We start from the raw sequence: 195512 nt of genomic DNA, 5'->3' as shown, positions 1-195512 counted from the left end.
CCTGCTTCACGCCGATCGAGACCGCGACTACCTCGGAGGCGACACCCGCCTCCTTCAGCCGGATCGCCTCCTCGACCGCGATCTCGTCGAACGGGTTCATCGACATCTTCACGTTCGCCAGGTCGACCCCCGTGCCGTCCGACTTCACCCGAACCTTCACGTTGTAGTCGATCACCCGCTTCACGGGGACTAGGATCTTCATCATCTGCTCCTGTCTCAGAAGAACGCCTGCAGGCCGGTCTGGGCGCGGCCCAGGATCAGCGCATGAACGTCATGCGTGCCCTCATAGGTGTTCACGGTTTCCAGGTTGATCATGTGGCGCATCACCGGGAACTCGTCGGAGATGCCGTTGCCGCCATGCATGTCGCGGGCATGGCGCGCGATCTCGAGCGCCTTGCCGCAATTGTTGCGCTTCATCAGGCTGACCAGCTCGGGCGAGGCGCGGCCCTCGTCCATCAACCGGCCCAGACGCAGGGAGCCCTGCAGGCCGAGCGCGATCTCGGTCTGCATGTCGGCGAGCTTCTTCTGGAACAGCTGGGTCTGCGCCAGCGGCTTGTTGAACTGCTTGCGATCGAGGCCGTATTGCCGCGCGGCGTGCCAGCAGGCCTCGGCCGCACCCATCGCGCCCCAGCTGATGCCGTAACGCGCGCGGTTGAGACAGCCGAACGGACCCTTGAGGCCCTGCACGTTTGGCAGCAGCGCATCCTCGCCGACCTCGACGCCGTCCATGACGATCTCGCCAGTGGTCGAGGCACGCAAGCTCAGCTTGCCACCGATCTTGGGCGCCGAGAGGCCGGTCATGCCCTTCTCGAGGATGAAACCACGGATCTTGCCGTCATGCGCCTCGGACTTGGCCCAGACCACAAAGACATCCGCGAACGGCGCGTTCGAGATCCACATCTTGGAGCCCGAAAGCCGGTAGCCGGTGTCGGTCTTCTTGGCGACGGTCTTCATGCCGGCGGGGTCGGAGCCCGCATCAGGCTCGGTCAGACCGAAGCAGCCGATCAGCTCGCCCGAGCACAGGCCGGGGAGGTATTTCTTCTTCTGCTCATCGGAGCCGTAGGCGTGGATCGGGTAGATCACGAGGCTCGACTGCACCGACATCATCGAGCGGTAGCCACTGTCCACGCGCTCCACCTCGCGGGCGATCAGGCCATAGGTGACATAGGACGCGCCGAGACCGCCGAACTCCTCCTCGACGGTCACACCGAGCAGCCCGGCCTCGCCCATCTCGCGGAAGATCGACGGATCGGCCGTCTCTTCGCGGTAGGCTTCGGTCACGCGCGGGGCGAGCTTGTCCTGTGCGAAGGCCTGCGCCGCGTCGCGCAGCATCCGCTCGTCCTCGTCGAGCTGGGCCTCCAGCAGGAACGGGTCGCTCCAGTCGAATTGAGCGAGTTCGGGGCCGTGGCCGTGTGTGTCCTTGGGCATGTCAGTTCTCCTCCGCGTCGAGTTCGGCCAGGCGATCCGCGAAGGTGCCCAGCAGCTTGTGTTTCAGGATCTTGCCGGTCGCCGCGGCGGGCAACCGGTCCACGATCAGGATCTTCGATGGCCGCTTGTAGCTCGAAAGACGCTCCGAGACATGGGCTTTCAGCGTCGCGGGCTCCGGCACCGGATCGGTGCACTGCACGAAGGCCAGCACCTCCTCGTTGCCGCCCCGGCTGCGGCCGATGACGGCGGCCTGCACCACGCAGGGGTGGTCGTTCAGCGCCGCCTCGACCTCGGGCGGGTAGACGTTGAAGCCGGAGCGGATGATCAGCTCCTTGCAACGGCCCACCACGTGCAGGCGGCCCTCGGCGTCGATCCGGCCCAGATCGCCGGTTTTGAGCCAGCCTTCGGCGTCGATCACCTGCGCCGTGGCCTCGGGGTTGCGGTAGTAGCCCTTCATCACATGGGGTCCCCGCGTGTGGATCTCGCCCACGCCCTCGGCATCGCTCGCTGCCGGGTCGATGCGGATCTCGATGCCGGGCAGCGCCGGGCCGACCGAGACGTCGGGCGTGCCGATCGGGTTGCGGGTGCCGCAGACGCCCGCCGTGCTCTCGGTCATGCCGTAGCCGTTCTGAAGCGGTAGACCGTAGAAGGCCTCGGCCTTGCGCTTCCATGCCGGGTCGAGCGGCGCGGCGCCGGAGGAGACGTAGCGCAGCTTCGCGCCCTCCAGCCGGTCGAGCCCGAGCGAGGCCGTGTGCTTCATCAGCAGAGCGTGCATCTGCGGCACAGCCGGCAGCACCGTCGCGCCATCCTTCAGGGCGGCCAGCAGCCGGTCGGGGGCGAAGCGGGTCTCCAACTGGACGCAGGCGCCGCAGGAGGCGCCGGCCATCAGCATCGAGGCGAGGCCGAATACATGGGTCAGCGGCAGGGCCCCGTAGATCCGGTCCCCGAGCACCATCGCGCGCATCGCGGCGCTCGAGGCGCCGGCGAAGAGCAGGTTGGCATGGGTCAGCATCACGCCCTTGGGATCGCCCGTGGTGCCGGTGGTGTAGAGGATCACGGCGACCCGTTCGGGGCCCTCGGGCCCCGGCTCCGGGGCTCCGGCGGGGCCCGTGGCGATGCCGAGGCTGCCGGTCGTGGTGGTGACCTCCGCCGCACCCGCCGCCTGCGCATGAGCGCGCGCCTCGGGCGAGACATGCGAGGTGTAGAGGATCGTGCGCGGCGCGGCATGAGCGGTGATGCGCTCCAACTCGGGGCCGGTCATGCGGGCGTTGACCGGCACCGCGATGGCGTCGAGACGCGAGGTCGCGAAGATCGCCAACGCCGCGGCGGCGCAGTTCTCGGCGACGATCAACACCCGGTCGCCCGGCCCCACGGCGCGGTCGCGCAGCAGCACGGCCATCTCCTCGATGGCGGCGTGGTATTCGGCATGGCTCAGCACGCGGCCATCGCTGTCGATCAGCCCCGGCGCGTCGCCGCGTTCGGCCGCCTGCCGGGCGATCAGCTCGTGCACCCGGCGCGTCCTCGTCCCGGCCTCGGGGCTCTGGGCCATCTCGGCACTCGTCATGCGATCATCCCCTCCTGCATCCTGTCGCGCGAAGGCGCCGGGCGCAGCCGCGCCAGCGCCGCCAACGCCTCCTCCTCGAGCCCGCCGACGATCTCCGCCAGCGGCGCGATCTCCCCGGTGAGCCCCAGCGACTGACCGGCCGAGAGCATGCCGCGCGACACGTCGCCGGTCTCGTAGGCCTGCCGCCCGATCCGCCCCGCGACATGCGGCAGCAGCGCCTCGATCCCGATCTCCGGGTTCTCGGCCTCGAGGCGCGCTACCGTCTCCGATGTCTCGTTCCTGAGCGTGCGGATCGTGTTGCGCACGCTCGACATGGTGAGCATCGTGTCGGTCTCCTTCGCCCCCGACAGCGCCCGCTTGTAATCGGGATGCGCGCTGATCTCCTCGGCGACGAGAAAGCGCGTGCCGACCACGACGCCCGAGGCGCCGCCCGCCAGCGCCGCGACGATCTGCCCGCCATGGCCGACGCCGCCGCCGATCAGGAACGGGATCTTCAGCCGCCGCTCGGCCAGCGCGAGGTTGACGAAGGAACCGACGAGGTCGAGGCCGGGATGGCCGCCGCATTCGGCGCCGACGATCGACACCATGTCGACGCCCACCGCCTGTGCCTTCTCGGCGAAGCGCACCGAGGGCACCTTGTGCAGCACGGTAATCCCGGCATCCTTCAGTATCGGCAGCCATGGCTCGGGGTTGCGCCCCGAGGTCTCGACGAAGCTCACGCCCTCCTCGGCGATCAGCGCGAAGATCTCTTCCGTGCGCTCGCCCGGCACCAGCTTTGGCAGCATCGAAACGTTGACCCCGAAGGTGCCGCCCTGCGACATCTCGCGCGTGCGCCGGATCTCGGCGCGCAGCGCCTCGGGCTCGGGAAAGCTCGCCGCCGTCAGGAACCCGATGATGCCCGCGCGCGCGCAGGCCGAGACATAGGACGCGTCCGACAGCCACATCAGCCCGCCCGCCACGATCGGCAGCCGCGTGCCATAGGCACGGGTCACTGCGGTGTCGAAGACCGGATCGATCATGTCCTCTCCCTCAGCTTCGCGAAATCCGGGCTGCGTTTTTCGAGGAAGGCGCCGATGCCCTCAGCGGCCTCGGCCGTCCCCTGGGCGCGGGCCATGGCGTCGCGCTCGGCATCGAGCTGGGTAAAGAAATCGCCCGTCGCGGCGCCGTTCATCAGCGCCTTGATCTCGCCTTGCGTCACTGTCGGTCCCTGCGCCAGCCGGTCGGCCAGCGCCATGGCGCGCTCGAACACCTCGCCTTCGGGCGCCAGTTCGGAGAGCGCGCCGAGCCCGTGCAGCCGCTCGGCCGCGATCGGCTCGCCCAATAGCACCATACGCCGGGCGAGCGCGCGCGGCAGCAGGGCGGTAAGGAAATGCGTGAGCCCGGCATCGGGCACCAGCCCCGCCTTTACATAGGCGGCGGTGAAGCGGGCACTCTCGGCGGCGATGGTGAAATCGCAGGCGAGCGCCAGCGACAGCCCGGCCCCGGCGGCGCCCCCCTCGACGGCGGCGATCACCGGCTTGGGGCAACCGATCACGGCGCGGATCAGGTCGTGCAGCCGGTCAATATTGCCGCGCCGCTCGGCCTCGGTCTGGGTCGCGCGGGTGGCCAACACGCCCAGATCGCCGCCGGCGCAGAAGAAGCCGCCCTCGGAGGCGAGGATCACGCAGGCGATGCGCGGCGTGTAGGCCGCCGTCATGATCGCCTCCTGCAGCGCCGCGTAGTAATCCGGCGTCAGCGCGCCGCGCCGAGCAGCGTTGAGGTTCCACACCACCAGCCGGTCGCCGAGATCCTCGATCCGCGCCATGCTCATGCCGCGCCCTCCTTCGCAGGTTGCGACACCGGCTTGAACACGCCAGTCGCGGTGGCGACGAGACGGCCATCCTCGGCCCGCAGCTCGCCCTCGATGAACAACAGCTTGCGGCCACCGCCGGTGATCCGGCCCACCGCCACCAGCGCCTCGCCCTCGCAGGCGGGGGCGAGGTACTGGGTGTTGAGCGAGATCGTCAGGAAGGGGTGCCGCCCTTCGGGGTCGCGGGTCAGGCTGCCGGTGGCGCCCATCGCGTTGTCGAGGATCGTCGCGACGATGCCGCCATGCAGCATGCCGTGCCGGTTGGTGTGCTCCGGCCCCACCCGCAGGTGGCAGCGCGCGCGCCCGTCACCCTGACCCACGTCGAGCGTGTAGCCCAGCAGCCGCTGCGCCCCGGTCTCGCCCCTGATGATCCCCTCCCCGGTCATCTCAGGCGGCCCGAAGCCGGACGAAGCGTCCGAGATGGAAGGTCGCGTCGCCGAAGCGCTGATCGAGCATCGACAGGCGGCGCGCGAAACGGCCGAGATCGTATTCCTCGGTCATGCCGATGCCGCCATGCATCTGGATCGCCTCCTCGGCCACCAGCCGGGCAACCTTGCCGACGAGGTGCTTGGTCGCGGAGACATGGATCTCGCGGGTGTCGCGGTCGGCCTCGAGATGGCCGCACAGATTGATCACCGCCGAGCGCGCCTGCTCGATCTCGATCAGCATGTCGGCGGCGCGGTGCTGCAGCGCCTGGAACTTGCCGATCGGCTGGCCGAACTGCTTGCGGGTCTTGAGATAGTCGCCGGTCAGCGCGCGCGCCGTCTCCATCGCGCCAAGCGCATCGGCGCAGATCGCGGCGGTGGCGCGGGCCTGCGCCGTCTCGATCGCTTCGAAGGCCTGGCCCTCGGCGCCGAGCAGCGCGCCCGCAGGCAGCGTCACGCCGTCGAGCACGATCTCGGCCGCATGGCCGCCCTGGCTCAGCGGGTAGTCGCGGATTTCGATGCCCGCCGTGCCCTTGGGCAGCAGGAACAGGCTGATCCCGTCGCGGTCGGCGACGTCGCCCGAGGTCCGGGCGGAGACGACGATGTGATCGGCCTGCGCCCCGTTGACGACGACGGATTTGCGCCCCGTGAGGGTCCAGCCATCGCCGCTCCGCTCGGCGCGGGTCTCGACCCGCTCCAGATCGAAGCGGCTGGCCGGTTCGCCATGCGCGAAGGCCAGCTGCACCGCACCTTCGACCGCCTGCGCGACGATCTCCTGCTGCGTCTCGTCGCCGAGCTCGGCGACCAGCCGCCCGGCGAGCAGCAATTCGAGCATCGGCTCGACCGCGCCCGCGCGGCCCAGTTCCTCGAACACCACCATCAGGTCGAAACCGGCCCCGCCGAAGCCGCCCTGATCTTCGGTGAACAGCGCACCGGCGACGCCCATCTCGGACAGGCCGGCCCAGATATCGGGCGACATGCCGGTGGTCTGCGCGGCTTCGAGGGCCTGCGGCGTCACGGCTTCGCCCAGATAGCGGCGCAGCCCGTCCTGCAGCATCTGCCGCTCTTCGGTCAGTTGGAAGTTCATGTCCCGCCCCTCAGAGTTCCAGGATCGCCTTGGCGATGATCGTCTTCTGCACCTCGTTCGATCCGCCATAGATCGAGAGCTTGCGGTTGTTCAGGTAATGCGGCGTCGCAGACATCGCGTAGGACGGGCCGACCGGCCCCTCGTTCGATCCCGCTTCCAGCGCCTCGGAAACGAAGGGCATCGCCCAGGGACCGACCGCCTGCTTGGTCAGCGCGTTGATCTCCTGCCGGATCACCGTGCCCTTGACCTTGAGCATCGAGCTTTCCGCGCCCGGCGCCTGACCGGCGGCAGCGGCCGAAACCACCCGCAGGTTGGTCGTGGCCATCGCCATCAGGGAGATTTCGACCTCGGCGATCTTCGCCGCGAAGAGCGGATCCTCGATCAGCGGGCGGCCGCCCGACTGTTCGAGCCGCGCGATCCGCTTAAGGTTCGCGAGACCGGCATTGGCGAAGCCCACCCCGGCGATGTTGGTGCGCTCATGCGTCAGCAGGTACTTGGCGTAGGTCCAGCCCTTGTTCTCCTCGCCGACGAGGTTCTCCACCGGCACGCGGACGTTGTCGAAGAAGACCTCGTTCACCTCCGGCTCGCCGTCGAGCAGCACGATCGGGCGCACGGTGACGCCGGGGTCGTTCATGTCGACCAGCAGGAAGGAGATCCCCTCCTGCGGCTTGCCCTCCTTGGAGGTGCGCACGAGGCAGAAGATCATGTTCGCGTACTGGCCCAGCGTGGTCCAGGTCTTCTGCCCGTTCACCACGTAATGGTCGCCGTCGCGTTCGGCGGTGGTCTTGACCGAAGCGAGGTCCGATCCCGCGCCCGGCTCGGAATAGCCCTGGCACCACCAGTCGTCACCGTTGAGAATGCGCGGCAGCCAGTAGTCCTGCTGCTCCTTGGAGCCGAACTTCTGCAGCACCGGGCCGAGCATCGCGAGACCGAACGGCACGATGCGCGGCGCATGCGCGGCGGTGGTCTCTTCCTCGAAGATGTGCCGCTCGACCGCGTTCCAGCCGGCGCCGCCATGCTCTTTCGGCCAGTTGCCCGCGAGCCAGCCCTTCTCGTTGAGGATGGCGTGCCATTCCTCGTAATCCTGCTTGGTCAGCCGCTGGCCGAGACGGCCCTTGTCCGAAAGGCGCTTGGGCAGTTTCTCATCCAGAAAGCGGCGCACCTCGGCGCGGAAGGCCTTCTGCTCTTCGGTGAAGCTCAGGTCCATTGCGGCCCCCTTCTCAGTAGATCTCGAACAGGCCGGCAGCACCCTGCCCGCCGCCGATGCACATGGTCACGACGCCGAGCTTGGCGCCGCGACGGCGGCCCTCGATCATCAGGTGGCCGGTCATCCGCGCGCCGGTCATGCCGAAGGGGTGGCCGATCGAGATCGAGCCGCCCGAGACGTTGAGCTTGTCGTTATCGATGCCCAGCGTGTCGCGGCAGTAGAGGGCCTGGGAGGCGAAGGCCTCGTTCAGCTCCCACAAGTCGATGTCGTCGACGGTGAGGCCCTGACGCTCTAAGAGACGCGGCACGGCGAAGACCGGGCCGATGCCCATCTCGTCGGGCTCGCAGCCCGCCACGGCAAAGCCGCGGAACGCGCCGAGGATATCGAGACCGAGGCGCTCGGCCTCCTTGCGGTCCATCATCACCAGCGCCGCGGCGCCGTCCGAGAGCTGGCTGGCGTTGCCGGCGGTGATGAAGTTGCCTTCGCCGCGCACCGGCTGGAGTTTCTGCAGGCCCTCGAGGTTGGTCGAGGGGCGGTTGCACTCGTCCATCGAGATGGTCTCGGTAACGTGGGAAACCTCGCCGGTCTCCTTGTCCTTGACGGCCTTGGTCACTTCCATCGGCGCGATTTCGGCGTCATAGCGCCCGGCCTTCTGGGCTTCGGCAGTACGCATCTGGCTCTGCAGCGACAGTTCGTCCTGCGCCTCGCGCGAGATGCCGTAGCGCTTGGCCACGGTGTCGGCGGTCTCGATCATCGCTTGGTAGAGTTCGGGCTTGTGCTCCTCGATCCAGGCGTTGCGCGAGTGGCGGACGGGGGGCTGCACCATCGAGATGCTCTCGACGCCGCCGACGAGGACCGCCTTCGCGCCCTCCTGGCTGATCATGTGGCCGCCCATGGCGATCGCCTGCAGCCCGGAGGCGCAGAAGCGGTTCACCGTGGTCGCTGCGATCGAAACCGGCATTCCGGCACGGATCACCGCCTGGCGGGCGATGTTGCCGCCGGTGACGTATTCAGGGTAGCCACAGCCGAAGATCGCGTCTTCGATCAGCGCCGGATCGATGCCGGCGCGCTCGACCGCGTGACGGGCGGCGTGGCCGGCCATGTCGGCGCCATGGGTAATGTTGAATGCGCCCCGGGCGGCCTTGCCGATCGGTGTGCGGGCGGTGGATACGATGACGGCGTCGGTCATGTCGTCTCTCCCTCTCAGCCGTTCAGGCTGGCGAATGTGGAATTCTCGTTGGCGAGGCGGTCGAGCAGCGGCGCGACCTGCCAGAAGTGGTCGTCGGCGGCGGCGTATTGCCTGATCCGGTCGCGGATCGTGGCGAGGCCTTCCGTGTCGGCATAGTGCATCGGGCCGCCGCGATGGCGCGGAAAGCCGTAGCCGTAGAGCAGCGTCACATCGACATCGAGCGGGCGCTGCGCAATGCCCTCCTCGACCACGCGGGCGCTCTCGTTGACCATGGCGGCCATATAGCGCTCGACGATCTCTTCGTCGGCGAACTCGCGTGGGCTGACGCCCTGCTTCTCGCGCTCGGCCGCGATGATCTCCTCGACCTCCGGATCGGGGCGGCCGCGCGGGCTTTCCTCGTCGTAGATATAGTAGCCGCGGCCGGTCTTCTGGCCCAGCCGCCCCTTCTCGTAGAGCGTGTCGGCCCAGCCGGGATAGCGGTCGCGCTCATGGCGCTGATCGGCCTTCCGCTGCCGCGTCATGTAGCCGATGTCGAGCCCGGCGAGGTCTCCCACCTGATAAGGGCCCATCGGGAAGCCGAAATCGCGCAGCGCCTTGTCGATCTGGTAGGGGCTGGCGCCGTCGAGGATCATGTGGTCGGCAGCGGTCCGGTAATGCGACAGGATGCGGTTGCCGATGAAGCCGTCGCAGACACCGGCGCGAACCGAGACCTTGCCGAGCTTCTTGCCGAGCGCGAAAGCGGTGGCGGTGACCTCGGGGGCGGTCTTGTTGGCGACCACGACCTCCAGAAGCTTCATCACATGGGCGGGCGAAAAGAAGTGCAGCCCGATTACGTCCTCGGGACGCTTGGTCGCCTGCGCGATCTCGTTGATGTCGAGATAGGAGGTGTTGGTGGCCAGCACCGCGCCGGGCTTCGCGACCCGGTCGAGCTCGGTGAAGACCGCCTTCTTGACGTCCATGCTCTCGAACACGGCCTCGATGATCACGTCGGCCTGTCCCAGCGCGTCGTAGCCGGTGACGCAGGAGAGCGCGCCCGAGAGGATCGCGTCGCGCTTGTCTTCCTTTAGCTTGCCGCGCTTCACCGCCGCGGCGAGGTTCTTCTCGATGGTGGCGCGGGCGCGGGATGCTGCCTCGTCGTCGCGCTCGACCAGCGTCACGGTCAGGCCGCGCAGCAACGCCGCGGTGGCGATGCCCGCCCCCATGGTGCCGCCGCCGATCACGCCGATGGCCGAGACGTCGCGCGGGGCGATGCCCTCGATCTCGGGCAGTTTGGCGACCTTGCGCTCGATGAAGAAGGCGTGGATCAGGCCGGCGCGCTGCGGCGTCTCCATCATCTTCATGAACTGGCGCCGCTCCTCGGCGAGGCCCTCATCGAAGCCCAACTTGGTCGAGGCCTCGATCGCATCGAGCGCGGCCAGCGGGGCCACCTCGCCGCGCAGCTTCTTTTGCAGCGCGGCGCGGCGGGCCTCGAACATCGCGGCGTCATGCGCGGGCGCAGCCATGTCGCGCACCGGGCGCGGGGCCGCGCCTTGCGCCAGCAGCTCCTCGGCATAGGCCAGACCGGCCTCGAGCGCCTCGCCTTCGCCGAGACGGTCCACCAGCCCCAGCTCGACGGCCTTCTGGGCCGAAACCGGGGTACCGGTGGTGGCCATCTCGATCGCGGCCTCTGCCCCGATCAGGCGCGGCGCGCGCTGGGTGCCTCCGGCGCCGGGGATCACGCCGAGCTTCGTTTCCGGCAGCCCCAGCTGCGCGCCCGGGACGGCGACGCGGTAATGCGCGCCGAGCGCGATCTCCAGACCGCCACCCAAGGCCGCCCCGTGGATCGCGGCGACGACCGGCTTGGTGCAGGCCTCGATCCGGTTCACCACGTCAGGCAGCGACGGCTCCATCGGCGGCTTGCCGAATTCGGAGATGTCGGCGCCGCCGATGAAGAGCCGTCCGGCCCCGTGGATCACCGCAATCTCGGCGGCGTCCGCCTCGAACCGCTCGATCGCCTGCACCAGCCCGGCCCGCACGTCGCGGCCCAGAGCGTTCACCGGCGCATGATCCACCGTGATGACCGCGATCCGGCCCCGGCTTTCGTAATGCACTGTACCTGCCATCTGGTCCTCCCTCTCCGGCCTCAACCTAACGATCGCGCCGATTTATTTCAACATGCAAATCTTAATTCCGCATTGCGGAACTAGTGCGGCATTCAGATCTCGTGCCGCGTGAGGAATGGCCCCTGCCCCATGATCCGCTCCAGCTCGCGCACCCCGGCCTGCAGCCTCGGCCCGACCTCGTCGCGCATCCGCTCCATGCTCAGATCCTTGGGCATGGCGCCGCAGGTGAAGACCACCGGCTCGCTCAGGTCGCGCGACTGGAACGGCACCGAAACGGCGTGGATGTTGGAGGCGAAGTAGACCGCCGGGTTCGCGATCACGAAGCCCTCGGTGACGAGCTGCGTATAGGCCTCGCGCCTTGCCTCGCGCGCCGTCTCCTCGTCGAGCCCGCGATGCCCCTCGGCATCGGCGACGGCCTCGACGAAGCCTTCCTCCGACAGGGCGGCCAGCATCGCGTGGCCCGAGCTCGATCCCTTGAAGGGCAGCCGGTGCCCCACCTCGAGCCAGATCGACGAGACGTTCTGCGGCCGCCAGGTCTTGGTGATCAGCACCCGGCCCCGATCCCGCACCGACAAGAGCGCCAGCGTGCCTGTCTCGTCGGCCACGCGCTGCATGATCGGCCCGGACAGCTCGACGAAGGAAATGGACGCGCTCGCCACGTTGCCCAAGGCCAGCAGCGCCGGTCCGGGGCGGTAGCGGTCGTGGCGCCGCGCATGGGTGAGATAGCCTAGCGACTGCAGCGTGAAGGTCAGCCGCGAGACGGTCGATTTCGGCAGGCCGGTCCGCTCGGAGATCTCGGCATTGCCCAACCCATCATCCGAGGGACGGAAGGCGCGCAGCACCGACAGGCCCCGCGCCAGCGTGGTGGCGAAACGGCGGTCCTGGCTTTCGTCGGTGATCTTCATGGGCACCTCACATCGAATAGGGGATGACCAGCGACAGCGCCGGCACCGCCATGATCAAGATCAGCACCAGAACGTCCACCGACAAAAACCGCGCGATGCCGGCGAAGATGCGGTCGATCGGGACGTCGCGCCCCACCACGCCGGCGATGACGAAGACGTTGAGGCCCACGGGCGGCGTGATCAGGCCGATCTCCAGGAGCTTGATGACGACGACGCCGAACCAGATCAGGTCGAAGCCATAGGTCTCGATCAGCGGGATCATCAGCGGCAGCGTCAGCACCATGATGCCGATCGGGTCGAGGAACATGCCCAGCGCGAGGTAGATCAGCGCGATCGCGGCCATCAGCAACACCGGCGACAGTTCGGCCGCGGTGACAGCCTCGACGATGTCGGGCGCGACGCCGGTGAGCGCGATGAAGGCCACGAAGATCTTGGCCCCCGCCGCGATCAGGAAGATCGAGGTGGTCTGGATGCAGGTCTCGCGCAAGCTCTCCCAGATCGCGCGCAGCGTCAGCTTGCGCTGCACCAGCCCGATCAGCACCGCGGCCGAGACGCAGACCGCCGCCGCTTCGGTGGCAGTGAAGATGCCGCCATATATGCCGCCGACGATGATCACGAACAGCAGCACGGCGGGCCAGCTCTCGAGCGCGGCACGGCCCCGGTCGGCCATGGTGATGGTGCCGGTATAGGCCGGCGCGGCGTCGGGGTCGCGTTTTACCCAAATGAAGATGACGAGCAGGAAGCCCAGCAGCGACACGATCCCCGGCAGGATACCGGCGAGGAACAGCTGGCTGATCGAGGTCTCGGTGAAGATGCCGTAGATGATGAACAGCACGGATGGCGGAATGAGCGAGCCCAGCGTGCCGCCGGCGGCGACGCTCGCCGTGGCGAGGCGCTTGTCATAGCCCACCGAGAGCATCTCGGGGGTGCAGATGCGGCCCATGGTCGAGGCACAGGCGATCGAGGATCCGGTGATCGCCGAGAAGCCGCCGCAGCCCACGACCGAGGCCATCGCCACGCCGCCGGGCACCTTGGCGAGCCAGACGCGGGCGGCATGGTAGATCTTGGTGGTGATGTCGGCGCGGTAGGCGATATGCCCCAGCGCCACGAAGAGCGGGATCATCGACAGGTCGTAGCTGTGGATGAGATCGAAGCTGTTGGAAAAGACCAGCGAGGTGGTCGGCCGGATCGCCCGCTCCGGCGCGAAGGCGCCGGTGCGGAAGGCGAAGATCACGAAGGTGCCGATGGTGGCGATCGCCGCGAGCGCGAAGGCGATCGGCACGCGCAGCGCCAAGAGGAACAGGACCGCGCCGAAGGCCACGAGACCGATGAGAGTGCCGTCCATGGTCTCAGACCTCTTCGTGGGGAGAGTGCTTGGAAGGATCGACGAGGACCCGGCCGCCCGAGCGGATGGTGCGGATGTCGCCCACCATCTGGATCGCGAGGCGCAGCCAGCAGAACGAGACGCCGAACAGGAAGATCACGCGGCCCGGCCATTTCGGCAAAGACAGCTGGCCGAAGAAGTAGCTTCCCGATTGCAGCGTGTGCACCGCCTCGTTCCAGCCGGCCCAGATCAGCGGCGCCAGCGCCAAAAGGCCGATCAGGGAGCCCAGCACCACCAGCCAATCCTGCGTGCGCGGCGGCAGCCGCTCGGACAGCACCTCGACCACGATGTTGCCGCGCGCCGCCGCCGTGGCCGCGAGCGGCAGCACGATGGCGGCGACCATCAGTTCGCGCACCATGTTGATCGTGTCGGGGATGCCCGAGTTCAGCGTCGCGCGCAGCACCACGCTGGTGGTGATCAGCAGCCCAAGCCCGATCACCGCCGCGGCGGCGAGGTTGAGCAGGAAGCTTTCGATACGGCTCAGCATGCGCACTCCCTTGGCGCCGGGGCCGGGCCCCGGCGGTCATCAGCGGATATCGTCAGGTGAAAGACGGGCGACGCGGGTGAGGCGCGCCGCCCTTAGCTCCCATGGGGCGTGGTTCAGCCACGCTCCCAGGGGTAACCCTTCTCTTCGACCTCGGCCTGGTACTTGGCGATCAGGCTGCGGTACTCCTCGAGCAGGGCTGCGCCGTCGAGACCTGCGGCATCGGCCTGGGCCGCCCACTCCTCGAGATAGGTGTTGCCCTTCTCGACCAGCTTGGCGCGCTCCTCGGCGGGCAGCTCGATGATCTCGACACCGGCTTCCTTCATCTTCTCGATGGCGGCGTCGTTGTCGGCGTTCACGAGACGGCCGAACTCGTCCGAGAGGCCCTTGCCCGCTTCCATCAGCGCCTGCTGCTGGTCTTCGGGCAGCGCGTCGAAGGCGTCCTTGTTCATGAAGATGCCGAGTGCGCCGACCTGGCCCCAGTTGAGCATGGTGTAGCTGTCCATGACCTCCTGCTGGTTCAGCGCGCCGACCGCGTAGGAATAGCCCTGGGAGCAATCGAGCAGGCCCGAATCGAGGCCCTGATAAGCGTCGTAGATCGACATGTTGACGAGGTTCGCGCCGAAATCGGCGAAGGTCTTGCCATAGGCGCCGACGCCGCGGACCTTGAGCCCGTCGATGTCCTCGACCGTGCGGATCGCAGCGCCCTTGCAGCCGATATGCACCGCCGAGGTGGTGTAGGTGCCAAGATAGACGAGGTTCTGATCGGCGAGGTTCGCCTGGATCGCCTCGGAGCCGCGCATCAGCTCGTCGGTGGCCTTCATGCCGACCCAAGGGTCGGGGTTCTGCACCGGCAGGTCGGCGATGCCATAGGCCAGCATCTCCTGCGGGAAGTAGACACCAATGATGGTGCCAGCATCGGCCACGCCATCGGCCACGGCCTGGGCTGCGGCATCGGCCTTAAACAGGGCGCCGCCCCACTGCACGTCGAAGTTCAGCTCGCCATCGGTGCGGGTCTTCACGTCCTCCACGAACCAGTTCAGCGCCTCGGCGCGGGCGCCGCGGTTGGGACCGGCCTCGCCGAAGAACAGCGTGGTTTCGGCATGGGCGACGGAGCCGAGCGTGGCACCGGCGAGAATCGTCGAGGCGAGGGCCGCCTTCAGAAATCGCGTCATTTCAGTCTCCTCCCTGAATTTCGCATAGTAGAATTGTATTCTGCTAAACGAAACCTACGAGAGCGGTGTCGTTCTGGCAACCCGTTGCATACGCCGCAGCGCGGCAACGCGCCTCAATCGAGGAGGGGCACCAGATCGGCCATGGGTCCATCCGACCCTGGCCTCAGAATGGCCATCGTGATCGGCAGCTTGAACCGCCGCGGTCCGGCGGCGCCGGGGTTGAGATAGAGCACGCCGCCCCGTCTCTCGATCAGCGGCTTGTGCGAATGTCCGCTGATCACCACGTCGAAGCCCCGCGCGGCGGGATCGAAATCGAGCGTCTTGCGGTCATGCCGCATGTGGAGCCGCAACCCGCCCAGTTCGAGATCGCGCGTTTCGGGAAATCGCCGGCACCACGGCGCGGTATCGACATTGCCCCGGATCGCCGTGACCGGCGCGATCTTCTCCAGTGCCGTCACGATATCCTCGCGGCCGATATCCCCGCCATGCAGGATGCGGTCCACCCCGGCCAGCGCGACGAGCGCCTCGGGCCGCAAGAGCCCGTGCGTGTCCGAGATGACGCCGATCCGCATCAGGCCGTGGCGCGGCGCAGTTCGGGCGCGACGCGGGTGCCGAAAAGCTCGATCGCCTTCATCAGATGCGCGTGGTCATAGACCCCGATCGCCATCTGGATCAGCAGCCTGTCGAAGCCGAAGATCTCGTGCGTGGCGAGGATCTTGTCGACCATCTCGGCGGGACTGCCGACGAACTGCGCGCCGCCCGGCCCGCGCGCCGCGTCGAACTGGGCGCGGTTCGTGGGGCCCCAGCCCCGCTCGCGGCCGATCCGGTTCATCACCTCGGCCTGCGCCGGATAGATGATGTCGGCGGCCTGCTGGCTGGTTTCGGCTACGAAGCCATGCACGTTGAGGGAGGTCTTCAGCGCGCTGGCCTCCTGCCCCGCCTGCGCGGCGCTCTTGCGGTAGAGGTCGAACAGGGGCGCGAAACGCGCTGGCTCGCCACCGATGATCGCGAGCGCCATCGGCAGGCCCAGCGCACCGGCACGGGCCACCGATTGCGGCGAGCCGCCCACGGCGCGCCAGATCGGCAGCCGTTCCTGCACGGGCCGTGGATAGACGCCGCGCCCGGGAATCGCATGGGTATGGGTGCTGCCGGGCCAGCGGATCACCTCGCCCTCGTTCAACGCCATCAAAAGCTGCAGCTTTTCCTCGAACAGGTCCTCGTAGTCCTCGAGGTCGTGGCCGAAGAGCGGAAAGCTCTCGATGAAGGAGCCGCGTCCGGCAATGATCTCGGCCCGGCCATTCGTCAGGTTGTCGAGCGTCGCGAATTGCTGAAACACCCGGATCGGATCGTCCGAGGACAGCACGGTGACGGCGCTGCTGAGCCTGATCCGCCGCGTGCGCCCGGCCGCCGCCGCCAGCACCACCGCCGGCGCCGACACCGCGTAGTCCGGGCGGTGATGCTCGCCCAGTCCGAACACGTCGAGCCCAACCTCGTCGGCGAGCGCGATCTCCTCGACGAGCTGCGACAGCCTGAGCGCCGGGTCGACCCGGGCCCCGGTGACCGGGTCCGTGCCGACATCGCCGAAGGTGTAGAGGCCAAGCTCCATGGTATTCTCCCGATCCTGACGAGACTGAGCTAGTGGCCCGGCCCGCCCGGTCCAACTGTCACTTTCGCGCATGATCTGTGCATCGATGTCCGGCGGCGCGGAACCCCGTTGCGCAAGGGCGGCGTTTCCCCCACATCTTGATGGAGCATAAGGATTCCGGGCGCTTGTTCACCTACGACACGTTCCTCTTCACATTGCTCGGGATCGGCTTCGCGCTGCTCGCCACGGTGATGCTGCTGCAGCAGCGGCGCACCCCGCAATCGGCCGCGGCTTGGATACTCGCGATCATCCTGCTGCCTTGGGCCGCGATCCCGCTGTTCTTCGCTCTGGGGTTCCGCAAGACCCGGACCCGCCACCCCTTCATCCGGTTCTCCTCCTCCGCCGGCCGCGACCGGCCAGACCCTGCCGGCGGCCCCTCGGAGGCGTTTCGCGCCTATGGCGTGCCGCCCGCCAGCGCCGGCAACAAGATCGAGCTGCATCGTGACGCGGCCCATGCGCGCGAGGCGATGCGGGACCTCGTGGCGAGCGCCCGACACGAGCTCGACATCACCTTCTACCTGATCCACGACGACGAGATCGGCCGCGATTTCGTCGACCGGCTCACCGCCAAGGTCGAGGATGGCGTGCAGGTGCGGCTGATCATTGACCGGCTGGGCGGCTTCTGGTGCCCGCGCGCGGCGCTGGCGCGCTTCGAGGCGGCGGGGGGCGAACTGCGCTGGCACCAGCCCTTCCTGAACTGGCCGTTGAAGGGCCACATGAACCTGCGCAACCACCGCAAGATGATCATCGCCGACCGCGCCCGCGCCTGGACCGGCGGTCGCAATGTCGGCTGCGAATACATGGGGACACCGCTGCAGACCGGTCGCGGACCGCGCGACCCCGAGCTGTGGCGCGACCTGTCCTTCACGCTTCAGGGTCCCTCGGTCGAGGTGCTGTGGGACCTGTTTCGCGCCGATTGGGGTGTTGTCGAAGATAACCCCGACGCGCTGCCGGAGCTGCATGTCGAAGAGCGTCCCGGCGATGCGGTGGTGCAGGTCGTCCCCTCGGGACCCGATACCCATCTCGATCCGCTGCACGATGTTCTGGTGCAGATGATCCACGCCGCTACCCGCCGGATCTGGATCGCTACGCCCTACTACCTGCCGACCGAGCCGCTCAACGCGGCGCTGTGCACCGCGGCGCGGCGTGGTGTCGACGTGCGCGTCATGGTCCCTGCCCGCTCGAACCAGCGGATCGCCGATTTCGCGCGCGGCGCCTATCTGCGCAGTCTCGACGAGGCCGGCGGTCGGGTGCTCCAGCTGCCAAGGCAGATGACCCATGCCAAGGCGGGCGTGATCGACGACGCGGCCTGGGCCGGTTCGGCCAATTTCGATGTGCGCTCGATGTTGCTCAATTTCGAAGTGGCGGTCTTCGTCTATGATGCGGGATCGGTCGCGCTCTTGGCCGACTGGTTCGCGGCCGAGACGGCGCTGTGCCGCGAGGGCGTGCGCCGCCCCGGCCTCGGGCGCAGGCTGGCCGAGGGGGTGTTCCGCCTCGGTGCGCCGATGCTGTGAGGATGCCATGACCCAGCCCCATCTCCGTCCCGGCCGCCTCAGACTGGTGAGCTACAACATCCGCAAGGCGCTGGGCACTGATCGGCGCCGCAACCCGGCCCGGATCTGCAACGTCATCGCGGCGATGGAGGCCGATATCGTGGTGCTGCAGGAGGCCGATCTGCGGCTCGGGGCACGGCCCACCGCGATCCCCCTGACCGAGCTTTCGCAGCTCGGCGGCCTGCATGTCGTGGATTTCGGACAATCGGCCAAGAGCCTCGGATGGCACGGCAACGCGATGCTGGTGCGCGAGGGCATCGCGGTGCGAGACCTGCACCGGATGGTGCTCCCGGGCTTCGAGCCGCGCGGCGCGATCGCCGCCGATCTCGACACGCCGGCGGGACCTCTGCGGGTGGGCGGGCTGCATCTGGGGCTGCTGCGCGGCTCGCGCCGGCTGCAGCTCACCCATATCATGGACGAGCTGAACCGGATGCCCGAACGCCCGACGGTGCTGGCAGGCGACATGAACGAGTGGTCGGAACGCGTCGGGCTGGGCCGGCTGGCGCGGAAATTCGAGATCCACGCACCGGGGCGCAGCTTTCACGCCCGCCGTCCCGTGGCCGCGCTCGACCGGATCGCCACCGGCCCGGGGCTGGTGATCGCCGAAAGCGGCGTCTGGCACGAGCAGCCCGCTCCCGCGGCCTCGGATCATCTGCCGATCTGGGCCGATCTGCACCACGTCTGAGCGATCAGACGATCAGCTCCTCCAAGGGCCGCCGCGCACGCTGATCGGGATGCGCCCCGGGCGGGCCGAAACGGATAACCTGCATCAGCCGCCGCTCCGGATCGATCCCGACATGCCGCGCCACCTCCTCGCGCGCGTCGTGGCGCGAGGTCAGCACCCCCATCGGCCAGCCCGCGAGGCCCAGCTTCGAGGCTTCGAGCAGCAACCGCAGATAGGCGCGGCCCGCGGTCACCGGGCTGTCGACGACGGGCCGGTGGAACAGCGCGATCACCGCGCTGCTGCGGATCTGCATGGTCTCGCCCACCAGCCTGTCGGTCAGTCCCAGCATATCCACCGGGCGCCACAACGGGCCCAGCACCAGCCGTGCCTCGGCCGCGGCGCGCGGGCTCAGTCGCAGCGTCGCCCGGTCGAGCCCGTCATGGCGCTTGCGCGGGTGGCGCGGGCTCAGCCGCAGCCATGACAGCAACTCACGCCGCGCCGCGCGGTTGCGCAGATGCGCCATCGCCGCCCGGTCATGCAGATCGGCCAGCCAGTCGCGACGGCCCGCGTCGGTGACCAGGATCGCATCGCGGCGGGTCCAGCCATAGAGATCCACCGGGCCCGGCTCGTAGGGGCCCCGATCGCTGAAGCGCAGCGGCAACTGCCTCCCCAGCGGGTCGGGGTCGGTCTGCGCCTCGAGCGTGATCCGCGCCGCCAGCCGCAGCCCCGGCATCGTCTCCCGGTCGTCCTGACCCCAGAGGTCTGTAAAGCCCGCCCCCATGCGCCGCGTCGAGAGCGCGAGGATCGTGGCCTCTGCCGCCGCGCCGCAGGCGAGGCCGGCGGCAATGCCATGCGGGTCGGAGACGGGCAGCGTCGCGGCGGGGTCGCAACCGATCAGGATCGTGTCGCCCTTGCGGCGCCAGCGCGCGGGCTGCGTGTTGAGAGCGGAAGGGGCGCTGCGGGCTTCCTCCACGATCTCTCGAAACTGTTCGGTCTGCATCTGTCGCTCCCTCGGGCGACACGCCCGGCTGGGCCAGACCCTAGCGGCCGCTGCCGTGACGGCAAGCCGTTCGGGAGCGAGCGTGGCGCAAACCACGCAGCGTGCGCGAGGTCCGATATGCAGAGGTCTGTTTCAATTGCAGAAACGAAAATCCGACCGCCCCTTGAGGGACGGCCGGAGCATTGCCGCATTCCGCTCGGCTTCAGGCGGCGTCGCGCTTGGGGTTCTTGCCCATGATGATCATCGACAGGATATCGTCCTCGGTCACGTCCTCGACCCGCTCGGTGCCCACAAGCTGGCCGTTCTTCATCACCGAGACCCGGTCGCATAATTCCATCATCTCGCGTGTGTCGTGGCTGATGAGGAAGATGCCCAACCCTTGCGCCTTCAGCTCCTTGATCAGATCCGCGACCATCGCCGTCTCGTGCACGCCGAGCGCGGCGGTGGGCTCGTCCATGATCAGGATCCTGGCGTTGAAATACACAGCGCGAGCGATCGCCACCGACTGCCGCTGACCGCCCGACAGCGCCGAAACCGGCTCCGAGAGCTTGCGGAAATTAGGGTTGAGCCTCGCCATGATCTTGCGCGTCTCCGCCTCCTGCCTGGCATCGTCGACAAAGCCCATCCTGGTGACGATCTCGCGCCCCAGGAACAAGTTCGAGGCCGCGTCGAGATTGTCGGCCAGCGCCAGCGTCTGGTAGATCGTCTCGATGTTGTAGCGCCGTGCGTCGCGGGGACTGTGGATCGAGGCCTTCTCGCCGTTGATCCAGATCTCGCCCGAATCCGCCTTGTAGGCGCCCGAGAGGATCTTGATCAGCGTCGACTTGCCGGCGCCGTTATGGCCCAGAAGCCCCACCACCTCGCCCGGGTAGAGGTCGAGCGAAACCCCGTCGACCGCCTGCACGCCGCCAAAGGCGATGCGGATGTCCTTCAGTTCGACGAGGGGGCTCGCGCCAGAGGCGCGCGGATCGGGTGCCCCATTGGCGTGCGGATCGGATTGCTTGTCCATGTCACTTCCCTCCGACGCGGCGGCGATAGATGATGTCGATCAGCACGGCGGCGACCAGCACGGTGCCGACGACCATGTTCTGCAATGGCGCGTCGACGCCGACCATGGCCATGCCCGATTGCAGCGACTGCATGATCAGCGCGCCGAGAATGGCGCCGTAGATCGTGCCGATACCACCCGACAGCGCCGTGCCGCCGATCACCGCCGCGGCGATGACGCGCAGCTCGTCGAGCGTGCCGATGTCGTTGGAGTGGTTGGTCAGGCGCGCCGAGGCGACCACGGCCGATATGGCGACGAGCGTGCCCATGATCGCGAAGACCTTGACCGTGAGCAGCCGCGTGTTGATGCCCGACAGCTCCGCCGCGTCCGGATTGCCGCCGGTGGCGAAGATATAGCGGCCGAGCCGCGTCTTGCGGGCGATCACCGTCATCACCACCGCCACCGCGATCAGCAGCAGCACCGAATAAGGGATGCCGTAGGAGGCGGTGAAGCCCTCGGGCATCTCCGCGCCGCGCGCGGCGAAGTCGCGGGCCAGCACCCGGCTCGGGATCTCGTAGGCGTTGAGGATCGCCACGAAGCCGAGGATCGCGCCGACGATGATGGCCATGACCACCGCCTCGGCCCAGACCGGCTTGACCCGAAAGCCGTGACCGATCTTGTTGCGCCGCGCCGACCACAGCGCCAGCACCGCGACGACGGCGGCGAGAAGGCCGGCGATCCAGCTCCACTGGGCGCCCAGCGTGCCGTTGATGCCGCCGAAGGCCTGGAACGTCTCGTCGAGCGGGCCGATGGTCTGGCCGGAGGTGATGTACCAGCCGACATTGCGCCAGATCAGCAACCCGCCCAGCGTCACGATGAAGGCGGGAATGGTAAGATAGCCCACGAGCCAGCCTTGGAACGCGCCGATCACCGCGCCGGTGATCAGCCCCGCGAGGATCGACAGCCACGGCAGCGCCGCGTGGCCCAGCGGCAGGCCCATCATGTCGGGCAACCAGCGGGTCTGCATCATCGCCATGACGGCGGAAGCGGTAGCCAGCAGCGCGCCGACCGAGAGGTCGATGTGGCGGGTGACGATGATGAACACCATGCCGGTCGCCATGATCGCAACCGAGACGGTCTGGATCGACAGGTTGAAGATGTTGCGCGGGGTCAGGAAGCGGCCGTCGGTCAGCACGTTGAACACGACGCAGACGATGATGAAGGCCCCGACCATGCCCAGAAGGCGCAGGTCGAGTTCCAGCTGGTTCAGGAAGGAGCGCGCGGGCGCCTTGTCCGCGGGCCGCTGCCCCGAGGGGGCGGCGTTGGGGACGGTATCGGTATCGGACATGTGGGGGCTCCTGGACGGAGAGGCGCGGCGCGGGGGAGCGCGCGCGGTCAGGGGGGCGTCACGCCCCGGCCCGGATCACCGGGTCGGGGCGGCGCGTATCACTCGGCGCAGGCGGGAACGTCGCCGGTCACGCCTTGGCACAGGGTTTCCTGGTCGATCCAGCCGGCATCGACCACGACGTCGAGGTTCTCGATGGTCACCGGGACCGGGTCGAGGAACTTGGCCCAGAGCGTGGTGCCCGCGGGCGAGGTCCACTCCTCGGCACCCTCGATCGCGCTCATCTCGGCGCCGCCGGCCAGCTCGATCGCGATCTCGCCGGCCTCGCGGCCCAGTTCGCGGCTGTCCTTCCAGACCGAGACGGTCTGCGTGCCCTGCGCGACGCGGTTGAGCGCGGCGTGGTCGGCGTCCTGACCCGAGACCGGGATGCCGTCCATGCCCTGCGCGGTGAGCGCGGCCACGGCGCCGCCGGCGGTGCCGTCATTCGAGGCGACTACGGCGTCAACTTGGTTGTCCTGCGCGGTCAGGATCTGCTCCATGTTGCGCTGCGCGTTGGCGGGCAGCCAGCCATCGGTATAGGCCTCGCCGACGATGGTGATGGCGCCGCTGTCGATCGCCTCCTGCAGCACCTCCTGCTGGCCACCGCGCAGGAAGTCGGCATTGGGATCGGTGGGCGAGCCCTTGATCATCACGTAGTTGCCCTCGGGCGCGGCCTCGAGCACGGCCCGGGCCTGCATCCGGCCAACCTCGACGTTGTCGAAGGTCAGGTAGAAGGCGCGGTCGTCCTCGATCAGCCGGTCATAGGCGATGACCGGGATGCCCTCGTTGAAGGCGGCGTCCACGGCCGGGCCGATCGCCTGGGTGTCCTGCGCGAGGATGATCAGCGCGTCGACGCCCTGCGCGATCAGGCTCTCGACGTCGGAGAGCTGCTTCGAGGAGGAGGACTGCGCGTCGGCCGAGACGTATTCGGCGCCGGCGGCTTCGAGCGCGGCCTTGATCGCGGCCTCGTCGGTCTTCCAGCGCTCTTCCTGAAAGTTGGACCAGCTGACGCCCACGGTCATGCCGTGCTGTTCGGCGATCGCGGTCGTGCTGAAGCCGGCCGTCAGGGCGACGGCGGCCAGAATTGCGTTGCGCATGGGTATCCTCCCTAAAACATGTCTCCCGTCCCACCGGGATGCCGATCCCCTCCCAGGGACCGGTTGGCCGACACAGTCGCATATTTAGTTCGCTTGTCAAAATATATTTTGCCAAGGACCGCCCCGAGACGGTAACAATCGATGGCAGGCGCGCCGCATTCCGAGCAATTCGCGAATATCGGCCGGAGGAGGCCTGCAGATAATTCGGGGATCGAACTATGATCGACGCACAACCGGCGGAGGCGGACGATACCGTGGCCGAACCGCAACAGGGCGTCGGACCGCTGCTGCCCGGCGCGCAGCGCGAGGCACGACCGCTGCGGCAGCAGATCCTCGAGCATGTCCGCGCCCATGGCCGCACCGCTCGCGCCGATATCAGCCGCGCCCTCGGCGTCAGCGCCGGGTCGGTCACCACCCTGACCTCGGAGCTGATCGGCCTCGGCCTGCTGCGCGAGGTCGAGAGCGCCGGCGCGGCCCCGACGACACGGGGCCGGCCCCCGGTGGCGCTCGAGCTGGTCTCGGAGGGTCGGCTCGTCATCGGCATCAAGATCTCCGACGAGCGCAACACCGCCGTGCTGGTCGATTTCTCCGGCGCCATCCTCGCCGATGCCGCGCGGCCGGTCCCGCCCACCCGCCGCACGCTCGACCAGACCTGCCACGAGATCGATGCGCTGATCGAGGCAGTGCTGGCGCAGGCCGGGCGGCCCCGAGACGAATTGCTCGCAGTGGGCGTCGGCCTCTCGGGCATGGTCGACCACGAAAGCGGCACCGTGCTCTGGTCGCCGCATCTGGGCCCGGACATGCCGCTTGGTCCCGAGGCCAGCCGCCGCTTCGGACTGCCGGTGCTGATCGACAACGACGCCAACATGCTCACCCTCGCCGAGCTGTGGTTCGGCGTCGGGCGGCAGCGCTCGGACTTCGCCGTGGTCACCATTGAGCACGGCGTCGGCATGGGGCTCGTGATCGACAACCGCCTCTATCGCGGCGAACGCGGCATGGGGCTCGAGATGGGCCACACCAAGGTGCAGCTCGACGGCGCGCTGTGCCGCTGCGGCAAGCGTGGCTGCCTCGAGGCCTATATCGCCGATTACGCTCTGGCCCGCGAAGCGGCCACGGCGCTGGGCCGGTCGCCGCAGAGCCCGCAGGTGATGCTCGATGCGCTCTATGCCGAGGCCAAGAGCGGCAACCGGGCCGCTAGGTCGATCTTCAACCGCGCCGGACGCTACCTTGCGCTCGGTCTGTCCAACGTCATCCAGCTGTTCGACCCGGAGCTGGTGATCCTCTCGGGGGAACGGATGCGCTACGACTATCTCTACGCCGACGAGGTGCTGTCGGAGATGCGCGAGCTAACACTCGTCGAGGGGCGCGTCCCGGCCCGGATCGAGATCCACGCCTGGGGCGACCTTGTCTGGGCCCGCGGCGCGAGCGCGCTGGCGCTGGCCGACGTCACCGGAACGGTGCTCGCCGAGGCGCGCTCGGCATGAAGCGGCGGGATCGGCGGACCGGGACCGAGATCGGTCGTGCGGGGATCGCGGCGCTCGGGCTGACCGCCCTGCTCGCGACAGGTCCTGTCATGGCCGGACCGCGCTTCGAGGACCGCTCGGCGGCGCTTCCAGACCATGTCTATACGGGCGGCTGGGAGCATTTCGTGGGGGGCGGCGTCGCGGTGTTCGACTGCGACGGCGACGCGCGGCCCGACATCTTCGCCACTGGTGGCGAGACCCCGGCACGGCTCATGCGCAACCGCGGCGATTTCGTCTTCGATCCTGTGCCCCTGCCCGATCTTCGCGGCACCACCGGGGCCTATCCGCTCGACGCCGACGCCGATGGCCGCCCCGATCTCTTCGTGATGCGCGCCGGCCCGAACCGGCTGCTGCGGGGCCTGGGCGATTGCCGGTTCGAAGATGCGACCGAGGCCATGGGGCTGTCCTCGGGCGATAGCTGGACCACCGCCTTCACCGCATGGTGGGAGGCGCATGAGCGCCCGGTGATGGCGATCGGCAATTACGTGGATCGCGAGGATCCGGAGGGCCCCTTCGAGGCCTGCGACGAGAACGCGATCCTGCGGCCCGGGGAGGATGGCTGGCGCGCCGAGGAACTCGGCCCCGGCTTCTGCGCGCTGTCGATGCTCGCGGCGCGCGACGCACGGGGCCGGCGCGCCCTCAGGATCTCCAACGACCGGCACTATTACGTGCGCGGCGGCTTCGAGCAGATGTGGGACATCGAGGCGCGCCGGTTTCTGGGCGAGGCCGATGGCTGGCCCACCGTTTCGCTCTGGGGCATGGGCATCGCCTCGCGCGACCTGACGGGCGACGGGCGCGACGAGGTGATGCTCACTTCCATGGGCGACCAGCTTCTGCAGCTCGCGCAACCCGATGGCAGCTATGCCGCCGCGCCCTTTTCGATCGGCTCCTATGCGCAGCGTCCGCATATCGGCGATGACGGTCGCCCCTCGACCGGCTGGCACGCCGAGTTCGGCGATATCGACAATGACGGGCGCGCCGACCTGTTCATCGCCAAGGGCAATGTCGACCAGATGCCCTCCAACGCCATGCGCGACCCCAACAACCTGCTGATGCAGCAACCCGACGGAGCCTTCGCCGAGGCTTCGGTCGAGGCCGGGATCGCCACCACCGAGCGGTCGCGTGGCGCCGCGCTTGCGGATTTCGACGGCGACGGGCGGCTTGATCTCGTGGTTCTCAACCGCCGCGCGCCGATGGAGCTCTGGCGCAATGTGAGCGAGGGCACCGGCCACTGGCTCGGCCTCGATCTGCGCCAACCGGGCGGCAACCGGTTCGCGATCGGCGCGGTGGTGACGGTCGAAACAGAAGCGGGCCGGCAGGCGCTGCAAAGGACCATCGGCGGCGGCCATGCGGGCGGGCAGCTCGGGCCGCTCCATGTCGGGCTGGGTGCCGCCAAGCGCGCGCGGGTCACCGTCGAATGGCCCGACGGCGCGATCACTGGCCCGCACGAGGTGGAGGTGGACCGCCTCGTCACACTGGACCGCGCCGCCCTGCCCGGCTGAGCTTGCCACCGCTGCGCCCGACGTTAGGCTCGCGGCCATGAGCACACGCAGCTACGCCATCGGCGATATCCACGGCCACCCGGAGAAACTCCGCGCGGCGCATGACCTCATCGCGGCCGACCGGGACCGGACCGGCGACGGAGAAAGCCCGGTGATCCATCTGGGCGATCTCACCGATCGCGGCCCCGACAGCCGGGGCGTGATCGAGATGCTGATCGAGGGCATCGCGGCCGGCGCGCCTTGGATCGTCCTCTTAGGCAATCACGACCGGATGTTCCATCGCTTCCTCGACGATCCGGACTGGCACGATCCCGGGCTGCGCGAGGATCTCGGCTGGCTCGACCCGAGGCTAGGTGGGGACACCACGCTCGAAAGCTACGGCGTGGCACCGGTGGCGGGACGTGATCTTTACGAGGTGCACCGCGAGGCCGTGGCGAAAGTGCCCCGCGCGCATCGCGACTTTGTCGCCGCGCTGCCGCTCACCCATTCACGCGGCGAGGTGCTCTTCGTCCATGCGGGCATCCGCCCCGGCGTTGCCCTGGCCGACCAGACCGAGGACGACCTTGTCTGGATCCGCAAGGGCTGGCTCGAGGATGGCCGCGATCACGGCCCGCTGGTGGTGCATGGCCACACCGCGCTCGAACGTCCGCGCCATTTCGGCAACCGGGTCGATCTCGATGGCGGCGCGGCCTATGGGCGGCCGCTGGCGGCGGCGGTGATCGAAGGGCGCGAGGTGTCGCTGCTGACGCCCGATGGCCGGACGCCGCTGCGCCCCGAACCCGAGGCCTAGCGCGGGATCGCCGCCGTCGCCTCGATCTCGACCAGTGCCTCGTCCTCGACGAGGCCCGCGACGATCACCATGGTCATCGCCGGGAAATGCCGCCCCAGCACCCGGCGATAGGCCTGCCCCACCTCCTTTTGCCGCGCGAGATATTCGCTCTTGTCGGTGACGAACCATGTCAGCCGGGTGATGTGCTCGGCCTTGCCGCCCGCCGCCTCGACCACCGCGAGGATGTTGCGCAGCGCCTGTTCCATCTGGCCGATGAAGTCGTGCGTCTCGAACACCTGGTTCGCGGTCCAGCCGATCTGGCCGCCGACAAAGAGATGGCCCTCGGGCGTCATCACGCCGTTCGCATAGCCCTTGGCGGGCGCCCAGCCTTCGGGGTGGATGATCTCATGTCCCATGCGGGGCCTCTCCTTCGGTCTGTCCTGTCGCGCCCGTCCGGGCGATATCGTCCTCGATCGGCCCGCGCAGCGCGTCGGGCCAGCTCGCCGGCCGCCCCGTCGCCTGCGCGACATGGACCAGCGTGAAATCGGCATGCAGCCGCGCCTCGCCATTGCTGGAGATGTCGATCTCCAGATCGAGACTGGAACGGCCGACCCGCAGCGGCCTGAGCCGCAGCTCCAGCGGGTCGCCAATCCGGCTCGGTGCGGTAAAGCGCACCTCGCAGCGCGCGGTCGGCACGGCAAAGCCGCCATCGACGTGGATCGCCCCGAAGCTGCGGCCGAGACGCTCCTCGAACCAGTCCTCGATGCAGGCGTTCAGCATCTCGAAATAGCGCGGGTAGAAGACGATCCCCGCGGGGTCGCAATGCTCGAACCGCACCTTGCGCGTGGTGGTAAAGACCATTGCCTCACACCCCCAAATACTGCTGCGCGAGATCGCCCGAGAGCGCGGCGGGCGAACCGTGCCAGACATCTCGGCCGCGCTCGAGCACCACGCAGTCATCGGCCACCGTCGCGAGTTCACGCAGAGACTTGTCGACCACGAGGATCGACTGGCCCTGCGCCTTCAGCTCGCGGATCGCGGCCCAGATTTCGGCCCGCACCACCGGGGCCAGCCCTTCGGTCGCCTCATCGAGGATCAGAAGCTTCGGGTTGGTCATCAGCGCCCGGCCGATCACCAGCATCTGCTGCTCGCCCCCCGACAGCGTCTCGGCGCGCTGCCCGGCCCGTTCGGCAAGGCGCGGGAACAGCGCGCAGACCCGCGCCATCGTCCATTCACCGCGCCGCGCGGCGGCCATCAGGTTTTCCCGCACCGTGAGCCCGGCGAAGGCGCGACGGCCTTCGGGCACGAGGCCCAGGCCGAGCCGCGCCGCGCGGTGCGAGGGCAGCCGCGACAGGTCCTGCCCGGCGAAGGAGATGCGACCTGAATTCGCCGCCATCATCCGTGTGATGCAGGCGATGGTGGTGGTCTTGCCCATGCCGTTGCGGCCCATCAGCGCCAGCGCGCAGCCCTCCTTCAGCGTGAAGGAGACGCCGAACAGCGCCTGGCTCGCACCGTAGGAGGCGCAGAGATCCTCGACTTCCAGAAGCGCGCTCATGCCTCCTCCCCCAGATAGACCCGCTGCACTTCCGGGTCGGCGCGGATCTCGTCCGGCGTGCCGGTGGCGACGACGCGGCCATAGACCAGCACCGAAACCCGGTCCGAGAGCCGGAACACCGCATCCATGTCATGCTCGACCAGAAGGATCGGCGCGCGGTGGCGCAACCCGTCGAGCAGGTCGCCCAGGGCTCGCGCGCCCTCGGTGCCCATCCCGGCCATCGGCTCGTCGAGCAAAAACAGCCGCGGCCGGAGCGCCAGCGCCATCGCGATCTCGAGCTTGCGCCGCTCTCCATGCGCCAACTCAGCCGCGGGCACGTTCTCGCGCCCCGTGAGCCCCGCCTGCGCGATGCAGTCGCGCGCGGGATCGAGGAGCGCGGAGTCGCGCATCACCGGGCGGAAGAAGCGGAACGTCGCCCCCGATGCGCCCTGCGCCGCAAGGACCACGTTCTGCAGCACCGTGAACTCGGCGGCGACCGAGGACACCTGGAAGCTGCGCGCCATGCCCAGCCGCGCCCGCCCGGCCGCGTCGACGCCCGACAGGCTGCGCCCATCGAGCCGGATCTCGCCCGCATCCGGCGCGATCTCGCCCGAGATCTGCTTGATCAGAGTCGACTTGCCCGCCCCGTTCGGCCCGATCAGCGCATGGATCTCGCCTGGGCGCAGGTCGAGCGACACGTCGTCGGTGGCCTTCAGCGCGCCGAAGCTCTTCGACAGGCCGCGGATGTCGAGGATCGGATCAGCCATGTTTCCTGCCCCCCGCGAGGAAGCCGATGACGCCGCCGCGCGCGAACAGCACGACGCCCAAAAGCAGCAGCCCGAAGAAGAACTGCCAGTGATCGCTGACCCCGCCCAGCAGGTGTTCGAGCGCGATGTAGAGCCCGGCGCCCGCCAGCGGCGCGAAGAGCCGTCCCGTGCCGCCGAGGATCAGGAACACCAGCAGCTCGCCCGACAGGTGCCATGACAGCATCGAGGGGCTGACGAAGCGGTTCAGGTCGGCATAGAGCGCTCCCGCCAGTGCCGTGATCGCGCCCGAGATGACGAAGGCCACAAGCAGCACCCCGCCAGGACGGATGCCCACCGCCATCAGCCGCTGCCGGTTCTGCCGTGCGGCCTGAAGAGCGAGGCCGAAGCGCGAGCGCGCCAGCATGGCGATCAGGCCCAGCACCGCCAGCAGCAACGCGACGACGAGACCGAAGAACTGGATCGGATCGAGCGTGTTCAGCCCCGGAAAGCCGTTGCGCACGTAGATCGGCAGCCCGTCCTCGCCGCCATAGGCGGGCCAGGAAATGGCGAAGTAGAAGATCATCTGCCCGAAAGCGAGCGTGATCATGATGAAGTAGACGCCGGTGGTCCGCAGGGACAGCGCGCCGATCACCGCCGCCGCCAGCGCGCCCACCGCCATGGCCACAAGCCAGATCACCGGCATCGAGGTAGTGCCCTCAAACAGCACCGGCCATTCGAACATCGGCGTGTAGTTCAGCGCGTGATGCGCGAGGATGCCTGCGGTGTAGCCGCCCAAGCCGAAATAGGCGGCGTGGCCGAAGGAGACGAGCCCGCCAAAGCCCAGCACGAGGTTCAGCCCGGCGCCAGCGATGGCGAGGATCGCCACCTTAGTCGCCAGCGTCACGAGGAAGGTCTCGCCCATCGCCCAGGCGCCAACGCCGAAACCGATCAGCCCGAGCGCCAGCGCGGCGTTGACGATCTGCGCGCGTGCCATGCGCCCTCCCCGCCCCGTGGGCGCCGCCGTGATCTCCGCCGCGCTCATGCCCGCGCTCCGAACAACCCGCCGGGCTTCACGATCAGCACCAGCGCCATGAGGATGTAGATCGCCATCGAGGCCAGCGCCGCGCCGACGCTCGTCGCCGCCGAGGTCTCCATGAAGAGATCGAAGATCGATGGCAGCAGCACCCGGCCCATCGTGTCGGTGAGCCCGACCAGCAGCGCGCCGACCAGCGCGCCCTTGATCGAGCCGATGCCGCCGATGACGATCACCACGAAGGCGAGGATCAGCACCGGCTCGCCCATGCCGACCTGCACCGACTGGATCGTGCCCACCAGCGCGCCCGCCATGCCCGCCAGCGCCGCGCCGAGCGCGAAGACCAACGTGTAGAGGCGGCCGATATCGACGCCCAGCGCCGCGATCATCTCGCGGTCGGCCTCACCGGCGCGGACCTGCACGCCGATCCGGGTCTTGCCGATCAGCAGGAACAGCCCCACCGCGACCGCGAGCCCCGCGCCGATGATGGCGAGGCGGAACAGCGAATACTGGATGCCGCCCGGCAGGGTCACGCTGCCTGACAAGCTGGGCGGCACGTTGAGATAGAGCGGGAACGAGCCATAGAGCCAGCGCGTGCCTTCGGAGAAGATCAGGATCAGCGCGAAGGTCGCGAGCACCTGGTCGAGATGGTCGCGCGCATAGAGCCTGCGGATCACCGCCACCTCGACGATCGCGCCCGCTGCCGCCGCCGCCGCGATCGAGGCGGCGAGGCCGAGCCAGAACGATCCGGTCGCGGCGGCCACGCCCGCGCAGGCAAAGGCGCCGACCATGTAGAGCGAGCCATGCGCGAGGTTGATCAGCCCCATCACGCCGAAGACCAGCGTGAGACCGGCGGCCATCAGGAACAGCATCAACCCGGACTGAAGCCCGTTCAGCAGCTGCTCGATCAGCAATAACATCGACATCGGTTCGCTTTCGTCAGGGATGCGGCGGGCCGAGACGGCCCGCCGCGCGGAGTCTTACATGCTGCACTCTTCGGCGTAGGCGTCGCCGCGATCCTCCATCGCCGTGGCGACGATCTTGTTGGTCAGCGTGCCGTCCTCGGAGATCACCTCGCGCACGTAGATGTCCTGCACCGGGTGCTGGTTCGGGCCGAAGGCGAAATCGCCGCGCACGCTATCGAAATCGGCGGCCCGCAGCGCCTCGCGGAAGGCGTCGGCATCCGCGATATCGGCCGTCTCCATCGCCGAGAGCAGCAGCCGCGCCGTGTCGTAGCCCTGCGCCGCGTAGAGCGACGGCAGACGGTCGTACTTCGCCTCGAAGGCCTCGACGAAATGCGCGTTGGCCTCGTTGTCGATGTCCTTTGACCACTGGGCGGTGTTCTTCACCCCGATCGCCGCGTCGCCGATGGCGGGCAGGATATCCTGGCTGAAGGAGAAGGCCGGCCCCACGACCGGCATGTCGATGCCCGCCTCGGCCCATTGCTTCATGAAGGAGATCCCCATGCCGCCCGGCAGGAAGAAGAACAGCCCGTCGGCGCCGCTGTCGCGGATCTGCGCGATCTCGGCGGCATAGTCGGTCTGGCCGAGCTGGGTGTAGACCTCGCTCGCAACCTCGCCCTCGTAGAAACGCTTGAAGCCCGAGAGGCTGTCCTGACCGGCGGGATAGTTCGGCGCCATGATGAACATGGTCCCGAAGCCTTCGTTGGTGGCGTAGGCGCCGGCCGCTTCGTGCAGGTTGTCGTTCTGGTAGCTCACCGAGAAGTAATTCTCGTGGCAGCCCTTGCCGGCGAGCTGCGACGGCGCGGCGTTGGTCGACAGGTAGAACTTACCCTGCCGCGTGGCGCCGGGCACCACCGCCATGGCGAGGTTCGACCAGACGATGCCGGTCAGCACGTCGACATCCTCGGACTGGATCATCTTGTCGGACAGCTGCACCGCGATCTCGGGCTTTTGCTGGTCGTCCTCGATGACGACCTCCAGCTCCGGGTTGCCCGCCTCCTCGACCGCGAGCATGAAGCCGTCGCGGGTGTCGATGCCGAGGCTGGCGCCACCGCCCGAGAGCGTGGTGATCATGCCGACCTTGACCGGTTCGGCCATCGCCGCACCGCCGATCATCGACAGCGCCAAGGCGGTCGTCGTCAGGTATCTGGTCATTCTCGTCTCCCTGTGAATGCCGGTCTTGCTGCCGGTCATAGATTGGTACGCAAGTGCCAAAGCTCTGGAAAGAGTTCGATTTCGAGCATCCGCTTGAGGTAGCTGACGCCCCCCGTGCCCCCTGTCCCGCGCTTGAAGCCGATGACGCGCTCCACCGTGGTGACGTGGTTGAAGCGCCAGCGGCGGAAGTAGTCCTCGAAATCGACGAGTTTCTCGGCCAGCTCGTAGAGCGGCCAATGCGTCTCGGGATCGCGGTAGACCTCCGTCCAGGCGGCCATGATGCGGTCGTCGGGATGCGCGGCCTGTTCCGGCACGTCGAAGCCGGCGCGGGCCAGGCAGCCGATGGCGGTGTCGTAGAGGCTCGGCCGTGCCAACTCGGCGCGCAGCCGCTCCACGATGTCGGGACGATGCTGATGCGGGCCGATCATCGCCTCGTTGCGGTTGCCCACCGTGAACTCGATCAGCCGGTACTGCCAGGACTGGAAGCCCGAGGACTGCCCCAGTGCGTCGCGGTAGCGGGTGTATTCGCTCGGCGTCATGGTCCTGAGCACGTCCCATGCGGCGTTCATCTGCTCGAAGATCCGCGCCACGCGGGTCAGCATCTTGAAGGCCGGGCGCAGCCGATCCTCCGCGATGGCGGTACGTGCCGCGTCCAGCTCGTGCAACGCCAGCCGCATCCACAGCTCGGTCACCTGATGCTGCACGATGAACAGCATCTCGTCATGCTCTTGGGTGCGCGGATGCTGCGCGGTCAGCACCGCGTCGAGGCCCAGATAGTCCGTGTAGGACATCTTGCCTTCGAACCGCATGACGGGATCGTCGGTCACTTCGATCCCTCGCGCAGCCGGAACCTCTGGATCTTGCCGCTCTCCGTCTTGGGCAGTGCGCCCCGGAAGACGATGGAGCGCGGATACTTGTAGGGCGCGATCTGCGTCTTCACGTGATCCTGCAGCAGCTTGACCATCGCCTCGCAGGGCTCCTGCCCCTCGGCCAGCACGACATGCGCCTGCACCACCTGCCCGCGCTCCGGATCGGGATGAGCCACCACCGCGCATTCGACGACCGCGTCATGCGACAGCAGCGCCGCCTCGACCTCGGGCGCCGCGATGTTGTAACCCGCCGAGAGGATGATGTCGTCCGAACGCGCGGCGAAGTGGAAACGCCCGTCCTCGTCCTGCACGAAGGCGTCTCCGGTAAGGTTCCAGCCGTCACGGACATAGTCGCGCTGCCGCTCGTCGGCGAGGTAGCGGCAACCCGTGGGCCCCTTGACCGCGAGCTGCCCGACCGTGCCGCTTGGCACCTCGTTCATCTGGTCATCCACCACCTTCGCGACATAGCCGGTGACCGGCCGCCCAGTGCAGCCGGGATGGCTGTCGTCGAGCCGGTTGGTGATGAAGATGTGCAGAAGCTCGGTCGCGCCGATGCCGTCGAGCATCGGCTTGCCGGTCTTCTCCATCCACTCGTGATAGACCGGCGCGGGCAGCGTCTCGCCCGCCGAGACGGCGCAGCGCAGCGATGAAAGGTCGGCCCCCTCCTCCATCGCGCGCAGCATGGCGCGGTAGGCGGTGGGGGCGGTGAAGCAGACGGTGGCGCGGTACTTCTCGATGATCTCGATCATGTTGGGCGGCGACGCCGTCTCCAGAAGCGTCGCCGCCGCCCCGAAGCGTAGCGGGAACACCGCGAGCCCGCCCAGGCCGAAGGTGAAGGCCAAGGGTGGCGAGCCGACGAAGACGTCGTCCGGCGTCACGCCGAGAACCTCCCTGGCATAGCCGTCCGCGATGATCAGGATGTCGCGGTGAAAATGCATCGTCGCCTTCGGCACGCCGGTCGAGCCGGAGGTGAAACCCAATAGTGCCACGTCGTCGCGCCCTGTCTGCACCGCCTCGAAGGTCACCGGCTTGTCGAGCGCGGCGCGGTCGAGTTCGGCGTCGTGGTTGGCGGTGCCATCAAAACCCACGACCTTGGCCAGATGCGGGCTCTGCTTGGCGCAGGCCACCATCTCGTCCATCAGCCGCGTGTCGCACAGCGCGAGGCTGACCTCGGCCTTGTCGACGATCTTGCACAGCTCGCCCGCACGCAGCATCGGCATAGTGTTGACCACCACCGCCCCCGCCTTGGTCGCGGCCAGCCAGCAGGCGACCATCGCCGGGTTATTGGCCGAGCGGATCAGCACCCGGTTGCCGGGCTTCACGTGGTAATCCTCGACCAGCACCCGCGCGATGCGGTTGGTCCAGTCCATCAGCTCCTTGTAGCTGCGGCGGCGGCCATTGCCGATCAGCGCGGTATGATCCCCGAAGCCCTTTTCGACCAGCCGGTCGCACAGCTCGACCCCGGCGTTGAGCCGCTCGGGGTAGTCGAAGCCGTCGAGCAGAAGCTCCGGCCACTGATCCATCGGCGGCAGGTTGTCGCGCGAGAAGCTGTCCTCATGCGCGGTCGGTCCCAGCATCTGTCTTTCCTCCCCTGATCCGCAACGCCGGGGCTCTCCCCTTCCCCGGCGGCGCGGTCCCTGCCCTAGCCTGCGTGCGCGGCCATCGCGGCGCGGGCAATGATGATCTTCTGCACGTCGCTCGCGCCCTCGTAGATCCTGAGCGCGCGGATCTCGCGGTAGAGTGTCTCGGGCACCGAGCCCGACCGCACCCCGTCGCCGCCGTGGATCTGCACCGCCGCGTCGATGATCTTCTGCGCCTGATCGGTCGAGAACAGCTTGGCCATCGCCGCCTCGCGGCTGACGCGCGGCGCGCCGCTATCCTTGGTCCAGGCGGCGCGGTAGGTCAGCAGTGCCGCCGCGTCGATGTCGAGCGCCATCTCGGCGATATGCCCCTGCACCATCTGCATCTCGAACAGCGGCGCGCCGAACAGCTCGCGCGATGCAGCACGGTCGAGGCTGGCATCCATTGCGCGGCGCGCGAAGCCCAGCGCCGCCGCCGCGACCGTGGAGCGGAACACGTCGAGGACCGACATCGCGATGCGAAAGCCCTGCCCCGGCTCGCCGATGATCGCGCTCTGGGGCAACCTCACGCCTTCGAAGGCCAGCCGTGCAAGCGGGTGCGGCGCGATGGTCTCCAGACGCTCGGCCACGCGCAGTCCCGGCGTGTCGGCGGGCACGATGAAGGCCGACAGCCCCTTGGCGCCCGGTCCCTCCCCGGTGCGCGCGAAGACCACGTAGAGATCGGCGATCCCGCCATTCGAGATCCAGGTCTTCTCGCCGTCGAGCACCCAGCCGTCGGCGTCGCGCCGTGCCGTCATGGCGAGGTTGGCCACGTCCGAGCCGGATTGCGGCTCGGTCAGCGCGAAGGCCGAGATCGCCGCGCCTGACCGCACCTTGGGCAGCCATTCGGCCTTCTGCGCCTCCGAGCCGAACAACGAGATCGCGCCCGAGCCCAGCCCCTGCATCGCGAAGGCGAAATCTGCGAGCCCGTCATGCCGCGCCAGCGTCTCGCGGATCAGGCACAGGCTGCGCACGTCGAGCTTGCCGTCCTCGGAGGCCGCGTGCTCCAGCCAGCCGCCCTGCCCGAGCTTCGCCACCAGATCGCGGCAGGCTGCATCGGTGTCGGCGTGGTCGATGCCCGAGAGCCGTCGTCCGGCCCAGTGTTCCAGCGCCTCGGACAGCTCGCGGTGCCGCTCCTCGAAGAAGGGCCAGTCGAGGAAGCTCTTGTCGGCCATGTCAGTCCCCCTCGAAGACGGGTTTTTCGCGTGCCATGAAGGCGCGGTAGGCGCGGCGGAAATCCTCGGTCTGCATGCAGATCGCCTGCGCCTGCGCCTCGGCCTCGATCGCGCGTTCGAGCCCCATGTCCCATTCCTGCAGGAGCATGGTCTTAGTCATCATATTGGCGAAGCGCGGGCCTGCTGCGATCCGCTGCGCCAGCTTCAGCGCCTCGGCCTCCAACTCGTGCCCGCCGACGAGACGGTTGTAGAAGCCCCAAGCGGCGCCCTCATCGGCGCTCATCACCCGCCCCGTATAGAGCAGCTCCGCCGCCCGCCCCTGACCGATGATCCGGGGCAGCATCGCGCAGGCCCCCATGTCGCAGCCCGCGAGGCCGACACGATTGAACAGGAAGGCGGTCTTGGCCTCTGGCGTGGCGAGCCGGATGTCCGAGGCCATGGCAAGAATCGCGCCCGCGCCGACCGCGACGCCATCCACCGCGGCAATCACCGGCTTGCCGCAGGTGAGCATCGCCTTGACCAGATCGCCGGTCATCCGGGTGAAGCCCAGAAGCCCCTTCATGTCGAGTTCTGTGAGCGGCCCGATGATATCCTCGACATCGCCGCCGGAGCTGAAATTGCCGCCATTGGGGGCAATGACGACGGCGTGGATCTCCTCTTCCTCGACCAGATCCCTGAACCAGTCGCGCAGCGCGGCGTAGCTCTGGAAGGTGAAGGGGTTCTTGCGTTCGGGCCGGTCGAGCCGGACCACGGCGACCGCGCCCTCGCGCTCCAGCTTGAAATGGGCGCTCATCGTTTCTCCTCCAGATCGCGAGCCACGCTGTCGAGATCCTCCATGATCCGCGCCGCCTCTGCTTCGGTGATCGCGCCCATCAATTCGTTGACCCAGGCCTCGTGCGCGGTCGCAAGCGTGTCGAAATGCGCGCGTCCCTTGCCGGTCAGTCGCACCTCCATGGCGCGGCGGTCGCCCGCCACCGCGTGGCGTTCGGCATGGCCCTCGACCTCAAGCCGGTCGACGATGCCGGTGACGTTGCCGTTCGACACGCGCAGCCGACGCGACAACTCGGACATCTTCAGCCCCTCGGGGCTGCGCGCCAGCGCCGCCATTACGTCGAAGCGCGGCAGCGTCGTGCCGAACTCGGTGCGCAGCCGGTCTCGCAGCGCCGTCTCGACCGCGTTCGAAGTCTTCAGGAGCTTCAGCCACAGCCTGAGCCGCGTCTTGCCCGCCTTGGCCTGCACTTCCACGCTCATACCTCGCCCCCCGAGACGGAAATCGCCTGCCCGGTCACCGCGCTCGCTCCGTCGCCCGAGAGCCACAGCACCGCGTCGGCCACCTCCTCTGGCTGCACGAAGCGGCCCTGCGGGTTGCCGGAGGCCAGCGCCTTTGCCGCCTCTTCGCGGCTCCGGCCGGTCTTGGCCATGATGTTCTCGATGCTCTCCTCGAGCATCGGCGTCTCGGCGAATCCGGGGCAGATCGCATTCACGGTGATCGGCGTCCGCGCCAGCTCCAGCGCCAACGACCGGGTGAGGCCGACCACTGCGTGCTTGGCCGCGACATAGCCGGAAACGTAGCCATAACCCTTCAGCCCCGCGGTCGAGGCGATGGCGATGAGCCGTCCCCGGCCCGCCTCGCGCATCCCCGGCAGCACCGCCTGCCACAGGTTGAACACACCGTGCAGATTGACCGAAAGCATCGCGTCGAGGTCCTGCGCCGTGGTCTTAGCAAACGGCTTGCTCTCGGCCGCGCCGGCGTTGGCGATGGCGATGGTCACGGGGCCGCGCTCTCGCGTCGCTTGCTCCACAACGCGCACCACCTCCCCGGCGCGCGTCACGTCCCCCGAGATCCATCCCATCTCCGCCTGCCCCCCGGCGGTCTCCGCAAGCGGCGCCTCGCGCCGCCCGGTGATCGTGACGCGCGCCCCTTCGGCGGCCAGCGCGAGCGCGATGGCGCGCCCTACCCCGGTGCCGCCGCCGGTGACCAACGCGTGGTGTCCCGCAAGCCGCATCAGACCTTCTCCACCATCTGCTCGGCCCTGTCGGCGAGCCGCCAGGCCTGGTCGCGGCCCGGTAAATAAGGATCGGGCCACGTCTCGTGCCGATCGCCGATCGCAGTCGCAGTGTGTAGCGTCCAGTAGGGATCGGCGAGATGCGGCCGGGCGATGGCAACCAGATCGGCGCGCCCCGCCATCAGGATCGAGTTGACGTGATCGGCCTCGTAGATGTTGCCCACCGCCATGGTCGCGATGCCAGCCTCGTTGCGGATGCGGTCCGAGAACGGCGTCTGGAACATCCGGCCATAGACCGGCCGTGCCTCGATGCTGGTCTGCCCGGCCGAGACGTCGATCAGGTCGGCGCCGGCATCGTGGAAGGCGCGAGCGATCTCGACCGCCTCGTCGGGCGTCACGCCGTGATCGCCGACCCAGTCGTTGGCCGAGATGCGCACCGACATCGGCTTGTCGGCGGGCCATGCCGCGCGCATCGCGCGGAACACTTCCAAGGGCCAGCGCAGCCGGTTTTCCAGCGACCCACCATATTCGTCGCTCCGCCGGTTCGACATCGGTGAGATGAAGGAGGAGATGAGGTAGCCATGCGCGGCGTGCAGTTCGATCATGTCGAAACCCGAGCGCGCGGCCATCTCGGTCGAGGCCACGAACTGCGCCGTCACCTCGTCCATGTCGTCGCGTGTCATTTCGCGCGGCGCCGGGTTGTTGTCCGACCACGGGATCGGGCTCGCCGAGATGGTCTCCCAGTTGCCCTCCTTCAGCGGCGCATCCATCTCCTCCCAGCCAAGCTGGGTCGAGCCCTTGCGCCCCGAATGGCCGATCTGGCAGCAGAACTTCGCATCCGTCTCGGCATGCATGAAATCGACGATCCGCGACCACGCCGCCTCGTGCTCCGGGGCGTAGAGGCCGGGGCAGCCGGGCGTGATCCGGCCTTGCGCCGACACGCAGGTCATCTCGGTATAGACCAGCCCCGCCCCGCCCTTGGCGCGCTCGCCCAGATGCACGAGATGCCAGTCGGTCGGACAGCCATTAACCGCCTTGTACTGCGCCATGGGCGAGACGACGATGCGGTTCTTCAGCTCCATGCCACGCAGCCTGTAGGGCGCGAACATCGGCGCGCGCACGGGCGCGTCCTCAGGCAACCCGGCGCGGCTCTGGAACCAGCGCTCGGCGCCCTTCAGCCATTCGGGGTCGCGCAGGCGCAGGTTCTCGTGGCTGATCCGTTGGCTGCGGGTCAGCAGCGAGTAGTTGAACTGCACCGGATCGAGATCGAGATAACGGCCGACCTCCTCGAACCACTCCATCGAGTTGCGCGCCGCCGATTGCAGCCGCAGCACCTCGATGCGGCGCGCCTCCTCATAGCTTTCGAAGGCGGTGGCGAGGTCAGGCGCGGCGGCAATCTCGTCCGCGAGCGCGATCGCGGATTCGAGCGCCAGCTTGGTCCCGGAGCCGATCGAGAAATGCGCGGTAGCAGCGGCATCGCCCAGAAGCACGATGTTGTCAGTGTACCAGCGTTCGCACAACACGCGGGGGAAGTTGATCCAGGCCGAGCCGCGGATGTGGCGCGCATTTGACATCAGGGGATGGCCACCCAGGTGATCGCGGAAGATCTTCTCGCAGACGGCGATCGACTCTTCCTGGCTCATCTTGTCGAAGCCCCAGGCGCGGAAGGTCTCTGGCGCGCATTCTACGATGAATGTCGCGGTACCCGGCTCGAACTGGTAGGCATGCGCCCAGACCCAGCCATGCTCGGTCTTCTCGAAGATGAAGGTAAAGGCGTCAGCGAAGGTCTGGGTCGTGCCGAGCCATGTGAAATGGCAGCGGCGACGGTCGATCTCGGGGCGAAAGACCTCTTCGAATTCGTTGCGGGTCTTGGAGTTGAGCCCGTCGGCCGCGACGACGAGATCGTAATCGGCGGCGTAGTCGGAGGCGGACCCCACCTCGGTCTCGAAACGCAGCTCGACGCCCAGCTCGCGCGCCCGGTCCTGCAACAGCAGCAACAGCCGCTTGCGGCCGATGCCGCAAAAGCCGTGCCCGGTGGAGACGATGCGCTCGCCGCCCTTCACCACCGCCACATCGTCCCAATAGGCGAAATGCGCACGGATCGCCTCGGCCGAAACCGCATCATTGGCGGCGAGGTTGTCGAGCGTCTCGTCCGACAGCACCACGCCCCAGCCAAAAGTGTCGTCGGGGCGGTTGCGCTCGATCACCACCACTTCGTGCGACGCGTCGCGCAGCTTGGCCGATATGGCAAAGTAGAGCCCCGCCGGTCCTCCCCCGATGCACGCGATCCTCATGGCCCCTCCCCGAGCTGTTGCGGAGAGGCTAGGATGCGTCCCGATTCATTTCAAGCTTAAAATATCTTTGCTTGAAGCATGCATCCGGGTGGCTCAGCCGGTCATCTCGTCGATCTCCACCTCGTAGCCCCAGAGCTCGCGCAGGCAGGCGAGCGTCGCCTCGCGCTCGCGCGGATCGAGCGGCACCTCGTTGCGCAGCACGTGGCGCAGCCGCAGCACCCGGTCGCCGGCGAGGTCGGCGTCGATCACCTCGATATCGGGCGAGCGGTTCGACAGGTCGTAGCCGCGCGCCAGCGTGTCGCGCAGCGCCCGGTAGCCCGCCTCGTCATGGATCGCCGTGACCTTCAGCGTATCCTCGGCCTCGGCGTCGCGCAGCGCGAAGAGCCGCAGGTCGCGCATCACCTTCGGGCTCAGGAACTGCTGGATGAAGCTCTCGTCCCGGAAATTGGCCCAGGCTTCCTTGAGCACGCCGCGCCAGTCGCCGCAGCCGGCGATCGAGGGAAACCACTCGCGATCTTCGGGCTCGGGGGCCTCGCAGATCCGCTGAACGTCGCGCATCATCGCGAAGCCCAGCGCGTAGGGGTTGATGCCGCCATAGCCCGGATGGTCGTAACCGGGCTGGAACAGCACGCTGGAATGGCTGTGCAGGATCTCGAGCATCGCGCCGTCGCCGATCCGGCCCTGCTCGTGCAGCTTGTTGAGGATGTGGAAATGCACGAAGCAGGCGCAGCCCTCGTTCATCACCTGTGTCTGGCGCTGCGGGTAGAAGTACTGCGCGAGGTTGCGCACGATCCGCAGCACCTGCCGCTGCCAGGGTTCGAGCACCGGGCTGTGCCGTTCGAGAAAGTAGATCAGGTTCTCTTCCGGCAGGCCCAGCATGCGGCGCCGTTCGGCCGCGGCGTTCTCGTGATCATGCGGCCGCCGCTCCCGTTCGAGCCGACTCCACAGGTAATGCGCTGCGCGTTCATCCTCCTCGATGCGCCGCTCGGCACGCTCGGCCTCGGCCCTGAGCGAGGGCTGTGCCGGGCGGCGATGGCGGAACACCGAGGCGCTCATCAGCGCATGCGCGGCGTCGAGCGTTCGCTCCACCCGGCCCGGCCCGTGCCGCTCCTCGCACCGGCCGAGGAAATTGCGGGCGTAATCGAGATAGTCGAGGATCCCGCGCGGATCGGTCCATTGCCGGAACAGATGGTTCGACTTGAAGAAGTGGTTGTGACCGAAAGCGGCGTGGGCGATCACCAGCGCCTGCATCGGCATGGTGTTTTCTTCGAGGCAGTAGCAGATGCAGGGATCCGAGTTGATGACGATCTCGTAGGCCAGCCCCTGCACGCCCTTGGAGTAGAGCCGTTCGTGGTGAATGAACTGCTTGCCGAAGGACCAGTGGCGATACATCAGCGGCATGCCCGTGGCGGAATAAGCGTCGAGCATCTGCTCGGTCGAAATGATCTCGATCTGGTTGGGATAGACGTCGAGACCGAGATCCTCGCGCGCGATCTGCTCGATCGCCTCAGTGGTGCGCCTGAGCGTGTCGAAATTCCAGTCCGGCCCGTCGAACAGAAGATCAGCCATGGGCGGCCTCCGTGCGGCGGGCAAAGAGATCGCGGAACACGGGATAAATGTCGGCCGGACCGGCGACCCGGCGCATCGCGAAGTTGGGCCAGCGCTCGGCCACCTCGCGATAGGCCATCCACAGCTCGGTGCCGCGCGCGGCGTCGCGCAGGATCCTCGCCTCGGCCTCGCCGATGATCTCGACATAGGCGAAGTGCTGGCAGATCTTCAAAAGCTCGCTTTCGAGCCAGATCTGGCAGTCGCGGCTGTCGCCCTGGTAATTGTCGCCATCCGAGGCCTGCGCCGCGTAGATGTTCCATTCCGAGGCCGGGTAGCGCTCGGACTGCACCCGGTTCATTTCAGCCAGCGCGGTCGAGACCATGGTGCCGCCGCTCTCGCGCGAATAGAAGAAGGTCTGCTCATCGACCTCCGAGGCGAGATGGGTGTGCCGGATGAAGACCAGATCCACCGTCTCGTAGCGCCGCGTGAGAAACAGGTGCAGCAGCACGAAGAACCGCTTGGCGAGATCCTTTTCGCGCGCGCCCATGGAAGCCGAGACGTCCATCAGGCAGAACATCACCGCCTGCGCGCGCGGCTCCGGCTGCGGCTCGAAGTGGCTGTAGCGCAGGTCGAGCGGATCGAGATAGGGCACCCGCTTGCGATGCGCGGTCAGGGCCTCGATCTCGGACTGAAGGCGCATGATCTCGGCGCGCTGCGCCGCGTCAGGCTCGAACACCGCCTCGAGCGCGAAAAGCCGCTCTCGCAACTCCTCGAGCTTCGCGTCGGAGGGGCGGCGCAGGGCGATGCGGCGCCCCATGGCGCGGCGCATGGTGCGCCCGACATTGAGATTGGCCGGCGCGCCGGTGACCGAGAGCCCGGCCCGGCGCGGCCGGGCCACCGAACTGCCGGCAAGGCTGCGCTTGATCATGTCGGGGAGTTCGAGGTCCTCGAAGAAGATGTCGAGAAACTCGTCGCGCGACAGGGCGAAGACGAAATCATCCTCGCCCTCGCCATCCGGCGCCCCCTTGCGCCCCGCCCCGCCGCCGCCCTGCTGCGGGCGTGGGATCTCGTCACCGGCCTGAAACTCCCGGTTGCCCGGCAGCACGCCCTCGCGCGTGCCGCCCTTCGAGGCATGGCGAAAGCTCGGCTCGCTCAAGCTGTCACGCGGCACCGCGACGTCGGTGCCGGCTTCCATGTCGGTGATGCCGCGCTTGCGCACGCTGGCATCGACCGCCTCGCGCACATGCGCCTTGATGCGGCCGATGAAGCGACGGCGGTTGGGAGTGCTGCGGCCCTTGGGGTTGAGACGGCGGTCGATGAAATGCGTCATGCCCGCCCCTTTCTCATCCGGCCTTGTTCACCCGCATGTACCATTCGACGAGCCTCCTGACCTGGCGCGGCGTGTAGCCCCGCTCGCCCATCCGCTCCACGAACTCGGCATGTTTCGCATCCGTGTCCTTGTCGCGCTTGGCGCCGAAGCTGACCACCGGCAGCAGGTCCTCGACCCTTGAGAACATCCGCTTCTCAATCACCCGGCGCAGCTTCTCGTAGCCGCGCCAATCGGGATTGCGGCCCTCGTTTTCGGCCCGTGCGCGCAGCACGAACTTGACCACCTCGTTGCGGAAATCCTTGGGGTTGGACACGCCCGCGGGCTTCTCGATCTTGGCCAATTCGGCCTCGAGCACGTCGCGGTCGAACATCTGCCCGGTGTCGGGATCCTTGTAGTCCTGATCCTCGATCCAAGCATCCGCATAGGCGATGTAGCGGTCGAACAGGTTCTGGCCGTAATCGGAATAGCTTTCGAGATAGGCCTTCTGGATCTCCTCGCCGATGAACTCCGCATAGCGCGGTGCCAGCTCGGATTTCAGGAAGTCGAGATAGCGCGCCTCGGTCTCCTCCGTGAACTGCTCGCGCCGCACCGCCTGTTCGAGCACGTACATCAGGTGCACCGGGTCGGCGCCGACCTCGTCCACGTCGTGGTTGATCGTCTCGGCCAGCACCTTGAAGGCGAAGCGGGTCGAGACGCCGGTCATGCCTTCGTCGGCACCCGCGGCGTCGCGGTATTCCTGAAGACTCCGCGCCTTGGGATCGGTGTGCTTGAGCGTCTCCCCGTCATAGGTCCGCAGCTTGGAATAGATCGTCGAGTTCTCGTGCTCCTGCAGCCGGGTGAGCACCGAGAACCGCGCCAGGATCGGCAGCGTCTCGGGGGCGCAGGGCGCCTCGGCGAGCGAGCTTTCGCGCAGAAGCTTCTCGTAGATCCGCGCCTCTTCGGTGGCGCGCAGGCAATAGGGGATCTTCACCACCGAGATCCGGTCGAGGAAGGCCTCGTTGTTGCGGTTGTTCTTGAACTGGCGCCACTCGGCCTCGTTCGAATGGGCGATGATCAGGCCCTGATAGGGCATGGCGCCGATGTTCTCGGTGCCGGTATAGCTGCCCTCCTGAGTCGCGGTGAGCAGCGGGTGCAGCACCTTGATCGGCGCCTTGAACATCTCGACGAATTCGAGAAGGCCCTGCGTGGTGCGGTTGAGACCACCCGAATAGCTGTAGGCGTCGGGGTCGTCCTGGCCCATATGCTCGAGCTTGCGGATGTCGAGCTTGCCGACCAGCGCCGAGACGTCCTGGTTGTTCTCGTCGCCCGGCTCGGTCTTGGTGACGCCGATCTGCCGAAGCCGCGACGGCTGCATCCGCACCACCGAAAAGCGCGAGATGTCGCCGCCGAACTCCTCGAGCCGCTTCACCGCCCAAGGGCTGATCAGCCCGGTCAGAAGCCTGCGCGGAATGTCGTACTTGTCCTCCAGAAGATCGCCGAAACGCTCACGGTCGAACAGACCCAGCGGGCTTTCGAAGACCGGGCTGATCTGGTCGCCGGCCTTGAGGACGTAGATCGGCTCCTTTTCCATCAACGCCTTGAGGATCTCGGCGATGGTGGACTTGCCGCCGCCCACCGGGCCCAGCAGGTACAGGATCTGCTTGCGCTCCTCGAGGCCTTGGCTCGCATGGCGGAAGAAACCGACGATCCGTTCGACCACCTCCTCGTTGCCATAGAGGCTTTCGAAGGCGCGGTAGATCTTGACGGTGCGGTTGAGGAAGATCCGTCCGAGCCGCTGGTCATGGCTCGTATCTACGAGTTCGGGCTCGCCTATGGCGCGCATCATCCGCTCCGCAGCGGTGGCACGCACCGATGGATCCTCCCGGCATCGCAGGAGGTATTCCTGCAGTGTCAGCTCCTCGGTTCGGGAGTTCGCATAGCTTTCGGCGTAGCGGGTAAATACATCCATCGGCCCATTCTCTCGTCCGTTGGCGCGTCTCGGTCGCGCGGTCCCGTCCCCCACAGGCGAATCTTTTTCTTTCATCATATTATGTGGTGACGGCGATCTGGCAAATCACGGAGATTTACGGTGCGTCACGCATCATGTTTCAGGGAGTTGTGCGTGAATGGCACACAACGCGCCCCCGATGCCCGGCTCCGGGCGTTCCGTGTTCGGTCACGCGACTGGCAGGGGAGTCCCCCGCACGCTTTGGCTGAATAACGTCTCCACGGGGTCGGACCGTGGGCGGAGCCTTTGTGACACGGCTGAAGCCACTGCAAAGAGAGCACACTTCCCCGTCCGGGTAGCTTCGTGATGAAGGTGGCGCGTCACGAATTGAGCGCTTGATCGGCCCGGCTGCCGCATTGGCGTGCGGTGTCAGGGTTTCCAGACGCGCGGCACACGATGGCCACACGATGGCGCATGCGGCTCGACAGGCTTTAGTGCGAAACCTTACTGGAAAAATGCGCGTGACCGGTACCCGAAGGGTCGATCCGAGCGGGCCTAATTGCCGCCCACCCCACCGCGGCCATAACCGAACCGGTCGTAATCCATCGCGTATCGCATCTCGATCCGCGCCCGGTCTCCGGCCTGCAGCGGCACCTCCAGCCCGCCGGTCGCCTTCTCCCGCGGCAGATCTTGTGGCGAGTTTATGCCGGTCACTTCCGACAGCCGGGCGAAGACCGGCTCCATCCCATCCTCGAAGCGGAAGATCTCAAGCCCCGGCAGAGCGGTGAACTCGACCTGCGGGCGAAGGTGATTGCTCAGGTGATAGGGGTTCTGCTCGACCGCCCGCAGGTTCTGACGCAGCCAGCGCGAAAAGTCGCGACCGCGTGTCTCGGGCGATACCTCGGCGACGGCCGAACGGCGCAACCCGCCCCATTGGCGCAGCTTTCGCCCGCCGGACCTGCGCCAGACATACTCGCTGATCATCCGCGCCTCCGGGTGGCGGGTGATCGCGAAGGCATAGTCGAACCACCCTGATCCGGGAAACAACGCACCCAGCAGTTCGGCGTGGAAGTGCTGCGGCGGACATGGCAGGGCGGTGCGCGTCGGAATTCGGAACGCCTCGGCGCCCGCATCCCCGAGCCAGCGCGAGACCGAGGAGCCGCCGGTTTTCGGGATATGCACGAACAGGATTCGAAGTCCCTTGACCTGAAAGATCGGCACGCGTCGCTCCCTTGGGTGGCCTCAAAGCTACTGGGCCGCGCGAGCAGGTGAGGTCAAGCATCGAGAGGCCATTCACGGCCGCGGATCGCGCGCCGGTCGCGGGCTCGATCCATTCCGGGATCGGCGCCGCGCGCCTCACTTCGAAAACAGCACCGGGCGCTTGGCGCGCTGCATCAGGTCGCGCGTCACCGTGCCCAGCACGAAATCATAGGCCTTGGAATGTCCGAAGGCGCCCGTGGCGATGAAGCTGGCGCCGGTCTCGAAGGCCTCGCGCTCGATCACCTCTGCGATCCGGCTCTCGCCCGGAGATCTGTGGGTGACGGTCGCCTTCATGCCGTGACGGCTGAACATCGCCGCCATCTCGTTGGCAGGATAGTCCTGTTCGCCGGGGTCCGGCGCCTTCTCGACGCTGAGCAGCACCACCTCGGCACCCTCATCAAGTAGCAGGCGCGCGTCATGCGCGGCGCGCGTCGCCTCCCGTGTGGCGCTCCAGCCGATCACGGCCGAGGCTCCGAGCGCACCGGGCTGATAGCCCGGCGGGATCATCAGCACCGGACGCCCCGCATTGCGGATCAACTCCTCCTGCGGGCGGCCCGCCGCGTCCCTCTCGGGCCGCATGACGAGGACCAGATCGGCCGCGCGGGCGCTTTCGCACAGGCGTTCGCCGATCGTGGCGAGGCGCGCCTCAAGACAGCGCCATTCGGGCGTCACGCCTTCGGCCTCCGCCGCCGCCTTGAAGGCGGTTTCGATCTCGAGGGCCGTGTCGCGTTGCCCGGCGCGGATCTGTGTCAGGATCTCGCCGGTGACATACATCGAGACCGAGGCATGGACGACGGGATCGGGCAGCACATGAAGCCCGAGAAGATGCGCGCCATGCTGCCGCGCGAGCGCGGCGCCGGTCCGGGCCAGGGTCTGGGCGCTCGCGCCATCCGTAAAGCACAGGGCGATGGTACGGCAGGTCATGGGTCGACTCCTTTCGAGGGTCAGACGGGGATCGAGGGCGGCACGGCGAGGATGTCGCAGGGCGGGTCCGCCATGAGGCCGCGCGCCACGCTGCCCAGCAGCGCCTCGGACAGCCGCGAGCGGGTATGCGTCCCGAGCACCAGCAGATCGGTCGGCGCGGAGCGGATCTCGTCGCGGATCGCCGAAACTGTCTCGCCTTCGATCAGCTCGCGGTCGGAGGGGCCGACGATATCCTCGATCCCACCGAGAAAGGTCTCCATGGCGGTTTCGGCCCGAGCCCGCGCGCGCAGCCGTTCACCCGACATCACGGTGCCACGCGCCGTGCCGCGCAGCACCCCGCCGAACGGCACGGTATAGCAATGCAGCAGGCGGATGCGGGCTATGGGTGCCAGCCTGCGCGCGACCACGAGCGCCTCGCGCGCGGCGCCTGAGAAATCCGTGGCAAGCAGGACCGAACGATAGGGCCGATTGCTGTCGTCACGCGCGACCAGCAGCGGCACGCCGCAGGCCTTTGCCACCCGTTCGACCGTGGTACCGCGAAACAGGTCGATCAGGCCGGGATGCCGGTGCGCGCCGAGGATCAGCAGATCGGCGCCCTCCTCCCCGACCCGGTCGAGGATCACCATCCAGTCGGTGCCGACGCCGATGCGCGCCACCACATCGAGGCCGAAGCGGTCGCGCAGGCCGATGGCCTGCCCTTCCAGTCGCGCCATGAGCGCCCTCTCGAAGGTCGCGTGCAGATCGTCCGGCAGGCCGTCCTGCATGACATGCAGGAGCACGAGCTGCGCACCGCATTCCCGTGCCAGCGTTGCGCCACGCCGCAGCGCGATATCGCCCTGCTCGGCCAAGTCGGTGGCAATCAATATCCGTTGCATCAGCGAAGCCTCCGTTCGGACGTGGGAGCCGCCCTCCTGTCAGGATCGATCCTAGCCCTGCCGGTCCGAGGGCGCGTTGATCCAGGTCAAGCCGCTCGGCGCGGAATGCCGGCGCATGGCAGCGGTCATTCGGCGACGCATTCGAATGAGCCGGCCCGGGGCGCGGTCACCGCGCCTGCGGCGAACGGCCCGGATGCACCAGAAGGTCGCAGGGCAGATGGGCCAGCAATTCCGACGCGACGCGGCCCATGGTCATCGGCACGTGCCCCTCGGCGCCATGTCGGCCGATGGCCAGCAGGTCGATCTCCTCGCTCTCCACCGCACCGAGCACGGCCTGCGTCGCACGCCCCTCGATCAGGCCGATATCGACCGTGACGCCATCCTGCGACAGGCGCTCCTGCATCTGCCGGAGCTGGATCAGCATCGGCTCCTCGATCTCGTCGCGGTCGTGCTTGGTAATGTCGCCGGTCTCGTCCATGCGGTAGCCAAGTCCACCGAAGGGCACGCGGTAGGCATGCACGAGCCGCATCGTCGCCCCCTTTGCCAGCCGCGCGGCGAGACGCGCCGCTTCAGCATCGCGCGCCGCGAAGCTGGTGGCGGTCATCAGCCGGGCATAGGGGCGGACCGGCCGATCCGACACCACAAGCACGGGGGCTTGCGACATCTGCACGCAGCGGTGCAGGACGCTGCCCCGAAACAGGTCGAGAATGCCGCGGTCGCGATGCGCGCCCATCACCACCAGATCGAAGCGCCGCTGCGCGATATGGTCGACGACCACGCGCCAGGGATGGCCGAAACGCAGGTTCACCCGTGCCGTACCAGCGGCATCGCGCGACAGCATCTCGTACGCGGACTGCCCTGCTTCCTCGGCGATGCGGCTTGGCAGGCTGTCATCGACCACGTGAAGAATTTCGAGTTCGGCCCCGAGCGTCGCCGCGAGTTGCAGCGCCCTTTCGAGGGCATGGCCGCTCCGGGCCGAGAGATCGCTCGCCATCAGCATGCCGGGCATGGGGTTTCCTCCCTTGAAATGGGCGATCAGTGACGCGGCCTTCTCTGGCCGGTGCCGCGGGTCGTCGGATCGGTGACTGCCGTCACCGCAAGGTCGATCAGCGCGCCGATCAGCGTCGCTTCGGCGATCAGCCACCAGGCCCCCGGCCCCGGCTGCGGCAGCCATTCGGAGCGCGCCCAGACGACGCCCAAAGGCTCCTGCGCCACGAGCAGCAACACCACGCCCATCCAGAGCCCGATCCAGCTACCGCGAAAGCCGGCCGGCAGGTGGATGTCGAACACTGGCACGCGGTCAAATTGTCCCGCCAAGCCGACCAGTGCGCCGAGGATCACCGACCAGAGCACAATGCCCCAGACCAGCATGGTTTCCGCAGCCGAAACCGGCGTCAGCAGCAGCGGTGCTGCAAGCCCGAACACGAGACCCAGCGACTTGGCCAGCGCCACGCGTTTCATCAGCGGTGTGAGCGTCATGTCGATGTCCTCCTGTCTTCAGTATCGACGGAGCTCGGCCGCGCGCCTTGATCTGGATCATCCCTCCTGCAGTGTTTCGAGATATTCGGAGAGTGCCACCAGCGGCTGGGGCGTCGGCGTGAGGATCCCGTCGCCCGTATCGACATGCAGGGTCGGGCCGGTGAAGACCTGCGAGTATTCGGGCATCACTGGCGCCGGGTCGTCCTGCCGGAAATAGCCGTCGATATAGGACATGACATGGACCATCGGGAACGGCTCGCCCTCTGCGCGCAGCCGTGTCAGGTCGGCCGGGGGCCGCGGTAGCCCCTCGGCCAGCGGGCCGTTGCCCCGCCCGCCCGCGCCATGGCACGCGGCGCAGTTCTCTATGAAGAGCGCGCGCCCCGTGGGCAATTCCGGCTCCGGCACGGCGCAGGCGCCCAGCAGCGCCGCCCCCGTCAGCGCGACCGCGGTGATGATCGGTTTCATGTCCTGCTCCATCGATGCCTCCGGGCCCGTACCGGCCCCTGCCCTGAGCACTCGCCGCTCCGTCGCGGCGGCGCATTGATCTGGATCAAGCGCCGCCGCCCGTCGGCTTGATCGGGATCAAGGCGTGACGTCATGCAAGACGGCAGCCTTGGCGCATCGCATTCACAGGAGAGACACATGCCCCGAGGAACCGTCGCCGTCCTGGCCACCGACGCCGCGCTGGATCGCGGCGCCATCGCTACAGCGCTCGCGCTCACCGAAACTGACGAGGCGCATCTCGACATCCATTGCCTCGGGATCGAGAGCACGCCGCCGGACGCCTATCTGGCGGGACCGGCGCTCATGCTGACCATGCCCGACCCGGAGACCGCGCGCGAACGCGCCCGCGAGTTGGAGGCCGAGATCCGGCCGCTGATCCCGGCGCATCGCGGCAATGTGCAACTGCATCGCCACCACATCCGCGAAGGGCTCATCGGTCACGAGGTTGGCCGCATCGCCCGGCTTGCCGATCGGATCGTCGCCGCCGCACCCTATGGTCCCGAAGCGCGCCCGCTGCAGGTCGCGACGCTGGAGGCGGCGCTATTTACAGGTGGGCTGCCGGTAATCGTCGTTCCCGATGGCGGCGCCGAGATCGCGCCCAGCCCCTCTCGGCTGATGGTGGCTTGGGACGACAGCCGCGAAGCGATGGTCGCGGTGCGCGCCGCTCTGCCGATGCTGCGCCGCGCGGGCTGCGTCGACGTGGTGATCGTCGATCCCGACGTGCAGGTCGGAGACCGTTCCGACCCGGGCGGCGATCTCGCGCTGTTTCTGGCGCGCAACGGGGTCAAGGTCGAGGTTTCGGTTCTGGCGCGCAGCCGGTTCCGTGTCTCCGAAGTGCTGCGTCGCCATGCCTTCGACACCGGCGCCGAGGCGGTGGTGATGGGGGCCTATGGCCATTCGCGGCTGCGCGAGCAGCTTTTCGGCGGCACCACCCGCGAGATGCTGACCGCGGCGCGCATGCCGCTCATTCTCGCGCGCTGAGGCATTCGGCGACCGCAATGCGCCGCAGCTGCTCACGGCCGGACCAAGACACTCCGACCACACGGCAGGCGCCGTATTGGCGGTACTGCGCATCGGCGACAGGTCGTTTCAGGCGCTGCTCCGCATTTGATTGCGGAGCAGCGCCTTCTCGCGAATGGGAGTTAGACCGGGTCCGGAGACAGCCCGCCGGCGGCGTGTTCAGAAGCCTCCGAATGTCTTTCGAGATCCGCCGAGGCCCGGTGCGGCAGGGAAAGTGCGACGGCCACGGCGCCCGCACGGTTACGAACGCTCAGGGCGCGATAGATCGCACTGACATGCACCTTTACCGTGGCCTCTGCCAGATCGAGGTGCCTGGCAATGGCCTTGTTGGTCATGCCTTCGGACAGGAGGGCCAAGACGACCGCTTGGCGAGGCGAGAGGCCCAATTCTTCTTGATAGCGCCGTTCTGTCGTTGCGAAGTGATCGCGTCCACCATTGCTACGGGACGATGCCACGACCTCGATCTGCGGGCGTTCGGTTGCAAGATCGGGAAGATAGATGCCACCGTTCAGCACGATATCGATTGCTTGCCGGATCTGGGATGGCGACTGGAACCGCCCGATGAACCCGTGAACGCCAAGCGAAAGCGCGCTCAGGACGCTGGAACGGGAATACCGCCCTCCGATACAGACGATGCTGGCCTTGGGGTAGCGACGTTGCAGCATCATGACGGTAGAGCTGCCCTTTCGCGCCAATGTACCGGAGTCGATCATCACCAGGCGCATGCCATAGGAATGCACGCGCCCCGGAAGCCCGGCTAATCCCTCCTCGGGCGAGGCAATGCAAATTCGGTCGCTAGTGCTCTGCTCATTATATTCATGCAGGGCATTGACTACTTCGTTGTCTTCACTCGTATCTGGAATAAGCGCTAAAATAGACACTGACATGACCTTAAACCCACCAACAAGTCAAACTGAATAAAAATGCACACCGTAGTCCCGTATTGTGGTTCGCACCCCCATACTTTCCTCGGCCCTCAAAGATAGTACCTTGGAATTAATTATCCGTCAATATACTAAAGATCGAAAGAATTACTATTAACAAATATAATACCCAGCCGGCGCATAAAATGAGGCAAAGGTATTAATCGACCTTATTTACTGCCTGTAACTTCGGACCGCGGCGGCCTGACCGAGGTACAATTCCGGCTACACGGCGGACCCGAGCGACAGCTCCGCATACCACCCCACGCCCTACTGGCAGGGCCTCTCTCGTCTGGCCCGCCAAAACGAAGCATAGAAGCCTGAACTCGAGGCAAGCATAAACCAAGGTTTATGCCACGGCATCCGTCCTGCTTTCTGACCCGATAAACCTACGGATGATAGCCAGCGGGAGCGAATCCCGCTCTCCTCATGGGGCGCAGCCGTCCGCCAAACCGGCCAATGACACCCTGATCACCTGCCGGGATCGAAAAGGATATTCCGATGAAACGAATTCTGTTGACTAGCACATTCCTGGTCGCATCCGCCTCCGCGCTTGCAGCCTCACCCGCCGGCGAAGCCCTTTTGGAAAAATATAGAGAGGCCGGATACAGCCGCGTTCAGGTAAAGGAAGGCCCGAGTCAGATCAAAGTGGAGGCCACTTCGGGAAATCAGAAAGTCGAAGTCATATACGACTCGGCCACAATGAAGATCATCAAGCAGGAAACCGAGATGGCCGGCGAAGATGACCGGCGCGGCGGGTTCGAACTGAGTCAAGAAAGCCGTGATTTCGTCGAGGTCCGGCGGAGCGGCGCAGGGAGCCCTGTCGTCAGAGACAACAGCAGTACCGGCGGCGGAGGAGTCCCGACTTCCGGAGAGGCACTTCTGCAAAAATACAAGGAGGCTGGATACAGCCGTGTAGAGGTCAAGGAGGGCCCGAACCAGATCAAGGTCGAAGCCACCTCGGGAGATCGGACGACCGAGATCATCTATGATGCGGCAACGATGAGGATTCTCAAGCAGGAAACTGAAACGGCCGACGACGACGACCGGCGCAGCGGCTTTGAATTGCGGCAGGAGGACCGTGACTTCCTCGATGTGCGGCGACGGGACGACGATGGTCGCATCGACGACGATGACGACGACGACGACGACGACGATGATCGCGACGACGATGACGACGATGACGATGACGATGACGATGATCGCGACGACGATGATCGCGACGACGATGACGACGACGATGATCGCGACGACGATGATGATGACGACGATGACGACGACGATGATCGCGACGACGACGATGACGATGACGATGACGATGACGATGACGATGACGATGACGACGATGACGACGATCGCTGAATGGGCCAGGAGAACGGCCTACGGCTCTCGCGTTGTCGGGTGTCTGGACGATCTGGAAACTGACTGAAAAAAGGGCTGCCGGACTTGATCCGGCAGCCCTCCGCATCCCAGGATGAGAGGCGCATGGGTATACTTGCCAATGGGTGGAACGCAGTTCGGATGATGGCTGCGGCCGCGCTGGTGTCCAGCCTGCCACAGCTGGTGTCGGCGCAGACGATCCAGGATTCCATCGTTCAGCAGTTGATCGCTCAGGGTTTCACGCGGATCGAGATTTCCCAGACGCTTCTCGGTCGGACCCGCGTACTGGCTTGGCGGCATGACCTGCAGCGCGAACTGGTCTTCAACGGTGCCACCGGCGAGATATTGCGCGACTACTGGGTGCGGGAACAAAGCCGTGGAGATGCCCGCACGGCGCCGCGTCTGGTCGAACCGGGCAATGGCGCCGCGGGCTCTTCCGGCTCCCGACCGGTGACAAGCGGAGTTCGTTCGCCATCGAACGCTTCGGATGGGGACAGCGGAAGAGAAACCGACGACGATGACCGCATTGACGATGATCGCGATGACGATGATCGCGATGACGACGATCGTGATATCGACGCCGGCGACGATCATGATGACGACGACGATGATCGTGATGACGACGATCGTGATGACGACGATCATGATGATGACGACGACGACGACGATGACGACGACGATGACGATGACGATGACGATGACGACGATGATCGCAGCGGCCGCCGAGGGGGAGATCGGTGATATATGAAGACTTGATCGCGCCCTGTCGCCGGCATCGCTCGTGACTCAGGGCTGGCCTCTAACGGCGGTTCTGGCCGTGCAGGCCGTCTGCGGCCTCTTCTTTCTGGGCAATATCGTAATCTCGGTGCTCGGGCTCACCACGATCAGCTGGTTTGCGCATGAACTCATCGAGATTGGCGCCGCGATCGGGCTGATCCTCGGCAGCGTTCTCGGTGCCGTGGCGCTGTCCAAGGCCCGACGAAGGACCGCCTATGTCGAAGCCCAGCTTCAGGCGGCTTCGGGCGCCTTTTCCCAGATCCTGGAACAGCGTTTTGTCGACTGGGGACTGACGCCGGCGGAGCGAGACGTCGCCCTGCTTTCGATCAAAGGAATGTCGATCAGTGAAATCGCCGATCTGCGCAACAGTCGCCCCGGCACGGTGAAGGCTCAGACCAGCGCGGTCTACCGCAAGGCAGGAGTCTCCGGGCGTCCGCAGCTGTTGAGCCAGTTCATCGACGAGCTGATGTCGGATTCCATGCTGGAGCGCGACCTGAACCCGCCTGCCACCTTGCCGAACTCCAATGGCCATGATTGCGACCCTGCCGCTCCGTCGTCCCCTGAAACCGAACCCCTTGCCCCGGCCAGTAACCGCATCGCCGATAGCTAGAGCGGGCGGTCCTCCGGCCCAAGCCTGCGAATGCGCAGTTCCGCGGCTTGACCAGCCGCCCTGTCCAGTGCCTGCAGCCGCAGCGCTTTTTCCCGGAGTGCATCCGGGGCGATATCGGGATTGATCCCGCCGGTCCGGGCCACCTGGGTCACCAGCGGATAGAGTTCGGCCCGAGTTGCGGCATCGTATCCTAGTCGCGCAAGCGTCTGCCGCTCGCTCGCGTAGCGCGTGCCGGGTGGCAAGGACGTTTGCATGGCCTCGCGCCGACGATAGAGCTCTGCGCCGTCGATCGGCAGCAGGGCCAAGACCTCCGGCGGCGCCAGGTATAGATCGACCAGCCCGTCGATATCGTTCAACCGCACCTCCCATTCGACACCTCGATAAGCCAAGGTGACAGGACTGCCATCGCGCGGCGGCAGACCGTCGGCGCGTGCCTCCGCCGCGCTCAGACGGGCGCGCAGCAATTCCCGGATGGAGGCTGTATCCAGCGCGGTGACATGGCGGCGTTCGAGCGCGGCCAGCACTTTCGCATTGGACGCGCCCCTGAGCTGCAGTCCCACCGCGCTTGCGGCGACCAGCATGACGCCCAACAGCGTTGCCAGGAGCACAACCCCTCGGTTAGGCTGGCGGATAGCATCTGGATGAATCCTCATGACCGTCCCTGCTTTGCTTGCCGTACCTGCCCTCGCATTTGCCTATGCAGCCGGTTTCCTGATCATCTCGGCCAGCGCTTCGGCGGGACTTGAGGCGCTTCTCGCCGCGGGCCTCTCGCTCCCCCTGATCTGGTTGAGTCTGACCGATCTACGCCGGTTCGAGATTCCCGACGGAGCCGTCCTCATCATCGCCGTTGGTGGCGTTGCATTCCAGTATTTCGTTCATCCGCATCGCTGGTTTGTCGAGCTCGGCGCAGCCGTGGCGCTCATGGCCCTGCTCTGGACTGTGGGTTACTGTCTTTACCAGCGTGGCGGCCGCGAAGCCTTGGGCATCGGGGATGCGAAATTGATTGGTGCCGGCGCATTGTGGACCGGTTTCGCGGATATTTGGCTGGCGCTGTTCCTTGCATGCATCGGCGGGATCATTGCGGCGCTGGCAAGCAAACCCTTCGGGGTATCCGGGGCGCCGCGAGAAATACCCTTCGGGCCCTTTTTGGCCTACGCGATCTATCTTGTGTTCCTTTTACAGATTTCGAGTGTGTCATGGTATTAATCGACAAGAGAAAACCCCGTAATGCGCAAACCGGGCTGACGCTTCTGGAAGTCATGGTAGTCCTGGCGATCATCGCGCTCGTGGTCGGGCTGAGCGCGCCGCGGCTCATGAGCAGTTTCGGAAGGGCCAAGGCTCAGGCCGCCAGCGTCCAAATGGCCAATCTTAAGGGCGCCTTGCAACTCTATTACATTGATCTGGGCCGCTACCCGACCGAAACGGAAGGGCTAAAAGCGCTGATTTCCCCGCCGATCGGGGCTGCAAACTGGCTGGGCCCCTATGTCGACTCGGAGGAGGCGCTCACCGATCCCTGGGGCCGCCCGTTCCTGTATCAATATCCGAGCGCGGAGGGCGATTTCGCCCTGATCACGCTCGGTCGGGACGGTCAGCCCGGCGGCAGCCGGGAGGATAGCGACATCACTTCCTGAGAGAGGCTTCGCGCCGGTCGAACGACCAGGGGCGGCAGGGTCGTACCCGCGGCGTCGTATTCGATCCGCACCAATTCCGGCAGTGGTGCCGTCATGGGCCACACCTCGTGCCACGCCGGGCGCATACCCGGCACTGGCGAACCCCAGTATCGAACCTGCAGGCCCTCCGAATGCTCGACCAACGAGAAATCGGTCCGAGGTCCTTCCGCGGAATCCACGCCGGGCGCGACGGCGCTCACGACGACCGGACGGATACCTCCCGAGGCGGTGGCGCGCTCCAAGGTCACATGCACCAGATCGCCGGGCCAGAAGGGCGGCTCTTCGATCGAAGTTTCGAACTCAATACGACCGTCCGTGCCCCATAGTCGCCCTTGGGGCGGTATGTCTTCGATCAGGCGGCGCAGCCGGTCTCGATGCAGCAGCAGCCCGGTGCCGATCTCCGAACCGGCGAAGCGTACCCCTGCCCGGCTCGTCAGGCCCAGCGCGGCGGACATGATAAGGGCGATCGCGCTCATCATGGCAAGCGCCAGCAACAGTTCGAGCATGCTCGTCCCCCGTCGGGGGTGGCGCGGCCTGCCGATCTTCACAACTCGACCTCATCCAAAGCAAGGTTGCGAAACTCGACTTTGCGCTCTTGATCGCCGACCGGCCAAGCCGTGACCGTGATCTCGACCAAGCCCGGCCCGGACGTGCCCCTCGCCTCCGAAACGGCCCATTGCCAGTCGCCGATCCGCCCCTCGCCCCGGGCCGGCAATACGCCGCGGGTGGCCAAGTGTTCCTCACTGATCGAGCGGGCCAACTCCACCAGCCAGGCGCGCTCCATGCGTTCGAAGGACTGGCGCATCAGGAGACGCGTGAACTCCAGCGTACCACCGACCACGACGGCCAAGACCGCGAGCGCGATCAAGGTCTCGATCAAGGTGAAGCCCGACCGGGGCCGACGATGTTCAGAAGGCAAGTTCATTGATCGACATCACCGCATCCATGATGGTGTAGACAAGCCCGCCTATGGCACCGCCGACCAGCAGCGTCAGCGCCGGGGTCAGCGCCTGCAGCAGTCCTTGCACGCGTCGTTCGAGTTGCGTGGCCAATACGGAGCATAGCGTCTCCAGAACCTCCTCCAGCCGGTTGGTTTCCTCCCCGATACGGAAAAGCTCGACGAACAGCGACGGCAAGCCGGTCTCGCGTTCGGCGAAAGCGCCATGCGCCCGCCCGCCACGCCTCAGTGCGGCGGCGGCGTCCCGCACCGGCCGAGCGAGGATATCGCTTTCCTTGGCAACGGCTTCGAGTGCTTCGGGCAGCGTGAGCCCGGCCCTCAACAACAGGCGCAGCCCCCGCGTCAGTCGCAAGAGTGCTGCGTCGCGCAGCACCGGGGCGATCAAGGGCAAACGCAGAGCGAGCCGTCCGGCAGTCGGCCGCACAGCCATTGCCAGCAGGGCAACGCATCCTGCCCCGCCCGCGAACAGGAGCGCCGGCCACCACTGGATCAGGAACTCTCGCAGGCCCAGAAGCAGGGACAGGCTGGCGGGCATGGGGCGCGCCTCGCCGTCGAAAAGCGGTGCGAGAGCCGGCGCAAGCGACATCGTCACGAGCAGCAGCAACGCCAGCCCGCTTACCAGCAGCAGGATCGGATAGAGCAGCGCCGATGTGATATGAGCGCGCAGCTTCTGCTGACGCCGCAACAGCTCAGCAAGATCGCGCAGCAGTTCCGGCATGGCATTGGAGGCCTCACCCAGACCCAGCAGCTCCCGAAAGACCGGCGAGACGGGCGGACCGACCTGTTGGAATGCCTGCGCGAAGGGCAGGCCCTCCGATACGAGCCAGATGACCCGTTGCAATCGCGTTCTCGTGGAATGCCGCATCGAGCCATGTCCGAGGACGCGCAACAGGCTCGGGATGGGCAGGCGCACGCTGAACAGAAGCGCGAGCTGCTCGGCCAAAAGCGCCTGCTCTCCCAATGGCAGAGGCCTACGTGGCAGAACGATCTCGCGGCGCAGCCAAGAGGTGCGCGACGGGCTGCCCGCGTCACGCAGTTCGACGACGGAAAGGCCCATGGCGAGCAGGGTTTCATAGGCTCCGCCCTCTGAGGCGCTGTCGATCTCGCCGGCTTCGCGCTGGCCACTGGTCGAATAGGCGACATAGGAGAACATCGGCATCGGCATGGCCCCTCTCGGCCGGCGCGACCATCGCTATGCGCGGGTCCCGACGGCGGGTGACAACCTTCACTCCAGCATCTTCACGGTCCTTTCCGAGGCCTCCGCCTCGGTGCGCATCACGATGCTACGCTGGGTGATGGCGGTGATCGTCCAGCCCGCAACGGAGTCGCCCTCGCCTACCCAGAGTGGCTCGGACCTTCCGCGTGCCACGACCAAGGCCCGCGACCCTGACGGGTGCAGGATCGATGCGAGCAAGCGCAGTTCGGTCGAAGGATCCGCAACGGACCTGGTGGGGGCAACATCGGGTATGGCGGCAGGCTCCACCGGTGCGGCATCTGCCGCGTCCTCGGCGCGATCGATTGAAAACAGCGGCCGATCGGCGAGATCGGCGAGCAGAGCCGCGTAATCCCGCGCCTCTGGTGTGTCCAACGTGGGCCCTGCTTCTACCGTCGCATCGGCGCCTGCATCGATCTGTTCCAATAGAAAGATCCGCTCAGGCGCCCGATGATGCAGCACCGCCATCGCGCCAAACCCGGCAATGACCGTGAGATGCGCGGTGGGGGGCCAGGCGCCAAACAGGGTCATGCCTCCTCCTCCTGCACCCAGAAGCCCCAAACCACGAGCTGGAACAGGACCGGTGCCTCGACAGGCCCGTTTGCCCGCAGGTCCCGCTCGCGCGAGGCCTCGTGCAGCGACAGATGCGAAACCGCCAGACGCGGCGTGACGGCTTCGAGACCGGCGAGAAGCCGAGCAAAGGCGGTGAAATCGCTCCTGCCCTCGATCTCGACCGCGACGGCGGGACGGGTCAGTTCGGCGGGGGGCCTGGCCTCCGCAAAGGCGGAAAGCTCCAACGCGGACTGTCGGCCCAGCTCCACGAGGGTCTTTTGCAACGTCAGTACGGCGTCGCTCTGATCGGCGGCGGTTTGAACCACCTGCGACGGCAGTTCCGCACCCTCCCCCGCTTTCTCCCAAACGGTGATCCGCCGCTGCAGCCCATCCCGCTCACCGCTCAGCCGCTGCAGATCGGCCTCCAATGCGGTCCGTCGCAATTCGCCCGGGTAAATCACGGCGGCGAAGAGAGCGGCGCCCAGCCCCGCCAACAGGAAGGGGGCGATCATGCCGAGAAATCCCCCCTTCATGTTCCGCCCTCCCCCTGCTCGAGCACGACCAGCAGTTCGAACAGGCTTTGGCCCGTCACCGGATCGACCGAGACCGGGCCGTCGATCTGGGCATGTCGCGCCCATGGCGCGTCACCCAATGCCTCGACCACCGAGGCCACATCGATAGCCGACTGGCCCGCCAACCAAAGCTCGTCCCGATCGATCTGCAGCGCGTCCAGACGGACGTTTTCGCCCAATCGCTCCGTCAGGTCCGCGAGGATCGGGAACCGCCGATACTCAAGATTGAAGATCCCGAGTTCCGAAGCGATCTCCGCAACAGACTGGTCACGCGTCGTCGCCTCCGCGCGTGCTGCGACCGCCTGCTCCCGAAGCTGGGCCGTTTCCAACTCGAGCGCAGCCACCTGAGCCGCGAGCGTGGACAGCTCCCGCCACTGGCCGAAGCCTCCCCAGGCCAGCGTTCCGACAAGCACGCAGGCGGCGATCAGTGTCCAGAGCCGCTGCGGCCGGTCGGTCTCGTGGCGCAGGTCCACGAAAGGTGTCACCTCCGCCGCACCGGCCGCGATGACCCGCCGCGGCATGAATCCCATGCGCCGCACTTCGTCGATCAGGTCCGACATTTCCGCCCGCTTGACGATGAGTGCCCTGTAGACGATCGAGTCTCCCTCATGTCCGTCGGGGACCACTGCCCAGAGCAGCCCGGCCCCTCCGGCGGGCATCTGTTGGCGAAGCCGCACCGAGATCGCTGCCTCGGCGTCTCGACGGATCGCGCGCGGCAGGCTGATCCGTTTCTCCAGCATGATTTCGGGCGCCAATACGAGGTCGACGGGATGGCGCCCTCGGCCATGGGCACGCAGCTGGCTTTTCTCCTCGTCGCCGATCGGGGTGTTGCGGATCACGATGCTGCGGGCCGTGCGGGGCGGCAGGCCGGCAAAGAACAGCCAGTCGGGAAACAGCAGATGCCGCAAAGCGCGAAGCCGCTGCCCGGCCTTGCCCCATATGACTGATACCGTCCGCATGATTGACACAGCAGTCTGCACCGTCATCCCCTTAGCTGAGGCATTCTAAACCACGGGCCGGGACGGTGGATATTGGAAGAAAGGCTTATGCAACGGACTGGGACGCGCGCTTGGCCGCGGCCATCGCGGTCGCTGGTCTGCTGGAGCCGGAGGCGTTGAAGGCGGCACGCGAGATGGCCGCACAGCGCCAGATTCCCCTCCACAGGGTGCTGATCGACCACGGCCAGATCGACGAGGAACTGCTCCTGCCGCTGGTTTGCGCAGAGCTCGATATCAGCTTCGAAGATGGTCGCGCCGGCGCCGGGACGCGGCCGGACGTCGCCACCATTGCCCGGCTCTCGGCCAAGTATCTGACCGACCGGGCGGCGGTCCCGCTCGAGCTGGACGGCGCGGAGAAGCAGGTCGTGCTGTTGTCCGATCCCGCCGATGCCGAGCTTCGGCAGGAGATCGCTTTTCACTTGGGGCGACAGGTGGAGATCCGTGGCGCGACGCGGCGCACGATCCGCCAGCTTCTCTCGCAGGTCCGCGAGGAGGACACCGCCGCCGGGCGGCGCATTCAACGGCTCGACACGGCGGATGAACCACCCGAGGCCGAGGGGCCGGTCATCCGTTTCGTCAATGACAAGCTCGCGGATGCGATCGCGCTTGGCGCGTCGGACCTCCACTTCGAGGCCGCAGGCAATGCGCTCACGGTCAGGCTCCGCATCAACGGCGTCCTCGTGAAACAGGATGTCCAGTCCGAGCTCAGTCCCGCCGCGGTACTGGCACGTCTCAAGGTCATGGCCTCGGCCAATGTCTCCGAGCGTCGCCTGCCGCAAGATGCCCGTCTTACGTTGCCAATGGCCGGAAGGGTCATCGATTTCCGCTTCTCCTCCCTGCCGACGCAGAGTGGCGAAAGCATCGTGCTACGCGTGCTCGATCCCTATGCGCTGAAGATCGGCTGGGACGCGCTGGGGTTCGAGGAAGACATCGCCCGGGGCATCCGTCGCGCGATCGAAAGACCGAACGGGCTCTTCCTCGTCACCGGCCCGACCGGCTCGGGCAAGACCACCACGCTCTATACGGCCGTCGCGCATCTGAACACGCCGAAGACCAAGATCGTCACCGTCGAGGATCCTGTCGAATACAATCTCGAAGGAATCCAGCAGGTACAGGTACAGGAGGCGATCGGGCTGAGCTTCGCCCGTGTGCTCAGGGCCGTGCTTCGGCAGGATCCGAACGTGATCCTGATCGGCGAGATCCGCGACCCGGAGACCGCCGAGATCGCCTGCCGGGCGGCGCAGGTCGGCCGGATGGTGCTGTCGACGCTGCACACCAACAGCGCGGAAGGGGCGGCACTGCGGCTCGAGGATCTCGGCGTGCCACGATACATGGTCTCCGACGTCCTGCGCGGGGTGCTGTCGCAGCGCCTGGTCGCGCAGCCATGCCCGGCCTGCGCTGGGGGCGGCTGCGCGTCGTGCAATTTTACCGGTGCCGCGGGGCGTCGGCTGGAAACGCAGCTTCTGGAGTTCGGAGTTTCACCCCGGCCGTGAATACCCGGTAAATCGTCAAGCCCCGTTAACACTTGTATTGGGGCATAAGCCCCTAATTCTGTTTAAGACGTTCAGTCGATAGACAGTTTCCGCTCATTAACCAATCATAGGGAGAGGCAATATTCGCACGGCGCTTCGCAATTTGCGGAGCGCCCACGGGAGGGATTTATGTATCTCAAGCCTCACGCATCGCGCCGCCGCAAAAAGGAAGCGCAAAACGCTCGCAACAATCGCGCCGAAATCGTCAAGGCGCTTTCGCAGGGCCAGGTAAGCCGACGCGAGCTGTTCAAATGGGGCATCTTCACCGGCCTCGGCACCTTGGCGAACGTCAACGGCCTCAGCCCCTTCGCGACGAGTGCCTACGCCGCCGTGCCGACCGGCGTGCCGCGCAGCCCGACCTTCGGCGCCCTGCCCTTCACGCAGCCGATGCCGCGGCTGCGGCTGGAGGAGCCGCACGACCTCGTGCCGCGGGCCAATGGCGGCGAGACCGAGCTCGCCTTTCCGTCCTATCTGGAGGAACCGGCGGCGCGGCGACTGTCCTACCATACCGATTTTACCGAGTCGGACGGCCGCGATTGCCGCAATCCGAAATTCTCGGGTGGCCCGATGGAAGGCCGGCCACCGGGCGATTATTTCGCGCATCAGAGATGGCTGGAATACCTGCCGAAGAAGGGCTTCATCATGACGCTCGGCCGGCTGGACGACGGGTTCTCGTTCCATCCGAATTTCCCCGAGCAGGACCGCGACAGCATCTGGACCTTCAATTCCGGTCGCAATGAGGATGCCGTGCTGCCGCCGCCGCTGATGAAAATGCGCTATGGCGAGCCGGTGATCTTCCGCCACTACAACCAGGTGCCGGAGGACCCGAAAAAGAACAACGGTTTCGGCTCGGCCAGCCAGGCCACGCACAACCACAACGCGCACAACGCTTCGGCCAGCGATGGCGCCTCCAACGCCCATTTCTTCCACGGCCAGTTCTACGACTACCACTGGTCGACGACGCTGGCGCGGGCCGACATGATCAACACCAACGCCACCGACCGGCGCGCCTCGGGACCTGACGGCTATGGTGGGCTGAACCTTGTGAAGGGCGATTTCCGCGAGTTGCAGAGCTCGCTGTGGTTCCACGACCACCGGTTCTTCTTCACCGCCGAGAACGTCTACAAGGGCCATCTGGGCGCGTTGAATTACTACAGCGGCCCCGATCGCGGCAATGAGTACCTCGATGATGGCGTCAACCTGCGGCTGCCGAGCGGCACCGAGCTCGACTGGGGCAACATCGACTTCGACGTCAACCTGATGATCTCGGACGCGGCGCTGGACGAGGAGGGGCAGTATTTCTTCGACATCTTCGAGACCAACGGCTTCCTCGGCGACCTCATGCTCGTCAACTTCGCCTACAAGCCGTATTTCGAGGTGCTGCCGCGCAAATACCGCTTCCGGTTGCTCAACGCCTGCATGTCCCGCTTCATCCGGCCGGGGCTGATCAACCAGAGAAACCGCTGGGTGCCGATGACGGTGATCGCCACCGACGGCAACCTCATGGTCAACCCGGTCACGGTGAACCAGCTCGATCCCATGGGTACGGCCGAGCGCTTCGACGTGGTGGTCGATTTCAGCCAGTTCCCGATCGGCAGCAAGATCCGGATGCTCAACGTCGCCGAGCATGAAAGCGGCGAGAGACCGAAGGAGTACCTGTCGCGGAAGGACGCGATCGATCAGGACAGCGACGACCCGGCGGTGGGCACCTTCCTCGAATTCCGCGTCGTCGACCGCGTCAAGTCGGTCGACAACCCGGGCAAGACGCACTACGCCAACGACCGCGATTACAGCCGAGTGCCCCCGCAGCTGACCGAGCAGATTCCGATCATCGATCCGGTCCGCGTGCGCCATATCGAATGGAAGGGCACCGATACGCCCAGCGAGCTCTTGAGGGACGAGTGCTTCCCAGATTGCGACGAACGCAACCGGGAAGGCTTTGGCTGGACCGTCAGGATCAACGGCGAATCGAACCATTTCCTGAACGCCAACCGGGTCAGCATGCTGGTCCCACGGCCCGGCGAGACCGAGCACTGGATTCTCGAGAACGGCAGCGGCGGCTGGGATCACCCGATCCACCTGCATTTCGAGGAAGGGATCACCATCGATCGCGGCCGCAAGAAGCTGTCGCCGCTCGAGCGCGGTGTCCGCAAGGATGTCTGGCGCACCGGTCGCGGGGGTCAGGTGAAGATCCAGGTCACCTTCGGGGAATATGGCGGCGCCTATGTCACCCATTGCCACAACACCGTGCACGAGGACTGGGCGATGCTGGCGCGCTACGATTTGCTGACCGACCCCACTGATCCGAAGCAGTCCCAGCATCATGTCACCATGGTTCCGACGCCGAACCCGACGAAATACGGCGTCACCTATGTCGACCCCGAGATCCTGCCCGAGGGCAATCCCTTCGACCGCAAGTTCGAAGGGGGAGTCGGCAATGACGGTGAGGAAAAGATGGCGGCATCGATGAACAGCGTCGCCGCCAGCGACCCGCCAACCCCGCGCAAGACACGCAAGTCGCGCAAAACGACCAAGAGCGCGCGGCGCAAGGCGAGGAGACGGAAGTGATACGGGGGTTCATGCTGCGCGGGCTCGCGGTCGCCGCCATCCTGGCGACCGCACCTGCCGCCCAGGCCAGGTGGGAGCTCGACTATTTTCCGAACACGCCGCTCCTGACCCAGAAGGGCGAGAAGGTCCGCTTCGTGGACGACGTGCTGGACGGGCGGATCGCCGTCGTCAACTTCATCTATCTCGACTGCCCGGACATCTGCGGCCTCGCCACGGCGCGGCTTGCAAAGGTCTATGAATGGCTTGGCGAGCGCATGGGCGAGGAGATCGTGTTCGTCTCGATCTCCCTCACGCCGGAACGAGACACGCCCGAAGAACTCGCGGCCTATGCGGCGGCCTTCGGCGCGGGGCCCGGCTGGTATTTCCTGACCGGCGATCCGGAGGAAGTGGCGCTGCTGCGCTACAAGCTCGGCGAGCGCAGCAAGCAGCTGAGCGATCATCGCAGCGACATGCTGATCGGCAACCCGCTGACGGGCGAATGGCGGCGTTCCTCGCTGATGGGCAACCTCGTGACGGCGACCGCCGAGATACTGGCGCTCGATCCCGACTGGGTACCGCCACAGGCCGAAGTCAAGGTGATCGAGGGAGAGACGCTCGAGCGCTTTGCCGCGCGCAACCGTGAAGGAGAAGGCCTTTTCATAAAAGGTTGTGCCGCGTGTCACTCGATCGGTGACGGGGTCCGCGTCGGGCCGGACCTCGAAGGCGTGACGCTGCGCCGGGATCGCGACTGGCTGATGCGCTACATCATGTCGCCGGACCGGATGCTGGCCGAGGGGGACCCGATCGCGGTCACGCTCGACGCCGCCTATCCGGCGGTCCGCATGCCAGCTTTTGGCTTGGGCGAGAACGACGCGGCTGATCTTGTCCAGTATCTGCACAGTGAGACCCTACGCCTCGAGGGCGTGGCGGAACCCGCCGCCGCCGCGCATGACGGTCACACCGCTCACGATCTGGACGACCCGAGCGACCACCAGCACTGAACAACGACGCCAACCAGGCTTGGAAGCTCCTTGGCTTGCAGGGCATCGACCCGCGAGATCTCCAAAAGGTCTCGCGGGTCTTTTCTCGCGCAGGCTTTCTGACAGAAGAACCTCGATCCGGCGCCGGTGGAGCGAGTGCGGCGACGCAATGACCCTACATCGAAAGGGTTGCCCTCATGCTTTCGAATCAGCCGCTGGGGTTGCAGGCTAATGATCTCTTGCCAGCACTGACTGAAATCCGTCCGCGCGCGAAAAACCGATTACGAAGCGCGACCCTGCGATTCGCTTGAATTCGCCCCCGAACACACTCGACGTTTCAAACGGACTGCGGACCCGCCGCGAATGTCTATTTTGCGTACTCAGTACAGCCCCTCGATTTCGAGCGGGAGATGGCGCACTGGCTTTCGATTCAGAATGGTGCGGGGCACCGGCCGTACATCGGCGGCCTGCAGCCGGTCATAACGTTGCTCGGCGGCCTGTCGGATGTCGGATTGCTCCCGCAGGATGGTGGGGCGCATGAACACGAAGAGTGTCCGGGTGGTGGACTGTCCGTTCCGCGACCGAAACAGGTTTCCGATCACCGGCACGTCGCCGAACCCGGGGACCTTGCCCTCCTGGCTCGTCCGATCGTCGGTGATCAGCCCGCCCAGCACCACGGTCCCTCGGTTGTCGGCCAGAACCGTCGTGTTGATGGCCCGGCGATTGGTGACAAGATCCGCGGCCCCTTCGACGGTGGTCCCCACTAGGCTCGAGACTTCCTGGTTGATCGAAAGCTGGACGACGTCGCTGGCGGTGATCCGTGGCACGACGTCCATCGTGATGCCGACATCGCGACGCTCGATCGTCGTGAAGGGTGTGACCGAATTTCCATCGGTCACGAAGCTGCCTGTGCGGAACGGCACGTTCTGACCGACGACGATGGTCGCGGGCTCGTTGTCCAGAGTTGTCACGCTGGGCGTCGACAGCAGCCGCGCGCGGCTCGACTGAGACAGCGCCTGGACCAGAAGGCCGAAGTCGTTGCCGCTTGCCGACATGGTTAGACCGGTGGAAAGCGCGACCGAATTCGGCGCCCCCAGCGCCGTCAGCACGTCGGACAGCGAAATCCCTCCATTGCCGAAGGAGGTCGCGGCCAATTGCCCGGGCGGGGTGGCATCGCCAAAGCCCAGCTGCACTCCGAGACGTTCCGCCACCTCGCCGGAGACCTCGACGATCGCCGCCTCGATCATCACCTGCGGGCGGCGGACATCGAGCGCATGGACCAGCTGGCCGATTTCCGAGATCTGTGCGGCGGTGCCCCGAACCAGGATCGAATTCGTATCGACGGAGGCCTGGATCGCGACCGCTTCCGGGGTCGCGGTCACGACCTCCAAAGGTACGAAGCCCTGCTCGCCCTCGACGGCGGTCCCGTCGGCGGCAGCGATGACTGTCGACCCCGCGACTGGTCCTATCGCATCGCCCACCGTGCCGCGGATGATTTCCGCGACCACAGCAGCGTCACCGTATTTCAACCGGAACACCCGGGTGGACACGGCGGCCTGCGGGCTGCTGCGCTGGGCCACATCCATCGAACGTGCCAGTTCCCGGATCTCGCTGATCTCTTCCGGCGTGCCCCGGACCACAAGCTGGTTGCTGGACGGGTTCACCGAGAACCGCGCGCCTGTCGCGTCGTCACCGAGCACCTCGGCCAGTGCCCGGCCGACCGAAACGGCATCGGCATTGGCAAAGCGGATCACCTCGGAGCGGGCCTCGTCGGCTCCGTCGAACGCGCGCGCGATGGATGTGATCCGGTCCACATTCGCCCGCGTGTCGGTCACCAGTATCGCGTTGGGATCGGAAATGCCCTCGATATAGCCGGATTCGGCGACCAGCGGACTAAGCACCCTGACCGCTTCGGCTGCAGGCAGACGATCGAGGCGCACCATCGTCGTGACGAAGTCCTGCGCACCCGTCTCGGATCCCGGCTGCGCACCGCTGATCGTCCGCGCCCGGTCCGCCGGCACCACCTGCCATGTATTGCCTGCACGCACGGCGAGGAAACCCCGAACCTGCAAGATCGACTGGAACAGCGCCCAGACCCCCTCCTCGTCGAGCCGCTCGCTCGAAACGACGCTGACGCTGCCCTGCAGTTGCGGATCGAGAACCAAGGTACGCCCGGTGATCTTGGAAACCTCTTCCGCCAGAACGGAAATATCCGCTTCGCGGAGATTGATCACGAACTCGCCCGTTCCGGGCTCGGCGGTCTGGGCGACAACCGGCGCGGCCATGGCGAGACATGCCCCAATCGCCATGGAGCGAGCGAGGCCGAGCCGCCATGCGCGCATGGCACCACGGCAACCCGCGCGTGGCAGCGGAATGCGGCTGGTATTTGATTGCCTGAACCATCCCTTCAGGCCTGCGACCAGGTAATCCACCATCAGCCTTGTTGTTTGTGCTGCTCTTGCTCTTCCATCGGAGGCTAGCGCGAACCCCGGTTCAATTCACTTTGATGCCACTTTCCGAGCCAACGCAATGCCGGCTGGTGCAGTCACGCCACAGTGCGCCCCCTGGGCTTCGGCCTCCCCCATCGAACGGATTCCCGGGCCCTCGACTTGCCACGAAGTGCTCCCTAGGCTCGCGAACGGAGGTGCCTCGAAAGCGCTCCGAACCCACGCGCAGCATGAGGTCCCCATATGTCATCGCGATCCACCTCGCCGAAGACACCGTTCGGCGGCCAAGCCACCGAGCCTCGGCTTACCCGGCGCCGGCTGCTCGGCGGACTGGCGACCATGCCGGCATTGTTCGGACTTTCCGCATGCAATCCCAGTGGGGAGCCGGAGCTTCCCCCTCTTGGCACGACCGGACGCGCAGCCTTGTTGCTCCCATTGTCGGGGCAGCATACCAAGCTCGGGCAAGTCATGGCCGAAGCGGCCCGCCTTGGTGGAGCGGTGGATGGTCCCGGGGCCGAAATTGCCCTGCACGACGCGGGCGCCGATGAGACGAGCGCGGTGGCAGCAGCCAATCGAGCCGTGGAAGCGGGCGCGAACATGATCCTGGGGCCGCTTTTCTCGAACCAGAGCCAAGCGGTCGCCGCAGCGGTCGGCGCGCGCGTGCCCGTCATATCCTTTTCGAACAATGACGCGATCGCGGGCCGGAACCTGTATGTTTTCGGGATCACCCCATTGCAGTCGGCAAAGGCCGTTCTGCGTTTCGCTTCCGCGCGCGGAATGCGGAGGATCGCCGTCGCGGTCCCGCCCGGGGCATATGGAGAGCAGGCGGTGGCAGCGGCGCGCAAGGTGGCGCCCGAATTCGGTATCACCCTTTCGGATCCGCTCCAGGCGAGCGACCCGGGTGGCCTCGTCTCCCGCCTGGCTGCAGCATCGGGCGGGCGCCTTCCGGATGCGGTATATCTTCCTGCGGCCTCCGCAGGCTTGGCGCCGATGGTTGACGCGGTGAAAGAGGCCGGTCTGCAGGTCCTGGGTTCGGAGCAATGGGCCACGATCCCGCCGCACCAGTTGGGCGCCCTGAATCAGGCGTGGTTCGCGGGGCCGGATCCGATCAGCTTCGAGGCCTTTGCCCTTGGCCTCGAAGAACGGATCGAAGGAGAAGCCGGTGTCACCGCAGGGCTTGCCTTCGACGCGGCGAACATGGCCCGTCTTCTCGGCCGCCTCGGTCAGCAAGACCCGAAGGGGCTGCATCGCTTCGCCGGTTTCAACGGGGTGCTCGGCCCGTTTCGTTTCATGGAAACCGGTCTCGTGGACCGACAGTTGTCGATCCTCGAGGTCAGGGAGGGAACGACGATACTCGTCGCGTAGCGGAAGCTGCGCGAAGTTGGGACCTCCCACCGTATCCTGCCGGCTTTCACCGGCGGCGCTGCAGAACGCGGGCTTGCGCCGCAATTGCTCCACTGCCCAGTAGCGTTATCCCATGCGCACAGCCTCGGTAGCGCCGGGGACTGAGACGCGATTTACGGTGGCGATACGGAAAAGGACTTCGGGCTCGTGGGGGCCGGGATCTCTTGCAGCGATGCGCTCCCCGCAAAGCCGTGCAGCTTTCCACCAACTAAACTCGCGACGGCCACTAGGCCGGATTTTTCATGGCCGATCGGCGCTGTCCTACGCGAGCCGAATGGTGCGATTTGCTCGGACGCACCATCTTCGCGGGGATCGATATCCACGCCACCGCCTATCCGCTCCCATCGGCGAATGACGCGCTCTAGGATTTGAGTTCCAAGTGTTGGCAGGAGGCAGAGCTACTTGTGCCTCGCGCGAGCCCTACCTTGGACGGATTCGGCGCGAATCCGGATCGCCTTGCAGGCGTGCCGGAGCACGCCAGCGGCGGCGCAGCATCTTCTCAGCCTCCAGCACGAGCAGCAGTGCAACCCCCATCCCAAGCACCACGGCCCCGTCGGCCGGCGCCACGGGCCGGCTATCGAACACCGCCTGCAATGGCGGAGCGTAGGTGAAGAGGAGTTGCGATGCGACCGCCAATGCCACGCCGAACCAGACGGCGCGGGTGCCCAGCAGCCCGGTCAAGGTGATCGAGGTCATGTGCAGGTAGCGCACGGAAAAAAGGTAGAAGATCTCCATCACCACCAGTAGGTCGACCGAGAGCGTCCGGGCATAGGCAAGGGTCTCGCCCCGCGCCGTGACCCAAGCCGAGAGGCCGAACACCGCCAGCCCGAACAGCACCGAGACCAGCGCCACGCGCCAGATCATCTCGGCGTCGAGCAGCGCCGCGCCGGGGCGGCGTGGCGGGCGCGCCATCACGCCGGGCTCGGGCGGCTCGAAGGCCAGCGTCAGCCCCAACGCCACGGCGGTGACCATGTTGATCCAGAGGATCTGGATCGGCGTGATCGGCAGCGGCAACCCGATCAGGATCGCGAGGATGATCACCAGCGCCTCGCCGCCATTGGTCGGCAGGTTCCAGGCGATCACCTTGCGGATGTTGTCGTGGATGGTGCGGCCCTCGCGCACGGCGGCGACGATCGAGGCGAAGTTGTCGTCGGTGAGCACGACGCGCGCGGCCTCCTTGGCGGCCTCGGTGCCCTTGATGCCCATGGCGATCCCGGCATCGGCACGCTTCAGCGCCGGCGCGTCGTTCACCCCGTCGCCAGTCATCGCCACGACGTGCCCCTCGGCCTGCAAAGCCTCGACCAGCCGCAGCTTGTGCTCGGGCGCGGCGCGCGCGAAGACGTTGGCCTCGCGCGCCATGCGGCGCAGATCGGCATCCTTCGCCGCTTCGATCTCTCTGCCAGTAAGCGCGCCGCCCCTCGTGTCGAGACCGAGCTCGGCCGCCACCGCCAGCGCGGTCAGAGCATGGTCCCCGGTGATCATCTTCACAGCGATGCCGGCGCGCCGGCAATCCGCTGCCGCCGCGACCGCCTCGGGGCGGGCCGGGTCGATGAACCCGGCAAGTCCGAGCAGCCTCAGCCCGCCGATGTCGGCATGACCGATCTCGCCCGACGCCGCGACGGGCTTCACGGCGAAAGCGAGTACACGGTGGCCGCTGGCGGCGAGCGCCTCGATCCGTGCCGCCCAGGCCTCGCGATCGATGGGCACCGCTCCGTCGGGACCGGGCTGGAAAGCGCAATACGGCAGCAACCGGTCCGGCGCGCCTTTCACGTGAAGCATCGCGCCGCCGGTGCCGTCGGTCAGCACGGCCATGTAACTCCATGCAGCATCGAAGGGGATCTCGTGCAGGCGGGGATGCGCGGCGCGCTCGGTCGCGGCATCGAGGCCGATCTTGCCTGCGAGCGCCAGCAGCGCCCCTTCCATCGGGTCGCCCTCGACCCGCCAACCCGACTTGTCCTGACGCAGATGCGCGTCGTTGCACAGCAGGCCGGTCCGGGCCAGCGCAGCCACGGCCGCTTGGTTACCTTCGACCTCGCCGTTGGGCGCATAACCCTCGCCGCCGATCTCGACAGCGGGGGCGTTCGGGTCGGTCACGACCCGTCGCACGACCATTTCGTTCAGCGTCAGCGTGCCGGTCTTGTCGGTGCAGATCACCGTCACGGCGCCCAGCGTCTCCACCGCCGGCAGCCGCCGCACGATGGCCCGCCGCGCCGCCATGCGCTGCACACCCAGCGCCAGCGCGATGGTGATCACCGCCGGCAGCCCCTCGGGTATCGCGGCCACGGCCATGCCGACCATGGCGAAGAACGCGTCTTCCCGGGAGTATCCGCCGAAGCCGACCGCGTAGCCGAAGACAAGCAGGCAGACGCCGAGAATGACCGTCGTCAGTCGCCGCGCGAAGCGGTCGATCTGGCGCAGCAGCGGCGTCGCCGTCGGCTCGACCCCACCGAGGAGCGCGCCGATCCGGCCGATCTCGCTGCGCGGCCCGGTGGCGACGACCACCCCGGTTCCGCGCCCGGAAGCGACCAGCGTGCCCGAGAATGCCATGGACCGGCGATCACCGAGCGGGGCGTCCTCCGGAACGGGGTCGGCATCCTTGTCGACGGCGGCCGACTCGCCCGTCAGCGCGGCCTCCTGCGCCCGCATCCCGCGCGCCTCGATCAGCCGCAAGTCGGCCGGCACCCGATCGCCCGGTTCGAGCAGCACGATATCGCCCGGCACCAGTTCGGTGGCCGGTATACTCTCGCGCCGGCCTGCGCGGCGCACGGAGGCGGTGTCCGACAGCAGCCGGCGCACCCCGGCTAGGGCGCTTTCGGCACGGCCCTCTTGCCACAGGCCGATCGCCGCGTTCAGCACCACCACCGCGAGGATCACGCCCGAATCCATCCAGTGGCCGAGCAGCGCAGTGACGGCGCCCGCCGCGATCAGCACCAGGATGAGAAGGTTCTCGAACTGGCCCCGCAGCCGGGCAAGCAGGCCGCGCCCCGGCGGCTCGGGCAGACAGTTGGGTCCGTGGCGTGACAGCCGGGTGGCAATCTCGAGTGCGGAGAGTCCCTCCGGCCCGCTTCCGAGGTTTGCCAGGACCTCCTCGGTGTCGGACGCATGCCAGAGGAGCGTGCCGTTCGCCTGGGCCTGCTGGGGCATGGAGGTCATTGCGGCTGGCTTCCTGACACGGCGCCGGAACGGGCGGCGGCATGGGCAGGATAGGCGAGCGCGATGCTCCTGTCGCTTGCGCGAGATCAAGGTGGGCCCCGGAAGCGGATGCTTTCGTTTCCGCGTACTGGGGATCTAGGCGCACAATCGGCAGAGTGAGCAGGATAGCCGGGAAACGGAAAGTCGAAGCTGGCTAGGCCCGGTGCGCAGGCCCTCGAACCGGGTGCGATGGAAAAGAACCAGTCCTCGGATCGTATGTTTCGACATAGATTACCGAGACAGAGCGGGATGAGGCGGCTCGGCACCGTGCATGAATGTGAAGCGCATTTCGGACGGATACAGGCCCGGATCTGGCCGCAAGGCCGGTGAAACAAGCGCCGGTTGGCGATAGACTGTGCGCGGTCTCTACTCCCGCCTGAGCCCCTTTGCGAAAGGAGCCTCAACGATGAGCCGCCGATGCGCCAGATCCTGACCCTGACCCTGAACCCCGCGCTCGATCTCGCGACGGAAACCGAAGCGCTCGTGCCGAACAAGAAACTGCGCTGCGCGGCGCCGCGGCTCGATCCGGGCGGGGGTGGTATCAATGTTTCACGCGCGATCGCCCGGCTTGGTGGCGTCTCGACCGCCATGGTCGCGCTGGGCGGCGCGACCGGCGAGACGATCGCGGCGCTGCTCGCCGATGAGGGCGTCGAGATCGTGACCATCTCTTTGCCCGGGCTGACCCGACAGTCCTTCGCGGTCACGCTGCGCGACAGCGGGGCGCAATATCGCTTCGTCCTGCCAGGGCCGGACTGGCCGCCTGAAGCCACCGCCATGATCTTCGATGAACTCGCGCGGCGGATCGGGCCGGAACAGTTGCTCGTGGTGTCCGGCAGCATGCCGCCGGGCCTCTCCGGGGCGGCTTTGGTCCGCTTGGCGGAACGGTGCCAGGCAAGCGGGGCGGAGATGCTGCTCGACACATCCGGCGCGGCTCTGGTGGAGGCGATTTCAAGCATAGAAGAGGTGCCGTTCGGCCTGTTGCGGATGGACGGGGCCGAAGCCGATGAATTGGCCGGTCGAGGCCTGTCGAATGCCCGCGAGCTCGCGGCGTTCGGGAAAGATCTTGTCTGGACCGGCAAGGCGCGGCGCGTGGTCCTATCCCTCGGCGCCAGCGGCACGCTCGGCGTATCCGCGACGGAGAGCTTCTTTTGCGATGCCCCGCCGGTCGAGCTCGTCAGTGCGGTGGGGGCAGGAGACAGTTTGCTCGGGGCGACCGCGCTCGCCCTGGCGCAGGGCCAAAGCTTTCGCGAGGCATTGCGCGCCGGCACCGCGGCCGCGGCGGCGGCCGTGACCACGCCGGCCACCCAGCTTTGCGACGGGGCCTTGGCCCACAGACTCGTAGCCGAGGTGAAGGTAAGGGACCTAGAGTGACCCCGGCCCTCGAAGGTGCTCTGCCAGAAAAACAAGGGGCCGAGGCTGGCGATCGCTTCGCACCACCCTTTCGGGCCGATGCGGCGTTGACAGAAGCCGGGTCATGCGTCCTGATCATGAACAGAGTTTCCTTGTTCCAAGGGAGGCGAAAATGAACCCTGATGCCATGGCCGCACGTCGCGCCCTGATCCGGGCCTACCGGGCCTATCTTCAGGCCGAAGACGATCTGGAGCACGCTCTGGAACACGCGGCAGCCGTCATGCCCGAACTGCGACAGCACGGTTTACGCCCGATCGGATCACCGGGGTCGCGCATCCGCCGCTTGACGGATGTGCGCAGCCATTCGGTCGAGGTGCTCGATGTCATGCGCGACAAACACCGGCGGGCCGTCATGCGTGTCTCCTCCAGCAGCCACATGACGACGCAGGCGCCCGAGCCACCCAAGGCGCTGCGATAGCGAGCGCCGCCGAGGCACGGTGCTCAACCGGTCCGCTGGCATCGTTCGGGCAACCTCCTCGGTCGCGTATCTGCTCGAGCGGGCGCGGAAGGCAGGGCTGGTGGAGTAAGAAAGTGCTGGTCTTGCCCCTTTTCACCAGACGCTCAAGCGATTGCGTTTGAATCGCCCCGGGAAAAGGGGCACCTCGGCGGCGTTGTCGGAGAACTCCTTGGATGACGGTTCACGTAGCGAAGCAACCGCTTAAGTGGGCGGCATGACGAAGCCCATGCCTGCCCGCCACCGCACGACGAACTGGTCCGCTTACAACGCCGCACTGCGGAAGCGTGGCTCGCTGTTGATCTGGCTGGACCGGGAGATGGCGTGGCTCGCACCGCATGAGGGACGGCCGGGACGTCCCCCGGTCTTTTCCGAGGGTGCGATACAGTTCTGCTTGTCGATCAAAGTGCTGTTCAAGCTGCCGCCGAGGCAGACGGCGGGGATGGTGGCCAGCTTGCTGCGGATGGCACGGCTGGACTAGCCGGTGCCGGACTACTCGACGCTGTGCCGCAGGCAGAAGAGCTTGGCCGTCCAGATCCCGTATCGGCGAGCCAGTGGCCCGCTCAACCTGCTCGTCGACAGCACCGGGATCAAATTCCTGGGCGATGGCGAATGGCAGGCCCGCAAGCATGGGCCGCAGGGCCGTCGCCAGTGGCGCAAGATCCATCTGGCCATGGATACGGCCACTTCTGACATCCGCGCCGTGGAGTTCACCCCCAGCCGCGACGGCGACAGCCCGGTCCTGCCGGACCTGCTCGAGCAGATCCCCCGACGACGAGCCGATCGGCACCGTGACCGCCGATGGCGCCTATGACACGCGTTGCTGCCATGCCGCGATCATCGAGCGCCAGGCCACGGCGATCATTCCGATCCGCAAGAACAGGCGCCCATGGAAAGAAGACGGCCCGGCCGCCGTGGTCCTGAACGACATCCTCCGAGCCACACGGCACTACGGACGCGCCTTCTGGAGGCGGTAGACCGGTTACCAACTGCGACGCCGCGCTGAGGCAAAGATGTGCTGCCTGAAGGCCTTCGGAGAGCGCATCTCTCCAAGAGACCCCGACCGCCAGGCCGCCGAAGTCCACATCCGCATCGCCCTCATGAGCCGCTTCTCAGCCCTCGGCACCGCCGAGATCGTTCGCGTGGGATGACGCTACTGAGGAAGGCGCTACTGGAGAAAGGGGCAACTGCGCTTCAGGCCTGAGTTCTGCAACAACGCCGGAAGAGGTCTTCCCGAGGAGAATGACGACACACCTATGAGCAGGGCTTGTGCGTTTTGCAGGTACGCCAAGCACGTTGCCTTTCCGTTCAAGTGCTTGACGGGGGCGAGGGGCGGTTACAGCCTTGAGTTGACCCGCCCAGGTGGCCCTGACAGTTAGCTATCGAGACAAAACAGAGCTTGGAAAATCGACGTGCGCATCATCTTTCACATCGGCCTCCCCAAATGCGCCTCAAGCACGATTCAAGGTCACTTTGCAGAGAATGACGCATATTATCGTCAGTTGGGGGTACTTTATCCGCTGAAACACCGGCTGCCGAAAGGCTACCAGAATCATAATTCCTTGGCTGAGCCCGACTTGACGCCAGAAACGGCCGTTACAGATTTGCTTTGGGAGGCCGAACAAGCTCACTGCGACCGCATCCTCATTTCGACGGAAAGATTTAGTACCGACCGGAACCATCGGCTGGGTGCTCTGGCCACGGAATTTTGCCAACAACTCGGCGAAGGTTCGGTATCCTATTTGGCCTTCGTTCGCGAGCCGGTAGCTATGCTGCGCTCCAGCTACCACCAATTCATTCGCGCTGGGCTATGGGGCATCATGCGGGAGCGTTTCTATCAGAAGACGGATTGCTCAATCGAGGCCTACATAGAAGCGTTTCGCCAAGCCCGTGGCTGCAACTGGTATGAATACGAGCGCCTGATTTCGCGGGCCTTGGAGGGTACACCGGCGGGAAGACTGTACGTCGCCCGTAGCGATACGTCCCCCGGCCCGGTGCAATCCGTATGCGACCTATTGGAAGTGGCTGCAGGACCTGCAACGCCCAACCGAAACGAACGCCTGTCGCCAGCGAAAATAAAGCTGTTGCGAGAGTTCCAGCGGCACTTCGGGCAAGCTCTCTACGAGAAGAACAAGCGGCCATTGCTCAATCGCATTGATTTGTCCGACGCATCCTATTCCGACGGGGAAGCCCTGAAGGACGGTATCGACATGTCAGAGGCGCTTCTCAGGCAAGCTTTTCCAGATATGGAAGAACACTTTCAGTTGGCATTGAAGATGCAGCGAACCAACTGACGAGATTCAGTTATGCGAACTCTTCGGCATAATAGGCTAACAGATGGCTTTGTCCGGCACAGGGGAGGCATGGCCGTGAAGGACAACGACAACCCCATGAGCAGGGCCCTTGCGTCGTCCAGATGCACAGCCACGTCGAAACGAACGGGTGTCAGGTGCAAAGGCCCAGCCGTCCGAAGCTGGCGCGTCTGTCGCTTCCATGGCGCTGGTGGAGGGCACTCTGCTGGCGAGGGGCATCCATCCTACCAGCATGGCCAGTGGTCTCGGGAATGGACTGACGCCCGACGTAACATCAACGTTCTAACGAGGCGTCCTATGTCCTCCATGGGCGGCTGATTCTCGCCAACGGCGCCCCCTGAAAAGAGCACAGGTCAGCTGTGGCAAGACTCGTGCCTCTCCTCCTCATGCATTGAGCATTAACGATGAGACCGGGTGAGGTGTGTTCGAAAGTTTGCCCCCTGCCCTCTCAGGGACCGATATGACCTGCCAAATGCTCGTTTCCCCAATTTGAAAAATGACCCGACGGCACTTCATGCAAAAATCGAAGGGGGCCGAAATGGGGTACGACAGCGCGCGCCGCCACCGCAAACTCATGGAATGTATGAATTCTTGTAAAACATGGCGGAGCGAGAGGGATTCGAACCCTCGAGACGGTTTCCCGCCTACACACTTTCCAGGCGTGCGCCTTCGACCACTCGGCCACCGCTCCGTTGCGGGCTCAGTAGCCAAGGCTCGGCGCCAATGCAAGGGCCTGACCCCGGCAAATTCCGCCTTTGATTGCCCCCGCCGCAAGGCTCCCGCATAGTGGATGCCGCACAGACCGGACGAGACAGCGCCTTGATGACCGAACCACCCCGACCGCCACTGCAATCCCAGCCGAGCCGGATGCGTATACCGCGTGATCCGCACCGCGTGCAGGACGTGGCCCTGATCATCATCGCTTTCGCAGTGGTGCTGTTCCTCCTGGTGCAGGCGCGGTTCCTGCTGATCTCGCTGGTGACCGCGATCGTCATCTTCTCGCTGATGAGCGACGCGATCAACTTCATCGCACGGGCCCGGATCGGGCCGCTGGCGATCCCGAACTGGCTCGCCTCCGTCGCCGCCGTCGTCGCCATCGCGGCGACGCTGCTGACGCTGACCTCGATCGTGCTGGCGCAGATCAACACGGTGCTGCTCACCACGCTTAGCTATGCCGACCGGGCGCCGGAGGCGATCGCGGCGCTGTTCTCCTGGCTGGGCCAGAACACTGAGGCCGCGGTGCTCAACTCGCTGCAGACGGTCGAGCTCGGCGGTTACATCCGGGCGCTGGCGAGCCAGGCGGGCAACCTGATGCAGGGCACGGTGCTGGTGATCCTCTTCGTCGGCTTTCTCTTCGCCGAGCGGGTCTGGTTCTCGACCAAGCTGGTCAATTTCGTGGGCGACCCGGTGCGGGCCGACCGGGTGGGACGGATCATCGGCTCGATCATCCGCCGGGTGAACCGCTACCTCGCGGTCAAGACGCTGGTGTCGCTGATGACCGGGGTCATGGTCTGGGCGCTGGCGGGGCTGTTCGGCCTCGACCTCGCGGTGGCGCTTGGGATCCTGACCTTCATCCTGAACTACATCCCCAATATCGGCTCGATCGTGGCCACGGCGCTGGTGGCGCTGGTGGCCTATGTCCAGCTCGGCGATCCGGCGACCACGGGCGCGATCTTCGCGATCACCGGGGTGATCCAGTTCATCAATGGCAACGTGCTCGACCCGATGATGATGGGTCGGGCGCTGAGGCTGTCCTCGTTCGGGATCATCATTAGCCTCGCCTTCTGGGGCGCAGTCTGGGGCATTCCGGGGATGTTCCTGTCGGTGCCGATCACCGTGGCTGCGATGATCGTCTGCTCGGAGATCCCGGCGCTCAGGCCGATCGCGATCCTGCTGTCGCGCGAGGGGCTGCCGGAGCCCGAGACCGAACCGCGCGAGACCTCTTCGCGGCACGAGGCGGCCGAGTGATCCGGGCGCGGCGGCGGGGCCTCAGCCCGCGCCGCCCTCCTCGGCCGTGCTTTCAGTCGCGCGCAACGTCTCGGGGTTCCTGAGCCACAGATCCTGCTGCGGGAAGGGGATGGTGATCCCCGCCGTCTTGAAGCGCCGCGCGATCTCGTGATTCATCTCCGACTGCACCGCGATGATGAAGTTGATATCGCGCAGGAAGGCCCGGATCTCGAAGTTCAGGCTCGAGGGGCCGAAGCCGCGGAACAGCACCGCCGCCGCCGGATTGGCGAGTACAAGGGGATGCGAATCCGCCACCTCCTGCATGATCTCCTGGACCTTTTCGAGATCGCTGCCATGCGCCACGCCGACCGGCACGATGACCCGGCCGACCGAGTTGCCGCGGGTCCAGTTGGTGACGTGGTTGGACACCAGATCGGCATTGGGCACGATCACGTCGGTCTTGTCGAAGGTCTCGATCCGGGTCGAACGCACCGAGATGTCGCGCACATAGCCCGACTGGCCGTTCACCTCGATCCAGTCGCCTTCGCCGATGGGCCGCTCGATCAGCAGGATGATCCCCGATACGAAGTTCGAGACGATGTTCTGCAGGCCGAAACCGATGCCGACCGAGAGCGCACCGGCGACGATGGCGAGGTTCGACAGGTCGAGCCCGGCGGTAGTGATCGCGAGGATCGCCGCCGAGGTGATACCGACATAGCCAAAGCCCACCGCGACGGCGTTCTGGCCGCCGAGATCGAGCTTGGTGCGCGGCAGCACTACCGAGCGCAGCACCCGCTGGACCAGCCGCGTCAGCGCGTAGCCGATCACGAAGATCACCAGAAGCCACATCAGGTCGGTGGGCTGCAGGCGCGTCTCGCCGAAGGAATAACCTTCGCGGAATCGGGTCCAGACCTCGGCCAGATCCTCGGGCCGGGCGCCCCAGACCAGCGCCAGCACCGGCAGCGCGGCAAGGATCAGGAACAGCCCGATTAGCACCGGCACCAGCGCGTCGCGGGCCAGATCCTCGGAGCCGGTGGCGACGGTCCACAGATCGAAGACCAACCGTTGCAGCAGCACCAGCACGCCGATCAGCATCATGGTCTTGATCGCCGGCACCAGGAGCGCCTCGGAGAGCGCCGCAAAGCCCAGCACGGAGAGCACCGGCGAAATCACCGCCACCGCCATCGCGACCTTGCCCAGAAGCGACAGGAGCCCCTGCCGGACGCTGGTGGTGTCGCGGCGCGCGGTCTCGGGCTGCGGCGTGGCGGGGGCCGTGGCGGGCGCGCCGTCATGCACCACCCCGGCCAGGGTACGGCCCAGCAGGAACAGCGGCACCGCGACGAGAAGCTGCAGCGGGAACAGGAGCGCCGCCTCGGCCCCTTCCGGCGCATCGGCGGTGGCGATCAGCGCCTGCGAGACCTGCGCCAAGGCGATGGTCCAGCCCAGCAGCATCGCCTGCCTTCGGGCCCGGGTCTGCCGAGCCGGGGCGATGCCGGCGATCGGCTGCGCCGCCTCGGGGCCGAAGAACTGCCCGGCCATCCAGCGCGCCAGCAGCACCGCGAGACCCGCCAGCGGCAGCACCTCCAAGAGCGCGCCCGCCCGCGGCCCGTTCATCCCGGCGAGATCGAGGGCGCGGGCGACCAGCACCAGCCCCGCGAAGGGCAGCGCCACCTGCGCCAGTGACACGCCGAAGCCCAGCGCCCGCGAGCCCCGCCGGTCGGCGGCAAGGATGCGGCGGCGCAGGTGCCGGGCCCAGAGGCCGGCACGCATCAGGATGCCACCCAGCAGCCCGAGGAAAAGCACCTCGGCCAGAACGCCCGCCAGCGCCACCCGCCGCGCGGGCGAGGTCCAGCCGGCCCAGAGCTCGGCTCTCAGCGCCTCGGCGCGCTCAAAGGCGACGACGAGCGCGGAGGGCCAGAGCCCGGGATTGAGCGGTGAGGGCCCGCGATCGCCAAGCGCCCTGCCCCGTCGCTCACGGATCAGCCGGTCGATCTCGCGGATCAACCCGTCGGCATGGGCATAGGCCTCGTCGGCCAGCCGAACCGGCGCGCGCAGCCGCATCAGCTGCTCGGTCAGCGCGGCGCGGCGTGCCGCGATGGACTCGTCCTCGCCGCCGGCTTCGGGCGCGGCGCCCAGCGTCGTGAGCTGCGCCTCGACGGTGCCAATGCGGCCGCTATTGGCGCCACGCGCCTGCTGAAACCGGTCGCGCCAGACCACCAGATCGCCGCGCAGTCGCTGCAGCGCGAAATCGGAGCCTTGCCCGCGTTCGGATAAAGCCTCGCTGCGCGCCGCGGTGCGCTCCCAGCTTTCCCAGTTCACGTCGTCCTCGGCCAGCACCTCGGCCAGTGGACCGGTCCCCGGCAGCGTCGCATCGGCCGGGCCATAGGCCGTGGCGGGCGTCAACTCCGAAGCCTCTTCCTCAAGGGCTTCGACGCTCTCGCCCTCGCCTTCTGCCTCGCCGGTCACCTCCGGGCTCAGGGCGTCTTCGACGCTGGCGGCCGGGGCATCGGAGGGCACCGGCTCCGCCTCACCCGCCTGTGCCTCGGTCGTCGCGTCGGCGGGCGCGTCGAACAGCCCCCCCGGCGCCGGGTCGATGCCCTGCGCCATGGCGGAACCGGCCCCGAGCAGGAGCCAGACCGGCAGGATAAGCCGCCGGGCGAGGCGCGCGCCCTTGCGGGCCGCCGCGCGGGCGCTCATGCGTCCTCGAAGACGCCCGGAATGGAGGAAGGACCGCGATCGAGCCAATCCGGCGCCGGCAGACCCTTGGACTTCAGGAAGTCGGGGTTGAACAGCTTCGACTGGTAACGCGTGCCGTAGTCGCACAGCACCGTCACGATGGTGTGGCCCGGCCCCAGCTCGCGCGCGAGGCGGATCGCCCCGGCGACGTTGATGCCCGAGGAGCCGCCGAGGCAGAGGCCCTCATGCTTGAGCAGGTCGAAGACGATCGGCAGCGCCTCGGCATCGGGGATCTTGTAGCTGAAATCGGGGGTGAAGCCCTCGAGATTGGCGGTGATCCGACCCTGGCCGATGCCCTCGGTGATCGAATCGCCCTCGGCCTTCAGCTCACCGGTGGTGTAGAAGCTGTGCAGCGCCGCGCCTTCGGGATCGGCAAGGCCGATCTTCACGCCCTTGGGCTGCAGCGCCATGCCGACGCCCGCCAGCGTACCGCCGGTGCCGACGGCGCAGATGAAACCATCGACCTTGCCCTGGGTCTGTTCCCAGATCTCGGGGCCGGTGCCTTCGATATGCGCCTGCCGGTTCGCGACGTTGTCGAACTGGTTGGCCCAGAGCACGCCCTCGGGGGTGGTGCGCGCCAGCTCCTCGGCGAGACGGCCCGAATAGCGGACATAGTTGTTGGGATTGCGATAGGGCGCGGCCGGGACCTGCACCAGTTCGGCGCCCGCAAGCCGCAGCATGTCCTTCTTTTCCTGGCTCTGGGTCTCGGGGATCACGATCACCGTCTTGAAGCCCATCGAGGCGCCGACAAGCGCCAGACCGATGCCTGTATTGCCCGCGGTACCTTCGACGATGGTGCCGCCGGGCTTCAGCGTGCCCTTTTCGACCGCGTCGCGGATCATCCACAGAGCTGCGCGATCCTTGACCGACTGACCGGGGTTCAGGAATTCGGCCTTACCCAGAATCTCGCAGCCCGTCGCCTCGGAGGCGGCGCGCAGCCGGATCAGGGGGGTCTTGCCGACGGCGGCGGCGAGATCGGATTTGATGTCCATGGGGCAGCCTTTCCTGTGTTGTCCCGAGCAATATGCAGCGCTGCTCAGGAACTCAAGCCGCGTCGCTGCCCGCTTCGGCGCGCAGCCGCGCACGATGATGCGCGAGCCAGTACATCATGGCGAGCATCGGGATGACGTCGATCTCGCCCGTTTGCGCCAGCGACATGGCCCGGTCGAAGGGCACGGCGTGCAGCCGCAGATCCTCGTGTTCCTCGTCGAGCCCGCCGCGCCAGCTTTCCTCGCGCGGCAGGTCGGCCAGCGCGAGAAAGCAGTGGAAATGATCGGTGCTCGACCCCGGCGAGGGGTAGCCCTCGAAGATCGGGATCAGCGCGTCGAGCTGCAGCCCGGCCTCCTCGCGCGCCTCGCGCAATCCGGCCTGCTCGGGCGTCTCGCCGGCATCGACGATGCCCGCCACCGGCTCGAGGCTCCAGGGGTTGGTCGAACCGCGCCGGGCCGGGCCGCTGCGGAACTGCTCGACCAGCAGCACCCGGTCGCGGCGCGGATCATAGGGCAGCACCAGCGTCGCATCGACGCCCACCAGCACCTCCCGCGGCAGCGCCTCGGCGCGTCCCCCGTCGAAGCGTCGATGCGACAGGCGCATCGTGGCGAGTTTGAAGAATTCGCCCGAAAGCGGTGCGTCGAGACGCAGCGCCACATCGCCCGCCCGTGCCTCGTGGCGCAGCGTCGCGGGGGCCGGCGTGGCCGCCGCGCGCAGCCGGGAACTGGCGCGGGCCGCGATCATCGCTTTTTGCCGGGCGAAGCTGGTCGGGCTCAGCGGCGGCGCGTGATCGGCGATCTCGCCCGCCATCAGCGCCCATCGCGCCCCCTGCCCGTCGCGCCACTCCGCCACGTCCCAGTCCGGGCCGGACGCCCCGGCCTTGGGCGCGCCGATCTCGGCCATGCGCGGTGCCCCGCCCTCGCAGTCCACCTGCGCCTTGAATGTCTCATGGCCGAGCGCCACGCCATAGGCATCGAGCCGGGCGCGCGCCGCCTCGGGCAGCGGCGAGACCAATAGCCCTTCGACCACCGCCCCCTCACGCACGACAAGCGACGGATCGGCGTCGGGCGCACCGGTCAGAGCGTATCCCGGCAACCGCGCCGGCACCCCGTCGAGCGGCCGAACCGTGACCGCCTCGAATGTCGCGGCCTCGGCCAGCGGCCCGAAGACGAACAGGTCCGACATGCTCATCTGGCCCGGGAATGGGTGAATTCGAGCAGCAGGCCGATGCCGATCCCGCCCAGCCCCAACAGCAGAATTTCCTGCGGGTGGACGAGCCGAAGCGCGCTTTGCAGCATGAAATCCACCATCGCCTCCATCGCATCCGTCGGGTCGCGAAACCGGCCGCGCCACGATGCGCGCAGCGCGAAGATCGTGCCATGCGTCACCAGCACCGTGAGAAGACCGATGGTCGTCGTGGTGATCCCGTTGCTCATGCCATCGCGAAACCCGCCCCCGGCGCGCGGCCCGGCGATGAACCAGCCCATGCAGAAGCCGATCACCGCGTTGATCTGCGGCGTGTTCGGGTTCACTGTCAGCCCCTCGAGCATCGGCAGCGCCAGCACCGATGCGACGAAGCCCAGCGCCGCGAACAGCAGGGCCCCGACCAGCTTGGACGCAGTGGGCATGGCGGCTCTCCTCGATATGCGGTGCGTTCAGCCCGGACGGGTCACGGTGATCTGGGTAACGTCGCAATTTCCGGAACGGAAGGTGCTGGCGCAGGAACACAGGTAGAAATTCCACATTCGCCTGAATCTTTCGTCAAAGCCAAGCCGTGCGACCTCGTCCCAGCGCGTATTGAAACTGTGGTGCCACTGTCGCAGCGTGCGCGAATAGCTTTCGCCGAAATTGAGCGAACCGGTCACCCGTAGCCCGGCCTGCTCGCTCAGCCGGTGCAGGATGCCCGGACTGGGCAACATGCCGCCGGGAAAGATGTATTTCTGGATGAAGTCGACGCCGTCGCGGTATTGCTCGAAGCGCTGATCCTGCAAGGTGATCACCTGCAGCGTCGCGTGACGTCCCGGGCGCAGCCGGGCGCTCAGCCGGTCGAAATAGACCGGCCAGTAGCGTTCGCCCACCGCCTCGAACATCTCGATGCTGGCGACGCCGTCATACTGGCCTTCCGCATCCCGGTAATCCTGCAGGCGCAGCTCGACCCGGTCCGACAGTCCGGCCCGGTCGATGCGGGCGCGGGCGAAGTCGAGCTGCGCTTGGCTGATGGTCAGTCCGGTGACCTTCAACCCCCGCTCGGCGGCGGCGTATTCCGCGAAGCCGCCCCAGCCGCAGCCGATCTCAAGCACGTGGTCGCCCGGGCGTACCCCCATGCGGTCGATGAGGCTTTCGTATTTGCGCCGCTGCGCCGCCTCGAGACTTTGCTGGCTGCCCTCGAACAGCGCCGAGGAATAGGTCATCGAGGGGTCGAGCCAGAGCGCGTAGAATTCGTTGCCGAGATCGTAATGGTGGCGGATGTTGCGCTTGGCCTGAAACTTCGTGTTGGAGCGCAGCCAGTGGCGCAGACGCTCATAGGCGCGTAGAAGCCGGTGGCCGGGGAAGCCGTCGAACAGCACATCCACCTCGTCATGCACGAGATCGAGCAGCGCCAGCAGATCGGGCGAGGACCAGGCCCCGTCCACATAGGCCTCGGAAAATCCGAGATCGCCTTCGCGGATCAACCGCGCGAAGCAATCCGGGTCGTGGACGGCGATCTCGGCGGCAAAGCCCGGCGCCTCTCCCTCGGCGCGAAACCGGCGGCCGTCGGGCAGCACGATGTCGAGCTGGCCGCGGCGGATCGATCGCGTCAGTTCGAACACCTGCGCGAAGTAGCGTGGCAGCCCGCTCTGCCCCTCGGTGCCGGTCAGGATCATCGGTCGCGCGCCTCCCCGTTCTCACGATCCAGATTACGGATCGAAGCGGGCTTGTCACGTGGCGCGTGACGGGCAAATGCATGGCAAGGTTCAGCTATCGCGCCCCTTATAGGCCGCGAGCGCGCGGTCGCGCCCCTCCGCCGCGCCGACGATCGGGTCGGGATAGGGCATGTCTGCCGACAGCCTCCAGCGGCGCGGCGCCGCGTCGAGAAAGTCGCACGCGGTCCGCGGTGGATCGGCCTGACCCTCGGCGATCCAGGCGCGCTGATAGGCACCGTCGGGGTCGAACTTGTCGAGTTGGCTCTCGGGGTTGTAGACGCGAAAATAGGGCGCGGCGTCGGGGCCGGAGCCCGCGATCCATTGCCAGCCCAGCGCGTTGTTGGCCGGGTCCCAGTCGGCGAGGCAGTCGGCGAACCAGTCATGGCCGATCTTCCAATGCGTCATCAGGTGCTTGGTGAGATAGGAGCCGGTGATCATCCGGGCGCGGTTGTGCATCCGCCCCGTCGCGTAGAGTTCGCGCATCGCGGCATCGACGAAGCGCATCCCTGTCCGGCCCCGCTTCCACGCCGTGGCCTCTTGGCTGTCGCCATCCTCGGACCACGGGAACCGGTCCCATTCGGCGCGCCAGTTGCGGGTGATCAGCCGGGGCGTGTGGTGCAGCAGGTGATAGGCGAACTCGCGCCAGAGCAGTTCCTTGAGAAAGGTCTCGGCCCCGCCCGCCCCGGCCTCGCGCGCGCCGAGCGCAACGCGGTAGCAGGTCCGGATCGAGATTTCGCCATAGGTGAGGTTCTCGGACAGGCCCGAGGTGCCCTCGATGTCGGGCCGGTCGCGGGCAACGTGGTAATCCTCGATCCGCTCCGCGACGAAGCGGCCGAGCCGCGCCCGTGCCGCCGCCTCGCCGACGGTCAGGTAACGGGCCACCACATCGGCCCCATGCCGCATGTCGCGGCCCATCCGCCAGTCGTCGAGGCGTTCGCTGTCGGGCCAGCTTTCGGGCGCGGGCAGCCGTGCCGGCATGGGCAGCGGGTCGCCCGGATCGCGGCTGCGCACCGCCTTCATGTAGGGGGTGTAGACTTTGTAGTAGCCGCCGGTCTTGGTCTCGACGCTTTCGGGTTCGAACAGCAGGTGGCCCGTGAAATCGCGGGTCTCGATGCCCTCCGCGTCGAGCCCTTCCATGGCTTCGGCGTCGCGTGCCCGTGCCTCAGGGTCGTAGGCGCGGCTCCACCAGACCGCACGGGCCCCGGTCTCGACGACCAGCGCCCGCAGGCTGTCGAGCGCCCGGCCGCGCCGCAGGATCAGCTTCGAGCCGATGCCCTCCAGATCGCGCGCGAGGCTCTCGACCGAGAGACCGAGCCGGAAGCGGGGCGCGGCGCCCTGCCCTTCCACCACCTCGTCATGCACGAAAACCGGGATCAGCGGCGCGCCGGTCTCGACCGCCTCGGCCAGCATCGGATGATCGGCCAGCCGCAGGTCGCGACGGAACCACAGAAGGATCGGGGCGGGCATCGGGTCACTCCTCGTCGCTTTTGCCCCGAGCTAGCGCCCGACCGCGCCGATCAAGCCGCGCCGTCGCGTCGCAGCGGCTCGGCCGGATGCTCCGCCCGCGCGGTCTGCACCGTCAGCTCCTCGCGGGTGCGCGGCAGCGCGTGCGGGATTTCGGCCTGGATCCAGGCCACCAGCTTTTCGCGGATCTCACAGCGCAGGTCGAAGGCACGCCCGGCATTGCGGGCCGATGCCAGCACGCGTACCTCCATCACCCGTTCGCGGAAATCGGTGACGGCGAGGTTGAACACGTCGCGGTCCCACAGCGTGCTCGCCTCGGTGATCTCGCGCGCCTTGTCGCGGATCCGATCGATTGGCGCCGAGTGGTCGAGATAGAGCAGCACCGAGCCGATCAGGGTCGAGTTCTCGCGGGTCCAGTTCTGGAACGGCTGCTCGATGAAGTAGCTCAGCGGCACGATCATCCGCCGCCAGTCCCAGATCCGGATCACCACATAGGTCGAGGTGATTTCCTCGACATTGCCCCATTCGCCCTCGACGATCAGCGCGTCGTCGATGCGGATCGGCTGCGTCATGGCGAGCTGGATCCCGGCGAAGAGGTTCTTGAGCACCGGCTGCAGCGCGAGACCCGCGACGATGCCCGCGGCCCCCGCCGAGGCCAGCAGCGACACGCCGTATTGGCGCACCTCCTCGAAGGTCATCAGCGCCGTGGCGATGGCGACGATGGAGATCAGGACAGAGGCGACGCGCAGAAAGATCTTGGTCTGGGTGACGTGCTTGCGCGCCAAGAGATTGTCTTCGGCGTCTAGCGTGTAACGACGCAGGTGCAGCTTGGCCCAGACGTCGAGCACCACCCGCGCGATCCATCCGATGAGCAGGATCGTCCCCACCAGCACGAGGTGCTGCAGCCCCCGCTCATCCGACGGCGAGAGCGGCGCGACGGCGGCGGCGGGCGCCATGAAGAAAAAAATCAGGCCGAGCCGGGCGGGGCCGCGCGTCTGTCGCACCAGTTCGCGGCGGAACATCGCGCTGCCTTGGGCCCAGCGACCGAGCGCGCGGTAGATCAGCGCATGGACGAGGCAGGCCAGCGCGATGGCAAGGCCGAAATCGATCAGGATCACGGCCCAGGCCGGCAGCCAGCCAAGGCCAACATCGGAGAAGGTCTGGAATAGCATCATGCGGCGGGATGATAGGCGCGCGCTCCGCGCTGAAAAGCCCCGCAGGCGCGTTTTCGCCGCGATGCGGCGAGGAGCGGCCCCGAAGGCGGGGCCGCTCCGTTTCTCGTCACGGCGTCGGGTTCTTGCGCTCGTTCTTGAGCGCGATGAAGATCGCCACGCACATCATCAGGAGCAGGAACGCAAAGGGGAAGCCGGTGGCCACCGCCATCGCCTGCAACGCCGCGAGGCCACCGCCGAGGAGCAGGGCGATCGCCACGAGCCCCTCGAAGACGCACCAGAACACCCGCTGCGGCAGCGGCCCATCGACCTTGCCGCCGGAGGTGATGGTGTCGATCACGAGCGATCCCGAATCCGACGACGTCACGAAGAACACGATCACCAGGATGATACCGATCAACGAGGTGATCGTGGCGAGCGGCAGCTGGCTCAGCATCTCGAACAGCTGCACCGGCAGCGCAGCCTCGGCCGCGCCCTGGAAGCCGTCCACCACCACTTGGGTGATCGCGGTACCGCCGAAAACGCTCATCCACAGGATGCATACCATCGAGGGCACCAGCAGCACGGCGATCATGAATTCGCGCACGGTGCGGCCACGGCTGACACGGGCGATGAACATGCCGACGAAGGGCGACCAGGAGATCCACCAGGCCCAGTAGAAGGCGGTCCAGCCCTGCGAGAAGTTGGCGTCCTCGCGCCCGAAGGGCTGGCTCAGCGCCGGGAAGTTGGTGACATAGGCCCAGAGCGAGGCGAAGAAGGTGCTGATGATGGTGCCGGTCGGGCCGACCAAGAGCACGAACAGCAAGAGCAGGAAGGCCAGCACCATGTTGATCTCGGAGGCGCGCTTCACGCCGCCGTCGAGACCGGCCATGACCGAGACGGTGGCGATGGCGGTGATGCCGAGGATCAGCAGGATCTTGAGCCCGGCGCCGGTGCGGCCGATCTCTTCGCCCTCGGGGTTCAGCAGCGGGTTGTTGTAGCTCAGCCCGAACACCGAGCGGGTGTTCTCGGCGGTGTCACCGGTGCCGAAGAGGAAATCCATCCCCGCGATCGCCTGCTCCGCGCCGAAGCCCAGCGAGGTGGCAAGGCCGAACAGCGTGGCGAAGACCGCGACAATGTCGATGATGTGGCCGGTCCAGCCCCAGACGCGTTCACCGAAGATCGGGTAGAAGGCCGAGCGGATGGTGAGCGGCAGGCCCTGATTGTAGCTGAACAGGCCCAGCGCCAGCGCCACCACGGCATACATTGCCCAGGGGTGCAGGCCCCAATGGTAGATGGTCGCCGCCATGCCCAGCCGCCGCGCCGCCTCTGCATCGCCCTCGGCGCCGGACAGCGGCGCCCAGCTTTCGGGGCTGCCCGCGCCGGCGGCGAAGGAGGTGGAGAAATGCGACAGCGGCTCGGAGACGCCGTAGAACATTAGACCGATGCCCATGCCGGCGGCGAAGAGCATCGCGAACCAGCCCGCATAGCCGTAATCGGGCCGCGCCGCCGCGCCGCCCAGCCGGACCGAGCCCAGCGGCGTCACGATCAGCATAAGGCCGAACAGCACGAAGATGTTGCCGCCGAGGATGAAGAACCACGAGAAGTTCGCGGTAAGCCAGTCGCGCACGCTCTCGAACAGCGCGGTCGCGGCCTCGGGCACCATCAGCGTGCCCAGCACGAAGGCCACGATGCCAAGACCCGCGATCAGGAAGACCGGGTTGTGGATGTCGAGCCCGAAAGGCCCGATCTGCGTCTGGATATTGTCCTGACCGACCTCGTAGTCGGTCTCGTCAATAAGCCGCGTCGTTTCGGCGGCGTCTGGATCGGTGTCCGGCGTCGTCATCGTCACCCCCATGCTTGATGTCACACGAAGACCTAGGCCCGGGGGGCCGAGGTCAAGAAAACGTGCATCTGTCACATCATATCACGGAATGCGACCCCGTGACGCCACGCGTCACGGGGTCAACCGATGCGTGTCGGCACCACGTCTCAGCCGGCGACGTCGACCACGACCCGGCCGCGCACCTGGCCCTTGAGGATCTCCGCGCCCAGCTCGGGCAGATCGCCCAGCCGCGCCGGCCGGATCATCGCGCGCAGCTTTTCCATCGGCAACTCGCGGGCGATCCGCTCCCAGGCGGCGACGCGGTTCTCATAGGGCTGCATGACGCTGTCGATCCCGAGCAGGTTCACGCCGCGCAGCAGGAACGGGATCACCTTGGCCGGCAGGTCGGCGCCGCCCGCGAGACCCACCGCCGCCACCGAGGCGCCGTGGTTCATCTGGCCCAGCACCCGCGCCAGCATCGCCCCGCCGACCGCGTCGATGCAGCCCGCCCAGCGTTCGCTCTCGAGCGGTTTCTTGGTGGTCTCGTTCAACTCGGCGCGCGGCACGATCGAGGCGGCACCGAGATCGCGCAGGTAATCCTCGGTTTCCGGCCGGCCCGTTACCGCGGCGACCTCGTGGCCGAGAGAGGCGAGGATCGCGGTGGCGACCGAGCCGACGCCGCCGGCCGCCCCGGTGACCAGCACCGGCCCCTGCCCGGTCTTCAACCCGTGGGCCTCGAGCGCCATCACCGCGAGCATCGCGGTGAGACCGGCCGTGCCCACCGCCATCGCGTCGCGGGTCGACAGCCCCTCGGGCAGCGGCACCAGCCAGTCCGCCTTGACCCGGGCCCGGGTGGCGTAGCCGCCCCAATGCGCCTCTCCGACGCGCCAGCCGGTCAGGATCACCTTGTCGCCGGGCTTGTAGCTGGCATCGTCCGAGGCCTCGACCGTACCGGCGAAATCGACGCCCGGCACATGCGGGTAATTGCGCACCAGCCCGCCGCCCGGGCCGATGCACAGCCCGTCCTTGTAGTTGAGCGTGGAATATTCGACCGCGACGGTCACGTCGCCTTCCGGCAGGCGGGCGTCATCGAGCTCCTGCACCGAGGCATGGGTCGCGCCCGCCTCGTCCTTCTCGACCAAAAGCGCCTTGAACATCGGAATCCTCCCTCGGGCCGCATTGTCGTCGCGGGCATGAATGCATGTCGCGCGGCACGGCGCAATCACCGGGGCACGCAACGCTCTTGATGCGGCGAGGGGCCGCTTCTAGGCTTCGGCAGATGCGCGGGAGCCGCGCAACCAACTGGAGCGATTGCATGATCCTATCTCGCCTTCTCGGAGCCGCGTCCCTCGCCGCCCTCGCCACCGCCGCCGCCGCGCAGGACGGCAGCCTCACCATCCTCGACTATCCGGGCTTCGAGGAGCCGTCCTTCCACCCCGCCTATGGCGAAGCGCATGGCGAGCCGACCTATTCCTTCTTCGGCGACGAGGAGGAGGCGTTCCAGAAGCTGCGCGCCGGTTTCCAGGCCGACATCACCCATATCTGCGCGGGATCGGTCACCAAATGGACCGAGAGCGGGCTGATCGAGCCTTGGGACACGTCGCGCATCGAGGCCTGGGACACGCTCGACCAGAACCTGACTGGCCAGCAGGTCGGCGGCGAAACCGAAGAGGTCTATTTCATCCCGACCGATTTCGGCTCCACCGCCATCGCCTACAATCCCGACGAGGTCGTCGAGGAGGACGTGGCCTCGCTCGAGGTCTTCAAGAACCCGAAATACGCGGGCCGCATGGCGCTGCCCGACAATGTCGACGACGCCTATGCGCTGGCCTATCTGGCCACCGGCACCACGGACTGGACCGAGGCCGGCGAGGCCGAGTTCGAGGCCGCCTCGAACTGGCTGCGCGAGGTGCATCCGAACCTGCGCACCTACTGGACCGACCCGGCCGAGCTGAGCCAGCTGATGGCCACCGGCGAGGTGCTGGTGAGCTGGGCCTGGAACGAGACCTATCCGACCATGGTCGAGGAAGGCCGCCCGATCGGCTTCCAGCGCGAGACCGCGGAGGGCTCGTCGCTATGGCTGTGCGGCTATGTCAACATGAAGGACGCGCCGGGCGACGAGGATCTCGCCTATGACTACGTCAACGCGATGCTGGCCCCCGAGGCGGCGATGCCGCTTCTGGAGGCGGGCTTCGGTTCGGCCAACGCCGCGGCGCTGGGCGAGATCGACGAGGCGACGCTGACTGCCTCGGGGCTCGAGCAGATCGAGGTGCCGGTGCTGGCGCAGCTGCCGATCTCGAACGCGCTGCGCGAGCAGCACGCCGAGACCTTCGAGATGATCAAGTCCGGCTTCTGATCCGGGATGGGGCCGCGCTTTCGCGCGCGGCCCCCTTTTCAAGCCGGGCCCGCCCCCCTATATTCGCCATGTTCCTTCGGGGACTATGGACATAAACGCGCCTGTAATAAGCGGATCGGACCCGGGGGCGGTACCCGGCGGCTCCACCAAACATCCCTCGTTGGGGGCAGATGGGGCCGAAACAGGATCGACGAACGTGTAAAGAGGTGGCTTTGTCTCGGTGAGGTACCACCGATATCGGTCCAAAATTGTACAGTTGCCAACGACAACCGTGCTCCGGCTATGGCTCTGGCTGCTTAAGCAGTCCGGGTTGCCGAAACTTAAGTCCTTGCGCCTAGCAGCGTAAGGCGGGGTTCGCAGGCACCTGGCAACAGAAGCCTGCACTTTTCCCGCTCATTTCATTGGTCTGCCGCCAAGCGACTTGCCCGGCCCGCATCGCCCGGTGCAGCATGGGTCATGGCCCGGCTTCCGCTTCTTGCTCTCGCCCTCGCCTGCTTGTCCTGGCCTGCCTCGGCGCGAGCCTGCGACACCGCGCTGCTGCTCGCGATGGATGTGTCCAATTCGGTGGACGAGGCCGAATACCGGCTGCAGGTCGATGGGCTGGCCGACGCGCTCGAAGATCCGGTGGTGATCGAGGCGGTGCTCACGGGCCAAGTTGCGCTGGCGGTGCTGCAATGGTCGGACTCGTCACAGCAGCGCGTCACCAGCGATTGGCGCCAACCGCCCGACCATGCGGCGCTGTCGCGGCTTGCCGCCGAGATCCGCGCCACGCCGCGCGCCTTCGTGATGGGCGGCACCGCCCCGGCCGAGGCGCTGTCGGCGGCGCTGCATCTGATGGAGCGCGCCCCCGATTGCCATCGTAGGGTGATCGACGTCTCTGGCGACGGCACCCCAAATGACGGCGGCGATGTTGGCGGGCCGCAGCGCCGGGCCGAGGCGATGGGGGTGACGATCAACGGGCTTGCCATCGAAAGCCTCGGCCTCGCGATCACCGGTTTCTACCGCAGCCGCGTCGCGACCCGCGACGGCTTTGTGCTCACCGCGCGCGGGCATCGCGAATATCCCGAGGCGATCCGGATGAAGCTGCGCCGGGAACTGGTGCGGGTGATGGGCCGTGCCGACCCGCCCTGACCCCTTGCCCCCTTTCATCCGGCCTCGAATCCCTTATGCTTGCCCGGACTGCGAAAGGATGACGCGACGTGACCCGGCCTGCCAACCGCTCGATCGACTACGGAAACCTCATGCATCGGGCGATGCGCGGGCTGATCCAACAGGTGCTGACGCGGGTGGCCGCGGAAGGCCTGCCCGGAAAGCACCACTTCTTCATCACCTTCGATACCATGCATCCCGACGTGGAGATCGCGGACTGGCTTTCGGACCGCTACCCGGGCGAAATGACCATCGTGATCCAGCACTGGTTCGACAATCTCACCGTCACCGACGAGGGATTCTCGGTCACGCTCAATTTCGGCGACAGCCCCGAACCGCTTTACATCCCCTTCGACGCGATCCGCACCTTCGTCGACCCCTCGGTCGAGTTCGGCCTGCGCTTCGAGAACCAGGACGATGACGAGGAGGACGCCGACGAGGAGGCGCCGATGCAGGAGATGGCCGAGCCAGAGGATGATGACGAGGCGCCGAAGAAAGGCGCCGCGCAGGTCGTCAGTCTCGACAGCTTCCGCAAGTCCTGAGCATCTGGCCGGCGGCGATTTGGCAATTGCCCCGGAGGCGGCCCACGCGGTAGATGGCATGCGACGGCATACCAGGGAGATCGCGATGAGCCAGACCAGCCCCACCCGCACCGAATCCGACAGCTTCGGCCCGCTCGAGGTCCGCGCGGACCGCTACTGGGGCGCGCAGACCCAGCGCTCGATCCTGAACTTCCCGATTGGCTGGGAAAAGCAGCCCGTGGCGATCGTGCGCGCTCTGGGCGTGATCAAGCAGGCCTGCGCCGAAGCCAACAAGGCCCGCGGCAAGCTCGACGCCCGCCTCGCCGATGCGATGATTCAGGCGGCCGCCGAGGTGGTGGCCGGCAAGCTCGATGATCATTTCCCGCTGGTGGTCTGGCAGACCGGCTCGGGCACCCAGTCCAACATGAACGCCAACGAGGTGATCTCGAACCGCGCCATCGAGATCCTGGGCGGCGAGATCGGCTCTAAGGATCCGGTGCATCCCAACGACCATGTCAACATGGGCCAGTCCTCGAACGACACCTTCCCCACCGCGATGCACATCGCCGTCGCCACCACCGCGCGCGACGTGACGCTGCCGGGTCTGGAGAAGCTGCACGCCGAGCTGGCGGCGAAGGCCGAGGCGTTCAAGGACATCATCAAGATCGGCCGCACCCATACCATGGACGCGACGCCGCTGACGCTGGGCCAGGAGTTCGGCGGCTACGCGCATCAGGTCGCGATGGGCATCCGCCGCGTCAAGGCGGCGCTGCCGGCGATCTACGAGCTGGCGCAGGGCGGCACCGCCGTCGGCACCGGGCTCAACACGCCGCAGGGCTGGGGCGAGACCGTGGCCGAGAACATGGCGAAGATCACCGGCCTGCCCTTCGTCACCGCGCCGAACAAGTTCGAGGCGCTGGCCGCGCATGACGCGATGGTCGAGATGTCGGGCGCGCTGCGCGTGGTCGCGGGCTCGCTGTTCAAGATCGCCAACGACATCCGCCTGCTCGGCTCCGGCCCGCGCTGCGGCCTCGGAGAGCTGATGCTGCCCGAGAACGAGCCCGGCTCCTCGATCATGCCCGGCAAGGTCAACCCGACCCAGTGCGAGGCACTGACGCAGGTTTGCGCCCATGTGATGGGCAACGATGCCGCCGTGGGCTTCGCCGGCTCGCAGGGCCATTTCGAGCTCAACGTCTACAAGCCGATGATCGCCTACAACGTGCTGCAGTCTATGCAGCTCTTGGGCGACGCGTCGGTGGCCTTCACCGACAACTGCGTCGCGGGCATCGAGGCCAACGAGGAGCGGATCGGCAAGCTGATGCGCGAAAGCCTGATGCTGGTGACCGCGCTGGCGCCGACCATCGGCTACGACAACGCCACCACGGTCGCCAAGACCGCGCACAAGAATGGCACCACCCTCAAGGAAGAGGCGATCAATCTCGGCTTCGTCGATGCCGAGACCTTCGACCGCGTGGTGCGTCCCGAGGAGATGATCGGCCCGAAATGAAGCCGGTGAACCTGAACCAGTTCAGGAAGCAAAAGGCGCGGGCCGAGAAGAAGGCCCGCGCCGACGCCAACGCCGCGAAGTTCGGCCGCAGCAAGGCCGAAAAGACTCGCGACGCGGCCGAGGCCGAGGCGGCGGCGAAGCGGCTCGACGGGCATCGCCGCGACGATGAGTGACGGCCGACCCGTCAAGCGATCGCTGACGCTCAGGGGACACCGTACCAGCGTGTCGCTGGAAGACGCCTTCTGGCGCGCCTTCCGCGACATCGCCGCCCGCGAGCAGCGCACGATCAACGGCCTTGCGGCCGAAATCGACGAAGCGCGCGGCGATGTCGGCCTCGCTTCGGCAATCCGGGTCTTCGTGCTGCGCCGGGTCATGGATCGTTAGGCATTTCGTGCCGAGATGCAGGAATGCGTCGCGCCCCTGCCCCTCTGTCGCCGGAAGCCTGGCTCACCCACATGTTCAGCGCCAGAAGCGCCGTGCAAGGTGGCGTATTGCGTCGCAAGATCCGGGACGTGGAGCGCTATGTCGGGCGCGAAGCGTTCCCTTCGGAGATGCGCCGGCGCGGCTTTTCGGTGGTCGAGAATTCGGGCCAATTCGTGATCTTCTGCAATCGCGACCCGATCCGGCGGGTCTTGTGATCCGAATTCTTTGCAGAATTCGGTCCGGAACCTGCAAAGGTTCCGGCTAGCCGCGTTCCGTCACCCGCAACCGGATACCACCCCTGGAGCGCACCGTCAGATGCGCCACCGGCACGGGCGCATCGCCCTCGACCGCCTCGAAGCGGTAGCGCGACAGCAGCGCCGCCAACAGCACGGCCGCTTCGGCCATCGCGAAGCCCGCACCGGGGCAGACCCGCGGCCCCGCACTGAAAGGCATGTAGGCACAGCGCATGCTTTCCTTCGTCTCGGCCCGGCCCCAGCGATCCGGATCGAAATGATTCGGGTTTTCCCAGAACCGCTCGTGCCGATGCAGGTGCCAAGGCGACAGCACCACCTGCGTGCCTCGCCGCAGTGATCGGTCCCGGAAGCGCTCGGGCCTGAGAGTCTCGCGCACCATCATCGGCACCGGCGGGTAAAGGCGCAGCGCTTCTCGCGTGCAGTCTCGTATGAGCTGCAATCCGGAAAGCCCGGAGAACGCACCGGAAAAACCTCGTGCCTCGGCGGCAGCGCGGTCTTGAATCCGGGGATGCGTGGCGAGCAGGTAGAGCGTCCAGGCCAGGCTGGCCGCGCTGGTTTCGTGCCCCGCCAGGAAGAAGATCGCCACCTGGTCGACCATCTCTTCGCGCGAGAAACGCGCGCCGGTTTCAGGATCCGGCGTGGTCATGATCTTGGTCGCGAGATCGCGCGGTGCCGTGCCTGCCGTGATTTCCGCCGCCCTCATCTCGACCAGCCCGGCGATCAGCGCCCTGATGCGCTGCGCGGTGGCCCGGGTTTCGCGCGAATGCAGCCGCGGCATCCAGGCAGGCCCCTTCACGAAAGCGGCCAGATTCAGCAAGGGCTGGCTGCGCTGATGCGCGTGGAAGGACTGGTAGGTGGCCCGGGCCGTCTCGTGCTCGATCGGCAGCGAGAACAGCGTGCGAAAGATCACGTCTGCGGCGGCATGGCTTGCCTGTTCCTCGATCTCGACCGCACGCCCGTCGGCCAAAGGTGCCATCCGCGCCACTGCTGCCGTACCTGCCGCCTGCATGGCGCCAAAGCTCTCCTTCAGCCGACCGCCCTCGAAGGCCGGATCGATAATCCGCCGCTGTCGTTCCCATGTCGCGCCATTGGTGAGAAACACCGAAGCGCCGAGCAACGGTCGCAGACCCGCGCCGATCCGTTCTGATTTCGGGAAATCGCGCGGCCGCTCCTTCAGCACCAGCCGCAGCAGCGCCGGATCGTTGATCAGAACCGACCGGAAGAACGGGGTGCGAAACTCCGCCATCCAGGCGCGGTAGAGCCGGGCCGGCTGGGCCGAGAGGATATCGGCACGAAACAGCTTCAGGTGCCGCCAGAGCGACACGCGCGGCGCGCGGGGCACGGGCTTGGGCGGCAGCGGGTTCATGCGGCGGTGGTCACATGGGGCGAGAGCGGCCTACGGATCGCCTGGCGCGACGGCGCACGCTCTGCGAAGCGCGCCGCCAGCGTCAGCGGTCCGGCGGTGACACGGAAATAGTCGTAATCGCCGGGACGATCGAAGGCGCAGAGATACTGGAAATGCAGCCGGAAGAAGCGCCAGCGCAACTCGCGCCAGAGGGCCGGGCTCAGCGTCCGGGTGAAGGCCGCAGAGACCACCAGTGGCCAGCGTTGCCCCTCGGGGGCCACCCCCGACACCGCCACCGGGTCGCACAGCGCGAAGGCGCAGCCGTCGCCCGGGGCGGTCACGTCGAGCCATGTCAGCTCATCGCGGGTCGAGAGATAGGCGAGATCGGCGCGCAGGCGGCGCGCCTCTGGCAGGAAGGACATCATCGGCACCACCTGCCCCAGCGACAAGAACCCCAGTGCCGGGCCGCCTGCGGGCACCCGGCCCGCGCGGATCAGGTCCGACAGCACCGAGACGGCGAGATGCGCGCCCGAGGAATGCCCAACCACGAGAACTTCGTCGACATCCTCGCGCAGCGCCGCCGCGATCCGATCGGCGAACTGCGCCAGACGCCTCTCGAGCGCTTCCGGATTGGCGCCGCGCCAGCGGGCGGCGAAGGCGTAATCATGCATCAGGTAATAGGCGAAGAACCGGCGGTCGTTCCGACGAAACCAGTGCAGCGCGCCCCAGGCCGTCAGGACCAGCACGGGCCAGAAGACGAGCGCCGACGGCGTCCCCGAGGCGGTCACGAGCCGCTCCGCGAGACGGCCGATCACCGTCCCGAGCCCGAGCGCGAGGCCAAGCTGCAAAAGCAGCATGACCACCGGATAGAGCGCGGCGATCACAGGCCCCTTGCGGAGCCGCATCAGGCGCGGCAGCGCGCCGCTCGCTATGTAGGTCCATGCGGTCCGGAGAAGCTGCGCATAGGTCGCGGCAACGCCGCCTTGCATCTGCTCGCGCACGATGTCCGACCAGACCAGCACTTCGAACTCGGCGCGCTGCTCGGAGCCCTCGATCCGGGCCTCGACATTCCAGCCGAAGCGGCGACCGGTCGCCGGCGACAGGGTCAGGTCGAAGCCCGAGACAGCCGCCTGCGCGGCGGCTTCGCGGCGATAGAGTTCGCGGTAGCGGCGCGGGTGGATCGGGTCGAAGCCGGGGATGTAGAAAACCCGCCGCCTGCGCACCCGTCCCGGTCTCGATCCGTCCATGGCCCCTCCCGTCATGGTGCCAGACTAGACGAGGAAACCGGCGGCCATAAGGCCGAAACCGGGCCTCAGCCGAGCGCCGCAAGCGCCGGAAAGGTCTCGAGCAGCCAGAAGCTGAAATCGGAGAACTGGCCGGTGAGCATCATCAGGCCGACGGTCCATAGCAGCAGCCCCGAGGTCCGCTCGATCCGCCCCATGTGCCGCTTCATCCACGACATCGCGCCGGTCAGCTTGGGAAAGAATGCCGCAACCAGAAGGAACGGGATGCCCAGCCCGGCGGCATAGACCGCGAGCAGCGCCGCGCCGCGCGTCACCTCGGCCTCGGTCGCGGCCAGCCCGAGGATGGTGCCGAGGATCGGGCCGAGGCAGGGCGTCCAGCCAAAGGCGAAGGCGAGCCCAAGCACATAGGCGCCGAAGGCCGAGCCGCCCCTGTCGCCGCCCGAGATCCGCGCCTCGCGGTCGAGGAAGGGAATGCGGATCACGCCGGTGAAATGCGCGCCGAAGACCATGATGGTGATGCCGGCAATGATGTTGAACCAGTCCTGGAACTGCAGGAACATGCGTCCCAGCGCCGAGAATGCGACCCCCAGCAGCAGGAAGACCGTCGACAGCCCCAGCACGAAGAACAGCGCCGCCGTCATCACCCGGCGCCGCTCGCGCGCGGGAGCGGCGAGATCGGTCACCGACACCCCGCCCATATAGGCCAGATAGGGCGGAACGATCGGCAGCACGCAGGGGCTGAGGAAGGACAGGAGCCCCGCCGTCAGCGCGATCATCATCGCGGGGAGAAGCGTCGCGTCGAGGATCATCTCGGCTGAGAACATGGAAAAAAACTCCTTTGGTCCGGCGAGGCTATCAGCCGCCGCCCGGGGCGTCACCAGCCCGGCTCTCACTTGGTCGTGCGGCAATGTGTCTGTCCCGCGCGGGAAGGCTCAGACGCCGGGCAGCACCCACAGCGCCTCGCGCGGGAGCCGCCAGCGGATGTCCTGCCCCGGCGTGGCGCCGCGCGCGGCGCCCGCCCGCATCAGCGCCTCGAGCCTGAGCCCCGCGACCTCGGCGGTAATCCGGGTGAGCAGCCCCTCGAAGCGGGTTTCGATCACCCGCAGGGTCACCGCGTTCTCGCCCTCGCCGGTCTCGATTGCCTCGGGGCGCAGCGTCAGGCAGCCCGCCCCCGCGGGCGCGGCATGGGGCAGCGCCAGCTGCCCCAGCGCGCAATCGAACGCGCCGCCCGAGGAACGGCCGGGGATGAAGTTGCAGCCGCCAAAGAACCGCGCCACCTCGAGATCGGCGGGCCGGTTCCACAGCGTCGCCCCCGCACCGATCTGGTGGATGCGGCCACCCAGCATCAAGGCGACCCGGTCGCCCAGCACCGCCGCCTCCTCCTGATCATGGGTGACGACCAGCGTGGTGATTCCGGTCTCGCGCTGCAGCCGCCGGATCAGCGCCCGCATCTCGGTGCGCAGATGCGCGTCGAGCGACGACAGCGGCTCGTCGAGCAGCAGCAGGCCGGGCTTGAGGACCAGCGCGCGGGCCAGCGCCACCCGCTGCCGCTGCCCGCCCGACAGCTCGTGCGGGCGGCGATGGCCGAGATCGCCGAGCTGGACCTGTTCCAGCCCCTCGGCCACGCGCCGAGCGATCTCTCGCTTCGGGCGTCGCTGCATCCTGAGGCCGAAGCCGACATTGGCGGCCACGTCCATATGCGCGAAGAGCTGCCCCGACTGGAACACCAGCACCGCCTCGCGCCGCTCGGGCGGCAGATGCCCGACCGAGACCCCGTCGAAGCGGACCTCGCCCGCATCCGGCGCGATCAGACCGGCGACGACGCGCAGCGCCGTGGTCTTGCCGCAGCCCGAGGGGCCGAGCAGGGCCAGCATCTCGCCGTTCCCCACCTCGAGCGAGAGCGCGTCGAGCGCCGGGCGCTCCGCGCCCGGATGGCGCAGATGCAGGTCGTTGAGCGTCAGTCGCGTCACCGCGTCCCTCCGATGGCCATGCCGCGCCCCGTCAGCTGCCGCGCCACGAGGGCAAGGATCACGAGGCCCGGGCCGAGGCTCAGCATCGCCAGCACCCCGGCCTGATCGTTGCGCCCCGCGCCCGCCTGCGCATAGAGCAGCAAGGGCAGCGTCACCACCCGGCCGCCGCCGATGGTCAGCGTCAGGATGTATTGCGACCACGACACGAGGAAGGCGAAGAGCCCGGCCACGACGATACCGGGCGCGATGGCGGGCAGCATCACGTGCCACAGCACCTGCAACGGCCGCGCGCCCAAGCTGCGCGCCTGCGCCTCGGCCTCGGCGTCGTAATTGGCGAAAACGCCCGACATCACGAAGATCACGTAGGGCAGCGTCGGCACCAGATGCACCAGCACGACGCCCGGCACCGAGTTGGTCAGCCCGAGCCTCAGGAACACGCCGTGGATACCCAGACCCACCGCGATGCCCGGCACGATCACCGGAGCCAGCAGCGCCAACTCGACCAGCGCCTTGCCGCGAAACCGGTAGAGCCCGAGCGCCCGGCCCGCCGGAATGCCGAGCGCCAGCGCCAGCGCTGCGGCGGCAAGGGCGATCAGCGTCGTGGTGGCAAGCGCGCTGGGGATCTCCGAGCGCGGCGCGAAGGCCTGCATCCAGGGCTCGATGGTCCAGTTGGCGGGCAGGATCTGCGGAAAGAACCAGCCGCGCGCCACCGACCACAGCGCCAGCGGCAAGAGCGGCGCGATGAGTGCCGCGATCAGCACCAGCCCCAGCAGGATGCGCAGCCGCGGGCTCATCGGTTCCGCCCCGCGAAGGCGGCGCGGATCAGCACCGCCGAGACCAGTGCGATCAGCATCGCCAACGCCATCGCCTCGGGTCTTGCCGCAAGATCGGGGTCGGTGAAGCGCTGCCAGGCCAGCACCGGCAACGCCGTGGGCGCGCTCTGCCCCAGAAGCACGGGCACCTCCCAAGCGCCGAAGGAGAAGGCGAAGACGATGGCGCCGGCGCGGATCAGCGCCGGCATCAGCAGCGGCAGCAGCACCAGCCGCATCGCCGCGAAGGGCGAAGCCCCGAGCGAGCGCGCGGCGCTTTCGGGGTCGTCGCCCAAGCTTTGCATGTTCGCGAGGAGGATCAGCCCGATGAAGGGCACCTCCTTCCAGACGTAATGGGCGATGATGCCGATGGCGAAGCGGTCCTGCGTCAGCGCGGGAAAGCCTGCGGGACCGTCGATCAGCCCGGCGCCCGCCGAGAGCCGCGCGACGAAGCCCGATTGCGACAGGAGCCACAGGATGCCCAGCGCACCCACCGCGTGCGGGATGGTGAGGTTGATCTGGAATAGCAGCCGCGCCAGCCCCTGCCCCGGAAACCGGCGCCGCAGCAGCAGCGCCGCGCCGAGGCCGATCAGGCAGGAAAGCGCGGTCGAGGCGAAGGCGATCCAGAGCGACAGGCCGAGCGAACGCCAGACCCGGCCCTCGGACAGCACCGCGATCCATGCGTCACCGCTGGCGCCGCCGCGACCCATGCCGAAGGAGCCCGCGAGCCCCAGCGCGAGGCCGCCTCCGAACAGCACCGCGATCACGCCGAGCGCGGGCGCGAGCGACAGCCATGGATGCCCGCGCCCGATCATCTCAATTGCCGACGTTGCGAATCCAGCCATCCTCGATCGCCGAGGTCCAGTCGGCCTGAAGCTCCGGCAACGCTGCCTGCCCCAGCTCCTCGATCGAGACCACCGAGGGGTGCCGCTCAAGCGCCTCGAAGCCCGCCTGCACCTCGTCCGGGGCGCGGTCGGGCTCGATCACCGTGGCCGCGCCCCAGACCTCCGGCTGCGCCTTTTCGAGCTGCGCCTCGGCCGAGAGCAACAGGTTCTGGGTCACCATGGCGGCCGCCTTGTTCGCGGCGTTGACCGGGATCACCATGTAGTTGGTGTTGGCCAGCGTGCCGTCGCTCAACCCGTAGGAGCGCGCTGTCTCGGGGAAGATCCCGTTGACCACCGCCGTGCCGACCTCGGCCGGGTCGTAGGTGAAGAACAGGTCCACCTCCTGGTTGGCGAACATCTGTTGCAGCTGCGTGATCGAGGTCGGGTAGGTCACGCCCTCGCGCCACAGATGCGGCTCGATCCCGTTCAGGATCTCCCAGGTTTCCTCGGCCACCGCGTCGAACTTCGCTTGATCGAACGGCCCGAGCAGCGCATCCGGCCCGCCCGCGACATGGGTGAAGACGTGGCGCACGAAGGCGGCGCCGGTGAAATCGGGCGGCGCGGGATAGGTGAACCGGCCCGGATTGGCCTCAACCCATGCCAGAAGCTCGGAGATCGAGCGCGGCGGCTCGGATGTGCGGGCAGTGTCATGTGCAAAGGCGAACTGCACCCGGCTCCACGGCACCTCGCAGCCCTCGACCGGCGTGCCGAAATCATTGGCGATGGCGGGGTTGTCGAAATTCACCAGCTCCGCGTTGGGCAGCTTGTCGACATAGCCGCACCAGGCGAGGTCGCCCTGCTTCATCGTGCGGAAATTCTCGCCGTTGATCCAGATCATGTCGACCGCGCCCGTCGTCGCGCCCGCCTCGACCTCGCCCAGCACGATGTTCACCGCCTCGGCGGTGTCGGTGAGCGGCACGCGGTTGAGCGTGATGTCGTACTCCTCTTCGAGACGGCCACCGATATAGTCGGAGACATAGGCGTTGATGTTGTCGGCCCCGCCCCACATGAAGACGTTGACCTCACCGCCGCGCGCCGTCTCGACGATCTCCTCCCAGCTCATTTCGAGCAGCGCATCGCCCTCCTGCGCCCGGGCCGCGCCGCCCGCGAGGATCAGCGCCCCAATGATCCCTGTCATCATCCGCTTCATGGTGCTCCTCCCGTCGATGGCGCCGGATCGCATCGCCCGGCTTCGATCACAGGGTAGTGCCTGCGCGGCGATATCGGCGCAACACACCAAAATGTCAGGCGCTTGCAACATGAAAGTGGCGGTCAGTGATCGGCGGGCCGGCGCAGCGGGTTCGGCCCCGGCCCGTCATGATCGCCCGGCGCGGACGCGTCGTCCGGTGCCTCGACCGTGCCGCCGCGCCCTGGCTCGAGCGAGGCATACCAAGCGGCCAGCGCCTCGATATCCGCCTCTTCCAGATCCTGCGCCGCGACCCGCATCAGGTTGTAGGCCTCGGTGCCGCCGCGCACCCCGTCGCGCCACAGCCGGAGCTGGGTGACCAGATAGGCCTCGTCCTGCCCGGCGAGCGGCGGGAAATCCCCCTGCAGCGCCTCGCCGCCCAGCCCTTCGAGGTCGCGCGGCCCCGGCCCGTGGCAGGCGGTGCAGGTGGGCACGTCGTCGGAGCCCGCCCGTGCCAGCCGCTCGCCCAGCGCCAGCGTTTCGGGGTCATGCGCCGGGGCCTCGCCCGGTTCGTCCCGGGGCACCTCCGCCTCCGCGAACCATTCGGCAAGCGCGCGCAGCTGGTCGGGGGACAGTTCCGAGGCCGCGTGCCGCATAATCCCGCTTTCGCGCCGCCCCTCGCGATAGGCCAAGAGCGCGGCCTCGATGTAATCGGCCTCGAAGATGTCGAGCCGCGGCACGTGGCGCGCGACGCCGCCATGGCAGCTTGCGCACCACGCCGCACCCTCGGGGCCACCGTTCTCGGCTAGCGCGGTCAGCTCGGCCTGCCGCTCGGGCGTCACCTCGCCGCGCTGGATCGCGCGCAGGTAGGCGACCCCGGCCCAGACGTCGTCGCCGCGCTGCGAGGGCCATTGCGGCATGCCCGACATCTTCACCCCCTCGTAGAGGATCCAGTGCAGCTCTTCGGGGCTCCAGCTTCCCACCGCCTCGGTGATGTGCGGCGGCACCGGGTTCATGCCGAGGATGGTGGCGGTGCGGTCGCGCCCGGGCACGGCATGACACATGGCGCAGGCGGTCTCGAAATGCCGCGCGCCAAGCTCGATCAGCGCCGGGTCGTCGAGATCGGGGGCCGGCGTCTCGGGGTGGCCGGAATAGAGATCGACGGCGTTGCGATAGGTGGTGTGCAGCGCCCAGTAGGTCGGCGGCAGGTGGCCCGCGCGCGCCGACACGTTGTAGAGCCCGAAGGCGATGGTGGCGCCGCCCGCCGCCGCGCCCAGCCCCGCCAGCACGGCGAGCGTGACGAGAACCGTCCTGGTCCGCTGCTTCATGCCGCGGCCTCCCTTTCCTTCACGGCCCGGGCGGTGAGCGCCAGCCCCGCCACGAGATAGACCGGCGTGCCGATCCCGAGCATCAGCATGCCGCCAAGCTGCTGGCCGCCCAGATCGGGCATCAGCCCGCACCAGGCGGAATAGAGATCGCGGGGCGCGAGGATCAACAGCGCGCCCAGCAGCGTCATGTGCATCGATGTGAGCAGGAGCCCCCCGGCCCCGGCAAGCGGATGCCCGGCCCGCAGGCAGCCGGCCCAGACCAGCAGCCCCGCCAGCAGGAAGCTGGCCTGCTCGGCGGCGAAACCCGCCTCGGAGCGATAGGCCAGCGCGTGGGCGCGCGGCAGGTGCCAAGCCCAGACCACCGCGAATTCGAGCGCCGCGGCGATCAGCGGGCCCAGTGCCAGGGCCCGGCCCAGAGCGGGCCAGCCCAGCACCAGAAGCGGCGCGGCGAGCGCCACGATGGTCATGTGCCGCAGCATGTGCCCCGCGAAGGAGGACCCGAGCCACATCTCGAGCGGCGCGACCCAGACCGCGGCCAGAAGCCCGAGCCCGAGGATCATCGGCACCGGCCTGATCGCGCCGGGCCTCACCGGCAGGTTCCGAGGATGATCAGGGGCAGCGTGTCGTAGACCACGCCGATGAACGACACCAGCGCCAGCAGGAACCCTGCATGGCCGAGGAACTGGTGCCGATCCTCGGCGCTGCCCTCGGGGTTCGAGAATTCGCCGGTGTCGCGCACGTCCCAGCGCAGGAAGGCGCGCCAGCCGATCCAGGCGATCGCGGCGAGCATCGCGACGGTCATCGCGATCAGGGCGATGCGCAGTACGCCCATCGAGAACATGCGCTCGAACTTGAAGCAGTAGACCGAGACCGCCGCGTAGCTGATCAGGAAATGGAAGGCCCAGATCGTCGGCCCGAGCGTGATCCGCCACAGGCTCTCGCGCTCTTCCGCGAATTCGTGCTCGTCCTCGCGCGGATGCGAGGGCCGGTCTTGATCGCTGCGCTCCATGCGGCCCTCCCTCACATCAGCCGGGGCACGATACCCATCATCGCGCCGGTCACCAGCGCCGTCAGCCCCAGGAAGTGCCAAAACAACGTGACGTTCCACAGATCCGCGTCATAGCGCGGGGTCAGCTTGCCGAAGAGGCTGCCCGCGAGGCAATAGAGCTGCATGATGGTGCCAACGATGCCATGCGCCACCACCCAGACCATCAGCGCCCACATCATCGCCGGATAGACATGGCTGGCCGGGTCGAGATCCATGACCGACAGGATGAAGCCGCCCATCCCGGCCAGCGTCAGGAGCGGCGCCAGCGCCAGCGCCCCGCGCGCCAACCCGACCCGGCCGGCCCGGTTCAACCCGCGCGCGCCGCGCGTCAGCGCCCAGGCAGCGGCGAAGGCGGCGGTGGAGAGCGCGACGAGATAGCCGTTCGCATGCTCGGCCCCCGGCGGCGGGAAGGCGGTGTTCGAGGTCCAGTAGAAGAACACCCCGAAGACCAGCGACGCGAAGGCGGTGGCATCGCCCAGCATGGTGATCCAGACCGCCCACCAGCCCACCGCCTGCGGCCCGGCGGCGTAGGTCGGCAGGCTGAGGCCGAGGCCGACATCCTTCATGTCCTTTTCCGGCGGCCGCGCGGTCGAGGTCCAGAGCCAGTAGAGAATGCAGACCACCGCGAAAGCCGCCGAGACGATGGCCGGGCCATAGATGTGGAAGGTCGGCAGGATGAAGGCGCCGCCGGTGAAAGCCGCCGCCCAGATGGTGATATAGGCCGGGCCGGTCACCCGCTGCACCTGGATCGGCCGCGCGTCGATCACGCTGGTCACGATGGTCTCGCGCAGCCCCTCCTCGGCATCGGGCAGGTAGTAGCGCCCCTGATCCATGCGCTCGACCAGCTTGGGCTGGTCCCAGAGCGGGTAGCGCGAGGTGATGTGCGGGATCGAGCGGACGCCCCATTTTGTCTCGGGGATCTCGTGGCTCCATTCCAGCGTGCCGGCGCCCCACGGATTGCGCTCGATCTGCGGCTGGTCCTTCTTGGGGCGCACGATGTCCCAGGCGAAGACCGCGAAACCGGCGGCGACGATGAACGAGCCCACGGTCGATATCTGGTTGAGCCAGTCGATGCCCAAGCCCTCGGGGTAGGTGTAGACCCGGCGCGGCATGCCCAAGAGGCCGGTGAGGTGCATCGGCAGGAAGGTGATGTTGAAACCGGTGAAGATCAGCCAGAAGGACCAGCGGCCCAGCCGCTCGGACAGCATCTTCTTCCGGAAGAACGGGAAGAAGTAATAGACCCCCGCGATCACCGGGAACACCATGCCGCCGAACAGCGTGTAATGCAGGTGCGCCACGATGAAATAGGTGTCGTGCACCTGCCAGTCGAAGGGCGCGATCGCGACCATGACGCCGGTCAGGCCACCCGCCGTGAAGATCGCCAGAGCGCCCGCGATCCAGAGCATCGGCAGCGTCATGACCACCTTGCCGGCGATCAGCGTCGCGACGAAGGCAAAGAGCTGAATGCCGGTCGGGATCACCACCGCCTCGGAGGCCGCCGAGAAGAACCCCAGCGACATGTTGGGCAGGCCGGTGGTGAACATGTGGTGCACCCAGAGCCCGAAGCTCAGGAACCCTGTCCCCACCGCCGAGAGCACGATCCAGGAATAGCCGAGGATCGGGCGCCGTGCGACCGTGGGCACGATCATCGCGGCGATGGCGATCGAAGGCAGGAAGATGATGTAGACCTCCGGATGGCCGAAGATCCAGAACAGGTGCTGCCACAGCATCGGGTCGCCGCCGCGCGTGTGATCGAAGAAGGGCCAGTCGAACGAGCGCTCCAGCTCGAACAGGAAATCGCCCGCGATCAGCGGCGGAAAGGCGAAGAGGATCATGCCGCCCACCACCAGCACGTACCACGCGTAGAGCGGCATGACGTTGACGCGCATGCCGGGGGGGCGGCATTTCAGCGCGCCGACGATCAGCTCGACGGCCGCCGCGATCGAGGCCACCTCGATAAAGCTGAGACCCAGAAGCCAGATGTCGGAGCCGATGCCAAGCTCGATGGTGGCCAGCGGCGGATACATGAACCAGCCCGCCTTGGGGGCCGCCGAGAACAGGATCGAGCCGATCACGAAGATCCCGCCGATCAGGAAGGCCCAGTAGCCATAGGCCGAGAGCCGCGGGAACGGCATGTCGCGCGCGCCCAAGAATGCGGGCAGGATCAGGATCGAGATCGCCTCGAACATCGGCACCGCGAAGAGGAACATCATCGCCGAGCCGTGCATGGTGAAGAGCTGATTGAACATGTCGGCCGAGATCAGGTCGTTCTCCGGCACCCAGAGCTGCAACCGCATCAGCAGCGCCATGACGCCCGCGATCAGCATGAACACGAAGGCGGTCATGGTGTACCAGACGCCGACCTCGGAGTTGTTGACGGCGGTCCAGTAGCGCCAGCCCTCGGGCGTCTTCCAGGCGCGACGCAGATTCTCTTCCTGCCGCTCGCGGACCTCGCGCGGCACCGGCTCGTTCAGCATCTTCTCGGTCGGGGGATAGATGCCCCGTGGCGCGAGGTCGCCCGCGGGAATGCTTCGGTCGGTCATTCGAGGCCCTCGAGATAGGCGGCGATCGCGTCGATCTGTTCGCCCGTAAGGTGGTCATAGGCGGGCATTTCGGCGCCGGGCTTCCAGGCGCCCGGATTGGCGACCCACTTGGCGAAATCCTCGGTGCTGGTGCCGAGGCGCCCGGCGGCGAGCGAATGGCGCGAGCCAACATGGGTGAGATCCGGCCCCACCCGCCCCACGGCGGGCGTGCCGCGCACCGCGTGGCAGGCGCCGCAGCCCTGCGACAGGAACAGCGCCGCACCCCGGGCCGCCTCGGCGCTCGCGGGCGTCACTGCCGGGGCGGCCTCGGCCTCGAGCCACGCCTCGAAAGCGTCGGGTTCCATCACCTCGGCCTCGAAGGCCATCCAGGCGTGGCTTTCGCCGCAGAACTCGGCGCATTGGCCGCGATAGATGCCGGGGCGTTCGGGGCCGAGCGTCATCTCGTTCACCCGACCGGGAAACATGTCCATCTTGCCGCCCAGGGACGGCACCCAGAAGGAATGGATCACCTCCTTGCTGTCGAGCAGGAAGGTCGAGCGGACCCCCGCAGGCAGCCGGATCTCGTTGGCGGTGGTGACGGTGCTGCCATCCTCGCGCTCGTATTCGACGCGCCACCACCACTGCTCGCCGGTCACCCGGATCACCGGCCCGTCGCCGGTGGCGCGCAGGTCGGGCATGATGCTCAGCCCATAGACCAGCAGCGCGCTCAGCGTCACGGTCGGGAAAGCGATGCCACCTAGGATCACCAGCCAATTGGCAATCCGCTGCGAATGCGCCGCCGGGCTGCGCCGGGTGGCCCAGTAGAACAGCCCGTTCATCCCGAACCACAACACCACCGCGCCCGCGAGCATGACCCAGAACAGGTCGCCCAGGATGCGCGCGTCCTCGCCGCCCGGCACCAGCGCCGATTGCCGCCCCTCGCAGGCGGCGAGCAGGAGGAACGACAGAAGCGCGAGCCGCGACGGGCCGGAGAGAAAGGTGGGTCGGGCGCGGGTCTCGCGGGGCATGCAGGGTCCGGGTCAGCGGCGCTCGCGCCAAGGTCACGACAATGAGAGCGCGCCCCGCGCTCCGGTCAACGTCGCAAGTCGAAGAAATCGCACCGAGACCTGTGCATTGCGCGATGTCGCGCAATCGCTATGTGACGGCACCATGACATACGCGTATTCCAGCCCCCTCCCCGGGCGTCTCCCTGTTTCCGGCATCTTCGCAAGTGTCGCGGTGCTGCTGCTCGTCGCGGTGGCACTGGGGCTGTGGCGCGACCAACTCGATTGGCAGTTCCGCGAGAGCGGGATCGTCACCTATGGCTCGGTGCTGCTCCTGGGCCTGATCTCGTGGACGAGCTTCGCGATCGGCAAGGTTCGGCGCGACCGCGCCCGTCCGCTCCTGCGCGATCCGCGCGCCGTCTGGATTGCCATCGGCGCGGGCTTCGCCTTTCTCGCGCTCGACGATCTGGCGCAGATCCACGAGAATCTCGACAAGCTGATCCACACGCTTGCGGGGGCCAAGTCGACGGCGCTGACCGACCGGCTCGACGACCTGATCATCGCGTTCTACGGGCTGGTCGGGCTCGCGGTGCTGTGGCTATGCCGCTCGGAACTGCGCCGGTTTCGCGAGCTGCTCCCGTGGCTTGGCTTCGGCTTCGCGCTTTTAGCGCTGCAAGTCGGGCTCGACGCGATCTCGAACCGCGACGAATGGCTCGACTGGCTCGACGTGGCCGAGGCGCAAAGACCTCTTTATACCGACGTGATGACGGTGTTCGAGGAAGGCGCGAAGCTCTTTGCCGAGGCCGCCTTCCTGTCGGGCTTCGTTCTGGCGCGGCGCGTGTTGCGCGCCGCCTGAGTTTCAGACGCCGCGCTTGTTGCCCCAGATCAGCACGTGCAGCTGCGGAAGCACGCGCGCCTCGAACCAGCCATCGGCCAGCGTCCGGCTCACCAGCCAGTCCATGCGGTCGGTGATGCCGTCCATGTCGATCTCGGCGTCCTCGGCCTCGGGCGGCGGCGGCGTGTGGTTGCCGGGCTGGAGGTAGACCGGCAGCTGCGGGTAGCGCGAAGCCACGTCGCGGGCCCAGAGGTAATCCGTCTCGTCGAAAACCACGATCTTCAGGATCGCCTCGGCGTCGCCCGCTGCCGCGAGGCACTCGTCGAAGCGCGCCCAGTCCGGCGTCTCGCCCGAGGACGGCGGCTTGGGCGACAGGACCAGCGGCTCCAGCCGCGAAAACCAGTCGCGCGCCACCGAGCCTTGGGTCTCCAGCGCGAAGCGGTAGCCCAGGGCGCGCCCCCGCTCGATCAGCGGGCCGCAATCCTGGATCGCCGGGTTGCCGCCCGAGATGGTGACCGTCAGGGGTCGCCCGCCGGACAGCTCGACAATGCGGTCCCAGACCGCACCGGTTTCCATCGCCGCCCATGTGTGGCGGTATTCGCTCTCGACCGCATGCAGACTGTCGCACCACGAGCAGCGGTAGTCGCAGCCGCCCAGCCGCACGAAGACCGTGGCCTGGCCGATCAGCGCACCCTCGCCCTGGATCGTCGGCCCGAAGATTTCGGAGACGCGCAGCGTGGTCATGCCGCGCGCCGTCCAGGCTGGGGCCGGTACTCGGCCCAGGTCTTCGGCGTCTCCGACACCCGCACCGCGCTGACCTGATCCCAGCGCGCGGCGGCCCAGTCGTAGATCGCCCAGGCCAGCACCTCGGAGGTCACGCCGTCATGGCCGAACACCTCGTTGAGATGGCGGTGGTCGAGATGGTCGTCGATCCAGCGCTTGAGCGGGTCGAGCGCCCGGTAGTCGAGCACGAAGCCGTTCTCGTCGAGCTCCTCGGACTGCAGCTCCACCTCGGCGATGTAGTTGTGCCCGTGCAGCCGCGCGCAGGGATGATCGCCCGGCAGGCCGCAGAGCTGGTGGCTGGCGGAGAAGTGGAATTCCTTGGTGATCGTATACATCACTTCGCCCCCCGCGCGACGGCTTCGACCCAGAAATCCGGATCGGCATATTCGGTCGGGTCAGCGACGCCCGCGAGGTGGAACGCCTCGCGTCGCTCGACGCAGGTGCCGCAGCGGCCGCAATGCAGGTCGCCGCCCTTGTAGCAGGACCAGGTCTCGGCGAAGGGCGTGCCGTGCTTCGCACCCTCGGTCACGATGGCGCTTTTGGGCTCGTGCACGAAGGGGGTGTAGAGCCGGACATCGGCGTAGCCGTCGAGTGCTTGGCGCTGCATCGCATCGAAGGCCTCGGTGAAGGCCGGGCGGCAGTCCGGGTAGATGAAGTGATCGCCGCCATGCACGGCGGTGGCCACCGCATCCGCCTTCTGCGCCGCAGCTAAGCCGAAGGCCACGGTCAGCATGATGGCGTTGCGGTTCGGAACCACGGTCGTCTTCATGGTGTCCTCGGCATAATGCCCGTCGGGCACCTCGACATCGTCGGTGAGCGCCGAGCCCGACAGATGCGCGCCGATCGAACGCATGTCGATCAGGTGGAACGGCACGCCGAGCCGCTCGGCGGCGGCGCGGGCGAAGTCCAGCTCTTTCGAGTGGCGCTGGCCGTAGTCGAAGGAGATGAGGCCGGCCAGTTCGTTCTCGGCGGCGACCTTGTGGGCGAGCGACACGCTATCGAGCCCGCCAGAGCAGATTACATAGGTTTTCATCAGATCCGTCCTTGTTTTGACCGGGTAGGCTGCGACCGGTGCCCGGACCATTCCGGGCGACCCTCACTAGCGCATCCGGGCGGGACGGGAAAGATCAGCCTTCGGGCACGTTTTCGCGAAGCTCCTCGAGCCAGACCGCCGCGCTCGCATCCGACGGCGCGCGCCAGTCGCCGCGCGGCGACAGCGAGCCGCCAGCCGAGACCTTGGGCCCGTTCGGCATGGCCGAGCGCTTGAACTGCGCGAAGCCGAAGAAGCGGGAGACGAAAACCTCCAGCCACTTGCGGATCTCCGCGAGGTCGTAGGCGCGGCGCTTTTCCTGCGGGAAGCCGATCGGCCAGAGCCCCTTCTCGGCATCGTGCCAGGCGTGCCATGCGAGGAAGGCCACCTTCGAAGGCGGCAGCCCGTAGCGCATGGTGTGGAACAGGAAGAAGTCGTGCAGCGCGTAGGGCCCGATCCGGTCCTCGGTCGATTGCAGCTCTTCTTCTTCGGATTGCGGTACCAGCTCGGGCGATATCTCCGTATTCAGGATCGCCTGCAGCACGTCGATGGTGGCGGCCTCGTCGAACTGCCCGGACTGGATCGACCAGCGTATCAGATACTGGATCAGCGTCTTGGGCACGCCGGAATTGACGTTGTAATGGCTCATCTGGTCGCCGACGCCATAGGTGCACCAGCCCAGCGCCAGCTCGCTCAGATCCCCCGTCCCGACGACGATGCCGCCATTCTGATTGGCGAGCCGGAACAGGTAATCGGTCCGGAGCCCCGCCTGCACGTTCTCGAAGGTGATGTCATAGACCGGATCGCCGCCCGAAAAGGGGTGATCCATGTCCTTCAGCATCTGTCGCGCGGCGGGCCGGATGTCGATCTCGGCCGCCTGCACGCCCATCGCGCGCATCAGCTTCCACGCATTCGACTTGGTGGCGTCGCCGGTCGCGAAGCCTGGCATGGTGTAGCCGAGGATCGTGTCGCGCGGCAGACCCATCCGGTCACAAGCCTTGGCCGCGACGATCAGCGCGTGGGTGCTGTCGAGCCCGCCGGAAATGCCGATCACCAGCTTCGGGTTGCCGATCGATTCCATCCGGCGGCGCAGCCCTTCGACTTGGATGTTGAAGGCCTCGTAGCAGTCGAGATCGAGATGGCTCTCGCGGTTCGGCACGTAAGGGTAGCGACGGATCGGCCGAATCAGCCCGGCATCCTCGAAATGCGGCCGATGCGCGAAGCGGATGCGCCGGAAGGCCGGGGCCTGCCCCTTGCCCGCATCGTTGAAGGTGCCGGTACGGATCCGCTCGTTCAGAAGCCGCTGCGTGTCGACATCGGCCATGCACAGCTCGGGCTCCACGTCGAAGCGGCCCGACTGCGCCAACAGGTCGCCCATCTCGTAGACCGCGCCCTGCCCGTCCCAACTCAGATCGGTGGTGCTCTCGCCGGGGCCGGCGGCGGAATAGGCATAGGCCGCGAAGCTGCGCATGCCGTGGCTGCGGCATAGCACGTGGCGATCGTCGGACTTGCCGATGACGATATTGGAGGCAGAGAGGTTGGTGAGGATCAGCGCGCCCTCGGTGGCCGCTTGGCTCGACGGCGGCACGGGGGCCCAGAAATCCTCGCAGATCTCTGTGTGGAAGATCAGGCCGGGCAGATCCTCGGCCTCGAAGATCAGGTCGGTGCCGAAGGGCACCTCCTCTCCCCCGAGCCGCATCGCGCGGCCCGTGACGCCGCGCCCCTCGGCGAACCAGCGCTTTTCGTAGAACTCGCGGTAATTCGGCAGAAAGCTCTTGGGCACCACGCCGAGAATGCGCCCGCGCGAGATCACCACGGCGCAGTTGTAAAGCCGCCCCTCGTGGCGCAGCGGCGCGCCGATCAGCCACACCGGCGCGAGCTTGGCGCAGGCCTCGGTGATGCGCGTCACCGCCGCCTCGACCGCGTCGAGAAGCGCGGTCTGCATGTGCAGGTCGTCGATCGCGTAGGAGGAGACGCAAAGCTCGGGGAACACCACGAGATCGGCCTTGGCATCATGCGCGCGCCGCGCCTCGGCGATCACCGCGTCACGGTTGAACGACACGTCGGCAGGCCGCACACGCGGCGTCGCGGTGGCGACACGGACAAAGCCGTGCCGGTGCAGGGAATGAAAGGCGTCTGGCCCCTTGCGCATGTTCGTCACCTCGTCTTCTCCAGCGGTTCGGGCGCGCCGACCATGCCGCGTCGCCCGCAGATAAGCCAGCCCTCCCCCGGGCTTCAGCCGCCGCCGATCATTCCGAAGCTCACGCCGACCGCCACGATGCTCAACACGAAGCCCAGACCCATCAGCAGCCCGTCGCGCAGTGTCATGGCGAGGCCGAAGGCCGCGATCGCCGCCATCGGCGCGCTCGAAGCGAAGGGCACGAGTTCCAAGGGCGGCACGGTCAGGCACAAGAGCAGCACCGCGATGCCCGCGATACGCGACGCTTTGGGCCCGGTTAGCGCTTCAAAGCGCCCGTGAAACCACCGATCGAGCCAGCGGCCGATACCGCGCAGCTTGTTGGCCGCCTTGGCGAGCTTGTCGCCCGAGACCGAGCGGCGTTCGAGGAACCCCGGCAGCCACATCTCGTCGCGCTGCATCACGATCTGCACCGCGAAGATCGTGATGATCAACGCGAGGAGCGTCGGCACGCCGGGCACGCCGCCGATGGGAGAGATCTCGATCAGCGCCGGCACGAAGAGAAACGGACCGAAGCCGCGATCCCCCAGCGCCGAGGTCACATCACCCACTGTGGCGCGGTCGTCGTCGCGCCCCTCCTGCTCAAGCCGGTCGAGCACATCCTCGACCGCGCGCGATCTCTCGCCCATGCGCCTCTCCAAGCTCGGCTGCTTCTGAGCAGCAACCCGGAGAGCGCGAAGACGTTCCGGAACGGAACGGCTCAGCCGCGCCTGGTCTGCGCCCGGTCGTGCCCGGCCGGCGGCGTGGCGACGCGCGGCGTGCCGCGATCCTGCGGCAGCGGGTCGGCCAGCAGCCGCTCGCGCAGCACCCGCGCATGACGCCGCGCCTCGGGGCGCGAGCGACGCGCCGCTTCAAGCAGCTCGATCACCTCGCTTGGCGCGCTGCCGGGGCGGGTGCCCGGCGGCAGCATGGCAAGGATCTCGCGCAGGCGCGGCGCCAGTGAAAGGGCATCCGCGGAGGCCTCGGTCGCGCCGCTCATGCGCTGCGCCGCCTCGGCATCGCGCGACAGGGCCAGCCCGGCGAGCCCCGCCCGCCGCGCCGCGCGGATCGCCGCGCGCGCCGTTCCGGCATCGGCCGCATCCGGCAGCGGCATCCGCGCCACCACTGGGCCGCCGATCACCCGTGCCAGCGCCGCCGCCATGGCGAGCCGTGCACGCGGACCGACATCCTGCGGACCGCCCGCCCCTTCGGGCGCGCAATCGAAGGCGGCGGCGTCGCGGGGCGCGATCCCCGGGGCGCCGCGCAGGGATCCGGTACCGAAGACGTGGCGATTGGCCGTCTCGATCTGCGCCTCGGTGAAGCCGAGCTGCTCCAGCAGCCCCATTCCCTGCCCCGGCATCGCCGCGGCGTCGAGGCCGAGCCGCGAGGCGCAGAACGCCGTGCCCAGCCGCCAGGGCGTGACGGCCGCGCGCAGGTCGCGCGCCTCGGGGAGCGCCGCCTCGATCCGGGCGATCTGCTGCGCGTCGAGCCCGCGCGCGCGCAGCGCCGCATGGTCGATGCCCTGCGCGGCGGCGAGGCTGCCATACCCGGCCACGTGACGGATCAATGCTTCGACCCGGTCGGCGCTGTATCCCTGAGCGGCAAGCCCGGCGCGCAGCTCGGGCGCGGCCTTGCGGCAATGCCCCCGCTCGGTCTCCGTCTCCATGCACAGCTCGGCCAAGGGCGCGAGCGGGTCGTCCCCAAGCCCGAGGATCGCCGCCTGCGGTCCAAGCGGTGCGATCGCGATCCGGGGCGCCGCCGGTGCATCGGGGGCGGCCTGCTCATCGATCCCGGCCCAGAGCGCGCGCGCGTGTGTGAGTGCTGCACGGGCGGCGTGCGGCACCGGCTTGGCCTCGAGTCGCGCCAGACCGGCGCGCGCATGCGCATCGCCCGCCCCCGGCGCAAGCCCAAGCTCCGCCGCCACGGCCGCTCGTGCCGCCTCGGCCAGAGCCCCCATCGCGGCCGCCGCGATGCGCCCTTCGCGCGTCGCATGGCCCAGGCCAAGCCGCATGAGCGCACCGCCCAAACCCGCCAATCCGAGGTCACCCGGCACGGCCTTGCGCCCGGCAGCCACGGCGAGAGCCAGTGTCCAGAGCCGGACCGCATGAACCAGCGCCACCACCGCCACCTCGCCATCCTCGACGAAGCAGCGCAGGTCGAGCACGACGCGCGGCGCGGCGGCGCGCGGATCGGTCTCGAAATCGAAAGCAAGCGGCGCGCCGTCGCGGACCGCTTCGGCGAGGCACGTCATCTGCACGCCATCCGTCTGCGCCATTCGCACCCGCAGCGGCGAGGCCGCAGGCTCGGACACGCGTATGCGACCGTTCCAGAGTGCGGGATCGATAACGGCGATGCGGTGCATGACCATCTGGCGCATCTCGTCGGCCCAGATGTCGAGGCAGGCGGGGTCCGTCAGAAGGCCGGAAGCCTTAGCGCCAGAGGCGAGCCGCGCCGCCAGCGCGTCGACGGCATCAGCAAGGCCCGTCTCTGCCCGCGCCCCCGGCACTTGGGCAGCGAAGGCGCGCGCGGCGCGGAGCGTCCAGCCGGCAGGCACCTGCATCGCGGTGCCGTCCTCGAGCCGGATGCGGCGGGTCGGCCTCCCGGCAAGCGGGGCCTGTTCCGGCATCGTATAGCGCCGTTCGATCTGCATGCAGGTGGTCCCGTTTCGCCGCGTGAGCCGCGGGCCGCAGGCCCCCGGTTCGGCGAAACTGAGCAGCGCGGCGGGCACGGTCAACGCGGTGCCGGGGTGGCGCGAACGAATCTCGCGACACCGCCTCGGCGCCCTTGGATTCGCCCACCGCAGTTCACCGCTCTCCCACAGGGTTTTCCACAGCCCCCGCAGCTCCACGAAGAATGCCATATGCCCAACTTGCGTTGGCCTTTGAGGGTGCCTTACCCGAGGACATATGCACCGGCTTAGTACAGCCTGAAAATTATCCACAGGGGGTGAGAAACGGGCCTCGAACTTGTCCACCGCGCGGCGTGACATCGGGGCCACAGGGGTCTTTTGGGGTCGTTTTGAGCCAGAGCTCTCATCGATGGAGCGATACGGGCCGCAACCCCGCGTCACCCGGTGATAGGGGGATTCGCCACGAGGTCCGAAACCAGAGGGACTGGCCCCTCTAGGTCACGAAGAATGAAATGAGAGGAGATTGGTCGGGGCGGCAGGATTCGAACCTGCGACCCTCTGTTCCCAAAACAGATGCGCTACCAGGCTGCGCTACGCCCCGAACCGCCGCCCTTCTAGGCTGGCGCGCGTCCGGGTGCAAGCGCCGCCGTGATCATTCGCAGGGATCGGCTGCCGGCGTCTCGTCGCTGCCGATCGAAGGGTGGCGCAGCGTGTCGCCGGGCGCGATGCCGAGCCGTTCCGCCATGCCCCCATTGAGCTCCAGAACGTACTGGATGTCGGTGCCGCCCGGGATCGGGGTTTCGTCGAGAGGCTGCGCGCGCTCGTGGATGCTGCGCACGGTCCCGTCGGGCCCGGCGAAGATCATGTCGAGCGGAATGAGCGTGTTACGCATCCAGAAGGACACGGCCTGCGGATTTTCATAAACGAAGAGCATGCCTGTCATGCGCGGCATTTCGGGCACGTTCATCAGCCCCTGCGCCCGCTCGGCGGCATCGTCGGCCACGGCCACGGTGAAGGCCGCCTGCCCCCAATCACCCCGTACCGTCACCCGGTCTGGCGCGCAGGTCGCGGCCTGCGCGGCCAGCGGCGCCGAAATGGCGAAGGCCGCCAGCAGCAGTGCCTTCATTCCTCGTCCCCGTTCCCATCCTCGGGCTTCGCGGCCCCCGGCTGGCGCAGCGCCGCGTCCCAGGTGAGGATTTCCGTCGCCATTCGGCCGCGCTTGCCCTGGATCACCCGCAACGACACCGCCTCGCCGGGTTCGAGATCCGCGAGGCCGGACGCACGCAGCACCTCGACATGGAGGAATATGTCGTCACCGGCGCCGAAGATGTTGGCGAAGCCGAAGCCCTTGGCCTTGTCGAACCACTTGATCCGCGCCGGCTCGAGCGGACGGCTCGCGAGATATTCGGGATCGAACTCCTGAAAATCGGCCAGCGGCACCGCGGCGGCGGTCGCCGGCGCCTCGAGCGACAGGATGGCGGCGGCCTGGATGCCGCGCTCGGTGCGATGGGCAAGGATGCGAATCCGCGCGCCATCGGCAACCGAGTTCTGGCCATAGTTGCGCAGTACATTGGCGTGCAGCAGGATGTCGGAGCCGCCGTCGTCGGGCACGATGAAGCCGAATCCCTTAGCCGGATCGAACCACTTGACGTGTCCCGCGATCTCCAGGCGGTCCTCCGTCTGCTTGTCCAGCATGTCGTTCATCTCCGCCTCCAGCAGCCTTGTCCCGGCCCGTCCGATTTTTTTCGTCTGTGCAGCACAGTCTGAGGGTGGCTACAAGCATCGAATTTCATTCCGTGTGAAATCACGGTCCTAAACGTAACACTTCGAACGGATGGTTCAGCGTCGGTCTCGACCATTTGTACCGGTCGTGAAGCCGATGTGCGCCATCTGCCCAAAATTCGATCTCGAGCGGTCTGAGCCGATATCCACCCCAGAAGGCCGGCCGCGGCGGATCCTCGCCGAGTTCGGCATCGAGTCGCGCCACCTCCGCCTCAAGCGCCGCGCGCGAGGCGATCGCACGACTTTGAGGCGAAGCCCAGGCCCCCACCCTGCTCTCACGCGGCCGTGATCTGAAATACGCGTCGGCGATCGGGCCGTCCTCGCGCTCTACCAATCCGCGCACCCGGATCTGTCGGCGCAGCGACTTCCAGTGCACGGCGAAAGCGGCGCGGCCATTGCTGTCGATCTGGCGCGCCTTGGCGCTTTCGTAGTTCGTGTAGAACACGAACGCATCGCTCTCGATGCTTTTGAGCAGTACGATTCTCACATCCGGCAGACCCTCGGAATCAACCGTGGCCAGCGCGATCGCGTTCGGATCCGACGGCTCGTGGCGCCCGGCTTCCTCAAGCCAGCGCCTTGCAATATCCAGCGGATCATCTCCGGCGAAGATGCCGACACGCGGGTCCATCATACAAACTCACTCACTCGTATTCCGACAGTATACTCCATTCTCAACTGTTTAGTCCCCTCTCCTTCCGCTCTAAGCATGACGTCGCGTAGGCCCGTGGCCTTGATGCCATGCTCCCTATCGCCTACACCGGATCGAAACGGCGCCGGATCGGCAAGAGGGACATTCATGACATCGCAGTTGATGGCGGGAAAACGCGGCCTCATCATGGGGCTCGCCAACGACAAGTCGATCGCCTGGGGCATCGCCAAGGCCTGCGCCGGTGCCGGCGCCGAGCTGGCCTTCTCCTATCAGGGTGAGGCGCTGAAAAAGCGGGTCGGCCCGCTCGCGGCCGAGGTCGGCTCCGACATCGTGCTGCCCTGCGACGTCGGCGACGAGGACAGCATCGACGCGCTGTTCACCGCGCTGCAGGAGAAATGGGGCAAGCTCGACTTCATCGTCCATGCCATCGGCTTCTCCGACAAGTCCGAGTTGCGCGGTCGCTATGTCGACACCTCGAAGCAGAACTTCCTGATGTCGATGGACATCTCGGTCTGGTCCTTCACCTCTGTGGTCAAGCGCGCGGCGCCGATGATGACCGAGGGCGGCTCCTGCCTGACGCTGACCTATTACGGTGCCGAGAAGGTGATGCCGCACTACAACGTAATGGGCGTGGCCAAGGCGGCTCTGGAGGCGAGCGTGCAGTACCTCGCCGAGGATCTGGGCCGCGACGCGATCCGGGTCAACGCGATCTCGGCCGGCACGATCAAGACGCTGGCCGCCTCCGGCATCGGCGATTTCCGTTACATCATGAAGTGGAACGAGTATAATTCGCCACTGCGCCGCACGGTCACTCAGGAGGAGGTCGGAAAATCCGCCCTCTACCTCTTGTCGGATCTGGGCAGCGCGGTTACCGGCGAGGTCCATCACGTCGATGCGGGCTACCACGTGATCGGCATGAAGAACCCCGACGCGCCCGACATCACGAAAGGCTGAGAGCGATGACCGACCGACTGCCGCATGAAAAGGGCTTCCACGTATCCTGGGACCAGCTGCACCGCGACAGCCGCGCCCTGGCCTGGCGGCTCGACGGCCGCGGCCCAGACGCCGAGGGCGCCTGGAAAGCGGTGGTCGCGATCACCCGCGGTGGCATGGCGCCGGCGATGATCGTCGCCCGCGAGCTCGGCATCCGCACCGTCGACACGATTTCGGTCAAGTCCTACGAGCATCAGAACCAGGCAAGCGCCAAGGTGCTGAAGGCCCCCGATGCCGAGATGATGGGCGACGGCACCGGCATCCTCGTGGTCGATGATCTCGTCGATACCGGCCGGACGCTGGAGCTGGTGCGCCAGCTTTATCCCAACGCCCATTTCGCCACCGTCTACGCCAAGCCGATGGGCAACGGCCAGGTCGACACCTATGTCACCGAGGTGAGCCAGGACACTTGGATCTTCTTCCCGTGGGACATGGCCCTGCAATATGTCGAGCCCTATCGCGGCAAGGACTGAGGAGGCGCCGCCCCGGCGGCGTCTGATCCATCGCCTGTTCGAGGCGAGCCTCCTGTTCAAGGGCCTGTTCGCGGGCTTCGAGACCCTCGCCGGGCTGACGCTTCTCGTCACGCCCGGCGCTGCGATTCTGGAGCTGCTCGACCGGGTCACCGCGCCGGAACTGGCGCAGGACCCGCGCGACCTGCTGGCGCGCGCCCTGCTCGACGCGAGCCAGAGGCTGTCGATCGAGACCCAGCATTTCTACGCGCTCTATCTCCTCACCCATGGCGGCGTGAAGCTGGCGATGGTGTTGCTGCTGGCGCGCGGATTGCACTGGGCCTATCCCGTCGCGATGGCGGTGCTGGCGCTGTTCATTGCCTACCAGATCCATCTGTTCGTGCTCGCCCCCTCGGCGACGCTGGTGGCGCTAAGCCTGTTTGACGTGGCGATGATCTGGCTGGTCCATGCCGAGTGGCGCGGCGCGCGGGCCCGGATTGCACAGCCCCCTACCCAAGGCTAGCGTGCCACCCGAACCCGAGGGAGGCCCCATGAGCAGCACGCGCACCGCATCGACCTTTCCACCGCCCGTGATGGAGGCCCGCCGCTGGATCGAGGGGGTGAGCTTTCCGCCCGAGCGGCCGCTTCTGAACGTCAGCCAGGCGGCGCCGGTCGATCCGCCACCCGAGCCGCTGCGCCGCGCCATGGCCGAGATCGTCATGCAGGATGCCAGCGCCCATCTCTACGGCCCGGTCCTCGGCCTGCCGGAACTGCGCGAGGAGATCGCGCGACACTGGAGCGAGGCCTATCGCGGCCGCGTCGTGCCCGAGCAGGTGGCGGTCACCTCGGGCTGCAACCAGGCCTATTGCGCCGCGATCTCGGCGCTGTGCGGCGAAGGCTCCGAGGTGATCCTGCCCAGCCCGTGGTACTTCAATCACCGCATGTGGAACGACATGGCCGGGGTGCGGACCCTGCCGCTCGAGACCGGCCCGACGCTGCTGCCCGACCCCGAGGCCGCCGCGGCGCTGATCACGCCCGCGACCCGCGCCATCGTGCTGGTGAGCCCCAACAACCCCGGCGGCGTCGAATACCCCGCCGCCCTGCTCGCCGCCTTCCGCGACCTGTGCCGCGCGCGCGGCCTCGCGCTGATCCTCGACGAGACCTATCGCGACTTCGACAGCCGCGAGGGGCCGGCGCATGACCTGTTCTCGGACCCGGACTGGGCCGAGGTTCTGGTGCAGCTCTATTCCTTCTCCAAGGCCTACCGCCTCACCGGCCACCGGGTCGGCGCCGTCACCGCGAGCATTGCGCGGATCGCGCAGATGGAGCGGTTCCTCGACACGGTGACGATCTGCCCGACCAGCCTCGGCCAGAAGGCAGCCTTGTGGGGCATGCGCAACTTGGGCGACTGGCTGGCAGGCGAACGCGCCGAGATTCTCTCGCGCCGCCGCGCCATGGAGCAGAGCTTCGCGCGGCTCGAGCCGCAGGGCTGGCGGCTGATGGGCTGTGGCGCCTATTTCGGCTGGATCGAGCATCCCCATGCCGAGCCCTCCGACGCGCTGGCGCAGCGGCTTGTGCACGAGGCGGGCGTGCTGCTGCTGCCCGGCACGATGTTCACGCCGGAGGGCTCCGAGGCGGGCCGGCGGCAACTGCGTATCGCCTTCGCCAATGTCGACGCCACCGGCATCGCCGAGCTGGAAACCCGGCTCGCGGCGCTGCCCGCGCGCTGACCACGACCCCGGGCGGGGCCCTCGCCGCGGACGGGGCCCGACCCCATCCGCTTGCACGGCCCCGCCCGCTTGCCTATTCAACGGCTCACGCCGAAGGGGCGCGACAGGGAGACCGCAATGGCATCGAGCAAGGGCAACCGCGTATTCGTCTGGATCATCCTGATCCTGCTCTTCGTGGGCCTGATCGGCTTCGGAGCCACAGGGCTCACGGGCAACGCGACCCGGCTCGGCACGGTCGGCGACAAGGAACTGGAAATCCAGAGCTACGCCAACGCGCTGCAAAGCCGCATCCGCGCGCTCGAAAGCCAGACCGGCTCGGCGGTGAGTTTTGCGCAGGCGCAGCAGTTCGGCCTCGACCGGGCAGTGCTGGGCCAGCTCGTCACCGAACGGGTGCTCGATGCCGAAGCCGAGGCGCTGGGCCTTTCGGTGGGCGACGCCCGGGTGCGCGACCAGGTGCTGGCGATCCCGGCCTTCCAGGGGCTGAACGGCAGCTTTGACCGCGACGCCTATCGCGACGCGCTGTCCCGCAACGGCCTCAGCGTGGCCGAGTTCGAGGAGAGCTTGCGTGAGGGCGAGGCCCGCGCCCTGTTGCAGACGGCAGTGGTCGGCGGCGTCGCGGCGCCCGATGCCCATGTCGAGGCGCTGGTCGAGTTCTTGATGTCCCGGCGCGACATCACCTGGGCGCCGGTGACGCTCGGCGCCGCGCGCATGCCTGCCGCCGATGACGGCCGCCCGCGGGTGATCCTGCCCGAAATCCTGCTCGACGCCGAGATCCCCGCCCCCACCGAGGCCGAGATCGAAGCCCGCTACGCCGCCGCGCCCGAGGCCTATACCGCGCCCGAGATCCGGCAGATCAGCTATGTCTGGCTGCGCCCCGAGGACGTGGCCGAGGAGATCGAGATCGACGACGCGCAGGTGCGCGAACTCTACGAGCAGCGCATCTCCGAATACGTGCAGGAGGAGCGCCGGCTGGTCGAGCGTCTGGTCTATCCCAACGCCGAGGCCGCCGAGACGGCGCTGGCCCGGCTCGAGGCGGGCGAGGCCAGCTTCGAAGATCTGGTCGAGGCGCGTGGGCTGAGCCTAGAGGCGGTGGATCTGGGCGACGTGGCCGAGGCCGATCTGGACGGCGCCGCCGAGACGGTCTTCGCCGCCGAGGCCGGCGACGTGGTGGGCCCGGTCGAAACCGATCTCGGCCCGGCGCTGTTCCGCGTCAACGCCGTGCTCGCCGCCGAGGAGGTGCCCTTCGAGGCGGTCGAGGACGATTTGCGCGCCGAGCTGGCCCAGGCCCGCGCCCGCCGCGAGATCGAGCGCCGCAGCCAGGAGATCACCGACCTGCTCGCGGGTGGCGCCGCGCTCGAGGATCTGGCCGAGCGCGCCGACATGGAGCTGGGCACGATCGAATGGTCCGAGGAGGTCTCCGACGGTATCGCCGCCTATGCGCCGTTCCGCGAGGCGGCCGCCACCGCGCAAGAGGGCGGTTTCCCGGAGCTTCTGGGCTTCGAGGATGGCGGCGTCTTCGCGCTGCGTCTCGACGGCGTGACGCCGCCTCAGCTGCGCCCGCTCGACGAAGTGCGCGCGCAGGTGATCGCCGATGTCGAGGCCGAAACCCGGGCGCGGCTGCGCAGCGAGCGGGCCGAGGCGCTGGCGGCCGAGATCGCCGGCGGCGCGAGCTTCGCCGCGGCGGGCCTCGCCCCGCAGCAGGCACAGAACCTCACCCGCCGCGCCTTCGTCGAGGGCACCTTCCCCGGCTTCATCCGCGAGATCTTCGAGATGGAGGAAGGCGAGACCCGCGCGATCACCGGCGACGGCTTCGCCGCCGTTGTTAGGCTCGATGCCGTGGCGCCGCCCGCCGAGGACGATGCCGGCGTCGTGGCCGAGCGTCAGGCGATCGAGGAGCGGCTCGGCACCGGCATCGCGCAGGACATCTACGCCGCCTATGCCAGCGCCGTGCAGGCCCGTACCGAGATCCGCATCGACGACACCGCCGTCCAGGCGGTCCATTCCTCCTTCAGGTAAGACGCCCATGCTCAGCCCCGATTTTGAGACGTTCCGCCAAGGCTACGAGACAGGCGCGAACCAGATCGTCTGGACCCGGCTCGCCGCTGATCTCGACACGCCGGTCTCGCTGATGCTGAAGCTCGCCAATGCCGGCAAGCACGCCTTCATCCTGGAGAGCGTGACTGGGGGCGAGGCGCGCGGCCGCTACTCGATCATCGGCATGAACCCCGATCTGGTCTGGGATTGCCGCGGCACGCAAAGCCGGGTGAACCGCGCCGCGCGCTATGACGACGACGCCTTCGAGGATCTCGACGGCCACCCGCTCGACACGTTGCGCGCGCTCCTCGCCGAGAGCCGGATCGACCTGCCCGAGGACCTGCCCGCCGCCTCGGCCGGGCTGTTCGGCTATCTGGGCTATGACATGATCCGTCTGGTGGAGCGGCTGCCCGACGTGAACCCCGACCCGCTCGGCCTGCCCGACGCGGTGATGATGCGCCCCACCGTGGTGGCGGTGCTCGACGGGGTGAAGGGCGAGGTGATCCTGGTAGCGCCCGCCTGGTGCGGCCAGGGCCAGTCGGCCCGCGCCGCCTTCGCCCAGGCCGCCGAGCGCGTCACCGAGGCGATGCGCGCGCTCGACCGGCCGGTGCCGCAGGAGGCACGGGCACTTCAGGCACCGGCGCCGCTCTCGGAGCCGGTGTCGAACTTCACCCATGAGGGCTATCTCGCCGCCGTGGAGAAGGCCAAGGAGTACATCCGCGCGGGCGACATCTTCCAGGTGGTGCCGGCGCAGCGCTGGACCCAGGATTTCGCCGAGCCGCCCTTCGCGCTCTACCGGAGCCTGCGGCGCACCAACCCCTCGCCCTTCATGTTCTACTTCAACTTCGGCGGCTACCAGCTGGTCGGCGCCTCTCCCGAGATCCTCGTGCGGGTGATGGGCGGCGAGGTGACGATCCGCCCGATCGCGGGCACGCGGCCCCGCGGCGCGACGCCCGAGCAGGATCGGGCGAACGAGGAGAGCCTTTTGGCCGATGCCAAGGAGCTGTCCGAGCACCTGATGCTGCTGGATCTGGGGCGCAACGACGTGGGCCGAGTGGCCAAGCCCGGCACCGTGCGCCCGACCGAGCGCTTCATCATCGAGCGCTATTCCCACGTCATGCACATCGTGTCGAACGTGGTGGGCGAACTGCGCGACGATCAGGACGCGCTCTCGGCGCTCCTGGCGGGGCTGCCGGCGGGTACGGTCTCGGGCGCGCCCAAGGTGCGGGCGATGGAGATCATCGACGAGCTCGAACCCGAGAAGCGCGGCGTCTATGGCGGGGGCCTGGGCTATTTCAGCGCTGGTGGCGACATGGACATGTGCATCGCGCTGCGCACGGCCGTGGTGCAGGACGGCAAGCTCTACATCCAGGCCGGCGGCGGCGTGGTCCATGACAGCGACCCCGAAGCCGAGTACATGGAGACGGTGCACAAGTCGAACGCGCTCAGGCGCGCGGCGGCGGACGCCGCCATGTTCCGCCCGGAGGGCAATGGCTGAAAGGAGAATGGGCGGGGATCACCCCCCCCTTCGCGGTAAATGCTGCACGCGAACCTAGGCTGGCCGGATCTTGCCCGACCATTCCCTTGATCGCCGCGAGATGCGGCGGTCATGGCAGGAAGTTACACGAACGCCATCGCGAAGACTTCTTCGCCGGCCCTTCGGTGCATGTTGCCGTTCACGAGCTACAGGATCGACACGACCTCCATGGGCCTGAGACCATGATTGAGGGGGCATCGAGAACTCCCGTTTCATCCATATCTGGATGGAATCTTCGAACACGAAGGCCCCCCGCGACGATACTCGACCTTTCTCGCGGCAAGATGCGCGTGAATGAGGTCTTCGCGCAATAGAGGACCAAGGCTTGGCTGATCGCATCACGGCGCTGAATATCGCTGCCCATCTGGATCTGGTGGCGGGCTTCTATACTGAGGCGCCCGACTACTGGGTCCTGGCGGAAGGGAGCCATCCGGACGCCTACGTAAAGGCGGTGGAGTTCTTTGCCGCTGGCGCGCCGGGGTGCGACCTCGATCGCTCCCGGTTTCTGGGGCTGTTCTCGAACAGCCAGCTTTCCGGGCTGGCCGAGCTCCATTACGGCTTTCCCACGGATCGCGATGCCTATCTCGGCCTGATGATCCTCGGGCCTTGGGTCCAGGGAGGCGGGCGCGGGGCCGCGTTCTTGTCGAGGATTGAAGAACTCGCGCGCTCGGATGGGGCGACGAAGCTGTATGTGGGCGTCTTGGAGGCGAACCCGCGTGGGCGCGCGTTTTGGGAGCGTGAAGGGTTCCGTGCGACCGGGATCAGCAAGGTGGACAACACGCATGGCCTCGACCATGTGCTTCATCGCCTCGTGAAGCCTCTCTGAAATCGAAACGGCGGCTTATGATGCCTCTGTAGCAATGCAGCCGCCGAAGTCCCGGCGGCTGTGCCTTTACTGCAATGGGCCGGGGATCACCCGGCCCATTGCGTTCGTCACCGCGCCGCGTTCAGCGGCGGCGCATCAGCGCGTCGAGGCTCCATGGCCCCGGACCCGCGACGAAGATGTAAAGGAAGACGAAGCAGTAGAGGATCGCCGCGTCGCCGCCGTTCAGCGTCGGGAACAGGTTGCCCGGCGCGTGGAACGCCCAGTAGGCGACCGCCATCATGCCGGAGAGCACGAAAGCCACCGGGCGGGTGAACAGCCCCACCAGCAGCAGCAGGCCGCCCACCAGTTCGAGCAGACCGCCCACGCCCATCAGCGAGGCCAGCGGCGGCGTCTGTTCGCTCGGCGGAAAGGCGAAGATCTTCTGGCTGCCATGCAGCGTGAAGATCAGCGCGCTGACGATGCGCAGCACGCTGAGCATTTCGGGCGCTCGGGCGGCGAGGCCGGTCTGGGAGGGGGCGGAGGTCATGGGCGATCCATTCGATGATGTGATGACGCGCCACCAGTGATCCGCGCCGGGACGGCGGTCAAATCACCGACCCTGTGCGCCAATACGCAGATGCCGCCCCGCCGACCTGCCCGGCCCTACTCAACCATCTTACTTGCCCGGGCCCACCGATTGCAGCCGCAACAGCGCGCTGACCGGCGCCGGCGACACGCCCTCGCGCCCGGCCCGGTTGCCCCACAGCGTCAGCGCGGTGATGGTTTCGGGGTTTAGCTCGGCCAGAAGCGTCACCTGTCCCTGCTGCCGCGCCCGGAAAGCCGCCTGGTCGAGAAAGCGCCGGATCACCCGGTCGTCTTGGCCGACCTCGCCGAGATCGCGGTAGATCTCGACCGCCGGCACGCCCCGGTCGCGCGCCTGTCGCAGCGGCGTCGCGAGCCCATGCGGCAGCGCCACCAGCCCGCGCCCATCCTTCGCCAGGTGGTCGAGCGCCTGCGCGGTCACGTCGCCATCGGCGTTGAGCCCGGCCCCGCCCGCATCGAGCAGCGCCACCGCTTCGGGCAGCGCGGCGAAGGCGGCTTCGTAGGTGACTTCGACATCCGAGGGCCGCGCCCCCGCCGGCAGCCGCACCATCGCCGCGACCTCGTAGCCAGCATCGCGCCAGCGCGCGGCGCGCGCGGCGGCGTTAGGCGCCTCGGGATCGATGCCGATGGTGACCGGAAAGGGAATGCTCGAGACCGCGCTCACCGGATCGTCGAGCAGGCCCATGTCGAGCATCACCACCGAGAGTCGCGGCGCGCCGGCATCGGCGGTATCGGGCGCAGCGAAGCGCAGAATGGCGGGCGCATCCTCGGCGATCGGCGCCGGCTCGGCCTCCTCCTCCGTCCCGGGGCGGCGCACCGGCACCGCGTCGCCGCCATTGAGACCGGCCGCCCGGCCCGGCAGGCTGCGCTCACCGAGCTCGGGCACCGGCAGCACGGTGATCGTGCCCGGCTCCAGCGCGATCCCGGCCGGCGCCTCGCCGGCGGCGGCGGGGGCTTCGGGCGGTGCGGGCGGCTCGGGCAGGCCGCTGGACCCGGGCGCGGGCGCGGCGGTCTGCGGCAGGCCTGCGGTTTCGACCTCGTCCGCCGCGTCGGGCTCCGGCGTTTCCGGCTCCTCGTCGATCACCTCGCGCGGCGCCTGCGAGGGCGGCGGCGGCGGGTCCGTGGCCACGGTGATGTCGGCCTCGCCCGCCGGCACCTCGATCACTCGCGACGGTGGCCCCGGCAGCACCGGTTCTTCCGAGCCCGGCGCGACGGAGGGCCCGGCGGCGGTTTCGGGCAGCGTCTCCGGCGCCGAGACCGCGTCTCCGGCCTCGGGCCGGCTCTCGGGTGCGGTATCGGCCGAGGGGGCGGCGCCGCGCCCCGCGGGCACGTCGGCGCGCGGCGTCGTCGGCAGGGGATCCTGCGGCGCGCTGCCGCTCGGCACCTGCGGTGCCTCGGTCTGGGGTGGCGACAGCACCGGCTCGGAGGGTGCTTCGGCCTCGACCGGCGGCGCCATCCCGGCGATCTCGAGCGGGGCGTCGCCGCCCGGCCCCGTGTCCGGCATGTCGAAGGCCTCGACCGCTTCGGGCTCCTGCGGCACCTCGGGCAAAGGCGTCGAAGACAAGACCGGCGGGCTGCTCGGCGCGTCGGGCAGCGTCTCGACGGTGGCACGGCCCGACACCACGATATCCGCCTCGGCGCGCTCCGCCTCGGCCTCGCGCGCCGGATATCCCTCTTCGGACGGCATCTCCGGCGCATCGGCCGGCTCGCGCCCGGTATCGGGGGTCGCATCGGGCGCCGTCCCGACCTCCGGCGTCACCCCGGTTTCCGTCTCCGGCCCGGGCACCACCTCCCGCAGCCCGATCTCCGCCGTACCGTCACGGGCCGGCGGGTCGCCGATGAGCGAGGCCACGGCCAATGCCCCCGCCGACACGAGCAGACCCCAGAGCCCGCCTATGATGAACCCAGATCCCACTTTTCCTGCCCCGCTGCGCCGTTCGTCACGGCGTCGCCCAGTCCCGGACCTTGACGTTTCCCGCCTCCCGGTCCCATTTATGCCCCGACCTTACCAAGGGACCACCGCCGAACGGTAGCCCCGAATTGCAACGGCCGCGTGCGCCGCCCGGAGGGACCATGCTTCTCCTGATCGACAATTACGACAGCTTTACCTGGAACCTCGTGCACTACCTGGGCGAGCTGGGCGCGGAGGTCGTGGTCAAACGCAACGACGAGATCGACACGCAGGCCGCCATGGCGATGGCGCCCGAGGGCATCGTGCTCTCGCCCGGCCCCTGCGATCCCGACCGCGCCGGGATCTGTCTCGACCTGACCCGCGCCGCCGCCGAGACCCGGACGCCGCTGTTCGGGGTCTGCCTCGGGCACCAGACCATCGGCCAGGCCTTCGGCGGCCGCGTGGTGCGCTGCCACGAGATCGTGCATGGCAAGACCGCCGATATGCTGCATGAGGGCAAGGGCGTCTTCGCCGGGCTGCCCTCGCCCTTCAAGGCGACGCGCTACCACTCGCTGGTGGTCGAGCGCGAGAGCCTGCCCGACAGCCTTGAGGTGACGGCGACGCTGGCCGATGGCACGATCATGGGGCTGATGCATCGCGAACTGCCAATCGAAGGGGTGCAGTTCCACCCCGAGAGCATCGCCTCCGAGCATGGCCACCAGATGCTGAAGAACTTCCTCGACCGGCTGCCCGGCCACGCGCCCGGCACCCCGGTGGCGGCATGAGCGACCGGTTGAAGCCGCTGATCGCGGCGGCACTGGCAGGACCGCTCTCGCGCGAGGAGGCGGAATCCGCCTTCGGCATCCTGTTCGACGGCGACGCCACGCCGGCGCAGATGGCGGCCTTTCTGGTGACGCTCAGGATGCGCGGCGAAACCGTGGCCGAGATCGCCGCCGCCGCGCATGTGATGCGCGCGCGCTGCCTGAAGGTCGCGGCGCCCGAGGGCGCGATCGACATCGTGGGCACCGGGGGCGACGGGAAGAACACGCTCAACATCTCGACCGCGACCGCCTTCGTCGTGGCGGGCGCCGGCGTGCCGGTGGCCAAGCACGGCAACCGCAATCTCAGCTCGAAATCCGGTACCGCCGACGCGCTGGGCCAGATGGGCGTGCAGGTGATGGTCGGCTCCGAGGTGGTCGAGCGCGCCCTCCGCGAGGCCGGGATCGGCTTCATGATGGCGCCGATGCATCACCCGGCGATGAAGCATGTGGGTCCGGTCCGGGCCGAGATCGGCATCCGGACGCTGTTCAACATCCTCGGCCCCCTGACCAACCCGGCCGGGGTGAAGCGCCAGCTCACCGGCGCCTATGACCCGGCGCTGATCGCGCCGATGGCCGAGGTGCTGGGGCGGCTGGGCTCCGAGCGGGCTTGGTTGGTGCATGGTGGCGACGGCACCGATGAGCTGTCGATCTGCGGCCCCTCGGCCGTGGCCGCGCTCGAGAACGGCCGGGTCGAGCGCTTCGAGATCAGCCCGTCCGATGCCGGGCTGCCCGAACACCCGTTCGAAGCGATCATCGGCGGCACCCCGGAAGAGAACGGCCGGGCCCTGGCGGCGCTGCTCGACGGCGCGCCGGGCGCCTACCGCGACGCGGTGCGGCTCAACGCCGCCGCCGCCCTGCTGGTCGCGGGCCGGGTCGAAGACCTGCGCGCGGGCGCCGATCTCGCGGCGCAGAGCATCGATTCGGGCGCCGCGCGCCGCGCCATCGAGCGTCTCGCCGCGATCACATCCGGCACAGCGTGAACGAACTGCCGCAGGGCTGGGCCGATCTGCCGTTTTTCGAGGCGGACTGGCCGGCGCTACGCGACCGCCTCGCCGCCCTGCCCGCCGTGCTGCCATCGCCGGGACTGCGGTTCCGGGCGCTGGAACTGACGCCGCCCGAGGCGGTGCGCGTGGTGATCCTGGGCCAGGACCCCTACCCGACCCCGGGCCACGCCACCGGCCTTGCCTTCTCGGTGCCGCCGGACCTCGCGAAGCTGCCGCCTTCGCTGCGCAACATCCAGCGCGAGATGCGCGACGATATCGGCTGCGCCCCGGCCACCGGAGATCTGAACCACTGGGCCCGGCAGGGCGTGCTGCTTCTCAATACCGCGCTTTCGGTCGAGCCGGGCGCGGCGGGCGGCCATGCGCGCTGGGGCTGGGACCGGCTAGTGGGCCAGGTGCTCGCGCGCGCGTCGGCGCGGCCGTGCGCCTTCCTGCTCTGGGGCAACCACGCCCAGAAGATCGCAGCACCCTATCTTGGCCCCGACCATCTGGCGATCGAGACCGCGCATCCCTCGCCGCTCTCGGCGCGGCGCGGTTTCTTCGGGTCGCGCCCCTTCGGCCGCATCAACGCCTGGCTCGAGGCGCGCGGCGAGGCCGCGATCGACTGGTGCGGTTCCGCCTGAACGCTTTCCAAGCCCCATTTTGCCCGGTAGAACGACGACATGGATATTCTCGACAAGATCAAGGCCTACAAGCTCGAAGACGTCGCGGCCCGCAAGGCGGAGCTGCCGCTTTCGGATATCGAGGCGCGCGCCGCGCAGGCCCCCGCCCCGCGCGGTTTCGCGGACCGCCTGACCGAGGCCGCGCGCGAAGGCTACGGCCTGATCGCCGAGATCAAGAAGGCGAGCCCTTCCAAGGGGCTGATCCGCGCCGATTTCGATCCGCCGGCGCTGGCCCGCGCCTATGAGGAGGGCGGCGCCGCCTGCCTGTCGGTGCTGACCGACGGGCCCTCGTTCCAAGGCGCGGACGAATATCTCGTGCAGGCGCGCGAGGCCTCGTCGCTGCCGGTGCTGCGCAAGGATTTCCTCTACGATCCGTGGCAGGTGGCCGAAAGCCGGGCGCTCGGGGCCGACTGCATCCTGATCATCATGGCCAGCGTCTCGGACGCGCAGGCGCGCGAACTCGAGGACGCAGCAACGCGCTGGGGCATGGACGCGCTGATCGAGGTGCATGACCGGGCCGAGCTCGACCGCGCCGCCGGGCTGAACTCGAAGATGATCGGCATCAACAACCGCAACCTGCAGACCTTCGAGACCTCGCTCGACGTGACCCGCATGCTGGCCAAGCACGTGCCGGTGGACCGGATGATCGTCGCCGAGAGCGGCCTTTCGACGCCCGCCGATCTCGCCGAGATCGCCCGCTATGGCGCCCGCAGCTTCCTGATCGGCGAAAGCCTGATGCGGCACGAGGACGTGACGGCGGCGACCCGGGCGATCCTCGCCAACCCGCTGACCGCGCCGGGCGGCGCCTGATGCCGCTGACGCATTTCGACGCCGCGGGCCGCGCCCAGATGGTCGATGTCACCGACAAGCAGGTGACCGACCGGCTGGCGGTGGCCGAGGGCCATGTGCGGATGACACTCGAGACGCTGGCACTGGTGCGCGAGGGCCGCGCCGACAAGGGCGACGTGCTAGGCACCGCGCGGCTCGCGGGGATCATGGCGGCCAAGAAGACCGCCGACCTGATCCCGCTCTGCCACCCGCTACCGCTCTCCAAGGTGACGATCGATCTGGAGCCGGACGAGGATCTGCCGGGCGTGCGGATCACCGCCACCGTGCGCACCACCGGGCGCACCGGCGTCGAGATGGAGGCGCTGACCGCGGTGTCGGTCGCTTCGCTGACGATCTACGACATGCTCAAGGCGGCCGAAAAGGGGATGGAGATCGGCGGCATCCGCCTCGCCCTGAAAGAGGGCGGCAAGTCGGGGCGCTGGGAGGCGTGATCCCGGTTTCCGAGGCGCTGGACCGGCTGTTCGCGCTGGTCGCCCCCCTGCCCGTCGAAGAGGTCGGGCTAACTGCCGGACTGGGCCGGGTGCTGCGCGTGCCGGTGACGGCGCGGCGCAATCAGCCGCCGTTTTCGGCCTCGGCCATGGACGGATACGCGATCCGGGACGCCGATTGCGCGCAAGGCACGCGGCTCTCAATAATCGGCGAGGCCGCGGCCGGGCACGCCTTCTCCGGTATCGTGGGTCCCGGTGAAGCGGTGCGCATCTTTACCGGTGCGCCGGTGCCCGAAGGCACCGACCGCGTGGTGATCCAGGAGGATACGACCCGCGACGGCGACACGGTGATCCTCGGCCCCGGCATCTCGGACAACCGCAACATCCGCCCCCAGGGCGCGGATTTCCGGGTGGGCGACGCGCTTGCCGCGCCGCGCCTCCTGCGCCCGGCCGATCTCGCGCTGGCGGCGGCGATGAACGCCGACCGGCTCACCGTGTCGCGCCGCCCCGAGGTCGCGATCATCGCCACCGGCGACGAGCTCGTCGCGCCGGGTGGCGATCCGCGCCCGGACCAGATCATCGCCTCGAACGCCTACGGGCTGCACGGCATCGTCGCGCAGGCGGGCGGCACGCCACGGCTGCTGCCGATCGCCGGCGACAGCATGGCCGCGCTGCGCCAGGCCTTCGATCTGGCGCGCGGCGCCGACATCGTTCTGACCATTGGCGGTGCTTCGGTGGGCGACCACGATCTCGTCGGGGCCGCCGCGGCCGAGGCCGGGATGGAGCGCGCCTTCTGGAAGGTGGCGCTGCGCCCTGGCAAGCCTCTGATGGCGGGCCGCTTCGGCGAGGCGCTGCTCTTGGGCCTGCCGGGCAATCCGGTCTCGTCGATGGTCTGCGCCCATGTCTTTCTGGTGCCGCTGATCCGGGCGCTTTCCGGGCTGCCGCCCGCCGCCGCGCCGCGTCGGCGCGCGCGTCTCGCGGCGCCCTTGGCCGCGAACGGGCCCCGCGAACACTACCTGCGCGCCGCCAGCGGCCCGGACGGCGTCACCGCCTTTTCCAAACAGGACAGCTCGCTGCTCTCGGTGCTCTCCGACGCCGATTGCCTGATCGTGCAGCCGCCGCACGACCCTGCCCGCGATGCGGGAGAGATGGTCGAAATCATCTCGCTGTGATTTCAGCCACCCCTTGACACAAAACGGGAACGTGCGTAGAACGGAGCCCCAACCGTCTGCGCGCATAAAGGGGCAACCATGCTGACCCGCAAACAATCCGACCTGCTGGAATTCATCCACCGGCGGATCAAGGCCGACGGCGTTCCGCCCTCCTTCGACGAGATGAAGGACGCGCTCGACCTGCGGTCGAAATCCGGCATTCACCGGCTGATCACCGCGCTCGAGGAGCGTGGCTTCATCGGCCGCCTCGCGCACCGGGCCCGGGCGCTCGAGATCCTCAAGCTGCCCGAGGCGATGGAAGCGCGTTTCGCCGCCGAAGGTGCGGCGCCGGAGGCGGATCCCAAGCCCTCCGACATGCCGCCCGAGATCGCGGCGCTGGCGATGAACCTGCCGGTGATGGGCCGCATCGCCGCCGGTGTGCCGATCTCCGCGATCAGCGAGATCAGCCACGAGATCGCGGTGCCCGGCTCGATGCTCGGCCAAGGCAGCCACTACGCGCTCGAAGTGCGCGGTGACTCGATGATCCAAGCCGGGATCAACGATGGCGACGTGGTGGTGATCCGCGAAACCGGCACCGCCGACAATGGCGACATCGTCGTGGCGCTGATCGAGGAGCAAGAGGCCACGCTCAAGCGGTTCCGCCGCAACGGCAAGCGCATCGCGCTCGAGGCGGCGAACCCGGCCTATGAGACCCGGATCTACAGCGACGACCAGGTCCGCGTGCAGGGCCGCCTCGTCGGGCTGATCCGCAGCTACTGAGCCCTCGTCCAGAGACGGCGGCCGGCGCGCTCGGCCACCGTCTCGATCCGAAGGCCGCCGGGACCATTCCGGATCGCGAGCGCACCTGTGTCGCGCAGCCGCCGCGCGTCGTAGCGCAGGCAGGGGCGCGGCTCCGTATCACGCTGGTTGGCGATCAGGATGTCCGCGCCATCGCAGCCCTGCAGTGCGGCCAGCGCGGTCTTTCCCGTGACCTGGACGATCCGCGTGCCTCCCAGGTCGAGACGCAGCACCCTGTCGGTCCGGGGCAGGACCGTCGGGTCATGCGCCGTCTGCTGATCGCGCCCGTCCCCGTCATTCTCGAGCCAGGCGGATGCGGCGAAACCGTCTCCGTTGGGCTTCGACAGGGCCCGCCCCTCAGGCGTCATCAGGCCCAAGAGCGCGCCGCTGTCGCTCACCAGCAGGTCCGGCCGCTCGGCTCGCGCCCAGAGCCCCGCCGCCAGCGCCAGCGGCAGCATCGCCGCCACCCGGCCCCGCCCACGCCACAGCACCATCCACAACCCGCCCAACGCCACCAGCGGCACCACCGCGCCGGGCGGTGCGATCACCGCCGAGCTGGCGCCGTCCAGCGCGGCGATGCGCTCGGACACGAACAGGATCCAGCGAGACCCGTAATCGATCATCCATGTCGCGGGCTGGTCGAGACCGAGCGGGCCGGTCACCGCGAGGATCACCGCGCCGGGCATCACCAGCCCGCCCATGGCCGGCACAGCGAGCAGATTGGCCAGCAACCCGTAATGCGCCACACGGTTGAAATGCGCCGCCGCAAAGGGCGCGGTTGCCGACCCGGCGACCAGAGAGGTCAGCGACAGCAGCGCCACCGGCATCCACAACCTCGCCAGCCCGCGCGGCCGGTGCCAGCCCGGCGGCAGGCGCCCCATCACCGCGACCAGCGCCAGCACGGCGGCGAATGACATCTGGAAGCCGGGGTTGAGCAGCGTCTCTGGCCTGAGCCCCAGCACGATCAGGGCTGCGATCGCCAACCCCCGCAGGCTCAGCGCCCGCCGGTCGAGCAGCACCGCCCCGAGGCTCACCGCCACCATCACGAAGGCCCGTTCGGTCGCCACGTCACGCCCGGCCAGCGCCAGATAGAAAGCGGAGGCGGGCAGCGCCGCGGCGGCGGCGATCTTGCGCGCGTCGAGCCGGAGCGCCAGCGGCGGCACCGCGGCGATCACCGTGCGCACCAGCCAGAACACGAAGCCCGCCAGCATCGCCATGTGCATCCCCGAGATCGAGACGAGGTGATAGAGATTGGCCTCGCGCATCGCATCATTCGCGGCGCGACCCAGCCCGGAGCGGTCGCCGGTCGTCACGGCGGCGGCAAATCCCCCCGCCTCGCCCGCGACGCGCGCCCGCATAGCGGCGCTGAGCCGGACACGCAGCCGTGCCAGCCACGCGCCTTCGGCCCCCGCCTCGGAGCCGAGAAGCACCGGCACCCGGCTGTAGCCCACCGCGCCGAGCCGCGCGAACCAGGCATGGCGGCGGAAATCGAAGCCGCCCGGCTCGGCCGGTCCCGGCGGCGGCGACAGATGCCCGGTGGTCATCACCCGCGCCCCCGGCGCCAGCGGCGTGTCGAATTCGCCATGCAGCGACAGCCGCACCCGCGCGGGTCGCCGCCTGACGTCGTCGAGCCGCACCCGGTCGAGCGTGATCCGCAGCCGGTCGCTCTGCGAGCGGTCGATATCGACGATCCGCCCCTCGATCGGCCCGTAATAGCGAAAGCCGAGCACCGGAGCGGACAGGCCGTGCGCCCGTGCGCCGGCCAGCAGCAGACCGCCGCAGACCAAGAGACCGGCTGCCGCCAGAACCCGGAACATGGAGTGCCGCAGCAGACCCCATGCCGCCACGCACAGGCCGGCGGTCCCGGCCACGGTACCGTAGAAGCCCGCCCCCGGCTCCTCGGTCAGCGCGAACCAGATGCCGATGCCGAGGCCGAGGCAGACCGGCGCCCAGCAGGCGAGATGGCCGCGCTGCCGCGCCAGCACTCCTTCGAAGCCGGCCAGCGGGTCCGGGGCCGCCCGCTTGGGCCATGCTTGTTTCCGTGCCCCGACCTGAGTATCCCCCATGCAACAAGGCTGCGCGCCGCATGCTTAGCGAAAGGTTAAGAATCCCCGACATGTCCCAGACCCCGGTCGTCACCCGCTTCGCCCCCTCGCCCACCGGCGCGCTGCATATCGGCGGTGCCCGCACGGCGCTGTTCAACTGGCTCTATGCCCGCGGCCGCGGCGGCAAGTTCCTGCTGCGGATCGAGGATACCGACCGCGCCCGTTCCACGGCCGAGAACACCCAGGCGATCCTCGACGGGCTGCGCTGGCTCGGTCTCGACTGGGACGGCGAGCCGATCAGCCAGGCCGAGGGCGCCGAGCGTCACGCCGAGGTGGCCCGCCAGATGCTGGCCGAGGGCACGGCCTACAAGTGCTTCTCCACCCAGGAGGAGATCGAGGCGTTCCGTGAACAGGCCCGCGCCGAGGGTGGCTCGACGCTGTTCCGCTCGCCTTGGCGAGACGTGCCGGAGGCCGAACATCCCGACGCGCCCTTCGTGATCCGGATCAAGGCCCCGCGCGAGGGCACGAGCACGATCCGCGACGAGGTGCAGGGCGAGATCACCATCGGCAACGACCAGCTCGACGACATGGTGCTGCTGCGCTCCGACGGCTCGCCGGTCTACATGCTGGCCGTGGTGGTCGATGATCACGACATGGGCGTGACCCACGTGATCCGCGGCGACGACCACATGACCAACGCGCATCGCCAGGCGATGATCTACCGCGCCATGGGCTGGGACCTGCCGGTCTTCGCCCACGTGCCGCTGATCTTCGGCCCCGACGGCAAGAAGCTGTCGAAGCGGCACGGCGCCACCGGCGCCGCCGAATACCAGCAGATGGGCTACCCGGCGGCGGGGATGCGCAACTACCTGACCCGTCTCGGCTGGAGCCATGGCGACGCCGAGTTCTTCTCGGATGCCGAGGCACGCGAGTGGTTCGACCTGAAGGGCATCGGCAAGTCGCCGGCCCGCTTCGACACCAAGAAGCTCGAGAACCTGTGCCGCCAGCATATCGCCGTCGCCGACGATGCCGCACTGCTGCATGAATTGGAGGCTTTCCTTGCCGCGACCGGGCAGCTTCCCCTCACGGAATTCCAGCGGGACGGCATTTTGCGTGCCATGCCGCATCTCAAGGATCGGGCCAAGATTCTCCCGGAACTTATTGAAAAGGCTCACTTCGTCCTGACAGAGCGACCGATTGAGCCGGACGAGAAATCAGCGAGGGCGCTCGACGATGTATCCCGTGGTATACTGGCAGAATTGACGCCGCAGCTGCAAACTGCTAGCTGGGAGCGTGACGCGCTGGAGGGGGTCGTGACAGCTTTGGCCGAGACGCATGGTCTTGGTCTGGGTAAGGTGGCAGGGCCGCTTCGCGCGGCGCTGGCGGGGCGCATGGTCAGCCCCAGCGTATTCGACATGATGCTTGTGCTCGGCCGCGACGAAAGCGTCGCACGGATCGGGGATGCGGCGGCCTGAGTAACTGGCCCGCCATAGGGCCGGTGCTATGTTGCAGCGCGGCATCGAGAGATCAGAGTCGCGCGCCGCCCTGGCGGCGGCGGGAACATGAAGGGGACCTGAATGGCCGAAACCACTAAGACCGCCAAGCTGACGATCGACGGCGAGAGCTACGATCTGGCGATGTACGCCCCCACCGAAGGGCCCGAGGTCATCGACATTCGCAAGCTCTATGCGCAGGCGGGCGTCTTCACCTACGATCCGGGCTTCACCTCGACCGCGTCCTGCGACTCGACCATCACCTATATCGATGGCGAGGCGGGCGTGCTGCTGCATCGCGGCTACCCGATCGGGCAGCTGGCGAAGGAATCGCACTATCTCGAGGTCTGCTACCTGCTGCTCTATGGCGAGCTGCCCTCGGCCGCGCAGCTCGAGGAGTTCGAGACGCTGGTGACGCGTCACACGATGATCCACGAGCAGATGCACAACTTCTTCCGCGGCTTCCGCCGCGACGCGCATCCGATGGCCACCATGGTCGGCGTGGTCGGCGCGATGTCGGCCTTCTACCACGACAGCACCGACATCAATGACGAGCATCAGCGCGAGGTCGCCTCGATCCGCCTGATCGCCAAGATGCCGACCATCGCGGCGATGGCCTACAAGTACTCGATCGGCCAGCCCTTCGTGTATCCGCGCAACGATCTCGACTACGCCTCGAACTTCCTGCGCATGTGCTTCTCGGTCCCTGCCGAGGAATACGAGGTGAACCCGATCCTCGCCCGCGCGATGGACCGGATCTTCACGCTGCACGCCGATCACGAGCAGAACGCCTCGACCTCGACCGTGCGCCTCGCCTCCTCCTCGGGCGCCAACCCGTTTGCTTGCATCGCCGCCGGCATCGCCTGCCTCTGGGGCCCCGCCCATGGCGGCGCCAACCAGGCCTGCCTCGAGATGCTGCGCGAGATCGGCACCCCGGACCGCATCCCCGAGTTCATCGAGCGCGCCAAGGACAAGAACGATCCGTTCCGCCTGATGGGCTTCGGCCACCGGGTCTACAAGAACTTCGACCCGCGCGCGAAGGTGATGAAGGAAAGCGCCGACGAGGTGCTGGAGCTTCTGGGCATCGAGAACAACCCGACGCTGCAGGTCGCCAAGGAACTCGAGCGCGTGGCGCTGGAGGATCCCTACTTCGCCGAGAAGAAGCTCTACCCGAACGTTGATTTCTACTCGGGCATCATCCTCGACGCGATGGGCTTCCCGACCTCGATGTTCACGCCGATCTTCGCGCTGGCGCGCACCGTCGGCTGGGTGTCGCAGTGGAAAGAGCAGCTCGCCGATCCGCAGCTCAAGATCGGCCGCCCGCGCCAGCTCTATCTCGGCGCCGCGCAGCGCGACTACGTGGATATCGAACAGCGCTGATACCCGGCTCTCGGCTGCTAAATGGACGGGCCCGGCGGAATCGCCGGGCCCGTTTTCGTTTTGGATCCTAGATGTGCGCCATGATTCCGCCATGTTTCGGCGGCGCTTCGGTCCGCTCGTCGCCGCCATTGCGACACCGGAACCAATCCTCATGGCGCCCCGGAATTGTCCCGATCCACGCCTATACTTTCGAGCAAGCCTCCCAAAATAACCCCCTCGAAAGAGATATCCGTTTCCTGAGGAAACCGGATATGCAGACTCTTTCGGATAGGACCCCTATACGTTGGGCGCCTATCCGAAGGGATAAGTCATTGGAAAAAAAGGGCAAAATCCCCGACGCCGGGAGCCGTGCCACCCCAATGCCGCAATCCGTTGCGATACAGAATGCGTTCACTTCAACGAGTTCAAGTTTTCAGGATCGAGCGAAAGGATACTCCCATGTCGGCCCATATCGCGATGCAGTTCACCGCCACCCCCGAGAGCACCCATGCCACATTCGGCCAGGACGTCCGGGTTCGCATCGCGCTGCACGAGACGGCCGATGGCGGCATCACGATCGACCTGAAGATGCAGGACGAGGACGGTCACGGGCTGGGGCTCGGCACGCTGGTGTTCGACTTCGCCGATCACGACCTCTTGGGCGGGCTCAGCCTGACCGGCGACAAGCTGCGCGGCCAGCACTTCTCGGCCGGTCGGGTCTGCGCCGCAGGCGACACCGGGCGCGGCCATGATTGCGGCGCCAATTTCGGCCGGGCCCAGCGGCAGAACGGCCCGGCGCCGCGCAGCGCCGCCGCGCATCTGGCGCATGACCGGCTGTGCATCACGCTCGACGACCTCGCGGGCCGCGCCTTTTCGCTGCAGCTGGTGCCGACGGCGGCGAACCACGCCGCCTGCGCGGGCTTCGTGATCGAGGGCCGGCTGCCGGCGCGTCCGGCGGCGCCGACCCGCAAGACGGCCTCGACCGACGGCTCGGTCTTCGGCGGGCTGCTCGACGAGATCATGCCGATGATGTCGCCCCGCGCGCAGCAGCTGGGCAGCGCCGCCTGAGCCTTCAGCGCCCTTCGAAGTGGGGCGCGCGTTTCTCGACGAAGGCCACGACCCCTTCCTTGAAGTCGCGGCTGCGGCCGCAGGCGCCCTGGTGGCGCGCCTCGATCGCGAGCTGTTCCTCGAAACTCGCCTCAGGGCTGGAGCGCATCGCCTCGCGCAGCTGCCGGTAGGCCTCGGTCGGACCCTGCGCCAGCTGCGCCGCGCGGGCGCGCCAGCGCTCCTCGAAATCGACCTCCGGCGCCGCCTCGTAGATCATCCCCCAATCCGCCGCCTGCCGCGCCGGGATCCGGTCGGCGAAGAGCATCGCCCCCATCGCCCGTGCCGTGCCTATCTGCCGCGGCAGGGTCCAAGTGCCGCCCGCATCGGGGATCAGGCCGATCCGGGTGAAGGCCTGGGTGAAATGCGCCGCCTCGGAGGCAATTACCACGTCGCAGGCCAGCGCCAGATTGGCCCCGGCCCCGGCCGCCGCGCCGTTCACCGCCGCGATGCTCGGCACTCGCAGGTCGCGCAGCGCCAGCAGCATCGGCACGTACTCGTCGCGCAGCACCCGCTCGAGATCGGTGACATTGGCGTTGCCGGTGTCGCCCAGATCCTGGCCCGAGCAGAAGGCCCGCCCCGCCCCGGTCATCACCAGCACCCGCGCGCTCTCGTCGAGATGGCGCAGCGCATGGGTGATCTCGGCGCGCATCTGCGTGTTGAGCGCGTTCATCACCGCCGGCCGGTCGAGCGTGAGCAGCGCCACGCCGTCATCGATCGCGAGGCTGATCGTCTGGTAGTCCATGCAAGCTCTCCCCTTGTTGCGCGCGAGCCTACAGCCGCGCGCGACGCGATAAAGGGGCAACCGCGCGTCAGGGCTTCAGGATGTCCTTGAGCCGCGTCTCCTCCTCCTCGGTCAACCGGTCCTCCGGCCCCGAGGCGCGGCGGCGGATCGAGACGAAGGCGACACCTCCCGCCAGCAGCAGGAGCCCCGGCGCGGCGAGCCAGAGCACGAGATTGGCACCGCTGGCATCGGGCCTGAGCAGCACGAACTCGCCGTAGCGATCAACCACGGCACGTACGACCTCGGCGTCGCTGTCGCCCGCGACCAGCCGCTCACGCACCATCAGCCGCAGGTCGCGGCTGACGCCGGCGTTGCTCTCGTCGATGCTCTCGTTGCGGCAGACCGGGCATCGCAGCCCGGCGCTGATCTCGCGGGCACGCGCCTCGAGCGCCGGGTCGTCGAGCACCTCGTCGGGTTCGACCGCGAAGGCGGGCGCCGCGACCAGCGCGAGGATGAGCGCGAGCCGTTTCATTCCGCCGCCACCGTGGCCACGGGCGCGCGCCGCGCCCCTGCCGCCACCCGCATTCGCCGGTCGGTGAGCGAGACCACCCCGCCAAGCGCCATCAGGATCGCGCCGCCCCAGATCCATGCCGCCATCGGCTTGATATGGCTGCGCACGGCCCAGCCGCCGCCATCCTGCGGATCGCCGATCACGAGATAGAGGTCGCGCCAGATCCCGCCATCGATCCCGGCCTCGGTGGTGGGCATCCCGGCCACCGGGTAGAACCGCTTCTCGGGCAGCAGGGTCGCGATCTGGCGCCCATCTGCGCGCACTGACATCTCGCCGATGGTGGTGAGATAGTTCGGCCCCTCGGCCTCGCGCACCGCGTCGAGCGTGATCTCGTAGCGCCCCAGGCTCCAGCTTTCGCCGATCTGGGCGACGCGGATATCCTCGCGCTCCCACGCCAGAAGCCCGGCGATGCCGATGATGGTGACGCCCAGGCCCGCATGCGCCAGCCCGCGACCCCAATCGGCGCGCGGCAGGCGGCGCAGGCGGTGGAGCCGTGCGGCGACCGAACCGCGACCCGAACGCGCCCAGAGATCGACGCCTGCGCCGCCGACCACCCAGCCGCCCAACGCCAGACCGAGCGGCCCCAGTGCCGAGCGCCCCGAGCCCAGCGCATAGCCCAGAAGCAGCAGCGCGCTCGCCAGCGTCAGCGCGGGCCAGAGTTGCCGCAGCACGCGCGCGCCCTGCGCGCGCTTCCACGCGAACAGCGTGCCGGGCGGCAGCAGCAGCGCCAGCGCTACGAAGAACGGCGTGAAGGCCGCGTCGAAAAAGGGCGGGCCGACCGACAGCACGCGCCCGAACGCCATCTCGGCAATCAGCGGCCAGAGCGTGCCGACGAAGACCACCATCGCCGCCACCGCGAGCAGCACGTTGTTGGCCACCAGCGCGCTCTCGCGGCTCACCAGCCCGAACACGCCCTTGGCCTCCATCGCATGCGCCCGCGCCGCGTAGAGCGTCAGCGCGCCGCCGGTAAAGACGCCGAGGATCATCAAGATGAAGACGCCGCGCTCGGGGTCATTGGCGAAGGCGTGGACGCTCGTCAGCACGCCCGACCGGACGATGAAGGTGCCAAGGAGCGAGAAGCTGAAGGCGAGGATCGCGAGCAGCACGGTCCAGCTCTTCAGCGCCTCGCGCTTCTCGGTGACGATGGCCGAATGCAGCAGCGCGGCGGCGAAGAGCCACGGCATGAAGGACGCGTTCTCGACCGGGTCCCAGAACCAGAAGCCGCCCCAGCCCAGTTCGTAATAGGCCCACCAAGAGCCCAGCGCGATGCCGATGGTCAGGAACAGCCAGGCCGCCAGTGTCCAGGGCCGGACCCAGCGCGCCCATGCGGCGTCGACCCGTCCCTCGATCAGCGCCGCGACGGCGAACGAGAACGACATCGAGAGGCCGACATAGCCGAGATAGAGAAACGGCGGGTGGAAGGCGAGGCCGGGGTCCTGCAGCAGCGGGTTCAGATCCTGCCCGTCGAAGGGCGGGACCGCCATCCGCAGGAACGGGTTCGAGGTGAACAGCAGGAAGGCGCCGAAGGCGACGCCGATCGAGGCCTGCACCGCCAGCACCCGGGCGCGCAGCGTCTCGGGCAGGTTGCCGCCGAACCACGCCGCGCAGGCGCCGAATCCCGACAGGATCAGCAGCCACAGCAGCAGCGACCCCTCGTGATTGCCCCAGACGCCGCTGATCTTGTAGATCATCGGCTTCAATGAATGCGAGTTGGCGACGACCAAGGCCACCGAGAAATCCGAGGTGACGAAAGCCACCGTCAGTGCCCCGAAGGCGAAGGCGGTGAGCGCGAATTGCGCGGTGGCGGCGGGCTCGGCCACGCCCATCCAGCCGCGCCAGCCCTTCTGCGCGCCGACCAGCGGCACCACCATCTGCACGATGGCGGTGGCAAAGGCCAGAATCAGGGCGAAATGTCCGAGTTCGATCAGCATGCTTCGGTTCTACCCGATCCGCCCTTCCGGCGCTATCTCGGGGGCGGGACGGATCGTCGCTCCCCCGCGGGAAAGCCGGTCACGGCTGCGTGCGCATCCAGTCGTCGAGCGCCGCGTTCGGCGCCCAAGGGGCATCCGGGCCGGTCGCGCGCGGCGATGGCAAGGCTGCCGGCGCGGGCGCGGGCCCCGGGATCGAGCCGGACCGGTGGGCGCGCATCCGCCCGAGCGCCTCGACCATCTCGCGCTCGAAGCTCTGGCCATGCGCCTGCATCCGTGCCCCGAAATAGAAGCTGACGATCGCCCCCATCAGCCACCACAGCGGCTCGGGCACCAGCGCCAGCCCTTCCATTCGCGCCATGAACCAGACCGGGTCGGCCATGGCGGCCCCGATGAGGCCCAGCGTGCCGAAGGCCATGGCCGGGCGCGGCAGCCGGTTCAGACCGTCGATGAAGCGATCCCAGCCGCCGCGCCGCTCTCGCGCCATCTCGGCAGCGAACTGCGCCAGCACCGCCGCGCGGTGGTCCGAGGCGCGCCCGGCCCCGGCCTCGGCATTCTCGCGAAACGCCTCGACCGTCTCGACCACGACGTTGCGGCGCGCGCCGAACAGCGTCGTCAGCAACCCACCGATCAGCCCCATGTTGCCACCCTTTCGCGATGTTGCGCCTCGCTCAGGTGATAGCGCGGCGAAATGAACTCCTCGGCGCGGCGGATCCAGCCGCCCTTGCCGCCATCGCGGCGGCGCGCGTATTTGCGGCTCGCCGGACGACGATCCGCCAATGCGTAGTAGTAGTTGCGCCGGGCGATGCCATAGGCGTCGGCGAGATGATCGGGCGCGGCCGCCTGCGCCCGGCCCGCGGCGGCGATGGTCTGCGGGCCGATGATGCCGTCGATGGCGACGGGGATACGCATCGCCACCAGCAGGCGCTGCAGGATCTTCACCGCATTGGCGCCCGAATTGACATACATGTCGAAGACCGAAGCGTGCAGGCTCTCGGGCAGCGCGTCGATGCGCGGTCGCCTGAAGTAATGCTCGATGAAGATTTCGGCCGCCTGCCCGGCGGTGAGCCGCTTCAGATCGGCCTTGGTGACCACGCCGTCGCCATCGAGATCGCGGCCGAGCCTGCGCAGCGTGCCGATAGTGACGCCGTAATTCGTCGCACCACCCGGATCGTCCGGGTCGTCGACATAGCCGCCTTCCCGCGCGACGATCTCCGCCGCGATCTGTTCCACGCTCTTCATTCCGCACCCCTCCGTGACCCCGGATGGGAGAATGCCGCCGCTTCGTTAATTCGACGGCGACGCGGCGTTCGGTGCCTTGTAGACGCCCTGCTCCTCCAGCGCGTCGATCACTTCCTTGGGCATGTAGCTCTCGTCATGCTTGGCGAGGATCTCGATCGCCTCGAAGTGCTCACCGGTCCAGCGGCCCTGCCCGACCATGCCCTGCCCCTCTTCGAACAGGTCCGGCAGGATGCCGGTATAGGCGACCGGCACCGAGGCCGCGCCATCGGTCACCGAGAAGGTCACCGTCTCGCCCTGACCGCGCGAGAGCGTGCCCTCTTCGACCAGACCGCCGAGGCGGAACACCTCGTTCGGCGAGGGCGGCTCGGCCAGCACCTGCGCGGGCGAACGGAAGAAGCTGATCCCGTCGCGCATCGCGTAACCGATGATGCCGGTGGCCAGCGCCAGCGCCACTGCCGCGAGGATGAGGACCTGAATCCTCCGGGTTTTCTTGAGCCCGCGCATCAGGGAAAGACCGGGGCCAGCATCAGCCCCTCCGTTTCGGGCAGGCCCAGCATCAGGTTGGCGTTCTGCAACGCCTGGCCCGAAGACCCCTTGCACAGATTGTCGAGGGTCGAGACCACCAGCGCACGGCCCGACACCCGGTCGCCCGCCACGCCCAGATGGCAGAAGTTCGAACCCTGCACATGGCTCATCCCCGGCAGCTTGCCGAAGGGCAGCACCCGCAGGAACGGCTCGTTGGCGTAGCGCGATCGCAGCGCCTCGTGGACCGCTTGCGGGTCGCCCTTCACGTAGCACGAGGCGAGGATGCCGCGGTTCACGGGGACCAGATGTGGGGTGAAGAGGATGCGTACCTCGCGCCCGGCGATTTGGGAGAACTCCTGGTCGAACTCGCCCAGATGCCGATGCGTGCCACCGGCGGAATAGGCCAGCACGTCCTCGGAGCGTTCCGCGAAGAGCATGTTCTCCTTGAGCGAGCGGCCGGCGCCCGAGACGCCGTTCTTCAGGTCGCAGACGATGTCGTCGAGATCGATCAGACCCTTCTCGATCAACGGCCGCAGAGCGAACTGCACGGTGGCGGCGTTGCACCCCGTCCCGGCGACGAGCCGCGCCGTGCGGATCTCCTCACGGTAGAACTCGGTCAGACCATAGACGGCCTCGGCCTGCAGCTCCATCGCGGCATGCGGCTTGCCGTACCACTTCTCGTATTCGCCATCGTTCCTGAGACGGAAATCGGCCGAGAGGTCGACGATCTTCAGATCCTTGGGCAGATCCGCGATCACCGCCTGGCTCATCGCATGCGGCAGCGCGCAGAAGGCGATGTCGATGGCCGAGAAATCGATCTCGTCGATGGTGCAGAGCTTCGGCAGCTCCAGATGCCCCAAATGCGGGAACACCTCGCCCATCGCCATGCCGGCCTTGCGGTCGCCCGACAGCGCTGCGATCTCGATCCCCGGATGGGTGGCGATCAGTCGGACAAGCTCGGCCCCCGTATATCCGGAGGCTCCGAGAATGGCGGCGGAATGGGTCATGGGTTGGTCCTCGTCGAAAGACAGGTAGGGGCGCGGCGCGCCTGGGACAACGATCAGGCCGGGATGAACTCGATCTTGCGGCGCAGGAACTGCGTGGCGCGGTTCGACACGTTCTTCGGGCTGCCGGTGGTCAGGAACAGGCTCTCGGTGCCCGGGCCCTTCATCTCGGGACGACGCTGCAGATAGTCGGCAAGGCTTTCGGCCACGAGGTTGGCCTGGCTGAACACCTTGACCTGCGGACCCAGCGCGTCCTGGAACACCTCTTCCATCAACGGGTAATGGGTGCAGCCGAGAACGGCGGCGTCGGGCTCGGGCATCTTGCGCTTGAGCGCGTCGACATGGGAGCGCACCAGCGCCTCGGCGAGGATCATGTCGCCCTCCTCGATCGCGTCGACCACGCCGCCGCAGGCCTGCGCCTCGACATCGACGCCGATGGCGCGGAAGGCCAGCTCGCGCTGGAAGGCGCGGCTTCTCACCGTGGCGGGGGTGGCGAAGAGCGCGACATGCTTCACGCCGACTTCCCGGGGCGGCGAGTTGTCGCCCCAATGCCGCTCGGTCAGCGCCTCGATCAGCGGCACGAAGACGCCGAGCACCCGCTTGTCCCGGGGCACCCAGCCCTCCTGCATGCGCCGGAGCGCTGCGGCCGAGGCGGTGTTGCAGGCGAGGATGACGAGATCGCAGCCCGCATCGAACAGCCGTTCGGTCGCCTGCGTCGTCAGCTCGTAGATATCGTCGGCGGTGCGCACGCCGTAGGGCGCATGGGCGTTGTCGCCGAAATAGACGAGCGGCAGATCGGGCAGCCGCCGTTCGATGGCGTCCAGTACCGTGAGCCCGCCCAAGCCACTATCGAAAATCCCGACCGCCATCGCGCACCCTGTATCTGCTCTCGAATTCGTGCCCCATCACCATGGATCGGGGCGTCGGAGACAGCTCATACGTGGCTTTGCGGAGGAAATCCATCAATGCTTTGGGGTCGTCGCGGCGCGAGGCGAGCGCCGCGCGCGGCACCGGATCGCCGATCGCCACGCGCACCGGCGTATCGGTGCGCGCCCCGAATTCGCGCAGCATCAGCCCCATGCGCAGCGTGTAATGCAGGTGGCTCGCCACCTAGAACAGCCGCGAGTTGGCGCCCTCGAAATACACCGGCACCACTGCGGCGTCGGAGCGCGCGACCATCTTGGCGGTGAAGCTGCGCCAGACCGGGTCGCCGGGGATGCCGAAGGGTTTCGCCGCGGTCGAGACGGTGCCGCCCGGAAAGATGCCGACCGCGCCGTTCTCGCCCAGATGCACCAGCGCCAGCGTTCGCGTGGCGAGGTTCTTCTGCGCCGCTGTGCGACTGTCGTCGAAATTGACGGGCAGCACGACACGAGCGATCTCGGGCGCGGCCCCGAAGACCTTGTGCGCGAGAATCCTGAACTCCGCGCCGCGTCGCTGCGACATCAGGTGGCCCAGCATCAGACCGTCGAGAATGCCATAGGGATGGTTCGCCACCACGATCACCGGACCCTGCGCCGGGATCGTTTCGAGCGCGCCCCGGGTTACCTCAAGCGCCAGCCCGTAGCGGCGCGCCATGACGCTCCAGACGTCCTCTCCGGCGGCGAGATCGGCTTCGTAGCCGCGCGCCCGGCGGATCAGCCTGTGGCGGCCGGAGGCCGCTTCCATCACGCGGATCAGGGCTCGCCCCCCGCGGCTGCGCGCGCTGCCGGCATAGCTGATCTCCCGGGCCAGCAGGTCATGTCGCATGGCCAAATCCTTTCCGCGCCTTGGCGCAGGAAGGGTCGCAGCGGTGCATGACGGGCAGATGACACAAGGAATTGCGGCAGCGGACTGCGACGTTCCGGCATTCGGGCCCAGAAATTCAACAAATCTTTCAATTCCCCGCTATGCTGCGCCCGGTTCCGCTCGCATCGGCGCGAATTTTCGCGCAGGCGCTTTGCAGGAACCGCGCCGCGCCATAGATGGCCGGGCGCAACGAACACGGCAGGACGGATAGGCGATGGACTGGGACAAGCTGCGGATATTCCATGCGGTGGCGGATGCGGGGAGCCTCACCCACGCCGGCGATTCGCTGCATCTGAGCCAGTCGGCGGTGAGCCGGCAAATCCGGGCGCTGGAGGAGCAGCTCAATACGACGCTGTTCCACCGCCACGCGCGCGGGCTGATCCTCACCGAGCAGGGCGAGCTGCTGTTCGACGCGACCCGCGCCATGAACAAGCGGCTCGAGGCCGCCTCGGCGCGGATTCGCGACAGCGAGGAGGAGGTGTTCGGCGAGCTGCGGGTGACCACACCGATCGGCTTCGGCACGCTGTGGCTGGCGCCCCGGATGCGCAAGCTCTACGAGGCCTATCCCAACCTCAAGATCGACCTGATCCTCGAGGAACGCGTGCTCGACCTGCCGATGCGCGAGGCCGATGTGGCGATCCGGATGAAGGAGCCGAGCCAGGCCGACCTGATCCGCAAGCGGCTGATGAACGTGAAGATGCGGCTCTACGCGACGCAGAGCTATCTCGACCGCGCCGGTCCGCTGGAAAAGCTCGAGGATTTCGAGAACCACCGCCTGATCTGCCAGAACCCCAGCTCGGCGCAGGTTTCGGCCGGGGCGGCGATGGTGCAGGATCTGCTGAGCTACAATATCCCCTCGCTGCTGACGGTGAACAATTACTTCGGCGTGCTACAAGCGGTGCTCAACGATCTCGGTGTCGGCGTGCTGCCCGACTACCTGCCGCAGCATTTCCCGTCGCTGCAGCGGGTGCTGCCCGATCTGGAGTCCGGCGAGGTGCCGGTCTTCCTCGCCTATCCGGAGGAGCTGCGGCAGTCCAAGCGCGTCGCCGCCTTCCGCGATTTCGTGCAGGAAGAGGTGCAGGCGCATCGCCGCAAACTTCGCGAACAGCTCGGCGATTAGGCATTTCCACCGCGACTGCCCAATAGATAGTCATGCGCTGGGCGCATGACGGCCTTGCCGCTATGGCAGGGGTTTTGAACTTGATCGTTCACTAACCGCTATATATTTCAGCTTTCGAAGCCGATGCTGCTTTGCGGCGCATCGCTTCATACCTCCCTGTTGGACTTGCCGGGCCTGAGTGCCCGGCTTTTTTTTGCCTCTTTTGTCTTGTTCGCGGCAGGAGGCGGGGGCACCCTGTCGGCGTCACAGCCGGAGGGTGGCAGGATGCGAAGCTTCGATCCCCTTTCCCAGCCGCCAAAATTTGCGATGCCGGTGCCGATCTTCCGAATCTTCGACGAGGCGCTGGCCCGCAGCTTCTACATCGACTTCCTCGGATTTCGCGTGAAGTGGGAGCATCGCTTCGCCCCGAACAAACCGCTTTATGCCGAGATCGCGCGCGGCGGGGCGGTGTTGCATCTGAGCGGTCATCATGGCGATGCCAGCCCCGGCGCCGCGGCCTACCTACCGGTCGAGGGACTGAGCGCCTTCAGGGACAGCCTGCATGCCAAGCGGCACCCCAACGCCCGCCCGGAGATCGAGACGCGGCCATGGGGCGACGAGATGATCGTGATCGACCCCTTCTCGAACCGTCTGCGCTTTTGCGAAGAGCGCTGAGCCAGCCCGCACTCAACTCTCCCACCGCGCTGCACCAGCCTGCCCCGGAGGCGTCGACTGGCCCGGCGACCTGTCCCATGGTGGAAGAAATCTGCTGCACTTCGGCCTATGGGCCACCCATTGCCACCTTGCGGCCGAATGTCGACGGCGTCCTGGTCGACATGTTCCTCGCGCGCGAATGGACCGCGGGGCGGGCCGGTGCGACCTCTGCCGCCTGAATTCCCAGTCGTCGAAACCCGCTTTCCCCTGCGGCGTCCCGATTGTATGACGCGCGCGACCAGCAGGAGAGCGCCCGCATGTCCGACCCCCAGATCACCGACGACCTCATCGCCGCGCACGGGCTCAAGCCCGACGAATACGCGCGCATCCTCGAGATCATCGGCCGCGAGCCGAGCTTCACCGAGCTCGGCATCTTCTCGGCCATGTGGAACGAGCACTGCTCCTACAAATCCTCGAAGAAATGGCTGCGGACGCTGCCGACCGAGGGTCCGCAGGTGATCTGCGGTCCCGGCGAGAATGCGGGCGTCGTGGATATCGGCGACGGCCAGGCGGTGGTCTTCAAGATGGAGAGCCACAACCATCCCTCCTATATCGAGCCCTACCAAGGGGCCGCGACCGGCGTCGGCGGCATCCTGCGCGACGTCTTCACCATGGGCGCACGCCCGATCGCCGCGATGAACGCGCTCAGCTTCGGCGAGATCGAGCACCCCAAGACCCGCCGCCTCGTCTCGGGCGTGGTGTCGGGCGTCGGCGGCTACGGCAACTGCTTCGGCGTGCCCAATGTCGGCGGCGAGGTGCGGTTCCACCCCAGCTACAACGGCAACTGCCTCGTCAACGCCTTCGCCGCCGGCCTCGCCGATGCGGACGCGATCTTCTACTCGGCGGCCTCGGGCGTCGGCATGCCGGTGGTCTATCTCGGCGCGAAGACGGGCCGCGACGGCGTCGGCGGCGCGACCATGGCCTCGGCCGAGTTCGACGACACGATCGAGGACAAGCGCCCGACCGTGCAGGTCGGCGATCCCTTCACCGAAAAGCGCCTGATGGAGGCCTGCCTCGAACTGATGGCCTCGGGCGCGGTGATCTCGATCCAGGATATGGGCGCGGCCGGTCTCACCTGCTCGGCCGTGGAGATGGGCGACAAGGGCAATCTCGGGATCCGGCTCGACCTCGACCGCGTGCCCTGCCGCGAAAAGGCGATGACCGCCTACGAGATGATGCTCTCGGAGAGCCAGGAGCGGATGCTCATGGTGCTGCGCCCCGAGAAGGAGACCGTGGCCCGCGCGATCTTCGACAAGTGGGACCTCGACTTCGCCATCGTCGGCGAGACGATCCCCGAGGACCGCTTCCTGATCATCCACGAGGGCGAGACCAAGGCCGACCTGCCGCTCAAGGCGCTCTCGGGCACCGCGCCGGAATATGATCGCCCGTGGGTCGAGACGCCCGCGCCCGCGCCGCTGCCGCTGGTCGATGAGGTCAATGCGATCGAGGGGCTGCGCGCGTTGATCGGCTCGCCGAACCACGCGCACAAGGCTTGGGTCTGGGAGCAATACGACCACATGGTGATGGGTGACACGGCGCGCGCGCCGGGCGCGGGCTCGGGCCTCGTGCGGGTGCATGGCACCGACAAGACGCTGGCCTTCACCTCCGACGTGACGCCGCGCTACGTCAAGGCGAACCCCTATCAAGGCGGCAAGCAGGCGGTGGCCGAGGCATGGCGCAACCTGATCGCCACCGGCGCCAAGCCGCTCGCCGCGACCGACAACCTCAACTTCGGCAACCCCGAAAAGCCCGAGATCATGGGCCAGCTCGTCGGCGCCATCAAGGGCATCGGCGAGGCCTGCGAAGCGCTCGACTTCCCGATCGTGTCAGGCAACGTCTCGCTCTATAACGAAACCGACGGCACCGGCATCCTGCCGACGCCGACCATCGGCGGCGTCGGGCTGATCGAGACCGCCGACCGCGCCATCGGCACGCAGCCGCGCGAGGGCGACGTGGCGCTGGTTCTGGGCACCACCGAGGGGCATCTCGGCCGCTCGGCGCTGCTGTGGGAGATGCTGGGCCGCGACGAGGGCGATGCGCCGCATGTCGATCTGGCGACCGAGAAGGCGCATGGCCTCTTCGTGCGCGACAACCACGCGCTCATTCGCGCCTGCACCGACCTTTCGGATGGCGGGCTGGCGCTGGCTGCCTTCGAGATGGCCGAGGGCGCGGGCCTGGGTGTCGAGATCGGCGTCACCGGCACGGCGGCGCTGTTCGGCGAGGATCAGGGCCGCTACTTGATCGCCGCCGACGAGGACAGCGCCGCGGCGCTGGAGGCCGCCGCCGGCTCCGCCGGGATCGCGCTGGCGCGGGTCGGCCGCTTCGGCGGTACGACGGTGAGCCTCGGCGGTGCCACCGCGCCGCTGTCGGAGCTCTCGACGCTCTACCGCACCGCGTTCGAGACCGCGCTGCACATTCCGGCGGCCGAGGCCGAGCTGGCGGTCTGAGGCGCGGCCTCCCCCTGCCCCGGCGGCGGCCTTGCGTGCTGCCGGAGCGCCGCCTACATCTGAAGCGACATGAACAGGCGAGGAAGACAGATATGGCGATGAGCGCACAGGAAATCGAGGATCTCCTGCGAGAGACCTTTCCCGAGGCGAAGATCTCCATCACCGACCTCGCCGGAGACGGCAATCATTACGCCGCCGAGGTGATCGACGAGAGCTTCCGCGGCCTGAACCGGGTGCAGCAGCAGCGCGCCGTCTACGCCGCGCTCAAGGGCCGGATGGACGGGCCTGCGGGCGATCTGCACGCGCTGGCGCTGACCACCAAGGCGCCCGACTGACCCCCATTCCCGCAAAGGACACGCATATGACCGCGCAGGACAACGCGACCGACGCCAAGGCCCGCATCGACGAGATCGTCAAATCGAACGACGTGGTGCTCTTCATGAAGGGCACCAAGACCATGCCGCAATGCGGCTTCTCCAGCCGCGTCGCCGGGGTACTGAACTTCATGAACCTCGAGTTTCGCGATGTGAATGTGCTCGAGGACAACGACATCCGTCAGGGCGTCAAGGATTACTCCGACTGGCCGACGATCCCGCAGCTCTACGTGAAGGGCGAATTCATCGGCGGCTGCGACATCATCACCGAGATGACGCTCTCGGGCGAGCTGGACCAGCTGTTCGAGAAGAACGGCGTAGCCTTCGACCGCGACGCCGCCGAGAAGATCCGCGAAGCCAACAAGGGCTGAGCCAAGGGCGCTTAAGACAAGCGCTTTGACATGAAGACCCGGTGGAAGCCCTGCTCATGGGCCCGCCGGGTCTCTTTGTATCCGGCCATGGCATAGATCCGCAGGTTTCGTTGCATCGCCGCGTTGGTATAGAGCCGGATCTCTGGCAGCCCGGCCTGCCGTGCCATGTTCTCGGCGGCGCCGAGCAACGCCCGGCCCAGCCCGCGCCCCTGTGCGTCTGCATGCACGGCTATGTTGTCGAGCAGAAGGTGATCGGGCTGCGGCAGCAGCACCATCAGCGCCGCGCTCGGACCTGACTCGTCCGGCAAATGCACCACCCCCGCCGCGATCAGCGCACCGTAATCGGCGTGCATCGGCGCGGGCGCATGACCGATCAGCGGGATATAGGGAGCGTAAGCGGATGTGACGATCTCATCGATCCGATCCCGGTCCGCCGCGCGGGCTAGCCTGAGGCGCATGGCCTCAGACGCCCGCCTTCTCGACCCGCTCTGCCAGCGCCTCGGCGCGCGCCGTCATCTCGGCCAGCATCTCGATCAGGCCATGCGGGATCACCGGCACCTCAACCTCAACCTTCTGGGGATCGGTGCGCGCCTTGTTCAGCGCCGCCTCGGTCTGGCTCAGCCGCTTCTCGACCTGACCTGCATAGCTTTCGGTCTGGCGCAGCCGGTCCTCGAGCCCCGCGGCCCGGTCGGCGAGCATCAGCCCGGCCATCAGCAGCATCTTGCTCTCGGGCATCCGCCCGGACTGCTGGGCGAGGCCCGAGGCCTCCTCGTCCAGAAGCCGCGCGGCGGCCTGCAGATAGGGCTCCTCGCCCGACTGGCAGGCGACGACGAATTCGCGCCCGCCGATGGTGATTTCGACCTGCGGCATCAGTCGCGCTCCTCGACCAGCGGTTTCAGTTCGGACAGCACCGCGTCGAGCTCTGCCACTTCGGCGTCGCGCTCGGCCCGCAGCGCGCCCAGTTCGGCGGCCATGGCGCGGTCGATCAGCTCGGGATCGGCCAGCTCGGCCTCCATCGCCTCGCGCAGCTCGCCCGCCACCTCGCGCAGTTCGGCGTTGGAGCGGCGCAGCGCCTGAAGCTGCCCGTCGAGATCGGCCATCTGGGCGTTCTGCGCCTCGATCCGCGCCTCGAAGGCCGCGAGCCGGCCATCCTGCTCCTCGCGCAGCGCCTTCAACCGGCCCTCGAGCTCGGCATTGGCCTGCTGCTGGGCGCTGAGTTCGGCGCCAAGGCCCTCATCGTCGCCGCGCGGCCCGCTCTCGATACGGTCGAGCCCCTGGCCGATCCGGTCCAGCGCCGCCGAGAGGCGGCTCTCCAATTCGGTGATGTCGGTCATCGTGCCCCTGCCTGCCCTGCCCCGGTCCCGTATCGGTCGCCGCGAACGCGGTCCGAATCGCACGGGGCTTCGGAAAAACCTAGACCACGCTCCCGCCCCCCGCAAACGCCGGCGGCGGGCCGCAAGGCGCCGCCCGTCCGCTTGAACTCGCCCGCGCCGCCTGTCAATACCGTGCGCGACAAGGGGGGCCGCGCCGCGGCTGCCTCGACCAACCGGAGGACACCCATGGACATCGCCGCCCTGCGCGACAAGCATCCCGAGCATTGGAGGAAGGCTGCGGCCATCCGTACGCTGACCCTCGACGCCGTGGCTGCGGCCAATTCGGGCCATTCCGGCATGCCGATGGGCATGGCCGACGTCGCGACGGTGCTGTTCGAGAAGCACCTGAAGTTCGATCCCAAGGCGCCGAAATGGGCCGATCGCGACCGCTTCATCCTGTCGGTGGGCCACGGCTCGATGCTCCTCTACTCGGTGCTGCACCTGACCGGCTACGAGGAAGTACCGCTCGAGGAGATCAAGAATTTCCGCCAGTGGGGCTCGAAGACCGCCGGTCACCCCGAGAGCGAGTATCTCGACGCGGTCGAGACCACCACCGGCCCGCTCGGCCAGGGCATCGCCAACTCGGTGGGCTTCGCCATCGCCGAGGAGATGCTGCGCGCCAAGTACGGCCCGAAGATCGTCGATCACTACACCTGGGTGATGGCCGGCGACGGCTGCCTGATGGAGGGCGTGAGCCAGGAGGCGATCGCGCTCGCAGGCATGCAGAAGCTGTCGAAGCTCGTCGTGTTCTTCGACGACAACGGCATCACCATCGACGGCAAGGTCTCGCTCGCCGACGTCACCGACCAGGCCAAGCGCTTCGAGGCCTCGGGCTGGCACGTGCAGTCGATCGACGGGCACGACCCTGAGGCGATCGACGCCGCGATCGAGGCCGCCAAGGCCGATCCGCGCCCCTCGATGATCGCCTGCAAGACGCATATCGCTCTGGGCTCCTCGGCGCAGGACACGGCCAAGGGCCATGGCGCGCTGACCGACGAGAAGCTGATCGCCGACACCAAGGCCGCCTATGGCTGGGAGCACGGGCCCTTCGAGATCCCCGCCGATGTCAAGGCGCAATGGGAAGCGATGGGCGCGCGCGGCGCCAAGGCCCATGAGGAATGGCGCGAGCGCTTCGACGCGCTGTCCGAGCGCAAGCGCATCGAGTTCGAGCGCGCCTTCGCCGCCGAGGCCCCCAAGGCGCTGTCCGCCAAGATCCGCGCCTTCAAGAAGGACGCGCTGGAGAACGCCAAGCCGGTCGCCTCGCGCAAGTCGTCGGAGATGGTGCTCAACGTCGTCAACGGCGTGATGACCGAGACGGTGGGCGGCTCGGCCGACCTGACCGGCTCGAACAACACCCGTTCGGGCGATATGGAAGTGTTCTCGCCGGAGAACCGCTCGGGCCGCTATATCCATTACGGCATCCGCGAGCATGGCATGGCGGCGGCGATGAACGGCATCGCGCTGCATGGCGGCCTGCGCCCCTATGGCGGCACCTTCATGGCCTTCACCGACTACGCGCGCGGCGCGATGCGCCTCTCGGCGCTGATGCACCAGCCGGTGGTCTACGTGATGACCCATGACAGCATCGGTCTGGGCGAGGACGGCCCGACCCACCAGCCGGTCGAGCACCTGTCGATGCTACGCGCGACGCCGAACACCTACGTGTTCCGCCCCGCCGACACGATCGAGACCGCCGAGGCCTGGGAGATCGCGCTGTCGACCTCCGACCGCCCCTCGGTGCTGGCGCTGAGCCGTCAGAACCTCGCCCCGGTGCGCAACGAGCACAAGACCAAGAACCTGACCGAGCAAGGCGCCTACGTGCTGCGCGAGGCTGGCGAGAAGCGCCGTGCGATCATCATGGCCTCGGGCTCCGAGGTCGAGATCGCGGTTGCGGCGCGCGACATCCTCGAGGCCGAGGGCATCGGCACCCGCGTGGTCTCCGTGCCCTGCATGGAGCTGTTCGCGGCGCAGGACGAGGCCTATCGCAAGCGCGTGCTGCCCGCGGGCCCGGTGCGCGTCGCCATTGAGGCGGGCGTGCGCCAGAGCTGGGACCGCTGGCTTCTGGGCGAGCGCGGCCGCGAGGCCAAGGCGGGCTTCGTCGGCATGGAGGGCTTCGGCGCCTCCGCCCCGGCCGAGACTCTCTACGAGAAGTTCGGCATCACGGCGCAGGCCGTGGCCGAGAGGGTCAAGGCGCTGCTCTGACGCCGACACGGTATGGCACGAAACATGGGGGCGGCCTTCGGGCCGCCCTTCGCCTTTGGCAGGCGGCGTTCAGTCGAGCCGCACCGCGATCCGCCCGGCCCCGGCGACCGCCAGCGCCAGACAGCCGCCCGCGATCGCCCAGTTCTTGACGAAGATCGTCATCTGCCACGGGTCGTCGGGCAGGAAGTGGAACGCCGAGGTCAGCCCGCAATAGAGCCCGAGCGACAACGCCACCGGCCGTACCGCCACGCCGAAGACCAGCGCCAGCCCGGCGGCGGCGTTGTAGGCCAGCGCCGGCCAGACCAGCAGGCTCGGCAGGTGCCAACCCACCAGCAGCCCGATCACCTCGCCGGGGTCGAAGGCCTTCTGCGCCGCGCCGCCGAGAAACAGAACCGCCAGCAGCAGGCGGCCGATCAGCAACAGCCAGTCGTCCAGCCGCAATGACGGCGACGCGGTCCGCTGCGCCTCCCCTGCTTCGCGGTCTAGACTTGCGCGCATGAGCACCTCCTTCGCCCTCTCCCTGTTCGGCCTGATCCTAGCGGCGCTGGCGGCGGATCACTACTGGCTCGACGGGCGCGCGGCGCTGGTGCTGGCGCGCGCCGGGCTCGATCTGGTCCACTGGCTCGCCCTCTGGCGCTAACGGCAGCGCTCACAGGGGCGCCGCGGGGCGATCTTCGGTTGACGCCGCGCCACAAATGCCGATCTTGGCGCCGAACCCAAGCCCGGCAATTCCCGAGGAGACCCCCATGGCTGTCAAGGTAGCAATCAACGGCTTCGGCCGCATCGGGCGCAACGTCCTGCGCGGCATCATCGAATCCGGCCGCACCGACATCGAGGTCGTGGCCATCAACGATCTCGGCCCGGTCGAGACCAACGCCCACCTGCTGCGCTACGACAGCGTGCATGGCCGTTTCCCGCACGAGGTGAAGACCACCGAGGATACGATCGATGTCGGCCGTGGCCCGATCCGCGTCACCGCGATCCGCGACCCCAAGGAGCTGCCCTGGTCCGACGTCGACGTCGCGTTGGAATGCACCGGCATCTTCGTGAGCCACGAGAAGGCCGCGATGCATCTGGAGAACGGCTCCAAGCGCGTGCTGGTCTCCGCCCCCTGCTCGGGCGCCGAGAAGACCATTGTCTACGGCGTCAACCACGAGACGCTGACGGCCGAGGACAAGGTCGTGTCGAACGCGTCGTGCACCACCAACTGCCTGTCGCCGGTCGCCAAGGTGCTCAACGACGCCATCGGCATCGACAAGGGCTTCATGACGACGATCCACAGCTACACCGGCGACCAGCCGACGCTGGACACGATGCACAAGGATCTCTACCGCGCCCGCGCCGCGGCGCTGTCGATGATCCCGACCTCGACCGGCGCGGCCAAGGCCGTGGGCCTGGTGCTGCCCGAGCTCAACGGCAAGCTCGACGGCGTCGCGATCCGCGTGCCGACGCCGAACGTCTCGGTCGTGGACCTGACCTTCAACGCCGCGCGCGAGACCAGCGTCGAGGAGATCAACCAGCTGATCCGCGACGCCGCGAACGGCCCGCTCAAGGGCATTCTCGGCTACACCGACGAGCAGCTGGTCAGCTCGGACTTCAACCACGACCCGCATTCCTCGGTGTTCCACACCGACCAGACCAAGGTCATGGACGGCACCATGTGCCGCATCCTGACCTGGTACGACAACGAGTGGGGCTTCTCCAACCGCATGGCCGATACCGCCGTCGCGATGGGCAAGCTGGGCTGATCGCTCGAGTTCCCTGACAATGCGAAAGGCCGCCCCTCGGGGCGGCCTTTTTCGATTCTGCGTCGCGGTCACCGGTACGTTCACTGGTCGCGTTCACTGGCAGAGCCGGAAATCGCCGCGCCGCGACTTCACGTCGAGATGCAGGTGGTCGGCATGGGCGGCATCCGAGCCCGGCCCCAGCACGGTCGTGAATTCGAGACAGGCGGTGGCGCGCACCGCGTCCTGGAACGCCTCGGCCATCGAGCCCTCGCGCTCGCGCGGCTGCACCTTGACCTCCGGCCCCTCGGCGAAACCGAAGGACATGATGTCGACCGCGTTGCCGAAGGCGTGCTCGGACAGCGTGTCGGCATCGGAACTGCGGCTGCGGCAGTTGTAGACCGTGCCCTGCCGGATCTCGGTCAGAGCGCCGCGCCCGAGCCGCTCGGCGGCGGGCTTGGCGAAACCCTCCACCCAGCGCGCCAGTGCCAGCGCGGTCTCGCAACGCATCCGCGCGGGCGGCGCGAGCGCCACGCCCGGCGCGATTTCCGACAGCATCACGGGATGCGCGATGCCGCAATCGGCGATGTCCGTATCATCGACCGGCGGCTGCGTGTCGAACACCGCGCCCAGCGCCTCCAGTTCGGCGCGGCAGGTCTCGCGGGCCACTGTCGAGGCGGCGAGCCGGTCCGGCATCGCCGGGACGCTCTCGCGCGCCGTGCCGCCGGCATCGGGCGCGTCATCGGTGTCCTCGCCCGTTCCGGCTTCGGCTTCGGCTTCGGCTTCGGCTTCGGCTTCGGCTTCGGCTTCGGCTTCGGCTTCGGCTTCGGCTTCGGCTTCGGTACCGCCGTCAGTCCCGGCGTCAAGCTCGGATCCGGTCTCGGAATCGACCTCGTCACTCAGCGTGTCGGCATCCTCCTCCGCAGTTCCTTCGGCCTCGCCCCGATCCTCCGGATCAAGCGGTTCGGGCCGGGCCTCCGGCATCGGCACCTCCTGTGGCGCCATGTCGGAGCCCTCTGCCTCATCCGGCACAGAGGGCGCCTGTGCGCCCTCCGTCAGATCGGCGGGTCGCATGGGCGGCAGGGGGGCGGTCTCGGGCGGCGCCTCCTGCGCCGCGAGCGGTGCGGCCAGCAGGCCCAGCAGCGCCCCTGCCGCCAGCCGGATCATTCGACGAACTCCACGACGACGCCCTCGGACACCAGCAGCGCCAGCTCCTCGGCGTCCCAGTTGGTCATCCGCACGCAGCCATGGCTGGCCGCCTGGAACAACGAGTCCGGCTCCGAGGTGCCGTGCAGCCCGTAGGTCGGCTTCGACAGGTCGATCCAGACCGACCCCACCGGCCCGTTCGGGCCGGGCGGCAGGATCAGCACCTCGTCATTGTCGCCCTGCTGAAAATTGACGTCCGGGTTGTAGGTGTAGGTCGGATCCATCGCCACGGCGACCACCTCGACCGTGCCCGAGGGTGACGGGGTCTGGGCCGAGCCGACCGTGACGGGGTAGTTCAGGATCATCCGGCCGCTCTCGTCGAAGCCCGCGAGCCGGCTCGTGCCCTTGCGCACCTCGATGCGGGCCACCTTGGTCTCGAGCGCCGGGCCGGGATCGACCACGGTGATGGCCTCGCCCTGCCGCCAGCCGGTGCCGGGGTTCAGGTTCTCGAGGAAGCCCTGATCCATGTGAAACCGCTCGGCCAGCTTTTCGGCGACGCTGGTGTAGCCGAGCTGGTCGAGTTCGGCGAGCTCGGCATAATCCTCGGGCAGCGGATCGCTGAGCCCGTTCACGTCCTCCTCGGTGATGGTGTAACTTTGCAGCATCGGCGCGGGCTGGGTCGCGGTGAGCGCGTCCCAGACCTGGCTGTCGAGCTGCCCATCCGCCGTGAAGCCCTCGCGCGTCTCGAAGGCGGCGATGGCGCTCTCGCTCATGCCGCCCTTCCAGCCGTCGATGATGCCCGGCGAAATCCCGGCGCGGTCGAGCAGGATCTGCGTCTTGACGGTAATCGCCGACTGCCCGTCCGGCAGCGGCCCGCCCTGGTAGCTGGCGGCCTCGATCTCCTCGGGGGTGGGCGGCACCTTTGGGGTCTGCGCCTGCATCGGCTCCGTGGAGGAGGTGTCGCTCGGGGCGGCGGCGGTGCCGCTGGCGTCCGAAGCTCCCGAACTCGCCGATGCCCCGGAGCTGTCCGGGGTTCCCTGCTGCGCCTCGACCGGCTGTGCGCCGCCTTGCTGCAGCATGCGCAGCGTCTCGGGCTGCGCGGCGGTGCCGCCGGGGGCGGTGACGGTAGCGGGTGGGGCCTCCGCCCCTGCCCCGCCTTGCGCATCCTGTTGCGCCGGGGGCTGCTGCTGGGGCTGGCTTTCGGAGGGGGCGGGCTGGGTCGCCTGACCTTGCGTGTCCTGCCCGGCCGTTCCTTCGAGAACCTTGCGGGTCTCGGCGGCGATGTCCGCCCCGCTTTGCGTCGCCTGCTGCGCGACGGCGCCGCTGGCCGCGAGAGCAAGGATGGACAGGGAAAGGCGGATCGGGGTTGGGGTCATCTGGCGCTCCTCCGGACAGCTGTCCGGCACAACGCCGCGCGGCGGCCCCGAGGTCCCTCGATCAGAGGTCGAGCCGCACCTTCAGCGCCGCCTCGACCCCCGGCGGCACAAAGGACGAGACATCGCCGCCGAGCCGGGCGATTTCCTTGACCAGCTTGGAGGCGATGGCCTGATGACGGGCCTCGGCCATGAGGAACACGGTCTCGACCGACTTGTCGAGCATCCGGTTCATGCCGACCATCTGGTACTCGTATTCGAAATCCGCCACCGCCCGCAGGCCGCGGATGATCATCTGCGCGCCGACATCGTTCGCGGCGTCGATCAGCAGGTTCTCGAAGGGGTGCACCACGATCTCCGAGCCGCAGGCAGCGGCGATCGGCGCGGTCTCGGCCTCGATCATCGCGACCCGCTCGTCGAGCGAAAACAAGGGTCCCTTGTCGCGATTGATCGCCACGCCGATCACCAGCCTGTCGACCAGCGTGCAGGCCCGGCGGATGATGTCCGTATGGCCCAGCGTGACCGGATCGAAAGTTCCGGGATAAAGACCGATGCGCATGACGCCTCCCCGCCGCATGTTGCGCGCGCACACGACACCAAGGCGGGCCGGGATGCAAGGCCCCGGCCCGCGCGTGGAGCCGCGCGCGGCGTCGTCAGTGGCCCATGATCATCCCTTCGAGCGCATCCTTCTCCATCGCCAGCTCGGACAGCCGCGCCTTGACCACGTCGCCGATCGAGATCAGCCCGACCATTTCCTCGCCTTCGACCACCGGGATGTGGCGAAACCGCCCCTCGGTCATCCGGGCCAGCACCGCATCGGCCACCTCGTCGCGGTGGCAGGTGACCGGATCGCGGGTCATCATTTCCTCGACCTTCTCGGACAGGCAGTCCGGGCCGCGCTGGCCGATCTCGCGCACGATGTCGCGTTCCGAAATGATGCCCAGCGCCCGCTTGCCGTCCTGAGAGACCACGAGGGCACCGATGCGCTTCTCGGAGAGCTGCCGCGCGGCCTCGGCCACCGTGATGTCGGGCGCGACGGTGGCGACGGTGTCATTGGCCTTGGATTTCAGGATCTGTTGCACGAGCATGGCGCACTCCTCTTCAAGCGCCCCCTGAGTTGGGAGCCATGGATCAACCGTCGCGCCCGGCGCTCGTTCCTGTCAAGCATTCCGCCTCGAGCCGCGCCACCTCCGCCCGAAGTGCCGCCGCGAGCAGCGCCGCGAAACGGGTGAGCCGCGCCGAGCGGCGGTCGGCGGCATGGCGCACCAGCCAGAAGGCGCGGGTCAGCCGCAGCTCGTCGGTCAGCACCCGCCGCAGCTCCGGCGCGAAGGGCAGCGCGAAATCATGGACGATGCCGATCCCGGCGTGGCGTAGCATCTGCAGCTGCACCGAGACCGAGTTGGAGGCGAGCGGCACGCCCTGCGCGCCAAGGCTGCCGAGATAGTCGAGCTCCCGGTCAAAGATCATGTCGGGGATGTAGCCGACCAGCGGCCGCGTCCCCAGATCGGACAGCCGCGTCGGCACCGGCGCGTCGGCCCGCTGCGCGAGGCTGAGCCGGTAATCGGTGATCTTCTGCACGGTGAGGCGCCCCGCCTCCGGCGGGCTCACCGTAACCGCCATGTCGGCCTCGCGCTTGGACAGGTTCACGACGCGCGGCAGGGCGAGGATCTGCAGCTCCAGATCCGGGTTCTCGGCCTGGATCGCGGCGCAGACCTGCGGCAGCACGAAATTGGCGCAGCCATCCGGCGCGCCGATACGGATCTGCCCGGATAGGCCGCGTTCGGGGGTCCCGGCCTCGGCGGCACGAGCCAGCGCCGCCTCGGCGCGCCCGGCGTGTTCGGCCAGCCGCTCGCCACGGGGCGTCAGCGCGTAGCCCTGGGGGCTCTTGACGAAGAGCGCCGCGCCCAGCCGCTCCTCGAGCCGCGCCACCCGCCGCCCCAGCGTCGCCGGGTCCATTCGCAGCCCCGGCGCCGCGCCCGACAGGCTCTCGGCCCGTGCTACCGCGAGAAAGACGCGGATATCGTCCCAATTCTCCATGCCATCCTGCAAAAACGCAAAACCGTTTTGGCACCCTGCCGCTTCTACCGGCATTTCTGCAAGGCTATAGTGATGCCAACTCAGATCGTTCTTCGGGAGGACCGGACATGCAGGAACTGACCCATTACATCGGCGGCGAACACGTCAAGGGCGGCTCGGGCCGCTTCGCGGACGTCTTCAACCCCGCAACCGGCGAAGTGCAGGCCCAGGCCCCCCTCGCCTCGCGCGACGAGCTCGACCGCGCGGTCGAGACCGCCCAGAAGGCGCAGCCCGCATGGGCCGCCACCAACCCGCAGCGCCGGGCGCGGGTGATGATGGAATATGTGCGCCTGCTGAACCGCGATATGGACAAGCTGGCCGAGGCGCTGTCGCGCGAGCACGGCAAGACCATCCCCGACGCCAAGGGCGACGTGCAGCGCGGCCTCGAGGTGGTCGAGTTCTGCATCGGCGCGCCGCACCTGCTGAAGGGCGAGTACACCGACGGTGCGGGCCCGGGCATCGACATGTATTCGATGCGCCAGCCGCTCGGCGTCTCGGCGGGCATCACCCCGTTCAACTTCCCCGCCATGATCCCGATGTGGATGTTCGCGCCCGCCATCGCCTGCGGCAACGCCTTCATCCTCAAGCCCTCGGAGCGCGCCCCCTCGGTGCCCCTGATGCTGGCCGAACTGATGGAAGAGGCCGGTCTGCCCAAGGGCATCCTGCAGGTCGTCAACGGCGACAAGGAAGCGGTGGACGCGATCCTCGAGCATGAGGGCATCGCCTCGATCGGCTTTGTGGGCTCCACCCCGATCGCCCAGTACATCTACGGCAAAGGCTGCGCGCATGGTAAGCGCGTGCAGTGCTTCGGCGGCGCCAAGAACCACATGATCATCATGCCGGATGCCGACATGGACAAGGCCGCCGACGCGCTGGTCGGCGCGGGCTACGGCGCCGCGGGCGAGCGTTGCATGGCGATCTCGGTCGCCGTGCCGGTGGGCGAGGAGACCGCCGATCGGCTGATCTTGGCGCTCAAGCCGCGGGTCGAGAGCCTGAAGGTCGGACCCTACACCTCGGGCGACGACGTCGATTTCGGCCCCGTGGTCACCGCCGCCGCCAAGGAGAATATCCTCAAGCTCGTGCAGTCCGGTGTCGATGCGGGCGCCGAGCTGGTGGTCGACGGGCGCGACTTCCGGCTGCAGGGCTACGAGAACGGCTTCTTCGTCGGCGCGCATCTGTTCGACCGCGTGACGCCGGACATGGACATCTACCGCAAGGAGATCTTCGGCCCGGTTCTCTCGACCGTGCGCGCGGGCTCCTACGAGGAGGCGCTGAAGCTTGCCATGGATCACGAGATGGGCAACGGCACCGCGATCTTCACCCGTGACGGCGACGCCGCGCGGGACTTCGCCAACCGGGTCAATGTCGGCATGGTCGGCATCAACGTCCCGATCCCGGTGCCGCTGGCCTATCACAGCTTCGGCGGCTGGAAGAAATCGGCCTTCGGCGACCTGAACCAGCACGGCACCGACAGCTTCAAGTTCTACACCAAGACTAAGACGGTCACCGCGCGCTGGCCGTCGGGCATCAAGGACGGCGGCGAGTTCAACTTCAAGCCGATGGACTGAGGCTCACGTCAACGCGACTGGACAGGGGGCAGCGTCCGCGAGACGCTGTCCCCATCGCGCATTTCGCGCGCGGAGGATCCTGTCATGCCGACGCGTCGTCAATTACTTAGCCGCGCCATCACCGCAGGCGTCGCCCTGCCCCTCGCGGCATTGGCCGCGCGCGCGGGCGGTCTCGCCCCCGCAGTTCCGCCCCCCGCCCCGACCCGCCCAGTTCCGGCAACGCCGGCCATGGGACAGGTCCACCAGGTGTCGATACAAGGCTTCGCCTTCGTGCCGGCGGCCATCGCCATTGCACCGGGCGACACGGTGGTCTTCACCAATCGCGACATCGCCCCCCATACCGTGACCTCGGAAAGCGGCGTCTTCGACAGCGGCCGGCTTGGCTCCGGGCAATCGGTTCGGATGAGCTTTTCGGCACGCGGCGAGTATCCCTATCTCTGCGCGATCCATCCAAGGATGCGCGGTACGCTCCGCGTCGGCTGAGCCGGTCCGGACCCGTTTCGCTGCAAGAGGCGTTGGCCCCGGCAACATTACCGGAGGGCCGCCCCATGACTGATCCCGCCTTCAGCCTCGGCATCGAGGAGGAATATCTCGTCGTCGACGCCAAGACGATGGACCTCGCCGCCGTGCCGAGCGAAATGCTCGACTCCGCGAGAAAGCGGCTCGGCGACCATGTCAGCCCCGAGTTCCGCGACTGCCAGATCGAGATCGGCACCTCGGTCGCCGCGAACATCTCGGAGGCGCGCGCCGATCTCGCGCATCTGCGTGGCCGTCTCGCCGAGGTGGCGCAGGATCACGGCCTCGCCCTTGTCGCGGTCTCCTGCCACCCTTGGGGCGACCCCGAAAGCCGTGGCACCGGTCAGGGCGCGCGCTACGACAAGATTGCCGAGGATATCGGCGGCATCGCGCGGCGGCTGATGACCTGCGGCATGCATGTCCATGTGGGCTTGGGCGAGGATCACGAGCTTCGCGCCGACCTGATGGGACAGGCAAGCTACTTCCTGCCCTTCGTGCTCGCGCTGTCGGCCTCTTCGCCCTATTGGCGCGGCGAGGACACGCAGCTGTCGTCATGGCGGCTCAACGTCTTCGACCAGTGCCCGCGCTCGGGCCTGCCGCCGCGGATCGAGAGCTGGGCCGAATATCGCAAGATGGTCGATGCGCTGGTCCAGGCCGGGATCATCGAGGATGCCAGCAAGATCTGGTGGGACCTGCGCCCCTCCGAGGCCTGGCCGACGCTGGAGACGCGCATCGCCGACGTGATGCCGCGCATGGAGGAAGCGCTGTCCGTGGCCGCCTTCGTGCAATGCGTGATGCGGATGCTGTGGCGGCTCAAGACCGAGAACAAGCGCTGGCGCGTCTATGATCGCTTCCTGATCGAAGAGAACCGCTGGCGCGCGCAGCGCTACGGCACGGAAGGCACCCTGCTGGACCTCGGGCGCAACGCGCTCAGGCCGATGGAGGAACTCTTGGGCGAGCTGGAGGAGATGATGGAGGGCGACGCCCGGGCGCTGGGATGCCTCGACGAGCTGCGTGACACCCGGCGGATCGCGCATCGCGGTTCCTCGGCGACGCGGCAGCGCCGCGCCTACGACGCGGCGCGGGGCAACGGGGCCGAGCCGCGCGAGGCGCTGCGCGAGATGCTGCGTGGCGTGTCGCAGGAGTTCATGGAAGGCGTGGAACGCGAAGTTTCGCCGAGTTGATCACGCGGCGGGGAACGGAACGAAGATTGCGCCGTTGTCAAGCCAAATCCGATTCAGGAGAAGATCCCATGAAGACGCTCATCGGCCTCGGCACCGCGCTCACCATCGCCACCGCTCCCATGGCCCTCAACGCAGAGCCCAAGTTCAGGATCAACGGGGGCGGCGCCGTGGTGCAGATGCTCAACGCCGTCGTCTCCGGGAACACCAAGCAGGCCATCAAGGCCGAGAAGAAGCTGCGCAAAGCTGCGCGCAAGGCGGGCGTGCCGGTGGCCGTGGGCACCGTGGCGGCCGCCTCCGGCGGTGCCGCGCTGGCGGCAGCCGCCCCGGCCCCTGCCCCGCGCTTCGCCCCTGAAAGCGTGGGCCAGCGGCCGCGCCTGCGCCCCGAGGCGGCAAGCTTCGCCGTGATCGACACCCCGGCAGAAACGCCCCCGGTGACCACCTTGCAAAACGGTCGGCGTGTCGAGACCTCAGCGCTCGGCACCTCGTCGGTCCCGAGTTCGACCCCGAGCGATACCCGGGTGACCAGCACCACGACCACCGCGACCGGGCCCACGGTGATCAACATCGAGGGGGATCGCGTCTCGACCTCCGGCGGCGCCTATTCCGAAGCGACGAGCGCCCCGACCCTGACCGCCGCTGCGGAAACCGCTACCGTCGAGCCCGCGGCCCAGACGGTATCTCTAGAGACCGACAGCTCGATCTTCGGCGGCCCGACCGGCTACTGACCCCCGATACGACAAAGCGAAAGGGCCGCCCCTCGGGGCGGCCCTTCTGCATTCATCGTCACCCGTTCATTCGGCGGCGATCTTGCGCGGCTTCAGCATCGGCTTGAGATAGCGGCCGGTGTGGCTCGCCTCGACCTCGCCCACCTCTTCGGGGGTACCGGTGGCAACCACGGTGCCGCCGCCATCGCCGCCCTCGGGCCCGATGTCGATGATCCAGTCGGCGGTCTTCACCACGTCGAGATTGTGCTCGATCACCACGACCGTATTGCCGGCCTCGACCAGCTCGTGCAGCACTTCGAGAAGCTTGCGCACATCCTCGAAATGCAGGCCGGTCGTCGGCTCGTCGAGGATATAGAGCGTACGGCCCGTGGAACGGCGCGCCAGTTCCTTCGACAGCTTCACCCGCTGCGCCTCGCCGCCCGAAAGCGTCGTCGCCTGCTGGCCGACCTTGATATAGCCGAGGCCAACCCGGCACAGCGCGTCCATCTTCTCGCGGATCGAGGGCACGGCAGAGAAGAATTCCTGCGCGTCCTCGACCGTCATGTCGAGCACGTCGGCGATCGACTTGCCCTTGAACTTCACCTCCAGTGTCTCGCGGTTGTAGCGCGCGCCCTTGCAGGTCTCGCAGGTGACGTAGACGTCGGGCAGGAAGTGCATCTCGATCTTGATGACGCCGTCGCCCTGGCAGGCCTCGCAGCGCCCGCCCTTCACGTTGAAGGAGAAGCGACCCGGCTTGTAGCCGCGCGCCTTCGCCTCGGGCAACCCCGCGAACCAGTCGCGGATCGGGGTGAAGGCGCCGGTATAGGTCGCGGGGTTCGAACGCGGTGTGCGGCCGATCGGGCGCTGGTCGATGTCGATCACCTTATCGAGATGCTCGAAGCCCTTGATGGTCTCGCAAGGCGCCGGCGCCTGCCGGGCGCCGTTCAACTTCATCGCGGCGTTCTTGTAGAGCGTCTCGATGGTCAGGGTCGACTTGCCACCGCCCGAGACGCCGGTGACGGCGACGAACTTGCCCAGCGGGTAATCGACCGTCACCTCCTTGAGGTTGTTGCCGGTGGCCTTCACCACGGTGAGCTTCTTACCATTGCCCTTGCGCCGCTTCGCGGGCACCGCGATCTCGCGGCTGCCGACGAGATACTGGCCGGTCACCGAATCCGGGTTGGCCATGATCTCCTGCGGCGTGCCCTGCGCGACGATGGCGCCGCCATGCACGCCCGCGCCCGGCCCCATGTCGAAGACGTAATCCGCCTCGCGGATCGCCTCCTCGTCATGTTCGACCACGATCACCGTATTGCCCTGATCGCGCAGGTTCTTGAGCGTGGTCAGCAGCCGGTCGTTGTCGCGCTGGTGCAGGCCGATCGAGGGCTCGTCGAGCACGTAAAGCACGCCGGTCAGGCCCGAGCCGATCTGGCTCGCCAGCCGGATGCGCTGGCTTTCGCCGCCCGACAGGGTGCCGGCGTTGCGCGACAGCGTCAGGTAGTCGAGGCCGACATTATTGAGGAAGCCGAGCCGCTCGCGGATCTCCTTGAGGATGGCGCGGGCGATCTCGTTCTTCTGGTTGGTGAGGCTGGCGGGCACGGTCTCGCACCAGTCGAACGCCTCGCGGATCGACATCTGCACGACTTGGCCGACATGCAGCCCGGCGATCTTCACCGCCAGCGCCTCTTCGCGCAGCCGGTACCCGTGGCAGGTGCCGCAGGCGCGGTTGTTCTGGTACTGCTCCATCTCCTCGCGGACCCAGGAGCTGTCGGTCTCGCGGTAGCGGCGCTCGAGATTCGGGATCACGCCTTCGAAGGGGCGCGACACCTTGTAGACGCGGCCGCCATCATCATAACGGAAATCGATCTCCTCCTTGCCGGAGCCGCGCAGGAACACTTCCTGCACCTTCTCGGGCAGGTCCTTCCAGCGGGCGGTCTTCGACACGCCGTAATGCTTGGAGATCGCCTCGATGGTCTGCAGGAAATACGGCGTCTTGCCCTTGCGCCATGGCGCGATGGCACCGTCCGCGACCTTGAGCGTGACATCGGGCACGACGAGACGCTCGTCGAAGAACAGCTCGACGCCGAGACCGTCGCAGGAGGGGCAGGCCCCGAAGGGCGCGTTGAACGAGAACAGCCGCGGCTCGATCTCGGGGATGGTGAAGCCCGAGACCGGGCAGGCGAATTTCTCGGAGAAGGTGATCCGCTCGGGCTCGCCCTCGCCCTCCTTGGGCGCGGTTTCGAGAATCGCGATGCCGTCGGCGAGGTCGAGCGCGGTACGGAACGAATCCGCTAGCCGCGTCTCCAGCCCCTCGCGCACCACGATCCGGTCGACCACCACGTCGATGTCGTGGCGGAACTTCTTGTCGAGCGTCGGCGGGCTCTCCAGCTCGTGGAACTCGCCATTCACCTTGATCCGCTGGAAGCCCTGCTTGCGCAGTTCGATGAACTCCTTGCGGTATTCGCCCTTGCGGTCGCGCACGATGGGGGCGAGCAGATAGCCGCGCGTGCCCTCCTCCATAGCCATGACCCGGTCGACCATGTCCTGCACCTGCTGGGCCTCGATCGGCTGGCCGGTGGCGGGGGAATAGGGCGTGCCGACCCGCGCGAAGAGCAGGCGCATGTAATCGTAGATCTCGGTGACGGTGCCGACCGTGGAGCGCGGGTTCTTCGAGGTGGTCTTCTGCTCGATCGAGATCGCGGGCGAGAGACCCGAGATGTGATCGACATCGGGCTTTTCCATCATGTCGAGGAACTGCCGCGCATAGGCCGAGAGGCTCTCGACATAGCGGCGCTGTCCCTCGGCATAGATCGTGTCGAAGGCCAGAGAGGATTTGCCCGAGCCCGACAGGCCGGTGATCACGACAAGCTCGTCGCGCGGGATATCCACGTCGATGTTCTTGAGATTGTGCTCGCGCGCGCCGCGCACCTCGATCTGCTTCAGTTCCGGCATGCAGGTCCCCACCAGTGTCCAGCCCGGAAGATAGGGCCCCGAAGGCCGTTCTCCAACCGCGAAATGAGAACGAAACGATAACACATGGCAGGGCTGCGCGAAATGCCGCAACCCCTGCCTCGCGGACGTCGGGGCTGCGGCATCTTGTCCGGGCGGTCAGTAGCCGCCCATCCGTGACGGCCAGGCATGGCGCTGCCAGAAGCCGCGGCTGGGTGGCGGCGCCGTGGTCGCGAGAAACGCCCGAGACGGGCTCGCGGCCACAAGGTCGTGCAGCAGGTCGTTCAGGGCCGTGTCGGCGCGGCCGGTGACCGGCAGGCCATGCTCCGCCTCGAAGACGCGGATGGCATGCGCCAGCCGCGGCCCCGGCAGCCCATCGATCTGCCCAGGCTCGTAGCCCAGATGTTGCAGCAGGATCTGGATTTCGTAGACGCCCTCGCGATCGGCCTCGATGGCCTGCGCTGGCGCCACCGTCGCGATCAGCCCCGCGACGACGCAGAATGTCGGAAAACGCATGATACCCCCTACTTCGGGAACCGGTCCCGATGCGGCATCTTAACAGAAAATGCCCCCGACCGCGCCGGTCGGGGGCATTCGTGATCCTGCGCTGCGGCAAGCGTCAGTAGTGCAGCGCCCGCCCATAGGCGTCGAGAACGCTCTCATGCATCATCTCGGACAGCGTCGGATGCGGGAATACCGTCTCCATCAGCTCCTTCTCGGTGGTCTCGAGCGTGCGGCCGACGATGTAGCCCTGGATCAGCTCGGTCACCTCGGCGCCGACCATGTGGGCGCCCAGAAGCTCGCCTGTCTTGGCGTCGAACACGGTCTTGACCATGCCCTCGGCCTCGCCCAGCGCGATCGCCTTGCCATTGCCGATGAAGGGGAAACGGCCGACCTTCACGTCAAAGCCCAACTCCTTGGCCTTGGCCTCGGAGTAGCCGACCGACGCCACCTGCGGCTGGCAATAGGTACAGCCCGCGATGCTCTCGGGTTTCACCGGGTGCGGATGCTCGCCGGCGATCAGTTCGGCCACCATGACGCCCTCATGCGAGGCCTTGTGCGCGAGCCAAGGCGCGCCGGCGATGTCGCCGATGGCATAGAGCCCCTCGACACCGGTGCGGCAATATTCGTCGGTGATGACATGGGTGCGGTCGATCTTGACGCCCAGCTCTTCGAGCCCGAGGCCCTCGGTATTGCCGACGATGCCGACGGCCGAGATCACCGTGTCGAACTCCTGCGTTTCGACCTTGCCCTTCGACTCGATATGGGCCGTGACCTTGCCCTGCGCGCGATCGAGCTTCTTGACCACGGCCTTTTCCATGATCTTCATGCCCTGCTTCACGAACTGCTTCTTGGCGAAGGCCGAAATCTCGGCGTCCTCGACCGGCAGGATCCGGTCCATCACCTCGACCACCGTCGTCTCGGCGCCCAGCGTGTTGTAGAAGCTGGCGAACTCGATCCCGATCGCGCCCGAGCCGATGACGAGCAGCTTCTTGGGCATGCGCGGCGGCACCAGCGCGTGACGGTAGGACCAGACCAGATCGCCGTCGGCCTCGAGCCCCGGCAGGTTGCGGGCGCGTGCGCCGGTGGCCAGAACGATGTTCTTGGCGGTCAGCTCCTCGCTGCCCTTCTCGGTCTTGACCGTGACCTTGCCCTTGGCGGGGATGGTGGCTTCGCCCATCACCACCTCGATCTTGTTCTTCTTCATCAGGTGGCCGATGCCCGAGGAGAGCTGCTTGGCCACGCCGCGCGAGCGTTTGACCACCGCGTCGAGATCGTAGCCGATGCTCTCGGCCTTGAGCCCGAACTCCTTGGCGCGGTGCATCAGGTGGAACACCTCGGAGGAGCGCAGCATCGCCTTGGTCGGGATGCAGCCCCAGTTCAGGCAGATACCGCCCAAGTTCTCGCGCTCGACGATCACGACCTTCTTGCCCAGCTGGGCGGCGCGGATCGCGGCGACATAGCCGCCGGGGCCGGCCCCGATCACGATCACGTCGAAGTTCCTGGCGGCCATCGGTGTTCCTCCTCGGCGGTCCCGCAAAAAATTGGTTTGACGCTAAACTACTTTCCGCCGGGCTTCCAGACGGCCGGTTGCATGGCAGGTCTGCAAGCGCTGCCGCCGGGTCAGGAGGCGGATTTCAGCCGTTCGACCACGGCACCGTAACCGCCCTGCTCCAGCCACTCCTTCTCGGCCTCGGTGGTCTGACGGCCCAGCGCCTCGTTGCGGAACGGGAATCGTCCGAATTCGCGGATCACCTCGCGATGGGCGCGGGCGTGTAGCAGATTGTCCTCGGCATCGGGCATCCGCTCGCAGAACAGCCGCACGGCGCGGTCCTGATCGACGAGATTCTCCGAATGCATCAGCGGCAGGTAGAAGAACTGCCGCCCCGGCGGCACGATCTCGCGGTCCCAGGCATTGTCGATCGCCAGCTTGGCGACCGAGCGGGCCTGCTCGTCGAGCTGGAAGGCGCGGGCGTCGTCGCGCCAGATGTTGCGGGCGAACTGGTCGGTGACGATGATATAGGCCAGCGCGCCGTTCGGCTCGGTGAGCCAGTGGCCCAGAGCACCCTCCGCGGCCTTGTCCCACATCGCGCCGAACCGGTCGCGGATCGTGGCGTCGAGATCGTCATCGGCGATGTACCACTGCTTCGGCTCGACCTCCTCGAGCCAGAAGGCGAGCACCTTCTCGGCCTCGCTCGGCGCCTCGGCCTGGGCGGTGACGGGGGGGGCAGTCATGGCGGTCCTCCTGATCGGTGGTTCCCCCAAACCTGCCCCAACCCTGTCACGGGTCAAGCGCGAAGGCGCGATATGGCGCGAATTGGCTCCGATCCGGCCGCCCGCCGCTCAGGCGGCGTCGTCGCGGGCTTCTTCCTGCTGCTCGATCTCGTGCTCGATATAAACCTCCTGCGCGACCTCGGCGGCCACTGCGGTGGCGGTGGCGGTGACCGGCGCATAGCTGACCGTGTCGCCGATCTCGACGCCGCGATCCGGGCGCCGCAGCATGCGCCAGCCGGCATAGCTCGCGAGACCCAGCATCAGCACCGCGATGAAGGCCCAGAAGCCATGCGCGCCGACATTGTCGAGCATCCAGCCCACCACGATCGGGCCGGCGATGGCGCCGACGCCATTGATCAGCAGCAGCCCGCCAGAGGCCGCCGCCATGTCCTCGCGGTCGAGATAGTCGTTGGCATAGGCGATGAGCAGCGCATAGAGCGGGTTCGAAGTGCCGCCCACCAGCGCCGCCGAGGCAAGGATCAGCCCGATATGACCGGGCAGCAGGAACGACATCAGCGCCCCGGCCCCGCCCACCGCCGACAGGCCGAGGATCAGCCAGCGCCGGTCGATCCGGTCCGACAGCCAGCCGATCGGGAACTGCAGCACCAGCGCGCCGACATAGGTGATCGAGACCAGAAGCGAGATCTGCGCCACCGACAGACCGGCCCGGGCGCCGTAGACCGCCGACATGCCGAATTGCGCCGCGAAGACGCCGCCCAGGAGGAACATCCCCATGCAGGCCAGCGGCGAGGCGTCGATCAGCCGGCGCAGCGGCAGCGGCTTGGTGGTGTTGAACACCGGCGCCGGGCTCACCGACAGAAGGATCGGCGCGAAGGCCATCGACACCAGCACCGAGGGGATGATGAACAGGATGAAGCCCGACACGTCGCCCAGCGTCACGAGATACTGCGCCATGACGATGCCGGCCATCTGCACGATCATGTAGAGCGACAGCGCCTTGCCGCGATGCTCGTTGCTGGCGGCATCGTTGAGCCAGCTCTCGGCAGTGATGTAGACGCCGCAGAAACAGAAACCGATGGCGACGCGGCCCAGCGTCCAGGCCCAGGGCTCGGCCAGCGCCGGGTAGAGGATCAGCACCGCCGAGATGGTCGAGCCCAGCGCCGCGAAGACCCGCACATGGCCGACCCGGCGGATCATCATCGGCGCGTAGCGCGAGGCGAAAAGGAAGCCCGCGAAATAGGCCGACATGATCACCGACATCTCGAGCGTCGAGAAGCCCTCGACCTCGCCGCGCAGGCCCAGGAGCGTGCCCTGAAGCCCGTTGCCGATCATCAGCATGAACATGCCGAGCAGAAGCGCCCAGGAGCTCCCGAGAACCTGAATCATGACCTGTCCCTTTCTGCCGGCTAAGGCCCGGCTAACCCGGTGCTAGCAGCCGAGTCTTTCAGCAATACGACGGTTCGTCGGTCGAAAACGAAGCGGCTTCAGCGCCCGTTGCGCGGCAGCAGCAGAGAGGCGTCGCCATAGGAGAAGAAGCGATAGCGATTCGCGATGGCGTGATCGTAGATCCGGCGGATCTCCTCCACCCCCATCAAGGCCGAGACCAGCATCATCAGCGTCGATTTCGGCAGATGGAAATTGGTCATCAGCCCATGCGCGACGCGGAACTCGAAGCCCGGGGTGATGAAGATGTCGGTCTCGCCCGACCAGGGCGCGATCTGGCCGCCCCGCGCGGCGCTCTCGATCAGCCTCAGCGCGGTGGTGCCGACCGGGATGACCCGCCCGCCCGTCGCACGGGTGGCGGCGATCTCGGCGGCGGCCTTTTCGCTCACCTCGCCCCATTCGGCATGCATCTTGTGGTCGCGGATGTCGTCGACCTTCACCGGCAGGAAGGTCCCCGCCCCGACATGCAGCGTCACATGGGTGAAGCTGACGCCGCGCGCGGCCAGTGCCGCCATCAGCGGCTCGTCGAAATGCAGCGAGGCGGTCGGGGCGGCGACCGCGCCGGGCCGCGCCGCCCAGACGGTCTGGTAATCCTCGCGGTCGCTCTCGTCGGCGGCACGCTTGGCGGCGATGTAGGGCGGCAGCGGCATTGCACCGACCTCGGCGATGGCGGCGTCGAAATCATCGCCCTCGAGATCGAAACGCAGCACCGCCTGATCGGCCTCGCGGCCCACCAGCTCGGCCGAGAGCCGCTCGGAGAACACCACGACCTCGCCCTCGCGCAGCTTCCGAAGCGGCTTGACCAGCGCGCTCCAGCAACCGTCGGCACGGGGGCCGAGCAGCGTCACCTCGATCCGCGCCGTGCCCTCGCCGGCGGCGCCGGGACGGGTCCGGGTCCCGCTCAGACGCGCCGGGATCACCTTGGTGTCGTTGAGCACCAGCCGGTCGCCCGGCCGCAGGATCCGCACCAGATCCGTCACCACCTGGTCGGCGATCTCCTGGCCTTGCGCCAGCAGCAGCCGCGCCGACGAGCGCGGCTTGGCGGGCCGGGTGGCGATCAGCTCTTCGGGCAGGTCGAAATCGAAATCCGAGAGCTTCATCGGCGTCCTCAGGTCAGGTCGGTGGCGGCCTCCGGAAGAGTTCGCGGAACAGGCCGGGGGTGAGTGCGGAGAGCGGGTTGACCGAGACCTGCGGGTCCTCGGGCGTGCCGCCCAGCGTGTAGTTGAAGCCGATCAACCCCTCGCCGGGGCGGGTCAGGAACGATCCCAGCGAATTGACGAGGTAGAAGGGCGAGACGACGCCTTGGAAGGCCATGCGTCTGGAAGAGAGGCTGTATCTCCCGTCGAGGGAAATGCCAAGACCCGGCCCGGTGGCGCTCGATTGCGTGATCTCCAGCATGTCCGGGCGCAACCGGAAATCGGCCATGATCCGGTCAAAGGCGAGCCCCTTGCCGTCGAGCTGCTGCAGCAGTCCCACCACCGAAATCGCGTCGAGAAGCTGCGCCATGGCGGGCGCGTCGCGCACCCGGAGCCCGGCCACGTCGAGATCGCCGGTGTAATGGCCGGGCCGCCCGTCCGGCAGCAGCGTCAGGTCGAGGGCGCCACCGGTGGCGGTGCCGTAAAGCCCGGCCGAGCGCAGCACCGCGCCCGCATCCGGCCCGGTGACGCGCACCGCCGTGCCGGCATCATCGGGCACCACCAGACCCGAGACCGGTGCGCCGCCATTGACCCGCGCATCGAAGCGACCCGAAAAACCGCCGACGGTCGAGAACCGGCCCCGCAGCGCGGTGAGCGCCACCGCGTCGGTGACGCGCAGCCGGTCGAGCGCGAGGCTGATCGGCCCGCCCGCCCCGCCGCCGCCTTGGCCGAAACCGGCGCGTCGAAGATCGACTGCGCCGCCAGTGATCTCGAGCCCCACCGTCTCGCCCGGGCCGCGCCCGACCAGATCGGCGCTGACGTCGAGCCAGTCCGACAGGCGCACCCGCTCGAAGCTGGCGCGCTCCAGCCCGCCGCCGGGGCGCAGCCGCAGATCGCCGCGCGCCGAGAGACCGCCCGCGTCCAGCGCGATCCGGTCGATCCGCGGCGTCTCGCCAAGCCGCCCTGCGATCTCCAGCTGCCCGGTGGTGCCGGGCGCCACCGACCAGCCTAGCGCCGGGATCGACAGGCCGAGCCCCCTGAGATCCGTCGAGAGAGTGACCTGCGGCGGCGCGCCCCGCATCAGCCGCATCGCGACCTCGCCACGGCCACGGCCGGACAGGGTGCCCTCGGGCAGCGCGATGCCGAAGGTGTCGAGAAAGCGCTGCGACAACTCGACCGTCCCCTCGAGCCGCGCCGTCCCACCGGATGCGCCGAGCGGCTGGCGAAAGGCCACATCGGCCGGAAGCCCGTCGATCGTCACCGGCCCCTCGACCTCGAGCGCCTCGGGCCCGGCCCTGAGCGCGAGGCGATCGGCGGCGACGCGGCGCTCCGGCACGATCGCCGTGCTCGACACCTGGTCGAGCGTGCCGGTCACGGACCAGGCTACCTCCTCCGGTGCGACCGGCCCGCCCAGCGGCAGGGCGACGCGGGCGCTGGCCCGGCCCCGCCCCTCGATCAGATCCACAGGCTTTCCCGCCTTCTGCAGGAACTGGAATGGCGGCTGGTCGATCAGCGACAGCATCGCCGTGACCGTGCCAGCGGCCTCGATGCCGATCTCGGCGCCCGGGCGCGGCCCGCCCAGCCGGGGAATCGTGAAGCTGGTGCCCGCGAGGTCGACGCGGCCACCCTGCGGCGCCTCGGCCACGCCCTCGGTCAGGCTGACGGAAAAGATGCCGTCGCCGACGCTGGCATAACCCGCCCCGCCGGAGATCGGCGGCAGCCCGTCGAGCGGGCGGATCGTGGCGCCCTCGAAACCATGGCTGAGCGCGATCTCGAGGTCCTGTCCCGGCGACCGGCGCAGCGCCGCCGTCACGTCACGCAGCGTGGCGGCGGGTATGTGGTTGGCGATCCAGTCGCGGGTTCCCGGCTTGAAACCCTCGGGCCAGTAGGCAAGCAGGCGGTCGCGCGAGAGCGCCCCGGCCTGGACATCAAGCGCGGCGCGCCAGCCTTCAGTGGTCGAGCCGATCGCGCCGCTGCCGCCGATCCGGGCGCCGCTGGCGGCATCGGTGGCCCCGAACCCGCCGATCTCGAGCTCGAAGGGATCGGGGTGCAGCCGCAGGTCCGACCAGACCTCGCGCAGCGCCACCGCGTCCGGCAGCCCCGCCCCCGCCCCCGCCGCGAGCGCCACCTCGTCGAACCGCATCTGCGCCACCAGCGCGCCGGGCCAGCCCGCCTTCACCTCGCGCAGCCAAGCCTGCCCCTGCCCCTCGACGCGGCCCAGCTCGCCCCTGGCGGAGATTCGCTCGAACGCGATCCGGTCCTCGGCCGGGTCGAAACGCAGTGCCAGTTCGGCGCGCTCGAAGCGCAGCGGCTCGGCGCCTTCGCCCGGCGCCAGCGCGCCGGCGCCGATCCGCAGCGCCGCGCTGAACGGCCCCGGCGTGCCATCGATGCCGATCCGGCCGCGCAGGCGCGCCGAAAGCGGGGCGTCGAGCACCGACAGGAAGGACAGCGCCGGATGCTGCGTGGCGAGGTCGCGGCTGGCCACTCCCTCGATATTCATCCGGACCTCGGCATCCCGCGCGCCTTCGGCGCGGTCGTAGCCGAGGGCGAGATCGGTGATTTCGCCACCATCGGCGCGCAGCGTCATCTGCCCGGCGAGCCGCATCCCGCCGCGCAAATCGAGCGCGATCCGTCCGTCCTCGGCGGTCCAGTCGCGCCCCGCGCGCGCATCGGAATAATTGACCGCCAGCCGCCGCGCTTCGATCCGCTCCAGAGCGTCGAGCGCGGGCCGGTCCAGCACCGCGTCGATGCGCGACAACAGCCCGGCCAGCCCGCTCGTATCCGGCTGCGGCGCGGGGGTGGATCTGGACGCGGCGCGCTCGAACCGCACCTCGACCCGGCCGGTCGTGTCGCGTCTGAGCCCGATCTCGGCCTCGGTCAGGATCACTTCCTGGGCCAACACGGAGCGCTCGAAGAGCAGGCCGCGCGGGCTCAGGAGCGCCTCGATCCGGGGCACCCGGGCCAGCACGGCGCCCTCGGCATCGTGCAGCACCGTGTCGCGCAGCGCCACGCGCGGATGCAGGTCGGTGCCGAGCGTCAGGGCGATCGCGCCGAAATCGATGCGCCCCCCGGCCAGCATGGTGTCCGCCTGCGCCTCGATCCGCTCGGTGATCCAGCTCGGCGCCGTGATCGTCTGCCCGATCAGCAACAGCCCCAGGCCGAGAGCCAGCGCCACGGGGAGCGTCACCAGCGTCAGCCCGAGCCCGAGACCAAGGCGCAGGCCTTCCGCCAGCTTCAGCCCGCGCGCCCGGCGCCGCGGCGGGCGCGCGGGAACCGTCGCCGCCACGGCCGGGCGGGCGCGCCGGTCGCGCGGGCTGATCGATCGATGCTGCAAGTCGGGCCAAGACCCCTTGATTTCGTCGGCCCCAGCGTAGATCCCTTGCCCCCCGAGGGCCACCGCCGCCCGTTCACGACAGCGAGGATGCGCCATGAGCGACACGATGACGGCCACCCTGCCCGAGCCCGGCCAGAAAGCCCCCGATTTCAAGCTGCCGCGCGACGGCGGCGAAGAGGTGCGGCTCTCGGCCCATCTCGGCGCGCCGGTGGTGCTCTATTTCTACCCGCGCGACGACACCTCGGGCTGCACCAAGCAGGCGCAGGGCTTCACCGAACTTGGCGGCGATTTCGAACTGTTGGGCGCGCGGGTGCTCGGCGTGTCCAAGGACAGCGTCGCCAAGCACGAGAAGTTCCGCGACAAGTACGGGCTGGGCGTGACCCTGCTGTCGGATGCCGAGGCCGATGTCTGCGAGCGCTACGGCGTCTGGGTCGAGAAGAAGATGTACGGCAAGACCTTCATGGGGATCGAGCGCACCACCTTCCTCATCGACGCCCAAGGCAGGATCGCCCGGATCTGGCGCAAGGTGAAGGTGGCGGGCCATGCCGAGGAGGTTCTCGACGCGGTGCGCGCGCTGTGAACCGGACGCTCACCGATCTGGCGGTCGAGGTGCTCTCGACCCCCGATGGCCGCCTCAAGACCGCGCGCAGCCACGCCGCCGCCAAGGCTTGGCGCGACAGCCGCGCCGCCGGTGCGCCGCTGGAGATCGGCGATACCCTGCCCCCGGACCGGCCGGCCCGCCCGGACCGGCCCGAACTGCTGGCCCCGCGCGAAATGCCCAAGCGCCGCCCCGGCTCGGAGCATGGCCGGATCGCGCTGATCCACGCGGTGGCGCATATCGAGCTGAACGCGGTGGACCTGCATTGGGACGCGGTGGCGCGCTTTGCCGCGACGCCGCTGCCGATGGGCTATTTCGACGACTGGGTGCAGGCAGCGGACGAGGAATCGAAGCATTTCAACCTGCTGTGCGACCGGCTCGAGGCGCTGGGCAGCCATTACGGTGCCCTGCCCGCGCATGAGGGCATGTGGCGCGCTGCCGAGGACACCGCCACCGACCTGATGGCGCGGCTCGCCGTGGTGCCGATGGTGCTCGAGGCGCGCGGTCTCGACGTGACGCCGGGTATGATCGAGATCTTCCGAAAGGCGGGCGACACCGACACCGTCGCGGCGCTCGAGGTGATCTATGCCGAGGAGGTGCACCACGTCTCCTACGGCTCGAAGTGGTTCCACTTCCTGTGCGGGCGGCATGATCTCGACCCCGCGCCGCTGTTTCGCGACCTCGTACGGCGCCATTTCCATGGCGGGCTCAAGCCGCCATTCAACGAGGAGAAGCGCGCCGAGGCCGGGATCCCGCCCGATTTCTACTGGCCCCTGGCCGAGGAGACGGCACGGCGAAAGGGCTGAAAACCAGCCCTTTCGTTGCGCGGACGCCACAGTGTGACACAATAGTCCTTTCGGCGATATCTTGCCGTTTTTCGGCCTTCTCCGCGCCCGCGGCCCGGGTGGCAGCCCAAAGATGTTGCGACAGGGGGGAGGCCCCGCTAACACCACGCACGCGGCACTCTCGAAAAAGAGAGGCTGTGACCGGGACAACACGGGGACGGACGGGTGCGCATCAAACTGGCACAGAAACTTCACGCGGCGCTGGAGCGCCGGTTTCCCGAACGGCGACTGTTTCTGCGCTCGGACACCGAGACCCGGTTCATCAGGCTCCACCCCTCGACCCAGCTGATCGCCTGGACCGGCGCGACGCTGGTGGTCGGCTGGACCATCACTGCCACCGCGATCCTGCTGATGGATTCGATCGGTTCCGGCAATTTCCGCGCCCAGGCGCAGCGCGACCAGATGATCTACGAGGATCGCCTGAATGTGCTTTCAGCCGAGCGCGACCTGCGCGCCGCCGAAGCCGCCGCTGCGCAGGAGCGGTTCTCGACCGCGCTGGCCCAGATCTCGACCATGCAGAGCGAGCTTCTGGCCTCAGAGGACAAGCGCCGCGAGATGGAGACCGGGCTCGAGGTGGTGCAGGCCGCGCTGCGCCGCACCATGATCGAGCGCGAAACCGCCCGCGACGCCGCCGAAGAGTTGAAGCTGGCCCTGGCCGAGGGCGGCACCCTGCCCGGCGGCGCCGATGCGGCCTCGGTCGAGGGCACGCTCGACATCCTGTCCGGCGCGCTGGCCGAAACCGCCGAAGAGCGCGACCGCATCGCCGAGGATGCCGAGCTTGCCTTCGAGCAGGCCAACGAGATGCAGCTTGAGCTGCGGCTGATGACCGAGCGCAACGACGAGATCTTCCGCCAGCTCGAAGAGGCGATGACCGTCTCGGTCGAGCCGCTGGGCGAGATGTTCCGCGCGGCCGGCATGGACCCCGACGCGATGATCAGCAAGGTGCGCAAGGGCTATAGCGGCATCGGCGGCGGCGCGCTGACCCCGATCCAGTTCTCCACCATGGGGGCCCATGCGGGCCACGTCAACGACAATGCCGAGCGTGCCAACGCGCTGCTCGACAAGATGGACGAGATCAACCTCTACCGGATCGCCGCCTCGAAGGCGCCCTTCGCCGAGCCGGTGCAGTCTTCCTACCGCTTTACTTCTGGCTTCGGCCAGCGCTGGGGCCGCCTGCATGCGGGTGCCGATTTCGCGGCGCCGATCGGCACCCCGGTCTATTCCACCGCCGACGGCGTGGTGGTCAGCGCCGGCTGGGCCTCGGGCTATGGCCGGCTGATCAAGATCCAGCACGAGTTCGGGATCGAGACCCGTTACGCCCACCTCAACAAGATCAGCGTGAAGGTCGGCCAAAGGGTATCGCGCGGCGAGCGGATTGGTGATATGGGCAACTCCGGACGATCGACCGGGCCCCACCTCCATTACGAGGTGCGCGTCGGTGGGACTCCCGTCAATCCCATGACCTACATACGAGCTGGAAAAGATGTTTTCTAAGAGCAAGATCAACGAGCCCGGACCCAGGACAGCCGAAGGGAACCCCCAGATGGACGCCACCACCAAGCCCGCGCAGCCGCAGGGATCGCAGGACTACCGTCCCGCCGCACCCAAGGCGAAGCCGCCGGCATCGGTGCTCTCGGCCGACCTGCACATCAAGGGCAACGTCAAGACCACCGGCGACATCCAGGTCGAGGGCCAGATCGAGGGCGACATTCGCGCGCATCTGCTGACCGTCGGCGAAGGCGCCACCGTGCGCGGTGAGCTGGTCGCCGATGACGTGGTGATTAACGGCCGGATCGTCGGCCGGGTGCGCGGTCTCAAGGTCCGCCTCACCTCGACCGCCCGCGTCGAGGGCGACATCATCCACAAGACCATCGCGATCGAGAGCGGTGCGCATTTCGAGGGTTCGGTGCAGCGCCAGGAAGACCCGCTGAACACCACCGGCGCGCCCAAGCCGCTGCCGAAGCCGTCCGTGGCCGAAGGCGGCCACGACTGAGGCCGGTCGCGGGATCGACGGATAGGGGCGTCTCGGGAAACCGGGGCGCCCTTTTCGTATCCGGCTAGCCGTAGAGGAAATTCGCCGCGAAACGCGCCCGCAGCGGCGGCAAGGCGGTGATCAGCCGCGCCGCCGCCAGCGTCGCTGGGCGGGCCAGCGGGCCCTTCGCGGTGACCACGCGGCGCATCCGCTCCGCCCCGGCGATGATCCGGCGATCCGCGGCGCGGCGGGCTTCGGAATAGCCATCGATTCCGCCGCCCGCGAGTCGTTCGGCCAGGTCGCAGGCATCGGCGATGCCGAGATTCATGCCGCGTCCGCCGGCGGGAGAGTGCGAATGCGCGGCGTCCCCCGCGAGCAGCACCCGCCCCTCCCGGAACCGCTCCGCCATTCGCAGCGCCACCCGGAACTGGCCCCGGTCGTGCAGATGCGCGACCCGCACGCCGAAGGGCTCGGCCGCGAGCGCGTCCTCGGTGTTCGAGATCATCCGCACCCGGTCCCCGCCCAGCGGCACGACGGCGGCCACCCGCCCTTCGGGCAGCAAGGACAGCGCCACCCGGTCGCGATGCGACCAGCCCGGCGCGTCGATATCGGCGATCGACCAGACATCTGGAAGACGGTGCCCGGGATAACCGATCCCCGCCGCCTCGCGCACGAGGCTGCGCGTGCCATCGGCCCCGACGAACCAGTCGCCGCGCTCCTCCCGACCATCCTTCAATGTGATGCGGACGCCTTGGGGGTCTTGGGCCATGCCGACGATCTCGGCGCCGCGCCGCAGCGTGCCGCCGTGACGTGCCAATGCCGCGGCGAGGACCGCCTCGGTGCGGTCCTGCGGCAGGCCGAACATGTAGCGACGGCCGAAACGCTCGGGCCGGGCCGCGCCGAAATCGAGCCTGGCCCAGACCCGGCCGCCGCGATGAAGGATCAGGCCTCTATAGGTGACGCCCTCGGCCAGCAGCGCCTCGGTCACACCGGAAGGCTCCAGACGATGCAGGCTTTCGGGATTGATGCCGACAGCGCGCGACAAGGGAGAGGGCGCGTCTCGCGCCTCGAAGACCGTCACCTCGATGCCACGCCGGGCCAGTTCGACCCCGGCGGTCAGCCCGGTGGGTCCGGCGCCGCAGATCAGCACCTTCATCCTCAGCCCTCCCGCCCCAGTCTAGGGGCGCGGGGTCGCGACGGGCAAGATACGGGACACGTGAACGCGGGCCGAGAGGGCGGGACCGGGGCTCCGCCCCGGACCCCGGCGTATTTAGGGAACAAAGTCGGGGGCGGCCTCAGTCGTCCGAGGTCGCCTCGGCGCGGCTCTTGCCGGAGACCTGACCGGCCAGCGTCGCGGCCATGAAGCCGTCGAGATCGCCGTCGAGCACGCCTTGGGTGTCCGAGGTCTCGTGGCCGGTGCGCAGGTCCTTCACCATCTGGTAGGGCTGCAGCACGTAGGAGCGGATCTGGTTGCCCCAGCCGGCGTCGCCCTTGGCGTCGTGCTGTGCGTTGATCTCGGCGTTCCGGCGGTCGAGTTCCATCTGGTAGAGCCGCGACTTCAGCGCCTTCATCGCGATGTCGCGGTTCTGGTGCTGCGACTTTTCCGAGGAGGTCACGACGATGCCGGTCGGAAGGTGGGTGATCCGCACCGCCGAGTCGGTGGTGTTGACGTGCTGGCCGCCGGCGCCCGAGGAGCGATAGGTGTCGACCCGGATGTCGGAGGGGTTCACGTCGATCTCGATGTTGTCATCGACCACCGGATAGACCCAGACGCTCGCGAAGGAGGTCTCGCGCGTGCCCTTGCCGAAGGGCGAGATCCGCACGAGACGGTGCACGCCGCTCTCGGATTTCAGCCAGCCATAGGCGTTGGGGCCGGAGATCTTGTAGGCGACCGACTTGATGCCCGCCTCGCCGCCGGCCTCCTCGGACTGCATCTCGACCTCGTAGCCGCGCTTCTCGGCCCAGCGCACATACATCCGCTGCAGCATCTGCGCCCAGTCGCAGGCCTCGGTGCCGCCGGCGCCGGCATTGATCTCGAGGAAGGTATCGTTGGCGTCGGCCTCGCCGTCGAGCAGCGCCTCGAGTTCCTTGGCCCCGGCGGTCTGGCGCAGCGCCTTGAGCGCGGCTTCGGCCTCGGCGACGATTTCCTCGTCGCCCTCCATTTCGCCCAGCTCGATCAGCTCGACATTGTCCTTCAGCCCTTGGCTGATTTGGTCGTAGGTGCCGATCTTGTCGAGCAACGACTGGCGCTCGCGCATCAACTTCTGCGCGGCGGCGGGATCGTCCCATAGCGTCGGGTCCTCGACCTGGGCGTCGAACTCCTCGAGCCGGTGCGCCGCCGTCTCGCGGCCCATGCGCTTGGCCAGCAGCCCGAGCGACTTCTCGATGGCGGCGATGTTGGCTTGCGTCTCTGCGCGCATGATCGGCTCCTCACTCGGCCTCGAAGGCTTTGAATTGTGCGGCGTGATAGCGCGCCCCGCGCGCCCCGGCAAGCGAGGCGCGCGAGAGCGTCGCTCAGTAGAGACCGCCCGAGGAGAGCGTGCCGAAGCTCGCCTTCGGGCCGACGGTGGCGGTGTTGCCGGTCGAGGTCTGGACCTTCTTGGCCGGCTTGTTGCCGCCCGCCTCCTCGTAGAGCGGCAGATCGCCCGACATCTCGAAGCCGCCATCGAAAGTCACGCCGAACAGCGGCTCCTCGCCGATGCGGAAGCATTCTGAGATCACGTTGTCGCCCGAGGCGCCGTCGGGCAGGCGCGCACCCGAGAAGCGGTCGATCTTGATGAACTGGCACTCGTCGGGGACCGGGAACTCGGTGCCGCCGAAACGCTCGATCGCCTCCCTCATGAAGCTCTCGAACACCGGGCCGCAGATGCCGCCGCCCGAGGCGCCCGAGCCGAGCGAGCGCGGGTTGTCGTAGCCGATGTAGCAACCCGCGACGATGTTCGACGAGAAGCCCACGAACCACACGTCCTTGGCATCGTTGGTGGTGCCGGTCTTGCCGGCGATCGGCACGGGCAAATTGATGCCGCGCGCGGTGCCGCGCTTGACCACCCCCTCCATCATCGAGGTGAGCTGATAGGCGGTAACCGCGTTCATGATCCGCTCGCGGTTCGACTGGATCGTCGGCGCCTTGCCCGCAGGCAGGTTCGGGAGCGAGCAATCGACGCAGTTGCGCTGATCGTGGCGATAGAGCGTGTTGCCGTAGCGATCCTGCACCCGGTCGACCAGCGTCGGCTCGACCCGCTCGCCGCCATTGGCGAACATTGCATAGGCCGCGACCATCTTGAACAGCGTCGTCTCCTGCGCGCCCAGCGCGTTCGACAGATAGGGGCCGAGATCGTCATAGACACCGAACTTCTCGCCGTAATCGGCAACGGTATCCATGCTCACCTCCTGCGCGAGGCGGATCGTCATGATGTTGCGCGACTGCTCGATGCCGGTTCTCAGAGGCGTCGGCCCGTAGAACTTGTTCGAGGCATTCTGCGGTCGCCACATGCCCTGCGGCGTGTTGATCTCGATCGGGGCGTCGACGATGATCGTCGCCGGGGTGTAACCGCTGTCGAGCGCCGCCGCGTAGACGAAGGGCTTGAAGGAGGAGCCGGGCTGGCGCATCGCCTGGGTGGCGCGGTTGAACACGCTGTCCTGGTAGGAGAAGCCGCCCTGCATCGCCAGCACCCGGCCGGTGTTGACGTCCATCGCCATGAAGGCGCCCTGCACGCGCGGCGTCTGCCGCAGCGTCCAGCGAATGAAGCTGCCGTCGTCGTCGGAGGTCATCCGGCGAACCAGCACCACGTCGCCGCGCTCGAAATTCTCGGCGAAGCTGCCGCGCATCCATGAAATGTCGTCGCGCGGCACCACATGCGGCTCGGAGCCGTCATCGGCCAGCCCCTCGATCCCGAGGCGCATTTCGCTCTCGCCGAGCTCCATCACCACGGCGGGGTACCACTGGCTTTCCAGCGTCACGTCGCGCGGCACATCGACCTCTGAGAGCGCCTTGCGCCAGGCCAGTTCGTCGTCGAGCGCTTCGACCGGGATCGACTTGCCGGTGCCGCGCCAGCGGCCCAGCCCGCGATCGTATTGCTCGAGCGCGCGCTGCAGCGCATGCGCCGCCTCGACCTGCAACGGGCCGTCCAGCGTGGCGCGGATCGACAGACCGCCGCCGAAGAACTCGTCCTCGCCGAACTCGGCCGAGAGCTGGCGGCGCACCTCGTCGGTGAAGTAGTCGCGCGGCGGCAGCGCGGCGCGGAAGCTCGCGATATCGCCCGACTGCACCGTGTCGAGGGTCAGGCCCCGGCCCTCGCGATAGGCGGCCTCGTCGATATAGCCATCTTCCCACATCCGGCGCAGCACGTAGTTGCGGCGGTTCACCGCGTCCTCGTATTGCCGCACCGGGTGCAGGTTGCCGGGGCGCTGCGCCAGCGCCGCGAGATAGGCGGCCTCGCCCGGCTCGAGCTGCGACAGCGGCTTGTTGAAATAGGTCTGGGCGGCGGCGGTGACGCCGTAGGAGTTCTGCCCGAGGAAGATCTCGTTGAGATAGAGCTCGAGGATCCGCTCCTTGTCCATCGCGCCCTCGATCCGCACCGCGAGGATCAGCTCCTTGATCTTGCGCTCGATGGTGCGTGAGCCGTCGAGCAGGAAATTCTTCATCACCTGCTGGGTGATCGTGGAAGCACCGCGGATGTCCTCGCCGCGCGAGCGCACCGCCTCGACGCCGGCGGCGACGATGCCCTTCACGTCGAATCCGGAATGGACGTAGAAATTCTGATCCTCGGCCGAGACGAAGGCATGCTTGACGAGATCGGGGATCTCCTCGGCCGGGGTGAAGAGCCGCCGCTCGGTGGCGAACTCGTCGAGGATCTTCCCCTCGCCGTCATAGACGCGGCTGATCGTCGGCGGTGTGTACTGCGCCAACGTCTCGTAGCTGGGCAGGTCGCGGCCATAGACATAGAAGATCGCGCCGAGCGTCAGCGCCCCCATGGCGAGGCCGAGGGTCAGCATCGAGAAGATGCCGCCGAGGAAGGACATGATGAAGCGCAGCACGATTGTCTCCGGGAGGAATGAGGGGCTTATAGGCAAGCGCCCGCCCGGGGTCAAAAGCGCAGGGCTTGAAATCGGCAGCAAAACGCCCGAAAGCGGGGTCACGCTTTGGCGAGGGGATTGCGCTCTCGACAGCTGGCACCCAAAAGGGCGTACATGATGGCAACCGACACAACCCCTTCCCGCCGCGCCACGCCGGACGACGTGATCGCGACCTATGACGCCGTCGGCCCCGAATGGGCCAAGGCGCGTGACCGACGTCTGATCGAACGGCGCTGGGTCGACAGGATGCTGGCCGCGGCACCGCGCAATGGCGGCCGCCGCCGCGTGCTCGACCTCGGCTGCGGCTCGGGCGCGCCGATCGCGCAATACGTCGCCGATCGCGGCGCCGAGGTCACCGGCGTCGACGCCTCGCGCGTGATGCTGGGCCTGTTCCAGAAGAACCTGCCGCGCGCCCGCGCCTTCCACCACGACATGCGCGGGCTGCGCCTGTCCGAGAAATTCGACGCGATTCTCGCCTGGGACAGCTTCTTTCACCTCTCGGGCCCCGATCAGCAGTCGATGTTCCCGACCTTCGCCGAGCACGCGGCGCCCGGCTGCGCGCTGATGTTCACCTCCGGCCCCTCGGCCGGCACGGCGATCGGCGACGTGGCGGGCAAGCCGATCTTCCACGAGAGCCTGAGCCCCAAGACCTACAAGGGTCTTCTGGAGATGCACGGTTTCAAGCCGCTGGCCTTCATCCCCGAAGACCCCGATTGCGGCATGCACTCGGTCTGGCTGGCCCGTTTCGACGGCCTGCCGCGCGAGGAAGGCCCGAAGCCCGCCAACAAGGGCTGAGCTTCGGCCCCGGCAAGGTTTCACGGCCCGCGCCTCACCGCGCGGGCCGTTGGCGTTTCAGCGTCGCCGCAGCGGCGCGCGTGCGGCCTCCTCGGCCGCCCAGTTGCGCAGCCCCGCGACGAGCCCCGCGACGATCCGGGCGCGCGAAGCCGGATCGACGAGTCGGGCCCGATCCCCGGCATTCGACAGGAACCCCACCTCGACCAGCACCGAGGGAAAATCGGCGGCGTTGAGCACCGCCAGCGGCGCGCTGCGGCGTGGCCGCGAATTGAGATGCGCGCCCGCCGCGCCGAGCGAAGCCACCAGCGCCTGCGCCAGTCGTTCGCTCTGCGGCGCGGTGTCGATCCGGGCCAGATCCATCAGCGCCGTGGCGACCCGGTCGTCCTGACGGCTGAGATCGAGCCCGGCCAACAGGTCGCCGCGCTGGTGCCGCTCGACCATGCGCCCCGATGCGGTGTCCTTTGCCTCGTCCGAGAGCGTGTAGACCGAGCCGCCGGAGGCCTCGTCTTCCTCCAGCGCGTCGGCATGCAGCGACAGCAGCAAGTCGGCCCCTGCCGCCCGGGCGATGGTCATCCGCTCGGACAGCGGCACGAAAGCGTCGGCGTCGCGGGTCAGCACCGCGCGCATGTTGCCGGAACGGTTGAGCGCTTCGGCCGTCTCGCGCGCCAGCTGCAACATCAGATCGGCCTCGACCAGCCCTTCACGCATGGCGCCCGGATCGACGCCGCCATGGCCCGCATCCACAGCCACCACCAGCGGCCCCGCCCCCGCCACCCGCGGCGGGGCCAGCGTCTCGCCGGCCGGATCGGCGGGGCGTGCGCGTTCCGCGAAGGCCTCGGCGCTTACCGGCCCCAACGCGACGCGCAGCCGCGCTGCGCCCGAGGGCTGTGCCCGCATCTCGGCGCTCTCGACTGCCAGTGGCTCGGCCAGGTCGAGCACGAGGCGCGACCAGCCGGGCCGTCCGCGCCCGACCCGCAGCGCGCTGGCGCGCGTCCCCGACAGCAGCGCCTCCGGATCGGCCCCGGTCCAGTCGACCTCGGCGAAATCGAGCACGAGCCGCCGCGGCTCGTCGAGTGTGAAGACCCGCCACGGCACCGTCTGGCTCAACGCCAGCTCCAGTTCCAGCCCCCGGCGCGTATCCGCGACATGGCTCTCGGCGGCGTCGAGCCGGGCCAGCCCCGAGAACTCTTGCGCCGAGAGCGGCCCCGCCAGCAGCAGCGCGAGGCCGATCCCTTTCATCTTTCCCCAAATACGCATACCCGGCCCGCCCCGGGCACCGCGGCGGGGCCTCATGCGGCGCCCGCCTCCGCATGGCCGCGGGCCGCCATGAAGCGGGCGAGCCGCAACAGCCCTTCCTCGATATCGGCGGTGGAGCGGGCATAGGAGAAGCGGATCCAGCGATGCCCGTCCGCCGGGTCGAAATCGAGGCCCGGTGTCACCGCGACGCCCGCCTCGTCGAGGATCTCGGCGGCGAAGGCGCGGCTGTCATCGGTGAAGGCCGAGACGTCGGCATAGACGTAGAACGCCCCGTCAGGGGGCGCGAAGCGGGTGAAGCCCGCCTTGGGCAGCTGCTCCAGCATCAGCGCGCGGTTGGCGGCATAGACGGCGGCATTGGCCTCCAGCTCATCGGTCGCGTCCATGGCGTGCAGCGCCAGCCGCTGCGAGGCGTGCGAGGTGCAGATGAACATGTTCTGGGCGATCCGTTCAATGCCGCGCACATGCTCGGGCGGCACGATCAGCCAGCCGACGCGCCAGCCGGTCATCGAGAAGTATTTCGAGAACGAGCCGATCACATGGGTCTCGTCGGTCACTTCGAGTGCCGAGACCCCGCGCCCGCCGATCCCGTGATAGATCTCGTCCGAGATCAGCGCGGCGCCGCGCGCGTCGCAGGCCTGCACCAGCGCGCGAAGCCCGTCTCGATCGAGCATGGTGCCGGCCGGGTTCGAGGGCGAGGCCAACACCAGCCCGTCGAGCGCGTGGCGCTCGATATCCTCTGGCACCGGCTGCATCCGGTTGGCGAGCCGTGTCGGCATGTCCACCGGCACCATGTCGAGCGCCTTGAGGATCTGCCGGTAGGAGGGGTAGCAGGGCGCGCCCAGCCCCACCCGGGCGCCGGTGTCGAAGAGCTGGGTGAAGCTCAGCAGGAACGCACCCGAGGCGCCGGAGGTCACCACGACCCGGGCCGGGTCGAGATCGACCCCGTACCATTCGCCGTAATGCCGGGCGATGCGGGCGCGCAGTTCCGGCAGGCCGAGCGCCACGGTATAGCCCATCGGTCCCGCAGCCATCTCGCGTGTCAGCTTCTCGACCGCCTCGCGTGGCGCCCCGGTACCGGGCTGGCCCACCTCCATGTGGATGATGTGCCGCCCCGCCGCCTCGGCCTGCCGTGCCGCCTCCATCACGTCCATCACGATGAAGGGATCGACCTCTCCGCGCCTTGAGTTCCGCATGCCCTGCTCCCTAAGGTTTGGCCGGGTTGTGCCAATGCCGCCCCCCTGCCGTCAATGGCCCGTGCCTTCCCGCGCGGGAACTTGGCAGGGGGACGATGATGTGATCTGCACGGCCCGACACGAGGAAAGGACATCCAAATGCTGCGCTCGCTCATCCGCGCCCTGCCCGTCACGCTGGCGCTCGCCGGCCCCGCCGCCGCGCTCGATCTTGAGGCGATGACCGATGCCGAGCGCGATGCCTTCGGCGATCAGGTGCGCGCCTACCTGCTGGAGAACCCGGAAGTGCTGATGGAGGCGATCGCCGTGCTCGACCAGCGTCAGGCCGAGGCCGCGGCGCAGGGCGACAGCGCGATGATCGCGAGCCATGCCGAGGCGTTGTTCGAGAACGAGGGCGACTGGGTCGGCGGCAACCCCGATGGCGACATCACCGTGGTCGAGTTCATGGATTACAAATGCGGCTATTGCCGCCGCGCCTTTCCCGAGGTCGAGGAGCTGGTCGAGAGCGACGGCAACATCCGCTACATCCTCAAGGAGTTCCCGATCCTCGGCGAGCAGTCTCTGATGGCGTCGCAATTCGCGCTGGCGATGCGCGAGCTCGAGGGCGACGAGGCCTACAAGCAGGCGCACAACGCGTTGATGACCATGCGCGCCGACGTCTCCGAAGACTCGCTCGAAGCGCTAGCCGAGAGCCTGGATGTCGATTTCGAAGCGGTTCAGGCGGAAATGGACAGCCCCCGCGTCGCCGGGATCATCGCCGAGAACCACCGGCTGGCGCAGGCGATGCAGGTCAGCGGCACGCCGAGCTTCGTCATGGGCGACCAGATGCTGCGCGGCTACGTGCCGCTGGCGCAGATGCAGGAAATGGTCGCGGCACAGCGGGCGGAGTGAGCGCGCCGCATTTCCATGAGGCCGGGCGCGGTGACGTGCCAGCCATCCTGGCGCTGCTTGCGGATGATGACCTCGGGCATGGTCGCGAGAATGTCTCGCTCGAGATCTATCTCGCGGCTTTCGACAGGATGAAAGCCCAGCCTGGCAACCTCATCATCGTCGGAGAGAAGGAGGGCGTTATAGTCGCCTGCTACCAGATCACGCTGATCGACGGTCTGTCCCGCGGCGGCGCGCGGCGGGCACAGATCGAGGCGGTACGGGTTGCCGCAAACTGGCGCGGCGCCGGGATCGGCCAGAGCCTCATGCAGGATGCCGAAGCACGGGCCCGCGCGGGGGGGTGCGCGCTGATACAGTTCACCTCCGACCGGGCCCGCAATGCGGCGCATGGCTTTTACGAGGGGCTGGGTTACAACCCCTCGCATCTGGGATTCAAGAAGTCGCTCTAGCGCCGGTCAGAACGTCAGCGCGCGATATAGGCGACACGGCGGGTGTCGGGCTCGACCACGACCTGCTGGCCGTTGATATTGGCATAGGCCAGCATGCTGTCGGGGATCGGCGTGAGCACCACGGTTTCGGGCAGACCTGCGCCAAGCACCACCTCGCCATCGAGATAGATCGGATCGATCGGGTTGTCGTTGAGATAGGTGATCGCGCCGTCGGTGATCTCGAGGCTGGTGCCTTCGGCTGAGGGATCGGCGGCGATCACCGCGCCGTTCAGGGTGACGGTGCCATCGGGCAGCGTCGGATCGTAGGTGACCGTGGTGATGCCTGCCGCATCGGCGTTCTCGTAGATCACCACCGGCGTGGTCTCGACGATGGCGGTGAGATAGCCGCCCGAGGCCCAGCCGGTCACGCCATCATGCGTGACCTCGCACCAGGTCGCGGGGTCGAGACAGCCCGCTACCTCGACCGGCTCGCCCTGAGGGATCATGCCGACCACCTCATAGGCGGGACCGGCCCCGGCACGGATGTTGAGATCGACCGTCGCGTTGGCGGTGGCCTGCGCGAAGGCGGGAAGCCCGAGTGCGGTGAGAGCGCCCGCGGCAGCGAGTGTGGGTATCATGCGGATCATGGATGGTCTCCGGATTGCGGGGCCGACATGGCCCGCGCCTGTTGCCGATGAAACGCTGGCGCGCGGCAGTTCGATCCCTCGTGCCGCACATGCCGGGAGATATGTGGCCGATCCGCCATGCCCGCCATTTCGCATGAAAAAGGGCGGCCCGAAGGCCGCCCTTTCGAAAGCTCACAGGTCCGGATCAGCGGACGATGTAGACGATCCGGCGCTCTTCCGGCTCGACCAGAACCGGGGTGCCGTTGACATAGAGGTAGCTGTACTCGGCCTCGGGGATCGGGTTCAGCTCGACCTCCTCCGGGATGCCGGCGCCGACCACCACTTCGCCCTGAAGGATCACCGGCTCGACCGGGTTCTCGCGGACATAGGTCACCACCTGGGAATCGGGGTTCAGCGCGTCGCCCGCCGCGGCACCGATGATGCCGGCGCCGATCACCGCCGCCGGGCCGCCGATCAGGGCCGCCGCGGCACCCGCCGCCGTGGCCGCGCCCGCGATCGCCGCGGGGCCGTCATTGGCCTCGTTATCATAGGTCACGGTCTCGATCTCGAGCTCGGTGCGGTTCTCGTAGAGCACGACAGGCTCGGGCGCCTCGGCCATCTGCACGGTGAGGTAGTCGCCATAGGCCCAGCCGGTGGTGCCGTCGAGCGTCACCTGGCACCAATTGGCGGTTTCGAGGCAGCCCTCGACCATCACCTCGCCATCGGCGGGGATCACGTCGACGATCTCCATGTCCGGACCAGGGCCCGCACGCAAGTTCAGCTCGGTCACCGCTGTGGCGGTGGTGCCGCTCGTCGCGGTCTCGGCATTGGCGGTGGTTTCCGTCGTCGCGGTGGCCTCGGCCTCGACGCCCACATTCGCGCCGGCCTCAGTATCGGTGTCGACCGTGACGCTGGTCTGGGCAAACGCCGGCATCGCAGCCACGAGCGCGGCGGCAGTCGTCATCAGAAGCGATTGCTTGGTCATGTCTCGTTCTCTTCCATTGCATCAATTGCGCCACCCGCTGTGGCGCTGCTGGACAAGAAACGATTTCGGGCCTTTCGGGGTCCGTGCGGTTGGGCGATACCGCCTACAAAACATGCAATTTTCCGCCGACGCATCGGCGGGAACATACCGCTCCCGCCGGACCTCGCGTCAAGCTACTCGGCGGCCTCGGCGGCGGCCTTGTCGCGGGCTTCGATCTCGGCCGCCTTTGCCTCGACCTGCTCGACGATGTGGTCGATCATCTGGTCGTTCGACATGCGGTGGCTCTGCTTGCCGGCGAGATAGACCATGCCGTTGCCGGCGCCGCCGCCGGTGAAACCGACATCGGTCATCAGCGCCTCGCCCGGCCCGTTGACCACGCAACCGATGATCGAAAGCGACATCGGCGTCTTCACGTGTTCGAGCCGCTTTTCCAGCGCCTCGACCGTCTTGATCACGTCGAAGCCCTGCCGCGCGCAGGAGGGGCAGGAGATGATGTTGACGCCGCGATGGCGCAGGCCGAGGGATTTCAGGATCTCGAAGCCGACCTTCACCTCCTCGACCGGATCGGCCGAGAGGCTGACGCGGATCGTGTCGCCGATTCCCATCCACAGCAAGTTGCCCATGCCGATGGCGGATTTGATGGTGCCCGACATCAGGCCGCCTGCCTCGGTGATGCCAAGGTGGATCGGCGCGTCGGTGGCATCGGCCAGCTGCTGGTAGGCGGCGGCGGCGAGGAACACGTCCGAGGCCTTTACCGAGATCTTGAACTCGTGGAAGTCATGATCCTGAAGCAGCTTGATGTGGTCGAGCCCGCTCTCGACCATCGCGGCGGGACAGGGCTCCGCGTATTTCTCGAGCAGGTGGCGCTCCAGCGAGCCCGCATTGACACCGATCCGGATCGAACAGCCGTGGTCCTTGGCGGCGCGCACCACCTCGGCCACCCGCTTGGCATCGCCGATATTGCCGGGGTTGATCCGCAGGCAGGCCGCGCCCGCCTCCGCTGCCTCGATCGCGCGCTTGTAGTGGAAATGGATGTCCGCGACGATCGGCACCGGGCTTTCCGCGCAGATCTCACGCAGGGCGCGGGTGCTGTCCTCGTCGGGCGTCGAGACCCGCACGATGTCGGCCCCGACATCGGCGGCGCGGATGATCTGGTCCAGCGTCGCCTTCACGTCGCTCGTGTCGGTGTTGGTCATCGTCTGGACCGAGATCGGCGCATCCCCCCCGACGGGAACGCGCCCCACCATGATCTGGCGCGACTTGCGGCGCTGGATCTCGCGCCAAGGCCGGACGGCGTGAAGGGACATGGGAAACCTCTCGCGGATCAGGGCCGCGAGGCGCGTGAC

Annotated in this window: 181 protein-coding genes, 2 tRNA genes, 1 other RNA gene and 3 pseudogenes; 66 read left to right on the top strand and 121 right to left on the bottom strand. The window is 67.9% G+C overall.

The genetic code is table 11. The annotated features are described in order from the left end of the window. The 16 genes from LOS8367_RS07645 to LOS8367_RS07570 form a co-directional block, all read right to left on the bottom strand. On the bottom strand, nucleotides 1-202 hold a 202-nt coding region (locus LOS8367_RS07645), incomplete at its 3' end, for an electron transfer flavoprotein subunit beta/FixA family protein (RefSeq protein WP_442354854.1). A gap of 14 nt (nucleotides 203-216) precedes the next feature. Then, a complete protein-coding gene (locus tag LOS8367_RS07640; RefSeq protein WP_085895876.1) occupies nucleotides 217-1428 on the bottom strand; it encodes an acyl-CoA dehydrogenase in 1212 nt (403 codons plus the stop codon). A 1-nt stretch (nucleotide 1429) separates the two neighbouring features. Next, nucleotides 1430-2992 carry a class I adenylate-forming enzyme family protein gene (locus tag LOS8367_RS07635; protein ID WP_085895875.1) on the bottom strand — a complete coding sequence of 521 codons (1563 nt, stop codon included), beginning with the start codon at nucleotides 2990-2992 and terminating at the stop codon, nucleotides 1430-1432. Beyond that, entirely contained in the window at nucleotides 2989-4011 is a 1023-nt protein-coding gene (locus tag LOS8367_RS07630; protein ID WP_085895874.1) for an NAD(P)H-dependent flavin oxidoreductase, read from the bottom strand. The genes LOS8367_RS07635 and LOS8367_RS07630 overlap by 4 nt, the downstream gene beginning before the upstream one ends. After that, nucleotides 4008-4802 carry an oxepin-CoA hydrolase, alternative type gene (locus LOS8367_RS07625; protein WP_085895873.1) on the bottom strand — a complete coding sequence of 265 codons (795 nt, stop codon included), beginning with the start codon at nucleotides 4800-4802 and terminating at the stop codon, nucleotides 4008-4010. Before LOS8367_RS07625 ends, LOS8367_RS07630 begins: the two co-directional genes overlap by 4 nt. Further along, a complete protein-coding gene (locus LOS8367_RS07620) occupies nucleotides 4799-5227 on the bottom strand; it encodes a PaaI family thioesterase (protein ID WP_085895872.1) in 429 nt (142 codons plus the stop codon). Before LOS8367_RS07620 ends, LOS8367_RS07625 begins: the two co-directional genes overlap by 4 nt. Before the next feature lies 1 nt (nucleotide 5228). Then, nucleotides 5229-6353: an acyl-CoA dehydrogenase family protein gene (locus tag LOS8367_RS07615; RefSeq protein WP_085895871.1), complete on the bottom strand. Its 1125-nt coding sequence runs from the start codon at nucleotides 6351-6353 to the stop codon at nucleotides 5229-5231. A 10-nt stretch (nucleotides 6354-6363) separates the two neighbouring features. Beyond that, complete coding sequence (locus LOS8367_RS07610; protein WP_085895870.1) at nucleotides 6364-7560, bottom strand: acyl-CoA dehydrogenase family protein; 1197 nt, start codon at nucleotides 7558-7560, stop codon at nucleotides 6364-6366. Nucleotides 7561-7573: 13 nt separating this feature from the next. Then, nucleotides 7574-8749, bottom strand: a complete 1176-nt coding sequence (locus LOS8367_RS07605; RefSeq protein ID WP_085895869.1) for an acetyl-CoA C-acyltransferase — start codon at nucleotides 8747-8749, stop codon at nucleotides 7574-7576. A gap of 14 nt (nucleotides 8750-8763) precedes the next feature. After that, complete coding sequence (locus LOS8367_RS07600; RefSeq protein WP_165761410.1) at nucleotides 8764-10851, bottom strand: 3-hydroxyacyl-CoA dehydrogenase NAD-binding domain-containing protein; 2088 nt, start codon at nucleotides 10849-10851, stop codon at nucleotides 8764-8766. Between the two features lie 92 nt (nucleotides 10852-10943). Continuing rightward, complete coding sequence (locus tag LOS8367_RS07595; protein ID WP_085895868.1) at nucleotides 10944-11756, bottom strand: IclR family transcriptional regulator; 813 nt, start codon at nucleotides 11754-11756, stop codon at nucleotides 10944-10946. A 7-nt stretch (nucleotides 11757-11763) separates the two neighbouring features. Next, nucleotides 11764-13101, bottom strand: coding sequence for a TRAP transporter large permease (locus LOS8367_RS07590; RefSeq protein ID WP_085895867.1), 1338 nt, complete (start codon nucleotides 13099-13101; stop codon nucleotides 11764-11766). Between the two features lie 4 nt (nucleotides 13102-13105). Continuing rightward, nucleotides 13106-13627 carry a TRAP transporter small permease gene (locus LOS8367_RS07585; RefSeq protein WP_085895866.1) on the bottom strand — a complete coding sequence of 174 codons (522 nt, stop codon included), beginning with the start codon at nucleotides 13625-13627 and terminating at the stop codon, nucleotides 13106-13108. 113 nt (nucleotides 13628-13740) lie between these two features. After that, nucleotides 13741-14799 carry a C4-dicarboxylate TRAP transporter substrate-binding protein gene (locus tag LOS8367_RS07580; RefSeq protein WP_085895865.1) on the bottom strand — a complete coding sequence of 353 codons (1059 nt, stop codon included), beginning with the start codon at nucleotides 14797-14799 and terminating at the stop codon, nucleotides 13741-13743. A 113-nt stretch (nucleotides 14800-14912) separates the two neighbouring features. After that, nucleotides 14913-15371: a metallophosphoesterase family protein gene (locus LOS8367_RS07575; protein ID WP_085895864.1), complete on the bottom strand. Its 459-nt coding sequence runs from the start codon at nucleotides 15369-15371 to the stop codon at nucleotides 14913-14915. Beyond that, complete coding sequence (locus tag LOS8367_RS07570; RefSeq protein ID WP_085895863.1) at nucleotides 15371-16405, bottom strand: LLM class flavin-dependent oxidoreductase; 1035 nt, start codon at nucleotides 16403-16405, stop codon at nucleotides 15371-15373. The genes LOS8367_RS07575 and LOS8367_RS07570 overlap by 1 nt, the downstream gene beginning before the upstream one ends. Nucleotides 16406-16569: 164 nt before the next feature. On the opposite strand from LOS8367_RS07570, the gene LOS8367_RS07565 reads away from it, so the two are divergent. Together LOS8367_RS07565 and LOS8367_RS07560 are read left to right on the top strand one after the other, a co-directional pair. Then, nucleotides 16570-17958, top strand: a complete 1389-nt coding sequence (locus LOS8367_RS07565; protein ID WP_242665530.1) for a phospholipase D-like domain-containing protein — start codon at nucleotides 16570-16572, stop codon at nucleotides 17956-17958. Between the two features lie 7 nt (nucleotides 17959-17965). Continuing rightward, complete coding sequence (locus tag LOS8367_RS07560) at nucleotides 17966-18682, top strand: endonuclease/exonuclease/phosphatase family protein (protein ID WP_085895861.1); 717 nt, start codon at nucleotides 17966-17968, stop codon at nucleotides 18680-18682. A gap of 4 nt (nucleotides 18683-18686) precedes the next feature. Here LOS8367_RS07560 and LOS8367_RS07555 read toward each other — a convergent pair whose 3' ends face one another. The 4 genes from LOS8367_RS07555 to xylF all read right to left on the bottom strand — a co-directional run bounded on the left by LOS8367_RS07555 (nucleotide 18687) and on the right by xylF (nucleotide 23130). Continuing rightward, nucleotides 18687-19661 (bottom strand): hypothetical protein, encoded by a 975-nt coding sequence (locus LOS8367_RS07555; RefSeq protein WP_085895860.1) that lies wholly within the window; start codon nucleotides 19659-19661, stop codon nucleotides 18687-18689. Nucleotides 19662-19863: 202 nt separating this feature from the next. Beyond that, a complete protein-coding gene (locus tag LOS8367_RS07550) occupies nucleotides 19864-20670 on the bottom strand; it encodes an ATP-binding cassette domain-containing protein (RefSeq protein ID WP_085895859.1) in 807 nt (268 codons plus the stop codon). A gap of 1 nt (nucleotide 20671) precedes the next feature. Then, nucleotides 20672-21997 (bottom strand): sugar ABC transporter permease, encoded by a 1326-nt coding sequence (locus tag LOS8367_RS07545; RefSeq protein ID WP_085895858.1) that lies wholly within the window; start codon nucleotides 21995-21997, stop codon nucleotides 20672-20674. Between the two features lie 98 nt (nucleotides 21998-22095). Further along, a complete protein-coding gene (gene xylF, locus LOS8367_RS07540; RefSeq protein WP_207569233.1) occupies nucleotides 22096-23130 on the bottom strand; it encodes a D-xylose ABC transporter substrate-binding protein in 1035 nt (344 codons plus the stop codon). Nucleotides 23131-23348: 218 nt separating this feature from the next. Here xylF and LOS8367_RS07535 point away from each other — a divergent pair, with 218 nt between their 5' ends. The 3 genes from LOS8367_RS07535 (at nucleotide 23349) to LOS8367_RS07525 (ending at nucleotide 26945) form a co-directional block, all read left to right on the top strand. Continuing rightward, entirely contained in the window at nucleotides 23349-24614 is a 1266-nt protein-coding gene (locus LOS8367_RS07535) for an ROK family transcriptional regulator (protein WP_085895857.1), read from the top strand. Nucleotides 24615-24703: 89 nt separating this feature from the next. Continuing rightward, nucleotides 24704-26155, top strand: coding sequence for a CRTAC1 family protein (locus LOS8367_RS07530; protein WP_242665533.1), 1452 nt, complete (start codon nucleotides 24704-24706; stop codon nucleotides 26153-26155). A gap of 37 nt (nucleotides 26156-26192) precedes the next feature. Next, nucleotides 26193-26945 (top strand): metallophosphoesterase, encoded by a 753-nt coding sequence (locus LOS8367_RS07525; protein ID WP_085895855.1) that lies wholly within the window; start codon nucleotides 26193-26195, stop codon nucleotides 26943-26945. On the opposite strand, the gene LOS8367_RS07520 is transcribed toward LOS8367_RS07525, so the two are convergent. The 23 genes from LOS8367_RS07520 to LOS8367_RS07415 all read right to left on the bottom strand — a co-directional run bounded on the left by LOS8367_RS07520 (nucleotide 26942) and on the right by LOS8367_RS07415 (nucleotide 50125). After that, nucleotides 26942-27340 carry a RidA family protein gene (locus LOS8367_RS07520; protein WP_085895854.1) on the bottom strand — a complete coding sequence of 133 codons (399 nt, stop codon included), beginning with the start codon at nucleotides 27338-27340 and terminating at the stop codon, nucleotides 26942-26944. The genes LOS8367_RS07525 and LOS8367_RS07520 overlap by 4 nt on opposite strands. Continuing rightward, nucleotides 27330-27785, bottom strand: a complete 456-nt coding sequence (locus LOS8367_RS07515) for an acyl-CoA thioesterase (RefSeq protein ID WP_085895853.1) — start codon at nucleotides 27783-27785, stop codon at nucleotides 27330-27332. Before LOS8367_RS07515 ends, LOS8367_RS07520 begins: the two co-directional genes overlap by 11 nt. Before the next feature lie 4 nt (nucleotides 27786-27789). Further along, on the bottom strand, nucleotides 27790-28479 hold the full coding sequence (locus LOS8367_RS07510) for an ABC transporter ATP-binding protein (protein ID WP_085895852.1): 690 nt from the start codon (nucleotides 28477-28479) through the stop codon (nucleotides 27790-27792). After that, nucleotides 28476-29225 (bottom strand): ABC transporter ATP-binding protein, encoded by a 750-nt coding sequence (locus tag LOS8367_RS07505; RefSeq protein ID WP_085895851.1) that lies wholly within the window; start codon nucleotides 29223-29225, stop codon nucleotides 28476-28478. Before LOS8367_RS07505 ends, LOS8367_RS07510 begins: the two co-directional genes overlap by 4 nt. Then, entirely contained in the window at nucleotides 29218-30198 is a 981-nt protein-coding gene (locus tag LOS8367_RS07500) for a branched-chain amino acid ABC transporter permease (RefSeq protein WP_085895850.1), read from the bottom strand. The genes LOS8367_RS07505 and LOS8367_RS07500 overlap by 8 nt, the downstream gene beginning before the upstream one ends. Nucleotides 30199-30242: 44 nt before the next feature. Beyond that, a complete protein-coding gene (locus tag LOS8367_RS07495; RefSeq protein WP_085895849.1) occupies nucleotides 30243-31163 on the bottom strand; it encodes a branched-chain amino acid ABC transporter permease in 921 nt (306 codons plus the stop codon). A gap of 54 nt (nucleotides 31164-31217) precedes the next feature. Then, the gene (locus LOS8367_RS07490) at nucleotides 31218-32354 is read right to left on the bottom strand and encodes an ABC transporter substrate-binding protein (protein WP_085895848.1); all 1137 of its coding nucleotides are present in this window, start codon (nucleotides 32352-32354) and stop codon (nucleotides 31218-31220) included. 35 nt (nucleotides 32355-32389) lie between these two features. Further along, nucleotides 32390-33163: a tryptophan 2,3-dioxygenase gene (gene kynA / locus LOS8367_RS07485; protein ID WP_085895911.1), complete on the bottom strand. Its 774-nt coding sequence runs from the start codon at nucleotides 33161-33163 to the stop codon at nucleotides 32390-32392. A gap of 14 nt (nucleotides 33164-33177) precedes the next feature. Beyond that, the gene (locus LOS8367_RS07480; protein ID WP_085895847.1) at nucleotides 33178-34800 is read right to left on the bottom strand and encodes an AMP-binding protein; all 1623 of its coding nucleotides are present in this window, start codon (nucleotides 34798-34800) and stop codon (nucleotides 33178-33180) included. Between the two features lie 65 nt (nucleotides 34801-34865). After that, nucleotides 34866-36017, bottom strand: a complete 1152-nt coding sequence (locus LOS8367_RS07475) for an acyl-CoA dehydrogenase family protein (protein WP_085895846.1) — start codon at nucleotides 36015-36017, stop codon at nucleotides 34866-34868. Between the two features lies 1 nt (nucleotide 36018). Further along, the gene (locus LOS8367_RS07470) at nucleotides 36019-36810 is read right to left on the bottom strand and encodes an enoyl-CoA hydratase family protein (RefSeq protein ID WP_085895845.1); all 792 of its coding nucleotides are present in this window, start codon (nucleotides 36808-36810) and stop codon (nucleotides 36019-36021) included. After that, a complete protein-coding gene (locus LOS8367_RS07465) occupies nucleotides 36807-37268 on the bottom strand; it encodes a MarR family winged helix-turn-helix transcriptional regulator (RefSeq protein ID WP_085895844.1) in 462 nt (153 codons plus the stop codon). The genes LOS8367_RS07470 and LOS8367_RS07465 overlap by 4 nt, the downstream gene beginning before the upstream one ends. Beyond that, nucleotides 37265-38023: an SDR family NAD(P)-dependent oxidoreductase gene (locus LOS8367_RS07460; RefSeq protein ID WP_085895843.1), complete on the bottom strand. Its 759-nt coding sequence runs from the start codon at nucleotides 38021-38023 to the stop codon at nucleotides 37265-37267. Before LOS8367_RS07460 ends, LOS8367_RS07465 begins: the two co-directional genes overlap by 4 nt. Beyond that, nucleotides 38023-40317: a bifunctional salicylyl-CoA 5-hydroxylase/oxidoreductase gene (locus LOS8367_RS07455; protein ID WP_085895842.1), complete on the bottom strand. Its 2295-nt coding sequence runs from the start codon at nucleotides 40315-40317 to the stop codon at nucleotides 38023-38025. Before LOS8367_RS07455 ends, LOS8367_RS07460 begins: the two co-directional genes overlap by 1 nt. A gap of 93 nt (nucleotides 40318-40410) precedes the next feature. Next, complete coding sequence (locus LOS8367_RS07450; RefSeq protein ID WP_085895841.1) at nucleotides 40411-41886, bottom strand: SpoVR family protein; 1476 nt, start codon at nucleotides 41884-41886, stop codon at nucleotides 40411-40413. After that, on the bottom strand, nucleotides 41879-43195 hold the full coding sequence (locus tag LOS8367_RS07445; RefSeq protein WP_085895840.1) for a YeaH/YhbH family protein: 1317 nt from the start codon (nucleotides 43193-43195) through the stop codon (nucleotides 41879-41881). The genes LOS8367_RS07450 and LOS8367_RS07445 overlap by 8 nt, the downstream gene beginning before the upstream one ends. Before the next feature lie 13 nt (nucleotides 43196-43208). Next, nucleotides 43209-45143, bottom strand: a complete 1935-nt coding sequence (locus tag LOS8367_RS07440; protein WP_085895839.1) for a PrkA family serine protein kinase — start codon at nucleotides 45141-45143, stop codon at nucleotides 43209-43211. A 534-nt stretch (nucleotides 45144-45677) separates the two neighbouring features. Continuing rightward, the gene (locus LOS8367_RS07435) at nucleotides 45678-46343 is read right to left on the bottom strand and encodes a sulfotransferase family 2 domain-containing protein (RefSeq protein WP_085895838.1); all 666 of its coding nucleotides are present in this window, start codon (nucleotides 46341-46343) and stop codon (nucleotides 45678-45680) included. A 135-nt stretch (nucleotides 46344-46478) separates the two neighbouring features. Beyond that, nucleotides 46479-47306 (bottom strand): universal stress protein, encoded by an 828-nt coding sequence (locus LOS8367_RS07430; RefSeq protein ID WP_085895837.1) that lies wholly within the window; start codon nucleotides 47304-47306, stop codon nucleotides 46479-46481. Between the two features lie 20 nt (nucleotides 47307-47326). Continuing rightward, complete coding sequence (locus tag LOS8367_RS07425) at nucleotides 47327-48181, bottom strand: universal stress protein (RefSeq protein ID WP_085895836.1); 855 nt, start codon at nucleotides 48179-48181, stop codon at nucleotides 47327-47329. A 166-nt stretch (nucleotides 48182-48347) separates the two neighbouring features. Then, a complete protein-coding gene (locus tag LOS8367_RS07420) occupies nucleotides 48348-49190 on the bottom strand; it encodes a universal stress protein (protein WP_165761409.1) in 843 nt (280 codons plus the stop codon). Nucleotides 49191-49216: 26 nt separating this feature from the next. Beyond that, nucleotides 49217-49660: a hypothetical protein gene (locus tag LOS8367_RS19020; RefSeq protein WP_165761408.1), complete on the bottom strand. Its 444-nt coding sequence runs from the start codon at nucleotides 49658-49660 to the stop codon at nucleotides 49217-49219. 57 nt (nucleotides 49661-49717) lie between these two features. Then, the gene (locus LOS8367_RS07415; protein WP_242665529.1) at nucleotides 49718-50125 is read right to left on the bottom strand and encodes a c-type cytochrome; all 408 of its coding nucleotides are present in this window, start codon (nucleotides 50123-50125) and stop codon (nucleotides 49718-49720) included. Nucleotides 50126-50302: 177 nt separating this feature from the next. Between LOS8367_RS07415 and LOS8367_RS07410 the strand changes: the two genes are divergently transcribed. Then, complete coding sequence (locus LOS8367_RS07410; protein ID WP_085895833.1) at nucleotides 50303-51145, top strand: universal stress protein; 843 nt, start codon at nucleotides 50303-50305, stop codon at nucleotides 51143-51145. Nucleotides 51146-51306: 161 nt separating this feature from the next. Here LOS8367_RS07410 and LOS8367_RS07405 read toward each other — a convergent pair whose 3' ends face one another. Continuing rightward, nucleotides 51307-52071, bottom strand: a complete 765-nt coding sequence (locus tag LOS8367_RS07405; protein WP_085895832.1) for a response regulator transcription factor — start codon at nucleotides 52069-52071, stop codon at nucleotides 51307-51309. 537 nt (nucleotides 52072-52608) lie between these two features. Between LOS8367_RS07405 and LOS8367_RS19180 the strand changes: the two genes are divergently transcribed. From LOS8367_RS19180 to LOS8367_RS07390, 3 genes are all read left to right on the top strand, one after another. Continuing rightward, nucleotides 52609-53469, top strand: a complete 861-nt coding sequence (locus LOS8367_RS19180) for a hypothetical protein (protein ID WP_207569232.1) — start codon at nucleotides 52609-52611, stop codon at nucleotides 53467-53469. Between the two features lie 123 nt (nucleotides 53470-53592). Continuing rightward, nucleotides 53593-54228, top strand: coding sequence for a hypothetical protein (locus tag LOS8367_RS19015; RefSeq protein ID WP_207569231.1), 636 nt, complete (start codon nucleotides 53593-53595; stop codon nucleotides 54226-54228). A 40-nt stretch (nucleotides 54229-54268) separates the two neighbouring features. Continuing rightward, complete coding sequence (locus LOS8367_RS07390; RefSeq protein ID WP_085895831.1) at nucleotides 54269-54874, top strand: helix-turn-helix transcriptional regulator; 606 nt, start codon at nucleotides 54269-54271, stop codon at nucleotides 54872-54874. Here LOS8367_RS07390 and LOS8367_RS07385 read toward each other — a convergent pair. Further along, nucleotides 54871-55455: a hypothetical protein gene (locus tag LOS8367_RS07385; protein ID WP_133056302.1), complete on the bottom strand. Its 585-nt coding sequence runs from the start codon at nucleotides 55453-55455 to the stop codon at nucleotides 54871-54873. The two genes, LOS8367_RS07390 and LOS8367_RS07385, sit on opposite strands and share 4 nt — an antisense overlap. A gap of 70 nt (nucleotides 55456-55525) precedes the next feature. On the opposite strand from LOS8367_RS07385, the gene LOS8367_RS07380 reads away from it, so the two are divergent. Then, the gene (locus LOS8367_RS07380; RefSeq protein WP_085895829.1) at nucleotides 55526-56080 is read left to right on the top strand and encodes a prepilin peptidase; all 555 of its coding nucleotides are present in this window, start codon (nucleotides 55526-55528) and stop codon (nucleotides 56078-56080) included. Next, the gene (gene gspG, locus LOS8367_RS07375; RefSeq protein ID WP_165761406.1) at nucleotides 56071-56505 is read left to right on the top strand and encodes a type II secretion system major pseudopilin GspG; all 435 of its coding nucleotides are present in this window, start codon (nucleotides 56071-56073) and stop codon (nucleotides 56503-56505) included. Before LOS8367_RS07380 ends, gspG begins: the two co-directional genes overlap by 10 nt. Here gspG and LOS8367_RS07370 read toward each other — a convergent pair. From LOS8367_RS07370 to LOS8367_RS18795, 6 genes are all read right to left on the bottom strand, one after another. Next, entirely contained in the window at nucleotides 56463-57050 is a 588-nt protein-coding gene (locus tag LOS8367_RS07370; protein ID WP_085895827.1) for a hypothetical protein, read from the bottom strand. The two genes, gspG and LOS8367_RS07370, sit on opposite strands and share 43 nt — an antisense overlap. A gap of 38 nt (nucleotides 57051-57088) precedes the next feature. Beyond that, the gene (locus LOS8367_RS07365; RefSeq protein ID WP_085895826.1) at nucleotides 57089-57469 is read right to left on the bottom strand and encodes a type IV pilus modification PilV family protein; all 381 of its coding nucleotides are present in this window, start codon (nucleotides 57467-57469) and stop codon (nucleotides 57089-57091) included. Further along, a complete protein-coding gene (locus LOS8367_RS07360) occupies nucleotides 57453-58661 on the bottom strand; it encodes a type II secretion system F family protein (RefSeq protein WP_165761404.1) in 1209 nt (402 codons plus the stop codon). Before LOS8367_RS07360 ends, LOS8367_RS07365 begins: the two co-directional genes overlap by 17 nt. A gap of 66 nt (nucleotides 58662-58727) precedes the next feature. Next, the gene (locus LOS8367_RS07355) at nucleotides 58728-59246 is read right to left on the bottom strand and encodes a hypothetical protein (protein ID WP_085895824.1); all 519 of its coding nucleotides are present in this window, start codon (nucleotides 59244-59246) and stop codon (nucleotides 58728-58730) included. Beyond that, a complete protein-coding gene (locus LOS8367_RS07350) occupies nucleotides 59243-59779 on the bottom strand; it encodes a GspMb/PilO family protein (RefSeq protein ID WP_165761403.1) in 537 nt (178 codons plus the stop codon). Before LOS8367_RS07350 ends, LOS8367_RS07355 begins: the two co-directional genes overlap by 4 nt. 17 nt (nucleotides 59780-59796) lie before the next feature. Then, a complete protein-coding gene (locus tag LOS8367_RS18795) occupies nucleotides 59797-60825 on the bottom strand; it encodes a hypothetical protein (protein WP_133056301.1) in 1029 nt (342 codons plus the stop codon). 83 nt (nucleotides 60826-60908) lie between these two features. On the opposite strand from LOS8367_RS18795, the gene LOS8367_RS07340 reads away from it, so the two are divergent. The 3 genes from LOS8367_RS07340 (at nucleotide 60909) to LOS8367_RS07330 (ending at nucleotide 65917) form a co-directional block, all read left to right on the top strand. Continuing rightward, complete coding sequence (locus LOS8367_RS07340) at nucleotides 60909-62330, top strand: GspE/PulE family protein (RefSeq protein WP_085895821.1); 1422 nt, start codon at nucleotides 60909-60911, stop codon at nucleotides 62328-62330. Nucleotides 62331-62498: 168 nt separating this feature from the next. Further along, a complete protein-coding gene (locus LOS8367_RS07335) occupies nucleotides 62499-64937 on the top strand; it encodes a multicopper oxidase family protein (protein WP_085895820.1) in 2439 nt (812 codons plus the stop codon). Further along, on the top strand, nucleotides 64934-65917 hold the full coding sequence (locus LOS8367_RS07330; RefSeq protein ID WP_133056300.1) for an SCO family protein: 984 nt from the start codon (nucleotides 64934-64936) through the stop codon (nucleotides 65915-65917). Before LOS8367_RS07335 ends, LOS8367_RS07330 begins: the two co-directional genes overlap by 4 nt. 359 nt (nucleotides 65918-66276) lie before the next feature. Here the strand turns inward: LOS8367_RS07330 and gspD are convergent, their stop codons facing one another. After that, nucleotides 66277-68331, bottom strand: a complete 2055-nt coding sequence (gspD, locus tag LOS8367_RS07325; RefSeq protein WP_242665528.1) for a type II secretion system secretin GspD — start codon at nucleotides 68329-68331, stop codon at nucleotides 66277-66279. A gap of 255 nt (nucleotides 68332-68586) precedes the next feature. On the opposite strand from gspD, the gene LOS8367_RS07320 reads away from it, so the two are divergent. After that, nucleotides 68587-69708, top strand: coding sequence for a penicillin-binding protein activator (locus tag LOS8367_RS07320; RefSeq protein WP_085895818.1), 1122 nt, complete (start codon nucleotides 68587-68589; stop codon nucleotides 69706-69708). Nucleotides 69709-70167: 459 nt separating this feature from the next. Here the strand turns inward: LOS8367_RS07320 and LOS8367_RS07315 are convergent, their stop codons facing one another. Next, complete coding sequence (locus LOS8367_RS07315; RefSeq protein WP_085895908.1) at nucleotides 70168-72891, bottom strand: cation-translocating P-type ATPase; 2724 nt, start codon at nucleotides 72889-72891, stop codon at nucleotides 70168-70170. A gap of 465 nt (nucleotides 72892-73356) precedes the next feature. Here LOS8367_RS07315 and LOS8367_RS07310 point away from each other — a divergent pair, with 465 nt between their 5' ends. From LOS8367_RS07310 to LOS8367_RS07295, 4 genes and pseudogenes are all read left to right on the top strand, one after another. After that, complete coding sequence (locus LOS8367_RS07310; RefSeq protein ID WP_085895817.1) at nucleotides 73357-74310, top strand: 1-phosphofructokinase family hexose kinase; 954 nt, start codon at nucleotides 73357-73359, stop codon at nucleotides 74308-74310. 151 nt (nucleotides 74311-74461) lie between these two features. Further along, entirely contained in the window at nucleotides 74462-74767 is a 306-nt protein-coding gene (locus LOS8367_RS07305; protein ID WP_085895816.1) for a hypothetical protein, read from the top strand. Nucleotides 74768-75020: 253 nt separating this feature from the next. Beyond that, nucleotides 75021-75954 (top strand): annotated as a pseudogene (locus LOS8367_RS07300) (IS5 family transposase). 261 nt (nucleotides 75955-76215) lie between these two features. Further along, complete coding sequence (locus LOS8367_RS07295; protein ID WP_133056299.1) at nucleotides 76216-77097, top strand: hypothetical protein; 882 nt, start codon at nucleotides 76216-76218, stop codon at nucleotides 77095-77097. A gap of 619 nt (nucleotides 77098-77716) precedes the next feature. Here LOS8367_RS07295 and LOS8367_RS07290 read toward each other — a convergent pair. Next, nucleotides 77717-77806: transfer RNA gene (locus LOS8367_RS07290), tRNA-Ser, on the bottom strand. A 131-nt stretch (nucleotides 77807-77937) separates the two neighbouring features. Here LOS8367_RS07290 and LOS8367_RS07285 point away from each other — a divergent pair. Continuing rightward, complete coding sequence (locus LOS8367_RS07285) at nucleotides 77938-79083, top strand: AI-2E family transporter (RefSeq protein WP_370159169.1); 1146 nt, start codon at nucleotides 77938-77940, stop codon at nucleotides 79081-79083. 21 nt (nucleotides 79084-79104) lie between these two features. Here LOS8367_RS07285 and LOS8367_RS07280 read toward each other — a convergent pair whose 3' ends face one another. The 9 genes from LOS8367_RS07280 to acuI all read right to left on the bottom strand — a co-directional run bounded on the left by LOS8367_RS07280 (nucleotide 79105) and on the right by acuI (nucleotide 91288). Continuing rightward, nucleotides 79105-81759 carry a DUF3772 domain-containing protein gene (locus LOS8367_RS07280; protein WP_085895813.1) on the bottom strand — a complete coding sequence of 885 codons (2655 nt, stop codon included), beginning with the start codon at nucleotides 81757-81759 and terminating at the stop codon, nucleotides 79105-79107. Further along, nucleotides 81756-82790 (bottom strand): cysteine synthase A, encoded by a 1035-nt coding sequence (locus LOS8367_RS07275; protein ID WP_085895812.1) that lies wholly within the window; start codon nucleotides 82788-82790, stop codon nucleotides 81756-81758. Before LOS8367_RS07275 ends, LOS8367_RS07280 begins: the two co-directional genes overlap by 4 nt. 52 nt (nucleotides 82791-82842) lie before the next feature. Beyond that, entirely contained in the window at nucleotides 82843-83979 is a 1137-nt protein-coding gene (locus LOS8367_RS07270) for an NUDIX domain-containing protein (protein ID WP_133056298.1), read from the bottom strand. Further along, entirely contained in the window at nucleotides 83976-84416 is a 441-nt protein-coding gene (locus tag LOS8367_RS07265; protein ID WP_085895810.1) for a TrgA family protein, read from the bottom strand. Before LOS8367_RS07265 ends, LOS8367_RS07270 begins: the two co-directional genes overlap by 4 nt. A 27-nt stretch (nucleotides 84417-84443) precedes the next feature. Beyond that, a complete protein-coding gene (locus LOS8367_RS07260) occupies nucleotides 84444-85652 on the bottom strand; it encodes an SAM-dependent methyltransferase (RefSeq protein ID WP_085895809.1) in 1209 nt (402 codons plus the stop codon). Nucleotides 85653-85742: 90 nt separating this feature from the next. Beyond that, nucleotides 85743-87158 (bottom strand): cryptochrome/photolyase family protein, encoded by a 1416-nt coding sequence (locus tag LOS8367_RS07255; RefSeq protein WP_085895808.1) that lies wholly within the window; start codon nucleotides 87156-87158, stop codon nucleotides 85743-85745. A gap of 50 nt (nucleotides 87159-87208) precedes the next feature. Further along, nucleotides 87209-88330 carry a mechanosensitive ion channel family protein gene (locus LOS8367_RS07250; RefSeq protein WP_106535004.1) on the bottom strand — a complete coding sequence of 374 codons (1122 nt, stop codon included), beginning with the start codon at nucleotides 88328-88330 and terminating at the stop codon, nucleotides 87209-87211. A 106-nt stretch (nucleotides 88331-88436) separates the two neighbouring features. Further along, complete coding sequence (locus tag LOS8367_RS07245; RefSeq protein WP_085895807.1) at nucleotides 88437-90152, bottom strand: BCCT family transporter; 1716 nt, start codon at nucleotides 90150-90152, stop codon at nucleotides 88437-88439. 146 nt (nucleotides 90153-90298) lie between these two features. After that, nucleotides 90299-91288: an acryloyl-CoA reductase gene (gene acuI / locus LOS8367_RS07240; RefSeq protein WP_085895806.1), complete on the bottom strand. Its 990-nt coding sequence runs from the start codon at nucleotides 91286-91288 to the stop codon at nucleotides 90299-90301. Between the two features lie 158 nt (nucleotides 91289-91446). On the opposite strand from acuI, the gene LOS8367_RS07235 reads away from it, so the two are divergent. The 8 genes from LOS8367_RS07235 to LOS8367_RS07200 all read left to right on the top strand — a co-directional run bounded on the left by LOS8367_RS07235 (nucleotide 91447) and on the right by LOS8367_RS07200 (nucleotide 96302). Further along, nucleotides 91447-92487, top strand: a complete 1041-nt coding sequence (locus LOS8367_RS07235; protein ID WP_085895805.1) for an ABC transporter substrate-binding protein — start codon at nucleotides 91447-91449, stop codon at nucleotides 92485-92487. A 31-nt stretch (nucleotides 92488-92518) separates the two neighbouring features. Continuing rightward, nucleotides 92519-92872: a transfer-messenger RNA gene (gene ssrA, locus LOS8367_RS07230) on the top strand. A gap of 71 nt (nucleotides 92873-92943) precedes the next feature. Further along, nucleotides 92944-93618, top strand: a complete 675-nt coding sequence (locus tag LOS8367_RS07225; RefSeq protein WP_085895804.1) for a DUF1194 domain-containing protein — start codon at nucleotides 92944-92946, stop codon at nucleotides 93616-93618. 110 nt (nucleotides 93619-93728) lie between these two features. Then, nucleotides 93729-94178: an SspB family protein gene (locus LOS8367_RS07220; RefSeq protein ID WP_085895906.1), complete on the top strand. Its 450-nt coding sequence runs from the start codon at nucleotides 93729-93731 to the stop codon at nucleotides 94176-94178. An 85-nt stretch (nucleotides 94179-94263) separates the two neighbouring features. Then, the gene (gene fumC, locus LOS8367_RS07215; protein ID WP_085895803.1) at nucleotides 94264-95664 is read left to right on the top strand and encodes a class II fumarate hydratase; all 1401 of its coding nucleotides are present in this window, start codon (nucleotides 94264-94266) and stop codon (nucleotides 95662-95664) included. Next, nucleotides 95661-95837, top strand: a complete 177-nt coding sequence (locus tag LOS8367_RS07210) for a DUF4169 family protein (protein ID WP_085895802.1) — start codon at nucleotides 95661-95663, stop codon at nucleotides 95835-95837. Before fumC ends, LOS8367_RS07210 begins: the two co-directional genes overlap by 4 nt. Then, nucleotides 95830-96048 carry a ribbon-helix-helix domain-containing protein gene (locus LOS8367_RS07205; protein WP_085895801.1) on the top strand — a complete coding sequence of 73 codons (219 nt, stop codon included), beginning with the start codon at nucleotides 95830-95832 and terminating at the stop codon, nucleotides 96046-96048. Before LOS8367_RS07210 ends, LOS8367_RS07205 begins: the two co-directional genes overlap by 8 nt. A 71-nt stretch (nucleotides 96049-96119) precedes the next feature. After that, entirely contained in the window at nucleotides 96120-96302 is a 183-nt protein-coding gene (locus LOS8367_RS07200; protein ID WP_306456252.1) for an N-(5'-phosphoribosyl)anthranilate isomerase, read from the top strand. A 46-nt stretch (nucleotides 96303-96348) separates the two neighbouring features. On the opposite strand, the gene LOS8367_RS07195 is transcribed toward LOS8367_RS07200, so the two are convergent. The 12 genes from LOS8367_RS07195 to LOS8367_RS07140 all read right to left on the bottom strand — a co-directional run bounded on the left by LOS8367_RS07195 (nucleotide 96349) and on the right by LOS8367_RS07140 (nucleotide 109645). Beyond that, nucleotides 96349-97707, bottom strand: a complete 1359-nt coding sequence (locus tag LOS8367_RS07195; RefSeq protein ID WP_085895799.1) for a cytochrome P450 — start codon at nucleotides 97705-97707, stop codon at nucleotides 96349-96351. Then, entirely contained in the window at nucleotides 97704-98933 is a 1230-nt protein-coding gene (locus LOS8367_RS07190) for a hypothetical protein (RefSeq protein ID WP_085895798.1), read from the bottom strand. The genes LOS8367_RS07195 and LOS8367_RS07190 overlap by 4 nt, the downstream gene beginning before the upstream one ends. 65 nt (nucleotides 98934-98998) lie before the next feature. After that, the gene (locus tag LOS8367_RS07185) at nucleotides 98999-99754 is read right to left on the bottom strand and encodes a cytochrome c biogenesis CcdA family protein (RefSeq protein ID WP_085895797.1); all 756 of its coding nucleotides are present in this window, start codon (nucleotides 99752-99754) and stop codon (nucleotides 98999-99001) included. A 108-nt stretch (nucleotides 99755-99862) separates the two neighbouring features. Then, the gene (locus LOS8367_RS07180) at nucleotides 99863-100900 is read right to left on the bottom strand and encodes an ABC transporter ATP-binding protein (protein ID WP_085895796.1); all 1038 of its coding nucleotides are present in this window, start codon (nucleotides 100898-100900) and stop codon (nucleotides 99863-99865) included. Further along, entirely contained in the window at nucleotides 100897-101694 is a 798-nt protein-coding gene (locus LOS8367_RS07175) for an ABC transporter permease (RefSeq protein ID WP_085895795.1), read from the bottom strand. The genes LOS8367_RS07180 and LOS8367_RS07175 overlap by 4 nt, the downstream gene beginning before the upstream one ends. Further along, complete coding sequence (locus LOS8367_RS07170; RefSeq protein ID WP_085895794.1) at nucleotides 101691-102524, bottom strand: ABC transporter permease; 834 nt, start codon at nucleotides 102522-102524, stop codon at nucleotides 101691-101693. Before LOS8367_RS07170 ends, LOS8367_RS07175 begins: the two co-directional genes overlap by 4 nt. A 1-nt stretch (nucleotide 102525) precedes the next feature. Continuing rightward, complete coding sequence (locus tag LOS8367_RS07165; protein WP_242665526.1) at nucleotides 102526-103731, bottom strand: ABC transporter substrate-binding protein; 1206 nt, start codon at nucleotides 103729-103731, stop codon at nucleotides 102526-102528. A 134-nt stretch (nucleotides 103732-103865) separates the two neighbouring features. Then, entirely contained in the window at nucleotides 103866-105047 is a 1182-nt protein-coding gene (locus LOS8367_RS07160) for a c-type cytochrome (protein WP_085895792.1), read from the bottom strand. Further along, nucleotides 105044-105607, bottom strand: coding sequence for a cytochrome c oxidase assembly protein (locus tag LOS8367_RS07155; RefSeq protein WP_085895791.1), 564 nt, complete (start codon nucleotides 105605-105607; stop codon nucleotides 105044-105046). Before LOS8367_RS07155 ends, LOS8367_RS07160 begins: the two co-directional genes overlap by 4 nt. Nucleotides 105608-105633: 26 nt before the next feature. Then, complete coding sequence (locus LOS8367_RS07150; protein ID WP_085895790.1) at nucleotides 105634-106056, bottom strand: hypothetical protein; 423 nt, start codon at nucleotides 106054-106056, stop codon at nucleotides 105634-105636. An 11-nt stretch (nucleotides 106057-106067) separates the two neighbouring features. Continuing rightward, nucleotides 106068-108638, bottom strand: coding sequence for a cytochrome c oxidase subunit I (gene ctaD, locus LOS8367_RS07145; protein WP_085895789.1), 2571 nt, complete (start codon nucleotides 108636-108638; stop codon nucleotides 106068-106070). Further along, entirely contained in the window at nucleotides 108635-109645 is a 1011-nt protein-coding gene (locus LOS8367_RS07140) for a cytochrome c oxidase subunit II (RefSeq protein WP_085895788.1), read from the bottom strand. Before LOS8367_RS07140 ends, ctaD begins: the two co-directional genes overlap by 4 nt. A 211-nt stretch (nucleotides 109646-109856) precedes the next feature. Between LOS8367_RS07140 and LOS8367_RS07135 the strand changes: the two genes are divergently transcribed. Next, on the top strand, nucleotides 109857-110477 hold the full coding sequence (locus LOS8367_RS07135; RefSeq protein ID WP_085895787.1) for a DUF8692 domain-containing protein: 621 nt from the start codon (nucleotides 109857-109859) through the stop codon (nucleotides 110475-110477). A gap of 3 nt (nucleotides 110478-110480) precedes the next feature. On the opposite strand, the gene queE is transcribed toward LOS8367_RS07135, so the two are convergent. The 10 genes from queE to pdxH form a co-directional block, all read right to left on the bottom strand. Next, the gene (queE, locus tag LOS8367_RS07130) at nucleotides 110481-111200 is read right to left on the bottom strand and encodes a 7-carboxy-7-deazaguanine synthase QueE (protein WP_085895786.1); all 720 of its coding nucleotides are present in this window, start codon (nucleotides 111198-111200) and stop codon (nucleotides 110481-110483) included. Then, complete coding sequence (locus LOS8367_RS07125; protein ID WP_085895785.1) at nucleotides 111197-111574, bottom strand: 6-pyruvoyl trahydropterin synthase family protein; 378 nt, start codon at nucleotides 111572-111574, stop codon at nucleotides 111197-111199. The genes queE and LOS8367_RS07125 overlap by 4 nt, the downstream gene beginning before the upstream one ends. Beyond that, nucleotides 111574-112272, bottom strand: a complete 699-nt coding sequence (gene queC, locus LOS8367_RS07120; protein WP_085895784.1) for a 7-cyano-7-deazaguanine synthase QueC — start codon at nucleotides 112270-112272, stop codon at nucleotides 111574-111576. The genes LOS8367_RS07125 and queC overlap by 1 nt, the downstream gene beginning before the upstream one ends. Nucleotides 112273-112366: 94 nt before the next feature. Further along, nucleotides 112367-114421, bottom strand: a complete 2055-nt coding sequence (locus LOS8367_RS07115; RefSeq protein ID WP_085895783.1) for an NAD(+) synthase — start codon at nucleotides 114419-114421, stop codon at nucleotides 112367-112369. An 83-nt stretch (nucleotides 114422-114504) separates the two neighbouring features. Further along, on the bottom strand, nucleotides 114505-115095 hold the full coding sequence (locus LOS8367_RS07110) for an exopolysaccharide biosynthesis protein (protein ID WP_085895782.1): 591 nt from the start codon (nucleotides 115093-115095) through the stop codon (nucleotides 114505-114507). Between the two features lie 71 nt (nucleotides 115096-115166). Then, nucleotides 115167-117095 carry a hypothetical protein gene (locus LOS8367_RS18790; RefSeq protein ID WP_085895781.1) on the bottom strand — a complete coding sequence of 643 codons (1929 nt, stop codon included), beginning with the start codon at nucleotides 117093-117095 and terminating at the stop codon, nucleotides 115167-115169. 503 nt (nucleotides 117096-117598) lie between these two features. Further along, a tRNA-Pro gene (locus tag LOS8367_RS07100) sits at nucleotides 117599-117675 on the bottom strand. A 51-nt stretch (nucleotides 117676-117726) separates the two neighbouring features. Continuing rightward, nucleotides 117727-118200 (bottom strand): DUF192 domain-containing protein, encoded by a 474-nt coding sequence (locus LOS8367_RS07095; RefSeq protein ID WP_085895780.1) that lies wholly within the window; start codon nucleotides 118198-118200, stop codon nucleotides 117727-117729. Next, nucleotides 118197-118778 carry a cold-shock protein gene (locus LOS8367_RS07090; RefSeq protein WP_085895779.1) on the bottom strand — a complete coding sequence of 194 codons (582 nt, stop codon included), beginning with the start codon at nucleotides 118776-118778 and terminating at the stop codon, nucleotides 118197-118199. The genes LOS8367_RS07095 and LOS8367_RS07090 overlap by 4 nt, the downstream gene beginning before the upstream one ends. Nucleotides 118779-118878: 100 nt before the next feature. Then, entirely contained in the window at nucleotides 118879-119484 is a 606-nt protein-coding gene (gene pdxH / locus LOS8367_RS07085; RefSeq protein ID WP_085895905.1) for a pyridoxamine 5'-phosphate oxidase, read from the bottom strand. A gap of 168 nt (nucleotides 119485-119652) precedes the next feature. Between pdxH and fabI the strand changes: the two genes are divergently transcribed. From fabI to LOS8367_RS07050, 7 genes and pseudogenes are all read left to right on the top strand, one after another. Beyond that, nucleotides 119653-120459 (top strand): enoyl-ACP reductase FabI, encoded by an 807-nt coding sequence (gene fabI, locus LOS8367_RS07080; protein ID WP_085895778.1) that lies wholly within the window; start codon nucleotides 119653-119655, stop codon nucleotides 120457-120459. Nucleotides 120460-120464: 5 nt separating this feature from the next. After that, nucleotides 120465-120971: a xanthine phosphoribosyltransferase gene (gene gpt, locus LOS8367_RS07075; RefSeq protein ID WP_085895777.1), complete on the top strand. Its 507-nt coding sequence runs from the start codon at nucleotides 120465-120467 to the stop codon at nucleotides 120969-120971. Further along, the gene (locus LOS8367_RS07070) at nucleotides 120943-121470 is read left to right on the top strand and encodes a DUF2127 domain-containing protein (protein ID WP_085895776.1); all 528 of its coding nucleotides are present in this window, start codon (nucleotides 120943-120945) and stop codon (nucleotides 121468-121470) included. Before gpt ends, LOS8367_RS07070 begins: the two co-directional genes overlap by 29 nt. 28 nt (nucleotides 121471-121498) lie before the next feature. Then, a complete protein-coding gene (locus LOS8367_RS07065) occupies nucleotides 121499-122677 on the top strand; it encodes an aminotransferase (RefSeq protein ID WP_085895775.1) in 1179 nt (392 codons plus the stop codon). A gap of 117 nt (nucleotides 122678-122794) precedes the next feature. Then, a pseudogene (locus tag LOS8367_RS19465) lies at nucleotides 122795-123925 on the top strand (SurA N-terminal domain-containing protein); the annotation flags it as partial. Nucleotides 123926-124757: 832 nt separating this feature from the next. Beyond that, nucleotides 124758-126209 (top strand): anthranilate synthase component I, encoded by a 1452-nt coding sequence (gene trpE / locus LOS8367_RS07055; RefSeq protein WP_370737693.1) that lies wholly within the window; start codon nucleotides 124758-124760, stop codon nucleotides 126207-126209. A 364-nt stretch (nucleotides 126210-126573) separates the two neighbouring features. After that, nucleotides 126574-127074: a GNAT family N-acetyltransferase gene (locus LOS8367_RS07050; protein WP_242665525.1), complete on the top strand. Its 501-nt coding sequence runs from the start codon at nucleotides 126574-126576 to the stop codon at nucleotides 127072-127074. Between the two features lie 121 nt (nucleotides 127075-127195). On the opposite strand, the gene LOS8367_RS07045 is transcribed toward LOS8367_RS07050, so the two are convergent. Beyond that, nucleotides 127196-127600, bottom strand: a complete 405-nt coding sequence (locus tag LOS8367_RS07045; protein ID WP_085895771.1) for a DoxX family protein — start codon at nucleotides 127598-127600, stop codon at nucleotides 127196-127198. 129 nt (nucleotides 127601-127729) lie between these two features. Then, complete coding sequence (locus LOS8367_RS07040) at nucleotides 127730-129508, bottom strand: divergent polysaccharide deacteylase family protein (RefSeq protein WP_133056297.1); 1779 nt, start codon at nucleotides 129506-129508, stop codon at nucleotides 127730-127732. A gap of 221 nt (nucleotides 129509-129729) precedes the next feature. Between LOS8367_RS07040 and LOS8367_RS07035 the strand changes: the two genes are divergently transcribed. The 7 genes from LOS8367_RS07035 to lexA all read left to right on the top strand — a co-directional run bounded on the left by LOS8367_RS07035 (nucleotide 129730) and on the right by lexA (nucleotide 135239). Further along, on the top strand, nucleotides 129730-130332 hold the full coding sequence (locus LOS8367_RS07035) for an anthranilate synthase component II (RefSeq protein ID WP_085895769.1): 603 nt from the start codon (nucleotides 129730-129732) through the stop codon (nucleotides 130330-130332). Then, nucleotides 130329-131348 carry an anthranilate phosphoribosyltransferase gene (gene trpD / locus LOS8367_RS07030; protein ID WP_085895768.1) on the top strand — a complete coding sequence of 340 codons (1020 nt, stop codon included), beginning with the start codon at nucleotides 130329-130331 and terminating at the stop codon, nucleotides 131346-131348. Before LOS8367_RS07035 ends, trpD begins: the two co-directional genes overlap by 4 nt. After that, on the top strand, nucleotides 131345-131992 hold the full coding sequence (locus LOS8367_RS07025; protein WP_085895767.1) for a uracil-DNA glycosylase: 648 nt from the start codon (nucleotides 131345-131347) through the stop codon (nucleotides 131990-131992). Before trpD ends, LOS8367_RS07025 begins: the two co-directional genes overlap by 4 nt. A gap of 39 nt (nucleotides 131993-132031) precedes the next feature. Continuing rightward, a complete protein-coding gene (gene trpC, locus LOS8367_RS07020) occupies nucleotides 132032-132841 on the top strand; it encodes an indole-3-glycerol phosphate synthase TrpC (RefSeq protein WP_085895766.1) in 810 nt (269 codons plus the stop codon). Next, entirely contained in the window at nucleotides 132841-133311 is a 471-nt protein-coding gene (gene moaC, locus LOS8367_RS07015) for a cyclic pyranopterin monophosphate synthase MoaC (protein ID WP_085895765.1), read from the top strand. The genes trpC and moaC overlap by 1 nt, the downstream gene beginning before the upstream one ends. After that, entirely contained in the window at nucleotides 133308-134480 is a 1173-nt protein-coding gene (locus tag LOS8367_RS07010; protein WP_085895764.1) for a molybdopterin molybdotransferase MoeA, read from the top strand. Before moaC ends, LOS8367_RS07010 begins: the two co-directional genes overlap by 4 nt. 78 nt (nucleotides 134481-134558) lie before the next feature. Next, entirely contained in the window at nucleotides 134559-135239 is a 681-nt protein-coding gene (gene lexA / locus LOS8367_RS07005) for a transcriptional repressor LexA (protein WP_085895763.1), read from the top strand. Here lexA and LOS8367_RS07000 read toward each other — a convergent pair. Then, nucleotides 135233-137323, bottom strand: a complete 2091-nt coding sequence (locus tag LOS8367_RS07000; RefSeq protein WP_085895762.1) for a ComEC/Rec2 family competence protein — start codon at nucleotides 137321-137323, stop codon at nucleotides 135233-135235. The genes lexA and LOS8367_RS07000 overlap by 7 nt on opposite strands. A gap of 50 nt (nucleotides 137324-137373) precedes the next feature. Here LOS8367_RS07000 and gltX point away from each other — a divergent pair, with 50 nt between their 5' ends. From gltX to LOS8367_RS06985, 3 genes are all read left to right on the top strand, one after another. Beyond that, nucleotides 137374-138777, top strand: a complete 1404-nt coding sequence (gene gltX, locus LOS8367_RS06995) for a glutamate--tRNA ligase (protein ID WP_085895761.1) — start codon at nucleotides 137374-137376, stop codon at nucleotides 138775-138777. Between the two features lie 102 nt (nucleotides 138778-138879). Continuing rightward, nucleotides 138880-140175 carry a citrate synthase gene (locus LOS8367_RS06990; RefSeq protein ID WP_085895760.1) on the top strand — a complete coding sequence of 432 codons (1296 nt, stop codon included), beginning with the start codon at nucleotides 138880-138882 and terminating at the stop codon, nucleotides 140173-140175. Nucleotides 140176-140613: 438 nt separating this feature from the next. Then, the gene (locus LOS8367_RS06985) at nucleotides 140614-141222 is read left to right on the top strand and encodes a hypothetical protein (protein ID WP_085895759.1); all 609 of its coding nucleotides are present in this window, start codon (nucleotides 140614-140616) and stop codon (nucleotides 141220-141222) included. Between the two features lie 4 nt (nucleotides 141223-141226). On the opposite strand, the gene LOS8367_RS06980 is transcribed toward LOS8367_RS06985, so the two are convergent. The 9 genes and pseudogenes from LOS8367_RS06980 to LOS8367_RS06940 all read right to left on the bottom strand — a co-directional run bounded on the left by LOS8367_RS06980 (nucleotide 141227) and on the right by LOS8367_RS06940 (nucleotide 148998). Beyond that, the gene (locus tag LOS8367_RS06980) at nucleotides 141227-142003 is read right to left on the bottom strand and encodes an enoyl-CoA hydratase-related protein (protein ID WP_085895758.1); all 777 of its coding nucleotides are present in this window, start codon (nucleotides 142001-142003) and stop codon (nucleotides 141227-141229) included. Nucleotides 142004-142070: 67 nt separating this feature from the next. Next, nucleotides 142071-142514, bottom strand: coding sequence for a cytochrome c-type biogenesis protein (locus tag LOS8367_RS06975; protein WP_085895757.1), 444 nt, complete (start codon nucleotides 142512-142514; stop codon nucleotides 142071-142073). Beyond that, nucleotides 142511-144484, bottom strand: a complete 1974-nt coding sequence (locus LOS8367_RS06970) for a heme lyase CcmF/NrfE family subunit (RefSeq protein WP_085895756.1) — start codon at nucleotides 144482-144484, stop codon at nucleotides 142511-142513. The genes LOS8367_RS06975 and LOS8367_RS06970 overlap by 4 nt, the downstream gene beginning before the upstream one ends. Before the next feature lie 79 nt (nucleotides 144485-144563). Then, nucleotides 144564-145121 (bottom strand): holin family protein, encoded by a 558-nt coding sequence (locus LOS8367_RS06965; RefSeq protein ID WP_085895755.1) that lies wholly within the window; start codon nucleotides 145119-145121, stop codon nucleotides 144564-144566. Continuing rightward, a complete protein-coding gene (locus LOS8367_RS06960; protein WP_085895754.1) occupies nucleotides 145112-145723 on the bottom strand; it encodes a holin-associated N-acetylmuramidase in 612 nt (203 codons plus the stop codon). Before LOS8367_RS06960 ends, LOS8367_RS06965 begins: the two co-directional genes overlap by 10 nt. Nucleotides 145724-145768: 45 nt before the next feature. Continuing rightward, nucleotides 145769-146227: a cytochrome c maturation protein CcmE gene (ccmE, locus tag LOS8367_RS06955; RefSeq protein ID WP_085895753.1), complete on the bottom strand. Its 459-nt coding sequence runs from the start codon at nucleotides 146225-146227 to the stop codon at nucleotides 145769-145771. Continuing rightward, a complete protein-coding gene (gene argC, locus LOS8367_RS06950) occupies nucleotides 146227-147255 on the bottom strand; it encodes an N-acetyl-gamma-glutamyl-phosphate reductase (RefSeq protein WP_085895752.1) in 1029 nt (342 codons plus the stop codon). Before argC ends, ccmE begins: the two co-directional genes overlap by 1 nt. A 53-nt stretch (nucleotides 147256-147308) precedes the next feature. Continuing rightward, nucleotides 147309-148121, bottom strand: a complete 813-nt coding sequence (gene murI / locus LOS8367_RS06945; protein WP_085895751.1) for a glutamate racemase — start codon at nucleotides 148119-148121, stop codon at nucleotides 147309-147311. Beyond that, nucleotides 148099-148998, bottom strand: a pseudogene (locus tag LOS8367_RS06940) (lysophospholipid acyltransferase family protein). The gene murI and the pseudogene LOS8367_RS06940 overlap by 23 nt, the downstream one beginning before the upstream one ends. Nucleotides 148999-149251: 253 nt before the next feature. On the opposite strand from LOS8367_RS06940, the gene LOS8367_RS06935 reads away from it, so the two are divergent. The 6 genes from LOS8367_RS06935 (at nucleotide 149252) to grxD (ending at nucleotide 154042) form a co-directional block, all read left to right on the top strand. Further along, a complete protein-coding gene (locus tag LOS8367_RS06935; protein ID WP_085895750.1) occupies nucleotides 149252-150157 on the top strand; it encodes a LysR family transcriptional regulator in 906 nt (301 codons plus the stop codon). Between the two features lie 306 nt (nucleotides 150158-150463). Continuing rightward, nucleotides 150464-150811, top strand: a complete 348-nt coding sequence (locus LOS8367_RS06930) for a glyoxalase superfamily protein (protein WP_242665524.1) — start codon at nucleotides 150464-150466, stop codon at nucleotides 150809-150811. Nucleotides 150812-150888: 77 nt separating this feature from the next. Continuing rightward, entirely contained in the window at nucleotides 150889-151029 is a 141-nt protein-coding gene (locus LOS8367_RS19010) for a hypothetical protein (RefSeq protein WP_165761400.1), read from the top strand. 78 nt (nucleotides 151030-151107) lie between these two features. Next, a complete protein-coding gene (purL, locus tag LOS8367_RS06925; protein WP_085895748.1) occupies nucleotides 151108-153297 on the top strand; it encodes a phosphoribosylformylglycinamidine synthase subunit PurL in 2190 nt (729 codons plus the stop codon). Between the two features lie 92 nt (nucleotides 153298-153389). Further along, nucleotides 153390-153632 (top strand): BolA/IbaG family iron-sulfur metabolism protein, encoded by a 243-nt coding sequence (locus LOS8367_RS06920; protein WP_085895747.1) that lies wholly within the window; start codon nucleotides 153390-153392, stop codon nucleotides 153630-153632. A 26-nt stretch (nucleotides 153633-153658) separates the two neighbouring features. Continuing rightward, nucleotides 153659-154042 (top strand): Grx4 family monothiol glutaredoxin, encoded by a 384-nt coding sequence (grxD, locus tag LOS8367_RS06915; protein WP_085895746.1) that lies wholly within the window; start codon nucleotides 153659-153661, stop codon nucleotides 154040-154042. Nucleotides 154043-154053: 11 nt separating this feature from the next. On the opposite strand, the gene LOS8367_RS06910 is transcribed toward grxD, so the two are convergent. Genes LOS8367_RS06910 through LOS8367_RS06900 form a run of 3 tightly spaced genes read right to left on the bottom strand, consistent with a single transcriptional unit; the run spans nucleotide 154054 to nucleotide 155376 of the window. Then, nucleotides 154054-154500, bottom strand: a complete 447-nt coding sequence (locus LOS8367_RS06910) for a GNAT family N-acetyltransferase (protein ID WP_085895745.1) — start codon at nucleotides 154498-154500, stop codon at nucleotides 154054-154056. Between the two features lie 4 nt (nucleotides 154501-154504). Beyond that, a complete protein-coding gene (locus LOS8367_RS06905; protein WP_085895744.1) occupies nucleotides 154505-154912 on the bottom strand; it encodes a cell division protein ZapA in 408 nt (135 codons plus the stop codon). Beyond that, nucleotides 154912-155376: a hypothetical protein gene (locus tag LOS8367_RS06900; RefSeq protein ID WP_085895743.1), complete on the bottom strand. Its 465-nt coding sequence runs from the start codon at nucleotides 155374-155376 to the stop codon at nucleotides 154912-154914. Before LOS8367_RS06900 ends, LOS8367_RS06905 begins: the two co-directional genes overlap by 1 nt. Before the next feature lie 225 nt (nucleotides 155377-155601). On the opposite strand from LOS8367_RS06900, the gene tkt reads away from it, so the two are divergent. Continuing rightward, a complete protein-coding gene (tkt, locus tag LOS8367_RS06895; RefSeq protein WP_085895742.1) occupies nucleotides 155602-157617 on the top strand; it encodes a transketolase in 2016 nt (671 codons plus the stop codon). Between the two features lie 69 nt (nucleotides 157618-157686). Here tkt and LOS8367_RS06890 read toward each other — a convergent pair whose 3' ends face one another. Next, complete coding sequence (locus LOS8367_RS06890) at nucleotides 157687-158115, bottom strand: DoxX family protein (RefSeq protein ID WP_085895741.1); 429 nt, start codon at nucleotides 158113-158115, stop codon at nucleotides 157687-157689. Between LOS8367_RS06890 and LOS8367_RS19005 the strand changes: the two genes are divergently transcribed. After that, entirely contained in the window at nucleotides 158114-158257 is a 144-nt protein-coding gene (locus tag LOS8367_RS19005) for a hypothetical protein (protein WP_165761399.1), read from the top strand. The genes LOS8367_RS06890 and LOS8367_RS19005 overlap by 2 nt on opposite strands. A 106-nt stretch (nucleotides 158258-158363) precedes the next feature. Beyond that, a complete protein-coding gene (gene gap, locus LOS8367_RS06885) occupies nucleotides 158364-159365 on the top strand; it encodes a type I glyceraldehyde-3-phosphate dehydrogenase (protein WP_085895740.1) in 1002 nt (333 codons plus the stop codon). 93 nt (nucleotides 159366-159458) lie between these two features. Here gap and LOS8367_RS06880 read toward each other — a convergent pair whose 3' ends face one another. The 5 genes from LOS8367_RS06880 to LOS8367_RS06860 all read right to left on the bottom strand — a co-directional run bounded on the left by LOS8367_RS06880 (nucleotide 159459) and on the right by LOS8367_RS06860 (nucleotide 163897). Next, complete coding sequence (locus LOS8367_RS06880; protein WP_085895739.1) at nucleotides 159459-160508, bottom strand: extensin-like domain-containing protein; 1050 nt, start codon at nucleotides 160506-160508, stop codon at nucleotides 159459-159461. Further along, nucleotides 160505-161863: a L,D-transpeptidase family protein gene (locus tag LOS8367_RS06875; protein ID WP_085895738.1), complete on the bottom strand. Its 1359-nt coding sequence runs from the start codon at nucleotides 161861-161863 to the stop codon at nucleotides 160505-160507. Before LOS8367_RS06875 ends, LOS8367_RS06880 begins: the two co-directional genes overlap by 4 nt. Nucleotides 161864-161924: 61 nt before the next feature. Next, entirely contained in the window at nucleotides 161925-162419 is a 495-nt protein-coding gene (gene coaD / locus LOS8367_RS06870; RefSeq protein ID WP_085895737.1) for a pantetheine-phosphate adenylyltransferase, read from the bottom strand. A gap of 94 nt (nucleotides 162420-162513) precedes the next feature. Then, the gene (locus tag LOS8367_RS06865; RefSeq protein ID WP_085895736.1) at nucleotides 162514-162948 is read right to left on the bottom strand and encodes a CBS domain-containing protein; all 435 of its coding nucleotides are present in this window, start codon (nucleotides 162946-162948) and stop codon (nucleotides 162514-162516) included. A gap of 43 nt (nucleotides 162949-162991) precedes the next feature. Further along, complete coding sequence (locus LOS8367_RS06860) at nucleotides 162992-163897, bottom strand: LysR family transcriptional regulator (protein ID WP_085895735.1); 906 nt, start codon at nucleotides 163895-163897, stop codon at nucleotides 162992-162994. 107 nt (nucleotides 163898-164004) lie between these two features. Between LOS8367_RS06860 and LOS8367_RS06855 the strand changes: the two genes are divergently transcribed. The 4 genes from LOS8367_RS06855 to LOS8367_RS06840 all read left to right on the top strand — a co-directional run bounded on the left by LOS8367_RS06855 (nucleotide 164005) and on the right by LOS8367_RS06840 (nucleotide 167929). Next, the gene (locus LOS8367_RS06855; protein WP_085895734.1) at nucleotides 164005-165504 is read left to right on the top strand and encodes a CoA-acylating methylmalonate-semialdehyde dehydrogenase; all 1500 of its coding nucleotides are present in this window, start codon (nucleotides 164005-164007) and stop codon (nucleotides 165502-165504) included. Nucleotides 165505-165732: 228 nt separating this feature from the next. Further along, nucleotides 165733-165987, top strand: coding sequence for a cupredoxin domain-containing protein (locus LOS8367_RS19175; protein WP_207569230.1), 255 nt, complete (start codon nucleotides 165733-165735; stop codon nucleotides 165985-165987). 65 nt (nucleotides 165988-166052) lie between these two features. Next, nucleotides 166053-167204 carry a carboxylate-amine ligase gene (locus LOS8367_RS06845; RefSeq protein ID WP_085895732.1) on the top strand — a complete coding sequence of 384 codons (1152 nt, stop codon included), beginning with the start codon at nucleotides 166053-166055 and terminating at the stop codon, nucleotides 167202-167204. A gap of 68 nt (nucleotides 167205-167272) precedes the next feature. Next, nucleotides 167273-167929, top strand: a complete 657-nt coding sequence (locus tag LOS8367_RS06840) for a hypothetical protein (protein ID WP_085895731.1) — start codon at nucleotides 167273-167275, stop codon at nucleotides 167927-167929. 66 nt (nucleotides 167930-167995) lie between these two features. On the opposite strand, the gene uvrA is transcribed toward LOS8367_RS06840, so the two are convergent. From uvrA to LOS8367_RS06805, 7 genes are all read right to left on the bottom strand, one after another. Next, nucleotides 167996-170860 (bottom strand): excinuclease ABC subunit UvrA, encoded by a 2865-nt coding sequence (uvrA, locus tag LOS8367_RS06835; protein WP_085895730.1) that lies wholly within the window; start codon nucleotides 170858-170860, stop codon nucleotides 167996-167998. A 156-nt stretch (nucleotides 170861-171016) separates the two neighbouring features. Continuing rightward, complete coding sequence (locus LOS8367_RS06830) at nucleotides 171017-171373, bottom strand: peptidoglycan-binding domain-containing protein (RefSeq protein WP_085895729.1); 357 nt, start codon at nucleotides 171371-171373, stop codon at nucleotides 171017-171019. 103 nt (nucleotides 171374-171476) lie between these two features. Continuing rightward, a complete protein-coding gene (gene lpdA, locus LOS8367_RS06825; protein ID WP_085895728.1) occupies nucleotides 171477-172871 on the bottom strand; it encodes a dihydrolipoyl dehydrogenase in 1395 nt (464 codons plus the stop codon). A 110-nt stretch (nucleotides 172872-172981) separates the two neighbouring features. Further along, nucleotides 172982-173593 (bottom strand): DUF924 family protein, encoded by a 612-nt coding sequence (locus LOS8367_RS06820; RefSeq protein ID WP_085895727.1) that lies wholly within the window; start codon nucleotides 173591-173593, stop codon nucleotides 172982-172984. A gap of 108 nt (nucleotides 173594-173701) precedes the next feature. Next, complete coding sequence (locus LOS8367_RS06815) at nucleotides 173702-174979, bottom strand: MFS transporter (protein WP_085895726.1); 1278 nt, start codon at nucleotides 174977-174979, stop codon at nucleotides 173702-173704. Between the two features lie 98 nt (nucleotides 174980-175077). Further along, nucleotides 175078-176136: a tRNA preQ1(34) S-adenosylmethionine ribosyltransferase-isomerase QueA gene (gene queA / locus LOS8367_RS06810; RefSeq protein WP_085895725.1), complete on the bottom strand. Its 1059-nt coding sequence runs from the start codon at nucleotides 176134-176136 to the stop codon at nucleotides 175078-175080. Nucleotides 176137-176149: 13 nt separating this feature from the next. Then, nucleotides 176150-179458 carry an AsmA-like C-terminal region-containing protein gene (locus LOS8367_RS06805; RefSeq protein ID WP_133056296.1) on the bottom strand — a complete coding sequence of 1103 codons (3309 nt, stop codon included), beginning with the start codon at nucleotides 179456-179458 and terminating at the stop codon, nucleotides 176150-176152. Between the two features lie 142 nt (nucleotides 179459-179600). On the opposite strand from LOS8367_RS06805, the gene bcp reads away from it, so the two are divergent. From bcp to LOS8367_RS06785, 4 genes are all read left to right on the top strand, one after another. After that, on the top strand, nucleotides 179601-180086 hold the full coding sequence (gene bcp, locus LOS8367_RS06800) for a thioredoxin-dependent thiol peroxidase (protein ID WP_085895723.1): 486 nt from the start codon (nucleotides 179601-179603) through the stop codon (nucleotides 180084-180086). Next, nucleotides 180083-180910, top strand: coding sequence for a ferritin-like domain-containing protein (locus LOS8367_RS06795; protein WP_085895722.1), 828 nt, complete (start codon nucleotides 180083-180085; stop codon nucleotides 180908-180910). Before bcp ends, LOS8367_RS06795 begins: the two co-directional genes overlap by 4 nt. Nucleotides 180911-181114: 204 nt before the next feature. After that, a complete protein-coding gene (locus tag LOS8367_RS06790; RefSeq protein ID WP_085895721.1) occupies nucleotides 181115-182443 on the top strand; it encodes a M23 family metallopeptidase in 1329 nt (442 codons plus the stop codon). Then, nucleotides 182433-182942, top strand: coding sequence for a bactofilin family protein (locus LOS8367_RS06785; protein WP_085895720.1), 510 nt, complete (start codon nucleotides 182433-182435; stop codon nucleotides 182940-182942). The genes LOS8367_RS06790 and LOS8367_RS06785 overlap by 11 nt, the downstream gene beginning before the upstream one ends. Before the next feature lie 64 nt (nucleotides 182943-183006). Here LOS8367_RS06785 and LOS8367_RS06780 read toward each other — a convergent pair whose 3' ends face one another. The 3 genes from LOS8367_RS06780 to LOS8367_RS06770 all read right to left on the bottom strand — a co-directional run bounded on the left by LOS8367_RS06780 (nucleotide 183007) and on the right by LOS8367_RS06770 (nucleotide 187958). Further along, on the bottom strand, nucleotides 183007-184077 hold the full coding sequence (locus LOS8367_RS06780) for an FAD-dependent oxidoreductase (protein ID WP_085895719.1): 1071 nt from the start codon (nucleotides 184075-184077) through the stop codon (nucleotides 183007-183009). A gap of 139 nt (nucleotides 184078-184216) precedes the next feature. Beyond that, on the bottom strand, nucleotides 184217-185341 hold the full coding sequence (prfB, locus tag LOS8367_RS06775; protein ID WP_085895718.1) for a peptide chain release factor 2: 1125 nt from the start codon (nucleotides 185339-185341) through the stop codon (nucleotides 184217-184219). A gap of 94 nt (nucleotides 185342-185435) precedes the next feature. Further along, nucleotides 185436-187958, bottom strand: a complete 2523-nt coding sequence (locus LOS8367_RS06770; protein ID WP_085895717.1) for a penicillin-binding protein 1A — start codon at nucleotides 187956-187958, stop codon at nucleotides 185436-185438. A gap of 156 nt (nucleotides 187959-188114) precedes the next feature. Here LOS8367_RS06770 and LOS8367_RS06765 point away from each other — a divergent pair, with 156 nt between their 5' ends. Beyond that, nucleotides 188115-188792 (top strand): class I SAM-dependent methyltransferase, encoded by a 678-nt coding sequence (locus LOS8367_RS06765; RefSeq protein ID WP_085895716.1) that lies wholly within the window; start codon nucleotides 188115-188117, stop codon nucleotides 188790-188792. A 57-nt stretch (nucleotides 188793-188849) separates the two neighbouring features. Here the strand turns inward: LOS8367_RS06765 and LOS8367_RS06760 are convergent, their stop codons facing one another. Then, nucleotides 188850-190031 (bottom strand): N-acetylmuramoyl-L-alanine amidase, encoded by a 1182-nt coding sequence (locus LOS8367_RS06760; RefSeq protein WP_242665523.1) that lies wholly within the window; start codon nucleotides 190029-190031, stop codon nucleotides 188850-188852. 50 nt (nucleotides 190032-190081) lie between these two features. Beyond that, nucleotides 190082-191242, bottom strand: coding sequence for a pyridoxal phosphate-dependent aminotransferase (locus LOS8367_RS06755; protein ID WP_085895714.1), 1161 nt, complete (start codon nucleotides 191240-191242; stop codon nucleotides 190082-190084). A 138-nt stretch (nucleotides 191243-191380) separates the two neighbouring features. Between LOS8367_RS06755 and LOS8367_RS19255 the strand changes: the two genes are divergently transcribed. Both LOS8367_RS19255 and LOS8367_RS19250 read left to right on the top strand, forming a co-directional pair. Then, nucleotides 191381-192130 (top strand): DsbA family protein, encoded by a 750-nt coding sequence (locus tag LOS8367_RS19255; RefSeq protein ID WP_106535002.1) that lies wholly within the window; start codon nucleotides 191381-191383, stop codon nucleotides 192128-192130. Next, nucleotides 192127-192576 (top strand): GNAT family N-acetyltransferase, encoded by a 450-nt coding sequence (locus tag LOS8367_RS19250; protein ID WP_106535001.1) that lies wholly within the window; start codon nucleotides 192127-192129, stop codon nucleotides 192574-192576. Before LOS8367_RS19255 ends, LOS8367_RS19250 begins: the two co-directional genes overlap by 4 nt. 14 nt (nucleotides 192577-192590) lie before the next feature. Here LOS8367_RS19250 and LOS8367_RS06745 read toward each other — a convergent pair whose 3' ends face one another. From LOS8367_RS06745 to ispG, 3 genes are all read right to left on the bottom strand, one after another. Then, a complete protein-coding gene (locus LOS8367_RS06745) occupies nucleotides 192591-193202 on the bottom strand; it encodes an SH3 domain-containing protein (RefSeq protein WP_165798278.1) in 612 nt (203 codons plus the stop codon). A gap of 184 nt (nucleotides 193203-193386) precedes the next feature. Then, complete coding sequence (locus tag LOS8367_RS06740; RefSeq protein WP_085895712.1) at nucleotides 193387-194166, bottom strand: DUF1236 domain-containing protein; 780 nt, start codon at nucleotides 194164-194166, stop codon at nucleotides 193387-193389. A 173-nt stretch (nucleotides 194167-194339) separates the two neighbouring features. Further along, entirely contained in the window at nucleotides 194340-195473 is a 1134-nt protein-coding gene (gene ispG / locus LOS8367_RS06735) for a flavodoxin-dependent (E)-4-hydroxy-3-methylbut-2-enyl-diphosphate synthase (RefSeq protein ID WP_085895711.1), read from the bottom strand. Nucleotides 195474-195512 lie beyond the last annotated feature (39 nt).

This window comes from Limimaricola soesokkakensis (assembly GCF_900172345.1).
GTDB lineage: Bacteria > Pseudomonadota > Alphaproteobacteria > Rhodobacterales > Rhodobacteraceae > Limimaricola > Limimaricola soesokkakensis.
Note: the sequence above shows the minus strand (reverse complement) of the source record. Positions and strands in the feature narration are given on the sequence as shown.

What these genes read in the sequence shown, in the direction of transcription:
- LOS8367_RS07265 (WP_085895810.1), bottom strand. Translation starts at nt 84,416, where the DNA reads ATGCCCACTGCGTCCAAGCTGGTCGGGGCCCTGCTGTTCGCGGCGCTG.
- LOS8367_RS07630 (WP_085895874.1), bottom strand. Translation starts at nt 4,011, where the DNA reads ATGATCGATCCGGTCTTCGACACCGCAGTGACCCGTGCCTATGGCACG.
- LOS8367_RS07505 (WP_085895851.1), bottom strand. Translation starts at nt 29,225, where the DNA reads ATGGCTGATCCGATCCTCGACATCCGCGGCCTGTCGAAGAGCTTCGGC.
- LOS8367_RS07245 (WP_085895807.1), bottom strand. Translation starts at nt 90,152, where the DNA reads ATGACGACGCCGGACACCGATCCAGACGCCGCCGAAACGACGCGGCTT.
- LOS8367_RS07490 (WP_085895848.1), bottom strand. Translation starts at nt 32,354, where the DNA reads ATGACCAGATACCTGACGACGACCGCCTTGGCGCTGTCGATGATCGGC.
- LOS8367_RS07620 (WP_085895872.1), bottom strand. Translation starts at nt 5,227, where the DNA reads ATGACCGGGGAGGGGATCATCAGGGGCGAGACCGGGGCGCAGCGGCTG.
- LOS8367_RS07070 (WP_085895776.1), top strand. Translation starts at nt 120,943, where the DNA reads ATGTCGAGCCCTATCGCGGCAAGGACTGAGGAGGCGCCGCCCCGGCGG.
- LOS8367_RS06840 (WP_085895731.1), top strand. Translation starts at nt 167,273, where the DNA reads ATGAAGACGCTCATCGGCCTCGGCACCGCGCTCACCATCGCCACCGCT.
- LOS8367_RS06890 (WP_085895741.1), bottom strand. Translation starts at nt 158,115, where the DNA reads ATGCGCGCAAGTCTAGACCGCGAAGCAGGGGAGGCGCAGCGGACCGCG.
- LOS8367_RS07600 (WP_165761410.1), bottom strand. Translation starts at nt 10,851, where the DNA reads ATGGCAGGTACAGTGCATTACGAAAGCCGGGGCCGGATCGCGGTCATC.
- LOS8367_RS07470 (WP_085895845.1), bottom strand. Translation starts at nt 36,810, where the DNA reads ATGAGCGCCCATTTCAAGCTGGAGCGCGAGGGCGCGGTCGCCGTGGTC.
- LOS8367_RS06780 (WP_085895719.1), bottom strand. Translation starts at nt 184,077, where the DNA reads ATGAAGGTGCTGATCTGCGGCGCCGGACCCACCGGGCTGACCGCCGGG.
- LOS8367_RS06985 (WP_085895759.1), top strand. Translation starts at nt 140,614, where the DNA reads ATGTCGGCCCATATCGCGATGCAGTTCACCGCCACCCCCGAGAGCACC.
- gltX (WP_085895761.1), top strand. Translation starts at nt 137,374, where the DNA reads ATGTCCCAGACCCCGGTCGTCACCCGCTTCGCCCCCTCGCCCACCGGC.
- LOS8367_RS06745 (WP_165798278.1), bottom strand. Translation starts at nt 193,202, where the DNA reads ATGATCCGCATGATACCCACACTCGCTGCCGCGGGCGCTCTCACCGCA.
- moaC (WP_085895765.1), top strand. Translation starts at nt 132,841, where the DNA reads ATGCCGCTGACGCATTTCGACGCCGCGGGCCGCGCCCAGATGGTCGAT.
- trpD (WP_085895768.1), top strand. Translation starts at nt 130,329, where the DNA reads ATGAGCGACCGGTTGAAGCCGCTGATCGCGGCGGCACTGGCAGGACCG.
- gpt (WP_085895777.1), top strand. Translation starts at nt 120,465, where the DNA reads ATGACCGACCGACTGCCGCATGAAAAGGGCTTCCACGTATCCTGGGAC.
- LOS8367_RS07315 (WP_085895908.1), bottom strand. Translation starts at nt 72,891, where the DNA reads ATGCCCCAGCAGGCCCAGGCGAACGGCACGCTCCTCTGGCATGCGTCC.
- LOS8367_RS07165 (WP_242665526.1), bottom strand. Translation starts at nt 103,731, where the DNA reads ATGACAGGGATCATTGGGGCGCTGATCCTCGCGGGCGGCGCGGCCCGG.
- LOS8367_RS19005 (WP_165761399.1), top strand. Translation starts at nt 158,114, where the DNA reads ATGAGCACCTCCTTCGCCCTCTCCCTGTTCGGCCTGATCCTAGCGGCG.
- LOS8367_RS07335 (WP_085895820.1), top strand. Translation starts at nt 62,499, where the DNA reads ATGTATCTCAAGCCTCACGCATCGCGCCGCCGCAAAAAGGAAGCGCAA.
- LOS8367_RS07320 (WP_085895818.1), top strand. Translation starts at nt 68,587, where the DNA reads ATGTCATCGCGATCCACCTCGCCGAAGACACCGTTCGGCGGCCAAGCC.
- LOS8367_RS07205 (WP_085895801.1), top strand. Translation starts at nt 95,830, where the DNA reads ATGAGTGACGGCCGACCCGTCAAGCGATCGCTGACGCTCAGGGGACAC.
- LOS8367_RS07535 (WP_085895857.1), top strand. Translation starts at nt 23,349, where the DNA reads ATGATCGACGCACAACCGGCGGAGGCGGACGATACCGTGGCCGAACCG.
- queA (WP_085895725.1), bottom strand. Translation starts at nt 176,136, where the DNA reads ATGAAGCTCTCGGATTTCGATTTCGACCTGCCCGAAGAGCTGATCGCC.
- LOS8367_RS07155 (WP_085895791.1), bottom strand. Translation starts at nt 105,607, where the DNA reads ATGATCCTCGGGCTCGGGCTTCTGGCCGCGGTCTGGGTCGCGCCGCTC.
- LOS8367_RS06765 (WP_085895716.1), top strand. Translation starts at nt 188,115, where the DNA reads ATGGCAACCGACACAACCCCTTCCCGCCGCGCCACGCCGGACGACGTG.
- trpC (WP_085895766.1), top strand. Translation starts at nt 132,032, where the DNA reads ATGGATATTCTCGACAAGATCAAGGCCTACAAGCTCGAAGACGTCGCG.
- LOS8367_RS07370 (WP_085895827.1), bottom strand. Translation starts at nt 57,050, where the DNA reads ATGCTCGAACTGTTGCTGGCGCTTGCCATGATGAGCGCGATCGCCCTT.
- LOS8367_RS06910 (WP_085895745.1), bottom strand. Translation starts at nt 154,500, where the DNA reads ATGCGCCTCAGGCTAGCCCGCGCGGCGGACCGGGATCGGATCGATGAG.
- LOS8367_RS07440 (WP_085895839.1), bottom strand. Translation starts at nt 45,143, where the DNA reads ATGGATGTATTTACCCGCTACGCCGAAAGCTATGCGAACTCCCGAACC.
- coaD (WP_085895737.1), bottom strand. Translation starts at nt 162,419, where the DNA reads ATGCGCATCGGTCTTTATCCCGGAACTTTCGATCCGGTCACGCTGGGC.
- LOS8367_RS07420 (WP_165761409.1), bottom strand. Translation starts at nt 49,190, where the DNA reads ATGCCCGGCATGCTGATGGCGAGCGATCTCTCGGCCCGGAGCGGCCAT.
- queE (WP_085895786.1), bottom strand. Translation starts at nt 111,200, where the DNA reads ATGACCACGCTGCGCGTCTCCGAAATCTTCGGGCCGACGATCCAGGGC.
- LOS8367_RS06740 (WP_085895712.1), bottom strand. Translation starts at nt 194,166, where the DNA reads ATGACCAAGCAATCGCTTCTGATGACGACTGCCGCCGCGCTCGTGGCT.
- LOS8367_RS06970 (WP_085895756.1), bottom strand. Translation starts at nt 144,484, where the DNA reads ATGCTGATCGAACTCGGACATTTCGCCCTGATTCTGGCCTTTGCCACC.
- LOS8367_RS18790 (WP_085895781.1), bottom strand. Translation starts at nt 117,095, where the DNA reads ATGCAGATCGAACGGCGCTATACGATGCCGGAACAGGCCCCGCTTGCC.
- LOS8367_RS07255 (WP_085895808.1), bottom strand. Translation starts at nt 87,158, where the DNA reads ATGCCCGCCCCGATCCTTCTGTGGTTCCGTCGCGACCTGCGGCTGGCC.
- LOS8367_RS07460 (WP_085895843.1), bottom strand. Translation starts at nt 38,023, where the DNA reads ATGCGGCTTGCGGGACACCACGCGTTGGTCACCGGCGGCGGCACCGGG.
- LOS8367_RS07605 (WP_085895869.1), bottom strand. Translation starts at nt 8,749, where the DNA reads ATGACCGACGCCGTCATCGTATCCACCGCCCGCACACCGATCGGCAAG.
- LOS8367_RS07595 (WP_085895868.1), bottom strand. Translation starts at nt 11,756, where the DNA reads ATGAAGATCACCGACGAAAGCCAGGACCGCCGTTTCGCCACCACGCTG.
- LOS8367_RS07260 (WP_085895809.1), bottom strand. Translation starts at nt 85,652, where the DNA reads ATGATCCTGACCGGCACCGAGGGGCAGAGCGGGCTGCCACGCTACTTC.
- LOS8367_RS19175 (WP_207569230.1), top strand. Translation starts at nt 165,733, where the DNA reads ATGGGACAGGTCCACCAGGTGTCGATACAAGGCTTCGCCTTCGTGCCG.
- LOS8367_RS06830 (WP_085895729.1), bottom strand. Translation starts at nt 171,373, where the DNA reads ATGCGTTTTCCGACATTCTGCGTCGTCGCGGGGCTGATCGCGACGGTG.
- LOS8367_RS07270 (WP_133056298.1), bottom strand. Translation starts at nt 83,979, where the DNA reads ATGAGCATGTCGGACCTGTTCGTCTTCGGGCCGCTGGCCGAGGCCGCG.
- LOS8367_RS06975 (WP_085895757.1), bottom strand. Translation starts at nt 142,514, where the DNA reads ATGAAACGGCTCGCGCTCATCCTCGCGCTGGTCGCGGCGCCCGCCTTC.
- LOS8367_RS07465 (WP_085895844.1), bottom strand. Translation starts at nt 37,268, where the DNA reads ATGAGCGTGGAAGTGCAGGCCAAGGCGGGCAAGACGCGGCTCAGGCTG.
- LOS8367_RS06880 (WP_085895739.1), bottom strand. Translation starts at nt 160,508, where the DNA reads ATGATCCGGCTGGCGGCAGGGGCGCTGCTGGGCCTGCTGGCCGCACCG.
- xylF (WP_207569233.1), bottom strand. Translation starts at nt 23,130, where the DNA reads ATGCGCAACGCAATTCTGGCCGCCGTCGCCCTGACGGCCGGCTTCAGC.
- LOS8367_RS07635 (WP_085895875.1), bottom strand. Translation starts at nt 2,992, where the DNA reads ATGACGAGTGCCGAGATGGCCCAGAGCCCCGAGGCCGGGACGAGGACG.
- LOS8367_RS06965 (WP_085895755.1), bottom strand. Translation starts at nt 145,121, where the DNA reads ATGGGGCTGATCGGTGGGTTGCTGACGACGCTGTTCGGCGCGCGCCGC.
- LOS8367_RS06900 (WP_085895743.1), bottom strand. Translation starts at nt 155,376, where the DNA reads ATGACCGACATCACCGAATTGGAGAGCCGCCTCTCGGCGGCGCTGGAC.
- LOS8367_RS07385 (WP_133056302.1), bottom strand. Translation starts at nt 55,455, where the DNA reads ATGCTGGTCGCCGCAAGCGCGGTGGGACTGCAGCTCAGGGGCGCGTCC.
- LOS8367_RS07405 (WP_085895832.1), bottom strand. Translation starts at nt 52,071, where the DNA reads ATGTCAGTGTCTATTTTAGCGCTTATTCCAGATACGAGTGAAGACAAC.
- LOS8367_RS07125 (WP_085895785.1), bottom strand. Translation starts at nt 111,574, where the DNA reads ATGTATACGATCACCAAGGAATTCCACTTCTCCGCCAGCCACCAGCTC.
- LOS8367_RS07350 (WP_165761403.1), bottom strand. Translation starts at nt 59,779, where the DNA reads ATGATCGCCCCCTTCCTGTTGGCGGGGCTGGGCGCCGCTCTCTTCGCC.
- LOS8367_RS07280 (WP_085895813.1), bottom strand. Translation starts at nt 81,759, where the DNA reads ATGAGCGCCCGCGCGGCGGCCCGCAAGGGCGCGCGCCTCGCCCGGCGG.
- LOS8367_RS06980 (WP_085895758.1), bottom strand. Translation starts at nt 142,003, where the DNA reads ATGGACTACCAGACGATCAGCCTCGCGATCGATGACGGCGTGGCGCTG.
- LOS8367_RS06990 (WP_085895760.1), top strand. Translation starts at nt 138,880, where the DNA reads ATGGCCGAAACCACTAAGACCGCCAAGCTGACGATCGACGGCGAGAGC.
- LOS8367_RS07530 (WP_242665533.1), top strand. Translation starts at nt 24,704, where the DNA reads ATGGCCGGACCGCGCTTCGAGGACCGCTCGGCGGCGCTTCCAGACCAT.
- LOS8367_RS07555 (WP_085895860.1), bottom strand. Translation starts at nt 19,661, where the DNA reads ATGCAGACCGAACAGTTTCGAGAGATCGTGGAGGAAGCCCGCAGCGCC.
- argC (WP_085895752.1), bottom strand. Translation starts at nt 147,255, where the DNA reads ATGACCCATTCCGCCGCCATTCTCGGAGCCTCCGGATATACGGGGGCC.
- LOS8367_RS06920 (WP_085895747.1), top strand. Translation starts at nt 153,390, where the DNA reads ATGGCGATGAGCGCACAGGAAATCGAGGATCTCCTGCGAGAGACCTTT.
- LOS8367_RS19020 (WP_165761408.1), bottom strand. Translation starts at nt 49,660, where the DNA reads ATGACGCTCACACCGCTGATGAAACGCGTGGCGCTGGCCAAGTCGCTG.
- LOS8367_RS07610 (WP_085895870.1), bottom strand. Translation starts at nt 7,560, where the DNA reads ATGGACCTGAGCTTCACCGAAGAGCAGAAGGCCTTCCGCGCCGAGGTG.
- LOS8367_RS07190 (WP_085895798.1), bottom strand. Translation starts at nt 98,933, where the DNA reads ATGGACGGATCGAGACCGGGACGGGTGCGCAGGCGGCGGGTTTTCTAC.
- LOS8367_RS07380 (WP_085895829.1), top strand. Translation starts at nt 55,526, where the DNA reads ATGACCGTCCCTGCTTTGCTTGCCGTACCTGCCCTCGCATTTGCCTAT.
- LOS8367_RS07415 (WP_242665529.1), bottom strand. Translation starts at nt 50,125, where the DNA reads ATGAAACCGATCATCACCGCGGTCGCGCTGACGGGGGCGGCGCTGCTG.
- LOS8367_RS07510 (WP_085895852.1), bottom strand. Translation starts at nt 28,479, where the DNA reads ATGAGCGCGCTTCTGGAAGTCGAGGATCTCTGCGCCTCCTACGGTGCG.
- LOS8367_RS19180 (WP_207569232.1), top strand. Translation starts at nt 52,609, where the DNA reads ATGAAACGAATTCTGTTGACTAGCACATTCCTGGTCGCATCCGCCTCC.
- LOS8367_RS07115 (WP_085895783.1), bottom strand. Translation starts at nt 114,421, where the DNA reads ATGCGCAAGGGGCCAGACGCCTTTCATTCCCTGCACCGGCACGGCTTT.
- LOS8367_RS06820 (WP_085895727.1), bottom strand. Translation starts at nt 173,593, where the DNA reads ATGACTGCCCCCCCCGTCACCGCCCAGGCCGAGGCGCCGAGCGAGGCC.
- LOS8367_RS06935 (WP_085895750.1), top strand. Translation starts at nt 149,252, where the DNA reads ATGGACTGGGACAAGCTGCGGATATTCCATGCGGTGGCGGATGCGGGG.
- LOS8367_RS07090 (WP_085895779.1), bottom strand. Translation starts at nt 118,778, where the DNA reads ATGAACGACATGCTGGACAAGCAGACGGAGGACCGCCTGGAGATCGCG.
- LOS8367_RS07425 (WP_085895836.1), bottom strand. Translation starts at nt 48,181, where the DNA reads ATGCAACGGATATTGATTGCCACCGACTTGGCCGAGCAGGGCGATATC.
- LOS8367_RS06845 (WP_085895732.1), top strand. Translation starts at nt 166,053, where the DNA reads ATGACTGATCCCGCCTTCAGCCTCGGCATCGAGGAGGAATATCTCGTC.
- LOS8367_RS06875 (WP_085895738.1), bottom strand. Translation starts at nt 161,863, where the DNA reads ATGACCCCAACCCCGATCCGCCTTTCCCTGTCCATCCTTGCTCTCGCG.
- LOS8367_RS07515 (WP_085895853.1), bottom strand. Translation starts at nt 27,785, where the DNA reads ATGGTCTTTACCACCACGCGCAAGGTGCGGTTCGAGCATTGCGACCCC.
- LOS8367_RS07200 (WP_306456252.1), top strand. Translation starts at nt 96,120, where the DNA reads ATGTTCAGCGCCAGAAGCGCCGTGCAAGGTGGCGTATTGCGTCGCAAG.
- LOS8367_RS07220 (WP_085895906.1), top strand. Translation starts at nt 93,729, where the DNA reads ATGCATCGGGCGATGCGCGGGCTGATCCAACAGGTGCTGACGCGGGTG.
- LOS8367_RS06865 (WP_085895736.1), bottom strand. Translation starts at nt 162,948, where the DNA reads ATGCTCGTGCAACAGATCCTGAAATCCAAGGCCAATGACACCGTCGCC.
- gspD (WP_242665528.1), bottom strand. Translation starts at nt 68,331, where the DNA reads ATGGTGGATTACCTGGTCGCAGGCCTGAAGGGATGGTTCAGGCAATCA.
- LOS8367_RS07495 (WP_085895849.1), bottom strand. Translation starts at nt 31,163, where the DNA reads ATGTCGATGTTATTGCTGATCGAGCAGCTGCTGAACGGGCTTCAGTCC.
- LOS8367_RS06760 (WP_242665523.1), bottom strand. Translation starts at nt 190,031, where the DNA reads ATGAAAGGGATCGGCCTCGCGCTGCTGCTGGCGGGGCCGCTCTCGGCG.
- bcp (WP_085895723.1), top strand. Translation starts at nt 179,601, where the DNA reads ATGAGCGACACGATGACGGCCACCCTGCCCGAGCCCGGCCAGAAAGCC.
- LOS8367_RS07570 (WP_085895863.1), bottom strand. Translation starts at nt 16,405, where the DNA reads ATGGAGCTTGGCCTCTACACCTTCGGCGATGTCGGCACGGACCCGGTC.
- LOS8367_RS06855 (WP_085895734.1), top strand. Translation starts at nt 164,005, where the DNA reads ATGCAGGAACTGACCCATTACATCGGCGGCGAACACGTCAAGGGCGGC.
- LOS8367_RS07140 (WP_085895788.1), bottom strand. Translation starts at nt 109,645, where the DNA reads ATGCCCCGCGAGACCCGCGCCCGACCCACCTTTCTCTCCGGCCCGTCG.
- LOS8367_RS19015 (WP_207569231.1), top strand. Translation starts at nt 53,593, where the DNA reads ATGGGTATACTTGCCAATGGGTGGAACGCAGTTCGGATGATGGCTGCG.
- LOS8367_RS07550 (WP_085895859.1), bottom strand. Translation starts at nt 20,670, where the DNA reads ATGGACAAGCAATCCGATCCGCACGCCAATGGGGCACCCGATCCGCGC.
- grxD (WP_085895746.1), top strand. Translation starts at nt 153,659, where the DNA reads ATGACCGCGCAGGACAACGCGACCGACGCCAAGGCCCGCATCGACGAG.
- LOS8367_RS07235 (WP_085895805.1), top strand. Translation starts at nt 91,447, where the DNA reads ATGATCCTATCTCGCCTTCTCGGAGCCGCGTCCCTCGCCGCCCTCGCC.
- tkt (WP_085895742.1), top strand. Translation starts at nt 155,602, where the DNA reads ATGGACATCGCCGCCCTGCGCGACAAGCATCCCGAGCATTGGAGGAAG.
- purL (WP_085895748.1), top strand. Translation starts at nt 151,108, where the DNA reads ATGTCCGACCCCCAGATCACCGACGACCTCATCGCCGCGCACGGGCTC.
- LOS8367_RS07275 (WP_085895812.1), bottom strand. Translation starts at nt 82,790, where the DNA reads ATGGACATCAAATCCGATCTCGCCGCCGCCGTCGGCAAGACCCCCCTG.
- LOS8367_RS07615 (WP_085895871.1), bottom strand. Translation starts at nt 6,353, where the DNA reads ATGAACTTCCAACTGACCGAAGAGCGGCAGATGCTGCAGGACGGGCTG.
- LOS8367_RS07480 (WP_085895847.1), bottom strand. Translation starts at nt 34,800, where the DNA reads ATGCTGGGACCGACCGCGCATGAGGACAGCTTCTCGCGCGACAACCTG.
- LOS8367_RS07175 (WP_085895795.1), bottom strand. Translation starts at nt 101,694, where the DNA reads ATGAGCCCGCGGCTGCGCATCCTGCTGGGGCTGGTGCTGATCGCGGCA.
- acuI (WP_085895806.1), bottom strand. Translation starts at nt 91,288, where the DNA reads ATGTTCAAGGCGCTTTTGGTCGAGAAGGACGAGGCGGGCGCGACCCAT.
- pdxH (WP_085895905.1), bottom strand. Translation starts at nt 119,484, where the DNA reads ATGGACCCGCGTGTCGGCATCTTCGCCGGAGATGATCCGCTGGATATT.
- fumC (WP_085895803.1), top strand. Translation starts at nt 94,264, where the DNA reads ATGAGCCAGACCAGCCCCACCCGCACCGAATCCGACAGCTTCGGCCCG.
- LOS8367_RS07305 (WP_085895816.1), top strand. Translation starts at nt 74,462, where the DNA reads ATGAACCCTGATGCCATGGCCGCACGTCGCGCCCTGATCCGGGCCTAC.
- ispG (WP_085895711.1), bottom strand. Translation starts at nt 195,473, where the DNA reads ATGTCCCTTCACGCCGTCCGGCCTTGGCGCGAGATCCAGCGCCGCAAG.
- LOS8367_RS07065 (WP_085895775.1), top strand. Translation starts at nt 121,499, where the DNA reads ATGAGCAGCACGCGCACCGCATCGACCTTTCCACCGCCCGTGATGGAG.
- ccmE (WP_085895753.1), bottom strand. Translation starts at nt 146,227, where the DNA reads ATGCGCGGGCTCAAGAAAACCCGGAGGATTCAGGTCCTCATCCTCGCG.
- fabI (WP_085895778.1), top strand. Translation starts at nt 119,653, where the DNA reads ATGACATCGCAGTTGATGGCGGGAAAACGCGGCCTCATCATGGGGCTC.
- gap (WP_085895740.1), top strand. Translation starts at nt 158,364, where the DNA reads ATGGCTGTCAAGGTAGCAATCAACGGCTTCGGCCGCATCGGGCGCAAC.
- LOS8367_RS07520 (WP_085895854.1), bottom strand. Translation starts at nt 27,340, where the DNA reads ATGGGACATGAGATCATCCACCCCGAAGGCTGGGCGCCCGCCAAGGGC.
- LOS8367_RS07150 (WP_085895790.1), bottom strand. Translation starts at nt 106,056, where the DNA reads ATGGAGCGCAGCGATCAAGACCGGCCCTCGCATCCGCGCGAGGACGAG.
- LOS8367_RS19010 (WP_165761400.1), top strand. Translation starts at nt 150,889, where the DNA reads ATGGTGGAAGAAATCTGCTGCACTTCGGCCTATGGGCCACCCATTGCC.
- LOS8367_RS07625 (WP_085895873.1), bottom strand. Translation starts at nt 4,802, where the DNA reads ATGAGCATGGCGCGGATCGAGGATCTCGGCGACCGGCTGGTGGTGTGG.
- LOS8367_RS07035 (WP_085895769.1), top strand. Translation starts at nt 129,730, where the DNA reads ATGCTTCTCCTGATCGACAATTACGACAGCTTTACCTGGAACCTCGTG.
- LOS8367_RS07185 (WP_085895797.1), bottom strand. Translation starts at nt 99,754, where the DNA reads ATGTTCTCAGCCGAGATGATCCTCGACGCGACGCTTCTCCCCGCGATG.
- LOS8367_RS06785 (WP_085895720.1), top strand. Translation starts at nt 182,433, where the DNA reads ATGTTTTCTAAGAGCAAGATCAACGAGCCCGGACCCAGGACAGCCGAA.
- LOS8367_RS07500 (WP_085895850.1), bottom strand. Translation starts at nt 30,198, where the DNA reads ATGGCACGCGCGCAGATCGTCAACGCCGCGCTGGCGCTCGGGCTGATC.
- LOS8367_RS07310 (WP_085895817.1), top strand. Translation starts at nt 73,357, where the DNA reads ATGCGCCAGATCCTGACCCTGACCCTGAACCCCGCGCTCGATCTCGCG.
- LOS8367_RS07410 (WP_085895833.1), top strand. Translation starts at nt 50,303, where the DNA reads ATGCCCCGAGGAACCGTCGCCGTCCTGGCCACCGACGCCGCGCTGGAT.
- LOS8367_RS07365 (WP_085895826.1), bottom strand. Translation starts at nt 57,469, where the DNA reads ATGAACTTGCCTTCTGAACATCGTCGGCCCCGGTCGGGCTTCACCTTG.
- kynA (WP_085895911.1), bottom strand. Translation starts at nt 33,163, where the DNA reads ATGCGGTTCGAAGGCAAGATGTCCTACACGGACTATCTGGGCCTCGAC.
- LOS8367_RS07170 (WP_085895794.1), bottom strand. Translation starts at nt 102,524, where the DNA reads ATGATCGGGCGCGGGCATCCATGGCTGTCGCTCGCGCCCGCGCTCGGC.
- LOS8367_RS07285 (WP_370159169.1), top strand. Translation starts at nt 77,938, where the DNA reads ATGACCGAACCACCCCGACCGCCACTGCAATCCCAGCCGAGCCGGATG.
- murI (WP_085895751.1), bottom strand. Translation starts at nt 148,121, where the DNA reads ATGGCGGTCGGGATTTTCGATAGTGGCTTGGGCGGGCTCACGGTACTG.
- LOS8367_RS07590 (WP_085895867.1), bottom strand. Translation starts at nt 13,101, where the DNA reads ATGGACGGCACTCTCATCGGTCTCGTGGCCTTCGGCGCGGTCCTGTTC.
- LOS8367_RS06905 (WP_085895744.1), bottom strand. Translation starts at nt 154,912, where the DNA reads ATGCCGCAGGTCGAAATCACCATCGGCGGGCGCGAATTCGTCGTCGCC.
- LOS8367_RS19255 (WP_106535002.1), top strand. Translation starts at nt 191,381, where the DNA reads ATGCTGCGCTCGCTCATCCGCGCCCTGCCCGTCACGCTGGCGCTCGCC.
- LOS8367_RS07250 (WP_106535004.1), bottom strand. Translation starts at nt 88,330, where the DNA reads ATGATGCTATTCCAGACCTTCTCCGATGTTGGCCTTGGCTGGCTGCCG.
- LOS8367_RS07095 (WP_085895780.1), bottom strand. Translation starts at nt 118,200, where the DNA reads ATGAAGGCACTGCTGCTGGCGGCCTTCGCCATTTCGGCGCCGCTGGCC.
- uvrA (WP_085895730.1), bottom strand. Translation starts at nt 170,860, where the DNA reads ATGCCGGAACTGAAGCAGATCGAGGTGCGCGGCGCGCGCGAGCACAAT.
- LOS8367_RS07430 (WP_085895837.1), bottom strand. Translation starts at nt 47,306, where the DNA reads ATGACCTGCCGTACCATCGCCCTGTGCTTTACGGATGGCGCGAGCGCC.
- LOS8367_RS07575 (WP_085895864.1), bottom strand. Translation starts at nt 15,371, where the DNA reads ATGCGGATCGGCGTCATCTCGGACACGCACGGGCTCTTGCGGCCCGAG.
- LOS8367_RS06960 (WP_085895754.1), bottom strand. Translation starts at nt 145,723, where the DNA reads ATGAAGAGCGTGGAACAGATCGCGGCGGAGATCGTCGCGCGGGAAGGC.
- LOS8367_RS07360 (WP_165761404.1), bottom strand. Translation starts at nt 58,661, where the DNA reads ATGCCGATGTTCTCCTATGTCGCCTATTCGACCAGTGGCCAGCGCGAA.
- LOS8367_RS06755 (WP_085895714.1), bottom strand. Translation starts at nt 191,242, where the DNA reads ATGCGGAACTCAAGGCGCGGAGAGGTCGATCCCTTCATCGTGATGGAC.
- LOS8367_RS07225 (WP_085895804.1), top strand. Translation starts at nt 92,944, where the DNA reads ATGGCCCGGCTTCCGCTTCTTGCTCTCGCCCTCGCCTGCTTGTCCTGG.
- LOS8367_RS07110 (WP_085895782.1), bottom strand. Translation starts at nt 115,095, where the DNA reads ATGGGCGAGAGATCGCGCGCGGTCGAGGATGTGCTCGACCGGCTTGAG.
- queC (WP_085895784.1), bottom strand. Translation starts at nt 112,272, where the DNA reads ATGAAAACCTATGTAATCTGCTCTGGCGGGCTCGATAGCGTGTCGCTC.
- LOS8367_RS07560 (WP_085895861.1), top strand. Translation starts at nt 17,966, where the DNA reads ATGACCCAGCCCCATCTCCGTCCCGGCCGCCTCAGACTGGTGAGCTAC.
- LOS8367_RS07455 (WP_085895842.1), bottom strand. Translation starts at nt 40,317, where the DNA reads ATGAGGATCGCGTGCATCGGGGGAGGACCGGCGGGGCTCTACTTTGCC.
- LOS8367_RS07580 (WP_085895865.1), bottom strand. Translation starts at nt 14,799, where the DNA reads ATGACGCGATTTCTGAAGGCGGCCCTCGCCTCGACGATTCTCGCCGGT.
- lexA (WP_085895763.1), top strand. Translation starts at nt 134,559, where the DNA reads ATGCTGACCCGCAAACAATCCGACCTGCTGGAATTCATCCACCGGCGG.
- LOS8367_RS18795 (WP_133056301.1), bottom strand. Translation starts at nt 60,825, where the DNA reads ATGACGGTGCAGACTGCTGTGTCAATCATGCGGACGGTATCAGTCATA.
- LOS8367_RS07450 (WP_085895841.1), bottom strand. Translation starts at nt 41,886, where the DNA reads ATGGCTGATCTTCTGTTCGACGGGCCGGACTGGAATTTCGACACGCTC.
- LOS8367_RS07545 (WP_085895858.1), bottom strand. Translation starts at nt 21,997, where the DNA reads ATGTCCGATACCGATACCGTCCCCAACGCCGCCCCCTCGGGGCAGCGG.
- LOS8367_RS07195 (WP_085895799.1), bottom strand. Translation starts at nt 97,707, where the DNA reads ATGAACCCGCTGCCGCCCAAGCCCGTGCCCCGCGCGCCGCGCGTGTCG.
- LOS8367_RS06930 (WP_242665524.1), top strand. Translation starts at nt 150,464, where the DNA reads ATGCCGGTGCCGATCTTCCGAATCTTCGACGAGGCGCTGGCCCGCAGC.
- LOS8367_RS07355 (WP_085895824.1), bottom strand. Translation starts at nt 59,246, where the DNA reads ATGACCCTGTTTGGCGCCTGGCCCCCCACCGCGCATCTCACGGTCATT.
- LOS8367_RS07585 (WP_085895866.1), bottom strand. Translation starts at nt 13,627, where the DNA reads ATGCTGAGCCGTATCGAAAGCTTCCTGCTCAACCTCGCCGCCGCGGCG.
- LOS8367_RS07640 (WP_085895876.1), bottom strand. Translation starts at nt 1,428, where the DNA reads ATGCCCAAGGACACACACGGCCACGGCCCCGAACTCGCTCAATTCGAC.
- LOS8367_RS07445 (WP_085895840.1), bottom strand. Translation starts at nt 43,195, where the DNA reads ATGACGCATTTCATCGACCGCCGTCTCAACCCCAAGGGCCGCAGCACT.
- LOS8367_RS06815 (WP_085895726.1), bottom strand. Translation starts at nt 174,979, where the DNA reads ATGATTCAGGTTCTCGGGAGCTCCTGGGCGCTTCTGCTCGGCATGTTC.
- LOS8367_RS07475 (WP_085895846.1), bottom strand. Translation starts at nt 36,017, where the DNA reads ATGGCCGACAAGAGCTTCCTCGACTGGCCCTTCTTCGAGGAGCGGCAC.
- LOS8367_RS07045 (WP_085895771.1), bottom strand. Translation starts at nt 127,600, where the DNA reads ATGACCTCCGCCCCCTCCCAGACCGGCCTCGCCGCCCGAGCGCCCGAA.
- prfB (WP_085895718.1), bottom strand. Translation starts at nt 185,341, where the DNA reads ATGCGCGCAGAGACGCAAGCCAACATCGCCGCCATCGAGAAGTCGCTC.
- gspG (WP_165761406.1), top strand. Translation starts at nt 56,071, where the DNA reads ATGGTATTAATCGACAAGAGAAAACCCCGTAATGCGCAAACCGGGCTG.
- lpdA (WP_085895728.1), bottom strand. Translation starts at nt 172,871, where the DNA reads ATGGCCGCCAGGAACTTCGACGTGATCGTGATCGGGGCCGGCCCCGGC.
- LOS8367_RS07525 (WP_085895855.1), top strand. Translation starts at nt 26,193, where the DNA reads ATGAGCACACGCAGCTACGCCATCGGCGATATCCACGGCCACCCGGAG.
- LOS8367_RS07210 (WP_085895802.1), top strand. Translation starts at nt 95,661, where the DNA reads ATGAAGCCGGTGAACCTGAACCAGTTCAGGAAGCAAAAGGCGCGGGCC.
- LOS8367_RS07000 (WP_085895762.1), bottom strand. Translation starts at nt 137,323, where the DNA reads ATGGGGGATACTCAGGTCGGGGCACGGAAACAAGCATGGCCCAAGCGG.
- LOS8367_RS06860 (WP_085895735.1), bottom strand. Translation starts at nt 163,897, where the DNA reads ATGGAGAATTGGGACGATATCCGCGTCTTTCTCGCGGTAGCACGGGCC.
- LOS8367_RS07160 (WP_085895792.1), bottom strand. Translation starts at nt 105,047, where the DNA reads ATGAAGCAGCGGACCAGGACGGTTCTCGTCACGCTCGCCGTGCTGGCG.
- ctaD (WP_085895789.1), bottom strand. Translation starts at nt 108,638, where the DNA reads ATGACCGACCGAAGCATTCCCGCGGGCGACCTCGCGCCACGGGGCATC.